Raw genomic sequence first — 230,686 nt, 5'->3', positions numbered from 1 at the left:
CGCACTGCAAACGGTCAACGAAAGCAGCAAACGAACGATTTCGGCTATAAGTGATTTCGAAGCCATCGGACAAGCCGCCCAAGAACTTGATCAACAAGCGCGCTCTTTTGTCAAAGCTTTTAATTAATCAAGACGATAAGCCGACATTATACAGAATGACAGATGAAGCCGTACTTTCCTGTATTTCAAAAAAAATCGCAACCTCTAAAGTCAAATGACAGTAGGGATTGCGATTTTTTATTCGTGAACGTTCATGGGGTAATGGGCATAAGCGCAACACAACACAGCGCTACTGTACGAGCTCAATAAATCGGCTGGCCGCCCGAGATAACGGCATGCTGCGCATGGTCATGAGACCGACATGCGTAGGCGGCAGCTCTACATTCAGCTTGATCTCGAAGAGGGAACCTTCTTCAAGCTCCTTCGTTATAAAATCTTTGGTCACATATGAGATTCCCATCCCTTTGCGTGCGAGCTCGATGAGAAGATCGACACTGCCGACCTCAATTTCGGGTTTGATCGAATAACCGTAGTTCTGGAACAGCTCGGTGATGGTCATACGAGCCCGGCTGTTTCTAGAGAACAGGATGATGGGATATTGCTGCAACTTCTCCAGAGTCAGCACATCGTCCTTCAGCTCTTCGTAACGCGCTCCAGCCACAAAGCAGTCTTGCAGCTTAATGCTCTCCTTGACCTCCAACTGAGAATCGAGAATTGGCATCCGCACGACGCCAAGATCGATCCTTCCTTCTTTCAGAAAAGTAATGACTTCTGGCGTCGTGCCATGGTGAAGGTGCAATCGTATGTTGTTGTATTTGTTATGGAATTCTTCTAGGAACGGAAGAAGATAGTGTTTGAACAATGAATCGCTGCCGCCTATACGAAGCTCGCCGCTGTCCAGATTTTTGAGTGCGGCCATCCGTTCTTCGGCCATGGCAATCAATACCTGCGATTGTTCGATATACGAATAAAGCATGGAGCCCTCTTGCGTCAACGTTACTCCCTTGGAGTTCCGGTAGAACAACGCCATGCCGAATCGATCCTCTAATTGCTTGATCGCGTGACTCACGCTTGGCTGGGTTAGATATAACGCGCTGGCTGCCTTCGTTAAGCTACCCGTTTTTGCCGCCCAATAAAAGACCTTATATAATTCATGGTTATTCGTTATAGACATGGTTAATAGCTCCTGTATGTTGTATTCATTTCATGAATGTTGTTTTCTTGCATTATAACGAATGGAGGTGACGATTGACAATCCTTGATTGTCTCGTTATAAAGTCTGTCTTTTTTGCGATGATGATCGATTTCCCAGCCCTCTCCACACCATGATCAGAAGGATGACAGCAAGCAAGGCAACAAGCCACTTGCCCGCAGCATTCCAGTTAAGAATTTGATACATAGATAAAGCCTCAAAGAGTAAAGCCGGAATTTTGCCTAATGTGCTCCCTAGCATGAATATGATCAGAGATGACTTTCCGATTGCAGCGATAAAGGTGACAGCTCCAGAAGGGAAAAACGGCATGAAGCGAAGAGCGAGAATAAGGAAAAAAGCTTCTTTGCCTTGCGCGGATAACAACCTTTGAATCTTAGGATGCGACAGCCATTTGCCTTCGGCCATCTTGCCGAAACCTCTTCGATAAAGGCCAAATGCAAGTACGGCACCGATGGCTTCGCCGGCAAATGAGATGAGGATGCCTTCCCAAAACCCGAATACGGTTAAATTGGCCGCAGTCAAGAACACACTCGGCACGACGCCAAGCAAGCTGATCATAACACTAATGACAATACTGATTAGGATGGCTGCCGAGGGATAGTCGTTAAACAGTTGTATGATGGAATCCTTCAATGTTAAAATCTTCTCCTTCGGTTAGCGAGAATCTGGAGTATAGACGCGGTCTATGACTACTCTGAAATATATCAATTACTTGTATGGCACCTAATCGTATTATAGTTGAACTACGAATTAAATACGAATATGAAGTTTGGTAACAAGAAAGGAAGTTCAAACACATGACGACAATTACGAATACGAAAACCATCGAGCAACGTGCCATTGATACGATCCGAACGTTGTCCATCGATGCGATTAACGCAGCAAACTCCGGACACCCGGGATTGCCAATGGGAGCAGCGCCAATGGCGTATGCGCTGTGGGCACAGCAGCTGAAACACAATCCTGGGCATTCCAAGTGGTTCAACCGTGACCGTTTCATTCTGTCTGCTGGTCATGGTTCTGCACTTCTGTACAGCCTCTTGCATCTGACTGGCTATGCCGTGACGATTGATGATGTGAAGGCGTTCCGGAAGCTGAACAGCCTAACGCCAGGACATCCTGAATTTGGTCACACGGATGGAGTAGATGCTACTACTGGTCCACTTGGCCAAGGTATTGCCAATGCGGTAGGTATGGCAATGGCTGAAGCGCATCTCGCTTCCAAGTTCAACAAGGAAGGTTTCCCGGTTGTTGATCATTACACATACGCGCTTGTTGGCGACGGTTGCTTGATGGAGGGAATCTCGTACGAAGCGATGTCCATGGCTGGGCACATGAAGCTCGACAAATTAATCGTCTTGTATGATTCCAACGATATCTCACTGGATGGTGAGTTGGCATTGTCCTTCGGCGAACAGATTCAGAAACGCGCGGAGTCGGCACACTGGAACTATATCCGTGTAGAAGACGGCAACGATGTGGAAGCTATCGCAAACGCCATTGAAGGGGCCAAATCAGGCAGCGGCAAGCCTACGCTGATTGAAGTTCGCACAGTGATCGGCTTCGGCAGCAAAGTTGCCGGTACGAACAAAGCGCATGGCAATCCGCTTGGCAAAGAAGAAGCGAAAGCGACCAAAGCCGTTTATGGCTGGGAGCACGAAGAAGAGTTTTATGTACCGGAAGACGTCAAAGCTCACTTTGAAGCCTTGAAAGCACAAGGCGCTGTTACGGAAGCGGCATGGAACGAACTTGTGGCAACGTATAATAAGCAGTATCCAGAGCTTGGTCAAGAGCTTGCGCAAGCCATCGAAGGCAAAGCGGTTATCCAAGCTTCTGACATTCTGACATTTGACTCGTCCAAGTCCATTTCGACGCGTGTTGCAAGCGGAGAAGCGATTAATTATTTCGTTAAGAAAGTGCCTTCGATCTTCGGCGGCAGCGCGGATCTGTCCCACTCGACGATGACGGACATCAAAGGCGAAGGCAAGTTCGCCGTCGACTCCTACGCTGGTCGCAATGTATACTTTGGTGTTCGTGAGCATGCCATGGGCGCTGCGGGTAATGGTATGGCGCTGCATGGCGGCGTGAAACCATTCGTCAGCACATTCTTCGTATTCAGCGATTACTTACGTCCGTCAATCCGTCTTGCAGCGCTGCAGAAGCTGCCAGTCACTTATGTCTTCACACATGACTCCATTGCGGTTGGAGAGGACGGACCGACTCATGAGCCAGTAGAACATTTGGCCGCGCTCCGCACGATCCCAGGTTTGACCGTCATTCGTCCGTCGGACGCTAACGAGACAGCAAGCGCTTGGGCATATGCACTGAACAAATCCGATGGTCCGGTCGCGCTAGTGCTGAGCCGTCAGAATCTGCCGATCTACGACGAAACAAAAGGTAACCTTGACAACGTGGCACAAGGCGGATACATCCTAACACAAACGAATGATCAACCGGATGCGATACTGATCGCGACAGGTTCGGAAGTTTCGTTGGCTGTAAGTGCCAAGGCAGCGCTCGAGCAAGAAAATGTATCCGTTCGTGTCGTTGCGATGCCTAGCCGAGAACTGTTTGACCGCGCATCAGCGGATTATAAGGAAAGTGTATTGCCTAGCGGCGTAACGAAATGTGTCGCGATCGAAGCCGGCATTTCGCTGGGCTGGGAGCGGTTCACTGGTCCAGCCGGCAAAGTCATCTCGATTGACACATTTGGCGCATCGGGTCCAGGCGGAGAAGTGATGGCGTACTTTGGATTCACTACGGATAACGTGATTCGCACTGTAAAAGAACTTCTATAGCATTCACATATGAGGCTTTCCTAAAACCAAATCATAGGGGGAAATAACGATGAAATTTTTTATCGATACGGCTAATGTGGAGCAAATCAAAAAGGCTTACAAGATCGGGGTATTGTCGGGCGTAACGACAAATCCATCCCTCGTAGCCAAAGAAGGCGTAAAGTTTGAAGATCGTATCGCCGAAATTCTTCGCGAAGTACCGGGCGTTGAGTCCGTATCCGCAGAAGTGACGCCAGATGCCGAGACAGTGGAAGAAATGATCGCGCAAGCCAATGAGCTGATCAAGATCAACGGCAACGATCCTAACATCACGATTAAACTTCCAATGACGCTTGCAGGACTGGAAGCTTGCCGCTATCTAGCGGACAAGGGCGTCAAAACGAATGTAACATTGATCTTCACGGTTAACCAAGCGCTGCTCGCAGCTCGTGCCGGCGCAACGTACGTGTCTCCATTCCTTGGGCGTCTTGACGATATCTCCGAGGATGGCGTTCAGCTGATTGTCAAAGTTGCCGAGCTGTTCCGTATCCACAACCTGCCTTCCCAAATTATTGCGGCATCCGTTCGTCACCCGGATCATGTGACACGCGTAGCAATGGCTGGAGCGCATATCGCGACGATTCCGTTCTCCGTTATCGAACAAATTTCCAAGCATCCTCTGACGGATCAAGGCATGGAGAAGTTTGCAGCAGACTGGAAAAAGACTGTAACGGTTTAGGAGGGAGCAATCACGATGGCTATTCGATTTGATTATTCAAGCGCATTATCCTTTATCGGTCAACACGAGGTGGATTATTTTGCTCCGTTCGTAGGCGCGGCGCATAACATGCTTCATGAGGGCGAAGGTCCAGGCTCCGACTACTTGGGCTGGGTCAATCTGCCAAGCGAATATGACCGTGAAGAATTTGCACGGATTAAAGCGGCGGCACAGCGGATACGCAGTCATTCCAAAGCGTTGGTTGTAATCGGAATCGGGGGCTCATATCTAGGAGCCCGCTCAGCTATCGAATCGTTGTCCCATACGTTCCACAACCAGATGGAGGGACGAACGGAGGTCTACTTCGCGGGGCAAAATATCAGCTCCACGTACATGACACATCTGCTTGACCTGCTAGAGGGCAAAGATATTTCCGTTAATGTCATCTCCAAATCGGGTACGACGACAGAGCCTGCGATTGCCTTCCGTATTCTGAGAGATTATATGGAGAAGAAATATGGCAAGGAGGAAGCTCGCAGCCGTATCTTCGCAACAACAGACTCCTCCAGAGGCGCTCTCAAGAAGCTGGCTGATGAAGAAGGCTACGAAACATTTGTTATTCCTGATGATGTAGGCGGACGTTATTCGGTATTAACGGCTGTCGGCTTGCTTCCTATTGCCGTTGCCGGACTCGATATCGACCGGATGATGGAAGGCGCTGCGGCTGCGGCAAAGAAATACAGCAATCCCGAGCTTGCTTCCAACGAAGCTTACCAATATGCAGCCGTACGTAATGCCTTGTATCGCAAAGGCAAGACGATCGAACTGCTGGCAAACTTCGAGCCTTCGCTTCATTTCGTAGCGGAGTGGTGGAAGCAGCTGTTCGGCGAAAGCGAAGGGAAAGACGGCAAGGGCTTGTACCCGGCCTCCGTCGACTTTACAACGGATCTGCATTCCATGGGACAATATGTGCAGGAAGGTCGTCGCGACTTGATCGAAACCGTATTGTCCGTGAAGCAACCGCGTGTACAATGGACGATTGAAGCGGATGCCGGCAACCTAGACGGACTTAACTTCCTGGCAGGCATGACGATGGACGATGTCAACCGCAAAGCTGCAGACGGTACGAGACTCGCGCATGTTGACGGCGGCGTTCCTAATCTTGTTGTGGAGCTGGACGAGCTGAACGAATATAACTATGGCGAGATGGTATACTTCTTCGAGAAGGCTTGCGGCATCAGCGGTTTGTTATTAGGTGTCAATCCGTTTGATCAACCGGGCGTGGAAGCATACAAAATCAATATGTTCGCTTTACTTGGCAAGCCTGGATTCGAAGCGCAGAAGGCTGAGCTGGAAGCTCGTCTCTCCAAAGAAGGAGATCGTGTACTCACATAATTGAATATCGATCTATATGAGCACAATCCCTCGCCTTTACACAAGGCGAGGGATTTTTTGCTGTAATCATCGTGAGTTCCAATACCTTCGGTTATGATCGTGCCATTTGCCCGAATACATATAGCGTAGATACCTTTCTAGGTGGATACGGAGGGATAGACATGAAGCTGGATATAGGCAGCCGTTCGCAGAAGCCGACCGGATTTCTCCGGCTGGATAACCGGGCAGTGGAAGGCGTCGATTTCGTTGGCGATATTAACGATACGCTGCCATTTCCCGATCATGCCGCAGAATTTATTATGGTAACGCGATCATTGGCATTCAGCGAAGATTTGTTCGACGTTCTCGGAGAGATCTATCGGATCAGCATGCACAAAGCGATTGTGTGTATCCTTGCCCCGTATGCCCATACGTACCATCACGCATCCAACCCTCATATTCGCCACAAGTTCGACGAACATTCGCCGCGGTATTGGACATCAACCTTTTATCAGCCTCCCCAAGGCCCCCTATGTCCAGAGGTTCCGCACTACGGCGGTGATGCTCCGGCATTTGATTTTCGACTGCTTCGGATGGAGCTGTTTTATTTGCCGCCTTACCGATCCCCAATCTTCGAGGAGGAGGAGCTAGAAGTGCTGCAACAGCTGCAGCTTAATGTGGTGGATGAGATTATGTATCACTTGCTAGTCGTGAAAGAGGAAATAGAAGAGGATGAGCTTGATCGTCTAAGTCGGCTTGTATTCACAGAACCGGTCGGCATACAGGAGAAACGAGAGGTTGCTGCGGATGTTGAATAACGTGCTGACAAAGAAGATTGTGAGGATATGTTCGAAGACAAGCGATTGGATTAATCCGTGCTGATCCGCACTGGGACAGGCATAATGCAAGTTACAACCCATATAGTTAATTTGGGCGTATTGAAAGGAGGTGGAATGACATACCGCTTATCGTTAGAGCTACCTTTAATGCGACGGGAGCCATCACTTTTACCGGCAATACGTTAGGGCTTAGCCGATCGGATGTATCCGGCGTTCCTGGCACGCAAGACAGTATCGGCGCGTTTGTGACAACCAACACGGCTATTCGATACGGCTCATACCCATTCGGCACGACGGATAATTATTTGTTTAATAACTCTTCCGCGCAGTTGGTGCTGCCAGCAGGAAGTACCGTATTATATGCGGAGCTGATCTGGGGCGCCAGCTATATTAACGGAACAGTCAATTTATCTTCGGTCATCAACAATCCAGTTACCTTCGTAACGCCTACGAGCACAAACACGATATCGCCGGACGCTGCTACCAGCAATGATCTCGATCTGGGGAGCGGAGTAAGAGCTTACGTTCGAACGGCTAACGTCACGTCCATCGTGCAAGCAGGCGGGGCTGGGACGTATACGACAGGCCGGGTACCTGGTACGATCACCATTAATAATGATCCGACGGGCAATCATGCGGGTTGGACGCTTGGTGTCATCTATCAGAACGCTTCATTGCCGTTTCGTAACATGTCGATACGGGCCGGAGCCGTCCTGATTCAGGCAGATTCTTCACCGGTGACAACCACATTGACCGGATTCTCCACGCCGGTGACCGGCGTTCTCGGAGGTCGCGCCTTGTTCAGCGGGCAGGAAGGGGATGCGAATCGGACTGGGGATCAGGCATTATTCGGACCAACAACCTCCAACTTAATCGCGCTTTCGGGGACGAACAACTTTGCCAACAACTTTCTCGCCTCACAGATCAACAATGACGCCGGAGCACTTAATACGACGGGGACATTTGGCACACGGAATCAGACGAATGGCGCACCGGGCAGTAATATAAGCGGAGGCAGGCAAGGCTGGGATATTACGAATGTAGATATTTCATCCAGACTCGCCAATAACCAGACGACTGCAGTGCTCCGGATGACGACATCGGGCGATGCATATGTGCTGAATGCGAATGCGCTCCAGATCAACATTAACGCTCCGCTTGTTTCCGTGAGCAAAAGTGCCAATCGGACTGGGGCGCTGGTAGGCGATACGATCCGATATACGGTAACCACAACAAATACGGGGACAGCGGATGCTATGGCGGCTATCTTGACGGATTCGCTTCCGGCAGGCTCCAGCTTTGTTGCGGGCAGTGTCGCAGTGAACGGCGTAGCTAGGCCGACTGCCGACATCATAGCGGGTGTATCGTTAGAAACGATCGCCCCTGGTGCTACCATTACCGTTGCTTACAGTGCGCTGGTAACCTCGATGCCATCAGGACAGCAACTGGTCAATGTCGCCAATTTATCGTTTTCGTTCCAAAGTATTTCGGGGGGGCCTATTACGAATGCCGTCATTCCATCCAATGGCGTCACCCTTCCCATATATTCACCGCTGCTATCTCTGACCAAGAGCACACCAACGTCTAACGCATTAGTTGGCACGACCGTTACGTACACGCTAACGGTAGGGAATAACGGGAATATTGCGTCTGCTGTCACCGTGACAGATCCAATCCCAGCGGGCTCCACCTTTGTGCCGAACAGCGTTACGGTTAATGGGACGACGATACCAGGGGCTAATATTGCCACCGGGGTATCCGCCGGAACGATTCCGATCGGAGGGACTGCGACAGTCACGTTCCAGGTGCTCGTGCAGAGTGTCCCTTCACCGCCGCAGCTGACGAACCAAGGAACTGCGGCAGGCACATTCACAATACCCGATGGCCGCACCTCCTCGCAAACGGTGGTCAGCAATCAGGTGCAAATCCCGGTTGCGCTACCCAACGTGACGTCAGTCAAAAGTGCAAATCTGACGGATGCAACCATTGGGGAGACGGTAACTTATACGGTTGTCGTAACCAATAGCAGTGCAGGGTCCGTGACGGATGTACTTGTACAGGATGCAATCCCCGAAGGTTCGCAGTATGTGTCAGGCAGCGTTACGATTAATGGCGTTGCTGCTCCATCTGCCAGTCCGATTAGCGGCGTCTCGATTGGCACGCTGACGGCGGGCTCGAGCGCGACCATTACCTTTAGTACGGTTGTAACGGCTGTGCCTTCGTCAGGGAGTCTAAGCAACCAAGCGAACGTCGCGTTTCGTTCAGGCGTATTCAATAGCATTGTTTTGTCGAATACGATTACGATACCTGTCTTTACGCCTGTTATGACGACGGCAAAGTCGGTTAACACAACTATTGCATCTGTTGGCGATACGCTGACCTACACCGTTCTCGTTACAAACTCCGGCAATCGGTCCGCAACTGCGACGCTTACGGATCCTCTGCCAAGCTCGGTAACCTTTGTTGCTGGCAGCGTATATGTGAACACGGTGAATGTGCCCGCTGCTTCGCCTATTACCGGAATCCCACTTGGGGTTGTGGAGCCGGGAAGCACCATTCCGATTACTTTCCAGGTCATTGTGAATGCTGTCCCGCCGTCCTCGAGACTGATCAATCAATCAACTACTGGTTATTCGTTCTCACTGCCAAGCGGCAGAACGTTTAGCGGGCTCGTTTCCTTGTCCAATACCGTCGATATTCCTGTTACGTCACCTCAAGCCTCGGTGACCAAAACAGTCAGCTCCACGGTAGCAACGCTAGGTGATGTGCTTACATATAGCTCAGTCGTGACAAATAATGGTGTACAGCCGATTACAAACGTCGTCTTCTCTGATGTTATCCCTACAGGTCTTGATTTTGTTGCCGGCAGCGTCACCGTCAACGGTTCAGCAGCACCGATCGCGAATCCCGCCACTGGAATTGCGCTCTCGAACATAGCTCCTGGCGGGTCGGCTACGATTAGTTTCCAAGTCGTCGTAGGAGCAGTTCCTTTGACGGTGCCGGCAGTCGTCTCCAACCGGGCGAACGTCAGCTTTACTTCCGGGGCTTTTAGCGGCACAGCTTCATCCCCTCTTGTTGATACATCGGTCTATCAGCCCGTCATTCAATTGGCCAAATCAGGAAGCTTGCAGTCTATTACGGTCGGCGGGACGTTCACCTATACCTTGGTGCTGAGCAATACAGGCAACTACCCAGCGGAAGTAACGCTAGTCGACAACATTCCAGACAGTATGGTTTTTGTCCCGAACAGCGTCGTTATTAATGGATTTCCCAATCCTGGCGTAGCGCCTGCGACAGGTATCCCGCTAGATACGGTATATGCCGGAGAAACTTACATCGTCAGCTTCTCTGTCAATGTTGTCACATTGCCTATGCCGCAGGTAACGACCAATACCGCCACTGCTTTATCCGAGTACGTGCTTCCGGATGGCAGGGAGCTGAACGCTCAGACCATCTCTAATGAATGGCCTGTGACGGTATTCTCTCCAGAAGTGATCGCCGTCAAAAGCGCAAGCGTTGACTCGGCGGTGTCGGGAGATAGCTTTGTATACACGATCGAAGTGACCAATGACGGGACAGAATCGATTAATCAGGTCGTTGTAGTTGACATGCAGCAAGCAGGAGTCTTGTTCGTCTCCGGCACGGTTACGGTCAATGGCGTTAATATGCCATCAGCCAGCCCTGCTGCCGGTATTCCAATCGGTACGATAGCTTCTGGAGCTGGCGTTACCGTAACATTCGAGGTGATGATCAACATGGCGGATCCGACTCCGATTATCAATCAGTCGACGGTCAGCTTCACGTCAGGCACGTTCGCGTCTTCATCGTGGTCCAATATTGTGACAACACCGGTAACACAGCCCGTCATTACGCTTGCGAAATCGGCTTCGACAACAGCAGCGTCGGTAGGCCAGTCCATCACGTATTCCGTCATCGTAACGAATACGGGCAATGTCGCCGCGGACTTGACGTTAAAGGATCCGATTCCTAGCGGCACCTCCTTTATTCCCAACAGCGTCGTGGTTGGCGGTACACCACTGCCGGGTACGAGTCCGGTTACGGGCATCCCCGTAGGCTCCGTTGCGCCGGATACGTCCGTAACCGTAACATTCGGAGTGCTGGTAGAGACGCTTCCGTCTCCTCAGCAGTTGAGTAACCAAGCTTTGGCAGCCTATACCTTTGTCCCGCCTGACGGCAGAACACTATCTGGCAGTGCGCTATCCAATGTGGTCGTCATCCCTGTCTCAGCGCCTAACATCTCAATCATCAAGAGCTCGACAACGACCAATACTACGATTGGCGATACGATACCTTTCACGATCGACATTACGAATACAGGCATTGCCGCGATAAGCAATGTGGTTTTACTTGATCCGACACCGGCAGGCGCTTCGTTTGTAACAGGATCTGTCGCAATAAACGGCGTACCTGCGCCTAGTGCCAACCCAGAGAATGGTATCGCCCTAGGCAGCCTCGCTCCTGGCGCTACGACGACAGTAACGTACAATATTTCGGTGGTCTCGGTACCTGCTTCTCAATCCATTAGCAACGTGGCTTCAGTCAGCTTCACCTCAGGCGCCTTCTCGGGATCAGCCCTGTCCAACACGATCGTTATTCCGGTTAGTCAGCCAGATGTAACTGGAGTCAAGTCTTCGTCAGTAAGTAACGCTACAGTGGGCGACACAATCAACTATACGGTTGTCGCTACGAATAACGGCAACTATGCGGGAACATCTATATTGACAGACGTCATACCGGCAGGCACCTCCTTTGTTATCAACAGCGTAGTGGTTGGCGGGGTTCCGCAGCCTGGCGTATCGCCAGTGACAGGCATACCACTAGGTCTCATCCAGCCAGGCGCTTCCGTTACGACGTCGTTCTCGGTACTCATTGACTCGTTGCCGACGCCGCCGCAATTGTCTAATCAAGCTAGCATAGCTACTGCATTCACGTTGCCTGATGGACGATCATTCTCCAATACGACGACTACCAACACGGTTGTTGTAGGGGTACGCGCGCCTAACGTGTCGGTGATCAAATCGACGACCACAACGGCCACGACGGTTGGAGACACGATTGAATACACCGTTAACGTGACGAATGATGGCATAGCGCCAATTACAGACACGAGCTTTAGCGATCCGATCCCGGCCGGTACAACTTTCGTGGCTGGCAGTGTTACGGTCGATGGTACGCCAATACCAAGTGCTAATCCAGCAGCAGGAATCCCGCTTGGCACAATCGCTCCGGGTATCACAGTCCCTGTCACATTCCAAGTGACGGTAGTCAGCCTGCCGACAGGTGCGTTAGTCAGCAACCAAGCGTTCGTCAGCTTCACGTCGGGTTCGCTGTCCGCTACCTCCTTCTCGGAAGTTATAACGACTCCGGTTTATTTGCCACAGCTGGGACTTGTGAAGTCGGCTAGTTCGGCAAGCGCCGTTGTTGGCGATACACTCGTCTATACGACTGTTATCACGAACACGGGCAATATCGGCGCTGCTACGACGTTTATCGATCCGATTCCAACTGGCGCGATATTAGTGCCTAATAGCGTAATCTTTAATGGGGCTTCGCTTGCCGGCGCCGATCCGGCTGCAGGCATACCTCTTGGCGTCCTTCCAGCGAATTCGAGTTCTACGCTTTCCTTCTCGGTTGTTATCACATCGCAGCCGCCAATGGGGCAGCTGACGAACCAAGCGACTGCTCCATATAGCTACACATTGCCGGATGGTCGTACGTTCAATGGCAGTGCTTCATCCAATGCGATTGTTACGCCAGTATCTTCACCCGATGTTTCACTGGTGAAGAGCTCGACATTCACGGATGCCACTGTTGGCGATGTTGTTCCGTATTCCGTCTCCATCACCAACAACGGCGTAACAGCAGTAACGAATGTCTCGTTCTCCGATCCGTTGCCAGCATATACCTCATTCGTCGCAGGCAGCGTAACGGTTGACGGTACTCCGCTGCCGAATGCCAACCCGTCCGTTGGCATTGGAATCGGAACAATTGCAGCAGGCGCTACCGCCATTGTGACCTTTGATGTAACAGTGACTTCCTTGCCGCCTAGCGGCACGATCGTCAACCAAAGCTCAGCAGCGTTCACACAAGGCGCTTTCACTTCGACTTCGTTCTCTAACGCGCTGACTATACCGGTGTATCAAGCCTTGTTGTCGGTCAATAAAGGTGCAAATGTAACGGTGGCTACAGTCGGCGACACGATCGTGTATTCGTTTAATGTAACGAATACAGGCAACATTGACGCTATGGCGGTCTTGACGGATAACATTCCTACCGGCGCCGAGTTTGTTCCGAACAGCGTCGTCGTCAACGGCGCGCCGCGACCAGGCACAGATCCGGAGACGGGCATACCGCTCGGCGTAGTTCCAGCAGGCGGTACATTAACCGTACAGGTTACGCTGCAAGTTACGGTAGAGGCTTTGCCTTCGCCGCAGCAGTTGGTTAACCAAGCGACAGTTGGTTATTCTTATCTATTGCCGGATGGTCGTACAATTACGGGAACGGTGTTATCGAATACGCTCATCATTCCAGTGTCGGCGCCTAACGTAAGCGTCGTGAAGAGCACAACGGCGATTGACGCTGTATCCGGAGACATTATTACGTACACGGTCGTTGTGACCAATAGCGGCATTACCACTGTCAACAATGTCGTACTGATCGATCCAATTCCGGCTGGCAGTACGTTTGTTGCTGGTAGTGTCACATTAGACGGAACACCTCTGCCGCTTGCTAACCCTGCCAGCGGTGTTACGATCGGCAGTATCGCACCTGGCAGCAGCGCTACGGTGACGTTCCAGGTATTAGTCCAATGAGTTCAGACAAAGACGAATGCAAACGCGATCTGCTTGTCAATCAATCTCATATCATGTACAGCTCGGGATCTAGCAGCTATACGACGTACTCCAATACGGTTGGTATCCCCATAGTCGGACCGATGGTGAAGGTAGTGAAGTCAACGGATGAATGCGAGGCGGTGCCAGGCAGGAGTATTCACTATAAAGTTGTGGTGAGCAACAAAGGAAATTATGCGGCTAAGGTTGATCTCTACGATGAGCTGCCGGAGGGAATGGCTTTTGTGCCCAACAGCATCGTAAAGGACGGCGTACCTCTGCCAGGAGCAAGTTTGGATGACGGTCTTAAGCTAGGTATTATGCAGCCCGGTGAGCGGATCAGAGTAGATTTTCGCCTGGTGCTCATCCCATGTCAGGATGATACGTATCGCAAGTATGTCCGCAATCGGATGAAGGCGAAGATATCATTCTTTAGCTCCAACGGCAGGCATGTGAAACAAGTGATCTTCTCCAACACGGTGAAGCTGCCGATCAAGAAAGCTGACAAACCTATACTGTACGCCAAGCTGTCTGTAGAGCCTCAGCGAGCAGCACCAGGCGACCGCCTCCGGTATGTCCTGTGCATCGGTAATCAAGGGCATGCCTCCGCCGAGGTTAAGTTAGTGTCCTTTGTACCTCAATGTACAACATTTATCCCCAATAGTTTCACGATAGAAGGCAAGTGGGTGAACGTAGGGATTCCGGCTAAAGCCGGAGTCCCTCTAGGTCTACTGGAGCCGGGGGCGCAATTGATCGTGACATGGGAAGTGGCTGTTGCTGGAGTCAATGTGGTGTCTCCTGGTCAAATAATCGAGAATATCGCTGTGCTTATCGGTGTTTATAACCGGAAGGATAATGGGGAACATCAACATCATGTTATCGATTTTCATTCGAACCGCACGGCCGTAGAACTATGTTTCCCTGTGATCCAGGCGAGTTTAAAGGTGAAGCCAGAGGTATCCTACCCTGAAGGCGTTGTGGACTTCCGTATGATTTTGTCCAATACAGGAAACCGAACCGCGATGTGTTCGGCCGAAAAGCTGTTAGGCGGTTCGATCCATCTAAAGCCGGGAAGCTTGCGAGTAGATGAGAATGTTGTGATGGGCAATGCCCCGATAGGGGGATACAAGTTTGGTGAAGTTGCTCCGGGAACGAGCCTAAAGGTTCAATTCCAAGGCGTGATAAGCCCGCTTGTCACAACCCGTACAGTTCGTGGTCAAATTGTAATTCTATATGGGTACCAGCTGAACGAGAGACAGCATGCAGGCGAAACGAATACGAATCCTTATGCGATTACAATTATGCACGATCATGAATAACTAGCGGGTATTCCCATTCGTCGGGATGCCTGCTTTTTTCTTTGGTGCTGATATGTTCGGGTCTAAGTGTTGCTCGGGGTTAAATTTGGTAGAGGATATGAAATCTGATCGTTCTCATTATTAAATAGTTAATTAATTAGTTAACTTATTCAATCAAAATGAGGTTTTTATTGACAAAAATAACGAATAAATTCTATAATATCGTTGAGTTTAATAATTTAATGACTTATTAATTAATTATTTAGTTAACTATTAAGAGGAGGATTCATATGACAGAAGTATATCGTTCGGAACATCCCAACCCTCAATTTATGAGGGAAAATTGGGTTAATCTTAATGGGGAGTGGGAGTTCGCGTTTGATGACATGAACATGGGGACTACTAACGGTTGGCATACCGGAGCGCAGGAGCTGCCTATGCGCATTCAGGTACCTTTTGCGTTCCAGAGTAAGTTAAGCGGAATTGCCGATCCAACCGTTCATGATACTGTTTGGTATCGCCGGACACTTGAAATTCCGGTAAGCTTTGATGGGAAACGCACGATTCTGCATTTCGGCGCGGTGGACTACGAAGCATCTGTATGGGTAAACGGAGTGCTGGTTGCGACGCATCAAGGCGGGCATACACCATTTCACGCCGATATTACGGAAGCGCTTCAAGAAGAGGGCAACATTATTGTAGTAAAGGCTGTCGACTATAGCCGTGACGTGACATTGCCTCGCGGCAAACAATATTGGCTGGATGAATCCGCCTCGATTTTCTATACGCGTACGACGGGAATTTGGCAGACGGTGTGGATGGAGGCTGTTTCTCCGGTACATATCCAACAAGTTCGTATGATTCCGGATATTGACCGAAACGGCATCGAAGTCCGCACGTTCCTGAATGGCGAATCGGCCGGTCGCGCTCTGTTGCTTCAAGTAGAAATAACATTTGAAGATGAACCGGTTGTCACGGAGGTCTACTCGATTGTAGAGAATCGGTGTACACGATTAATTGGTCTGCCGGATCAATATGATCGTGGATCGAGGAGATGGTGGAGCCCGGAGAACCCGCGCCTGTATAACATCGTGTTTAGTTTGATTGAGGGCGATTCCGTGATCGACAAAACAAGCGGATATTTCGGGATGCGCAAAGTGTCTATCGAAGATGGCAAGCTGTGTCTCAATAATCGACCGTATTTCAGCAAAATGGTGCTGGATCAGGGGTATTTCCCAGACGGTAATCTAACGCCTCCAAGCGATGAAGCAATCCGTAAGGATGTGGAGCTGACCAAAGCGATGGGCTTTAATGGTGTTCGCAAACATCAAAAGCTAGAGGATCCGCGGTTCCTGTATTGGTGCGATAAGCTGGGGCTGGTCGTATGGAGCGAGGCGGCTAATGCCTACCAATTCACGGAGGATTACGTTAGGAAGTTTACCAAAGAGTGGATGGAGTCCGTCGAACGCGACGCCAATCATCCGAGTATTATCGCTTGGGTCCCGCTTAACGAAAGCTGGGGTGTGCCGAACATTCAGGTCGACAAACAGCAGCAGGATCATGCCATGGCGATGTATTATTTGACCAAATCGCTGGATCCTTCGCGTCTCGTAGTGTCGAATGACGGCTGGGAGCTGGTGAAGACGGATTTGTTTAATATCCATGACTACGAATGGAGACGCGAGGTACTAGAGGAGCGGTATAGCACGGTGGAGAATGCCGTACAAGCGATGCCGGCAAATCGCAGACTAGCGGTCGATGGTTATCCCTATGCAGGACAGCCGATTCTAGTCACAGAATTTGGCGGCATCTCTTACAAGAAAAGCGACTGGGACGGATGGGGTTATTCTGGCGCCAATAGCGACGAGGATTTTGAGCAAAAGCTAAACGCAGTCATTGAACCGCTCTTGGGAGCAGATTGTGTTGTTCAAGGGTACTGTTACACGCAATTAACGGATGTTGAGCAGGAGATCAATGGTTTATTGACATACGACCGTGTGCCAAAACTTCCGCTGGAGCTTATCAAGGCGATCAATGATGGAAAACGGTAGATGTTATATGGACGAGCACAGAGTGACAGATTTGTTTAGCAACTAATTGTAACATTAATATCTTGCTCGTAATTGCCGAAGCGTTTGCCAAAGAGGCTGACGCCGCCGGGATGGACGGCATCCTCGGATGATTCGATGCGCAGCAGCAGCTCTTCGCCGGCGGTGATAGGCAACGCCTGGATCGTCACATCCGATAGCTTGATGCCGTCCATATACGTGCCAATATCTGTTACATGCAGTGTCTTCAGCAAGCCATGCTGCGTATTAAATGCCTCCCACCAATGCGGCGTCAGCTTCCCTTTGGTTGAACCAAAGTCGCCTGGCGATGTCCAGGTGCAAAGCTTGACGCCGCCAATCGAGAATGTGATGTCGGATAACCAGTCTTCATCATAGCCAGGCGCTTCGGAACAAATCTCCAGCGAGATCCGCAAGCTGCTGACCGGCTTACGCCCAGTCAAATAATTAGGAATTCGATATTCGACGAATCCGCTGGCGAACCACAGATGTTGGGCATTTACATGCTCCGGCTCAGCGAAATACCGCGGATCATCTCTCATGCCGATCAGCTTGGTTTCTGAAGTGAGCCCGCAGCTTGGTTTCACCTGGTATGCGGAATATTGTCCAATCGGGATGGAACTGGTGAAATGATTATAGGGTTGCTCTATAGCCTCAGATGCTCCAGGGATATTACGGAAGAGCAGTGTTGCTTGATCGATCCGAAGTCTACAAACCTTCTGATTGCCGCGTTTTCCGGCCTTTATTTCGGTCACGAGAATACCTGCTTCTTCTAGTTGACTGACATGTTTGGTTACGATAGCTGATGAGATGCCAAGCCGCTCGGCCATCTCTTTTACATTCAGCTGTTCGTGTTTAAGAAGTTCGATCATATGGATGCGTGTTTTGGAGGCCAGCGCTTCGAACAGAGGCAGATTACTTTGATTGACTTCCAGGTTCATGACGAGAAAGCTCCTTCTTTATAACGATTATGATATCTATTATTATGCCCTCTGATGGTTGGGATTTTCAATTCTCAATTCAACCTGAATTACGAAAGTAGCCTTGTCTAGAAAATAGAAAAAGCGCCCCAATCTTTGGTAGAATGGTGTTTGTCGGAACAACATCACCCAAAGAGAGGAGCACCCATAAGGTGAAGTCTAACACAAAAATCACGAACTTGAAAACGGAATTTTCTATGAGAAATGCAACAAATTTTGCAGGCAGCAAGGTGGTCCTGGCCTTTCTCGAAACAATTGGCTTGGGCGAGGCTTTTCAGACCCTGGGTCTTTCAAAAGCAGCCAATGCTTTATTCCCTACCCATCGCATCCTTCAGTATCTCATAATAGGCTGGTTGCTCGGATGCGAACGTCTCTTTCATTTTAAATTGCTGCAGCAGGATGCTCTTATTCGTCATGCACTTGGCGGCCGCTTGCCTCATCATACGTTATTGAACAAGGAGTTGCTTCGCTTTGGCAAGTCACAGGAATCCTTCTTACCTAACTTGCGCGCGCTCAACTTCGACATCATTGCTCCGGCGCTTCCCGAACGTTCCATTCTCGATTTGGATTCATCCGTAGAAACCGTTTATGGTCATCAACAAGGCGCCGCTGTTGGCGTCAACAGTCATAAGCGAGGACGTAAGAGCTATCATCCCCTTCTCGTCTTTGAAGGACAATCACGGCTTCTCGTTAATGCCATGCTCCGATCAGGTAACACAAGCAGCTCCACGGATGTCCTTCCGTTTGCTGAGCAAACGCTCCAACTGTTGAGTGAACGAAAAATTAGTCATGTCCGATTCGACAAGGGCTTTGGCGGCGAAGACTTTTATGCGTTCTGGGAATTCAAGTCCATCGGCTATGTCGGCAAGCTGAAATGGACGAACCGTCTCGCCGAGCAAGTACATGCATGCGAGCACTGGACTCGTTTCGTCGATGATGAGGATTGGATCATCGAAGGCGTCGTCCTGTATTACAAAGCTACAACTTGGGACAAGACAAGGCGTGTGGCTGTTATTCGTAAGATGCAGCGATATGCGGACGATCATCCTCAGCTTGAACTGGACCTTCTCTGGCAGTATGAAGCAATGGTAACCACTGAGGCGTGGGAGGCCATTGATGTATGGCGCTTCTACAACCAGCGTTGCTGCATGGAGAACTACATCAAGGAAGGCAAAAATGGCTTCGCGATTCATCGTATTCCGACACAGTCGTTTGCTGCCAACGAGATTGACCTTCTGCTTAAGCTTTTGGCTTACAATCTGTTTGAACGTTTCAAACTACAATGCTGCGATCCGATTCATCGATCGTTTACCATCCAACGCTTTCGCAGAGAGTTCATTCATTGTGCAGGCGTGCTCGTACGAAGCGGTCGCCAGTTGACCTTAAAGTTGGCGGAAGCGTTCCAAAACCGATGGGCGTGGCTGCAAATGGAACGAAAAAGTATTTTACTGGAATAATGAATAATCCCATAATTAGTCTTGGAAAATGCCGTTGCCTCTTCATGTGGGGAAGGGGAGTTTGCAGCCTTTTTTCGAGAACAAACCGAATTTCGATAAAATCAATACCCACACATGGAACTTATTCCCTGTTTGTCCCATGTCAAAATCTTAATTCTATAGGCTTTCGTAATTCAGGTTCAAGATAGGTAATGTTTGGATGAACCCCTTATAATGATCTGTCGAGCCGAATCGTATAACGAAGAGGTGATTCGACATGATATCCAAAAAACATTGTTTGTTCTGCACCGAACTGATCTCGGCGGAACGTGACGGCGAGTATATGCGTTATAGCGGGTGTATGTGTGCTCCGCAAAGCTATTACCGAATTAAACACGATGCTTATTCAGCAATTCAGGCTTCTCCATATGAATACAAGAGGCGGCTGCTGCCGATTATTTCGGCATATATTCGCGATTTGGACGATAAAGGCGTACGTGTAATGCTGACAACAGAACAAGTAGAGTTCATTATGATATCGCCGGAAGTGCCCATGACTGCTGAGCAGAAAGAACAACGCCTATTGAGTTATATCTTTGGGCGTTCGGATTCGATTGGTGATTCCGTTAACTTGTATCCGCTCAATCGACATTACAATATTGCATATGCATCCAACTTGCAGGAGCTGGTCTATCTCATCGAGAAAGCACGAGACGCGGGTTGGCTGCTTCGCGAAGGGACTTCATTAACCTTGACGAAAGCTGGTTGGGCTGAGGCGGCTGCAGTATCGGGAGGCGACCGTCTCAAAGATTGTTGTGTGTTGACCGGCAGCGACGAAGTATACTCCATGTGGCTTGCCGAAGTGCCTGCGAGCTTGGAGCAATGCGGGTTCCGCGCTCGTCTGCTTGGTCCAGAACAGCTAAGAAGAATGGAAGCGGGCATAACGGAGTCTCTTGCGACCTGCAAGCTGCTGATCGTAGATGTGACAGGCGCCGGTCCCGCAACTTATTATGCAGCCGGCCATGCCGCAAACGCAGGCGTACAGATTCTATGGACAATACAGAGTGCTGCCACCGAACAGAGCGATGAACTTGCTCAGTGGCTCCGTCTGATACCATGGGACACGACAGCTCAATGGATTGAGCGTGTGAGGGAACGTGTAGCTACATGAGCTCGGATGTCCGAGATGGCGTGTAGTTTGTAATGAGATCGAGGATTCATTAGGTGAGAAGAGTGTAACGAGATTGAGGTATCAGTAGGCGTATAACGAAATGATGTGGATTTTCTCATTTTTTGAATGTTTCAACACATCTCCTCTTTGGTTAAGGATGGATAGGCGCAAGGAACAAAGCCTTTCAATCTTTCACTAATTCACAATTCGAGAGGACGATGATGATGATGATGAACAGACAAACAAAAATGAAAGCTTATAAAACAAACAAAACAAAGCTAATGATTACTGCTACGATGTGCGCAGCACTGCTGTTTGGAGCTACCGCGTGCAATAATGGGAATGACGCCAACGGTAACAGCAACTTGAATGGTACGGAATCTCCGCCGGCTGTAACTGACGAGATGCTTGTACCGACTGAGACGGCAGCGACAGAATGAAACGCTGTTGATTAAGTTATAAACCAAGGATACAGATCCTTATACTCAACCTCCAGCTACTGCTTTCATAAGAGTGTGTTGGAGGTTTTTGTGTCTTCAGTTCAACTTCCACAAATAGGGCTCCAGAGTGCCAAACTGCCCCGTCCGCTGCCATTTTGCTCGTTTGCCCAAATATGAACATAAAAGTGGCGACACAAGGAGGATTCCTTTGCATCGCCACTTCTCGTGTTCTAGTTGTAGTTCGTGCAACAAACGAATGGTCTTTTTTGCCCGCTTAAGTAGTGTTAAAGTAATCAACTCGTTGATGTGGGTTTCTAGAACAGCGGGAACACATACCGGACTAAGAAATACAGGAAACCGAAGAATATGAGTACATATGCGAAGTATTTGATGAACGTCGCAATCACTTTACTCGAATCGGACTTACGCTCAACGTGCCGTTCTTCAATCTCTACATTCTGATGTGGTGAGTTCATTTGCAGTCGCCCCTTTCATGGGTAGATACCTATCAATACCCGGCGTGCAGGAGGCTGAAACACCAATTTAGGCTGTCTTTTGAGCACTTAGATGGTGCCCGATTCAGTAATCTTCACATAAATGATTTTCTCGCTCCCTTTTCGGCTCTTTGTGGTCTATAATACAAGTTAGGCAGAAATTAGAAAGCGGGGCGAGATGCTCATGTCGGACAAAGAAGAGTTGGTTCGGTTCGGAGTCTCTTTTCCGTCTCAGTTAATCGAGCAGTTCGACTCTTTGATTGAGGAACAGGGGTATCAGAATCGCTCCGAGGCTATTCGAGATTTAGCAAGGAAGGCATTGCTGGAACCAACCAAGCTTAAGGGAGACGAGTTTGTGGCAGGCACAATCGTCGTTGTATACGATCATCATGTTAGAGAGCTGCCTGTCGTTCTGATGGACATTCAGCATGATTACCATCATGATATCGTCTCCAATATGCATGTTCATCTAAATCATAATCAGTGTCTGGAGGTCATCGTTGTCCGAGGTCGCATGGCGAGCTTGAGTGAACTTCATACACGGATTCAGATCCAGAAAGGTGTTTCGTACGCTGAGCTGTCCGTTACTTTCGCCGATTCGCATGGGGAGCAGCACAGAGATCACGGACATCATCATAATCCTATTGAGGGACATCGGTAAGTCGGCGGATACTAATACAATTTCGCTAGTTCGCCAGAATGATTAAATCATTTACATAATTCACGATGATGAGAGGAGAGATTCTCTGTGGTGCAAAGTCATGCGAATAAAACATCAGGCAACTCTGCGCAAACGACTAAAGATCGATCAAATTCCAGCGCTAATTCGCCAGCTATCGCCTCTCCACAAAGCGGTCAGCAGACGGACAGGCTTCAGTGGATGCAGCAGAATGCAGGTAATCAGGCAGTTGTTCAGCTGATGGCGAGATCCAGATCCTCAGCCCCAATCCAAAGACAGGGTAGCGGCAGCACTGTCGTTCAGAGTCCTTTGCCACCGACGCCGACGACGGGAGCGACAAGCACGGCGACGACACAATTGCCGACGACGGGAGCGACAAGCACGGCGACGACGCAATTGCCGACGACGGGAGCGACAAGCACGGCGACGACGCAATCACCGACGCCGGCAGCTACGGGCACGGCGACGACGCAATCGCCGACGCCTACATCGACAAGCACGGCGACGACGCAATCGCCGACGACGGGAGCGACAAGCACGGCGACGACGCAATCGCCGACGACGGGAGCGACAAGCACGTCGCCGACGCAATCGCCGACGCCGGGAGCGACAAGCACGTCGCCGACGCAATCGCCGACGCCGGTCGTCCCACCGGCGGTTCCGCCGCGTCCGGTAGGACTCGGGTTGATGCGGCAAAAAGTAATCGAATCCAGGACAGCAGGAACTTTCGGACAAGCTGGAGCATTTGAGGCGGAAGGCACCAAGACGGATAATATTGGCGATACGTCGGAGATTACTACGACTGGCGTTGGCGGCCAATCCGATGTTTATTCCAAAGCGTCAGATGGTCTGAAGACCCAGATAAAAAAAGGAACAGAGGCTGGCCAAGACGTTTCGGCTCAAAAAGAAGAAAAAGCAAAGATCGACCGCGAAAACCAAAAGTTAGGCGTTGCGTCAGGATTATTGGAGCTTGGTTCTGGTATTGTCGGACTGGTCAACATGAAGAAGGCGATTTCGGAGTCCAATAGCAAATCTAAGACTGCGGGAGCCATTTACGGCGGAGTCGAGAGTGCTCAGAAATCGTTCACCGGTGTTGCCAAGGTTGTGAACAACGCCGCCAAGCTTGAAGGAAACGAGGACGGCATTGGTAAGTCGGAAGCCGTAGCGGGGTACGCTGGCAGCGTAGGCGATGCCTTGTCATCGATTAAGAGCGCGTTCTTTATGGTGAAAAATGTATATACCCTGTTCAAAGAATGTTATTCGGAAGAGGGAGTCACGAAAAAAGAAGTGCTCAAAGCGTCGCTTGAGGCACTCCAGAACGGATTGGAAGCGGCGCAATCGGCCGTCAAGACGGTCAAGTCGATCCTTGAAATTCTCGAAGCTGGTGTAGGGAAATTGACGGAAGCGATTCCGGGGATCAGCCTTGCAATCAGCGGTGTTAAGATTACAATAAAAGTGTTTAATATGATGCAATGGCAAGCCTCCAAGGGAAAAATGACCAAAATCAAAGCGGATTTCAAGGAGAAATACGCAAACAGCGCAAGCGGAATGGTGAAGAAAAATAATTATTCCATATTCGGAAAGACTATTCACGAATCAAAAGGCACGGACAAAACGAAGATTGATGATCGGAAACTCGTGCTTCAGAACGTACTTACGAATGCCCTTTCGACACCAGATCAGAAGAAAGCCGCGCAGGACGAGCTGAACGATATCGAGAGCTACGAGCTGGCAAAGGAAATGAAAAATATTAACCAGAAGCGGATGACTCGCGCCGGTATCGAAGCAGGTCTCGAAATGGCCAACATTGCCGGGGATATCGCAACGCTTAGCGGAGCAGGCGCAGCAGTCGGCATCAGCTTGAAAGCCGCGGCCAGCGGAGCGAAGACGGGGATGAGCTTATTCCGCCGGGTCAAGCAATACGGCCGCGACAAAGCAGCCGCTCCGAATGCCTCATCTGCATGGGGCAGTGTGTTTGATGCCGAGAAGTCTTCCGATAAGAAGCATAACAAACGTTCGAAAGATGCCGATCTGATTCTAGATATGGTCTCAAAGCTTCCTGAGCGTACCGATACGGATGATGAGAAGGGACAGTACCAGCGGGTGCTGAACTTCATTGAAGCGACAGGCTGCAGCACGAAGGCGTTATTCCGAGTCAATGGTGATATCGTCAAGCAACGCGAGCTGTTGATGGATTCTATGAAGCAAAGAGACTAATCGATGTTGGAACATGTATGATTTGAATTCGATTCGAGAGATAGATAAGGATGGAGGCTCACAATATGATTTCTGAATTGGAACACGCAAAGCAACTGGCTGAACTTGGTGGATTGCAAGCCGGATTTGCTAAGGAAGGACTGCAGACGGAGCTGATCGAGCGTACGCCAGAAATTCCACTGCATGTATTGCTGATGTCGTTAGGCAAGGATGGTCGCGATCGTGACCGTATCATCAATATGAACTTCTCGCCGCTGCCGGAGTCTGATATCGAGTGGATCAGGCTGTTGCAGCTTTACACAATCGTCCCTTGTGATATTGTGGCAGGTCGAAGAAGCGAGGTTGAAGCTCTGCTGCATGCAGCAAACACGATGCTGCCTCTTGGATACTTCGGCATTAAGGATGATGGAGAAGTGTACGCCCGGTATGTGTACACCGTTCCTTCTTCGCGTACAATATCTGCGGACGAGCTGCTTGAGGTTGTTTCGTTATACCATTACATGCTTGAGCTGTTCGCAGATCGTATCGAAGCCGTTGCGAGCGGGGAGCTTTCGAAGGACGACGCATTAAAGTGGGATGAATAGAAAATAAACCGCTCAACACAACAAAGCTCGTTTTAATATTCGATCGAAAGTTAGATCATAATTAGAAATACAAGAGGTTGTCTCCACAGGCCGTATGCGGACTGGCGAGACAACCTCTTTGTTTGTTTCGGAATGATTCAAGCGGGTTGAAACATCATTTCTAACGTTGTAAATTTAGGATGTCAAATCCATTTTTATGTGCTACACTATTATCGATTCGTAACACGAAAAGGGAGAGATAGAGATGCGCGACGGACAAGAGATGTGGGGAGCACGACATGGATTCATCAAACCAATCATGCTGGCGATCATTATGACTTGTTTATTAGCTGGCTGTACATCGTCTTCTGACAAAGAAGGGGGCGACCAACTGCAGTCGGACAGAAACAAGCTTATTGTCGCAATCGGATCAGAGCCCGAAGATGGATTCGACCCTACGACGGGCTGGGGAAGATATGGCTCACCTTTGTTCCAAAGCACATTGCTCAAGCGAGATGACGATCTGAACATCGTTAACGACTTGGCGGAAAGCTACAGCATAAGCGAGGACGGCTTAACATGGAAAGTCGCGCTGCGCAGCGATGTTACCTTTACAGATGGCGAGCCGCTTACAGCGGAGGATGTCAAATATACGTTCGAGAAGGCTGGCAGCAGCGGAGCAGCAATTGATTTGACGAATTTGAAGGGGATCGAGCTGTCTGGCAATGAGATTGCTTTCAAGCTGGACAAGCCTCAGTCGACGTTCGCAAATGAGCTTGCCAGCATTGGTATCGTGCCTGCCCATGCGCATGGCGCGGATTATGCGAGCCACCCAATCGGTTCAGGGCCGTTCAAGTTGGTGCAATGGGATAGAGGTCAACAATTAATCGTTGAGGCCAACCCTGATTATTATGGTGACAAACCGTCTTTCCAGAGCATTACCTTCTTGTTCTTGAGCGAAGATGCTGCACTTGCTTCAGCTAAAGCCGGTACGGTTGACATGGCGTATATCCCCTCTGCCTATAGCGATCAAAAGGTTGCGGGTATGCGCCTTGAATCGCTCCAGACGGTTGACAATCGGGGCATTGTTTTCCCGATGGTACAGCCAGGCAGCACAACAGAGGAAGGATACCCTATTGGCAATGAAGTGACTGCAGATCTTGCCATACGTCAAGCGATCAATTTGGCGATCGATCGAAACAAGTTGGTTGATGGTATTCTATATGGTTACGGAACGCCAGCCTATTCATCTGCGGACGGACTGCCATGGTGGAACAAAGAAACGGTTATTCAGGACGCCGATGTCGATGGGGCGAAGGCGCTGCTTGCGGCTTCAGGGTGGAATGATTCGAACGGTGACGGCATCGTAGAGAAGGACGGCGTCCAAGCCGCTTTCCCTCTCATTTATCCTTCTGGAGATTCGACGAGACAATCGCTGGCACTTGCTGCATCAGAGATGGTGAAGGAGATCGGAATTAGCATGACAGCAGAAGGGAAGAGCTGGGAAGACATCGAACGCGAGATGCATGCAAGCGCGGTGTTGTTCGGCTGGGGCAGCCATGATCCGTCTGAGCTGTACGCGCTGCATGCTTCCAAGTACGCCGGCGTCGACTATTACAATACCGGCTACTACAAAAACAAAACGGTAGACGACTATATGGAACGAGCGCTTGCCGCGCGAACGAATGAAGAGGCAATGGCAATGTGGCAGCAATCGCAGTGGGACGGCATGACAGGCTCGAGCGCCAAGGGTGATGCGCCATGGGCGTGGCTAGTCAACATTAATCACTTGTATTTGGTCAACGAAGCGCTGGATATTGGAACGCCCCGCATCCAACCGCATGGACATGGTTGGCCGGTTACCGATAATATTGCAAGTTGGAAGTGGAAGGAGCAATAAAAGTGTTTAAAGGCCGGAATTGGACGAAGCATGTTGCAGGTAAAACAATCAAGCTGCTCCTGTTGCTCAGTTTTGTCTGCTTCATGACATTCCTCCTTGTCCATCTATCGCCGATTGATCCAGTACAGGCCTATATCGGAGCTGATCTATTACGTATAGGTCCTGAGCAGAGAGCAGAGATCGCGGCGTATTGGGGACTTGATCAACCATTCATGGAACAATTTCTTCGTTGGGCAGGCAGCTTGCTGCAAGGCGACATGGGGACTTCGATGATTTATCGGGAGCCTGTGTCGTCCATCATTGGGGAGCGTTTTGTGAGCTCCGCCTCTTTGATGGCTTCAGCATGGCTGCTCTCGGGCATCTTAGGATTCGTAGTTGGCGCCATTGCCGCAATCCGCAGGGACACTTGGGTGGACAAAATCTTACAATCCATCTGTTATACAATCGCGTCTACGCCAGCGTTCTGGATCGCGCTGCTCGCGATGACCGTCTTCGCGGTATGGCTAGGCTGGTTCCCGGTGGGTCTCGGCGCTCCTGCCGGAAAGCTGGCGGAAGATGTGACCTTGCTTGACCGGATATATCATATGGCGCTTCCGGCACTTACGTTGTCCTTTGCTGGCATTGCGCCAATCGCACTGCATACACGCGCAAAATTGATCGAAGTTTATGACAGCGACTATGTAATGTTTGCAAGAGCGAGAGGAGAGCGGGGACTGCGTCTATTCCTGCGTCATGGTTTGCGCAACGCCGCACTTCCAGCATTAATGCTTCAGTTCGCTTCCTTTGGCGAGTTATTTGGCGGTGCGGTGCTGGCTGAGCAAGTATTTTCGTATCCTGGGCTTGGACAGGCGACAGTCGAAGCGGGCCTGCGCGGTGATGTTCCTCTGCTTATGGGTCTTGTCATTTGCAGCTCTTTGTTTGTTTTTGCAGGCAATCTGATTGCGGACTATATTCACCTGGGTATCGATCCCAAACGTAGGTTCGCACCGGAGGTGAAAGGATGAACGTTATTAAACGGACAACATCCGGAAGGGGAATCAGCCGAATGAATGGTAGACAGCGGCTGATTCTATCCGCCTTGATAACCGGCATTTTGCTTGCTTGTATTACAATATGCGCCTGGCTTTGGGGCGATAAGGGCTCCAGTGTCCATCTGGATCAACAAGATCTGGGGCCATCCTTCTCTCATCTATTCGGGACAGATTGGCTTGGCAGAGATATGTTCGCACGTACGATGCAGGGACTTGTGCTCAGTGTTGGCGTCGGACTGGCCGGCGCTGCCGGCAGCGCCTTGATCGCCATGATTATGGGTTTATCTGCTGCGTTTCTCGGCAAGTCCGTGGACCGAGTGATCACTTGGCTAATCGATGCTGCGCTCAGCGTGCCTCATCTGGTTATGCTTATTCTCATTGCTTTCGTCTGCGGTGGAGGCATTCAAGGGATTATGATTGGTATTATGTTAACGCATTGGCCGAGCCTGGCGAGGGTTATTCGTGCGGAGGCGCAAAGCGTGATGACGGCCGAATATGTAGCCGTAAGCGGTGGATTCGGTCAATCCCGGTTGTGGATCATGCGTCATCATCTCGTGCCGCATCTCATGCCGCAGCTGTTCATCGGTTTTCTGCTGCTATTCCCCCACGCGGTGCTGCATGAGGCGGCAATTACGTTTATTGGGCTTGGTTTCTCGCCGCATCAGCCGGCGATCGGCATTATTTTGTCCGAGTCGATGCGTTATTTGTCTTCGGGGATGTGGTGGCTGGCTGTGTTCCCAGGAATCGCATTGTTGGTGACGGTACGTGCGTTCGATCGCTTAGGTCACGCGCTGCAGCAATTGATCGATCCCAAACATTCGCGGACGTAGGAGGCTAGAACAGCTATGAACGTATTGGAGATAGAAGCATTGTCCGTCTCGTTTCTAGGGTACGGGTCTGGTACCGGGCGAGTGTCCACGAACGTCATTGAGCGACTGGATCTGACGATTGCGCAGGGGGAAATTGTAGCGGTCGTAGGCGCAAGCGGTTCGGGTAAAAGCCTGCTTGCGCATGCCATCATGGGGATTCTACCGCGTAATGCGACCTACTCAGGGATGATTCGTTTGAACGGTACACAACTTGATAAGAAAGAATGGTCGAGAGTAAGAGGACGGACGCTGTCCTTTCTGCCTCAATCGGTCGGATACTTAAACCCTTTGCTGTCCGTTGGACACCAGCTCAAAGGGCCATTCGATCGTACCGAATCAATGAGCGCTAGACGTGGAATATTGTCCAGACTCGGATTAACTACGGCAGTCGAGAAGTTATACCCGTTCCAGCTCTCAGGCGGAATGACGCGCAAGCTGCTGCTGGCTATGTCTTCGCAACGAGAGGCGAACCTCATCATCGCCGATGAGCCGACTCCTGGCATGGGAGCTGACGATGTAAGTGAAACACTCAAGCACTTCAGTGAGCTGTCTCAAGAAGGGGCGTCTGTCCTTATGATTACACATGATCTGGTATCGGCTGCTACGATCGCGCATCGAATTGTCGTTCTTAAGGACGGTGCAGTTGTCGAAATCGCGCCAGCCGGAAGTTTCTCTGGCGACGGGAGCTTGTTGAAGCATCCTTATAGCCGAGCATTGTGGCAGGCATTGCCGATGAACGGGTTCGGAATTGCCGTGCCGAAGGAGGCGGTCGCGAATGGAGCAAGATAACCTGAGCGGCGAGACTCTCGCTTGGCGTTATGACGGCGGCGAATGGTTGTTCCGCAACTATACGATAAGAATCAAAGCAGGAGAAGTTGTAGGTTTGATGGGTCCTAGCGGCAAGGGGAAATCGACGCTCGGGAAGCTGCTCGCCGGTTATATGCAACCACCTGAAGGGGACGTGACGGTCGCTGGCATGCCCATCCGATCGTTTGGTTACCGTCCTGTTCAGCTGATTCATCAGCATCCCGAGCTTGCTGTAAATCCGCGCTGGACGATCGGGAAGATGCTCGCCGAGGGCTGGATGCCGGATCGTGAGCTGTTAGAGGTTCTAGGTATCGAAGCGAGCTGGCTCAGCCGGTATCCGAACGAGTTGTCCGGTGGACAACTGCAGCGCTGCTGTATCGCTAGAGCGCTTGGACCACGGACACGATTTCTGGTCGCGGACGAAATGACAGTTATGCTGGACGCGATCACGCAGGCCGAGATATGGCGCACGGTGTTGCATATAGCAGAGAGTCGGGGGATCGGTGTGCTTACTATCAGTCACGACCAGCCTTTACTTAACTTGATTTGCGACCGGATCGTCACACTGGATTCTATCCCCCCAAATGCCTGACTAGCCGCATCGTACAAGCTCCGCATTTGTCATGACCTGCATATACATAAAAGACCAAGGTGATGAGAATGTGGAAGGGGCGCGAGAGGATTGAGCAGACGCACGATCAGAATCATTTCGTTAGTGTTGTATGTCCTGTTCGTCATCGTATTAACGATCAGCTCTGTTGGATATTGGAAGGGCTGATAGCAAGACCGACTTAAGAGGTGAGCAAAAAAAGGTTAACCCGCAGCCGATTGCAGCATAAAATCCGGCGGCGAGGTAACCTTTATTTGCGTTTGCGATATTCTTTCGGCACGATACCTTTGGTCTCTCTGAATACGCGTGAGAATGTATTATAAGATCCGTAGCCAACCTCCAAAGCGATCTCGGATACGCTCATCTCGGTGGATACGAGCAGACTGCACGCATGTCGGATGCGCAAATCATGCAGGAAGTGCAGGAAGTTTTGTCCGGTCGTTTCTTTGATGACCTCGCTAATGCGGGAGATACTCATGTTAAATTTGTTGGCGAGATCGCCAAGCGCAAGATCGTCCTGATAATGCTGATGGATATAGTGAATAATCGGCCAAACCGACGAATGCCTGCCAAAGGGATTTTTTTCTGGAAGTTGGTTGAACCCCTCCGTAGTTGTACGATTCATTCGTCGATGACGGTCGAATCGGATGAGCAGTTCCTTCAGGCGCAGCTGCACCATCGTTTGCCGCCAAGGCTCGTTGCTGTTGTATTCCTCATACATATTCTGCACGATGGCTTGGATGCGCGCCCGTTCGTCCCCATGCAGCTGGACAAAAGACGGCGCTCCGCTTGCGTCGATCAGTCCCGCAAGGTTTTCTTGTTGCGCGGTTTCTATGAGCAGATCCATGCTGAACATACAATTGTAGAGAATGAGCTTACTGCCTGGATCCGTAAAGATTTGATGTACCTGATACGGGAGCACGAATGTAAACGTACCCTGTTTCATCGGATGAAGAACTCCGTTAATCGATTCGGACCCCGATCCGTCCACGACGTATGAGAATTCAAGGAAGTCGTGACGATGCGCGCGAAAGCCGGCGTGGAGGGAATTTAGACTAATATGGAGAGGACTCGCCGTATTCATGTTGGGATATGATTTGAGATAGTCTGGAAAGTAGGTCATAACGGATTGAGCGCCTCCGAAAAAATGAGATATATATCGAAATATCGGGACGAAAATCCCTTTCTGCTATTTTATCATAAAAGATGAATAGTTCGGTAAGCGTTTCCTAAGATGACGTTTGCCTATGAGATATCTAGGAGGAAGATGAATAGTGTCGACTAACAAAATCAGAATCGGTATTATTGGAGCAGGAAATATCGGCGGCGTTCATGCCCAATCCTTTTCCTCACTTTCGGGACAATGTGAAGTGACAGTTATAACGGATGCATATTTGCCGCTCGCGGAGGAGAAAGCGAAGTTGTATGGCATTGGCGCAGTTGTAGAGACGCCGGAGGCGTTGATCGAGCGGGCTGATGTCGATGCGGTCGTTATTGGCGTACCGAATCAACATCATGCTCCGCTTGCCATTAGAGCGATCGAAGCAGGCAAACATGTGCTGCTAGAGAAGCCGATGGCGATTAATAGCGACGAAGCTCGTCGCATCTACGAAGCTAGCAAGAAATCTGGCGCGGTCGTTATGATCGCTCACCAAATGCGTTTCGAATCCGTGCCGATGCAGATCAAAGAGCAAGTGGAACGCGGGGAGCTCGGCCAAATCTATACGGCGAAGACAGGCTGGTACAGACGGAAAGGAATTCCGGGCTGGGGAACCTGGTTTACGCGTATGGATCAATCCGGCGGGGGTCCGTTGATCGATATTGGTGTTCATATGTTGGATCTGGCGCTGCATCTGATGGGCAATCCTAAGCCAGTATCGGTATACGGCGCAACTTATGCAGAGTTTGGACCAAAGCGTAAAGGGATCGGAACATGGGGCAAACCTAATTGGGACGGCGTTTATGATGTTGAGGATTTGGCGACTGCACTGATCAAAATGGAAGACGGCAGCACGCTTTCACTTGAAGTGAGCTGGGCTGTTCATATGGACACGGAAAATGCGCCATTCGTCCATCTGATGGGCTCCGAAGGAGGAGCGAGCTACAAAGCTGGCTCCGGCAAATTGCTGACAGAGAAGTTCGACCGTCCAATCGAGACGGCGTTATCCAAGCCGGAAGACGATGCAGGGGAACGTACTCGACTGAGCTGTCATTTCTTGGAATGTATTCGTGAAGGCAAGCAGCCTATTACTTCGGCATTGTCGGGTTACACCAACAATCTGATTCTGGACGCGATCTACGAATCCTCCAGAACAGGCAACGAAGTGAAGCTGAACTGGGACTAAGGTAAGCGAAAGCAGATCTAATTGTTCGCCGCCACAGAGCGGAATTCTAATTGTTCATCGGAGGAATTGCCATGTTGAGAGGGTTAACCGGCGCCGGACTAGGCGCCTTGGAGAATCAGCGTCAGCTAATCGAGCTGGCGGGCCGTAATGGTTTCCAAACGGTGGATATCGATGCACTTTCGTTAGTGAAGGAATATGGTGTAGATGGTGCCAAGGCGCTTCTCGCCGACAATGGCGTTATGATCGGCTCAATCGGTCTGCCTGTTGATTGGCGTGGATCGGAAGATTCCTTCTTACGGGATCTCGAAGGATTAGCTGCTACTGCCGCTGCAGCCAAAGCGCTTGGCTGTACACGCTGCTGCACATATATCCTTCCTTCAACAGACGAGAAGGCCGCGCCGTTCATGGCTGCTGCGACTCGCAAGCTGCGTCTGTGCGCCCAAGTATTAGGCGCTTATGGCATCTCGCTTGGTCTGGAGTTCGTCGGACCACATCATCTGCGCACGGCTTGGGCCAATCCATTCGTATGGACGATGCAAGAGACACTTGACTGGATCGATGCGATCGGTGAGCCGAATGTGGGATTGTTGTTCGATGCTTACCATTGGTATACGAACGGATTGACTGTTGCCGATATCGAGGCGCTTCGTCCAGAACAAATCGTGCATGTCCATATCAACGATGCGAAGGATGTTCCGCTTGAGGAAGTGCTGGATAATGACCGCGTCTACCCTGGCGAAGGTGTTATCGATCTGACTGGCTTCCTTAAGGGCCTGCAAGCGATCGGTTATGCTGGACCAGTCGCGCAAGAAATTTTGTCCAAACAGCCTCCCGCAGGAACGCCCGAAGAGCTCGCTGAACGATCCCAAGCTGCGTTTAATCGCGTTTTCGCAGCAGTTGGACTATAAGCTATAAAAATTGAGATTCCTTCCCGATTTGTTCTTGGGGAGGAATCTTTTTGTTATGGAAATTTTTCGCAGTCGTTATGGATGGGATAAGATGGAGCCTTCCTACAAATAATGAATGGGAAGGAAGGATAGGGATCGGTGTCTGGTTATATGCCAGCCAGGGAGCCGACCCTGAAGGAGGAAATCGAGTGGCGTCCAAAGGTTCAACTACACAATCAGGCTCCGGTTCGTCCAATCAAGCCGGCACTAGCCGCTATCAGAAAATGTCCATGTCTCCCAAAGAATATCAAGCGTATGCCAAAGGCAAAGAACCTCCCCGATCAATATTTGCCAATTGCGTCAAAGCTTTTTTGGTGGGCGGCTTTATCTGTTTTATCGGACAAGGCATCATGGAGCTGTTCATGCATCTGATGGACATGACGCCTGAGCAAGCGGGTAATCCGACCGTAGCGGTGTTAATCTTAATCTCTGTCATTCTGACCAGCCTTGGCGTGTACGACAAGATTGCACAATTCGCAGGCGCGGGATCGGCGGTGCCGGTCACTGGTTTTGCGAATTCGATGTGTTCGGCGGCGCTGGAGCATCGCAGTGAAGGACTTGTGCTTGGAGTAGGCGGCAACATGTTCAAATTGGCCGGAGCTGTTATTGTGTATGGTACTGTCGCGGCCTTTTTTGTAGGCATTGCGCACCTCATTCTGGGTACCGGAGGTCAGTAAGCATGTTAAAAGGCAAACAGACCTGGTGGTATGAGAACAAACCCGTCATCATTGGAGCGGCAACGGTCGTGGGACCGGATGAGGGGGACGGCCCGCTTGCGGCGGACTTTGACCTTGTTCATCCAGAGCTCGATATGCAACAGAAGAGCTGGGAGAAAGCGGAACGCCTTCTTCTCGAACAAGCTTCAGAATTCGCCATCCAGAAGGCCGGGCTGCAGCGAAGCGATGTCCAGTTTTATATCGGCGGCGATCTCATGAATCAGATTATTACCAACAGCTTCGCGGCAAGGACGATCGGCGCGCCTTACATCGGGGTATTCGGCGCTTGCTCCACCTCGATGGAGACGTTGGCGTTAGCTTCGCAGTTGGTGAACAGCGGTTCTGCGACTCATGTGCTGGCTGGAACCTGCAGTCATAACTGTACGGCGGAGAAGCAATTCCGATATCCGACGGAATATGGCTCTCAGAAGCCGCCGACTGCGCAATACACCGTGACCGGTGCAGGAGCCGCTCTCGTGGCTGCGACTGGCGAGGGTCCTGTCATCGAATGCGCCACGATCGGCAAGGTTATTGATCTGGGGATCACCGATCCATTTAATATGGGCGCAGCTATGGCGCCGGCGGCGGTCGATACCATTCAGGCTCATTTCGATGATACGGGCAGGTCGCCAGGTGACTATGATCTTATCGTGACGGGCGATCTGGCGGGTGTTGGTCATCCCATCGCCAAAGATTTGCTCATGCAGGATGGCGTGCCGATGGATCATACCGTCTTCGGTGATTGTGGCTTAATGGTTTACGATGTAAAAAAACAAAAGGTACAGGCAGGAGGCAGCGGCTGCGGCTGTTCGGCGGTCGTGACATATGGCCACCTGCTCAAACGAATCGCCAAAGGGGAATTGAAGCGAATCCTTGTCGTTGCGACCGGCGCGCTCCTGTCTCCGTTGTCGTTCCAACAAGGGGAGAGCATTCCGTGTATTGCTCACGCGGTAGCAATCGCCGCCCCCGGAAAGGAGGCGCAGGCATGATCTTTCTCTGGGCATTTCTTATAGGGGGAGCGATTTGCGTCGTTGGACAGCTTATGTTCGACGTACTCAAGCTGACCCCTGCTCATACCATGGCGACTTTGGTTGTGATCGGGGCCATCGTTGACGGACTGGATTTGTACGAGCCTCTGGTCAAGTTCGCAGGCGCAGGCGCAACCGTTCCGATTACCAGCTTCGGCAACGCGCTTGTGCATGGCGCATTGACCGAGCTTCATGATCAAGGATGGATTGGCGTCATCTCAGGCATTTTCAAGGTGACGAGCGCTGGCATATCGGCTGCGATCATCTTCTCGTTTCTGGCCGCGCTTGTTATTCGGCCCAAAGGTTAATGCGTTGGAGAATCCTGTAGGATTCTCCAATTTTTTTTGGATGCAAGGAATTTGTACGGGGGGAGTGCTGTGCTGTAAAATAGTTCTATTAGGGGATAAATCAATCGTCTTGCTATTCCTAATATGATGTGGTTCCTCTATGGTCTCTTTTCCCTACTACTCGTTCCGGGAGGTCTCTTATCGTGGATATTCGAACAGGCGATATGCAATTATGTTCATCGATTCTAGCAAATCTCAACTCATGTATCCTGGGCAAGAACGAAGAAATCGAAAGATTATTAATTGCCGTGTTGGCCGGCGGCCACGTGTTGCTGGAGGATGTGCCAGGCACGGGCAAAACCCAACTGGTGAAAGCGTTAGCAAAGTCTATTGGGGGCCAATTCCGCAGAATTCAGTGTAATCCGGACTTGCTTCCTACCGATATTACAGGCGTGTCTATCTACCATCCCAAACAAGAAACGTTTCTTTTCCGACCAGGTCCGGTAATGGCCAACATCCTGCTTGCAGACGAGATCAACCGTGCGACTACGAAGACGCAGTCTGCGCTGCTGGAGGCCATGGAAGAAGGACATGTTACGGTGGACGGTGAGACATATGAATTGCCTCAGCCGTTTATCTTGCTCGCGACACAGAATCCTATCGAATTCGAAGGCACGTATACGCTGCCCGAAGCGCAGCTGGACCGATTTATGATGAAATTGTCGCTTGGTTATCCAAGTGAAGCCGACGAGCAGGGCATGATCGCAGGCAATCGTGGCATTCAGCCGTCGGAATCGATCCAGCCAATACTAGATGCTAGTGATATGGCGATTATCCAGCAGCAAGTGCTTCAGGTGCATATTGATGATGCTGTCGGCCAATATTTGGTTAGTGTTATCCGCAGTACGCGTGAACATCCGCAAGTGCTGCTTGGTGCGAGCCCTCGCGCGACCATTGCCCTTGCCAGAGCGGCCAAAGCATGCGCATATCTGAACCAGCGCAAATACGTGACGCCAGATGATATCAAGTCACTGGCTCCTTATGTGCTATCACACCGGTTATTGCTTCGGACGGAAGCTCGGATGAATGGTTTGCGTGCTGATCATGTTGTCGAGCAGGTGCTGCAATCCGTCAAAGTGCCGGTTCGGCTTGAGAGATAACGTATGAACGAGAAGAGGAAGCAGCGATTTCGGAAGTGGCTGATCGCATCCGTTTATGTCGGCAGTTTGTTTTATTTTTTATTCCAGGGCGGCAAAACTTCTCTGATGTTATTCATTATTCTGAATTTGCTCCTGCTGTATCTCCTTCTAGGCCGCTACAGTGGCATTGGTAAGGTGAACGGCGTACGAACACATGCCTTGCATGGTGCGGGATCGCAGCTCGATACGTTGATGGCCGGCAGCTCACTCGATGTTACGGTTGATGTGCGCATCCCTGGCTATTATCCACTCCCGTATGTAATCGTGCGTGACAGCTTTGTGCGCCATGATGGACGGAGCTTCCGCTTCGAAACATCGTTTGTCCCTAGCTGGAAACGAACAGGATTAATTAAGTACCAAACGCCTCCATTGCCTAGAGGGGACTATAGGTTCTCGGAGACTGAATGTCTGGCGTATGATGTGTTCGGGTTGTTCGAGCATTCCGGCAGCTTCCCGACGGAATCGGCCTTCAGCGTGTTGCCGCAGACGATCCCGCTCAGACAATGGAGCGGGTTCCAGAGAGGGATTCGTGGTCCATACTCTCATGCTTCAGCTTCGCGTTCAGCCAAGGAAACAACGCAGATTAACGGCGTTCGCGAATATCATTACGGTGATCGTCTGTCCCGTGTCCACTGGAATGCGACAGCCAAAACAGGCGAATGGAAGTCGAAAGCGTTCGAACGCGAGTCGCTTCCACGCACATTGGTAATCTTGGATCGTCATTCGCCAACGTATGGCGAATCCTCCGACCGATTCGAACTCGCCGTGTCTGTTGCGGCTTCGTTCATGGAACACGGCTTGAAGGAAGACACGGCAATGGGGTTATTGTCGCCTGGCGACAAACTTACGATGCTGCCGCCTAGATCCGGCATGGAGCAGCGGAGCTTGGCTATGAAACATTTGACATTCGTTAGTCAGGACGCTCCTTATCGAATCTACGATTCATTGTCGCGTTCCGAATCCGTTATCGAGCCTGGTTCCTTCGCGCTGCTGATTACTGCCGATACAGGCAGCGGCATGGTGCGGAGCATGGAGTGGCTCTCGCGCAAAGGTGTCACGCCATGCCTGATCCACATCGGATCTATGGACGATAAGGACAGCGGCAACGCGACGTGGAAAAATCTGATTCTCGGCCGAGGCTGGAAGCTGTATGAGGTCAAGCAGCTTCAAGATCTCCCGACAGCCCTCGAAGGGAGCGTAATCGCATGAAACGTTTGTGGGCAAGTATTGGCGCTTATATGGGCAATGGCTGGTATGAACGTTTCGTATCTCTTTTTGTTGGCATCATTATTATGGCTTCCTTATCCGTGTTTGATAATTATTGGTGGGAAGAAAGTTACGCGATCGCTTATATGACGATCGGAACAGCTATTCTGATTGATCTGCTGCTGCCGCTTCGTTACAGAGCGCTGCGATGGTCTATTCAATTTGTCGCAGCCGTGTGGATTACTAGCCGTCTCGCCCGTAAGGAGTGGGATATCGCATTACCGACAGGCAATGGCGATATAAGCTGGTGGCTGGAGCAGCAGATGGCTCAGCTTCATCCCTTTATTTGGATCAGCATCGCCGTATTAGGACTTCATCTCCTGTTCACGGCATGGGCGACAACCCGCGGACGGTTGTTCGGTGTAATTGGAGCGTCCCTGCTTATCTTGACGGTTGCGGATTCCTTTACTCCGATCTGGTTATGGGACGATGTCGCGATTGTTGTTTTCACCGGGTTATTCTGGTTGGTTGTCAGTCATTTGCGCAAGCTGCAGATTACTCATCCGGATAGCTGGAGAGCCTTGTTTGAATACCCGATCGGATTAGTAACGCCGACAATCGTCGTGCTTGCCCTGCTTGTGCTGATCGGGATCAATGTGCCGTCTCTAGCGCCGCTCCTTCAGGACCCCTATACGATCTGGCGAAATTCGCAGGGACAAGAGGTTCGGGTCTTTCTTGGCGAGAAGGCCATTCCAAGCAATTTGACGCCGCAGAATACAGGCAATGCAAGCTCTGGCTACAGTCGGAACGATGACAAGCTCGGCGGAGGGTTCGACTACGATTTTTCGGCGATGATGACGGTGTCTACCTCTCAGCGCAGCTACTGGCGCGGCGAGTCCAAAGCGAGTTACACAGGCGAAGGCTGGGTAGACGCGGATCTTGAGATCAGTAATAACGTCATGCAATTTGCAGGGAAAGGCACTCCGCTTGAAGAGACGGTAGATCGCTCACAAGCAGAGACGGTTGAAGTAAATCAGATCGTGTCGATGATTCGCGAGGATGCCTATCCTGTCTTATTCGGGGCCGCGCCTATCTCTAAAGTGAATTGGGTTGGCAGCGAAGAGGAGGATATTCCTAGGCGGGCACTGCCTTGGTTCCCGATGGAATGGGAGTTGGCCTGGAACGATCCGGATACGTTTCCGACTGCATATTCGATCACATCCAGCGTAACCGTTCTTGATGAGGAAGGTCTTAAGTCGGTATCGGCGAGGTTCCCTGATTCATCCACGCAACGTCTGTACACCGAATTGCCGGCTACGGTTCCGGATCGTGTTCGGGCATTGGCGGAGCAAGTATCAGCGGGCGGAGCGAGCGATTACGAAAAGGCGCGTCTCATCGAAGCATATTTGCGGACGAATTTCGTCTACAATAACAAACCTGACTTGTCCAAGCTGACAGGAGAGAGCGTCGACTTCGTCGATCAGTTCCTGTTCGAGCTTAAGGAAGGTTACTGCGATTACTTCTCGTCAGCAATGGCCGTACTCGCTAGAAGCCTTGACATGCCGGCACGATGGGTCAAGGGTTTTGCTCCCGGCGTCTTGCCAGCCGAACAATATGGACCCGGCGAGATGCTGGACGGCGAAGAATTCAATCCATCCGGTGCAGGCATGTACACGGTTAGAAATTCCGATGCACACTCTTGGGTGGAAATTTATTTCCAAGGTTACGGCTGGATTTCCTTTGAAGCTACGGCAGGTTTCTCATTCCCTTATCAAATAGCGGAAGATGAAGTGGCTCCCGAGCCGACAATTGCGCCAATCGATACACAGACGGATGCAACAACGGAGCTTGAAACGAATTCAAGCACAAACATTTGGCCAATCGCAGCTTTGTCCGTCGTTCTGGTCGGAGCTGCGGTATGGTTCGTTGTCCGTCGGCGCGATATCCCTGTATTGTGGAATAAGCTTAGAGGACGTTCATACTCGGCCAATGAACAAATCGTTGTCGAAACGAACAGATTGCTTCGCACTTGCCAGAAGCGAGGGTTGCGCCGCGAGGAGCACGAGACGCTTCGGGAAGCGATTATAAGATGGTCGAAGAACAATACCCGGTTTGCAGATGACTTCCGTTATGTTCTTGACAACTTCGAGCATGCGAAGTATAGCCCGATTACGGTAAGTGCCGAAGAAGCAGAAAGATTTACAGGCAAAGTCCGATATTTGATCGGCGAACTAAAATAACATTGAATCCTGCCATTTTTCCTTCTATAATATATACCGCTTGCCGGTACGCCGGCGGCGGTATTTTTTTGCAACAAATTCGGATTGTATGGTATAGTTTCGTAAGATAGCAGGTAGAAAGACGGGGGATTACACAATGTTCGAAAGACTTCTTCCGAATATGAGGGTGGGTTCGGTATACGAGATCGATCTTGATATACTCGCGGCCCAAGGTATTCGGGGTATAATTACGGATCTGGACAATACGTTGGTTGGCGCCAAGGAGCCGCTCGCCACGCCCGAGCTGGTGCTCTGGCTGGACAAGGTAAGAGATGCGGGCTTTGGCGTCGCCATTGTATCCAACAATAATGAAACACGAGTGGGCAACTTCGCTGCTCCTCTTCAAATTCCGTTCGTGCATGCCGCTCGTAAGCCTGCCCAAGGCGCCTTCCGCAAGGCACTCGCGATACTCGGGCTGGACGCAAAGGATACCGTCATGATCGGCGATCAGATGATGACGGATGTCCTTGGAGGCAACCGCATGGGGCTTTATACGATATTGGTTGCGCCAATATCCCCGGCCGACGAAGGAATTATGACGCTGTTTAACCGCAGGCTTGAGCGGATTGCGCTCGCCAGATTGCGTAAACGCGGATTGTGGTATGAGGAGGAGACGAAGTGAAAGATATGCAACTTAGAGAACAAGTACCATCCTGCGCTGGCTGCGGAGTCGCGCTGCAGACGGAGAATCCGGATAAGCCGGGTTTCCTGCCCGAAACATCGCTTCAGCGGGAGCCGGTTATCTGCCAGCGTTGTTTCCGGATCAAACATTATAATGAAGCATCATCCGTTGCGCTGGATCAAGATGATTTCTTGCGGCTGCTAGGCAGCATTGGAACAACGGACAGTCTGGTCGTCCATATTGTCGACCTTTACGATTTTGAAGGCAGCTTGATCTCCGGGCTTCAACGTTTCGTCGGCAACAACCCGGTGTTGCTTGTCGTTAACAAAATCGATCTATTGCCTAAAGGAATGAACGTGAACCGGATCCGGAACTGGGTTCAACGTGCGGCCAAGTCGCAAGGCTTGCGTACAGTAGACGTTATTCTCTGCAGTGCAAAGCGGAACATGGGCTTCGAGCATGTGATTGAAGCGCTGGAACAGCATCGCGGCAATCGTGATGTCTACGTGGTCGGGGCGACGAATGTGGGCAAATCTACATTAATTAACCGACTCATCCGAGATTTCAGCGACTTGGAGCGCGAGCTTACAACTTCGCGGTATCCAGGCACGACGCTTGATGCCGTTCATATCCCGCTCGAAGACGGCAAGTCGATCATCGATACGCCAGGCATTGTCTATACGAGTCGGATGACAGAGGTTGTACCGCGCAGCTTCCTGGGTTCGCTGATGCCGGACAAACCGATCAAACCGCTTGTCTATCAGCTGAATGAGAAGCAGACATTGTTTATCGGCAGCTTGGTCCGATTCGATTTCCTAGAAGGCGAACGCCAATCGTTTACGCTATATATTTCGAACGCGCTGAATGTGCATCGAACCAAGCTCGAACGTGCGGATGATCTGTACAATGAGCACAAGGGCGAGTTGCTGGGCGCGCCTACGCGGGATGAGCTTGCTTCGATACCGGAGTGGACGAGACATTCGCTGCGAATCAAACAAGGGCTCAAACAGGATATTTTTGTATCCGGACTGGGATGGATCCAAGCGAATGGGATGCGCGGCGCATTGATCGATATATACGCGCCTAAGGGAGTTAAGGTCATGCTGCGGGATTCCATGATCTAACGAACGAAGGGCTAATCTGGATAGCCGGGATACAGCTCCTGTCATCCAGAAGCAACGTAGTCGAAGGCAGGGGGAGCGGCTGTGGCAGAGGAGAAAGCAATGGGGACAATCGATAGTCATACGGTGTTATATGGTGTCATCGGAGATCCAATCCGACATTCCAAATCGCCGATTATGATGAATCGAGCTTTTCGTGAAACAGGAATTAACGGTGTCTACACGGCATCCCACATTACATCGGAATCATTGCCTGCATTTATAGCTGGCGTGAGGGCGATGGGCATCAGAGGCGTCAACGTTACGATCCCTCATAAGCTTCAAGTGATGGAGCTCATAGACGAAATCGATCCTGACGCGCTTGCCATCGGGGCTGTGAATACGATTGTTAATGAGAATGGAAAGCTTGTGGGCTATAATACCGATGGGATTGGATACGTGCGTTCCCTAAAGGAAGAAGCCGAGCCGAATCTTGCCGGCAAACGAATTGTAGTGATTGGTGCTGGCGGGGCTTCACGGGGAATCGTATATGCGCTGCTTAAGGAAAATCCGGCGTCGATCGCGATTTCCAACCGGACCGTAGAACGTGCTGAGGAACTTGTGGAATCCCTTGGCGGTGAAGCTTCAGGTCTCACGGCTATTCATAACGATATGCTCAAGGATTATTGCCGTGAAGCGGATATCGTTATCAATACGACTTCGGTAGGCATGTTCCCGAATATAGAGCATTCGCCGATCGAAGCGGGATGGATGAAACGCGGCGCTGTGGCAAGCGATCTCATCTATAATCCGTTGCGGACGGAGTTTCTGCGCCAGGCGGAAGAGGCGGGCTGTCGGACGCACGGGGGACTAGGCATGTTTATTTATCAAGGCGCATATGCATTCGAATATTGGACCGGACAAGCCGCTCCCGTGGCGGCGATGAGAGAGACAGTCCTTGAGGCGCTCAGCGGATAGGGACCAGATTGCAGGAACTTGTGAGAACAAAAACATGAACTATAGACGAATGAAGTAGCAAGTAGAGATATTGTTGCGTATTCGTATACGAAAGAAGGAAGTTTAATTATGTTGACAGGTAAACAAAAGAGACATTTGCGCGCATTGGCGCATCATTTGCAGCCGATCTTCCAGGTTGGCAAGGGAGGCACGAACGATCATCTCGTTCGCCATATTACAGAAGCGATCGAAACGCGCGAGCTTATCAAGATTTCCGTACTGAACAATTGTCTTGACGATCCGCGTGAGATCGGTGCGGAAGTAGCCGCTAATGCCCGCGCAGAGCTTGTGCAGGTTATTGGCAAAACAATCGTATTGTACAAAGAATCGAAGGATCACAAAACGATCGAGCTTCCCAAAAAATAAGGCAGACGCCATTGGCCAAGAGGAGGAGACGGCGTGTTAAAAGCAGGAATTATGGGCGGCACGTTCGATCCCATTCATATTGGTCATCTGATTGCAGCAGAGGCAGCACTCGAAGCTTGTCGATTGGATGAGGTATGGTTCATTCCAACAGCCTCTCCTCCGCTCAAATCCAATTCGCCTGGTGCCAGCGGAGAGGACCGCCTGCAGATGGTTTCCGCCGCGATTGCGAACCATGATCGATTCCGAGTTCTCGATATCGAGCTCCGCCGAGGAGGAGTCAGCTACTCCATCGATACCATAACATCGCTAAGGGAGCAACATCCGAGTTATTCTTTCGCCTATATCATCGGCTCTGACCGAATGAACGATCTGCCCAAGTGGCATCGGATCGATGAATTAGCCGAACTCGTGACATTCATCGGACTAGCTCGCGCGGGAACAGTTGCTCGTCCTGAGCTTCTGCCAGAGCAGCTTCGGGCCAGAATGACCTTTGCGGACATGCCGGCGATTGGCGTATCGTCGACCGATCTTCGTGAGCGGATTGCTTCTGGGCGGTCCATCCGATATTTGGTGCCGGATGCGGTACATGCGTTAATAAGGAGGCATGGCTGGTATGAATCGTCAAGAGATGATTGAGCGCGTAAGGTCGGAGATGCCTGAGCGCAGGTGGATTCACACGGAAGGTGTCATGGCGACTGCCATTATCCTTGCGAACCGGTATGGCGAAGATCCTGAAAGGGCGGAGCTGGCTGCGATTCTACACGATGTGGCCAAATATTGGGCGGTTGATCGTCAAGGGGAGATCATTCGGGTGAATGGATTGCCTCAGGAAGTGCTCGGTTACGATAAGGAGCTGTGGCATGCGCCGGTAGGTGCGTGGGTGGCTGAACATGAATTCGGAGTTACGGATGATGGTGTTCTGGATGCCATCCGGTATCATACCTCGGGACGCCGTTCGATGACCATGCTGGACAAAGTCGTCTGGCTTGCCGATTATATCGAGCCAGGCAGAGATTTTCCCGGTGTGGACGATATTCGTGCGCTGGCCGAGCAAAGCCTCGATCGAGCGATATTAGCAGGGCTCGACGGCACGATCGGATTCCTGATTGCGAAGGGGAAACGAATCTACCCGCTGACGTTAGAAGCCCGCAATGGTTTAATCGAGGAATTATCCAGCACATAATAGAAGTAATGACGATTACGAAGATGCGTTTGCTGCGCAAACGCTAAGAGAATGCTTACGAAGATGCGTTTGCTGCGCAAACGCTAAGAGAATGCTTACGAAGATGCGTTTGCTGCGCAAACGCTTGAGGAGGTCAAATATGCCGGTACAATCCGATGCATTGGTTAAATTAGCGGTGGAAGCCGCCGAAGATAAAAAAGCGGTCGACGTTATCGCGCTTAATCTAAAGGAAGTATCGCTTGTTGCTGATTATTTCGTTATTTGCAGCGGGAATTCCGATACACAGGTGCAAGCGATCGCAACTGAGGTTCGCAAGCAAGCTGAGAAGAGCGGAGCAAGAATCCGCGGTCTGGAAGGGATGGATACAGCAAGATGGGTGCTGATCGATCTTGGAGACGTCATTGTGCATGTGTTCCATCGTGACGAACGCGATTACTATAGCCTGGAGCGTCTATGGTCGGATGCGAAGGTCGTGGAATTCGCATGACGCTAACAGCGGGTACACGATATAATCTGCGTGTTGAGCGCGAGGTATCACCTTATGGTTTTTTCCTTAGCGACGGAGAGTCGGAGGTGCTCCTTCACTATACGGAGTTGATTGGATCCAAACCGCATATCGGCGATTCCGTCGATGTCTTTGTTTATTACGATTCCGAGGATCGGATCACGGCTACGATGAAACAATCTTTGCTCCATCTAGGAGAGATTGCGCGACTTCGCGTAGTGGACGTGCATCCCAAGCTCGGCTGCTTCCTTGAGATGGGGCTTAGTCGTCATCTCTTGTTGCCGTTGTCCGAGCTACCGGAAAGCATTGCTTATCGTCCGTTACCGGGTGATGAGGTACATGTCATGATGCGCCACGACAAAATCGGCAGACTCGTTGCCAAGACGGCATTCGAAGAGGAATTGTCTCCACTCGTATTCCCTGCTCCCGAAACATGGAATAACACTTGGGTCGAAGGCTGGGTAACCAAAACGCTTCAGATCGGTTCGTTCGTTATGGTGGATGGTGGCGTTGTCGGCTTTGGGGTGTATGGTCTAATTCCAACCTCTGAGCGCACAAGGTCTCTCCGACTCGGTGAGCGTGTACGCGCTCGTGTGACATACATCCGCGAGGACGGTCGGGTTAATCTGGCTATGACCGAACGCAAGGAAGTGGGTCGCGTTGAGGATGCAGACCGTATTCTGGCATTCCTTAAGGATCGTCCAGGCGGCGCAATGCCGTATTCTGACGAAACTGAAGCTGAATTGATCAAGAAGCGGTTCGGAATCAGCAAGTCTGCGTTCAAGCGCGCACTCGGCAAACTAATGCGGGATGGGCTCGTTACGCAGAAGGGAAGCTGGACGCATCTCGTCTCTGCGCAAGCGAGCGGTAATGATGAAAGCTCAAAGGGCGAAGAAGGGGCTGAGAGCTAGTGAGTATTGGCCATTCTTACGGACAATTCGCGCTTGTCTATGATCAATTGATGGAGGACATGCCTTATGCCGATTGGCTTGGATATGCTCGCGAGTGCTGGTCCAAGTACGGGATGCCCTCTTCGGTTGTGGATCTCGGATGCGGCACGGGTAGTCTGTCGATTCCTCTAGCGAGATCTGGTTTCCATGTCTACGGAATCGATTTATCTTCGGATATGCTGTCGATCGCTCGCAACAAATGGGATGAAACGCCTGGGCAGGCGATAAGGCCTCGGGCAGGCTCTATCCGGTGGTTGCAGCAGGATATGAGGGATTGGGAGCTCGGAGAGCAGGTAGATACGGTTGTGTCGTTCTGCGACTGCTTTAACTATCTAACAGAAGAAGCGGATATCGAAGCTGCTTTTCTGGCGACATATCGCGGACTGAAAGATGGAGGCAGCTTTTTGTTCGACATGCATCCGCCATCGCAATTGATCCGTTATGCGGAGGAACAACCGTTTGTGCTTGATGAGCGGGATATCGCCTATATCTGGACTTGTGATTTCGAAGAAGCAAAGTGTCAGATCGAACATAATCTGACTATCTTCGCGCGCGAGCAGGATGCCCGGTTCTATCGATTCGAGGAGACACATCATCAGCGGGCTTACGATCCGGAGTGGATCGTGTCTGCGCTCAATAGGGCTGGTTTCCGCACGGTAGACCGTTACGGCGATTTCGAGCTGAAGGCGCCGAATGCGGCTACAGAACGACTTTTTTTTGCCGCGATCAAAGCATAAATTTGTGTTAGTCAGCCATCCTAGCAGGGTGGCTTATTTGCGTTGTGCGTGCGGGTTGCTATGCGAGTGAAAATGGGAGTTTGAGTGGGTGAGCAGCGCGCTGGATGGGAAGAATCCTCGAAAACAACCTAGAGGGTGTTGTACGCTCGAAGAAAAGGTAGTGAATTCTAGCGCGGCATACATGACGTCTGGACGGATCTGCGCTCGGCATACGTGAGGGGAATAGCCCGATTTCTCGGGCTGCAAGTTTGTCCGCCGCCGCGGTGGGCGCGCTAGCCCGACTCATTCGCAGGCTGTACAGATGTTTTGAAAGTCGCTCTTCAACTTTCGCAGCCTTATGTCGATTAATGTAGAGTGGAACAACCGAACAATCGACATTTGGCGCGAATGCGGTATCGTTAATGGTCAGCATACAGTGTGGGCAATCATTGCTGCAATTCATTTGTAGTACCTGGGTCAGACGCAACCGGCATCTAGATATAGTGGTCAGTGCCACAATCGGTTGTCGCTTTACTCCCTCAAGGCATCTTTTAATCTGCTGTTCATCGATGAGTCAGCCGAGAATTTGCGTACGGAGTTTGTGCGGTGCTTTTGCAGCTCATTCTCGATTTTGACGACCTTGGATTCTAGCTCAGTTATATAGGCGAGCACGCATGACAAGTCAGATCCTGTCTTGATTTGGATGTCCTGAAGGGCTGCTCGGACAGCTTCCGGCGATAGTTTTTCCACGATTTTTACCCCCAATATAGCAATAATATGTCACTATCCCATCATAGTCTTATCTGTTAAAATAGTCGAGCATGCCAAAAAAATAGATTAATAATCTCTCCATAATTTTCATTGACTAGACCTATATCTTGATGTAAAATCAAAAACATCAACTACATATTGATGTATGATGAGCTCAAGAAGATCTACCAGTGGTATATCGCAACGAAGCGCAGCTGCCCGATATTGGGGTGCAGGAGCGCTTTTTCATTGCTAGAAATCAGTAGGGGAGCGGTTGTGCGATGCTAGTCGTATACGATTCAAAAACAGGAAATGTAAAGAGGTTCATCAACAAGCTGAATATGCGTTCGATGTCGATCGACAATGAGACCGAGATCAACGAGCCGTTTGTTCTCGTCACGTATACGACGGGGTTCGGACAAGTGCCGGACAAGGTGAATAGTTTCCTGAAGACGAATCACGGCATGCTTCGCGGCGTTTCTGCGAGCGGCAACCGAAATTGGGGAAGCGGCTTTGCCAAAAGCGCAGACACCATATCTTCGATGTACGATGTGCCGGTTATACTGAAGTTTGAATTGTCGGGCACAAGTTTGGATACGGAATATTTTGTCGAAAGGGTGCGTGCTATTGAAGCTATTTGATGAACTAAGCACAGATTTGAAACCAAGCGGAGCGACAGCTGTGGTCGAAGCGGAAACGAATATTGCCCAAGGCAAAACCGGAGAAACAAAACAAAACGACGTTAAGCATATCGAATTGAACAATCAATTAATGCAGCGTGGTGTGGATGGTTTCTACCAGCTGGAGAAAGACCAAGAAGCAGTTAAAGCCTTCATGGCAGAAGTAGAACAGAAGAGCGTGAAATTCGCCTCGCTTCGCGAGAAATTAGATTATTTGATTACCAATGACTATTACGATGATGTATTCGTTAAATATACGTACGAGCAGGTAGAAGCCGTGTTTAACTTGACGACAAACAGCGACTTCCAATTTCAATCGTACATGGCAGCATCCAAATTCTACAAAGACTATGCGATGAAAACAAACAACAAGTCGCAATATCTGGAGCAATATCCGGATCGTGTTGCTATCGTTGCTTTGCATTTGGGCGAAGGAGACGCAGAACGCGCGCTTCGCATCGCGGAAGCGATGATCGAGCAACGCCTGCAGCCGGCAACGCCAACGTTCCTGAACGCGGGCAAGAGCCGTCGCGGTGAGATGGTATCCTGCTTCTTGCTGGAGATGGACGATTCGCTTAACTCCATCAACTATGTTCTTGGCACATGTATGCAGCTTTCGAAGATCGGCGGCGGCGTAGCGGTCAACCTGTCCAAGCTTCGCGGACGCGGCGAGCCGATCAAAGGCGTAGAAGGCGCGGCGAAGGGCATTATGCCTGTTCTTAAGCTGATGGAAGATGCGTTCTCCTACGCGGACCAAATGGGTCAACGCAAAGGTTCCGGCGCAGGATACTACAATATTTTCGGCTGGGATATTATCGAATTCCTGGATTGCAAAAAAATTAACGCGGACGAGAAGTCCCGTATCAAAACATTGTCGATCGGCCTGATCATCCCGAACAAATTCTACGAGCTGGCCGCTCAGAACAAATCGCTTGTGGTCTTCGGTCCACATTCGGTACAGAAGGCTTACGGTCAACATCTGGACGATATGGATATGGACGTGATGTACGAAGAGCTTCTCGCGAACGACAAAGTTACCAAAAAAACGGTGATGAATGCACGCGACATGCTGACGAAGATCGCATCCATTCAGTTGGAATCCGGTTACCCTTATATTATGAACAAGTCGAACGCCAACAGCGTTCACGCGCTTAAAGATATCGGTAATGTGAAAATGTCCAACTTGTGTACGGAAATCTTCCAGCTGCAAGAGACATCCGAAATCAACGATTACGGATACGACGACCAAATCCGCCGCGACATTAGCTGTAATCTGGCTTCGCTTAACATCGTAAACGTTATGGAACGCGGCAAGATCAAGGATTCCGTTCATGTTGGTATCGAAGCTCTTACGACGGTAAGCGACCTGTCGAAGATCGACAACGCTCCTGGCGTGCGCAAAGCGAATGAAGAGCTTCACTCCGTTGGTCTGGGAGCCATGAACCTGAACGGTTACCTGGCGAAGAACAAAATCGCATACGAGAGCGATGAAGCGAAGGAATTCGCGAACGCGTTCTTTATGATGATGAACTTCTATTCTCTTGAGAAAAGTATGGAGATCGCCAAGGAACGCGGCACTACTTTCAAAGACTTCAAACGTTCCGAATATGCGAAAGGCACTTATTTCGCTCGTTACATTGAGCAGGACTTCCGTCCGCAATCGGAGACCGTGAAGGAACTGTTCGGCAACATGGAGATCCCGTCTCCTCAAGATTGGGCGGAGCTCAAAGAGAAGGTCATGGAGAACGGCTTGTACCACGCCTACCGTCTGGCTATTGCTCCGACGCAAAGCATCTCCTATATCCAGAACGCAACATCCAGCGTAATGCCAATCGTTGAGCATATCGAGACGCGCACATACGCAAACTCGACGACATACTATCCAATGCCTTACCTGTCGCAGGATAATTATTTCTACTACAAATCGGCTTACAACATCAACCAATTCAAGCTTATCGATTTGATCGCGGAAATTGGTCAGCACATCGACCAAGGCATATCGACAGTTCTTCATGTCAACAGTAACGTGACTACTCGTGAGCTTGCCCGTTTCTACGTTTATGCTGCTCAGAAGGGTCTGAAGTCGCTTTATTACACGAGAACGAAACGTCTATCCGTCGAAGAATGCACGAGCTGCGCCGTTTAAGGCGCAGCTTTACCTTGCGGGTCCCACTATCCGCGATACCGATTATGTAGCGAAGAAGGAGCATGCCTACTTATGAAAGCCGTAAACTGGAACCGTCCGGATGATGATTTTACTCTAACATTCTGGCAGCAGAACGTGATGCAATTCTGGACAGACGAAGAAATTCCGTTATCCGACGATAAGATGGATTGGATGGAAATGACAGACGACGAGCGTACGCTCTACAAGAACGTACTCGGCGGCTTAACATTGCTTGATACGATTCAAGGCGGCGTTGGTATGCCGAAAATTCTAGAGCATGTGGATGGTCTGCAACGTAAGGCTGTATTGTCCTTTATGTCGATGATGGAGCAAATCCATGCGAAGTCTTACAGCAGTATCTTCACAACGCTTGCTTCGGGCGAAGAGATTGACGCGATTTTCCGCTGGGTGGAAGAAAATCCGCAGCTGCAGAAGAAAGCAACATTGATCTCCTCGTGGTACTCGAACATTTCCGGTCCTAAAGAGCTGTATAAAGCGATGGCGGCATCTGTATTCCTAGAGAGCTACTTATTCTATAGCGGATTCTTCTATCCGTTGTACTTGGCTGGCCAAGGCAAGATGACGAGCAGCGGTGAGATCATCGACTTGATTCTTCGTGACGAGAGTATTCATGGTTTGTATGTAGGCGTATTGGCGCAAGAGCTGTTTGCTACGTTTACACCGGATGAACAAGCTGCCCTCAACGCAGAAGTTCTCGCTCTTCTTCATGAGCTCTACGAGAACGAAGTTGTTTATACGGAGAGCCTGTACGGCCCGCTTGGACTCGAAGAAGAAGTAAAAACATATGTGCGTTATAATGCGAACAAAGCGCTGATGAACCTTGGGATGGAGACGTATTTCCCAGAAGAGACGGTCAATCCGATCGTATTCAACGGCATCAGCACACATACGAAGCAGCATGACTTCTTCTCTAAGAAGGGCAATGGTTATGTACGTACAATCCACGTGGAGCCATTAAACGACGAAGACTTTGTCTTTAATTTCTAAAAAACTTCGAAGAAAAAACTTCGTGATCAAAACCGGGTACCTCTTCTAAAAGAGGAAGCTTGACTCATATAATCATTCATGACATCGCTCTCGACTATGCCTTGTGGCAAAGCGGGGGCGATTGTTATAAGAAGGGAGCTTTCAGCAATGAAATCCATTACCGTTGGGCAATTGGCGAATCGGTTCCAGTTTGAGGTACTGGCGGGCGCCGAAAGGATGGATCGACGAATTGCCAAATCCCGCTCATACCGGCCGGGTCTCGAATTCACCGGGTATTTCGACTTTTTCCCCCAGGAGCATGTGCAGGTGCTGGGAAGAAAGGAAATCACGTACCTTCATGGTCTAACCGAAGATGAGCGGAATCATCACATCGGCAATATCGTCAAATATCATCCGCCATGTTTTATCGTTGCAGCAGGGCAAGAAGGTCTCAAATATTTGACCAAATATTGCAACGAGGAAGGTATCCCGTTGTTGCGGACAAAGGAGCCGACATCCGCGTTGCTCGGTATGCTGGAAGCCTATCTCGTTAAGGAGCTGGCGCAAGAAATCTCGGTGCACGGCGTTTGCCTTAACGTATCGGGCATCGGCATCTTGCTGCGAGGCAAGTCGGGCGTCGGGAAAAGCGAGACCGCCCATACCCTTATCAGGCGCGGGCATCGTCTAGTTGCAGACGATATCGTTGTCCTTAAGAAGCTTAGTCCTCGGACGCTGCTTGGCAGCCACAACGAAAAGACAAAGGAGTTTTTGGCGCTTCGCAGCGTTGGTCTAGTTAATGTCGTTAGGCTATATGGCCGTAAAGCGTTTCAAGATGAAACGAGAATCGCGCTCGATATTGAGCTGACCAAGTGGCGCGACAACGATCTAAACAATGACCTGGATCTAGAACCGCAATTTGTCGAGTATATGGGTGTACAAATCCCTCATCTCGAAATACAATTGCAGCCAGGACGTGACGTTGCAGGATTGATTGAAGCGGCAGCTAATAATTGGTATTTGAAGCAGCAAGGATATAGCGCGGTTGAAGATTTCATGCAGCGGCTGCAGAATGATTAATTGAAGCCGGACGAGGCATCATGAATCGCCTTACGCCAATAAACCGTTACGTGAGCTACACATCGATGGAGAGACATGTTACACTGTTGAAGACAGCCCTTGACCACAACGCGCAAGATCAACGGATGGGAGACGAACTGATTTGTTTTCCCGGTACCGAGTTGCTCGACCAAACGTTAAGGAGGAAGTAAGCGTGGAAAACTGCTCTATCGTCATGAAGCCTGCCCTGAACGTCGTTGGCATAAGTTACAGCGGTCCGTATTCGTCCTTCCCAGATGATGCGATAAGGCTGCAGACGGAAATTCTGGCCCGCAAGCATGAACTGAACGAGGCAGTCAAATCACCTGTACTCTATTGTCCTTATTACGGTAATGAAGCGTTTGCGACTTACTGGGCTTGTTACGAGGTTCAGCATCTGGAAGATGTCCCACCAGGCATGGTACAATGGACCATCCCGGCACGACGTTATGCCATGGTAGCCTGCTCCAACAAACGGATTGGCGAAGGGTATGAGCAATTGAAGTCGTGGCTCACAGTGCAGCGGCTTGAGAAGGAGAATAACGCGGTTTCGCTGGAGTTGTTCTACATCGATGTGCAGCATTGGGAAGAAGAGCCGGTTGAGCTGCTCATTCCGCTGCAGGATTAATATATTCGAAGAGCTTGCGGGAGCAGGTTCTTTTTTTTGGCAAGAGGAGAGGAGTGGTGCTTGATGAAACGACCAATCTATATCGCAGATGCCTTCACGAAAACTCGATATGGGGGCAATCCCGCAGCTGTTTGTCTGGTGGACGAGCCGATGACCGATCTGGAAATGCTGAAGATCGCGGCAGAAATGAACTTGTCCGAAACAGCTTATGTTGAGCAGTGCGGAAACGGATTTGGTCTTAGATGGTTTACGCCGAAAGCGGAGGTCGTATTGTGCGGACATGCCACACTGGCGGCTGCGCATGTGTTATGGGAGACGGGAAGGCTTGCTCCAGATCGGGAAGCGGTATTCGAGACTTTAAGCGGTACATTAATCGCACGAAGATCCAACTCAGACGGTTCGATCACCATGGACTTCCCGGCTGAGCCTCCTGAGCCAGCACAGGCGCCGCAGGAGCTCCTCGAAGGACTAGGACTCATTCCGCGTTACGTCGGCCGCAATCGGATGGACTTCATTGTAGAAGTCGATCACGAAGATACAGTTCGAACGCTGCGTCCTGACTTCAGTATGTTGAGCAGACTGGATGCGCGGGGAGTTGTTGTAACGAGCCGATCTACGATGGGTTATATGGTGGAAGGTGATCCTATCCATTTTGTATCGCGTGCCTTTTATCCAGCAATCGGTGTTAATGAGGACCCTGTAACGGGATCCGCGCATTGTGCGCTTGCACCCTATTGGGGTCAAAGAATGCGGCGAACAGAGTTGACCGCCTACCAGGCATCCGAGCGTGGAGGAGTTGTTGGGATGCAGCTTCAAGGGGAACGTGTACTGCTCTCCGGTCATGCCGTGACTGTACTGCAGGGGGAGCTCGAAGCGTAAGAGTAAACTCCTCTAATGCGGATTCAGGCCATAATAGCAGAAAACAATAAACCTCCAACCCGTCTACAAAGAGGGTTGGAGGTTTATTGTCCGTTGCAAATAGTGTGAAAGGGAATTAACCCAATGTCTTGACGGAGGCGGGAACGGATTTGAAGCTGGATACCCGATTCTTGCCGCTTGTCTTGGAATAATACATCGCCTCATCGGCCTGCTTGACCATCTCTTGTACGGAGTTGCTCTCCTTGGAGGTGCTGTAGCCGACACTGACGGTCACGATCGTTTCCATCTCGATACGTTTGCGAATGCTCTCCGCTACGACATTCGGTTTAACGCGTTCTGTGCTGATGCAGGCGAGCAGCTCCTCGCCACCGTAACGTCCTGCTGATCCAATGCCGCTAGCTTCTTCCTTAATAATTTCGGCGACCCGTTTCAGGACGATATCGGCTTTCAGATGACCTTGCGAGTCGTTGAGCTTCTTGAAGTTGTCAATGTCACAGAAAATGATGGCCATCGACTTGCTTCCCTTGAGCAGATTTTCTGCTTTGGCACTGAAGTGTCGGCGATTATACAATCCCGTCAGCCCATCTACGATGGAGGACTGATAGGTGGACATCAGCCTCTCGATGACCCATTCGAACAGTAACATAAACATCAAGCTGAAGTAGATGATCGGCAATAGCGAGGTGAGGAGCAGCAGCCATGATTGATTGCCGTGAAAAACGTATGCGTCAGCCATACGCGCCAGCTCGCTGACACAATAGACGATTAGCGCGGCATAATATTTGTGGCTCATATCCGCCTTTCGGGTGGCCATCAATATAATGAGTGTCACAACAATCATATAGATATCCAACAACGGAAATGAGCTTGATGCGATACCGCTATTGTCTGCTCCGAATGGAGAGATGCCGACTTGCGCCGCGGCCAGCACGAATGCGAAACCGGACATGAGCAGAAACGGCAGACTACGCAGCTCGGCGGTTCGATATGTGTATAACCTCATAAATACAAAATTGATGATAATAAAAGATATAATTTGCAGGACGCTGGATGCCAAGAAAATCCACGACGATAATGTCCGACCGGGAAATGCAAGTACGATTAAAGCGCCTTGTTTTGTCATCATGAGAATAATCGCGGTAATCAGGAAGCGGTAAATCTGTTTACTACGATAGCTGGCGTAGAGTTTGATTGACATAAACAACATCAAAACTAAAATAACGATCACGGATATCGAAGAAAATAACACGCCATTTGTTCCGGTTAGCCATTGCATCATTGTCATGTTGTCAACCACCAATAAAGTTAAAATAGGATTCATAAAATCACATTCAAACACACAAACGTATGTTCGAGAATACTTATAGTTTGACGTATAAATGTTCTTTTTACAAGGTTTTTTTGTTATTTCAGATCTTACACTATTTTATCGGCATAATGAGCGCCTAGTATTACGTTCGTCATGATGGAAGCATACACTGGAGATATCCAAGTTAATGATTTGTTGAACTTGTGATCTTACATTTTGATGGCGGAATGTATGAAACGGATGCGAAAAAGCTTCAACGATGATACAGTAGTAATGAGAACAAGTTGTGATCAGGACTAATCATTTATCGAAATTATAACTCGCCAACATCGAAGCGAAGTATTGCTTTAGACTTATTGAATCAGGAGTTGGGCGTATGAATATATTGCAAGCGTTGTTTTTCCCACCAGAGCAGCCGGGGGGCGTATCCTCCATGGTGCCCTATATACAGGAAAGATTCATCAAGATGGGATGGGGGATGGAGCTGTTCTCCTTACCCAAACGAGTCAGAGGCAAGGGACAGGAAGAGGTTGTGTTCGAGACGTTCGACCATCGAGAGTTCAGCGGTAACCCGCTAGTCGATAAATATATACAGACCTACAAGGACTACGTATGGTGGACCAAGCTGAGGCTGCAGAAATCGTATGACATCATCCACGCGCATCACCCTATTGCGGCACTGGTAATGAAGCAGCTCTATCCGGATACGCCGCTCATTATGACAATCCACTCCAGTTACGAACGAGAATTGATCCTTAACGGTAGAATACAAGAAGGCGGCGTAGAGCATAGATTCCTTACCTCGATCTACAAGGAGTTGGAATTGAAAGCCGATCTCCTGACGACCGTGTCGGAATCGTTCCGATCCTATATCGCGTCATACGTGGTTACACCGGAAACGATCAAGGTAATACCAAACGGCTTCGACGAAAAACGGTTTAAGCCAATCGCACACGAAAACGATGTCACGCAGTTGATAACCGTATGCAGGCTCGTACCGGCGAAAGGGCTTGATGTACTGCTCCGGGCATGCGCTGAGCTTAAGAGCCGCGGTTGTCCGTTTGTCCTTCATATTATCGGTGACGGGCCGATGCGCAAGGAGCTTGAGGCGCTAGCGCTTTCGCTGGATCTGTATGACGACATTATTTTTTATGGCTATATGCTGCATCCGGAAGAGTTTATGCCATTCTTTGATGTTTTTGTACTTCCTTCGCGCGCGGAGTCGTTCGGTTCTGTGTTTGCCGAGGCGGCACTCTGCTGGTTGGCGCTTGTCGGGACTAATGTAGGCGGAATCGCAGAACAAATCGAAGATGGCGTTAACGGACTGCTTGTTGAGCCGGAGGATCATGAGGCTCTTGCCGATGCGCTGGAGAAGGTAGTATCGGATCCGATCTACCGTCATAATCTCGCGAGAGCTGGCTGGAACAAAGCCAAGAAGGCGTATTCGCTGCAGCGTGTCATCTCTCAGCTCAAGAAAGTATACAGCGGCTTGAAGCCAGAAGAACAGCAATCCTGACGCGGAGGAAAAGTAGAATGAGCGTTCCGTTCCGATTTATTCATGCGGCGGACTTACATCTCGATAGTCCTTTTCGAGGGCTCGCGAAGGCGCCAGAAAATATCAAGCTAGCTTTGTCCGCTGCCACGTTCGCAGCACTTCGAAGGTTGACAGATGCAGCCATCGAACATGAGGTCGACTTTGTGGTGATTGCAGGCGATTTGTTCGACGAAGCCGATCGCTCGCTGCGCGCCCAATTTTCGTTGGTCAAAGAATGGGAGCGACTTGCGGCACACGGCATTGCCGTCTATGCGATCCATGGCAATCATGATCATCTAGGGGGGAGGCGAGCCAAGTTGACGCTCCCTCCCTCTGTACATATTTTCGGAGCGCACCGTCTGCATTCTGCACTTGCCTATACACGGAAAGGAGAGGTTGCGGCACGGATTTACGGCATTTCGTATGGAGAGAGATCCGTAACCGCCAACCTTGCGGAACGTTATGTCGTGGAGGACGATGCGCCTTATCACATTGCGCTCCTACACGGCAATGTGGGTGGCGATCCATCCCATGACAGCTACGCGCCATGCTCGCTTGAACAGTTAGGCAGGAGCGGCTTTCATTATTGGGCGCTGGGACATATACATAAACGTGAAGAATTACGGTATTACCCGCATGTCGTATATTCCGGCAACACGCAAGGCCGCAATCCCAAGGAGCTCGAGGCCAAGGGGTGTTATCTGGTCGAAGTGGATGCCGGCGGGGCAACGGAGCTTACCTTCTTGCCGCTGGATACGGTCAGATGGCTGGAGCTTACCCTTAGCATCGAACAGATTACGACGGAGCATGAGCTGCTTGGGAAGCTGTATGCCGCAGCATCAAGTGTGCTGGAGGCTGCAGATGGGCGCAATGTTATGCTGCGTCTGAGACTGGCGGGCAGCGGCGTTCTGCATGCAAAGCTGCAAGAAGGAAAGTTAGTTGCGGCGCTTCTCGAAGAGCTTCAAGAGGATGAGGGACTACGATCGTCTTCGCCTTGGGTGTATGTACATAGTATCGAGATTGCGACGTTCGCAGCCATCGATTGGCATGAGCTAAGCGAAGGGGATGGTTTCCTCGGCGAGCTTTACCGGCTAAGTCTACGATTAAGCGAAGATGAAGTGGAGTGGCGATCATACGCGCGCGAAGCTGTTGCCGAAATCGAAGGTCATGCCAAGCTGGGCAAGCTTGCGCGGCGACAGCTCGACGAGCTGCCGAGCCGTTGGCTGGATGAAGCGCGTGCCTTAGCCGCCGGATTCATTGTGGAGGAAGGTGGAAACGAATGAAGCTGATAGAAGCTCGTATTGACGGCTTTGGCGAATTGAATGACCGGAGCATCAATCTCGATGCTCCGGTTATTGTCGTCTACGGTCCCAACGAAGCTGGCAAGAGCACGGTATTTGGTTATTTGCGAACCATGCTGTACGGATTCTCGAGACGTGCTTCAACAGAGAGACATGAGCCGACTCGAGGCGGTAAGCATGGCGGTCGCTTACTATTCGCCGATGTAGATGGTCAGTCGATTCTCTTGGAGCGGTATGCCGGAAGCGCTGGCGGCAAACCAGCAGTTCGAGTCATGCCATCCGACCTAAGCGGATCTGCCGATCTGGAGACGGCACAGGTTAAGACCTTGGAGCAAGCCTCTTGGGAGCAACGTTATCTTGGCGGCGTGCAGGAGCGATTGTACCGTCAGTTGTACGCCGTTACGCTGACTGAGCTCATGGAAGTAGGCACATTGTCAGGCGCAGAGCTTAGCCGATATTTGTATCAGGCTGGCTGGGAGGAAGGCCGAGCTGTTGCGGCAGCAGAGAAGCGGATCCAAGCCGATATGGATGAGCTCTACAAACCAAGAGGATCGAATCAGCGGCTGAACGGACATGTCAAAACAATCGAGAAAATCGACGCTGAGCTTCGTGGTCTCAGTGATGATATCGAACGGTTTAACGAACTGACTCGGGATGCTGAAGATGCTGACCGTGAGATCGCAATGCTGGAGCAGTCCGTGCCGGCGGCGGAGGAGCGAGTCCGCTTGTTGCGCAAGGCGTCAGCGGCGCGTCCGCTATGGCTTTGCAGCAGAGTGTTGCTCGCCGAAGCAGAGCAGCTTCAGTATACGGCAGAATTGCCGCAAGAAGCTGCAGCCGAATGGCAAGCGCTGATGACAACAAGAGCTCAGTATGAAGCCGAGGAGACGCGTTTGCGCAAGGAGCTGGAGCATCGCGAGGCTAGATTGGCTTTGATTGAGTACGACGAGATACTGATTGCCAAAGGAGCAGAATGTGAAGCGCTGCTGCAAACGGCTGAACGAATGCGGAGTATTTCGTCGCAGCGTGGCGAATGGCAGGCGGAGCTGGATGTTCTCGATGAGACGATTGCCAAAATTGTTGCCGGTATATCGCCAGAGTGGACCGAGAAGCAGCTTCGAGAGCTGGTTGTTACCGTTGCTGACCGTGACTACGTGCGGGAAATGCGGGAGAGGCTGGAAGTGAATCGCCGCCAAGAAGAGAAGTTGCAGCACGAGCGTGATGGACTGCATTCTCAACAGCACGAAGCCATGACAATAAGAGACGAGGCCGAGACTGCACTTCGTCACGAAGTAAGAAGGAGAGACGGCGACGGCAATGGCGAAAACCAACTGCTGCCACGTTCGTCATCGGAATTAACCACTGTCTGGACTGCTGTTGATGAGGCTTTGCATGGCTGGGAGCTCGAGCAAGCGCGAATAATGGGGGATCGTGCGGGCAGACCAGCTCCATCAACCAACAAGCAACTCGACTTGCGGATATGGGGCATCGGTGGTATCGGCGCCGCTGCTGCGCTTGGAGTTGGCGCTGCTACCGGCTTGCTTGGGGAAATGACCAGTGTGGCATTGTTCGCTGCGTTTCTGTTGTTCGGAGCATCCACCGTTTTTCTTATTGCTGGCAGACGAGGGGGAGATCGTCCGACAGGCGAAACCAGTCGTCGGAGCACCAGAGGTCTCTCGAATAATGGGAGTGTGGCAAGCGAAGAACGACTTGCTGGCGAGCTGGCGAGACTCGTTCATCATCCTGCTGCGCTACTCGATGACTTGCTTGATATGGGTGCAGGCAGTCTGCGGCCAGGCATCCGGTCTGCGTTGCAATCCCGCGTAAACTTGCAGGTAGAGCAATTCACACGGCAGGAGCGGATTCAAGGGAAGATATCCGAAGTGAATCAACGATTGGCAAGACTGGCAGCGGCGCTCCAAGAGAAAGAACGCAGCCTAACTCGAATAGAGGATGAGAAACGTGACTTAGAGGCGGCTTGGAGAGAGTGGTTGTCAGCACGAGCGCTCCCTGTCAGCTTGTCTCCTGCCGCCGCTCTTGAGACGTTCGAGCTGGCCGCGAGCGCGATGGATCGACTCCGGCAATACGATCGACTTGCTGCCCGAATATCCGCTGCAGAAGCGGAGACAGCTAGGTATTCGGGACATGCCGCGCGATTATGTGAGGGCTTCGTGGAAGCGCAGCAACAGGTGCAGCATGATCCAACGCTGGCTCTGGCCTTGCTGCAGTCCGAATCCCGTAGACATGAAGGTGCGCGTGCCGGCGAAGAGGCACTGCGGGTTGAGGTTGGAGAAGTTACCGCTGCGTTAGCCGAGATCGAACAACTGCAGCTTAGCAATATCCAATCCATCCGTTCTGCGCTATCTGCCTCCCACGCTGCAAGTGAGGCAGAATACGCTGCAGCGCTGCAAGATCAGGCGAGGCTTGGTGAGCTTCGCCTTGAGCTAACCAAGCTGGAGCTGGAGATTGGTGCAGGACAGACTCCCGAACGATTGGCCGAGCTAGAGATGCTATGGCACTCGTGTGATGAACTTGTGCTTCAACAGGAACTGCAGGGTGCAGAGGATGAGGCTGGTCGGCTTGCGGAGATGCAGAACCAGTTGCTTGAGAAGCGAGGGCGGCTAAAGCAAGCTATGGAGCATCTCATGAATGAGGAGAAACGCTCCGAATTGTTAGCGGAGCGTGCGATGACTGCTGCTGCACTCGAAGAAGGAACGGATCGATATGCTATTCTAGCGATCAGCAGAGAACTTCTCCGAACGACACGCCAGAAGTTTGAGCTGGAGCGGCAGCCAACGGTATTACGTAATGCTGCCTTGTACATGAATCAACTGTCGCAAGGGAGATATGTACGCGTAATAGCAGGTGGTCAAGATGCCGGTATAGCGGTAGAACGAGTAGACGGCGCCATATTGGACAGCGGATTGCTAAGCCGAGGAACGGCGGAGCAGCTCTATTTGTCAATGCGGCTGGCCTTAGCAGAGGAAGCGGCTGGCACGGTCGAGCTCCCGATGCTTCTCGATGATTTGTTCGTCAACTTTGACAAAACTAGATTACATGCGGCGGCGGAACTAATGAACGCCATTAGCTCCCGGCGACAACTGATCCTATTTACATGTCATGAACACATCCGGGAGGCGTTGCTTGCTGCATGTCCAGAAGCGAAGCTCGTGAACATGATCCCGCAGCAAACACGATAGAGATGGGCTGGGGATCAGTTCAAATAATATGACCTGATCTCCAGCCCCGTAATGAGCTTTATAGTTATAGTTATAGTTAAAGTTATAGTTAAGTGAATGGTCAAATCGCCAATGCTTATAAATTGCGGAATGACACTCGCCTTCGAATCATCAGAACGAGCCAACCGAGGCTAATCAATCCGAACAGAGGGTATAGCGTTGAGAGCAGCGGTCCGAAACCGATCTGGCTGGCAAAGTAGCAGATCAACAAAACGGCGAACGTTAACATCTCACGCGACCAGTTTAATCGTTCCCGGAGCTGCAGCGTTAGACCGTAAATGTCCGCGATAAGCGTTGTAAATATTTCTGCAAAGATCAGGAAGATATAGATGAGCTGCACATAGTGCCCTAATTGTCTGGCAATACCACCCATCGGTATGGCGAATTGCTGAATGCCAGGCATATGTACAGACAGTGCGATATGTCCGGCGAGCAGCATAAATCCGATACCGATTCCGCCGACCCACGATCCGATGACGATCGTTTTTTTGTCCTGGATGTCGGCCCCAAGCGGGACAAGCACGGCTTGCGCCAGTGAAAGGTTAAAGGCGGTGTAAAGAAACGGTGAAGCCCAAGCAGCCCAAGGCGAATAATCGGATACAAGCGTAATAAATTTGGTGGAGCCAGGTGTGTTGAACGTATCGATCATGACGAATACCGTAAACAGCAGCATCGTCGGCACGACAATCGCATTGACGGCCAATATTGCTTTCATGCCTTTGCGCAGCAGCAAGTAGCTGCCAGCCATCGTGATCAACAAACCTGCTTGGTACGATATATTCCAATGCTCGTAGAAGATAGTGCCAGCACCGGCGAGCATGACGGCTGTTACGCCAAGCAAGATCACGAGCATAAAGTGGCTGATCCATTTGCCGTACTTCTCACCGAATAACGCTTTATTCAAGTCTTCATACGACTTGGCGCGAATTTCGCTCGAGATAATCATCATCTTGGTGCCCAGCCAAATAAATAGAGCGGTAGCAATCGCGATCGTAAAGGTGCCCCAATATCCAAATCTCGTGAAAAATTGCAAGATCTCCTGCCCCGTCGCAAATCCTGCCCCTACGATGGTCCCCATGTAGGTAGACGCAATCTGCAGTACCTTGCTTGTCCTATTCCGCATCGGCGGTCCCCCGATCCAACAGCATTCTCTTATCAGGGTATGTTTAAGATTGGACGGGCATGACTGTTAGATGCAATTTTGTAATCCATGACAGATTGTTCATCCCCAATTGGAACAAAAAAAGCTGATCGCTCAAGTTGAGGCGATCAGCTTCATCGAAACAATCTCATTCATACCTGGATCGATATCCAGTTTGAGCCAAGCACCTTGTGCTTGGTAGGTAAGCAAGTAGTCTGACTGTGATTGCGGCTTGCCAAGCATCTTGATGGCTTGATCCGGCTCGTCGCCGATCATCAGTCCGTTAAGTCCGGACAGCGCCTCCGCGCCGAAAACTTCTACATAGTGTACGTTGCCTTTGGTATTAAAACCAATGGAGAGACCGTCGTACTCCATGACTCGGATCTTGCTGTTTTCTTCCTCCAGCACATAGCTGTCCAGCTCAGACCCTAGCAATAAGGTGACATTAGCTTCTTTTTCGCCAATTGTTATACCACGCAAGGAAGGGTTTGAAGCATTCCAAGTTTGATCAGAAAGCTTGTCGTTATCCGATGTTTTCCCCTTGTTGGCTTGCTCAAGCGAGGAAGCTTCGGCGGACGTGTCGTTGTCGATTGTTGCGGTATTTCCGCCAGGGGTATTGCTGTTGTTTTCTTGCTGGGCAGATTGTTCAAGATAAGACTTCTGAGGACCGTTTGACGTAATTTGTTCTGTAATAGAAGCTACATGGTTATCGTTCCCGTTCCCGGCAGGAGCGACGTTCTGACATCCAGCTAGAAGCAACACAAGCATCGTTGCTCCCATCCATCGAGATAACCGCCAATGCTTGTCTAGCCGATGTGTATTCCTCATCCGTTATTCACCACCGATTCCGCTTGTTCTATATATAGTTTAACGTATAGCAGCTCCAGAAAGTTGCTAATTTTCCCAAATGATTTGTAAAATTCACCACATTTATGAAATCTCGATAGGTTGCAGGCTGATATAACGACATGTCAGGTTGCGCGAGTTGGCTTACGTATGGTACTTTATCGAAAAGGGATTAATGGCGGAGGTAATGTGGATGGAAAAACTTAAACAACGAATTTTGCAAGAATCGTCGGTATTGTCTAATGACGTACTGCGCATGGACGCCATTATTAATCATATGGTCGATCCGGAGCTGACAATGGAGATGGGGCGGGAGTTCGCCTCTAGATTCAGCAATCAGTCGATTACAAAGGTGATAACAGTAGAATCCTCCGGTATTCCCGCGGCTTTTACCACAGCTTATGTGTTAGGGGTGCCGATGGTATTTGCTAGAAGAAAGAAAACGCTTATTGCCGATCCAGATGCTTATTGCGAGCGTGTTCCGTCGTTCACAAAGGGCATGGTAACCGATATTATGGTGTCCAAGCAGTTTCTGACTAGCGAAGATCGGGTATTGTTTATCGATGATATTATTGCGAATGGCGATGCTGCCCGTGGTCTGATCAAGATCATCGAACGTTCCGGTGCTACTTTGGTTGGTATGGGTGTCGTTGTGGAAAAGTCGTTCCAAGCAGGCGGAAGAACGCTCCGCGAAAGCGGATTGCGTGTCGAATCGTTAGTTCGGATATCGTCCCTTGAGGGCGGAGCGATTACTTTCGAATAAGAAGTTCCAGAACCTTGGTACTTTCAAGTCGCAATAATATGACTTATAATGTACATAAGTAATCGAGGGGGAGGCACACAAACATGGGAAATTTATCAGCCGATTTTATGAATGTGAAACTGAATGACGCCAAGATTCATTTCGAGAGAGCGCTCGATTGCAAACATACCGAATTCGATGACTTATATCCTTACATGATCGAACATCCACAATTCTTCTGGTACAAACGATATGTAGCCTGGTCGGAGCTATTGACAATCGTCAAGTTGTGCGACGAGCTCTCTATCGAATGGAGCGATCAATTTACGGAGAAGCAGGTCGAATATATCGGTAAACGTGTTATGTCATCTCGTGTGCTCGACGAATGGTACGAAACCAATGATTCGAAGGAACATGTTGGTTAATTGACCCAATTCAGCGACCTTTCATAGAACAATGAAACGGACCTCAATGATTCGCGTATGCAGTCATTGGGGTTTTTGTTGGCATATAGGCAAGGATACATAGGAGGTGCTCGTGAGAAATGATCAGCGAAGAACAGCTGGATGCTTACCGACAGTCGGGAGAAACCGTTCGGATTGTGCGCGACGAGCTGGAAAGTAATGATGTGTCAGGGATCGTGGTGGCATGGGATGAGACCTCTGTCATGATACGTAAGCCAAGCCGCCGTGTCGTCAAGCTTAGCCGGAGTTACATCTATCAGCCTGCTGCGGAGACGAGAAGGTCGCCATTGTCAGAACCCCAATCCTAAACATGTTTGATTGAATTGCTTCAAAACCAATGAATCGTGAGGAGTGTTGGTATGAATTGTCCAGTATGCGATGATGTGCGTATGAAGGAAGTACAGAAGGAAGATGTGTTAATTGACGTCTGTCCAGCTTGCAAAGGCGTATGGCTTGATCGTGGAGAGCTTGAGAAGCTTCTCCAAGGCGTGCGCGAAGTTCGTGACGACTATGAGAGAATGGAACAGCAGCTGGATCAGCCGTCTTACGGCAGCCAGCCTCCCGTACAGCCAGGAACTGCTGCACCTTCCCAGCCTCCGCTTGGTGGATTTGGCAATGCCACTGGTCCAGCTGGCGCCGGTTCGTTTGGCGGCAGTCAACCGAGCGGAGGGCAGGGGGGATACGGTGGAAGCTACGGAAGCGCGCCTGGCTCTGCACAGCCGGGTTATGGCAGTGCACCGCCACCTCCAACTGGCGCCGGTTACGGCGGTGGAGTGGGACAAGGCGGATATCCGCCGCCTCCAGGCGGTCATAGCAGCTATCCCCAAGGTCAAGGTTACGGTCAACCAGGCCAGCCAGGTTACGGCCAAGCGCCTGGGCAAGGTCAAGGATATGGCCATGGGCATAACAAATACGGTTATGACAAGTATGGTCGGCCGTACAAAAAGAAAAAAACGGTGCTTGATGTATTCGGCGATTTGTTCGATTAATCGATTCGATGTAATCAATAAATCCTCCAGTTCCTAATGGGAATTGGAGGATTTAACTTTGGTTAGTGAACAACATGAACGGGATTGAACGGGGAAAAATGAGTAACCACTCTGTACAAGTTGTACTCGGAAGGGAGATTGCGTCTCAATGGAAATAGAAGAATACATTCCCGTCCGAACGCGAGAAGCACTAAGGGAATGGCTAAGGGAGAATGGGGGAACAAAAGCATTCTGCTGGGTTGCTGTCAGCATGAAGCCGGTGCCGGGCACGCTCCTATATTTGGATGCGGTAGAAGAATGTTTGTGCGTTGGGTGGATTGATGGAGTCAAGAAAAAAATATCCGATACCGAGACGATCCAGCGATTATCCCCTCGGCGAAAAAAAAGCAACTGGACCGAACTGAATAAAGAACGCGTTCGACGTCTCGAAAGGCTGGGTCTGATGCGCGAGGAAGGCAGGATGGTATTGCCTGACATGAATTTCGATTCCTTCGTAATTGATGAAGATATATTGAGGAGACTGCAAGAGGATCAGGAAACGTACCAATGTTTCACTGCTTTTCCTTCTTTGTACCGTAGAGTTCGCATCGACAACATCCAAAGCATCAAAAAACAACAGCCGGAATTGTTCGAGAGACGATTGGACAAACTGCTTGCCCATTCGAAAGAGAATAAGATGTATGGCGACTGGCATGATCATGGTCGGCTGCTGGACAATGAAACAATCGACAGCGAAGAAACTGGAGAATAAAGCCTTACGCTTATCTATAAAAATAAAAAAGACTTGCCATTAGGCAAGTCTGTTCGTTTAGGGTTGGTGCGGTCGAGAGGACTCGAACCTCCACGGCTGTTACACCACTAGAACCTGAATCTAGCGCGTCTGCCAATTCCGCCACGACCGCATGTCAACTTGTGTCAACAGAAAATAATATATCATAGGACTGAGAATGTGGTCAAGCATTTTTAAATTAAAGTAAACACATGCCTAAGTGATCATTTTCCTGATGAGTCATTATGATCTAATGGATGAAGGAAATTATGAGAGTTAGTCACAACTTGCAAATATCGAACAAGTGTTCTATAATGATGGGAATACTAGTGAGGTCGGAGAGGATATCGGAATGGAACAGAAATACGAATGGAAGAAACGGGACAAATCGATTTACATACCCAAACCAGAGCCTATGGTTATTGAGCTCGAGCCCTACCAATACTTTATGCTTCGAGGTAAAGGCAATCCCAACGACTCTGAATTTCAGGAAGCGATTAGCGCTTTGTATTCTTTATCGTACGCGATCAAGATGTCACCGAAGAAAGGCGTAGCGCCACAAGGTTATTATGACTATACAATCTTTCCGCTAGAAGGGATCTGGGATCTCGAAGTAGAGGCAAGGGGACAGTCTGTGCTGAATAAGGACAAATTGGTATATACACTTATGATGAGACAGCCTGATTTCGTGACGGCTGAGGTAGCGCGAGAAGTCATTGACGCAGTATACAACAAGAATCCTCATTCCAAAGTGGGAGAAGTCACATTTGAAGCGCTGCATGAGGGATTAAATATCCAGATGATGCATATCGGACCTTACGACGATGAACCTCAGAGCTTCGCTATAATGGAGCAATTTGGTGAAGCAAATCAACTGAAGCGAATTTCGTACACACATAAAGAAATATATATATCGGATTTCCGCAAGACAGCGCCAGAAAAGTTAAGAACGGTGCTGCGTTACCAAGTGTCTCGCAGCTAATGTATACCCGATTAAAAATAAGAAAAAACCCAAGCTCCCGAGCTTGGGTTTCTTACATTGGTGCGGTCGAGAGGACTCGAACCTCCACGGCTGTTACACCACTAGAACCTGAATCTAGCGCGTCTGCCAATTCCGCCACGACCGCATGTCTGAAGTGACGAGATTTATAATAGCACGGGCAGAGAGGGGAAGTCAATCTGTGCAATAAAGTTTGAATTTTCAGCATATTAATTCTTGGCCATACTCCTCCAAATTCGATTGTTGGTACATAAATCCACTTCATACGTGGAAAGGTAATGTTAGGAAACCGGATAGGTTGTGAACAAGGAGGATGTAATGAAATGAATTCCATTAAGTACAATAGCAAAGAGAATCGGCATCAACCATTTAACGAGCATCGCAAATGGATTCATACTGCGTTAAGAGTCACTACGATTATGGCTTTGTTATTGTGCTGCTCAGGATTGCGTGTGTCTGCCGAAGGAGAGGGCCAACCCACACAACCTGCCCATCGTACGGTGACAATTGTGATCGACGACTTCGGCAATGGCATGAACGGGACAGAAGAGATGCTGCAGCTTCCGGTGAAATTCGCCGTCGCCGTCATGCCGTTTATGCCGACGACCAAACAAGATGCTGAAGCAGCGTACAAGCTGGGACACGACGTGCTGATCCACATGCCGATGGAACCGAACCAAGGGAAACGAAGCTGGCTTGGTCCGGGAGCGATTACGGTAGATCTGAGCGATGCGGAAATCAGGCAAAAGGTAGAAGAAGCGATCGCGGAGGTGCCGCACGCGATCGGAATGAACAATCATATGGGCTCCAAGGTTACTGCCGATGAACGGATTATGCGGGTTGTGTTGACTGTGTGCAAGGAGCATGGATTGTTTTTCTTAGACAGCAGGACGACATTCAAATCAGTTGTTTCAAAGATCGCGAACGAGGTAGGCGTACCTGTATTGGAGAACCATGTATTTCTGGATGATGTCTATACAGTAGAACATATCTCGAAGCAGGTAGGCGTCATTCGCAAACATATGGCTACCCATGAACATACGATTACGATCGGGCATGTTGGTCCGCCTGGGCCCAAGACGGCATCAGTTCTGCGACAAAGCATACCCGCACTGCAATCGAAGGCAGCTATCGTTAAGCCGTCTGATTTGATCAGAGCGCTAATTGGCGACCCACTTGTATTGCCGAATCCCTGAAGCAATGGCTTGAGCGATTTCGAGTTGACGCCGGGGATCCGTTAACATCGTACGATCGTCTTCGTTGCTGATGAACCCCATCTCCACGATAACGGAGGGCTGCTCGACACCACGGAGCAAATAGAAGGGCCGTCCTTCGCGCGGCATCTCTTCGGACTGTTGCTGACGATTGAGCGCATCTTGGAGGCAGAAGGCCAGCAGAGCGCTTTCGCCTGTACTCTGATGCAAGACAAGAGGCCCACGCTTCACACGATTACGAGCCCAATTGACATGAAGACTTACGAGCAGCTCGCTTCCAATCTCTTCAGTCAATCCTTTGCGTTGCGATAAGTCGCGCCGATGTCTTGAGCTCGTGCGATGCCAGCGATTGTCGTCGCTTAATGCGTAATCTTCTGTTCGGTTCATGACGGCGGGTATGCCTTGGCTCCGTAAGAGGACATACAATTTGCGGGCTATCGCTAAGTTGATATCCTTCTCAAGCAAATCGCCATGATGCGCGCCTCCGTCGATGCCACCATGACCTACATCGATAATGACCGTCGTCGATGGCATCGTCCATCGATCGCTTGGTTCGCCTTGACCATTGAGATGATTGGTGTGAGAATCACTGCTTGAATCTCTGCTTTCGTTGATATTTATCTCGCTCGAGCCCTTGGCACTCACGGATGGTGTAGCACAATGAAACACAATCATCATCAAGCTAATTGACAATATCATACGAAACATGTCGGACACTAACCTCCTAGGTGCCTAATCTTTATCATTACTTCCGTTAGCGTGGCTATTCGGAGGGAAAGTCATTCATGACTACGATAAGTTTGATCGGGGAATGCTGTTAGTAACAACACTTATCATATGGAGGCGTTCAGGATGGCTGTTAAAGGCGGGAGCGAATTAGTTAAATATATGACGGAACAATTCGTCACTTATATGGAAACACCGGCAGAGACACGTAAGCAAAGCAAAACGTCAGCCAAGGCTGTAAGGGAGCCATGGCTGACGAAATGGTTCGGGTGGGGACCGCTTAGTCTAATGTTATGGTGGCGCGGCCGAGCTGGACGTCAACGATAGAACTGTCCGAGCGTGAGGAGCAACGAGGCCGGAATATATCTTCGGACCTCCGCATTCTCGTCGCTTGATAAGCTAATAAACAACTCTCCATCGGACCATGTCGTATAACCCAATACGGACCAGACATACAACATTCGACCTTGGAAGGCTTCGCTGACATATCGGAGCTCTGCGCCATTACCAATGTTTTCTTTCATGATTGCAGCGGGATTCGAAGAAAATGGATAAGGGCTTGAAGTCAGCCATGGCAGTCGACCGTAAGGATCGAAAGCGGACATGGCAGACGATGCAATGACGGAAGCGTGGGCGTTAGTCAGCCCATGCTTCTTTGCGTTACCTTGTAAACGGCTCCAGCCTTCGGAGTCTACAGGAAGTTCCTCGCCGGAATAAGCATCTGTATAATGAACATTGTTACTGGCGATATCCGTTGTTGCATTGTTCGTCGTAACCTGCCATGCAGCTTGCAAGGGGTGTACATAGAGCCTCCTTGCTTTCATTGACGATCCCGTCAAACCTAACTTCTCTAATGTTAATTGAAGCGACTGATTGCTGAATGGCGGATATTCGCCAATCCCGTATTCACCGAGTATAAAACCTCCTGCATCCTTCGCATAAACGACCATATACCCTACGATAAGCTGATTTTTCTTGAGCAATACGAGCCAGCTGTGCGTTCCGGGTCCAAGCGGCGCAGTGCTAATCCAAGAGCCACGCCAATCCTTAAATGTTTCATCCCCGGAGCTAGACAACTCGTCCATCCATACTTTTGCTTGCTCTTTGAGCGTTATTGCCTGTTCGCCAGGTTGGTGCGTCACGGTATAAGCGGGCGTAAATTCTTGGGCGGAAGCTCCGCTCGAGAGACTGAGCATAACAGCAAGCATCGTTGCCGCTGTCGCGATTTTCCAGCTATTGCGCATCATTATCACCTCTGTTGTTCATTGTAGCGGACAAGCTCGAAGAAGACTGTTGCAACCTGTCGTTCAATATCGGGAGAGGAACCGCTTCTTTTGCCGCAATGAAACGATTCCCGTCAGATCCGTATCAATCAATGCCCTCCAGATGGAAAATGCCGCAGTTAATGGCGGATGCCGTCACTCTAGGCTCATATTGCCACTTAATCTCCGCTTGCCGCTGCGAGAATTGTTCCTGAATGGCAGATAAATTCTCTGGCAACGCATTTGCGATCAACGGCTCATAGTAGGAGTTAATTCGACGCAGCTCTTCTTGCAATCTTGCCGAAGCATCTTCGGCCCATCTGTAATCATATGACTTCAATTTGCGCTCCAATGCTTGCTCGATTAATGACAGCGCTTTGTTATAAGAGATCCCATTCCTCGCGAGGTGTATGTTGGCAGGCAGCCGCGGTGTCAGCTTCAACAATTGCAGCTGATCGTGGAAACCTTCTACGATATGACCGGTAACCAGCGATACGCCGAAGCTATGAATTTCATCTCGCTTACGATCACATGTCAGCTCAACGCGCAAATTGACGCCTAACCATGCGGTGTACGGGGTGGAGCTATAAGGATTGCCTCCGCGTTTGTCCGGATCTTGAAATAGATAGACATAGCTGCCCTTGCTTAGCGTTGCCCCAAACAAAACATCCAGCTTGCGAGATCCGAAATATAGGTCCTCGCGTGGTACGCGTGCCGGTGCGGCGATGCTGGAATTAATGAAACCAAATGATCGGGCTAGTGCAGCGTCTGCGGAAGAAGCCATGGGATCACTAGCAGTGGAGGCAGCTGACGTTGGCTCGGGTTTGGCGATCATCGCCTCATACTTGGGTTTGTCCGTGACAAACAAGAAGGTCATCGTTTCGGGTTCTGAACCTATCCGGTCGACAAAGCTCCAATAATAGGGGCGGTTCGTCAGCTCGCGGTCTGCCGCAGGTGAGAGCTTAACCATATAATGCGCATTCGACTTCTCTAATACCGAACAGCCTGTTGCGTCCAGGAACCGACCTACAAATTTGTGTATCTGCTTTTCGTTCACTGTTTAACCTCCACGCTCTGACCTAACCGATCCAGCTTCACAAGCAGATCAGGGCTCTTGGTCGGCTCATGATCCGAACGAAGCTGGCTGATGGAGCTGCCAAGCTGATCAAGCTGCTGCTTCAGCTCTTGCTCGTCGGTTGCTTCTAACATCGCCTTCGCTAATCGCTTCTCAATAGTTTCGCCGCCGTCCATTTTCTCCAGGATATGATCCAGCTCGCCAATAACAAGCTCGAACAGGTTGATCTTCTCGTGGAGAAGTCCGACGATATGCTCTTCGATCGTACCTAGTGTACACAGATTATAGATTCGGACATCCTCTTTCTGACCAAGACGATGCACGCGGCCGATCCGCTGCTCGACGCGCATCGGATTCCAGGGAAGGTCAAAATTAATCATGTTGCGGCAGAACTGCAGATTGATGCCTTCACCGCCGGCTTCCGTTGCGATCATCACTTGCGCGCGCCCACGGAACAGGTCCATCATCCAGTCCTTCTTGCCACGATTCATGCCGCCTCTGTAGGGGACAGCGATCATCTCTTTGGATCGGAAGAACTGCAGCAAATACTCTTGCGTTGCCCGATATTCTGTGAAGATGATTACCTTCTCATTCATCTCTTGGACGAGCTCCATCGCTTTTTCCGCTTTCGTATTGGCTTTGATTCCTTTGATCTTCTCGACGAGCCCCCAAATTCTAGGTCGCACTGGAGAATCCTCTTCCGTTTTCTTGAATAGGTTAATTAACGTTAGGAACACAGCGTCACGGCTGCTGCATACTTCGCGCTGCAAGGTGACAAGCGATAGCATACTGGACAGATCACCGCCGCTTTCGTTGTATCGTTCCTTGACGAAGCCCGTAACGGCATCATAAAGAGCTTTCTCGTCTTCGGAGAGCGACAATGGGATATTTTTGACATGACGTTTGGTGAAATGGATGCCGCCGTCGCCGCGCCGGTTACGAATCATAACGCTAGAGAGCGCCTCTTGCAGCTGATCCTCGTTTTTGGGCAATCGTTTGTCGACGACAAAGTTGGCAGCAAACTCGCTTTGACCGCCTAGCTGACCGGGCTTGAGTAATGTAATCAGGTTATATAATTCATCCAGATCATTTTGGATAGGCGTCGCGGTTAGAAGCAGGCAATACTTCTTGCGGAGAAGATTGGCGAACTGATAGTTCGTCGTTTTTTTGTTTTTGAGCTTATGAGCCTCATCGATGATGATGAGATCGTAATCGGTGCCTAACACCTTCTCGCGATGGGGCTCGCGCTTGGCCGTATCGATGGAAGCAACCACAACATCGTATCCCCAAGTATGCTCTCTCTTCTGAGCGACTGCGGAAATTCCGAATTTTTGATTGAGCTCCCGCACCCATTGCAATACTAAGGAAGCGGGAACTAAGATGAGCGCCCGTTTCACGAGTCCGCGGACCATATATTCTTTGAGGACGAGTCCAGCCTCAATTGTTTTGCCGAGGCCAACCTCATCCGCGAGAATTGCCCGCCCGCCCATCTCATGGAGCACTTTGCCAGCCGTTCCGATCTGATGAGGCAGCGGCTCAAAGTCTGGCAGCGTACGCAGACATTGCAACTCTTCGAAGCTTTCGACGCGTTTCGCTTGTTCGGCTTCCATTGCGAGTTGGTACAACGTCCAGTCATCCCACTGTCCGCCTCGGGATACGCGGTGCTGGAGCTCTTCGAACCAGGAACGGTCAAATTGCAGATCGACCAACGGGTGCAGTTTCCGTGTTGCAGTGCCCTCGCCGCTGGCCGTCGCTCCTGCCGCTGAAGGTTTGAATGATGACGATATTTGATCGGTCATAGGAAGCTCCTCTTCTTCGAAATAGAAAGTTTGTCATTAGTATGACCTAGTTGGCCCATAATCATAAGAGAAGCTGGAAAATGTAGTGAATGACTATATATTGTGTGTTAAAATGAAAAACAAATACTATATATAGTGAACACGTTGTTGGGTACAAGCTAGGTAAGGATATCTCGTTCAAATCCGCGGCAAGGGAGAGGATATCAGATGGCCAAGAAACTTGATGGACTGAGTGAAAAAATCTTCTTAGATCGTTATGCGAGAAAATGTCCGGACGGCCAATCGTGTAAAGCAGGGGACACCGTACTTGTCCTTGTGAAGGATGATCCCAAATTTCCTTCTAAGGAAGTAGGCGAAGTGATTCAGCGCGACGGGCAAAATGTTGTGATCCGCTTACTAAGCGGCGATGTGATGACATCAACAGTCGAAAAGATCATTTTACCTCTGGAACGGACGCCTGCCGAGATGTGGGAGCGGCTAGCAGAGTCGATTGCATCTGCCGAATCCTTGCCCGCGAAACGTTCGGAGTGGGTGGGGCGCTTCCGAGTGATGCTGGACGACTGGAAACTTGTTCCGGGCGGCAGGATTATGGCAGGAGCCGGCGCAAGTGATGAGCTGACGTTATTTAATTGCTATGTCGTGCCATCGCCCAAGGACAGTCGCGGCGGCATTATCCACACACTTGCGGATATGACGGAAATTATGGCTCGTGGGGGCGGCGTCGGGATGAATTTGTCGACGCTTCGACCTCGGCGAGCCATAGTCGCCGGTGTGAATGGGTCTTCTAGCGGTGCCGTCTCTTGGGGAGGCTTGTTCAGTTATACGACAGGGCTGATTGAGCAAGGTGGATCGCGACGAGGCGCGCTTATGCTGATGTTGAATGATTGGCATCCCGACCTCATGGAGTTTATTAAGGTCAAAGAAAACATGGGTGAAGTGTCGAACGCCAATTTATCGATATGCGTCAGCGACGATTTTATGGATGCGGTGAAACGGGATCTGGACTGGGAGCTCGTGTTCCCGGATACGAAAGCGGAAGGTTACGACGAGTTATGGGATGGGGATTTGGCGAAGTGGCGGAGTCTGGGCAAGGAGGTCAAAACCTACCGACGACTTCCTGCCCGCGATATCTGGCACACGATTATCGAATCGGCGTGGAGATCGGCGGAGCCTGGCGTCGTATTTATGGAACGGTACAATAAACAATCCAACAGCTGGTACTTCAACCCGATCACGTCAACCAATCCATGTGGCGAGCAAGGGTTGCCTGACTGGGGCGTCTGTAACTTGTCCGCAATCAATTTGTCCAAATTTTACGATGACGCAAGTCATGATGTGAACTGGGAGGAGCTAGGAGAGGTGATACGCTCCGCTGTTCGATTCCTGGACAATGTCATTGATGCAACGCCGTACCACTTTGAGGAAAATGAACGAAACCAAAAGTTAGAGCGGCGTATTGGTCTTGGGACAATGGGGCTGGCGGAGCTAATGATAAAGCTCGGTATCCGGTATGGCAGCGAAGCGTCGATTGGATTCGTGGATCGGCTGTTCGGTTACATTGCGAAGGAAGCGTATTTGGCTTCCTCGCGACTGGCAGCCGAAAAAGGCTCCTTTCCGGCCTTTGATACGGAGCTTTATTTGCAAAGCGGCTTCATGAAGGAGCTTGTTTCAGCGTTTCCTGAGGTGGCGGATGCGATTCGCAAACAAGGGATGCGCAATGTTACGGTGCTGACTCAGGCCCCGACGGGAAGTACAGGAACGATGGTCGGAACTTCTACAGGGATCGAACCGTATTTCGCCTTCGAATATTATCGTCAAAGCAGGCTGGGGTACGACAAGCAGCTTGTGCCGATCGCGCAAGAGTGGCAGGATCACAACCCGGGCAGCGAACTTCCCGATTATTTCGTAACGGCGATGAGCCTGTCTGCAGAGGATCATATCCGAATACAAGCCGCTATTCAGCGTTGGGTGGACAGCTCCATCTCCAAGACGGCAAACTGTCCGGCAGACTTCACAATCGAAGAAACGAAACGGTTGTATGAGCTAGCCTACGAGCTGGGATGCAAAGGAGTCACTATCTACCGTGACGGTAGTCGAGACGTGCAGGTGTTGTCGGCAAGCAAGAAGGATTTAGGGGAGGAATCGGCGACGGGCACGGATGCAGCGACGGATAAAGCGATAAAAGCCGATCGTGTAGAATCAGACAAATCGTACAAACGTCGCCCAGCCGTGCTGCGCGGAGCCACCTATAAGATCAACACGCCGTTCGGCATGGCTTATATTACGATTAATGACTTAGGTGGATTACCGGCGGAAATTTTCCTGAATGTAGGTAAGGCTGGCTCTGATGTGTTCGCGATGGCAGAAGCGCTTGGCAGGGTGTGCTCGCTCTTCCTCCGTTACGGCGATCATGGGGACAAGGCCAAGCTTCTTATCAAGCATCTGCAGGGGATCGGCGGGACTGGCGCAATCGGATTCGGCTCCAATCGCGTAGAATCGATTGCCGATGCCGTTGCAAAAGCACTCGATACACATATCAACGGTGAAATCGAGCAGCTTGATGCACAGCCGGACGATTCACATGCCTCGCTGGATCTATGTCCATCCTGCGGCTCTGCTGCCCTTGTCAATCTCGAAGGCTGCAAACAATGTTCGATTTGCGGATTTAGTAAGTGTAATTGAGTGTGGGGAACGCGGTGAGTCAGAATATCAGACACATGTCCCTATACCAAATCAGACCAAAAGCTCTCTGCAACCTGGGATTGATTGTTAATCCAATATTTTTCATACAGGCTATAGTACTTTCTTGAGCAGATGTTTATTCGGTGGACATTGATTATGTCTATTTAGATGGAAGGGTTCAGCCCCCATATCATATTGGGGTTGGCTATACCTCAGAGCATAGAGAAACCCAGCGTTTTTTCAAAACGTCGGGTTTCTTTATTTCGTTAATCACAAAAAAACCTCTCCAAATGATAGAAATATGAGAAAGATAAAAACTCCCACTCTGGATTCTAGCGATTTGTACTGTGACATATAGTAGTAACAACGCTAGAGTGAACTGGGGGTTGTTACGATGATGTACAAGCTGCGCGAATGGCTCGTGTCCGGCACTTTTTTTTCTGTTATTTGTTTGTTTTCGACGATAGTCAGCGTGGGATGGGGGCTGGCCGCCAACACTCAACCGACTACATATGCGGCAGTCGAAGAGATCCCGTCGCCGTCTGACAACTGGTTTCTGCATGCTGCTGCTAAGACAGAGCTGGCGGCTCTCGGCGGTCTGCAAGCTCTTCCGTCATGGGACAAGCTCAATCATCTATACGGTTTATCTTCGACAAGCGTCATCAATTCGACAGATATCTTGTTGGCTGCTGCTGACGATCAGAACATCGCAACGGACAAGCCGCTTACAGACAAAGATACGCAATCAACGACTTCGACGGAGGCAACCGTCCCTGTCAAAGCAACAACTGAGCAGCCGGCACAAGCTGCGAATACGCAAAAAGTCGATAAACCTGTTCAGGTTGCAAGCGCAGCCCCAACTTTCCTCATCTATCATACACATAACCGCGAATCCTATTACCCCGAGCTCAAAGCAGGAGCCAAGGATGCCAGCTCCAAGACGGTTAATGTCACACAAGTCGGCAAGCGGCTCGCTGCTAGCTTGGAGAAGCTTGGTCTGCCTTCCATCCACCAAACGACGGATTACCCCACTACGGTTACGAAATTCAACTATGCCTATTCCTACAAATATTCGAAACAGACGGTCGTTGAGGCCTTAAAGGATCATAAAGAATTGACGTATCTCTTTGACATTCATCGTGACTCGCAGAAACGGAATAAGACAACAATCGAGATCAACGGCAAGGCTTATGCCAAAATATTATTTGTTATTGGTGAACGAAATCCAAATTGGAAAGAAAACAAAGCATTTGCGCTTAAGCTTCATGAGGCGTTAAACGCAAAGTATCCCGGCATATCTCGTGGCGTTTTGTCCAAGGGGCCTGGGACGGGCAATGCGGAGTATAACCAATCGCTTTCGCCTGGCAGCCTCGTGATCGAGATGGGTGGCGTCGACAATACGCTCGAAGAAAGTTATCGTACAGCCGACGCGCTTGCTGCGGTAATGAAAGAGCTGGTAGTTTAGATATCCACTGGTCCGCTAGGAGTCTCCGCGCAGCAATCCCGTATTCTGGATGACCGTATTGACTTCAACTTCGTACTCTAGCTTGGGCAAATAATCTTGACGCCATCGTTGAAGCTGGTCACGATCCAGGTCTCCGCGGAAGTATTGACCGGCGGCCATGATATCGGCACCTGCTGCCTTCATCTTTCTCATGACGCGGTCGTACCTTGCCCGGAGCAGCTTGTCCACTTCTTCCTTGATTAGCTGCGGACTTGGATTGCCTTTGGTCTCGAGCAGCGTTACTCTTAATCGAATCTTTGATTGGAGATACGGAATTCCGTCCCGTATGCGATGATGATGGAAGTTGATACTGCAAATAATTTCGACGGTTACGTTTTCCATCACTTCGATTTTGCCCATTGCACTGCTGCCGGAGAAGGCACTTACGAGCAGTGTTTCTCCTTTCGTGAGTTTGCCTACCATTCGGCCGTTGCGAATAATGGCGGAGCCGTTGCTCTTGATGACTGTTCCGGTTCCTGAGTGTACAATGGGCATCGCGATATCATGTGTAAACGATCGCATGCTTCTATAGATTTCCCAAATATGGGTACTGGCGACTTGGGGATTCCAGCCAGCTTCTTTCTCGAAGAAGCTGAGTAGAACGGTGCCGTTGTTTTGGGTATATGAGTCAATGTTATGGAAGAACGATTCGAGAGGTTCATCGCAGATCGCAACCATCACCTTACTGGAAATATCGTGTGAGCGCATAAACGATTCGACCGCATCGCCAAGTCCTTCTTGAGCGAATTTATCCTCGAATAGAATGAGTTTGAGATGCAGCAGATCGATCTGACTCTCCATATTGGTGCTGATCTGATCGACCACTGCGCTTATCGTAGAGCCTTGACCTTTGATGACACGCAGGCTGGCGTTTGTATTGCTAGGCTCGGGCACTTGCAGGATGACTTGATATTGGTCACCGTTCTTGGCTATCCCCATAACGATTGGCAATGAGCGATGATTGATGTCCTTATTGTCCCAGCAGCCTCCGATTGGCATGGTAAGCACGATCACAAGGAAAGCAATCAGTATACGTTTGTTATTCATTTGACGCATGCCGGATGCCCCCCTTCCGGTGATGAAGGATCCCTAGCACAAGCGTGCCGGCGGGAATGACCAGCATGATATAGAGTCTCAGCAGCGTATTCCACCACAATAACTGCTGCAGATGATCCCAATCCGTAATATACGAGCATGCGATATATACAAGGAGACAAAGGACGGCTGCTATGATCAGTGAGCTAACTTTCATCATTCGCTGCACCATATAGATAGCGTTCCATAAGATCACAGATAGATAGAGCAATATTAAAGCAATCATGCTAAGCGTAAAGAACAGAGAGGCTCGCTCGAACATTAGCCAATTCACCTCTACGATGTCCGTCACCATAATAAAAGGGAAGAGGAAGGTGGAGGCTGAGCTATGTCCGAACGTTAATAGTGGCACATATACGGCGATTAACATCAAAGGAAACAACAGTAAACTGGCGTATCGAATTTTGCGCTGGTCAAAGGTGATCGTTGGCTGAATGAAACCAAGAAATAGGAAGCAGCCGCCCGATACAATTAAACTCATAAGGAACTGGCGATTAAACAGGAATGACCAGCTAAATGCGGTATTGTCGTAGAGAGGCACTAGATAATGCCAATCAACATGCTGGAACGATGATACAAGGACAAACAGCAGTGGGGGCACGCATAAGAGAAGCAACAGTACGCCTGTTCGGAATATCGCACCAATACCTTGTATGGCAAGATAAGTCGAGACGACAAGGATTAGAATCATAATTGCCCAGAGCGGTGTGCTGGACAGAAACATTAACGAGATAATTTCGCTATAGGCCCGTGTAGAAATGATAGCAACAACAATCAAGTACAAGAAAACGGGCGTCATAATGAGTAGGGTTGCCCATTTGCTCCACCTCATAAAGATATCAATGACATTGCTTTTCTCGAAGCGCCCGAGTCCCCACATATAGCTCCATACGACAGCGATATGGAGGATAAAACAAGCGAAGACAGCAATCCAGTGTCCGCTTTCCATCGCCACAAGAAGGTTGCTCGGATACAAAAAGAAGATAACGCCAATATGAATCAGTACATATAAGACGGCGACTTGACCCGACTTAACCATTCTGCTCACTCCTCGGTTTCATCAAATGGACGTAAGGGATGCCAAATGAAGAGATACTCGCCATATAGGCGCATATAAGAAATAAACCTGCAAGCAAGCCGATAACGCCATAAATGGCAGACAGCACGACGAGCAAATATTTGAACATCCGAATCGTGATCGAGTTGTGGAATCCAACAACAACTGACGCCGCAATCGTCGTCGCGGCAAGGATGATAATCAACAAATTGCTGACCAGCTTCGCGCTGACTACAGCTTGTCCGAGGATTATGGCGCCTACCATGGTAAGTGTCGGACCGATACTTTTGGGCAGTCGTATACTGGCTTCGAGAATAAGCTCTAATATGACCAGCAGCAGCAACGTCTCTACGAGAGACGGGTATGGAACATCGAGTCGACTCTTGGCGATGGACAAAGCTAATTCTATGCGCAGCACATCGGGATTAACTGAGACAAGTGCAACATATAAGCCAGGAATGAGGATGTTGATTAAAACACCGATGATACGCAAGACACGAATCAGGTACATAAAGATTACTGGAAAACTACGGTCATTCTCTATGGCAAACATGTCCCAGATCAAGCTCGGCAGAATGATGGCAAACGGCATACGATCGAGAAATAATACGACTTTTCCTTTGCGCAGCGCTGTCTCCGCTTCTTGAGGCAGCTCGGATGTATTAAATTTCGTGATGAGAGACCATTTGGAGAAGCCAAGCGCTAGAGACAGCTCCTGCAAATTACGGATATCCATCGTTTTGTTCTGTTCGATCATCGCCATGACGTTGTCTAACAAACTCCGATCAACCACATCGCCGCAGCACATCAAGATGAGCCGCTTCTGTTGCGTGGTGCCCAGCAGGAAGGAGTTGACCTGGAGATGCTCAGAAGCAAGCTGTCTCCGCGTTAGTCCGATATTGGTATCCATATCCTCGGTGTAAGCGCTGGATGGACCGCGCAGCACGTTTTCGGTCAAAGGTGTTTCGATACTCCGTGACAATACTCGGTTGACCGGGGTTAGTATGACGATCGTTTCTGCTAGCACGAATTTTAAGATGAGATCTCCGCGCAGAATCGACGAAAACAGCTTTTCTTCGGTTGGTTCATGCTCGATGTTACCTAAGTTAGTCATGATGGTGTTCATATCGAGATCCATCCTGCGATCATGATGAACTTGATTCTGAATATGGGTAAGTGTGGCGGTAAAGTCGAGGAGGGACGAAAGTCCAAGGATCTCTATCTCCAGATCGGCAAAGGTCAAGTATTGATGCCGCATATCTACGTTCATGCCTATTTTTTGCTTTAAATTTCGCAGATTCATCAGTAGAGGCACCTCACGTTCGGTTTTCTTCCATTATTTCCATTGATGCAGGACGGTCATACTGTCATAACATAAAATAACGGTGATAACATGTTCCTAAGATTATCATGACCGAAAAGAAGAAAACCGACCGGTCCAGTGGTGCTTGGACGGTCGGTTTTTGTTCGATTATAAGAATGTATATGCAAATACCATCACACGCTAGAAGATCCGATTCTTCCAGCCGTTAAGCTTCGCAAAGGCCTCTGCAAAATAATAGTCGCCATAGATTAGCGATACGTTCACATTCACATTGGCAGGTTTATGACCGGTACCTTCGCGGAGAATTGCCTCACGCTCCGGTATATCCCAATTTGCATAGTTTTCGCTTAATGCATACAGGATGCGCTCCGCAGCCGCAGCATAGATGCGCTGTTCGACAGCGGGCACCAAATCCGCAAGCTCGAGTAATCCAGAAGCGGCAATTGCACCTGCTGACGTATCGCGAGGCTCTTGCTCGATATTGTCAACACGGAAGTCCCAGTGGGGTACATGATCATCCGGCAAAGAGGCAATAAAGTAATGAGCGACACGTTTCGCCGCCATCAAATATCGTTCCTCTCCTGTACAGCGGTAGGCGATCGAGAGCCCATATAATGCCCAAGCATTACCGCGGCTCCAAGACGATGTGCTGGACAAGCCTTGTCCGCCTAACGCCTCGATAAACTCGCCCGTTTCTGCATCGAACGATAAAATATGGCAGACAGAGCCGTCCTCTCGAATGGCGTGTTTCAGGAATGTATCCGCATGCCGAATCGCGATATGTTTGAAACGAGGATCGCCGGTTGTGCGGCTAGCCCAGAACAAGAGAGGGATATTCATCATGCAGTCTACAATCGCCCAGCCGACCGCCTGTTCTACATTCCATGCGCGAATGAATCCGCCTTCGACATTGAAGCGGCCTGCCAGATATTGCGCTGCGGCCAAACCAATCCGTAAGCCTTCTTGATCGCCTGTCCGCTCGTATTTAAATACTGCCGTAGGCAGGAATTGAAAGCCTACGTCATGATGAAGCCCAATCGGGAGTTCTTTGAAACAAAGTTCCAGCTGTGCATCCCAGTTCCAAGCGGCATCCTTAAAGCTCTCTTTGCCCGTTACGTCATGCATGAGCCATAATAACCCCGGCCAGAAGCCGGATGTCCACCAGCTGTGACGCATATCGTCATAGATCCCGTCTTCATTCGCGACATGAGGGGATTTGCTTCCTATTTGCCCGATCATCGCTTCGACTTTGTCTGTGATACGAAGCATTATTTTTTGTTTATCATTTGCGTCCATCATTTACGCCAAGCCTCCCTGTTCATCCTTGTCATATGTGGGTATCTGCTCTCATTATAGCTTCTGACAAGGACGGGAAGTTGTTGTACAATGAATGAAAATGTTGTTCAATTGACATAACAGCGTGTACATAACGGAGGGAAGAGATGAAGGATTCGTTCTACCTGGCATTGAATCCGCAAAACAAATCATATCTGTGGTCACATCGGACGTTAACAGAGCAGCCATTCGATGGTTATTATCATTGGCATTGGGGGTTCGAGATGCTTTATGTGCATCAGGGGAACGGGCAAGTGATCGTCAATCAGAAATCATATGAGCTGCAGGCTGGGATGCTGTTCTACTTCCTGCCTAACCAATTGCACAGGTTAAACTTTGATATTAGGCACGGCCAGCCATACGAACGAAGTGTATTTCATTTCGAGCCAGCTGTGATGGACAGTTTTTTGGGAGCCTTCCCTTTAATGAAGGATCGGCTTCTAAGGATGAGAAAAGGTCTGTTTGAGCAAAGATTAGATTTGCTTAAGTACCGGGATGAAGTGGAGGCGGCGGTGGATGGCTTCCAGGATAGTCGGAATGCAGGAAACGGAGGGAGCGATGAACATGCGGCATTATTCCTGCTTCAGCTGTTATCCGTCATCCAACGTGTGACACCTGTAGAAGATAAAGGGCAGCTGCAGCCGATCAGACATGCCGATCGGATTATGGCATGGGTAGAACAACATTACGACGAGCCCTTCGAATTAGACAAACTTGCGGCCGAAATGCATCTGAACGGCTCATATGTTTCAAGACTATTCAGACAAGAAACAGGGAGCAGTATTACTGGTTATTTGGCCGCGCGTCGGATCCAGCAGGCATGCTCCTTGCTCCGCTCTTCGCAAATGTCGGTCGAGCAAGTCGGAGAGCGAGTAGGACTGCCGAATGTATCGTATTTCATCCAACTGTTTAAGCGAATGATGGGGACATCGCCACACCAGTACAGACTTAAGTTATAGAGACTGCACAGGTTTAGCTTTTGCGCTTGAGCTTGAAGTGAACGACAGCGCTATAGTGCGGCTTCTCCGTCCGAGGATTGAAGATCACCTGGTGAGAAACGGCATGCACATCGAGCATAAGCGCTTTGTTAATATCGATTGCTTGCTCAATAAGCGTCTCCAGCGTGTTTAGATCCTTTGCTTCGTAGAATTCGATTTTGGTATCCAATAGATCCAGCTTGAAATCCAATGCAATGTCCTCCTTGTTTGTTGAAATGTGAACGGTTGTAGAACTCTATTCTAACCGATCGTCATTCGGTATCCAACACAATTCAAATTATGATACGATAGGGTGGATGAGAAGGGAGGGTTGGCTCTTGGGCAACGTGCCTGCTTCTGTATGGATCTTTTCTGTAATTATTATCGCGCTAGTCACATGGGTTACTTTATGGGTGACCAAAAAAGCCTATTCAAAAAAATGGGATGATGCAGATCAATAGAATCATCCATCGAGACCAAAGCCAGCCGAACCCGGTTGGCTTTTTTGATATCACTAGATAGCACAAAAAAACCTTCCACATTAAATGTACAAGGTTTTAAATAAATGTATGATTGAAATTGGTCGTAAGGTGCTCTACCAAGCTGTAATATGTCCCAGGGAAAAGATGGTGCCGTCGAGAGGACTTGAACCCCCAACCTACTGATTACAAGTCAGTTGCTCTACCAGTTGAGCTACAACGGCACATTTTCAATTATTGCTTCATGCTTGGCACAAGACATATTATTGCACAATATTGATTTTCAATGCAAGCGATTTTTTGAAGTTATAATATTCAGATAATATCTGGCGAAAAGCGTGGTTTCGTTAGGCAGGAAACCACGTTTCCGCAAGCTTGCGAACACCCTCCACGATCCGTTTCTCATCCATCGCACCGAACCCAAGCATAAGGTATTGTCTGGCTGCTTCGTCAGGTTCGTTCCAATGTTTGATTGCCGGAAAGAGAAGGCAGCCGTTCAGCTGTGCGAGGTGGATCAGCTCTTCCGAGCTTCGTCCAGGTACGCGTAATAAGATATGCATGCCTGAGCTGTCCCCCACGATATGTACCTGATCCCCCATCAACAACTGGATGGAATCGATAAGCGCCTTGTATCTGGCATGATAAACGCGCTTCATCCGCCTGATATGGCGGCCATAGTGCCCTTGCTTCATAAAGATCCATACGGCCTGCTGAATCAATGGTGAGACCGAGCAGCTATAGGAAGCCAGTTTATCCTGCATCAAGGGGATAAAGCTGCGTGGCATGATGACGTAGCTTAGACGCACGCTAGGAAGAAAAGCTTTGGATAATGTGCCTAGATAGATCACGCGATCGTCACCATCCAATGCTTTCAACGACGGGATAGGGCGGCTGCCGTAGCGGAATTCGCTGTCGTAATCATCCTCGATAACAAGCGCTGCATGAGCTGCCGCCCACTGGAGCAGACGAAGGCGCTTCTCAATGGACATAACCATCCCAAGCGGGAATTGATGCGATGGGGTGACATAGGCGATCGCCGCATCGGATTCTTCAAGCATGTTTATGTCGATGCCGTCGGCAGCAACCGGGATGTTCTTTATCAGGCAATCCATGTTTTGCAGAACCGCTCTTACGCCATGATAGCCAGGTTCCTCCATTGCAAAGGGCAATTGGCGCAAATCCATGACTTGCAGCAGTAAGGAAATCGCGTATTGGGTACCAGCGGTAATAAAGATTTGATCGGCGGAACACGTAATACCACGAGCTTGATAGACGTAATCGGCCAGCTCCTCCCGCAGTCCAAGATGTCCAAGCCGGTCGCCATAACCGAGGATATCGTATGGAGAATCAGGGGCTGTTTCATTGATTGCACCAGCTAGACAGGACTTCCATAGGTCGAGTGGGAAGCGGTCAAATGCGATATCCCCGTATCGGAACACGTAATCAGGTGAGGGGTAGTGGTGACTGTTTGGCGCAACTTGCTCATTGGATCCGACTATTGGTAAACATGCCGACTTGGTTATTTTCCCCGCCGTAGCGCCCCATAGCTGTTCAATCGGCTGAATAAGGTAACCGCCGCGCTCTCGGCTATCCACGTACCCTTCGGCGAGCAATTGGCTATAGGCGGCTTCAACGGTATTCTTGCTAAGGGCTAGATGCTGGGCAAGGGAGCGAATAGCGGGCAATTTGGCGCCGCTCGGGAGCTTGCCGCTCTCTATGCTTTCGCGGATATAACGATAGAGCTGAGTGTATAACGGCGTACCTGATCCCTTATCGAATTGCGGAGTAATGGATATAATCATCAACTGTCCCCCTGATAAAATATATTTCTGTCACTTTTCGCCATGACAACAAACGATTATAGTGACCTTAACATATTTAATATTCCATTGAAAAGGGGAGATCGCCATGTTTGCGGTACGATTACAGAAACGATTGTGTACAGATCAGAATAAGATTGAGCAGTTCATCAAACAGGGGGAGACCGGTTATTTGGGTCTATCTGATGGAGGGGCGCCATATGTGGTGCCGCTGAACTATGTATGGCTGGATGGCTGCTTATATTTTCACGGAGCGACCGAAGGGCGCAAGATGGCGATCATTAGCCGTCATGCAGAGGCTTGTGTGACGATTAGCGAGTCATTAGGGACAATACCGCATCCCGTTCCGGCCAAGACGGATACGGCGTATATGAGCGTGATGGCATTCGGCCGGATTGAGCTCGTATCAGGGCTGCAGGAGGCGACAGAAGCGATGCAGGCGATGCTCGATAAATATGCGCCAGGTTATTATCAGGAGCGGCTCTCGAGCACACATGTTGAACGATATGTGTCTTCCATGGGGAGCAAGACGGCTGTGTTCAAGCTAATCATTAGTCAGTTGACGGCCAAAGAAAATGAGCAGGCGATATCTATGGCATAAAGAAGGGCAGTTTCCGGTTTAATAACCGAAAACTGCCCTTTGTTTGTTAGGCCGACTCGCCTTCCAGCTCCGCTTGCTCGATTTGCATTTCGATTTTGCGGATCCGGTTTTTGCTTGTTTCGCGAATAATAAACTTCAGATTTTCGTGCATGTATTCTTTGCCCGGCTTAGGATCATGCAGCTTGCTGTACAACCAGCCGCCGATCGTATCAACGTCTTCTTCGTCAAAGTGTTTGCCTGCCAGCGCCTCAAGTTCGTCCAGCAGTACTTTGCCGTCAAGCAGGTAACAATTGTCCGCCAACTGCTCAATTTCTTTCCGTTCGTCGGCATCAAATTCATCGCGAATTTCACCGACAATTTCTTCAAGGATATCTTCGATCGTTATCAGACCTGAAGTTCCGCCGTATTCGTCCACCAGAATGGCGATATGAACACGTTCCTGCTGCATACGTTTGAGAAGCATCTTAACAGGTGTTACTTCAGATACACTAAGTACCGGATGAACGAGCTTCTTGAACTCGAATGCTTTGTTTTCTTCGTAGGAGAGGAACAATTGCTTCGTATTAATCATGCCCACAATGTTATCTTTGCTCTCTAGCGCAACAGGGAATCTGGTATATTGTTCCTTTCGGATAATCGCGAGATTGTCCGCCAGGCTATTGTTTGTGTATAAGCAGATCATATCCGTACGAGGCACCATAATTTCTTTGGCGAGCAGCTCGTCGAAAGCGAAGATACGGCTGACATATCCGTATTCTGTGTTGTTGATCATGCCGCTTTGATAACTTTCGTTCAAGATGATCTGGATTTCTTCTTCGGTGTGTGCTTCCTCATGCTCCTTCATCGGCTTAAGTCCGAACATACGTACAAGCGCATTAGCGGAGCCGTTGAGCAGCCAAATGAATGGGAACATTAATCTGTAGAAGAAGATAATCGGCTTGGCTGTCAGGAAGGTGAGGAACTCAGCCTTCTGGATGGCCCACGATTTCGGCGCAAGCTCGCCGACAACGACATGAATAAAAGTGATGACGATAAAGGCGATACCAATAGAAAGTGCATGGCTTACAGTTTCGCTTAAATCAGCGCCTTCAAATAAGGGTAATAAAATTTTCTCTACTGTCGGTTCGCCAAGGAAACCAAGGCCCAGGGCTGTAATCGTAATCCCCAACTGACAGGCGGATAAGTAGGCATCCAGATTGCTCGTTACTTTCTGAACGGCAAGCGCATTTTTCCTTCCTTCCAGCACCAGCTGATCAATTCGGCTTGAACGTACCTTTACGATGGCGAACTCGGTCGCCACGAAGAACGCGGTCAAGAAGATAAGTAAAGCAATCATGAATAAATTAAGTCCTATATCACTATCCATTCTCGTGTCTCACTACCCTTGTCTTTTATTTTTTTTGGGGCATCAATCTATTGTTCTATTTACTTATGAATTACTATAACGAATCATGACTCCCGCTGACAACTTGCGAAAGGGACGTATTTCGCCTTATGCGTTCATTTTGGCCGATTATCTATGCTGAAAATACCATTCTCGTTGATTTTCTAACCTTTACAAGGTCGTTTCACAGCCGTAAGATGAGTTCATATGAACTCCAATCGGGAATAGAAGGAGGGGAATGCATGCAACATTTCTCGCTTACGCGTGCCGAAGCCGGTCATTTGCTCCTGGCACTCGAGTACGAAGAGGCGGACAGGCTGTCCGATATCATGCAGCGTGCTTGGGCTGCGCGTTGTCAAACAAAGCGCTCAGGAGAGCATCTTGTATTGTCTGAGCCGCTTCCACCTATTGCGATGAAGCTAATGAAAAGTGCAGGGCGTAAGGGACTCTCCCTTCACGAAATAGCTGAACTCGGACAATTAATCGAATTCGCAAGTCCATCCGCGACTTCCATGCAGAATTGGGTCAAACGCGACTTCAAGTCCTTTTTTGTGTGCCCGCAAGCAGGCAAAAAATATTCGCCGGGACAAGCGGCCCTTTTATATATGATAGATGACCTGAAGTCCAGTTTAGACTTCGATTCGCTGCGCAGTTTATTCACCATTCTATTCGGCAAACCTGTCGAGAGCAACGGTCGTTCGTTTAAGACAACCGGCAAACCGATTATCAGTCCGATTGCACTGTATGCTTGTTACGCTGAGCTGTATGAAGAGATCAAGACATTAGGACGAATGGGAGCCAGAAGCGGGGGACCTTTGGAAGAGGTTGTTCGGATCAAGGCGGACAAGACGGCATCGCAGCTTGCGCTTGGAACGGAGCTTGAACGAGAAGCGCTGCGCAATGTCTTGCTTGTAGCCGCCATTTCTGTTCATACGGCATACTGCCAAGCGGTAGCGCGAAGATACAGCGAGGCTACCTTATTCCTGGAATTATAAGCTAACATGATTTGAGAGGATGAAGACATCGATGTTTAAACCATTTATGAAAGCCTCCAGATTCAGGGTGCTGCCTGTTATGCTTATTCCTGTGGCGTTAGGCGCGGCAGGGGCATATGTGTGGACGGAGCAGTTCGATATCGTCCTGTTTCTGTTAACATTAGTAGGCGCGGGTGCGGCGCATCTGTTTTCTAATATGATCAATGATTTGTGGGATTACTACAACGGTACGGATGCGGCGGCGAAGGAGACCGAAGGTGCCATCTCTACAAACTCCGGATTTCTAACGGGGGGAGCTTGGAGTATCGGCAAGTTTCGAACAGTGACCTGGGCGCTGTTCCTTGTTGCTGCGGCATGCGGTATCGCATTAAGCTTCATGAGCGGCTGGCCGGTCCTCGTGCTTGGACTAGCCGGAGCGTTCATCGCCTATTTCTACGTCGCACCACCGATTAAGTTCGGATATCGGGGCAAGGGCTACAGCGAGTTCGCGATTCTGCTCGCGTTCGGGGTACTGCCGGTAACAGGCGCATATTATGTGCAGACTTCCCATCTGGATTATCGCGCACTCCTGCTATCGCTGCCAATCGGCATTCTGACAACACTGATATTGTTTAACCATCACTTCCTGCACTGGGAAGCGGATCGACAAGCTGGCAAACGGACGCTGGTGGTGGTCTGGGGCGAGAAACGTGCGTTACAATTTTCACGATTCCTGCTCGTGCTTGCTTATGTTTCGCTGATTGTATGCGTAATAGCAGGTGCCTTGCCGCTGTACGCGCTCCTGGCATTATTAACTGCCATTCCCTTGTATCTCGTATATGGCAGACTTGGCGCACATAATAAGTCTGCAGCTTATTTGCCGCTGATGGGCGCATCCATGCAAGCGACGATGCGATGCGGCGGCGTTCTGATCCTGGCTTTGATCCTGCAAGGAGCATTGCAGTAACATCAATAACAACCCGATTCAAACATACAAATGTACGCAAAAAAATTTACGCGATGAAAGAAGGCATACGAATATGGGAACAACCAAAGTGCTTGGCGATTTTCACACGATATTGAATGATGGAGAAGTATGGCGGACGGGCGGATTCCCGCTTCAGGATGGCACATTCTGGCCATATCGGGAGCCGGAGGCAGTGGTGATTGTACGTGACGGCATTCTGTATGTGCGCGCTGCGATTAGCCGATCGAACGACAAGGTGCAAATTCTCGACAATGCCAAACATATGTATTATTCGGCAGAGCCGGTTCAAGTGCCGGAGAATGGCGAGATCAGCTTTGAACTGAAAATCCGTGCGCGCACGAAGGATACAACACCAGGCGATCTCTATGATGGTTTTGTTTCACTAAATCTGCTTGACTTCACGACTGGCGGGGCGCTGGATTTTTTTGTCGGCAACGATCAATATGCTAGTGTTTATGCGGTGCTTCCGTTCCCAGGCGTCAAGGTGCCGGATACGGAAGGAACCAAATATTTTTGTATTTTCAAAGAAAACAAGGATTTTGCGCCTCGGGAGTTTAATACGTACAAGATTACGTATAACCGAAACGCGGACGAAGTTGTTTTCTACGTCAACGGCACTGAAGTACGGCGGGAGAGTCATGTACCTGTCAAGTTCAACCAATTCCTTGTTGCGCTTGGTATCATGACCGAGAAGGACTTGACGCCGGAGGGCAGCGTATCTGCACACGGTCAGACAGTTATCGCCGAATGGTCGCCGATCACGATCGAAACGAGCGAATAGTTCTAGTCGAAGGAGCGTTACGATGCTATTTGTGTTAATTGCCTTATGGAGCATAGCGGCGATTGTATGGGTATCGGAGCCGAGCTCTGCGGTTAATCGCAGACTCGGCGCGCTTGCGTTCACCGGCGGATCAGGGGCACTTGCCGCGATGATTGATTTGGAGTGGCTTCCACAGGCAACGCAGAACGGGGCGGGAATCGCGACACAACGTATTCTGTATGAATTGCAAGCGTTATCATCTTTATCCTCGTATTACGGCATACCGTATTTCTTCTTATTGTTCGCAATCGCATATAACGGCATCCGAATGAATTCGTCGCTAACTCGAACGTTGCCCCTTGTGCTATTGCTCCCGATTGTGATGTGCGTGCTGCTCACGCCATATTACACAACAGCGTATCCCATTAGCTATAAGGTTGTGGTGTGGTGGGCGGTACCATACATTCTGGCAGGCGCAGTATTGGTGCTGGCGAAGCGTGTACCTCCATCGGCGTATGCGCGCACGCACTGGATCGTCATATGCGCGACGTTACCCCCGATGTTGTTCTGTATGTGTATGAATTACATATTGCCGAGCTTTGGCATGCTTCGAATGTGGGTATATAATACTTGGCTTGTGCTGCTAGGCGCGTCGGTTTTCGTAATCGGATTGTTTACATACGGGTTTATGGGCGTTCGTGTCATGATTCAGCGCAAACGCTATGATTCCACCTTGAGGGCAGTAACATCTGGTACTGCCATGCTTAATCACGCAATCAAAAATGATGCTGGCAAGCTAAGGCTCTTCGGCGAGAAGATGAAGCGCTATGCCGTCGCAACGGAGCAGAAAGAGCTTCTACAGGACGTAGAAGCGGTGTTGTCTGCTTCTCGTCATATGGAAGAGATGGTACGGCGCGTGCATCGGCGAACGGAAGATATGGAGATCCGTCCCGAGCGTATCGAGCTAGCTGCTCTGCTTCGCGAAGGGGTAGAACAATTGAAGCCGGCTGGAGGCGCAGTCAGATTGGAGACAAATCTGGCAGAGGGATGGATCTGCAACGTCGACAAGGCGCAGCTGCTCGAAGCATTCACTAATATCGCGATGAACGGGATCGAAGCTTTGTCCAAAAGCGATGTCGGAGTATTGCGCGTGGAGCTCACGGCTCACAAGAGCGATCTGGTTATTGAGATTGCAGATAACGGACCGGGGATAACACGGGAACAGAAAAGCCAAATGTTCGAGCCGTTCTATACAACGAAACCCGGCAGCGGGAATTTCGGACTTGGTCTGCCTTATGCCATGCATGTCATGCGCAAACATAAAGGGAGCTTAAGCGTGCGTAGCCGTGAGGGCGAAGGAGCTGCATTCTACCTGTCGCTCCCGAAACGAGCGATTCAGGCTGAGCGAATATCAGGAGGGACAAGGATATGATTCGGGTTGGATTGCTTGAGGATGATCCCGATTGGCTACGTGGGCTGGCGGATTATTTGGGGTCGCAGTGGGATTTGACTATGGCATGGACCGCAACGAACGGCAATGAGCTGAGATCGGCGATAGCGGAGGCAGGCCCCGAGCAAAGTGCCGATGTTGTCTTGATGGACATTATGATCGATGGCAGACCCGAAGGGATCAAGCTTGCCGAAGAGACTGCGCTTACGACGGGCGCACGAATCATTATGTTAACCTCCATGGAGGAGAAGGAGCTTATTCTACGGGCGTTCCAGGCAGGAGCGATCGACTATCAGCTAAAGTCGGGCTTTGAAGCATTGCCGGATGCCATCAGGGGGGCTTACGCGAAACAATCGCCGATTAGCGCGACAGCGGCGGCTCAGCTGAGAGAGGAGTTTCGACGTCTCAAATTAGTGGAGAAGGAGTTTGAAGCGAAGAAGGTTGCAGATCTGATCACCCCTTCTGAGCTGCAGCTGCTTGGCTTGATCGATCGGGGATATTCGCAGCCTCAGATCGCGGGGAAGCTGTTCATCACACTGCGCACGGTCAAAAATCATGTGGGTAATATCCTGCGCAAGCTCGGTGCAGATAGCTCAAAGGAAGCGGCAGGAAAGGCGAAGGAGCTGGGTTTACTGGACCCTCATAAAGACGGAGAGTAGTACCACAAATAGTTGGTACTATTTTTTTTGTGCCAAAAAGGTAAGATTTTCTTAACAAACAAATGAAATGAAAGGCGGTGCAATAGATGTTCGAGATGTTTTCCGCTTCGCACTTGGCTGCGCTTGCTGTGATGCTGGCGGCCATGACCGCTGTAGTAGTGAACAGGAGGAAGCTGAGGGAACGACAAGCAGGAAGACGATTCCGGACCATTCTAGCCGCTGTTCTGATCGCATGTGAAACAACGCTTCAGCTGTCCTATGTGCTCGATAATGATTGGGGTATATCTTCGCTGCCGTTCCAGCTTTGCAGTATGACGCTGCTCATAGCGGCAGTGATGTTGTTGCATGCCAGCAAGCCATTGTACCCGGTCATCGTATTTCTCGGCGTATTAGGAGCCATGCAGGCGATGATTACACCGAATCTGTCGGAGCCGTTCCCAGAATTTCGATATTTTCATTTCTTCATCGCCCATATCGGCATTATGATGGCTGCACTCTACTGTATCACGGTAGAACGTTATCGCCCAACGCTAAGAGACACAATCTTAGCATTAATATGGCTTCATGTGCTGGCCATACCGGCTGCGATCACGAATGTCTTGACGGGGTCAACCAACTTTATGTTTCTGGCGCGCAAACCGGCATCCGCTTCGCTGCTCGATGCTCTTGCACCGTGGCCGTGGTATCTTCTACAGCTTGAGCTGGTGGCAGTTGTATTGTGTTTCATGATGTATGGCATTATCCATTTGGTCCACTGGACATACAGGAGGCAATCGAAATGAAGGATATGATAAAAAATCACTGGACGTCGCTGCTTGGAGCATTGTTCGTTATTAGCGCGTTTATTACATTGTTCCAATACACCGTCGACAAGAGCTGGATCACAGAGGAAATGAAGGTCGGCATCGGTCTTGCTGCAGGTATTGCCTTTGCAATCGGCGGCGGACGGCTGACAACAATCAAGCCAAAGCTTGCGCTAACGGGTCAAATCTTGCTCGGTATCGGAGCATGTGTCTTATATGCGACATTTTCGTTCGCCGGCATCTTGTACAACATGTGGGAGCCAACATTAGTTTTGCTCGGTATGACGGCTGTTACAGCAGGTCTGCTGGCATATGCACACCGGTTCAGCTCGCGTATGCTGACCAACATTGCACTTGCGGGAGGGCTTCTGGCGCCGTTGCTGCTCCGCCCGGATTGGGATTCCGTGTTCACTTTGTTCCTGTATGCACTGGTAATCAACGTTGCATTCTTTTATCTAAGCATCGCCAAAGAATGGATCGAGCTGCGAATTGCCGCATTTGCCGGAACATGGCTGCTGTATACGGTGTATTACGTGCACTTCGCTCCACCTACTGAAGGACTTTGGAATATGCCGATCCGCTATGCGATTGCTGCCTATTTGTTCTATACATTTGCACTGCTTTTCGCCTCGTGGAAGAGCAAGATGAGTTTCGACGGTGTCGATTTATATTTGAATGTGCTTAATGGGCTGCTCTTTGGTGTATGGGCGCAATTCATCTGGCAAGGCGAAGTATCCTATGGCTACATCATTGCTGGCATGGGTTCGATCTACGCTGTCTCAGGATTCGTCGCTTATCGCTTGGGTCGGGGCATGTCCGTTCCGTCTGCAACCTTTATGCTGGCTGGAGCGCTCCTATTGCTTATGTCGCTTAACAGTCTTGGCGAAGGTGTCCTCTTTAATGTTCTGATGTGGATCGGTTATATCGCGCTGCTTACCGGCATTGGTCATTTCAAACGGTGGTACGCAGCTGTTCTGATCGCATCAATTGTCTGGTTATACCTTGGCGTATACTGGTACGCGGTAACTTGGACGACTACTCGCGGCGAATGGTTCGGCGTCTACATTCCGTTCCTGAACTGGGGTGCGATGGCTTGGATTGCACTTGCCGCTCTAGGCTTCTACTATTCGAGATCGCTAAGACTTCCGGGAGCCACGGACATGATGAGCAAGGTGCTTTCTCGAATCTTCGCACTGCTGTCCCATCTGATTGTCGGCGGATTGATGACGAGACAAATTCAAAATATTTTTACGGAATATGTACCGAATTCACCAGGAGTGTACAAGGACCTGACATTATCGCTCGTGTGGGGCTGTTATGCGCTATTGCTTATTCTGTGGGGAGCTTATTATCGGGAGCGCACGTTCCGCATATTCGGCTCGATCGTTTTATTGGCAGTAGCCGTTAAAGCGATATTCTTGGATCTCGATGGACATGACGCTCTATACAAAGCAGCGATGTTATTGGTACTTGGCGGAATTTCGTTCGCCATTACATGGATTAATGGGAAGTGGAAATCAGAGGGGGCAGAAATTACCGCCACGGAAGTCAGCGAAACATCCAATAATGGCGATCCTGTTGCACATCAAGTAAACGAGGCGGCGGAGTCGAACAATGCCATTAATCAAGAAGATGGACAGAGGTAGCAGATTAGGCTAAAAACATGTACAATGGAAACCGATAATACTCATGTACCAGTGTGAAGACTTATTAGGGGGCAATAACCGTGAGTATAGATCCCAGAACGTTAAAATCTTTGATACAGGCACAGCTTGCGCCAGCATTAAACTTCGGCTCTGTCGCCAAGAAATCCGCAAGTCAGAGCGAAGAGAGCTCTTCCTTATTCGATACGATTCTATCCGCCCAAATGGGCACAAGCGACACGACCGCATCGGGAGTGAGCGAGGGCACAGGTTCTCCAGTATGGTCAGATCAATTGTGGGCACAGGTTGCATCCTTCGGCATCATGAACGGCAATGGGACCGAGACAGAGCATGGCGCGTTGACTAGCGACTACAACTTCTCGGGCGCAGCCGCTCCTTTTGCCGGCATCATTGCCGAGGCATCTGCGAAGTATGGCGTAGACAGTGCTTTGATCGAAGCGGTTATCGCTACGGAGTCGGGCTTCCGACCGCTAGCCGAATCACATGCGGGAGCCAAAGGGCTCATGCAGCTGATGGACGGAACAGCTAGAGGTTTGGGCGTGACGGACTCCTTTGATCCGGTGCAGAACATCGAGGGAGGCACGCGATACTTATCGCTGCTGCTGCGTAAGTACAACGGCCACGAAGCGGTTGCTCTCGCAGCCTATAATGCAGGTCCAGGTCGTATCGACAGACTGGGCATCCGGACCAATGAGGAGCTGTTAGCCAGATTGTCGGAGCTGCCTGAGGAGACGCAGCGTTACGTAACAAAGGTGCAGGGAGCAAAGCTTTAGAAACGTATTCGGGGATCACGTTTCCTACCGGTCGAGATATCGGGAGGAACGCGGATCCCCTTTCTCATGAAGCAGGAGGCTGATGATTTATGAAGGAAGTCATTTATTTTGACCATTGCGCATCAACGCCCCCCTACGAAGAAGTGGCGCGTACGGCGATGGAAGTGATGCTTAAGGTATACGCTAATCCATCCTCCTTGCACGGCTTAGGAGCGGAGGCGGCGAAGCTGCTTGAACGAGCGCGAGCGCAGGTTTCCGCTCAGCTGGGGACAAACGGGGGAAGCTGGCTGTTCACATCAGGCGGGACGGAATCCAATAACCTGGCGATCAAAGGGATTGCGCATCAATATCGAGACCGCGGCAAACATATCGTGACAACCGGCATTGAACATTCATCCGTCCTTGAGGCAGTCAAACAGCTGGAGGGAGAAGGCTTTCGCGTTACATTTCTTCCTGTTACCCGCTCCGGTCATGTTCGTGTTCAAGACGTACAAGCTGCGTTGACGGATGACACGGTGCTCGTAAGCGTGATGCATGTCAATAATGAGGTTGGAACCATACAGCCAATTCGCGAGATTGGAGAGTTGCTGCGCGGGTACCCCAAAGTGTTCTTCCATGTCGATGCCGTGCAAAGCCTTGGCAAGATTGCCATCGATATCGAAGGTTCGGGAATCGACCTGTTGTCAGCATCTGCGCACAAATTCGGGGGGACACGCGGTGTAGGAATGTTATACGTTCGCGACGGGGTACAGCTATATTCGCTGGCATCCGGAGGGTCACATGAGAAAGGTATGCGTGCTGGAACCGAGAACGTAGCAGGTATTGTCGCATCTGCGAAAGCGATCAGACTCGCTGTGGGAAGTATTGCATCAAGAGCACAGAAGATGATAATGCTTCGCGACAAGCTCAGAGCATACGTGGAACTAGTACCCGAACTGTCGCTTAACGGCAGCGGGCCGCTTGCCCCGCATATCGTTCATTTCTCCTATGCCGGCATGAAACCTGAAGTGATTCTGCATATGTTGGAGCAGCACGGAATCATTGCGTCAACACAATCGGCATGCTCCTCGAAGGATAACAAACCGAGCCGAGTGCTGCTGGCCATGGGGGCAAGCGGGCCCGTAGCGTCTGGAGGTCTGCGAATCAGCTTTGGCGATGAACACCGGGAAGCGGATATTGATCTGCTCATTGGCGCATTAAATGATATAATCAAGCAATTGAAGCCGCTTGAGAGGAGCACATAACGTTGATATTCGATCAAATAGTATTACGGTACGGTGACTTGACGATGAAAGGCAGAAACCGGAACCAATTCGAGAAAAAGATGCTGCAGCAAGTGAAAAACGCTTTGTCGGGGTATGAGGAAGTCACATATTGGAAAACATTCGGTAGATTGTACGTCAAGCTGAATGGACTTCCGTGGGAACCGATCGCGGCTCGTCTTAAGGAGCTGTTCGGACTGGTTTCCCTCAGTCCAGTAAGGAGTTCAGTAACAGATCTCGAAGCTATCCGCGAGGCAGCGATGACCGTAATGAACGCGCTCCCGAAGCCGCCCAAAACGTTCAAAGTAAGTGTCAAGCGCGCGTGGAAAGGGTTTCCGCACAACTCGCATGAGATGAACCATTTAGTCGGGGGGCATATTCTGAGAGCATTTCCTGAGCTGAGCGTAGATGTACGCAATCCGGAGGTCGAATTGAAGGTAGACATCCAAGAGGAATCCACATACGTATTCTGCGAGGTTGTTCCTGCCGTAGGCGGTTTTCCATTCGGGTCTAATGGCAAGGCGATGCTGCTGTTATCCGGAGGAATTGACAGTCCGGTTGCGGGCTGGATGGCGATGCGCAAGGGGCTGGAGCTGGAGGCGGTTCATTTCCATAGCTACCCGTTTACCAGCGAACAGGCGAAGGATAAGGTCGTGGAGCTTGCTCGCAGACTGACTTATTTCAGCGGCGTACACATGAAGTTGCATCTGGTTCCATTCACCGAGATCCAGACGAAACTCGCACAGGCCGGTCAGGATCCGCTTATTATTACGTTAATGCGAAGAATCATGCTGCGTATTACTGAGCGGTTAGCAGAACAGAACGGTGGCGGCGGCATCGTGACAGGGGAGAGCCTTGGTCAAGTCGCCAGTCAGACATTAGCGAGCATGAATGTGATTGGTCGTGCGGCGAAACTGCCATTGATCAAGCCGTTGATCATGATGGACAAGCAGGAAATCATCGACATTGCGAAGCGGATCGGTACGTACGAAACCTCGATCTTGCCATTCGAGGATTGCTGCACCTTGTTCCTTCCGAAGTCGCCAAGCATTAATCCGAATTTGCGAGTGGTTGAACGTACAGAAGCTGGATTGAGCGGACTGGATGCAATGATCGATGTCGCGGTAAGGGATACGGAAGTGCTGAAGCTATATCCAGGCACTGCGGCTGTTCCGGACAAAACGAGTGAAGATGACTGGTTCTAACAAAAAAGCAGCGAACCCTAATGGGCTCCGCTGCTTTCTTGTTTCTTAGCTATCTTCGCTTGATTACGTTTGTTAGTTAAGTATCCACCGAGTACGGTTAGGATGACCACTACGAGGATAAACGACCAATAAATCGCTTTGTTGTCTTCCAAGAAGCCGTCAAACTTCTTCTCATGTGTAATCATCTTGGCTGCTGTATAAGCAAGGACTGCTGAACCGATGTAGACGATCCAACCGTATTTGTTGATCAGCTTGATGAACAACGTGCTGCCCCATACGACGACCGGAATGCTGATCAGCAGACCGAGTATAACGAGGACTAGCTCGTGATCGCCGTGTCCAGTGCCTTTCGCGGCGCCCGCGACAGCGATAACGTTGTCGATGCCCATTGCCGCGTCGGCAATGATGATCGTGCGGATCGACTGCCAGAGCGTGTTGCCCGCCTTGATGTTATCATGGCTTTCTTCCTGCACGAGCAGCTTGTACGCGATCCATACCAGCAATAATCCGCCGGCCAGGTTGAGCCAAGGAACGTCGAGCAGATAAACGACTAGTACCGTCGCGATGACGCGGATGCCCACCGCACCTACCGTTCCCCAGATAATGGCTTGCTTCTGCTGGTTCTTGGGAAGCTTGGCGGCCGCAAGTCCTATGACAATAGCGTTATCCCCGGCCAATATGAGGTCGATGAAAACGATGGTCATTAATGCGGTGAAAAACTCGACCGAGAAAAAATCCATTTTGAAAATTCCTCCTTTCCGATAAGCTTTGCATTATGAAGTCTACATCAAATACGCTCATTCGTGAAGATGGGTGACAATATTTTTTGGACATATTCCCCACAGCTTGGACATACCTCTGTTAAGAGGGGGAGTGTTCTCGTGGACAGCACACTTATTTTTCTACAGATCGTCTTAATTAATGTATTGTTAAGCGGAGATAATGCGATCGTCATTGCAATGGCCAGCCAGCATCTCCCAACCGCCCAAAGGAAACGCGCGATATGGTGGGGAGCGTTCGCTGCTGTTGCGCTGCGCTGCCTCCTGACGGTTGTAGCGCTTCAGCTGCTGCAAGTTCCGTTCCTCCAAGCCGCAGGAGCTTTCCTGCTTCTCTACATCGCTATCAAGCTGCTGCAGGGGACCGGCGGAGAGCACGGCGATCCAAGGGTGAAGCGGGCTACTACGCTTGGACATGCGATCTGGACCATTGTAACGGCGGATTTTATTATGAGTCTCGATAACGTGCTCGCCATAGCGGCAGTTGCGGACGGCGATCTCGTGCTGGTTCTGCTGGGGATCGCACTGAGTATTCCCATGATTGTCTGGGGTAGTCAGGTGCTTGGCACATTGCTTCAGAAGCTGCCGGCTCTAGGGTACATCGGTGCTGCTTTGCTCGCGTATGCGGCAGGTGAGATGCTGATGAAGGATCCAGGAATGAATACGGTGATCTTCCATCACTCCAAGATGTTGTCAGAGCTTATTCCGCTGTTATGCGTACCTCTTGTTATTGCATTGGCTGTCTTGAAGCGTAAGCCAACAACTTAATATTGGAATTTCTTGACCGCCAGATTTCTAAGTGAATCTGGCGGTTTTGCATGAAACACGCCTCGCAGCCAAAGGAAGGCGTAACCGTTTCTCCTTTTTTCAGTTGTATTTGACATGGTTTTTGATGCTCGACGACAATTTTTTTTCGTTGGCAACTCTTCATACTGGTTTTTTTGGCTCAGTTCCTATAAACTAATATAGATAAAATTCGCCGTCTTTCGTCTATCTATACGATTGATGTTGTAAGGAGCGGAAATGTTTATGCCATCTAACAAATATTCCGCTGGAATTATTTTGCTGTTAGCCGGGGTCATTATTTTATTGGGCAAGGTCGGAGTCTTCGGTTTTCTAGGAGCCATATTCTGGCCGTTGCTCGTATTGATCCCGGGCGTGCTGCTGCATGTGCTTTATTTCGGCAGAATCGTTCCAGCTGTCGCGCTGGTACCCGGCGGAATGCTCGTTGTATACGCATTGCTGTTTATCGTTTGCAACATCGCCGGTTGGGAAAGTCTGAAGTATCTGTGGCCGATGTTTCTATTCGGGGTCGCCGCCGGCTTGTACGAATACTACATGTTCGGAAGCAATGTACCGCGCACCGCATTTACGGCTGCGCTCGTAATCGGCATTGCATCCATCGTTGTCCTCGTCCTGATTCTGCTCTGGAGCTGGGGGATATTCCTGGTTGCTGCAGCGCTAATTGCGGCTGGTGCATGGATGATGTTTGGCTCACGCAAGCGTTGGTAAGTGCAAACGCGGGCAAGATAAAGCAAATAAAAAAAGTGGAGTGGATCAATTCTTATGCAAGCAAGAGAGAACTTACGCAACATCGCCATCATCGCGCACGTCGACCATGGCAAAACAACATTGGTTGACAAGCTGCTTCAACAGTCAGGCACATTCAGAGAACACGAAGCCGTTCAAGAGCGTGCGATGGACTCCAACGATCTGGAACGCGAACGCGGCATTACGATTCTTGCCAAGAACACAGCAATCAACTACATGAACTACTTGATCAATATCGTAGATACGCCAGGCCATGCCGACTTCGGCGGCGAAGTTGAGCGGATCATGAAGATGGTTGATGGAGTATTGCTTGTCGTTGACGCATTCGAAGGCTGTATGCCTCAGACGAAGTTCGTCCTTCGTAAAGCGCTCGAGCATCAACTGACGCCAATCGTAGTAGTTAACAAGATCGACCGTCCGAATGCTAGACCGAACGAAGTAATTGACGAAGTGCTTGATCTGTTCATCGAGCTGGGCGCTAATGACGATCAGCTGGAATTCCCGGTTGTGTTCGCATCCGCTCTGATGGGTACATCCAGCCTTGATCCGGAGAAGCAGGACGACAACATGCAAGCTTTGTACGAAACAATTGTCAGCCATATCCCGTCTCCGACTGAAAGCACGGTTGATCCGCTTCAATTCTTGGTAACGTTGCTTGACTATAACGAATACCTTGGCCGTATTGCTATCGGCCGTGTAAACCGCGGTACGATCAAACAAGGACAGCCAGTAGCTGTCATCGATCACGACGGCAAGACGAAACAAGCTCGCATTGAGAAGCTGTTCGGATTCCAAGGTCTGAAGCGTATCGAAATTCCGGAAGCAGGCGCAGGAGACATCGTTGCAATCGCTGGTATCCGCGAGATCAACATCGGTGAGACGATTGCTGATCCACAGAATCCTGAAGCGTTGCCTGTACTGAAAATCGACGAGCCTACGCTGCAGATGACATTCCTCGTCAACAACAGCCCGTTCGCAGGCCGCGAAGGCAAGTGGGTAACATCCCGTAAACTGCGCGAGCGTCTGTTCAAAGAGCTTGAGACGGATGTAGCTCTTCGCGTCGATGAGACAGAAAGCCCGGACGCATTTGTCGTATCAGGTCGTGGTGAGCTTCATCTTGGTATTCTGATCGAGAACATGCGCCGTGAAGGTTATGAGCTTCAAGTATCGAAACCTGAAGTAATCATTAAAGAAATCGACGGCATCAAACAAGAACCATACGAGCGCTTATTGATTGACGTTCCAGAAGAGAGCATGGGCTCTGTTATGGAGAGTCTAGGAACGCGTAAAGCTGAAATGGTCAATATGATCAATAACGGCAATGGTCAAGTACGTCTGGAGTTCATTATTCCAGCACGCGGTCTGATCGGATACCGGACGTCTTTCTTGACGCTCACACGCGGCTACGGCATCATGAACCATGCGTTCGACAGCTATGGTCCGCTTGCAGGCTCCGGAGTTGGCGGTCGCCATCAAGGCGTTCTAGTTGCAAGTGAAAACGGCGTTTCCACATTCTACGGCATGATGGGCGTTGAAGATCGCGGCTTGCTCTTCTTGGAGCCAGGCGCAGAAATCTATGAAGGCATGATCGTCGGCGAGCATAACCGCGACAACGACATCATCGTGAACATCTGTAAAGAGAAGCAGCTGTCCAACGTTCGTTCCGCAGGTAAAGATGATACCGTTAAGCTGAAGACACCTGTTATCTTCTCTTTGGAGCAGGCGCTTGAATATTTGAATGACGACGAATATTGCGAGATTACTCCAAAATCGATTCGTCTTCGCAAAAAGATACTGGTGAAGAGCGAGCGCGAACGCGCTGAGAAACACCGCAAAATGTCGCAAGCAGGCGTCTAATCCATTAACCTAACAACGGGGAGTCCGCCGCCAAGCGGACTCCCCTTGTGACATTAGGAGGTTGAATCCATGCAAGAATGGTTTAGTGAACATAAGCTGATTTCGTATTTGGTTATTTTGGCGTTCACCATCTACATTTTTAATTCCGTATTTCGTCCGCAAGCCGGCAGACTCCCTATTCTGAAAGAAGTGCTTGTTTATCTTCTGATGGCATTCGGATCTGGTATTCTGATGATCCTGCAGGTGGACAAACTGCCAATCATCCAGTGTATGGCGATTGCTGTCGTGATGATGCTCATGCTGCGCGGCAGACAGTTGTATGATAAGTGGAAAAAAGGCAGATCGCCGCAAGTGGAAACCAGCAAGTCGGAGTCGTGACAATGAGGCTGGAGGATGCCTTGTTCAACTGGCTCCAGATTAAGATCGTGTCCGAGGGGCGTCCCGAGGACGATGCGGCTGTACGAACGCTGGCGTTCTTTGAAGAGATCCTGCACGAAGATCTTGGACTAAGTCAGGTACATATTGCGTCGAAGGACAGCGGTCTGATCGTCATTTCTTACGAGAAGGACGGCCAAACTTTGACTCAGCAATATCCTCGTGAGCTTGGAGAAGCGCTTCTGCACGACATTATTTCGAATCCCAAATACAACTGACGAGAAGGTGGAACTGATGAGTCAAACATCCTTGCCTCCACGTTCGGAGTCGCGCAGTCAACCGAAGAAAACGCAGCCACCTAAGGGCGACAAAGCACCGAAGCCTCCGAAAGCCAAGAAGCGGAGTCGCGCACTCCCGATTTTTCTCGGCGTCTTTGCGGGGCTGCTCATTCTAGTTGCGGCTGCGCTAGGGTATATTGTGCTGAAAACCAATGATGCCATCGAAACGATAGGCATTAACGATAGTGAGACCGAGCCTGTGCCGGTTGAGCAATCGGTTAAGAAAAAGCCGGTGGCGATGGTGCTGATGGGTCTGGATTCGCGCGAGCATGGTGGTGGGCTTAATACCGATGTGATGATGGTTGCGGCATTTGATCCGGAGACCAAGAAAGCGACGGTTGTCACGATTCCGCGTGATACATACATAAAGGTTGATGGTTATCGGGCGCGGAAGGCGAACAGCTTCTACGCGAGCTTCTACTCGGAAGCCAAAAGTGAGGGAGCCGAGACGGAAGAGGCCAAAATCGCGGGTAAAAAGGCTGTACGTGACGTATTAGGCAAACTGTTCGGCGTTGATATTCAGTATGCGGGCATCATTGATTTCAAAGGCTTCAGCGACGTTGTGGAGGCTGTCGGCGGCGTTAAGGTAAATGTTGATATTCGTATGAAATATACAGACAACGCGGACGGGACCGACATTGATCTAGAGCCTGGCGTGAAGACACTGGATGGAGATGAGGCGCTGGACTTTGTCCGATATCGGAAGTCCAATGACGGAAGCAACATGTCCAGCGATTTCGACCGCAATCGCCGTCAAAGCGAAGTGATTAGCGCAATCGTCGACAAGCTGATGTCATTAGGCGGGGCAACCAAGATTGGTTCCGTCATCGGGGCAATCAGTGACAACATCAGGGTGGATATGCCGAGCAAAGAAATTACGCGTATGCTTGAGACATATCACTCTGTACGTAGCGATGACATTACCTTCATGGCGCTGGAAGGCGAGTGGAGAAGTCCTTACGTATACACGGATGAGACCAGTCTGGCGAACGCGCGTGCTGCCCTTCAAGAGAAAATGGGAGAATGAGCATAGACTAAGCTTAATATGATAGCTTATAATAGGAGCTAAGCAGCAGCTTATTCACCTACATTCCATGCCAGGGAGGTTGTGCGGATGGCCGAAGAGAGAAAAGTGGTAGACCCACGACTCAGTAATGCTCGGCGTATGCGCCGAATCGACGATTCCATCCCTGCGATCAACGTAATGGACAAGGCAGGACGTGCTGCGTCCGCCTTATGTAAGAAAGCCTAGTGAACATTCACTAGGCTTTTTGCGTCTTTTACGGGGCTTTACCATTTCTACATCCTTTTCTGTGAATAAGTTGCCCGCTGAATCCTGTTAACGATCTCCGTTCATTGTGTTCGGCCGACCTTTATGCTGTTGAGCATTCGGATCCGGGTTGGCGGGTGCGACATCCCTTGGTACTTGCGGGATGATTCGTCCCATCATATCGGCAAGCTCTTCCGCGAACCCGGCGATCGGTCTGCCTTGCCGAATGTCTTGACCGATTTCGGCAAGCCGGCTCGAGATGTCAAGGTCTGCAGTCACGAATGCATCAATGCCGTAAGAATCTTTGCGGAACGCTTCCGCGACGGAATATTTGATCACACCGACACGCGAGCGTTCCAGTGTTCCGTCGACGTCAATGCCGACAATGGCTGTATTGCCGATAATGACACAATGCGCATTGTTTACGCCATCGACGTTCATTGCGAGTTGTTCCAGATGGGCTTCAACCGCAGCAGAATCTGTTATCATTTTTTTGCCGGCATTATTTTGTTGGGTTCTTACGGATCCATTATCAATAGGAGAGGGTGATGGTTCATTACGCACGCCGGTGCCGCAGCCTGAGATTAGGATGATCGACACAACTACCGTTGCTGTTATCCATTTGTACATGTTAGCCACCTCATTCGTTTCGTGTGAGTACCCGCGCGTGCCACCCACGCGAGCTCGTTTGTTCAGTAGTTTGTCCGCTGCCAATTGAGGCTATGTATACAAATGTATATCCGACGCCGGGAGGGTTCTCATGAAAAAAATATTCGTGCTCGATACCAATGTGTTGCTACATGATCCGCAGTCACTCTTCGCGTTCCATGATAACGAGATCATCATCCCTGCGATCGTTCTGGAGGAACTGGACTCCAAGAAAAGGCTAGCCGATGAGCTGGGTCGTAATGCTCGTTCCGTCTCCCGATTACTTGACCAAATGCGTGAAGAAGGACATCTGCACGAGGGTATCGTATTGCCAGGCGGGGGGCTCCTGAAGGTGGAGCTTAACCATCGAAGCTTCTTGCGGGTACAAGAGATGTTCGGAGAAATGTCGAACGATAACCGAATCTTGGCCGTCGCGCTTAATTACCAAATGGAGCAGGATAAGGAGCCCGAAGAAACACGGCGCAATGTCGTGCTGGTCAGCAAGGATGTATTGGTCCGAATTAAGGCTGATGTTCTAGGATTGCAAGCGCAGGATTATCTATCCGACCGGAATATCGTAGATTCGGATCTATATATGGGTTACCTGACGTTATATGTTCATCCGTCAGTCATTGACGAGTTTTATACGTATCGCTTTCTCGGCGTAAACCATTTGCAGCTAAAGACGAAATTGAATCCCAATGAATTCGTTATCCTGCGTGACGAAATGGGGACCTCAAAGTCCGCGTTGCTCAAGGTTAGTTCCGACGGCGTAAAGCTGGAGCCTCTTTTTCTCAGCAATGATCCAATATGGGGCATTACGGCACGCAATGCACAGCAGCGGATGGCGCTTGAGTTGCTTCTCAACGACGACATTCCGCTCGTTACTTTATCGGGTAAGGCAGGTACCGGCAAGACGCTCCTGGCGCTTGCTGCGGGCTTGCTAAAGGTAGAGGATGAGCATAAATATAAAAAACTTTTGATCGCAAGACCTGTAGTCCCGATGGGTAAGGATATCGGCTACTTGCCTGGAGAAAAGGAGGAAAAGCTGCGTCCATGGATGCAGCCGATCTATGATAACCTCGAATATCTATTCGATACTAAGAAGGCTGGAGATATCGATAAAATATTAATGGGGATGGGCAGCATTCAGGTAGAGGCATTAACGTATATCCGCGGACGCTCGATCCCAGGGCAATTTATTATTATCGACGAGGCACAGAACTTGACCAAACATGAAGTGAAAACGATTGTTTCGCGGGTTGGAGAAGGCAGTAAGATCGTTCTGATGGGCGATCCTGGTCAAATCGATCATCCTTATCTGGATTCGCTTAGCAACGGATTGACTCATATTGTGGAGAAGTTCAAATATGAGGGGATTAGCGGTCATATCACGCTCGAGAAGGGAGAACGCTCCAAGCTTGCGCAGCACGCGGCCGATCTGCTCTAATCTCATTCTAGAGATAGATCAATAAGATGTAAAAGAGACTTTCACCAGTCGCCAAGAGCCCTTTGAAACGGCTTTGCTGCGAACGGTGAGAGTTTCTTTTTGTTCGGAGACCATTGCGGGGCAAAACAAATGTCGCATGTTTCTCTTGGACAAACAAGGGAATAGCTGTTATCCTATACGCATCAGGTATCGAAGCGGAAAGGACGAATACGGTGACTCTTCGCAGATTCGCGCCGTTGCTGATCAGTATTATGCTGCTCGCGGCGCTGCTCCTTCTTCAATATGCCCGCATGCTGGATTGGGGCTGGTCCAGGACGCATGAAAGAGATAGTGTGACTCCCGTGCTGTCTGTCGGCTTTCTGGATGACGACGCACACATTGTTGAGATTTATGTAAACGTTTCCCTCGATACATCACGATTCATAAGACTACAGGAACTTAATGATCAATTTATGGCGAAATATCCTAGAATTCAGGTTCATCTTACGAACGAAAGACTAGAAAATCCGGATTTCGACGATTGGCTCGCAAGAAATGAACGCGGAGAAGCGTCAGATGTGATGCTTCTAGATAATGCCATGGTGCTCCCTATGGCTGTCCAAGGCTATTTGAAGTCTGTGAATTCCTTATTGGTTGGCGATGCCATGTCGGATCAACTAGCGGGCTTGTTGGAGCCGCTGCGCTGGAACGGTTATTTGTGGGGCGTGCCGTCGCATATTGATCCTTATTTGCTGTTCTGGAATAAGGAGATGTTGCAATCGTTAGGGATCTCCTCATCGACAATGGACTTTCAAGCTATAGATCTTGCCGCGAAAGCACTCGTGAGCCAAACTGACGGAACGGTTGAAGAAGAAGCCCAAGGCTACTTTACGAATCTGAGTGCCGGTGATTTCCATCAGCTGCTTGTATGGGAAGCCAAATTTCGTACGGAAGGCACGTCGCTTATCGCTTTGAAAGGGCTTGATGAATCCGACCGCGCTCATCTGCAATGGCTGGCTGACAACTCGTCGTTGATTGCCCAAGTACCTCTTGCTCAGACATTCAAGCTTAGCGAGCTGATAAGTGAGGATCAATTACTAAGTACCGTTATGACCTGGAGCGCCTATAACAAGCTAAGCACCAAAGCAAAGGACAAGCTCATCCTGGACGATGAAGGTCCGTTATATCCATGGCTCAATGGAAGCAGCTATGTCATATCGGCTAACAGCCGCAATGGAGAAGAGGCTATCTTGTGGATTCAAGAAGTAACAAACGCAGCTAATCATTATTCGGCCTTTGATGAAACAGGCGAGCTACCGATTCGTGCCTCTTTGTACGGGGAGCAAGCGCAGCTTGTATTCAGAAGCGGACTCATGCCGCCGCTATGGTGGTACGAAGCGCTGAGCGCGAAAGCGCCGGAAGGCGAGCAGGTGCTGGCGGATCCTGAATGGCCGTTGCGGTGGGAGATGCGGGAGGCAGAATGGAGCAAACATTCTGGCGAAGGCAATCTCGAAATTGCCGAATTCGCGGCTTCGATTCCGTTATTAGAATAAAAGAGGCGGAGCTCGGAGGCTCCGCCTTATAGTGCTACGGCGAGCTTAATGACGAGCTCGCCATCCTTTATTTCTACCTCTTTCGCTTTGAGGAAGGACATCAGCAGACCTGGATAGAAACCAAGGTCAAACTCGTCTTCAAGCGAGCTTCTGGTTGTGTCGGGTAACGTGAAGCCATTAAACAGCAATTCGTCGACATGGAAGATGATGCCGTTAGTTGGTTTATCTTGTACGCTGTAGTGCCCTTTGACGCTGATTTCCATGCCATCTCGCTTGCCAATCGCGGTAATGGCGTCGTCTTCGAATGAAAAGGCGAAGTAGTTAAATCGTTCATCCTGCTCCCGCAGAAATTCATTCAGCTTCGCTTCGGGAACTCGGATCGTGTAATTGAACCCTTTGACTTCCAGCATATCCTTGTTGTCCTGTACCCACTTGGGTAATTGACCCATAGCCGCGGATAATGCCTTAAAATATTCGCGTACTTCCTTCAAACCGGCAGTCTCCCAGAAGCTGTTAAGCTCCTGTATGAGAAGTCTGATCCGTTCGCTGTCGGAGCGGCCGTTTAATTGTCCTTCGACGCTGCGTTCGAGCGCAAGGACGCGTTCGCGTTGTTCGATTAGCTTCCTTTCCATATCGGCGAGTTCGGCTTGTTTGCCTTCCAGTTGCTTATAGTCGTCCTGCATGCTGCGGAATTGATCGATATATCCGTTTAGCGTGTGTTTGTCCTGCGACACGATGATGTCCACGTAGTCAAGTACCTCGAAGAAACGGGTCCAGGATTTCATGGTTAACAGGGCGCTAAATAACGAATCACGTTCTCCCATATAATAGGCTCGCAGCACTTCGCCGGCTTGTTCGCGCTTGTCCTCGATTTGCAGCTCACGAAGGTGAAGTTCGGCTTCCGCATCAGACATGGTTGCCAGCAGCTCCACTTTTCTATCCCCTATACGTGCAATTTCTTTATCGATCTCGACGACGGACAGACTTTTCTCAAGCAAGTCGTGAATGTCGCTGGGCGGAGACTCCGTTTGCTGCTCTGCCCATACAGGGAACTGAAGGACAAACATGATGCTGACGAACATTGCCGCAAGCATGCAGGCGATCCGTTGTCGATAACTGATAGCGGCCAACGTCATCCTCCCTTCTTACCCCACTATTGTATGCGACAGCCGATTCTATTATATCCCAGATTACGAAAAGGATGAACTGCCGATGATGACGAAAAAAGGTCCGGCCAATGCGGTTATCGATAAACGAATTGCTGATTCGAGCATTCTTGGCATTGAGTTGAACACTGTAGATGAAGCTCCGTGTATTACATTTGCTGATTATATGGCAATCTGTCTCTACGATCCACTAGTTGGATACTACCGATCAGGAGTGACGCGGATTGGCAAAGGCGGCGATTTCTATACGAGCTCGGGCATTGGCGACCTGCTGGCCAGATCCATTGGGGCTTCGATCAGCGGATGGGAAGCCTTCACAGCGAATGACGATGACGAACTGTTAATTGCAGAGTGGGGAGCGGGAACTGGCAGGCTTTCGGCACAACTGGCCATTGTGCTAAATCAGGAGAACAAGGGGATGGAAGGGCGTCATTTATTCCGTCAGCTGTTAATTGAGGATCATAGCAGCCATTCGGAAGCGATCAAGGAAACCTACCAGACATTGGGCGTTCAATCGTTCCCAGAAGTCATGACATCAAATAAAGCATGGAGCAGGGCAGGAAATTGGTTGGCCGGGCCTGTCTTCGTGTTCGCGAACGAGCTGCTCGATGCTTTTCCCGTCCATCGAATTATTCGATTAAGCGGAACGTTATGGGAGTTAGGCGTGGCAGGCGATGAACGAATTGGATATCGGTATGTGCGAGTGCCATTAAGTGATGAGCGACTATTAAGCGCGATTAACGACGGATCTTTCCATATCAAAGAAGGGCAAATGACGGAGATCAATCTTGCAGCGAACGAATGGGTTCAGAAGCTTGGTCAAGCGATGTCCAGCGGACGATTAATGATTATAGATTATGGTGATACAGAAGAGGAATTGACCGGAGCACACCGAATGGCGGGTACGCTAATGACGTATCGCGCGCATCAAGCTTCTGATACACCATTCGATCAACCTGGCGGACGGGATTTGACGGCACATGTGAATTTCTCGGCTCTTCGCCGTGAAGCAGAGAGAAGCGGATTCCGCACCATCTATTATGGGACACAGAAACAATTTTTGGTGGATCACGGGATACTGGCTTTATTGCAGGAGCATGACGGAGTCGATCCTTTTTCTTCGGCGGCGAAACGCAATCGAGCGATCAGACAGTTGTTGCTTAGCGATGGGATGAGTGAATCGTTTAAAGTGCTTCTGCTGGAGAAGTAAAGGCACAATAAAGTGAAGATGATATTCAAAATGAAAAAGAGCTGTCGCGTTGCAGAATGAATTCTGCATCGTGACAGCTCTTTGCTTACAGGCGGGACTAGAACGGCATGTCCAGCTGGAAGACGGACCAGTATGTGAATCCAATAAATGAAATCACCATATATCCCCAGAACATCATTATGTATGTGCGTTCGGAGAAATTCAAGTACCCTAGAAATACGAACGCGACGGCTTGCGCGAAGAATAGAAGCGCAAACTCGGTCATATGACCTGCAAAAGCCATAAGTCCGATTACTAAGCACCAGAAGCCAAGTACCCGATACATGCGTGCCATGTTACATCCCCCTTCCATCTCGGCGCATTTTTTCTAACCTTCATTATAACGTCTGCTACTTGGAGTGTAAACCTGGAAGCGCGACGATTTCGTAAAGTTTTGTGACGATTCCGATACGATACACTTACAGTTTGCGCAAGCTTCGCTCAAATCATGTATGAGCTAATCAAAATTTGGATATACAAAATAGTATCCAATAGATTCTATGAACTCTACCAAGGGCATAGAGATAAAGTAAGCGCCTTTACGTTAGGAGGTTTCGATGGCATGACAGCAGTTAGACAAGATGCGTGGAGTCCGGACGATGATCTTATTCTCGCCGAGGTAACACTACGCCATATTCGCGAAGGCAGTACTCAGCTTGCCGCGTTCGAAGAAGTAGGAGAAAGAATTGGTCGGACATCGGCGGCATGCGGGTTTCGGTGGAATAGCTGTGTTCGCAAACGTTATGAGGATGCGATTCAAATTGCGAAACAGCAACGCCAGAAACGCAATTACTTGAAAAAACAAACGGTTACGGCAGCCGCGACGGCTACCTCGCAAGTTTCTTCCTTATCTGTTTATGAGACGGAAGATCGAGTGTTCAAAGGTGATATTGGATCCCTTGATGAAGGATTGTCGGTAGATGCCGTCATTCGTTTCCTGCGAAGCTGGAAGACGACCTACCAGGACTTGTCTCGCCAAATCAAATTGTTTGAGAAAGAAATGAAAGAACGCGAAGAGGAGTTGTACCGGCTTCGCAACGAGAATGAGAGATTGCTCCATGAGGTCAACAACGCTCAGAGTGATTATCGGACGGTAAATGATGATTACAAGACATTGATTCAAATCATGGATCGTGCACGGAGATTGACGGTTCTTACAAGCGAAGAAGAAGCCAAGCCGCGGTTCAAGATGGATGCAAACGGTAATTTGGAGCGAATTGAATAAAGGAATGAAACAGATTCAATTAACCCGCCGTTCTTGGAACGGCGGGTTGTCTGTTGTATAATGGCAAGAAACTGCGAACGGAGGCGTGCGTCTTGCGGATTGGAATCATAGGCGGAGGTTCGATCGGCTTGCTTTTTGCTGCCAAGCTGGCGTTGGCTGGAGAAGAGGTTACCGTCTGGACGCGAACGTTAGAGCAAAGTGAGCTGATCGGACAGGCGGGCATTCGTATACTTGACGAGCAGGGAGTAGAGCGACTCGCCTCCGTGTCGAGCAAGGTGTTATCAGTAGAGAGCTTGAATGCGGCAGAATCGGAAGGTCTGGCCTCGGCCGCGTATTATTTGCTGGCGCTCAAACAGACAGATCTGACGGGACCTACGATAGAGCTCATCGTGCGGCTAATAGGTCTGACACCAGGGAAACCTGCCCTTATTTGCTTGCAGAACGGGACGGGACATCTCCAGAAGTTCGTAGCAGCCTCGCAAGGGAAGTTTGCCGTTTATAATGCCGTGACGAGTGCAGGCGCAAAGCGTATTGACGGTCGATCGGTCCATCATACGGGCGAAGGTCCACTGTTTCTTGCCAATCGGGCAGAAGCACGGATTAAAGCAGGTGATCAGTTGCAGCATTCGTATGAAATGGAGGCCGAAACGGTCTCTGAAGACGCCATTCGCCAAAAAAAGTTGTTGTCAGTGCTGATTCGTGCAGGATTTGAAGCGTCGTTGTCGAATCACATCCATAATCGCGTTTTCCAAAAATTACTCATAAATGCTATCATTAATCCGCTAACGGCTTTATTTGATATCACGAACGGCGAACTGCCTGCTCATCCGAGCCGACTGGCGCTAATGAAGACGCTTCATGATGAAACGGCATCCATTCTGTATGCATCCGGGATGGAAGAATGGACGGATAGTTGGGTCAGCGTCCTAGGAGTGTGCGGGCGGACAAGCTCCAATGTATCATCGATGTTAGCTGATGTCCGGTCGGGCAGAAGAACGGAAATTGATTCCATAAATGGTGAGATTGTACGCATTGGCTTCAAACATGGCATAAAGGCGCCATTGAATGAGTCCATGCTACGACTCATCGAAGCTTTATACTCCGGTGACGCGGCGAGCGGAGATAGATAGAATGCGGGGAGGATACAAGCCACATGTTGAACGCAATCATGGACAGTCTTTGGAAGCTGTCAACGGCGCTGGCCGTATTTCCGATTGTGCCATTCGCTATCGTATTGTTCGGTTATGGCGCGTACATAAAGGATCGCAAGAAAGCACTTCGAATGGCTATGGATGTGTCGACTATCTTCTTTATTCTTTGTGTGGCAGGCTGCTTCAAGCTATTGTTTAATAGCACCTTCGGTTTCTATGGTATTCTGCTGGTCATGCTGCTCGCAGGTGGATTGCTCGGTAACGCGCAGTTCCGTAAGCGCGGCAGCGTCGATGTCAAGCGAATCTTCCGCGCGATCTGGAGGCTGAGCTTCTTCGCAATGAGTATCCTGTATGTCGTATGTATGGTCGTGCTGCTAGGCAAAGTGGTATTTTCAGTCGCGTAATCATGATTGAATATCGTCGATAGGAATCCTTAACGTTCCCGAACGTATCGGGGACGTTTTTTCTTTTGACTGCCAAGCGGATGTTCCTGTACAATTGGGATTGGTTTCACTATAATTTTCTCAGTGAGTAGATTTGGCCGGACGACATGGAGGTGCAAGACTGAGATGGTTGACGAACGTTATCGGCTACCTGCCATGCAGGCGCTGACAGAAGCATATATAGACAACAAAAACGATGTGGTGGATTCGCTTTACGGTTACCATGCCGGCAGACCGCAAGATTGGGAGCGGCGATTAGCCCATCTGCAGAGCAGTGCACATACCCGCGCGGCTTCAGCGGATATCGCATCTGTGCTGCGTGAATACAATGAAAGACAAGGGGCATCTCCAGAGACGATGCGCCATATCCGTGCCATCGCGGAAGGAGCTCCAGTTGTCGTCGGCGGGCAGCAGGCTGGATTATGGACAGGACCGCTGCTTGTCATGCATAAGGCTGTAACGGTCATAGGTGCTGCGAGATCCGCCAGCGAGCAGTTAGGCGTACCTGTTGTGCCCGTGTTCTGGATAGCGGGAGAAGACCATGACTGGGATGAAGCCAATCATGCTTATGTCGTTTCGGCGGATCAGGAGCTGCGCAAGCTGACGGCATCGAAGCCGGATGGAAGTCGCACATCGGTCAGCAGGACTGTAATCAGCGCTGATCAGTGGGAGAAGCTGGTGTCCGAACTTGAGGTCTCGCTTCCTTCTTCGGAGTTCAAAGCATCATTTATGGCTACACTTCGCGAATTAGTGCAGCAATGCTCGTCATTATCAGATATGTTTGCTTCCATTATGGCACGTTTGTTCGCTAACGAAGGGCTGGTGCTGCTAGATGCGGATGATGTCTCGTTAAGACGATTAGAGGCGCCGATGTTCAGCGTTATGCTGGAGCGCAACGACGAGCTGCGAGACGCTTATAACGCGTCTGGGGAACGTATTAAGAGTTTTGGTTACGAGTTGCAGGCGGAGGTAGCGGAGGACGGCGCGAACTTGTTCTTGTTCCAGGAAAACAAACAAGATGAACGAACCCTACTCTATAAACGCGATGATGTGTTCCGCGATAAGAGAGGTTTGGTCTCTTGGAGCAAGCAGGAACTGTTGGATGTATTGAAGGAGCGTCCTCAGAGCTTCAGCAATAACGTCATGACGCGTCCGTTGATGCAGGATTATGTGCTGCCCGTCCTTGGCGTCGTTCTTGGCCCTGGTGAAATCGCCTATTGGGCTATGACGGGAGATGCGTTCCGCGTGCTCGGGATGGAGATGCCGATTATCGTGCCGAGAATGTCATATACACTAGTGGATTCCTATGTAGTCAAACATATGGCTAAGTATGAGCTCGCATTCGCGGATGTGATGGAACGGTTCGATGAGAAACGGGCGGAATGGCTGAAGAAACAGGATCATCTGAATCTGGAGCAGCGTTTCAAAGAAACGAAAGAGGCTTTCAGGTCCATGTATGCGCCGCTGCTTGAGATGGTCGGCACGATCGAAGCGGGACTGGTCAATCTCGGCGAGACCAACACATCTAAGATTATCGAGCAAATTCAATACTTGGAAACCAAAACAATCAACGCATTTAACAATCAATTCGAAGCATCGACACGCCAGCTGGATCGCATCAAAATGACCATATTGCCGCTCGGCAAACCTCAAGAGCGAGTCATCAGTATGGCTGGGTATTGGAACAGGTATGGCGATGATTGGCTTAAGAAGCTGCTTGCCGCGCCGTATAACCGCAATGGCGGTCATGAAATCGTATATATATAATGGAGGTTGGAGAAATGAGTTCCAAAGAAAATAGTATCATTACCGATCTTTCGCTTGCTCCGGAAGGTCATCTGAAAATTGATTGGGCAAGCTCGCATATGCCGGTATTGAACCGCATTCGCGAACAATTTGAGCAAGAGAAGCCGTTTCAGGGATTGAAAGTAAGTATATCGCTTCATCTGGAGGCGAAAACGGCTTACCTCGCAAAGGTTATACAAGCAGGTGGAGCAGAAGTTACAATTACGGGCAGTAATCCACTCTCTACACAAGATGATGTTTGCGCAGCATTGGTTGAGGACGGGATAACCGTATTCGCGAAATATAATCCAACCGCAGCTGAATTCAAAGCGCTGAACATGAAGGCACTGGAAAATAATCCGGATCTGATTATCGACGATGGCGGTGACCTCGTGACGCTGCTGCATACAGAGAGCAAGGAACATGCAGTTCATTTGCGCGGCGGCGCGGAAGAAACAACAACGGGCATTATCAGACTGCGCGCACTTGAGAAGCAAGGTGAACTGCAATTCCCGATGATCGCTGTTAACGATGCGTTCTGCAAATATTTGTTCGATAACCGTTACGGCACCGGACAATCGGTATTCGATGGCATTAATCGGACAACGAACCTTGTTGTGGCTGGCAAGACGGTTGTCGTTGTTGGCTACGGCTGGTGCGGCAAAGGGGTTGCGATGCGTGCGAAAGGTCTTGGCGCGAATGTTATCGTCACCGAAATTGATGCGATCAAAGCGGTAGAAGCATACATGGACGGCTTTGCCGTTATGCCGATGATGGAAGCTGCTAAGCTTGGCGATATGTTCGTCACTGTGACAGGCAATCGCGATGTTATTCGCGGTGAGCATTTCGAAGTGATGAAGGACGGCGCGATCTTGTCTAACGCGGGTCACTTCGACGTCGAAGTGAATAAAGTAGAGCTGGAAGCGATGTCCGTAAGCAAACGTACCGTTCGCCGCAATATTGAAGAATACAAGCTGGAAGACGGACGTAAGTTCTATTTGCTAGCAGAAGGTCGTTTAGTGAATCTGGCGGCTGGCGACGGTCATCCGGCTGAAATTATGGATATGACATTTGCTCTGCAGGCGATGTCCCTTAAATATGTCAACGAGCAATACAAGTCGATTGGTAATAAAGTCGTCAACGTACCTTATGAGCTCGACGAGCAAGTTGCCCGCTACAAGCTGACATCGCTTGGATTCGGAATTGACGCGCTAACTGCCGAGCAAGTCGCTTATCTCGATAGTTGGGCTGAAGGCGAATAAGTAGTCGTAACCGGTATATGAACATTCCGCTAGTCATCGTTATGGATGATGGCGGGATGTTTTTTTGTTTTAGGTAGCCCTGGAGTCACGCTTTTATGAGCCGTATCTTTATACGAGTAGGCTTTTGAGCATGATGGAAACATAAACCAGAGAGGGCATGGCTCTGATATTCTCTAATTGGCTCGCGGAAGTTACAGAACAATTTAAATAAATAATGGATGAGAGTGTGTACCTAGTCACGAAAGCAATATTCTCCAGCCTGTACTTATAGGTGCACCATATGGACTAAAAGATCGACACAGCATGAGAAATGGATGCGAAGACACTGGGAACTAAGCTTATAGGCACCTTGACAGGGAAAGCAGGGGGCATGCCGCTAGTTATTTAAGCGTTTGTGATCTTGTTAGTAGTCGCATTGCACGTAAAAGATATACGGATTTGTGCGACAATCCCGAAAGTCGACGATGTCAAGCATACAAGGAAGCAAGTTCTATCATCCATGAAGGAGTCGAACGAAGGAAATTCATCTTTGGAATGTTAATATTTAACACCCTAAAATAATAAAAGAAAATCCTGCTACTCAAGCAGGATTTTTATTTTAGGTGGCGAACTACTGTATTTAGGTGGGGAAAAGTGGGGCAAAGTGGAGCGTTTGGGGGAAGGAGTGGTTCGGAATCATGTTTATGGGTGAATATCAACATAGCATCGACGAGAAGGGGCGGATTATTATCCCTTCCAAATTCCGTGAATCACTAGGCACGACCTTCATCGCTACCCGCGGCCTCGATAACTGTCTCTTCGTGTACCCGATGAATGAATGGGGGATCATGGAGCAGAAGCTAAAGTCACTGCCTCTCATGAAATCTGATGCTCGTGCGTTTACTCGGTTTTTTTTCTCCGGGGCAACAGAATGCGAGCTGGACAAACAGGGCAGGGTAAACATACCTGCGCATCTCCGAGAATATGCCAAGTTGGATAAAGATTGTATGGTGTTAGGCGTATCAAGCCGTGTGGAAATATGGAGCAAGCAAACATGGGAAGGGTATTACGAGCAATCGGAGCAAACCTTCAACGAAATCGCAGAGAAGCTGGTTGATTTGGATTTTAACTTCTAGAGATCATCTGACATCAAGAATGGGAGGGAAGACGGCGTGTTTCAGCATACGACAGTATTATTGGAGGAAGCAGTTGACGGATTGGCCATCAAGCCGGGCGGCGTCTACGTAGATTGTACGCTCGGAGGAGCAGGGCATAGCGAGTTGATCGCATCCAGGCTGAGTGAAGGCGGAAGGTTGATTGCGTTCGACCAGGACGATCTGGCGCTAAGCAACGCGCGCGAGCGACTTGCTCCCTATATGGATAAAGTAACGCTTGTAAGAAGCAACTTTCGTTATTTGGAGCAGGAGCTCCGAGGCTGCGGCGTTAAGATGGAGGGCGGTATCCCGCAGGTAGACGGCATTCTGTTCGATCTAGGGGTATCTAGTCCGCAGCTGGACGAAGCAGAACGAGGATTCAGCTACAACCATGACGCTCCGCTCGACATGCGTATGGACCGAGAGGAGTCACTGACCGCTCATGAGATCGTAAATGAGTGGGAAGAACGCGAAATCTCACGGATCCTCGACAGATACGGCGAAGAAAAGTTCGCTCGTAATATCGCCCGCAATATCGTGAAAGCAAGATCGGCTGCAGTCATCTCGACGACAGGGGAGCTAGCGGAACTGATTAAGTCTTCCATCCCTGCCGCTACAAGAAGGACAGGCCCGCATCCTGCCAAGAGATCATTCCAGGCGCTGCGCATCGCAGTTAATGACGAGCTTGGCGCAGAGGAAGAGGCGCTGGAGCAAGCCGTACGCTGCTTGGCTCCCGGAGGCAGAGCGTCGGTGATCACGTTTCACTCGCTCGAGGATCGGATCTGCAAGACGATTTTTGCTAAATATGTAGAGAAATGTACATGTCCACCTGACTTCCCATTATGCGTATGCGGGAACAAAGGGACGCTGAAGTTAATAAACCGCAAGCCGATTTTGCCGAGTGAGAGAGAGCTGGAGGATAACCCGCGTGCTCGTTCGGCGAAGCTAAGAGTATCAGAAAAATTGTAAGAGGGGGATATCATAGTGGCGTATGTCAATGGTAATTTGGCGCTTCAACCGAAGAGGAAACCTCAGCAAGAAACAGTCATCCGCGAAACCAAGAAAGTAGTGATCAAACGGAAGTCTTTGCCGGTGCAAGAAAAACTTCTTTATCTATTCACCGTTCTAATCTGCGTTGTCGTTGCTGGCGTCATTATTTTCCGTTATGCGCAAATCTATGACATGAATCTGCAGATCAATAAGTTGAATAATGAATACCAAACGATAAATGTAGAGCTGGAAGAAATGAAGAAGCAAGTGGAGCTGCTAAGCGACCCTGAACGGATCCGCAAGCTGGCGGAATCGCAAGGTATGGTGAGCAGCCTGGACAATGGAATTACAGTGAAGACGGGCGACGGGCAACTGAAGACCGTAATGCAAGAATAGGGTGATCGTAATGGAAAAACGAATTAAATTGCGTACGTTGTTTTTTGGAGGGGTCATGACCCTCCTTTTCTTTGTTCTGATTGGCAGAATCTATGTGGTGCAAGTCGCGGACGGTGCCATGTATTTCGATCAGGCTAAGAAGAGGTGGGCGGCGGCAGAAAACATTACGGCAAAAAGAGGGGAGATTCTAGACAGGGACGGCAATGTGCTTGCTATGGACACGATTGCCTATAATGTGTCGGTTGATCCACAGATCATTCATGATGCGGACATCGCAGAGGAGGTTATTGACGGACTACATGAGACGCTAGGCATTCCGAAGGACGAGCTGGAGGCGCAAGTGACGGCGCAAAAGAAAGACGGCACCTTCTATCGATCTCGCGAGCTGCGCAAAGGCGGCTGGCTGATCGACAAAGAAGTGGCAGACAAAGTGTCGGCATTCCGCTCCGATCTCATTGCCCAATTGAAGGAAGAGAAGAAGACGCTTGATACGGGGATTTATATGGTTGAGACTCTGAAACGTTTCTATCCGCGTAATGCTTTAGCTTCTCAGCTGGTGGGATATGTCAGTGTTGACGGTGAGAACAAGTCGGGTATCGAAGCTTACTTTGATGAGCAATTGCAAGGGGTGGACGGGTACCTGAAATATCAGAAGGACGGTAAACGGGTCCAGCTGTCCAAAGGCGAAGTGGACTATCAAGAGCCGAAGAACGGCAGCAATATTCAGTTGACGATTGATAGCGAAATTCAGCAATACGTGGTCGAAGCCTTGCGTGACATTGTTGCCAAATATTCGCCATTAAGCGCAACGGCAATAGCAGCCGATCCCAATACGATGGAAATATTGGCGATGGCAAATATGCCTGAGTTCGATCCCAACGAATATTCAAAATATGATTATGCGAGCTACTTTAACCATTCAGTAGGTTCGCTCTATGAGCCGGGCTCCACCTTTAAGATCGCTACGCTGGCCGCCGCGGTCGAGGAAGGCGTATTCGATCCCAATGAAGTATACCAGTCCGGAAGTATTGTCGTACCTGGTGACCCGCGACCGATTCGCGAACATAATCGAGTAGGCTGGGGCAAAATCAGCTTTCTTGACGGTCTGAAATATTCTAGTAATGTGGCATTCGTAAAGCTGGGCTTCGAGAAGCTCGGAGGCGACAAGCTTCGTGATTATTTCTCGAGATTCGGCTTCGGTCAGAAGACCGGCATTGAGCTGACGAATGAGCTGGCAGGGAAAATCGATCTAAGAGGCAACCGCGACGTCGCGTCTGCTTCCTTCGGACAGGGCCGAGTTCAGGTTACAGCGATTCAGCAAGTTGCGGCAGTTGCGGCAGTTGCGAACGGCGGGAAGTTAATGGAGCCGCACATTGTGAAGAGTATAACGGACCCCACTACGAAAACGACAACCGTGACCGAACCAAAGTTCGTAAGACAAGTCATCTCCGAGGAAACGTCGAAGCAGGTTGGCGAATATTTGGAGCAGGTCGTCTCCGATCCGAAAGGGACGGGGAAAAATGCATATATCGAAGGCTACCGCGTTGCAGGGAAGACGGGAACGGCGCAGAAGGTTATTAACGGCGATTACTCAGAGGACAAGTTTATGGTCTCATTTATCGGTTACGCGCCTGTCGAGAATCCGCGGATTGTGCTCTACATCATTGTAGACGAACCCAATAATCCGCTGGTTGGCGGCGGTTCGGCAGCAGCTCCGGCTTTCCGCGAGATTGTGCTTAAAACACTGAAAAAAATGGGCGTCGCACCGGATTATGATGTACAACAATTAGAAAATGAAGAAGGATCAGTGAAAGAAGCAAAAATTGCGGTGCCGGATGTCAAAGACGAGAAAGTGGCTAAGGCGCAAGCAGTCCTTCAGGGTAAGGGGTTAACGGTCGAGCTTGTTGGAGCCGGGGGCAGCGTGCTGGCTCAGATTCCTTCAGAGGGCTCGTACATCCACCCGACGCAGAAGGTGTATCTTATCACGGAGAAGAAGGAGCAGCTCAAGGTGCCTGATCTTACTGGCGTCTCTCTGCGCGACGCGTTGGAGCTGACTTCCCTGATCGGCGCTCGCCTTGTACCGGAAGGGACTGGCTACGTCATTAGTCAGCAAGTTGTCGAGGAAAATGGGGAGCGGCTCGTCAAGGTGAAGTTGGTTCCGCCGGAAGGCTCAGAAAGCTATGATGAGGCGATGGCCTCACTCTCCATTGATTCTGGCGGCGGCGAAGAATCCTCTGCCGATCCCGAGGAGGAAGCCGGCGAAGGCGAGGAATCGCTTGACGCTGACAGCTCAAGCGACGGCGACAACGCCGGAAACGGCGAATCGCAGAGCGCCGACCCATCCGCTGGCATCCAGGGCGGGGAAAACTGAGCTTTGATCCTTTATGTTGAAGTTTAATCCTTCTAGTATTGTGCGATAATTGTCGCATCGAACTTTATGTTTGTTCTGGCTTCAATGGAGTTTTAAAAGTTTGCTTTTCAGCACCGAGAAGGTTGGACGAAACCGGGAAGCGAGAAGCGGAGCGTAGCAGAGCTACGTGAGCATTGGAGTGACTGGTTGCGTTCAAGATTCGATGCCGACCACTCATCCTGAATGACATCGTGATCAAAAGCATACTTTTTAAACAACCTATTCAGGGCTTGTTCTATCCCCTTCTGAAGACTCATAGTCTGAAAATAAGCGGTCTACGCTTGTTCTCAGGTTAGAGCGGCAGAGGGGGTTTTCTACAATGAAAGTATCTAATGTAACGGTGAGACGACGCTTGTTCATCGTGCTTATGTTGGCAGGAGTGGCGTTTGTCGCATTATGTTTGCGGCTAGGATATGTGCAGCTCTACAAAGGGACCGAGCTCGCGGAGCGCGCGGAAGATTCTTGGCGGCGCAATATCCCTTACGTAGCGAAACGCGGAGAGATTTGGGACCGCAATGGCGTGCAGCTAGTATACAACATCAGCACCCCGACGGTATGGGCGATTCCGGTTCAAGTCAAGGATAAGGAAGGCACGGCCGCAACGCTTGCGCCGCTTTTGGACATGTCTGTTGAGAAGCTGCTCGCAAAAGTAAAGCTGAAAGAACGAATAATCCAGCTTGGCCCGGGCGGCCGCAAGATGACACCGGAGAAGGCAAATGAAATACGGGCGCTCAATTTGCCGGGAATCGTCGTAGCCGAGGATAGCAAACGGCATTATCCGTTCGGGAGTATGGCGGCGCATATGCTAGGTTTTACCGGGATCGACAACCAGGGACTGACCGGGATCGAATCCAAGTACAATGAAGTGCTGACGGGTATTGGGGGCAATGTCACGTATTTGTCCGACGCAGCAGGGCGGCAGATGCCTAATTCTTCTGACACCTATGTCGAACCGCAGGAAGGGCTGACGCTGCAATTAACCATCGACAAGGACATTCAGGCCGTGATGGAGCGCGAGCTGGACCAAGCGATGACCGGACTGCAGGCGGACAGCGTCATTGCGATCGCGATGAATCCCAAGAACGGCGAAATTCTGGGCATGGCGAGCAGACCTACCTATGAACCTAACAAATATCAGGAAGTTGCAAGCGAGGTTTACAACCGCAATCTACCGATTTGGATGACATACGAGCCGGGCTCCACCTTCAAAATCATTACGCTTGCGGCTGCTTTGGAGGAGAAAAAGGTTGATCTGAAAAATGAACATTTTTTTGATCCGGGGGCGATAGAGATCGGCGGGGCGAGATTGCGCTGCTGGAAGAAGGGGGGGCATGGCAGCCAGACCTTCCTCGAAGTCGTCGAAAATTCCTGTAATCCCGGTTTCGTAACGCTGGGCAACCGACTCGGCAAAGAAACGTTGTTCCAATACATCAAAGATTTTGGGTTTGGGACAAAAACGGGCATCGACATTAACGGTGAAGAAAACGGCATCCTGTTCAAGCTTAGCCAGGTCGGTCCAGTAGAGCTGGCAACCACAGCATTTGGTCAAGGTGTCTCGGTGACGCCGATTCAACAGATCGCAGCGGTGTCGGCGGCTATTAACGGCGGCACGTTATATAAACCTCATGTAACGAAAGCATTTATCGACCCAGACACGGGTGAAGCCGTGAAAGAAGTCGAGCCCGAGGTGGTGCGGCAAGTTATATCGGAAGAGACGTCAAAGCAAGTGCGAGAAGCGCTCGAGAGCGTCGTAGCCAAAGGGACAGGCCGCAACGCATTTATTGACGGATACAGGGTTGGCGGCAAGACGGGGACGGCTCAGAAGGTTATCAACGGCCGTTATTCGCCGAACGAGCATATCGTATCGTTTATCGGCTTCGCTCCGGCAGATGACCCTGAGATTGTAATCTATGTAGCGGTTGATAATCCGCAGGGTATTCAGTTCGGCGGATTGGTCGCAGCGCCGATCGTGCGTAATATGATGGAGGATGCGCTCACGATTCTTGAGGTTCCGCGTCGCGAGACTCAGATTGACCGCTTGTACAGATACGGCGAAACTCCGATCGTAACCGTGCCGAATTTAATTGGCAAGAGTGTATCCGATCTCTACGAGGATCTGAACATGAACTTTAACCTCACAAGCGCCGGCACAGGCAAAGTGGTGATCCGCCAAGCGCCTGCCGAAGGGTCGCGTGTGGATCGGGGTTCGACGATTCGTATATATTTGGGCGATGAAGAAGATATCGAGCATCAACACTAAGCAACCCGTTAACGCGTTTGCTCTGGGCGGCATATAGTATTCCGTCAGAGTATTCGAGGGAGGCTTGAACGGGATGCGTCTACGCGAACTTACGGAATTGCTCGTTACAGCGCGATTGGTTGGAGACGGAGATAGAGAGTTCTTGGGAGTGGAGAAGGATTCCAGAAAGGTGAAACAAGGAACCTTGTTCGTCTGCGTGCCAGGACATAAGGCGGACGGCCATGCTTATGCAGGCGAAGCCGTCGCGCGCGGTGCATCGGCAATCGTAGCCGAGCGACTGCTGCCGCTGGATATCCCGCAGCTCATCGTCAAGGACGCTAGGATGGCTAATGCAATCATCGCAAGCCATGTCTATGCGTATCCAAGCGAGAGCGTTCGGCTCATCGGAGTAACGGGCACTAACGGCAAGACGACGACGACGTATCTAGTAGAAACGATATTGAACGACTATGGTTATCCAGCGGGTGTTATCGGCACGATTGAGCGGCGGTTCGGCGGGGCAACCTTTCCTATGAACAACACCACGCCGGATGCGGAGGAGCTGCAGCGTTACCTTGCCGAAATGAGAGACGGCGGCACGGCTTATTGCGCGATGGAAGTGTCGTCGCATGCGCTGGAGCAAGGAAGAGTAAAGGGCTGCCGATTCCGTACAGCGATCTTCACCAATCTGACGCAAGACCATCTGGATTATCACGGAACGATGGAGAAGTACGGGGATGCGAAGGGGCTGTTCTTCTCTCGACTCGGTAATGCATATGCCAGCCGGCAAGAAGAGCGTACGTATGCAATCCTGAATGCGGATGACGAAGCCAGCGCTAAATTCAGTCGGCTTACGGCGGCGGAAGTTATTACGTACGGCGTAGAACAAGAGGCTGACGTCAGAGCGAGCCATATTCGCATCTCTGCGCGAGGAACGATGTTTCATGTATCAACCTTTAAGGGTGAAGCAGAGGTTCAGCTCAACTTGCCAGGCAAATTCAATGTGTACAACGCGCTAGCCGCGATCGCGGCAACCCTTCTGGAGGGAGTCCCGCTAGAGAAGATCGTCGCTTCGCTTGCGTCAATTCCAGGCGTTCCGGGCAGGGTGGAAAGCGTTGAAGCGGGCCAGTCATTCGCTGTAATCGTCGATTACGCGCATACGCCAGATGGTTTGGAGAATGTTCTTAAGGCAACTCGCGAATTTGCGGAAGGTCGGTTAATTACGGTATTTGGCTGCGGAGGCGACCGTGATCGGTCCAAACGACCATTGATGGGCCGAATTGCGGTACAATATGCGAACTATATGATCGTGACGTCAGATAATCCTCGCACTGAGGACCCTGAACGCATCATTGAAGATATCTTGCAAGGCGTTAAGATGGCTGGAGCGGAGCTTGATCGATACGCCGTTATCCCCGATCGGAAGAGCGCAATTGAAAAAGCGGTTGAAATGGCAAGCCAAGGCGATGTAGTATTGATTGCGGGGAAAGGTCATGAAACCTATCAGCTAATTGGCGGAGAGGTGTTCGACTTCGATGATCGATTAACGGCAAAAGACGCGATAAGGAGATTGTTACATTGATTAAACGTACTGTAGGACAAATCGCGGCTATGTGCGGCGCAACGCGCCGCGGTGGCCATGAAGATACGCTTATATGCGGAGTTACGACGGACTCGAGGACTCAGAGCGGCGGAGATTTGTTCGTTCCGCTTATTGGAGACCGATTCGACGGTCATGAGTTTGCAGCTGGAGCGGCGGCAAACGGCGCCAAAGCGATGTTATGGCAGAAGGGACGCGACATTCCGGCAGATATGCCTGATGTAGCGTTTTTGCTCGTCAGAGACACGCTGGCGGCTCTGCAGCGGCTTGCTTCTGCTTATCGGAACGAGCTGATGGTGCGTGTTGTCGGAATTACCGGCAGCAACGGCAAGACGACGACCAAAGATATGACGGCTGCTTTGTTGGCTACTCAATATACGGTGCTCAAGACTGAAGGCAACTTGAACAATCATATTGGATTACCGCTGACACTGCTTAAGCTTGAAGATGAGACAGAGGTTGCCGTACTTGAGATGGGCATGAGCGGATTTGGAGAGATCGAGCTCTTGACGAAGCTGGCATCTCCAGACTTGACTATCATTACGAACATTGGAGACGCGCATTTGCTTCAGCTTGGCTCGAGAGAGGGCATTGCGAAGGCGAAGCTCGAGATCGCGCAAGGCTTGGGCGAAGATGGTGTTCTCTTATACAACGGAGACGAACCGCTTCTTGAAGAAGGACTTGCCGCTGCGTTGCTGCCAGAAGGTGTGTCACGCCGGACGTTCGGTCTTGGAGCCGGCAACGAGTGGTCGGCTGAGGCAATCGAGTTATATCCGGATAGAAGTGTTTTCACCGCTCTTAATCGAGGGCAGGTCAGCGGAGTAGGGATCGTTCATATTCCGGTACCCGGTCGTCATAATATAAGCAATGCACTTGCTGCAATTGCGGCCGCCAGATACCTTGGCGTTCCTGCGGAGGGTATTCATCGCGGTTTCCAGCAATTGAAGCTGACAAGCATGCGAATTGAACCGACGACAGCTTTTAATGGTGCTGTGATCCTAAATGATGCGTATAACGCCAATCCAACAGCTGTGCGGGCTGCAATCGACCTTGTCGCCGGTCTCAGTGGTTTCCGTAGACGCTGGATTGTGCTTGGCGACATGCTGGAGCTCGGTCCAGAGGAAGCGGAGCTTCATCGAGGCGTCGGAGCGTATGTGCAAGCAGGATCTGCGGAGGCCGTGCTGACTTGCGGACCATTGTCGCAGCATACGTCCGAAGGGGCGAAGGCAAGCCTTCGCGAAGCGGCAGATGCTGATCTCGTTCGTCACTTTGACGACAAGGATACATTATCCAAGTGGCTGAGAGAACAGCTGCATCCAGAGGATCTAGTCCTAGTGAAGGGCTCCCGAGGAATGCGGATGGAACAAGTTGTCCAAGCTTTGGAGAAGAGGTGAAGAAATGGACATGATGGTCAACCTATTCGCGATCGGCACATCTTTCCTCATAGCGGTTCTACTAGGACCATTGTTCATTCCTTTGCTGCGACGGCTTAAATTCGGCCAGCAAATCCGAACGGAAGGACCCGAGAGCCATCTGAAGAAAAGCGGAACACCTACGATGGGCGGTATCATCATTATGATCGCGCTCATGATCGCGTTTATGCGCTTTTCGGACAAATCAAGTGAGTTTTGGGTGCTGCTCACGGCATCGCTCGGATTCGGTCTTGTAGGCTTCCTTGATGATTATATTAAAATTGTATTCAAACGTTCGCTTGGGCTGACGGCAAGACAGAAGTTGTTCGGGCAGCTGCTGTTCTCGGTCATCGTCTGCGCGATGCTGTATAATATGGGACACAGTACGGAGATTTCAATTCCTGGAACTAGCGTAGGGTTTGATCTTGGCTGGTTCTATTATCCGCTGGTTGTCATTATTATGTTTGCCGCGAGTAACTCGGTCAACTTTACGGACGGACTTGATGGGCTTCTTGCAGGCACAAGCGCGATTGCGTTCGGTGCGTTCATGATCGTAGCGCTTCAGACCTCCGAGCATGAGTCGGCAATCTTCTCCGCGGCAATGATTGGCGCGGTGTTAGGTTTCCTTGTCTACAATGCGCATCCTGCAAAGGTGTTCATGGGAGACATGGGATCTCTCGGAATCGGCGGCGGTATCGCGGCTGTTGCCATCTTGACCAAGACGGAGCTGTTGCTCATACTAATTGGCGGCGTATTCGTGCTGGAGATGTTGTCCGTTATTTTGCAAGTGGCATCATTTAAGCTGAGAGGCAAACGGATCTTCAAGATGAGTCCGATTCACCATCACTTCGAACTGATCGGCTGGTCCGAGTGGAAGGTTGTTACGGTGTTCTGGACGGTAGGCTTGCTGTTTGCTGCTGCCGGTATTTTATTCGTTATTTAAACGACCATATCACCAGACGCACAAAAGCGGTTCTCGCTTACGGGAGCCGCTTGCTGCGTACATAGAAAGGATTGTCGGTATATGAACCACCCTGCGGATTACCGCGGCCAGCGAGTTGTTGTGCTGGGTCTCGCGAGAAGCGGCGTCAGCGTCGCAAAGCTGTTCCATAAGCTAGGAGCGAATGTTGTCGTTAATGACAGGAAGGATAGAGAGAGCAGTCCCGAAGCGGAGGAGCTTGAGGCTCTGGGCATAACCGTTATTTGCGGCTACCATCCGGAAGACTTGATTGATGAACATACAGCTCTATTAGTCAAAAATCCGGGCATCCCTTATACGGCGTCGCCTGTGGTGCAAGCCATAGAGCGCGGCATCGACGTAGTGACAGAGGTAGAAGCGGCATGTCTGATTTCGCCTGCTCCGATTATCGGTATTACTGGTTCCAATGGCAAAACAACAACGACAACGCTAATTGGCAAGCTGCTCGAAGCAGCAGGCAAAAGTCCTATCGTCGCAGGCAATATTGGGGTTCCCTTATGCGAAGCCGCGCAGGAAGCGAGCGCGGACGACTGGATTGTTGCGGAGTTAAGCAGCTTTCAGCTGAAGGGAACGCAAACCTTCCGTCCACGAATCGCGCTGCTGCTCAACCTGGCGGAGACGCATCTTGACTATCACGGCGACATGGTGGACTATGTGGTATCGAAGCGGCTGATATTCGCCAATCAAACGGAGGAAGATACGGCAGTACTGAATTGGGACGACCCCATAAGCCGCGCAACGGCACAAGGCTTGAAGGCTAAGCTGCTGCCGTTCTCATTGTACGAAAGATTATCGCATGGTGTATGTATCGAACCTCCTTATCAGCGTAATGTTGAAGTTGAAGCTGATGTTTCCATATCGCGTTCCATTGTTGTTCGTTTAGAAGCAGGCGAGGGAGCCGAGGCGGCGACTGAGACGATTGTCATGCCCGTATCCGAGATTGCCATACGCGGTCGGCATAACACGGCCAATGCCATGGCGGCAATCGCTGCGTGCGTAGCCGCTGGAGCTGCACCAGAAACGTTAGCGGCACCGCTCCGGACATTCAACGGCGTCGAGCATCGACTGGAGTTCGTCTGCGACAAAAATGGCGTAAAGTTCTATAATAGTTCCAAGGATACGAATTCGACTGCGACAACGATGGCAGCAAGATCGTTGTCAGCACCGCTCATTATCGTAGCCGGAGGTCTTGATCGCGGTTCGGATTATATGGAGCTGCTGCCATTGTTCAAGGAATTGAAGGGGCTTGTTGTATTTGGCGAGACTAGAACGAAGCTTGCTCATGTCGCTAGTCTAGCAGGTTTAGAGCGCGTACAAACGGTGAACGCTGAGAAGGACGCCGAATCCACGCTGCATAAGGCGGTCGCCTTGGCGTATGCTATGGCGGCTCCTGGCGATACTGTGCTTCTATCGCCTGCGTGTGCGAGCTGGGACATGTTCGAATCCTATGAACAAAGAGGGAGCATGTTTAAACAATCGGCGCATACCTTGTAAGTAGGGGGCCTGTCCCTACTTTTCCATGCTAAGAGGTGTGTTCGCTATGGTTAAAGCGCGTTCTGCCCCTGATATTTGGCTATTTTCCGCCATTGGGCTTATTCTTGCAATTGGTCTCGTTATGGTCTACAGCGCAAGCGCGGTGCTTGCGCTCCATGAGTTCGGAGATCGGTTCTATTTTGTCAAACGGCAGGCTCTATTTGCCGGACTTGGCATAGGTGCGTTACTATTTACGATGAACACTCATTATTCCGTTTGGAAGAAATGGGCGCCCACTTTGCTGATTATTTGCTTCGGCTTGCTTGTCGTCGTGCTGATTCCGGGTATCGGAGTTGTACGGGGCGGAGCGAGAAGCTGGATCGGCATCAGCTCCTTCGGCATCCAGCCCTCGGAGTTTATGAAACTGGCTATGATTCTTTTTCTTTCCAAATGGCTGTCAGAGAAGCAGCAGAATATAACCTTGTTCACAAAAGGGTTGGTACCGCCGCTAGGTCTGGTCGGTCTTGCCTTTGCATTAATTATGCTTCAGCCTGATCTCGGGACGGGGTCCGTTATGTTCGGCGCCTCCCTGATCCTCATCTACACAGCCGGAGCCCGGATGGCACATTTGGGCGGACTGGCGATGGTCGGCGTTGCCGGCTTCGTCGGCTTGATTCTTGCCGCGCCATACCGTTTGAAACGAATTACGTCCTTCCTGGATCCATGGGCGGATCCGCTCGGCGGAGGATATCAAATCATTCAGTCGTTATTCGCCATCGGTCCGGGTGGACTCGTCGGACTGGGACTTGGCATGAGCAGGCAGAAGTTCAGCTACCTGCCCGAGCCGCAAACGGATTTTATTTTCTCCATCCTAGCCGAGGAACTCGGATTTATCGGTGGAGCCACCATTATTTTGTTATTCCTAATCGTCGTTTGGAGGGGCATCCGCACAGCCATTGCCGCACCGGATACCTTCGGCAGCTTTCTTGCTGTCGGCATAACCGGAATCATTGGCGTGCAGGTGTTGATCAACATCGGCGTTGTCATCGGTATGATGCCCGTAACCGGCATTACGCTGCCGCTCGTCAGCTATGGAGGTTCGTCGTTGACGTTGCTGCTTACTGCCCTCGGCATCCTGCTGAACATTTCGCGTTATTCTAGATAAGGACGACGATGATAGAATCCAAATTTGAACACGATGCTTCGAAGCCGTCTGTACAGGACGCCGATTGGCGTTTCTACTTAGAAGCTTGTATATGAAAGTGCGTGAGCTATGCCCATAGGCATCTGTCACACAACATGAGAGCAAGGCATAAGATACCCTATATTCGCGACCGTCACCTGCGGGAGCGGAGGATTACAAAGAAATTGCAGCGAATGGCACCATACGCAGCAATGAAGGAGGAAGTCGCAATGGAAGCCTATATAGCGGAACTAAGAGAGGCGGCAGTAGGTGAGCTGCTGCTGGACGAACCGCTTTCGAAGCACACAACATGGAAAATCGGCGGACCCGCCGATCTATTACTCCTTCCACGGAGCAAAGAACAATTAATTGCCGCTATCCGGATCCTGCATAAACATGGCGTGCCATGGACGCATATTGGACGCGGATCCAATATGCTTGTCAGCGACAAAGGCATTCGAGGCGTCGTGATCAAACCGTCTGGAGCTCTGGATTTCGTAACGTTCGAAGGGTCGACGGCTATTGCCGGCGCGGCCTATTCATTCATCAAACTGTCGGTCATGACAGGCAAGGCGGGTCTTACCGGGCTGGAATTCGCAGGGGGGATACCCGGCACGGTTGGCGGAGCCGTCTATATGAATGCAGGAGCGCACGGATCTGATGTGTCGCGTATTTTCAAGTATGCTGACATTGTTCTGGAAACGGGGGAAATGGTTCGATTCGGTCTTGAGGACATGAAATTCGCTTATAGACATTCAATCCTTCATGAACAGCGAGGAATTGTTGTCGAAGCAGCGTTTGAGCTTGCCCCTGGAGATCGGATGGAGATCGCTTCTGCAATGGCATCGTACAAAGAACGGAGACTTCGGACACAGCCCTTGCAGCTCGCAACCGCAGGGAGTGTTTTCCGCAATCCAACGGGTGATTTCGCCGCGAGACTGATTCAGGAAGCGGAGCTGAAAGGCTATACCGTCGGAGGAGCACAAGTATCCGAGCAACACTCCAATTTTATTGTAAACACCGGGCAGGCGACAGCAAGAGATGTACTCGCTCTAATGGACCACATAAGGGTAACCGTAGAAGAACGCTTTGGCGTACAACTGGTGCCGGAAGTGCTGGTGGTGGGCGAGGGGTAATTCGGAGGTGATACATTGGACAAATTGGTGATTGAAGGCGGGAAACCTCTCTCAGGAACCATAGTCATCCAAGGAGCAAAAAATGCTGCTTTGCCGATTCTGGCTGCCAGCTTGCTGGCCGAAGGCACGATCACACTTGATTCGGTCCCAAGATTGCTAGATATCGAAGTCATGCTGAACATTTTGCGCGAATTAGGATGCCGCGCCGAGCATATTGGTGAAACGGTCGTGCTAGACACAACTGCTATTCATACGTCCCATGTGCCGGAAACATTGATGAACAAGATGCGTTCCTCGATCTTCCTGATGGGACCGCTGCTCTCTCGATTCGGAGAGGCACAGGTCTATCAGCCCGGCGGATGTGCGATTGGAGAACGTAAGATCGATCTTCACTTGGAAGGTTTGCAGGCTTTAGGGGCAGAGATCGAGGAGATTGGGAACCGGATCGTGTGCCGGGCGGATGGGCTGCGAGGCGCAGATTTTCATCTCAGCTTTCCAAGCGTAGGAGCAACGGAAAACATTATGATGGCTGCTGTGCTCGCAGAAGGTCGCACAACGCTGACAAACGCAGCCAGAGAACCGGAAATTCAGGATTTGCAACGATTCTTGAACGCTATGGGCGCCAAGATAATGGGCGCCGGCACGGATACGATTACGATAGACGGTGTTGCCAAACTTACCCCATGCCGCTATAAGGTCATTCCTGACCGGATTGTAGCCGGTACGATCATGGTTGCCGCTGCCGCCACACGCGGGGCAGTCACGTTGCAGAATACACAGCCCGCCCACTTATCCTCCCTTATCCATGTTATGCGCCGTGCAGGTGTTCAAATCGCTGTGGACGGTGATATAATAAAGGTTAATAGTGCTGCAAGGCCGAAGTCGATCGAAAGAATTGTTACTTCGCCTTACCCGGCATTTCCGACCGATTTGCAATCCCAAATCATGGTGCTTCTAACGCTCGCCGATGGTGTAAGCATAATGAAAGAAACGATTTTCGAAGGCCGACTTAAGCATGTCGATGAACTGTCGCGCATGGGCGCTGATATTCGCGTTGACATGAACGCCGCGTTTATCCGTGGCGTTAAGCGTCTCTATGGGGCTACCGTAGAGGCGACTGATCTGCGAGCCGGTGCCGCGCTTGTTATTGCGGGACTCGCCGCGCAAGGACGTACGGTCGTTGAGCAAGTTCACCACATTGACCGGGGATACGATCGGATCGAGCATATGCTCACCAAGCTTGGTGCCCGGATAACTCGTAATTCTCCCGTGCCCAATAACGAATTGACGAGATAGCCACAATCTCATGCAGGTAGTACGAAGCGTACGGCTTCCTTGGACCAGAATCCGAGGGAGCCGGCGTTTTGCAGGAAAGAGGGACAAGTTATGAGTAGCGGTAACATGCCGGTGCTTAAAGAACCCGCCCGCAAACGCAAAGGCAACAAGAAGCTCCTGTCCATCCTGTTGTTATTGTTCGCCGCATTGCTGGCCGTATTGTTCTTTAACTCATCGATTAGCAAAATTTCCGAAATACAAGTAACAGGTATGGCGTATGCCTCCAAAGAAGAAATCCTAGCAGCGTCGGCTATCTCTATCGGAGACGCCTTCTTCAGAACTTCATCCGGTGAAATCTCCGATCGTGTGAAGCAGCTTTCACAGGTAGAGTCTGCTAAGGTCGTGAAGGTTTTCCCCGGCGTCATTAAGATCGAAGTGATCGAATATCCTGTTGTCGCATTCGAGCTGACATCGGACGGCAAGCTAATGGCGTTGATGTCTAGCGGGGCGAGCGTTAATGCGCAGCTCGAAGGCAATGCAATGGACAAGCCGATTCTAACGGGCTGGCCGCAAGATGATCCAGTAAAGCTGGAGCTAACGAAGAAGCTTGCGCAAATCCCGCAGAAGCAGCTGTCTGATTTGTCCGAGATCGCACCCATTCCTTCCAAGGCTTATCCGGATCGTATCCGGATGTACACAAGGACCAAGTTTGAGGTCATTACGGCTGTTTCGGTGTTGGAAGAAAAGATTGATGCGCTAAACGCGGTAATCGAAACGCAGGAGCCAGGCAAAATTACGATGCTCCTTGCCGATACTTACGTTCCCTTCCAAGAAGATGAGGCAGAAAACGAACAATAGTTCAAAATTTATGCTACTCAATACCATCAAAGAGTGATAGAATTTTATGTACTAGATTGAAGCAAGGATGCCGTAACGGCGCACTCTGCGGGCGACAGCTTGCCCCTTGTTAGTGCAAGGAAATCGCATATTCGACAGCGAAAATAATAATTATGAAAAATTTGTTGAAAAAAGAGGGAAACCATTAAGTCTGTTGAATATGTAGATAGACTTAAAGAGGATCCCAGGTGAAACGGCTGTAGCCGTCCTATGGCCGCAACGAGCGTTTCATTACCGGAATGCTGAGCTTCTTATAAGATTTAGACTTATAATTGCTTGGAACTCAAAATAGACGCATTCATATTATTAAAGGAAACGGAGGTGCCGCGAGTTGAGCAACAACGACATCATCGTCAGTTTGGACATCGGTACATCCAAGGTTCGAGCTATAATCGGCGAGATGAACAATGGAGCCATTAATATTATTGGAGTGGGATCTGCCGACTCCGAAGGTATTCGCAAGGGAGCTATCGTTGATATTGACCAGACTGTGCAGTCCATACGTGCTGCAGTTGAGCATGCGGAGCGCATGGTCGGCATCCAAATAGCCGATGTATATGTAGGGATTCAAGGCAATCATATCGGATTGCAGACCAATCATGGCGTCGTAGCCGTGTCCAATGAGGATCGCGAAATTGGAGAAGAAGATATCGAACGTGTGCTGCAAGCGGCTAAGGTCGTCGCTTTGCCGCCGGAGAGAGAAATTATTAACCTGGTTCCCAAACAATATTTGGTAGACGGATTAGAGGGAATATCGGATCCAAGAGGGATGATCGGTGTTCGACTTGAAGTGGAAGCAACGATTGTCACGGGAACAAAGACGGCCATACATAACTTAATGCGTTGCGTTGAGAAGGCAGGTCTTCGTATATCCGGCGTTATTCTGTTGTCACTTGCTTCTGGTATGATGTCTCTGACAAAGGACGAAAGAACGATCGGTACCGTATTGACCGATATTGGTGCGGGTTCCTGTACGATTGCGATCTATGATCAAGGCGGTCTATCTGCTATCTCTACGCTGCCAATCGGTGGAGAATTTGTAACCAATGACATTGCTTATGGTCTCCGTACCCAAAGTGATCAAGCCGAGAAGTTTAAGCTGAAGTACGGCTGCGCCAATGTCGCTGACGCCGCTGAAGACGTTCGGTTCAAAGTGACTCGTATGGGCAGCAACATGGAGAAGGAATTCTCACAGAAAGATCTGGCTAGCATTATCGAGCCAAGGATGCAAGAAATCTTCCATCTCATTCGTCAAGAGGTTCGACGTCTTGGCTACGGCGACAAAGTGAATGGTTATGTGCTGACTGGCGGAGCTGTTGCGTTGCCAGGTACGCTTGCGCTTGCACAAGCCGAGCTAGAGGCTTCTGTTCGCATAGCATTGCCTGACTACATCGGTGTCAAGGATTCTGCATTCAGCAGCGGAGTCGGCATGATACAATACGTGTCGAAATACATGGGAGTTCGCGGTTCCGGAGTGACTCGGAAAGCATCCACCCGCAAGGCAAGTCCCGCAGCTACTTCCAAACCCGGTATGTTTGAACGGATCAAGAATATGTTTAACGAATTTATTTGACTTTGACTGGGGGACATTTAGAAATGTTGGAATTCGACATGGAGCTTGAAACGCTCGCTCAAATAAAAGTAATTGGTGTAGGTGGAGGCGGCAGCAATGCCGTCAACCGAATGATCGAAAATGGCGTAAAAGGTGTGGAGTTCATTACGGTGAACACCGATGCTCAAGCGCTGCATCTTGCCAAGTCGGAGCACAAGCTTCAAATTGGCGATAAGTTAACGCGTGGTCTTGGCGCTGGCGCCAACCCAGACGTAGGCAACAAAGCAGCCGAAGAATCCCGCGAAGCCATATCGAATCAACTCAAAGGCTCCGATATGGTATTCGTCACAGCTGGTATGGGCGGCGGAACCGGAACAGGCGCAGCTCCTGTCATTGCCGAAATCGCTCGCGAATGCGGCGCTTTAACGGTAGGTGTCGTTACTCGTCCATTTACGTTCGAAGGACGCAAACGCTCCAGTCAAGCGGAGCTTGGAATCGAAGCGCTTAAGGAAAAGGTAGATACGCTTATCGTAATACCGAATGATCGATTGCTTGAGATCGTAGACAAAAAGACGCCAATGCTCGAAGCGTTCCGCGAAGCGGATAATGTGCTACGTCAAGCTGTACAAGGTATCTCCGATCTGATCGCTGTTCCTGGTCTAATCAACCTTGACTTTGCAGACGTCAAGACCATAATGACAGAACGCGGCTCGGCACTGATGGGTATCGGTATTGCTGCCGGCGAGAACCGTGCAGCTGAAGCTGCTCGCAAGGCTATTATGAGTCCACTTCTCGAAACATCGATCGATGGCGCACGCGGTGTTATCATGAATATTACGGGCGGCAGCAATCTATCGTTGTATGAAGTTAACGAAGCGGCAGAAATCGTGATCTCGGCTTCTGATCCAGATGTGAACATGATCTTCGGCGCCATCATTGACGAAGATTTAAAGGACGAGATCAAGGTTACGGTCATTGCTACTGGATTCGAAGCAAAATCTGCTCCAGCTGCCGTACGCAAACCAGGTGCGCAGCAAGTTGAACAGGTTGATGCTAGATCGACACAGCAAGCAAGTGGCGTTAAGCCATTCGGCTCCGCAACATCCAGCGACCAATTGGAAATTCCGGCGTTTCTGCGCAAGCAGCCACGCGACAGATAAATATTGTATATAGGAACCACGCCTCTCGGCATAGTCGAGGGGCGTTTTTTCTATTGGATCTCGACAAAAAAAGATACCCGTAACCGTCATGAATAGACAGACTTTGAAATAGGATTACCATATACTAATCTCAATCGTTGCAGCCGATCTTCTCACGCGGAAGCAGCCACTGCCGGTCATGATGAAAGGGGATGGGCATGGCGGTTTATATCGATATTTTGTTTCTGCGAGAGCTGCTGGTAGACGGTGCCGTGCTGCTGACTACAGCATGGGCATGCAACATCAGGCCGAAACCATGGCGAGTGTTGCTCGCCTCCGCATTCGGTGCCTGTTATGTCGTATTGATGCTAGTTCCGCAACTATCTTTTCTGTATACTTTGTTCGTCAAGATTGCCTTCTCGCTCATCATGATATGGATCACGTTTCGATTTCATTCCTTACAACGATTTATTCGAACGACGATGGCCTTCTATGCCGTTAACTTTGTGGCAGCAGGGGCTGTACTCGGACTCTATTATTTGTTTATGCAGGGTTCAGGTGAAGTGTGGCGGACGATTTCATTCTCCAGCGGCAGTGTGCATGCTGAGCTGAAGCTGGGTCTCTTTTATTTTGTCGCAGCTTTCGTCATTGGTCTGTATGTATATCGATCCGTCTTGTCGCACAAACGCGAGAAAGAGCTTATCGGCACCCATCTAGCGGAAGTAACGATTACGATCGGAGATAAGCAGTATAGCTGTACCGGTCTTATCGACACAGGTAATCAGCTGTATGATCCGCTGACACGTACTCCGGTAATGGTCATGGAAGCTTCACGCTGGGAGGAGGAAATACCGGAAGTATGGATGAAAGGCATTCGCGCAGCAGAAGTTGATCGATTGATTGCAAGTCACGACGCTGTACCATTCCCGTGGCAAGATCGAATGAGGCTTGTTCCATTTCGCGGAGTAAACCGCGGCTCGCAATTTATGCTGGCGGTCAAACCCGATTCGGTACACATTTCGAGGGAAGGGCAGGTATTCGAAACGACTAGAGTGTTAATTGGGTTGGACGGCGGCAAGCTGACAGCAGATGGGACCTATCAAGCGATAATCCATCCGTCTATGGTACAACCGTCACAAGGATCCGCATAATTCATCAGGGGAGGGATGGGCCAGATGCTCGTCAAATACAAACTCGTTATGCAGTTATATTATTATCGAATTTTATTTTTATTCGGATTAAAGAGCGAAGAGATATACTACATAGGGGGAAGCGAGGCGTTGCCGCCCCCGCTCACTCGTGAAGAAGAAGAGTATTTGCTTGAAAAGCTGCCCTCTGGCGACTCGGCGATTCGGGCGATGCTTATCGAACGTAATCTGCGCCTTGTCGTGTACATCGCACGCAAATTCGAGAATACAGGCATCCATATCGAGGATCTTGTCTCTATTGGTGCTATCGGCCTCATTAAGGCTGTAAATACATTTGATCCGGAGAAAAAAATTAAACTCGCCACTTACGCATCCCGTTGTATCGAAAACGAAATTTTGATGTATTTGCGTCGAAACAGCAAGACAAGAACAGAGGTATCGTTCGATGAGCCGCTTAATATCGACTGGGATGGCAACGAGCTGCTGCTCTCGGACGTGCTTGGCACGGAGAACGATACGATTTACCGTAATATCGAAGAGCAAGTGGATCGCAAGCTGCTGCACAAAGCACTCGATAAGCTTTCGGAACGGGAACGTATCATTATGGAGCTGCGATTCGGACTTGCAGATGGCGAAGAAAAAACGCAGAAGGATGTCGCCGATATGCTCGGAATTTCGCAATCCTATATCTCTCGTCTCGAGAAGCGAATTATTAAACGTCTCCGCAAAGAATTCAACAAGATGGTGTAGGAGCAAATATATAGCGGGAATCCGTTGTATAAAGATTATTTTGACCTGCTTCTGAATAGGGTGAATCCCAATTGCTTGTCGAAGGATGTCGGGATAAGGAATAAAATGAAGACCCAGGGAGATAATGAACATTAATGTTGCTCCTTGGGAGGTAATCACGTTGACCCGAAATAAAGTCGAGATCTGTGGAGTGGATACCGCAAAATTGCCTGTACTGACTAATGTCGAGATGCGCGAGCTTTTTACAGCGTTGCAGACTAAGAACGAGTGGGCAGCAAGAGAGAAGCTGGTGAACGGCAATTTGCGGCTGGTACTCAGCGTTATACAGCGGTTCAACAATAGGGGAGAGTTTGTAGATGACCTGTTCCAGGTCGGATGTATCGGACTTATGAAGGCGATAGATAATTTCGACCTTAGCCAGAATGTCAAGTTTTCTACGTATGCCGTGCCGATGATAATCGGGGAGATCCGGCGATACTTACGCGATAACAATCCGATCCGGGTGTCCCGGAGTCTCAGGGATATTGCGTACAAGGCCTTGCAAGTGCGCGACAGCCTGACGAACAAAAATTCTAGGGAACCTACGATCTTCGAAATATCCGAGGCGCTGAATGTGCCCAAAGAAGATGTCGTGTTTGCGCTTGACGCTATTCAGGATCCGGTTTCGCTGTTTGAACCGATCTACCATGATGGCGGAGACCCGATTTATGTGATGGATCAAATTAGCGATGATCGCAATAAAGATGTATCTTGGATCGAGGAAATCGCCTTGCGTGAGGCGATGCACAAATTAAATGACAGAGAAAAAATGATTCTTTCGATGCGATTCTTCGAAGGGAAGACGCAGATGGAAGTCGCTGATGAAATCGGCATTTCGCAGGCGCAAGTGTCGAGGCTGGAGAAGTCCGCAATCCAACAAATGCAGAAACACGTCAAGACCTGAATACGTGAGTCGACAATCCTTCGTTCCGCAGTATGCGCGGAACGAAGGATTGTTTTGTTTGGTCACTTTTCAAGTCGGGTCGTACATAATGGGCAATTGGCTCATATACTATAGGAGAGGCCTGGGCGAAAGCTCGAGTCGATAGACTAATCCCGCGGGAAGAGTGGTGAGCGTGGATGAAGATTTCGGATTTTCAAGCCAAAGATGTTATCAACATTGTCGATGGGAAAAAATTGGGCCATATAAGCGATCTTGAGCTAGACTTGCGCCAAGGTCGAATTGATTCGATCGTTGTACCGCAAGTGACTAAGGTGTTTGGTTTTTTTGGCAACGGCGGAACAGAAGTGGTTATACCATGGCGCAACATCGTGAAAATAGGTGCGGATGTCGTGCTCGTGCGAATGGATGAGGCAAAAGCGATTCGTGGAGACGAAGATGATTTGCATGCGCGTACGTGAGCGTATAAACTGGTAGAAACAGGCCGAAGACGCAAAGAGAATATGCGACAGGCCTAATGTCTGTTCGTTAGAGGTGATGAGGTTGGAACCGTTTAAACGGAAGGAAACCACAGCGAAGGAGCCTTCGCTTTTTTTGTTGTCCGATTGGATGATACAAGGAAATGGATTAACGGCCGGGTTCACGGGGCGTGGCGGAGGCGCGAGCTCTGCCCCGTGGGACAGTCTAAATATCGGGCTTCATGTTGCGGATGCAGCCGAGGACGTCATCGAGAATCGCCGCAGAGTGACAGAAGCGATCGGTTGGCCGTTCGAGGCATGGACCAGTGCCGAACAAATCCACGGAGCAGCCGTTCATCGAGTGAATGAGGATGAGCGTGGTCGAGGCCGCTTATCCATGAAGGATACAATCGGTGGCTGCGATGCAATCATGACGAATGTAAGGGGTATTTTGCTCACTTCCTTCTATGCGGACTGTGTGCCCCTCTACTTCTATGATCCCGAGAATGATGCTGTTGCGCTGGCGCATGCGGGTTGGAGAGGGACTGTAGCAGGGATTGCCGATGCGACAATACGAAGCATGTCAGAAGCATACGGGACACATCCAGAGCGGGTGCTTGCTGCGATCGGTCCGGCAATCGGCGGTTGTTGTTATGAGGTCGACGGAGTTGTAATCACGGAGATCGAGCGCATTATCGGTGAGTTAGGTCTCGATGAAGCAACCTCTGCAGCCTGTATGGTACGGGAGTCAGGGGATAAGGCGAAGATCGACTTGAAAGAAATAAACCGACAGATTATGATAAAAGCAGGAATTTTGACGAGTTGTATCGAAATAAGCAAATGGTGTACGGGATGTGAGGGTGATCTCTTTTTCTCACACCGGATGGAAGGCGGCAAGACTGGTCGAATGGCCAGTTGGATCGGCATGGCGGAAAGGTGATTGTCAGATATGTCCATACAGGATCGTATACAGCAGGTAGAACGGAGTATCGAGGCGGCGTGTCTTCGTTCTGGACGAGACAGGAATGAAGTTAATATCGTTGCCGTAACCAAATATGTATCCCTCGATCGCACCGCAGAAGCGTATGAGGGCGGCCTCCGTCATTTAGGCGAGAATCGCTGGCAGGATGCCGAAGCCAAGTGGCAAGCGCTCAGCAACAAGGGAGCTTCAGGCAGTCAGCCGGTATGGCATTTTATCGGTTCACTGCAAAGCCGCAAGGCAAAGGATGTCATCGGCAAATTCGATTACATCCATTCGCTGGACAGGCTCACGCTTGCAGAGGCGATTCACAAGCAAGCTGAACGTCAAGGCTTGCAAGTGCCTTGTTTCGTACAAGTGAATGTATCCGGAGAGGATAGCAAGCATGGGATCGAGCCTGATGAGCTGCATCCCTTCCTGGAATCGTTGCGCGAATACCCAACGATTAAACCAATTGGTCTCATGACAATGGCGCCTTACGAGTCGGAGGCCGAAGCGACCAGACCTGTATTTCGTAGATTGCGGGAATTGCGAGATGAAGCGCAGGCTTCAAAGGTCGTAGGCACAGACTTCGTTCATTTGTCCATGGGGATGTCCGGCGACTTCGAGGTAGCGATCGAGGAAGGTGCAACGTGGATCCGACTGGGTAGTATTCTAGTAGGAAAAGAGGAGGATGAATAATGAGCGTGATGAATCGATTCATGAATTTTCTCGGACTGCAAGAGGAAGAAGAAGTCGTGGAGAGAGAACGGGTTGTTCAGAATGAGGAACAAGAACCTGAAACCTCACCATTCGAGACACGTAGAAACAATAGGAACGGCTCTGCCGGCGTGGCAGCAGGTGGAGGAAGCAACGTTGTCAGCATTCATTCCCAGAAAAATGTACGAGTCGTACTGAGCGAACCGCGTTCATATGACGAGGCGCAAGAGATCGCGGATCATCTTCGTTCGCGAAGAGCGGTCATCGTCAATCTGCAGCGCGTCCGCAGCGATCTGGCGCTGCGAATTGTTGATTTCTTAAGCGGTACAGTATACGCTTTAAGTGGCAGCATCTCCAAGCTAGGACCGAATATTTTCTTGTGCACGCCGGATTCGGTAGAAATTCAAGGAGCCATCACAGAAATGCTTGCTGAAGAGAACGATTACACTAGAATGAGGTGACCTTGGGTTGGAATTTAAAATCATGATTATTCAGTTTATTAGCACTGCACTTGAGATTTATAGTTATCTCATAATCGGATACGTATTGCTGTCCTGGTTCCCGAATGCAAGGGAAAGCTCAATCGGACAGTTTCTCGGAAGAATCGTAGAGCCATACATCGGCATCTTCCGCAAATTCATACCTCCGATTGGCGGCGTACTTGATTTATCGCCGATTATTGCATTATTGGCACTAAATTTCGTGACGCGCGGCTTGATTGCCGTCGTGATGTTCCTGCTCGGAATGGATTAAGAGCATGGTCATGAAACCAACCATATATGAACATTTCCACCCCGACGAGAAGGCATTTGTAGATCGGGCTGCGGAATGGGTCGAGCGGTCCGCGCAGCTGCATGAGCTGAAGCGGACCGATTTTTTGGACCCGCGCCAAGCTCACATCTTGTTAAGTCTCGCCAACCGCAATCCCGATGTCACGATCCGTCTGGACGGAGGCTACGAGGAAGCGGAGCGCCGGCGAGCGATCATTGGACCCCATTACCGCAGCTTGGACCACGAGCCTGCGGATATTGCTGTGCTTGCCGTTAATGCTCCGGGAGGCGGTCAGTTGGAGCTTGACCATGGGGATTTTCTTGGCGCTTTGTTAGGGCTTGGTATCAAGCGGGACAGGATAGGGGATATTCATGTCCACGAATCTGACGCACATATCATCGTTACGGGAGAAATAGCCGATTATTTGAATATACATCTGCGGCAGGTGCATCGTTTATCCGTGTTAACCGATATTTTGCCACTAGACGAGCTCCGTGCCATCAAAGTCAAGCTTGAAGAGATTAGCTTAACGGTTGCTTCGATGCGATTGGACGGTATTGCCAGTGATGTTTACCGGGTCAGCCGATCGAAGATCGTGGATCCCATCAAGGCGGGACGATGCCGAGTCAACTGGAAGACAGAAGAGGATCCCTCTGAACAATTGAAAGAGGGCGACGTGATCTCGTTTAAAGGTTTGGGAAGATTCAAAGTCCTTGAAGCTGACGGCGTGACAAAAAAAGGCAGAATTCGCGTGAAAATCGGTAAATTTATTTAGAACGATGCAGGAAATCGTCGTGTTGCTGTCGAATCTTTCAGTCAATCAGCAACGGGTGTATGGTATCACTCATCATTCATAGGGAGGTGCTCCAATGCCGCTTACGCCATTGGACATACATAACAAGGAGTTTTCTCGCAGATTGCGGGGATACGACGAAGACGAAGTAAATGAATTCCTAGATCAAGTGATAAAGGACTATGAATCGCTTATCCGTGAGAATAAGGAAATTCAGAATCAAATGCTTAACTTGCAAGAAAAGCTGAATCACTTCTCCAATATCGAAGAAACGCTGAGCAAAACCATTATCGTCGCGCAAGAAGCAGCCGATGAGGTGCGTAACAACGCGAAGAAGGAAGCGCAGCTAATCATCAAGGAAGCGGAGAAAAACGCGGATCGAATCGTTAATGATTCGCTCAACAAATCTCGTAAGGTCGCGCTCGAAGTAGAAGAGCTCAAGAAACAAGCTTCGATCTACCGTGCACGTTTCCGTACGCTTGTGGAAGCACAGCTGGAGCTTTTGGGTCATGATGGCTGGGACTCGCTTGATTCGGCGGGACGTGATCCGGAGCGAGAGCTTCTTCGCGGGTAAGGGAGTGCTTCAATAAAGTAGGAAATCCAATTAAGCGGATTTCGTCTTTATGGGGCTGCAAGATCCATCTTCCGTTTGACATTCGAGCAAGAATTCGTTATAACTTAACTAAAGATTCAAACATAAGATGGTTATAACTTCAATGACGAGAACGAGTACGTAGCGGAATCAATCCACAGAGAGCCGGCGATTGCTGCAAGTCCGGTGTTTGAGCCGATACCGAATATCCTCTCCGAGAAGCGCCGCCTAACCCGCACATAGCGGTTGTAAGCGTCGACGGCAAGTCCTCCGTTACAAGGGCCGCGAATCGTCGTTTGGTTCGCAGACAAGGTGTCGCAGTCGCTGGTTGTCCAATGGACGACCGAGTATCTCCTTCAAGGAGAACGCAGCGTATGCGGAACAAGGGTGGTATCGCGAGTTAACCTCGTCCCTTCTACAGGGGCGGGGTTTATTTTATTTTCTAGAGGGAGTTGTTGAGAGATGCAACGCGTAGATGTCAAGGAACGCGCGCGCAGCCGGGAGCTGCGAGTTCTGGCGCAATGGAGAGATGAAGATACGTTCAAGAAATCGATTGAGAATAGAGAGGGCAGACCTAACTTCGTATTCTACGAAGGACCTCCTACCGCAAACGGTGCACCGCATATCGGGCATGTGCTGGGTCGCGTAATCAAGGATTTTATTTGCCGTTACAAAACGATGGCAGGATACCGCGTTGTTCGCAAAGCGGGGTGGGATACGCACGGGTTGCCGGTAGAGCTCGGTGTTGAGAAGCAGCTCGGCATCTCGGGTAAACAAGAAATCGAGAATTATGGCGTGGAAGCGTTCGTGAAGAAATGTAAGGACAGCGTATTTGAGTACGAACGGCAATGGCGCGAGCTGACGGAAGCGATCGCGTATTGGACCGATCTGGATAATCCGTATATTACGCTCAAAAACGAATACATTGAAAGTGTGTGGCATATCCTGTCCACCATTCATAAGAAAGGACTGCTTTACCGCGGTCACCGGGTCAGCCCGTATTGTCCTTGCTGCCAAACGACGCTAAGTTCGCACGAGGTTGCACAAGGGTACGAGGATGTTAAAGACTTAAGTGCAACAGCGAAGTTTAAGCTGCATGATTCCGGAGAATTCGTGCTTGCATGGACAACAACACCTTGGACGCTTCCAGCAAACGTAGCGTTAGCTGTAAATCCGGAGCTCGACTACGTTCGTGCATCCAAAGACGGCGAGGTATACATCGTAGCTGCCGCGCTTGCGGAATCCGTGTTCAAAGAAAATTATGAAGTGTTGTCGACGCTCAAAGGTTCGGAGCTGGTAGGACTGGCTTACGAGCCGCCATTCCGTTATGTGCCGATCGACAAAGGGCATGTCATTATCCCTGGCGAGTTCGTTAGCGACGCAAGTGGTACGGGTATTGTTCATATCGCGCCAGCTCACGGCGAAGACGATTACAAGGTAGCACGCGCGAATGGAATCAGCATGCTGAGCGTTGTCAACAATGCTGGTCGTTATGTGGACGAAGTAACAGACCTTGCTGGACGTTTCGTCAAAGATTGTGACGTTGATATCGTCAAGATGCTGAGCGAAAAAGGACTGCTCTACTCCAAGGAGCGTTACGAGCATAGCTATCCGTTCTGCTGGCGTTGCAAATCGCCGCTGCTCTATTATGCTACGGAGAGCTGGTTTATCGAAACGACGGCAGTCAAGGAACAGCTTATCGCGAACAACGCCGGTGTTGACTGGTATCCGGGTCATATCCGCGAAGGTCGTTTTGGCAAGTTTCTCGAAGATCTTGTGGATTGGAATATCAGCCGCAATCGTTATTGGGGAACGCCGCTTAACGTATGGGTATGCGAAGCGACCGGGCAACAATACGCGCCAGATAGTATTGCAGACCTGCGCGCTCGTGCTGTCGGCGAAGTGCCTGCCGATATCGAGCTGCACAAACCTTACGTGGACGAAATCCTGCTGAAGTCGCCATTCGCTGAAGGTGCTGTCATGCGCCGCACACCAGAAGTAATCGACGTTTGGTTCGACAGCGGCTCAATGCCGTTCGCACAGCAGCATCACCCGTTCGGCGATGAGCAAACATTTGAAGATCAATATCCTGCTGATATTATCTGTGAAGGCATCGACCAAACTCGTGGTTGGTTCTTCAGCTTATTAGCCGTATCGACGCTCTATAACGGCAAAGCACCGTATAAGGCAGTTATTTCCACTGGTCATATTCTGGACGAGAATGGTCAGAAGATGTCTAAGTCGAAGGGGAACGTCATCGATCCTTGGGAAATCATCAACGAATACGGCACGGATGCTTTCCGTTGGGCATTGCTTGCGGATAGCGCGCCTTGGAACAGCAAACGATTCTCCCGCGGTATCGTAGGCGAAGCCAAGTCGAAAGTGATCGACACCATCGTGAACACACACGCTTTCTACGCGCTTTATGCGTCAATCGACGGATTTGACCCGGCAGAACATCAAGGGGCAGAGGGACAATCGAATAACAAACTTGACCGCTGGATTACGTCGAGACTCAACAGCTTGATCGCCAATGTAACAAAGGGACTTGAGGTTAACGATTTCCTTAATCCGGCCAAAGCGATCGAAAACTTTGTTGACGAACTCAGCAACTGGTATATCCGTCGTTCTCGCGATCGCTTCTGGGGCAGCGGTCTCTCGGCAGACAAGGTAGCCGCGTACTCGACGCTGCGCGATGTCCTGTTGACTTTGTCCCGTCTGATCGCGCCGTACGCGCCGCTTCTTGCAGATGATGTCTATCGTAATTTGGGCGGCGAAGGCAGCGTTCATCTGGCCGAATTCCCGGTTGCTGACAACGCGCTTATCGATGCGACTCTTGAGCGGGATATGGACAGCGCCAAAGGTATCGTTGAGCTTGCACGCAATGTGCGTAACGAAACCTCGATCAAGACGCGCCAACCGCTATCAGAGCTGATCGTCTCGCTTGATCGCGATTTCACGATTGCCGATTACGAAGCAATTATCAAGGACGAAATTAACGTGAAGTCGATCATCGTTCAAACATCCGACAGCGGCTTCGTTGACTTTACTTTGAAGCTTAATCTCAAGGTAGCGGGCAAAAAGTACGGCAAAAATGTAGGGCCGATCCAAGCGGCTCTGAAGTCGATGTCGAGTGACGAAACACGAGCTATCGTGAATGGCGGCGGATATTCGTTCACGACAAGCGAAGGCGAGACGCTTAATATCGCGCTGGATGAATTGCTGGTCGAGAAACAAGCGAAAAGCGGCTTTGCTTCTGCATCTGACAGCGGCGTTACTGTTGCGCTGAATACCGATATCACGCCTGAGCTTGAGCAAGAAGGCTGGGTGCGCGAAGTGATTCGCGCCGTTCAAGATACACGCAAGAAACAGGATTTGCCGATTGAGAAACGGATTGAGCTTGTATTGGCTGTCGATGCGGAGCTTCGTTCTGCGCTTGAGACTTTCGAGAATGTGCTGAGCGACAACGTTCTGCTTCAGTCCATCGATTTCGGGGTAATGGAAGGCATGGAACGAGTAACACTTGGCGAAAAAGAAATTGGCATTTTCATCAAGGGTTAAGGTTATAGTAATGATGAGAAGCCCGCTTGCCGCCATGGTGGCGCAGCGGGCTTTGCTCGTTCTGTAACGGAGGTGGCATGTGACCATGAGAATGAAGAAGGACAATGGGAAGTGGACAGAAAAAAACAATGATCTACATACGAATGAAAATGACACATCCGTGGATCATGAAGATCGCGACCCGAAAGACATAACCCTGCTGCAACGATCTCTGGAGGTTGTTGATAAACGACTAGAGCATATTGCATCCGAAATGGAACGCACCCACATTGCGGATTATGTCGATTTGCTTAACAAACCCTTGAAGCTGATCTGGCGTAATTTGCTCGCTGGCACCGCAAGAGGCATCGGCATCGCGATTGGATTTACTTTTTTTGCTGCCACGATCTTGTATGTGCTCCGAATTCTCGGAGCACTCAATCTGCCTATCATTGGTGATTACATCGCGGATATCGTGAAGATCGTTCAAATCCAGCTTGAAGGTAAACAATATTGAGAATATTAAGTCGTCGATGAACGTTGATGTTGCTAATACAGCCGATTAATATTCTTCCTCATCAAACTGATCGTCATATTGAAGGCCATTGTCGCCTTCGGTACTGTGCATGTAGCGGTCATACTCGCTATTGCGCACAATGGAGACATGGCGTCCGGTAATGTCCGTGGCCAAGAAGCTTTCGAGGGACTCCACAAACCCGTCATGTTCATCGGCTTCGATTGCAAGATGACCGTAATCGGCTGCGTCACGATTCTCGGACATTGCTGGAGAATCCGAATTGCCCCAGCTCTCCACAATTTGCCAGGCATCTTCTCCGTCGAAGCCGTTATAGTCTTGCTCGTCTTTACTTGATCGACCAAAGGGATGAGCAAGAAATTGCTCTTCGACGGGACGATCGCTGGCAACAGATTGTCGGATGGCATGGTCAACGCAATACAAGCTGTCGGGCGCGGCATTGAGTCGTTCAAACGGAATGGCATGACCACATGCCGCGCACAATCCGTAGCTGCCCTTGTTCATTGCGTCAAACGCAGCTTCAATATTTCTTAACTGAAGCTCCTCCTGAGCCAAAAGGGCGAGATCCTTTTCACGTTCGTACATCTCGGTGGCAAAGTCGCCAGGATGATTATCAAGGGAAGAAAGTTCTCCTGATTCGTCGCGCATGGACTGATGTCTGCCGAAGTTGTCGTTTTGCTCTAATCGGGACGAGATGTTAGCATACTCATCCTGTAATCTTGATTTGAGCAGCTCAAGCTGCGAATGCGTTAAGGAAGAAATCATAAGGTCGCACCGTCCTTTGCTTCTGTGGTGAAGACTTAGGTTTGGTCTTATACATGCGTCATGACTGCTGATTGAAATTGTTCCTTCGTAGTTTTCGCCGCTGCGGCTGTTTTCAATATGGACATGCATGGAAGAGCGGATTCGTAAAGATGAAACGCGCCCCGGCGTCAAAGGAAGGCGTAGCCGTTTCACCTTGGCTCGAAGACATCTGCTGTGCTACACTATGTGAAGCGGCAACAGGCTTGTCTGTATACATACAAATTTTAAACCCTCAATAGGAGTGATCAAATGCGTGCTTTCTATTATTATTTGCTGGCAGTGATTGTGCTTGTAGTCGATTTTATTACCAAAAAAATGATCGCTACCAAGATGGAAATTGCCGAGGAAATCAGCGTGATTGGTAACTTCTTCGTCATTACCTCACATCGGAATCGCGGAGCTGCCTTTGGTATTCTGCAGGAACAACAAACATTTTTTATCATTATTACAAGTGTCATCCTGATTGGATTAATTGTGTATATCCAGCTCATGCGCAAAACCGGCAAAGCTATCCTGTTAACGGGACTAGCATTAGTACTTGGCGGAGCTGTCGGTAACTTCATCGACCGTGTACGTTTTGGCGAAGTGGTCGATTTCTTTAAATTCAACTTTGGCGACTATACGTTCCCGATCTTTAACGTTGCGGATTCTGGAATTGTGATCGGTGTAGGTCTAATTCTGCTCGATACGTTGCTCAGTGCCAGGGACGAAAAGAAAAAAATGATGCAAGAGAACAGCAAGGAGTCTGACCAACATGAACAGCAACCCGTATCTTGATCGAAGTGAAGACACGTTAGAATGGAGCATCCAGCAAGAACAAACCGGCGAGCGCATCGATAAATTTATCGTTGATCAGCTGGAACAATCTGGCGCTAGCGGAATATCCAGAACACAAGTCCAGGATTGGATCAAGGATGGTGCGGTGACCGTTAACGGTCGGGCAGTCAAAGCCAATTACAAAACCAGCGAAAGCGATCTGATCGAGCTTGCGATTCCGGAGGCGCAGGAAGCAGATATTCTGCCTGAGAATATCCCGCTTGAGATTGTTTATGAGGATCGTGATGTCATCGTCATCAATAAGCCTCGAGGGATGGTTGTGCATCCCGCGCCAGGTCATTCGTCTGGTACAGTCGTAAACGCGTTAATTTATCATTGCAAGGATTTAAGCGGGATTAATGGCTTGTTGAGACCGGGTATCGTCCACCGTATTGACAAAGATACCACTGGATTATTGATGGCTGCCAAAAATGATTTGGCTCATATTTCCTTGGCGGAACAACTGAAGGAACACAGCGTAACACGCAAATATATCGCACTCGTTCATGGAAATTTACCTCATGATCAAGGTACGATCGACGCGCCTATCGGACGGGATAGCGCGGATCGCAAGCTCTTTGCCGTTACGGATCGGAACAGCAAAAAAGCAATAACCCACTTTATCGTCATGGAGCGTATCGGCGGCGATTATTCGTTATTGGAGCTTCAGCTGGAGACCGGACGCACTCATCAAATTCGCGTCCACATGAAATACATCGGTTATCCGCTTGCTGGGGATCCTGTATATGGACGCAACAAAACGGTTGCCTTGAATGGGCAGGCGCTGCATGCTGCGGTACTAGGCTTTACTCATCCCCGGACAGGAGAAAGGCTTCAGTTCGGAGCGCCGCTTCCAGACGATTTGGAGCATGTGCTGGAGAGCCTGCGTCATCGCTAAACCGATAAGTGCAAACTTTTGCGCATATTCTGCATTATGCTTGTTGCAGAAGTGCGCTATTCTTATGTTAATTGCAACAAATTTGATACAAGGACAGGTGACCATAAGTGACTTCCATTAACCAAAACTACTTGGAGCTGCAAGGCAGCTATTTATTTTCTGAAATCGCGAAACGCCGTACGAAATTTATTCAAGAGAATCCAAATGCTGAAATTATCAGTTTGGGTATTGGCGACGTAACGCGCGGCTTGCCTGAATCCGTCATTAAAGCCATGCATAATGCTGTGGACGAGCTTGCACAGCCGGGATCGTTCCGCGGTTACGGCCCAGAGCAAGGCTACGACTTCTTGATCAACGCGATCATTGAGAACGACTACAAGGCGCTCGGCATTGACATTGCAGCGAACGAAGTGTTTGTATCCGACGGTTCCAAATGCGATGTAGGCAACATTCAAGAAATCTTCAGCGAGAACAGCATTATTGCCGTACAAGATCCTGTATACCCCGTATATGTGGACACCAATGTTATGGCTGGCCGTTCTGGCAAATACAATCAAGAAACGAAACGTTATGAGAACATCGTTTATCTGGAGTGCACGGCTGAAAATAACTTCAAACCTGCACTTCCTGATCGCAAAGTAGATTTGATCTACCTTTGCTACCCGAACAATCCAACAGGCATGACGTTAACGAAGGACGAGCTGAAGGTATGGGTAGATTACGCACGCGAGAACAACTGTCTCATCTTGTTCGATTCTGCGTACGAATCGTTTATACAAGAAAAAGACGTTCCACACAGCATCTATGAAGTGGAAGGCGCGAAGGAAGTTGCAATCGAATTCCGCAGCTTCTCCAAGACTGCAGGATTTACCGGCGTGCGTTGCGCTTATACAGTTGTTCCACGTGGTCTCAAAGGTTTGGATGCCGCAGGCAACTCTGTTATTATCAACGATCTGTGGAATCGTCGTCACACCACGAAATTCAATGGTGTATCATACGTGACTCAACGCGGTGCTGAAGCGATCTACTCGCCAGAAGGCAAAGCACAAATCGCAGATCTTGTTGATTACTACATGACGAATGCAAGTATTATCCGCGAAGGTTTGGCTTCCCTCGGTCTTGAAGTGTTCGGCGGCGTAAATGCGCCTTATATCTGGCTCAAGACACCTAAGGGTATGGATTCTTGGAGCTTCTTCGACAAGCTGTTGTCGGAAGCCAACATTGTAGGTACGCCTGGCGTCGGCTTCGGACAAAGCGGTCAAGGATACTTCCGTTTGACGGCATTCGGCAGCCGCGAGAACACGGAGAAAGCAGTAGAGCGTATTCGCAAGCTCAGCCTGTAATAATATATCGAATTACCATCGCTACCCTTGTATAGGCTGCGGAATTGAACCAACACTATAAGTAGAAACATACATCATTCGACAAAATGTCATGCACATATGACTTGACATTGCATGTTAAACGTGGGATAATTCCAATGATACAAAGCAGAACCTTTAACTCAGTCCCGAGAGGCTGGCAAGGTAGCGTGAATATGGGTCATTAATGAACAGAAATGGACAATCCCTTCAGCCTCGGCAGCTTACGCGAGGTGAAGGCGGCCACTGTCCTTTCTTTTCCCGACTGCTCACAGGCTCCTTGCGGACTTCTCCCGCAAGGAGCTTTTTTGTACGACGGCATCGGGACGCGCTAGAAGTTGCAGGGCAACAGATGGGGATGAGGCAGGTTAGAAAGGAGCGCGAACATGGCAGAAGACGAACATCTGGTTATTATGGACGATACGGCGATACGCCGAGCCTTGACACGAATCGCCCATGAAATTGTAGAGAAGAACAAAGGCATCGACGATTGTGTGATTGTAGGTATCCGCACGCGGGGCATCTACATTGCTAATCGAGTAGCGGAACGGATCAGTGAGATTGAAGGAAAACCGGTTCCGGTAAGAGAACTCGACATTACGCAATACAGGGATGATCGTCATGATGAAGCCATCACGGCGGCGAAGCTCGAAACAGCGGCAGCACTTGGCGAGATTGACGGAATACCATTCCGGACCAAAGACAAACGTATCATATTGTTCGACGATGTTCTCTTTACAGGGCGTACCATTCGAGCTGCCATGGACGCGCTGATGGATTGTGGAAGACCGCGAAGCATACAGCTGGCGGTGCTTGTAGACCGCGGTCATCGAGAGCTACCGATTCGACCTGATTTTGTCGGCAAAAACGTGCCAACCTCCAAACAAGAACAAATCCAAGTATCACTTCAGGAGATCGACTTGAAGGATCAAGTGACCATCATTCATCAGAGGGGGTAAGCAGCATGACAATTACGCAATTAAAAGGGCGAAGCTTACTTGGTTTAAAGGATCTTGATAAGGAAGAGATCGAAACCATTCTTGGCAGAGCAGCTTATTGGGAGAGTCATCCATCCAAAGTGCATACGACGATGCAAGGGAAATTCGCGGCGAATATGTTCTTCGAGAACAGCACGCGCACGAGATTTTCGTTCGAAGTAGCAGAAAAAAGACTAGGCGCGGAAGTTATCAATTTCTCTGCGGCAGCATCCAGCGTGCAGAAGGGCGAATCGATCTACGATACCGTACGAACGCTTGAATCCATGGGCATCGATGTCGGAATCATTCGTCTGAAACCAAACGGAGTTCTTGCAGAACTATCCGAGAAGATCAAAGTGCCGCTCATCAATGCGGGCGACGGCAATAACGAACATCCAACGCAGGCCTTGCTGGACCTTTACACGATTCGCAAGCACTTCGGCAACAGTCTAAAAGGATTAACCGTATCTATCGTTGGCGACATCATGCACAGCCGTGTTGCAAGATCGAACCTGTATGCGCTAAGCAAGCTGGGGGCGAAAGTCAGCTTCTGCGCGCCTGACAATATGAAAGCTAACGAACTGGATGCGTCTTATGTCTCGATCGAGGAAGCTATTCAGTCCGATGTGGTCATGATGCTGCGGGTGCAGCTCGAACGTCACGAAAGCGGCATGCTAAGCTCAGCAGAGTCGTATCGCGAACAATTCGGTATGACGGTAGAGCGGGCAACCAGAATCAAACCTCATGCGATCATTATGCACCCGGCTCCAGTGAACCGGAACGTGGAGATCGATGATGAGCTTGTAGAGCATCCACAATCGAGAATTTTCCCGCAGATGGAGAACGGCGTGCCGGTACGAATGGCCGTTGTGGAGCGGGCGCTTAGCTAGAGAAAACGGCTAGGTGTAAGACGGTGCAGTTGGCTGATCGAACGAACTATCCATCGGAGGGTGAAAACAATGGCATTATGGATTAAGAACGGCAATGTATGGAATGATGCTACAGAACAGCTCGAAATGAAACATATCCGCATGGAGGACGGCGTTATCGTCGAAATTCTTGATGGCGGAGCGGCACTCGAAACGGGCGCCGCAGAAGTAGTGGATGCAGAAGGTAAGCTGGTGTCAGCTGGTTTGATCGACATGCATGTCCATCTGCGCGACCCTGGCTTTGAACATAAGGAAGACATCATCACGGGTTCTCGCTCGGCAGCTAAAGGCGGTTTCACAACGATCGCATGTATGCCGAATACTCGCCCGGTTATCGATACACCGGAAACGGTGAAATATGTGGTAGATAAAGCGAAGAATGCAGGCATCGTTAAGGTGCTGCCGTATGCAGCTATCACCAAAAACGAGCTTGGCCGCGAGCTGACAGACTTTGCAGCTCTTAAGGAAGCAGGCGCTATCGGCTTTACGGACGATGGAGTCGGCGTACAGAACGCTCAAATGATGAAAAACGCGATGGCACTTGCGAAGTCGCTTGACATGCCGGTCATCGCACACTGCGAAGATGACTCTCTCGTGGAAGGTGCATGGGCTTCCGAAGGCGAGTTTTCCCGTAAGCACGGCATTAAAGGGATCCCGAACGAGTCCGAAGCCATTCATGTCGGACGCGACGCGCTGCTTGCCGAAGCTACTGGCGTTCATTATCATGTGTGCCACGTCAGCACGGAACAATCGGTTAGGCTCATCAGACTTGCCAAATCGGTTGGAACTCGAATCACGGCTGAGGTTTGCCCGCATCACTTGATCTTGTCGGATGAAGATATTCCGGGTCTGGATGATGCGAATTGGAAGATGAATCCTCCACTGCGCACGCCGCGTGATGTTCAAGCAGTAATCGAAGGACTTGAGGATGGCACCATCGACATGATCGTAACGGACCACGCGCCTCATAGTGCAGAAGAGAAAGGCCGCGGAGTTGATCTGGCGCCATTCGGTATCGTTGGCTTCGAAACAGCTTTCCCGCTGCTATACACCAAATTCGTTGCAACTGGACGTTGGTCGCTTGGTTTCTTGCTAAGCCGAATGACAAAAGAGCCTGCTCGTGTGTTTCGTCTGAATACCGGCAAGCTTGAAGCTGGAGCTCCTGCAGACATTACAATCATTGATCTGGAGAACGAACGTGAAGTTGATCCATCGAACACACTGTCGAAGAGCAGCAACACACCATTCGGTGGGTGGAAGCTTCGCGGATGGCCGGTCAAGACAATCGTGAACGGCAATATCGTATGGTCGGAATAACGTTAGGATAGATAACAACCTTTAACTAACAGCTGAGGAGTGAAACGGATGCAAGCTAGATTATTGTTGGAAGACGGAACGTTGTTTACGGGTCTGTCCTTCGGAGCGGAAGCGCAAATGATGGGCGAGGTCGTGTTTAATACCGGGATTACAGGATACCAAGAGGTACTCTCCGATCCTTCGTACTGTGGTCAAATCGTGACCATGACTTATCCGCTGATTGGCAACTACGGTATTACAAGAGACGACTTTGAGGCGCTTCGTCCGCATATCCATGGCTTCGTTGTACGTCGTCATGAGCCAGTGCCAAGTAACTGGCGCGCACAATATTCCCTTGGACAACTGCTCAAAGAATATGGCATTCCAGGTATCAGTGATATCGACACACGTATGTTGACGCGCAAGCTTCGCCACTTCGGCACGATGAGAGGTCTCATCACTACAGGTAACGAGCGTATCGAAGAGCTGACTGAACGTCTGGGTTCTTCGGTCCTGCTTACGGATCAAGTCGCACGTACGTCGACCAAAAATATCTTCTCGAGCCCAGGCAACGGCGAACGTATCGTATTGGTCGACTTCGGTGCAAAAAGCGGCATCCTGCGCGAGTTGACGCAACGCGGCTGCGACGTAGTTGTGGTGCCTCATGACACAACGGCAGAAGAAATTCGCCGTCTGGCTCCGGATGGCATTCAGCTATCTAACGGCCCTGGGGATCCGAAGGATGTTCCACATGCGGTTAAGATGATCTCTGAGCTGCTTGGCGAATTCCCGATCTTCGGCATTTGCTTGGGACATCAGTTGTTCGCACTGGCTTGCGGCGCAGACACAGGCAGACTGAAATTCGGTCATCGCGGCGGCAACCATCCGGTAAAAGAACTGTCTACGAACCGTTGCTACATCACGTCTCAGAACCATGGCTATACCGTTCTAGATCATACGGTCCACGGTACTCAACTGACAGTTACTCATATCAATAACAATGACAAAACGATTGAAGGGCTTAAGCATAACGTACACCCAGCATTCTCGGTTCAATATCATCCGGAAGCTGCGCCAGGTCCATTCGATTCCAGCTATCTGTTCGACGAATTCCTAGAGATGATCCGCGAGCACAAAATAAACAACCCGCAGAAACCGCGTCAAGCCGTCTTGTCGGAGACGTTGAAAGGAGAGCTTGAATATGCCCAGAAATAATCAACTGAAAAAAATTCTCGTGATCGGGTCCGGTCCGATCGTCATCGGTCAAGCGGCAGAGTTTGACTATGCCGGCACGCAGGCTTGCCAAGCACTTAAAGAAGAAGGCTATGAGGTTGTACTGATCAACAGCAACCCGGCTACGATTATGACGGATACAAACATGGCTGATAAAGTTTATATCGAGCCAATCACACTGGATTTCGTTTCTCAGATCATTCGTCAAGAACGTCCAGATGGTCTCCTGCCTACACTTGGCGGTCAAACAGGTCTGAACATGGCTGTTGAGCTCGCGCGTGCTGGCGTATTGGAACGCGAGAATGTTAAGCTTCTGGGCACACAGCTGATTGCGATCGAGAAGGCTGAAGACCGTGACCTGTTCCGAGATCTAATGCGCGAACTAGAGCAGCCAGTTCCGGAAAGTGAAATTGTAACAACTGTTGAAGCGGCTGTTGACTTCGCCAATACAATCGGCTATCCAATCATCGTACGTCCTGCTTACACGCTTGGCGGTACAGGCGGCGGTATCTGCGCGAACGAAGAAGAGCTTCGCGAAATCGTGGCTTCCGGTATCCGCTACAGCCCGATCAGCCAATGTCTGATCGAGAAGTCCATCGCCGGCATGAAGGAAGTCGAATATGAAGTCATGCGCGATGCGAACGACAACTGTATCGTCGTATGTAATATGGAGAACTTCGACCCGGTTGGCGTTCATACCGGCGACAGCATCGTAGTTGCACCATCGCAAACACTGTCCGACCGCGAGTACCAAATGCTTCGTTCGGCATCGCTCAAAATCATTCGTGCGCTTAACATCGAAGGCGGCTGTAACGTCCAGTTCGCTCTTGATCCGCACAGCTATCAATACTATGTCATCGAAGTAAATCCGCGCGTTAGCCGTTCCTCCGCTCTGGCTTCCAAAGCGACTGGTTATCCAATCGCGAAGATGGCTGCCAAGATTGCGGTAGGTTATACGCTAGATGAGCTGGTTAACCCTGTAACGGGCCAAACATACGCTTGCTTCGAGCCAACGCTTGACTACATCGTATCCAAAATTCCACGCTGGCCGTTCGACAAGTTCGTCAACGCCAACCGTAAGCTCGGTACGCAAATGAAAGCAACCGGCGAAGTTATGGCGATCGGCCGTACCTTCGAAGAGTCCATCCACAAAGCGGTTCGTTCGCTTGAGATTGGCGCACACCGTATACATCTTAAAGAAGCTAGCTCGCTTGAAGAGTCGGTATTGCGTAACCGCCTGGCGAAGCCGGATGACGAGCGGATGTTCCTTGTGGCAGAAGCGTTCCGTCGCGGCTTCACGCTGCAAGACATCCAGGACATTACGAAAATCGACTGGTGGTTCCTTGACAAAATCGCATCTATCGTCGCTTTCGAGGACAGACTGCGCAAGGAAGCTACGCTTTCCGCTGGTACTCTGTACGAAGCGAAACGCAAAGGTTTCTCTGATCGTTCCATCGCGGAAATCCGCAAGGAAGGATTCCCGAACGGCAGCCATACGACAGAAGCGGATGTTCGTGCATTCCGTCTGCAGAACGGTCTCAAGCCAGTCTATAAGATGGTTGATACTTGCGCCGCCGAGTTTGAAGCGACAACGCCTTACTACTACTCCACATACGAGGTAGAGAACGAAGTAACGGAGACGACGAAGCAGAAGGTTCTTGTACTTGGTTCTGGTCCGATTCGTATCGGTCAAGGTATCGAGTTCGACTACTCGACGGTTCACGCGGTATGGGCCATTCAGAAAGCGGGTTATGAAGCGGTTATTATCAACAATAACCCAGAGACGGTATCCACGGACTTCAGTACGTCAGACCGACTCTACTTCGAACCGCTGTTCTTCGAGGATGTCATGAACGTAATCGAGCAAGAGAACCCGATCGGGGTTATCGTTCAATTCGGCGGACAAACAGCAATCAATCTGGCAGCACCGCTAGTTAAAGCAGGCGTACGCATCTTGGGCTCCAGCCTGGAGAGCATCGATGCTGCAGAGGATCGCAAGAAGTTCGAAGCGCTGCTTCGTAAGCTGAACATCGCGCAGCCGGAAGGCAGCACGGTCACTTCGGTTGAAGAAGCTGTGGTTACAGCACAGAAGCTTGGTTATCCGGTGCTTGTACGTCCTTCGTACGTTCTGGGCGGACGGGCTATGGAGATTGTATACTCCGATTCCGAGCTGCTTAGCTACATGGAAGTCGCAGTGAAGATCAACCCGGAACATCCGGTTCTGATTGACCGCTACATGATGGGCAAAGAAGCAGAGGTGGATGCGATCTGTGACGGCGAGACCGTTCTGATCCCGGGCATCATGGAGCATGTAGAGCGTGCAGGGGTTCACTCTGGCGACTCCATCGCGGTATATCCGCCACAATCGCTCTCTGATGACATCAAGAACCAAATCGTCGACATCACGATCAAGATTGCGAAGGAACTGGAAGTTATCGGTCTCGTTAATATCCAATACGTCATTCACAACGAGAAAGTGTATGTCATCGAGGTTAACCCGCGTTCGTCTCGTACCGTACCGTTCTTGAGCAAAGTGACGAACCTGCCGATGGCGAATCTTGCTACTAAAGCTATCCTGGGCACAACGCTTGCATCACAAGGATATGTAGACGGATTGTGGCCTGAGGATGAGTATGTCTCTGTAAAAGTGCCAGTATTCTCCTTCGCGAAGCTCCGCCGCGTTGACCCGACTTTGACGCCAGAGATGAAGTCCACTGGCGAAGTTATGGGCCGCGACGTTCAGTATGCGAAGGCTCTGTACAAAGGTCTTATCGGTGCAGGTATGAAAATTCCGACATCCGGTACGATCATCGCGACTGTTGCGGACAAAGATAAGGAAGAAGCGACAGAGTTGCTGCGAGGCTTCTACAATATCGGCTACAAGATTATGGCAACAGGCGGCACAGCAGACGCTCTGGAGGCAGCAGGATTATACGTACAGCGTGTCAACAAGCTAAGCGAAGGCTCGCCTAATATTCTTGACATGGTTCGTGAAGGCAAGGCGCAATTTGTTGTCAACACATTGACCAAAGGCAAGACGCCTGAGCGTGACGGCTTCCGTATTCGCCGCGAAGCTGTTGAGAACGGCGTAGTCTGCATGACCTCGCTCGATACGGTTCGCGCATTGCTTCGTATGATGGAGACAATCAACTTCTCGTCCCATGCGATGCCGGTTCTAAGCAAGTCGAGCAAATAACAAATGAATAGGGGGAATCGCAAGTGAAGCTATCACGAGATGAAGCCGCGAAGCGAGTTATGGTTGCTCTGGATTATCCAGAGGCAGCCGCGGCCGAGAGATTGATCGAGGAGCTGAAGGGCATTCCCTGTTATATGAAGGTGGGTTTGCAGCTGTTCTATGCTGCAGGCCCATCCTTTGTGGAGAGCCTCAAGAAGCGGGGATATTATGTCTTCCTGGATGTGAAGATGCACGATATTCCAAACACAGTTAAAGGTGGCGCGAATAGCGTCACAAAGCTTGGCGTCGATATGTTCAACGTTCATGCGGGCGGCGGTAAAGCGATGATGGAAGCGGCAATGGAAGGTGTGCAAAGCGCATTAACTGCTGGTTCGACACCTCCTGCGGTTATCGCAGTGACGCAGCTGACAAGCACAAGTGCCGTTGTAATGAATGAAGAGATCGGCATCCATGGCACAGTAGAAGATGCCGTGATCCGATATGCAAATCTGGCTAAAGCTGCCGGATTACAAGGCGTCGTGGCATCTCCTTCCGAGGTTGTTGCCATCAAATCGGTCTGTGGTCCAAGCTTTGTTACAGTAACTCCGGGAATTCGTCCGGCAGGTTCCGATATCGGGGACCAGTCGCGGATTATGACGCCGGGACAAGCACTGAGCCAGGGAACGGATTATATGGTGATTGGCAGACCGATCACAGCTGCGCCGGAGCCGCGCGCAGCGATTGAATCTATCATTGAGGAGCTGATTGCAGTTGACTAACCTGACATTATCGAACTTGCCGGAGACGATTGCGAAGAGCCTGCTCGACATCCAAGCAGTCGCGCTTCGTCCTAACGATCCCTTCACTTGGACATCTGGCCTCAAGTCGCCAATCTATTGCGATAATAGATTAACGATGGGATATCCAGAAATTCGCGACTTGATCGCGGAAGGCTTCGCTACAATTATTCGTGAACGATATCCAGATGCCGAAATTATTGCAGGCACATCGACTGCAGGAATTCCGCATGCCGCATGGGTATCGCAGAAGCTCAACTTACCCATGGCATACATTCGCGACAAAGCGAAGGGTCATGGCAAACAGAACCAAATCGAAGGCCGGATCGCAAGCGGACAAAAGGTCATCGTCATTGAGGACCTGATCTCTACAGGAGGCAGCTCGCTCAAAGCAGCACAGGCTGTTCGCGAAGCCGGTGGCGAAGTGTTGGCCGTACTTGCCATCTTTACGTACCAATTCAATACGGCAACCCAATCGTTCGCGGATGAAGGTTTCCAGCTGGAGACGTTGTCGAACTACTCTGCATTAATCGAAGTAGCTGCTCGGCAAGGTGTTGTAGCGGAAGCGGATATCTCCACACTGCAAGCTTGGCGCGAAGATCCACAATCGTTCGGCAAATAAGATCGTAACGCTATCCTTTGACGAGAAGAATATAATCAAGGAGTGTTGTTCAAGATCAACGAAAGTTGGCTGAACCACACTCCTTTTTTCTTTGAACTGCATCCCGTGGGATTCTACAAACAAACCGATATTATTTGAGTTTCATGTTTCAAATATTTGATCACAATTCCGATATATAGATATGGACAACTAAGATATGGGGAGCGAAAAGGGATGCGTATTTCTTTTGGGGTTAAAATGATTATTTTGGCAGCTGTACCTTTATTATTTTATACGATTTCTGGTCTGTATCTGCTTGGAGAGCAACGTAAAATATTTGATGAATTGAAGTCGTCCATTCATGAAACCTCCAATCAGGTCAGTCAATTGCTGCTAAACGCTGATCGAGACTTGTATCAAGCGAATACCGCTTATATTCTATTGGAGTCCGGATCAATAGATGCCGCTAGAACCAAAGCGTTGAATGAAGAAATGATAGCAAACAAAGATCAAGCTATCGAGAGAGTAACCTCGGCGAAGGGGATATTGGAAAAAGCAGGCCTGCTGGAACTAGATAAAGGAGAATCAGCTTTGAAAGTAGGCGAGATTCTTCATTCGTTCGAGGAGAATTATAACTTATGGTTCAATGAAGCTGCTGCCGCTGCAAACGACGGTAAACCGCTGGCTGTTAATCCTGCTGTTGACGAATTGTTCTTGACTGCTCGCACCGGTGTAGATGAAATTGGGCAGAATATCGAATTGTATGCCAGCGAAAAGATAGAAGGTATCGAATCCGATCTTGACTCGGCACAGCTTATAACGTTTGTAAGTATCATCGTTGTAACGGTTTTACTTATTGTCATGTTAATCCTGATGACTCGTTCCATGACTTCGACGATCCGGTCGGTACTCAACAAAACAAATAAAGTGAGTCAAGGAGACTTAACAGCATCACGAGCGGTTAAGTATGGCAAAGATGAATTGGGCAGCATCTTATATTCGGTTGACGATATGATTGATCGAATGAATAGCCTTATCACTGGCGTTGTGAAGAACGCAGCAGATGTCAAAGCTTCCTCATCCCGGCTATCCATTGCAGCATCGGAATCCGCCGCTGCATCAGAGCATGTAGCTGCACAAATCGCGGAGGTCACTACTAACTCCGAAGTGCAAGCGCGCAGCGCAGAAGAAACATCGCGTGCAATTGAGGAGATGACGACTGGTATTAGCCGAATCGCGGAGAATACAGCGACAATGGCAGATCACTCCTCGGCGATGATGACGGAAGCAGGTGAAGGACAAGAAGCGCTGCAGCGTTTGGAGGATAGAATGCGAGGGCTAGTAGATGTTATTCATCGATTATCTGGCATTATTGAAACTTTGGAGAAACGATCTGGCCAGATTGGTTCCATTGCCGAAAATATAACGACGTTCTCGAACCAAACGAACATTCTGTCCTTGAACGCTTCAATTGAGGCGGCCCGGGCTGGCGAACATGGCAAAGGCTTTGCGGTTGTTGCGGGAGAAATCCGCAAACTCGCTGCAAGCTCGCTTGCGTCGGCAGAAGGAATTAATGAGCTTGTCAGCGAGACAAGAGGAGAAATTGCCAATGCATCGGATGCGATGCGTCAGACAATTGTTGAGATGGAGGATGGAAGCAGACGTGTAGCTGAGCTGAATCACCGCTTGCATACTATCAGCGCATCAATCGATAAGATGACAGAACAGTTGCAAGAGAGCTCGGCGATTACGGAGCAAATGTCCGCTAGTTCCGAAGAGGTCAGCGCGTCCACAGAGCAGTCAGCGGCGTCGGCGGGTGTGAACTTGGAGAAGACTGAGAATGTAGCGGCTGCCACGGAAGAACAACTTGCATTGACGGAAAATATTGCAGACGCTTCCCGCACGCTTGGCACTATTGTAGATCAGCTTGGAGCAGCGGTCGGTCAATTCAAAGTGAAGTCATAATACGGGTTATTGGCTGTTCCGTCATCCGCTGCGGAGCAGCTTTTTTTTTGAATAAATAAGCTTGAAAGTCTGCCCATCTTAGCAATTCGAAAAAAATGAGGGAGATATGACCAAAGTACGTAACTTTTTCTTGGCATATACCGTCTAAGGTGTAAGATTAGAAATATGAAGAAAGAGAATAGGTAGGGGGATGCCGGTACGGAATCACAAACAATGGACCAAAATAAGATCGGGCATACTACTGATCAAATCTCCGAGTCTAGCGACACGACGCAGGTAAAAGCGGATTCGTCGAATGCCCTGTTGATCGTCAACCAAGTGGAACGTATGTTTCAAGTGGGAGGCAACACGCTTCACGTTCTGAAAGGCATACAAATGTCTGTATATCCTAATCAGCTTGTGATGCTGAAGGGGCGTTCCGGCTCAGGCAAAACAACGCTTCTAAATTGTCTGGGAGGTCTCGATACGCCTAGCAAAGGGAAGATTGTGTTCCACGGACTGCCATTCAGCGAAATGAGCGACGACGAGAGAACGCATGTGAGACGCAAGGAGATGGGATTTATTTTTCAGGCGTTTGCATTGATGCCGCTCTTGTCTGCTTGGGAAAATGTAGAGCTCTCGCTCCGCATGGCTCAAACGCCGCGTTCGGAATGGAAAGGTAGAGTAGAGCAGTGCCTGGAGCTCGTAGGTCTGGAGAAACGTATGCATCACCGTCCATTTGAGCTGTCAGGGGGAGAGCAGCAACGTGTTGCCATTGCTAAAGCCATTGCACACAAGCCTCTTCTACTGCTTGCCGACGAACCGACAGCCGAGCTTGATACGGGTATGTCCGCTCAAATTATGTCAGTATTCCAAAATATCATTGCTACAGAAAACGTCTCAATATGTATGACTACACATGATCCTACGATTTTGGAGGTTGCCGACCATGTCTATGAAATGGTGGACGGGAAGTTTATCTAGAGCGTCCATAGTTGCAGCGATGAGCGTATCGCTGGTTTTTGCAAGCGGTTGTTCGCTATTGCCTGACGAGAAAGCGGAGGAGGTGTTGCCTGATATCGTGCCGCCGCAAATATCCAAGAAGCCGGAATACGAGGTTACGACTAAGACGCTGGAAACAAAAGTGCAAGTCATCGGTAAGGTTATATCCACACAGGAAGAAACGTTATACTTTACACTCGACAATAAACATCTTAAAGAACTGTATGTGAAGACCGGTGATAAGGTTGAGGCTGGAGATCTGATCGGTGAACTGGACGTCGAAGATTTGGTGAAGACGCTTCGGATGGAGCGCCTTGCGTTCAAACGTGAAGAAAATGCAATGAAAGAAACGCTTCGGATGCGTGACGAGATGGAGCCGCTGGAATTCGAAGAAAAACAAATCGCTTTCGAGGAGAAACGCCAGAAGCTTGTTGATATGGAAGAGGAGATCGCCAAAGCTACGATCGTTGCTCCTTATGCAGGAACAATCGTATCGGTAAGCGCCCAGAAGGGCGATGTCATTAAAGCTTATGCGCCGATTGCGATTGTAGCGGATACAGGACTTATGACGCCTGCTGCCAAGCTGACCAAAACGGAGCTTGAGAAGATAGCCCCCGGTATGGAGGCGGTTGTCAGTATTAGCAGTGTCGGCAACTTTAAAGGTTCTGTGAAACAGATGCCTATCAAGTCGACCGAAGGCGATGGTAACGGAAATCCGCAAGGCGAGACGAAACCGGAGAGACCAGAGGACTTCATGATCGTCGATTTGCCAGAGCTGCCCGCTGACATTCAGCGCGGTACGCCGATTTCGATCAATATCATAACCAAGCGGACAGAAAATGCCATTGTTATCCCACCTTCTACGCTTCGTAATATCGGTTCGCGCACTTATGTACAAGTGATAGACGAAGAAGGCAAACGCGAGGTGGATGTCGAGGTTGGTCAGCAGACCGCTACGGATATCGAGATTCTACAGGGATTGAAGCCGGGGCAGAAAGTCGTAGGTCGATAGAGTATGGGTATTCCACTATTCCGATTCCTATTCCGCAAGATGTGGAATACAAGATGGCTCACGCTCAGCACAATGGCCGGTCTCATCATGGCTGTTGCATTCGCCACGAGTATTCCGATGTATGCGGATGGGGCCCTGAAGCGGGTTGTCACGCAATCGCTGCAAGAAAAGAGTGTAGGAATGCCTGCGGGATCGCTCCTCATGAGATTCCAAGCGACGCCTGGTGAAGCAACCAATCTCACTGCACTTGGCGAGCTGGAACGCTACATAAAGGAGAATGTCCCCGCAGATATCGGTTTTACATATGACACATACCAACAATCGTATTCCATTCGGAGCTCCGACGTCGTGCCCGAGGATCCTACGAAAGTAGATGCGGGCCGAAACCGGCAATTGTCGCTGATGTCGATGTCCGAGCTCTCCAAGCATGGGGAGATCGCACAAGGCAAATGGTTCGACGAAGCTGCGGGCAACGGAGATATAATCGAAGCCGTCATGCTGGAGGAGGCGATGTACCGCAACGACATCCATATCGGCGATGTATTCGAATATCCGGTTTACGGTGGACTTAATTTAACGCTTAAAGTGAAGATTGTTGGTGCATTTAACCCTATCGATTCAGCGGATTCATATTGGTATCAAGGCTTGGAAGGGCTGTTAGGTACGCTGCAAGTCAGCGAGGCGACATTCCATAAAGTCTTGCTTGAGAAATACAAAATACCGCTTCATAACGGCGGCTGGTATTACGCATTTGATCTGTCCGAGGTCAAGACGAGTCAATTGTCGCCTCTAGGCAGAACGCTGGAACGTCTTAATATTGAGCTGTACCAGAGAATGAAAGATACAAGGGTTGAGATTTCGTTCGCATCTACGCTAACTGAATTCCGCAAGCAAAGTTTGCAGCTGCAAACGCTGCTCTTTACGCTTGCTGCGCCTATGATTGCGATGGTATTCTACTTCATTGCAATGAACGCGCGGCAATCGCTGGATAAACAACGCAGTGATATCGCCGTGCTGCGCAGTCGCGGAGCGGGAACTCGGCAAATTATTTGGATTTATTTGTTAGAAGGCTTGTTGCTTGGAGCCGTCGCATTGGCAACAGGGCCGTTCATTGGCTGGTTTATGGCCAAGAGCATTGGGTCGGCCAATGGTTTCTTATCATTCGTCAATCGGAAGTCTATCCCGGTAGGTTTCTCGACAGAAGCCATTATTGCAGGCGGTGCAGCGGTTCTGCTGGCCATTCTGGCAACTGTCATTCCCGCTGTCATTTACGCTCGTTCGTCCATTGTGAGCTACAAACAAGAGCTCGCGAGATCGGATCGCAAGCCAGCTTGGCAACGTTGGTATCTCGATGTTCTGCTGATAGGAGCAGCGGGATATGGCTGGTACATGTTTAACGAACGGCAGATGCTGACATTCCAGACAGGGATGACGACGGATCAACTAAACGTTCAACCGTTCCTGTTCTTTGTGCCAGCGCTCGCGATTTTCGCTTTGGGATTGTTTTTCCTACGATTGTTCCCATGGCTGCTCAAGCTGTTTAACTGGCTGGGACGGAAGTTTCTGCCTGTTCCGCTATATTTGACGCTGACACAATTGTCGCGTTCGTCCAAAGGTTATTATCCGCTGATGATTTTGCTCGTACTCACGCTTGGTTTAGGCGTATACAATGCCTCGGCAGCGAGAACGATCGATCTTAATTCCACGGAACGCACCTTATATAAATACGGATCGGACGTCATTATTCAGACCGTATGGGATGGCACCGCGATTGTAACGCCGCCAAGCGGCGGAGGTAATGGTGGAGGTAATGGCAATGGCGGCGGTGGCAACGGCGGTGGCGCTAATGGCGGCGGAGGTAATGGCGGTGGCGGCAACGGAGGTGGAGGCGGCGGTGGCAATGGCGGAAGCGTGCCGACTGGCATTTTGTACAACGAACCGCCCTTCGAAATTTTCCGTTCTCTTGACGGAGTAGAAGCTGCTGCTCGCGTACTGAAAACCAAAGGCAATGTCGTCATATCCGGCAAGTCGATTGGTCAAGGAAATGTGCTGGGAATCGACAACAAGGACTTCTCGGAAGTGGCTTGGTTCCGTGACGATCTATATCCCGTGCATCCATTCCAGTATCTGGCGAATCTCGGATTGGCTGAACATGCGGCGATTATTCCAACAGGTGTCGCAGAGAAGTATCAGTTAAAGCTAGGCGATACGATTTCTGTTGGTTTCCCTGAAGGAATGATCGAATTCTCCGTATTCGGCATATTACCATATTGGCCGAGTCAGTATCCGGACAAATCGCCTTTTATCATTACAAATTTGGATTATATCTACGATCAGCTGCCAATTATGCCTTACGAAGTATGGCTGAAGATGGAGCCGGATGCGTTGGTTGCGCCAATCGTCGAGAAGCTGCAGAAGGAAGGCATTGAGCTCGCTTCAGTTGACGATGTGCGGACCGAATTGATTACACAATCGAAACATCCTACACGCGGCGGCGTGTTCGGGATTCTAAGTCTGGGGTTCCTCGTATCCGTCGTCATCACACTTGCAGGTTACATCCTTTATTGGTTCTTTAACTTGTCTGGTCGTGTCGTACAATTCGGCGTGCTCCGAGCGATGGGACTTTCTCGCAAGCAGCTAACAGGGATGCTGCTGCTAGAGCAGCTCTTTACAGCAGGGCTTGCGATTGGCTTAGGCATTGCGATCGGTAAGATCGTCAGCAAAATCTTTTTGCCATTCTTGCAGACTGCCGACAATGTGGAGGAGACAGTACCTCCGTTCCGAGTCGTGTTCGAAGCTAGTGATACGAACCAGCTATTCTATGTCGTCGGTTTCATGATGAGCGTAGGCGCGCTGTTACTCTTCCTGCATATTCGCAGACTGAGAGTTCATCAAGCAGTCAAGATGGGAGAGGAGCGGTAACGGCGCATGATTCATTGCGAAGGATTAGTGAAAATTTACAAAACGGATGAGCTTGAGGTCGTGGCGCTCCAAGGGCTTAACCTCACTGTCGAGGACGGCGAGCTCATGGCGATTATCGGCAATAGCGGAAGCGGGAAGTCGACGCTTCTGAATACGCTGGGCGGTTTAGACCGCCCTTCTGCCGGTCAAGTCAAGGTGGGACCTTGGGATCTGCTCAAGATCACCGACGAAGAGCTGGTTCAGTACAAACGAGAGACGGTCGGATTTATCTGGCAGAATAATGCTAGAAATTTGCTTCCGTACTTGACTGCGCTTGAGAACGTTGAGATGCCGATGATGTTGTCCGGCAAGGTCGATCGCGTATATGCGAAGCAGCTTCTGGAGTGGGTTGGACTCAAGGAACGTATGCACAATAAGCTCCATCAGCTTTCTGGCGGTGAGCAGCAGCGTGTTGCTATTGCGATCTCCCTCTCTAACCGTCCCAAGCTGCTGCTTGCGGACGAACCAACAGGATCTGTTGATACTGCGACATCAGACTTAATCATGGGGATATTCCGCCGGCTTAATCGCGAACTAGGTGTAACAATCGTTATTGTCACACATGACATGACGCTTGCGAGCAAGGTGGATCGGGTCGTTGCCATCCGCGACGGACTAACAAGCACGGAATTTATTAAGCGCAATCCTAACATTGGTCTTGAAGGTAACGAAATATCGCAGCCGGCCGGCAAAGGGCTGACGGGCGTTCACGAGGCGTATGTCGTCGTTGACCGCGTAGGAAGACTGCAGGTTCCAAAGGAGTATTTGACGGCTCTAGGCATTAAAGACAAAGCGACGATGGAGTTCGATGGTGAACGGATTATAATTTCTTCGCCAAAATTATTGGGGGGTAATGGCAATGATGAGAATGCTTAGTGGATCAAAAGTTACGAAATTGACCATGTTGGGGATGTCGCTTACGCTTACTGCAGGCATGTTGTCGGCTTGTACAGGTGGCAATGATCCATCCGAAGCGGAGAATAGCGTGCTTCGAATTGGGGTGTTGTACGGTGGATCAGATAACGAACCATATTTCCGCCAGCAATATACGGATATGTTCGAATTCAATAACCCTAACGTCGAGTTCGAGATCGTAGGCGCGGTCAATTATGACGATCAACGATTCACGCAAAGCTCGGAACCAGGTAAGCCGGCAGATCAGCCTGACCCTTATGAAGAAATGAAGAAATTGATGGAAGGGCAGAATCCAGTTGATGTTGTCGTCATTGATTACAGTCTGCTCAGAAGGTTCACGCAAGACAACCTGCTTAACCCTTTGGACCCTCTTATTGCGCAAGATAAGTTTGATTTGACGGATTATGTGCCGACTGTCATAGAAGGCATTAAAGCCGCAGGGGACAACAGCATCTATGCGCTGACACCAACCTTTACGTCCTCTGCACTGTATTACAACAAAAAGATATTCGCTGATATGAATATCGAACCTCCAACTGACAAGATGAGCTGGTCAGATGTATTCGCCAAAGCGCGTCAACTTGCAAATGGCGAAGGTGTCGACCGTACTTTTGGATTCTCTTTCAATCGCTGGAACTCTGATGGCTTTAATGATGTCCAGAACTACAGCACGGCGTTGCAGCTAAGAACCTGGGATGACACTGGCGAGAAGATGCTTGTGAACAGCGATCAGTGGGCAGAGGTATTTGACACAATCTCGGGTCTGTATAAGGAAAAAATCGTACCGGATCAAGAGTTTATTACCAAAATGTACGAGAAAATCAATGAAAACGGCGGCATAGATCCGTTCTATGGCGATTTGTTCGCACAAGGCAAAGTGGCCATGATGATCGGCGAATCGTATTATGTCAACGAGTTGAAGAAGTTTAGCGATAATGCGGCTAGCATTAAAGATTATGAGATGATCGACTGGGACGTTGTAACGGTACCTACTCATCCAACAAATGTGGATGCTGGCGGCAACATTAGTCTAAGCCAGTTGATGGCCATTAACAACAAGGCGCAAAACGCAGAAGACGCTTGGGAATTCATTAAGTTTTCCAACAGCAAAGAATGGGCGAAGCTGAAATCCAGAAGCAATTACGAGCTAGTCGCACGCAAGGAGTACCTGAAGCCGGTTGGCGGAATGAGCTATAACATCGATGCCTTCACATTACTTAAACCATTGCCGCCATCTTCGGTGAACGAAGAAAAAATCTATCGTGAAAAACCAGGTGTCTGGGAAGCGCGTCAAATCGGCTATGAGATGTTCCAGAAGGTACTCGACGGCACGATGGAAACAAAAGCAGCGTTAGCTGAATGGGAAACACGTGGCAATGCGATACTGGCAGGTCAATCCGAGATGGGCGGAGACGGCGGTGGGATTGCCATCCCTAGACCGATGGGTGAGGTTTCGGTTGAAGAAGTAGTTACGGATACCGCTGAAGCCATTATTAATTAATTTCAAGTAGATCTCCTATTTCCTTTTATTCAAAAAACCGTCCCACACGCGCTGTTTTCTACTTGGCGCGCGTGAGACGGTTTTTGTTTATTCTTGGCCAAGCTGAAACGACTGATATGCGGTCCATCCGCCTTGCTCGGTTTGATATAGCAGATGGATACGGTCGATAAAGGTACTGAGCTTGATCTCTTTCATTCTTAAATTCCCATATAGGTCGTGCAGCTCATCGGGCGCCATATTTCTGCCTATCGTAATATGCGGCGTGTAGACGTAATTGTGCAGCGGCTGCTGCAAGATGCCCGTACAGACCGTCTCGTGAAGTGTAATGACAGGTGTGGGGTCCTCGAGGGCCAAATAGAGCGTTGGCGTAACCGGGAAAAAAGTGGATACCCGGTTAAATGTCGCCTTAAAGGGAGTAAGAGAAGCAGCAGCTTCGGCAAGTTGATCGACAGCAAGCTTCAGCTTGTCATCATCCCACTCTTCGGCTTCCCGAATGGTCATATGGGCAGGAATATGGCAATAATGAGGATCATGGCGTATGCGCCAGCTGTTGGCTTCGTCCTGTATAGCTTTATCTGGGAAGACACAAATCCCGTACAACAAGATCATCAGCTCCTTCTCGGATTAAGTTCGTTACTATAAGTATACCCAAATAGCCATTCTGCTAAGAACCAAAGTTATGTATGCTTGTTCGCAATGGTTTATTGGCAATTGGGGTAATCTAAGGTCATAATAGGGTCAATAAGCGGGAGGACATTTTCGATGAAAATCAAATGGGTGTATTGGCTGCGTTTATATGAGACGAAATTTCAAGCTGGCTGTCTGGTGCGTCGAATGGAAAATGACTGGTGGATCTATGGCTACGAATGCCCTAAGGAGGTCGAAGTCTTTCGATCACGGAAAGGGCGCTATGGCGTACGTTTTTTGCCTTAATCATTTTCAATTCATTTTTTAGTAAATAATGCTTGACTGGTAAGGTTCACCTGTAGTATATTAATTGATGTCGCCATTAAAGATGTTGAAGTTTCAATTGGTTAAACGTCGCGGGGTGGAGCAGCTCGGTAGCTCGTCGGGCTCATAACCCGAAGGCCGCAGGTTCAAATCCTGCCCCCGCAACCAACTCGACTATTACGTTATAATAACGTCTTTCGAGGGCCCTTAGCTCAGTTGGTTAGAGCGGTCGGCTCATAACCGATTGGTCGGGGGTTCGAGTCCCTCAGGGCCCACCATTATAAACCTCTCACATCCATTACCATGCCGGGGTGGCGGAACTGGCAGACGCACAGGACTTAAAATCCTGCGGTGGGTGACCACCGTACGGGTTCGATTCCCGTCCTCGGCACTTCTTTAAAACTTTAAAGCAATTACATAGTATGGAACAAAACCTCCTTTGTAGATCTGATCTAATCAGATTGTTGAAGGGGGTTTTTGTTTGTGATGATTTCCACTATTTAGACGTGGCTGAGCTACAACAATTTGTCTTGATGCTTCGTCTAATTGAATAAGAGTAACAGTAACGAATAGAATTGCTCATATGGAAAATGTTTCAAATGGAATTAAAGTGGGGAATTCATTTATAAGGGCGCCTTGCATGTAAATCGGTATGGGGGTGAATCGAATTGTTGGATGAAAGGGCAATCAAGATACTAAGTATTTTTTACACGTTATACCGGTATGATCCAGCACGCGTTGATCTAGATCGGTTGGCGCGTTTATTCGGTGGATCAAAGTCCATTATCGTACAGGCTCTTCGTACATTAGCCGAAGCACAATATATTGCATGGGATGAGAGAACGAACATCATTAGAGTAGTATGAGCCTACAACTCTAATCGCATAATAAAAATCCTTCTACGTTCGTATTGTACATCTGTACACACGATCGAGAAGGATTTTATTTTGATCAATCAATTTGCTTTGTATCTCAATCGGGCATTATGTGCAAGGTGTTGATTATTTGCTACTGCTAACACTGCCATCTGATGAACCAGATGATCCTGAGCCTGCAGAACCTGGCAAAGAAGAGCCTATTGCCTCAGCAAGCACTGGTTTCAGCTTCGCATCCACATAGGTGGACACTTTAGCTTCTTTAATGACTTGAGGATACATTTTGTCAGGGTCTGGCAGCAGAACTTCCAGGTTTAGAATAGCTTGATCACCTTCGAATGTAATAGAAGTAATCTTGAGACCATAACCAGGGTTAGGCAGTTGGGCGGTTACGGTCACTTTGTTGATATCTGCATTTACAGTTTCTACATTAAGCTTAAGATCATATGCTGGAAGCTCTGGTTCCGGCTCGATGGGCGCCACTTCCTTTACGTATTGGATACCGTCATGCAGCCATGCTGCCGCAACGCCGCGAGTGATCGCTTGTTTAGGGTAGAACATTTGATCCTTGTCAACGGACGCCACTTCAATGATGAGAAGCTTCTGAATGCTGTTCATATACATCGTATCCACATCAGACTCATCTTCAACAATTTTGTAGATTTCGATGAAGGCATACTCGCCTTTCGTCATCATGGCTTTGAATAGATGATGCGCAAATTGTTCTTTTGTTATTAGATCTGTTGCTTTCACATCTTTAGGGATATCTAATCCATAATGTGCGGCAATGACGAACGCTTTCGAGTACCACGCATCGTCCTCAAGGTTAGGGTGGTTGTCGCTAGCTAACGGCATTCGGATGAAAGTGATATCATCGATATTTAGATTCAAACCTTTTACAATCATGGATACAGCGGAAGCGTAATTCAACGATTCGCCTGGCTTATAGGAGCCGTCACCGAAGCCGCTAAGTATACCTTGTTCCTTCAGGGCATTAATTTTGTTGGCGTTGGGATCTTTGGATACATCGGAGAAAGCAAAGACGGTTTGTCCTAGCGAAAACACGAGAATCGCAATGATCGCAATCATAAACAGGGGTTTCTTCTTCATCAGGTCACCTCGATTTGAATTCATATTGCAGCTGCAACCTTACTGACGGTAAGTTTAACCAAAATGTTGCAAGGGGAGCTTCGAAAATAACTATTGACTAGCATTGCCACATTTGATATATTATATCTTGTCACTTCAATTCGATCTGTTAGCTCAGCTGGGAGAGCACTATCTTGACAGGGTAGGGGTCAGTGGTTCGAGCCCACTACAGATCATACCGAAAAGTCCTGAGAAATCAGGGCTTTTTTCTTTTTCTATAACCGGAATGGTCTGATAGCAATCGCAAATGAAATACTTGTAATACGAATTTGATACGAATGTCTATCAATTAATAGTGAGTGTCCCTTTCGCAACGGTAGCAGGCAATTAGGTCACGAATATGCTAGCTAACAGTCACCTTCAAATGAAGGTGGCTTTTTTTGGCTTGAAGCATGTCGCAGCATTTTGTGGGGTGGACTCTCATGATTATCTGAGGCAGCCATGCATAATCGCCCAAGACGAGTTTAGTATCGTATTGACCTATAAAAGAAAAGACAGCCATAGTGCGGAATGGGGGCTGGCTCTTTACAATACAAATAATGGGGGTGTTCAAGTGAAAGAACAGGGATTGTTGGCGTCGGCCAAGCAGTTAGCCGACCAGCTGATCGAATGGAGAAGGGACTTTCATCGGAATCCTGAATTAGGTTATGAGGAGATGCGAACCTCCGGCATCGTTGCGGAGCATCTTCGCGACTTAGGACTCGACGTTCGCACGGGAGTTGGCGGCACTGGAGTCGTCGGGCTTATACGCGGCGAGCTTCCGGGACCTACGTTCCTTCTTCGGGCGGATATGGATGCGCTGCCGATTCCGGATGCGAAGCAAGTGGAATACCGTTCCAGGGTGGAGGGCAAATCGCATCTATGCGGACATGACGCCCACACGTCCATGCTGATGGGAGCGGCTAAGCTGCTGGTGGATAGAGGGTTGAAGAGGGGCAACATCAAGTTTATGTTTCAACCGGCCGAGGAAGGCGGAGCCGGCGCGAACGCCATGATACGGGACGGCTTGCTCGAAGAGCCCAAAGTCGACGCCGCTGCGGCGCTTCACGTCTCACCGATGTTCAAGGTCGGCCGCGTCGCGGCGGCAAAGGGACCAGCCTGGGCGGCTACCCAATCGCTCCGAATCAAGATCATTGGCCGTGGAGGACATGCGGCAAGTCCGCACCAGACGGTCGATGCCATCGCGATCGCCGCGCAAGTGATAACGGCGCTGCAGCATGTTGCAAGCCGTCAAGTCGATCCGCTGGATTCGGTTGTCGTTACGATCGGGAAGATGAACGGAGGGCATGCGGTTAATGCGATCGCTTCGGAAGCGGAGCTGCTGGGAACGGTAAGGACATTGAATCCCGAGCTGCGCGAACAGATGAGGGGAAGGATCGAGACGATCGTCAAAGGCGTCACTGAAGCATTCGGCGCCGGATATGAGCTGGAGCTGAGGGATGGCTATCCCATCGTCGTGAACGATGGCGAGATGTACGAGTTGTTCGCGAGAACGAGCGAAGACACGCTTGGTACAGGCCACTATGAGACGATCAAGCCGACGATGGGCGGGGAAGATTTTTCGTTCGTCGCGCGTCAGGTGCCGGCCGTCATGTTTCGACTCGGAACCCGCAGCGGAGATGAAACCGCTTACCCATTGCATCACCCTTCGTTCGATCTGGATGAAAGCGCGATGCCGCTCGGAGCGGCCATGCTGGCCTCGATCGCGATCCGCTACCTGGAAGAGGGGGACGATTCCGCTTGCTGAACATGTATAACACAAGGAAGCAGTTCCTGGAGAAGGAATGCGAGCTAGCCGTTCTACCTGTCGGCGCGATCGAGCAACACGGCAGCCACTTACCGGTGGGAACGGACGCGATTATCGCCCAAGAAATCGCTGCCCGATTGGCTAGGCGGCTACATGGCTACTTGCTTCCTTGTCTAAGCATTTCGTCCTCCATCGAACATCGGGAGAGCAAGGGAACCGTCTATTTGCGGTCGGATACGCTTGCGCTGGTCATTTGGGATATCGCGGAGTCCCTTCGGTACTCGGGCTTCCGCCGTTTGATTGTTTTTACCGGGCATGGAGGCAATTGGATCCTGAAGCCGACTATTCGCCAGATGAACCGGGATTACGAAGAACGCGGCTTGGAGATGGACGTGATTCTCATTCCTTCTAATATCGCGGGTGCGCGCCAAGGCGACATCCTGAACCATGTGCAGCACGACCTTCATGCCGGCGAGAAAGAAACGTCCATCATGCTTCATCTTTGTCCGGAACATGTTGCGGACATCGTACCCGAGACGGCTCATACATCGGTTCCTCAGGATTATATGGATTATTTCGACGTCATCGACATTACCAAAGACGGCTATTGGGGCTTTCCGCAGGAAGCGACTGCCGACAAGGGGAAGCGGCTGCTAGACCTTATGGAGGACAGTTCGATTGCCTATTTGGAAGCGCTCGAGCAGGAGCGCTGCAGAATCGACGCTTCGAAAACGCGGTCCGACGAGACGAACTAAGGTCTTGCGCCACACATTCCGGTTTCGGGTTTTTGGATAGAATCGTCGGGCTTAAGACAATTTTGTCTAATGGTTCGTAAGCTTATTATGTGTCACGCTATGTATGACGGCAGATCCGCGGGAGGGCATGATATTCGTGAAATTTTACGTCAGCGTCGATATGGAAGGAATTGCGGGAATCGCGTACAAGGAGCAGATCATGCGGGGAGAAGCCTTATATCAGGAAGCCAGGCAGCTGCTAACGGATGAGGTGAACGCCGTCGTGGAGGGACTGGTCCAAGCGGGGGCCAAGGAGATTATTGTCAAGGATGCCCACGCGCTAGGATACAACTTTTTGTTCGACCGCCTGCATCCGGCCGCCTCGTACGTTGTCGGTCCGCTGGCGATGTCGTCGCGTTTTCTTGGGCTAGATTCCACGTTCGACGGCGCGCTGCTGATCGGTTATCACGGCATGGCCGGCACGGAAGGAGCGATCCTGGATCATTCTTGGAGCATTGCCGATATATTCGGGCTGGAGCTTAACGGAACGCCGATCGGCGAGATCGGGTTCGAAGCGCTGCTATTCGGCGTTCACGACGTGCCGATTATTTTCGTATCGGGCGACGACAAAACCTGCGCTGAAGCGAACAAGCAATTGGGAACGGTGTTTACCTACGAAACCAAAAAAGCAGCCGGACGCCATTCTGGATTGCTAAAGGCGCCGAAGCGGGTTCAACAGGAAATCGGAGAGTCCGTGATGGAAGCCGTAAGGCGAAGAAAGGAATGCAAACCGTACAGCTTGCCGGCTCCCTATGAAATGAAGATTACGTATGTAAATACAAGCTTGGCAGATACCCGCTACTACGACGACAAGGATGCGGTTCGGCTGGACGGACGAACAAAGCTGATTAAGGATACGGATCTGCTGCGGCTATTCTCGAGAACGTTTGGATAAGGCTCCTCGGTTGTCGGACTTTTGAACTGCGGAGTTGTCATATGAAGCGAATGCAGGAAGGGGATCAATCCGATGGTGTTAAATCGATTAGGCGTATTGACGGACGAAGTATCCGACCGTTACGAGGAAGCGCTCGATTGGGCGGCGGAGCAGGGCCTCAGCCACGTTGAAGTGCGGATGGTGGGCGGGCGCAATGTCGCGGAGCTTACCGACGAGGAAGCAACCGAGATCCGCCGCCAAGCTGAAGCAAGGGGGCTGTACATATCGGCCGTCGCGTCGCCGCTGTTCAAATGCGCACTGGATCCCGGGAGGCTCGTAGCTACGGGAGATACGTTCGGCCAAAAGGAAGAAAGCGTGGAGGCTCATCACGATAAGCTGCATAGAGTGATCGAGATCGCCAAAAGGCTCGGCACTCACCGAATAAGAATTTTTTCGTTCTGGCGGGAGGAGGACCCGAGACTCCATACCGAAGAAATCGCCGTTCATCTAAGGAAGGCAGCCCGCATCGCCGCTTCGGAGGGGGTGGAGCTTCTGCTCGAGAACGAACCTTCTTGCAACGGAGGCGTCGCCGAAGAAGTGGCCGCGATCGTCCGCGCGGTCGATTCGCCTGCCTTGCGCGCGCTATGGGATCCGGGCAATGAGGCCCATACGGGCAGGGAAGCCTATCCGGCGGGCTATGATGCGCTGAAAAAGCTTGTCGGCCATGTCCATCTCAAGGATGCCTATGTAGGCCAAAACGGCAAAGGACGATGCGTGCCGCTTGGATCGGGCACCGTGCCGGTTATCGCGCAGCTTCGCGCATTGACTGCGGATGGTTACGAAGGGCTCTTTACCATCGAAACGCATTTCACGCCGGCGGGCGGAAGCAGGATGACGGGAACGCGCATCACGCTTGAAGCGTTGAAGGCACTGCTGAAGGAGGTGTAAGCGATTGACTCATAGGCGGTTCGGATTGATAGGCTGCGGAAGCATCTCGGATATGCATGCGGAGGCGATACGTCGAATCGATCATGCGAGCTTGCGGATCGTATCCAGCAGAGACGAAGCAAAAGCGAAAGCGGTTGCGGACCGGGAGCGCTGCGACTGGACCACGGATTACAAGGAATTGCTGGGCCGACCCGACGTCGATATCGTCTGCGTCACGACTTCGAGCGGCAGCCACGCGTCCATCGGGCTTGACGTGCTGAATGCAGGCAAACATTTGGTGGTGGAGAAGCCGATCGCCATGAACGCGAGGGATGCGCAAACGCTGGTCGACAAAGCCAAGGAAAAGGGACTCACTCTTTCGGTTATCTCCCAGCGTCGGCTCGAGCCTCAAAATCGAGCGATCAAGCGGGTGATGGACGGAGGCGGCCTCGGCAAGCTGCTGCTGGCCGAGGTATCGATTCCCTACTACCGCAGCCAGGCCTATTACGACAGCGCCGAATGGAGAGGAACCATCTCAGAAGATGGAGGCGTCCTGATGAATCAGGGGATCCATTGTCTGGACCTTATGCTGTGGTTTGCGGGTAACGTTCGATCGGTGTTCGGCAAGACGGCCACGCAGACCCATCACATCGAAGCAGAGGATTTGGGGCTAGCGATCTTGCGGTTTGAAGGCGGAGCTTACGGAACCGTCATGGCTTCGACTTCCGTCACTCCCGGCTACGCGGCATCGATCACGCTTTACGGCGAGAGAGGCACCATGAAGCTGGAAGGCGCGGAAATCGTGCGCTGGTCCGTTCCTGGCTGGGACGAACCGGCCAGGACGCACAAGAATAAGCTCGGCGGCGTGTCGGATCCGAGAAACATCGATTCCGATTACCATCAAAGCCAGTTGATCGACGTCATGTCCGCAATCGAGACCGGCGCGAAGCCGATAAGCACGGGCGAGGACGGGGCAAGAGCCGTTAAGTTAATAGAAGCAATCTACAAAAGCGCGGCAGAGGGCAAAGAAATCTTACTTGACATCTAGCGAAGGGAGCGATGCAAGGTGGCAGAACAATGGCGGCCCGTCAAAGGGCCGATTTCGACTGAATGTCCGTCCACAAGCTTAAGGACGCATGCCGATTGTCTGCTGTTCGTGGATGAGGCATCGTTTCCAGGGGGATGACGATGAAACTGAAGGCGCTCCATTATGAAACGGAACAACCGATTACGATCGAAATCGAGCAGGGTAGAATTGCTCGAATTACGGAGTCCGAAGCCGAACAAGAGGAAAGAGATTCATTGCCTTATGCCGCGCCGGGGCTCGTCGATTTGCAAATCAACGGTTTCTTGGGAAACGACTTCAACAAGTTTCCATTGGAGCCAGACATGGTCGGCGACACGGTTAGGCTGCTTTGGAAGGAAGGGGTCACCGGCTTTTGTCCGACGATCGTCACCAATAGCCCGGGGTCGATCCTTGATGCGATGAACGCGATTCGGCAAGCCTGCGAAAGCGATCCCGACGCCGCTTCCTGCATTCCCGGCATCCACCTGGAAGGTCCGTTCATTTCGGCCCAGGACGGAGCTCGGGGTGCGCATCGCAAAGATTTCGTAAGACAACCGGATTGGGAATTGTTCAGCGAGTGGCAGGAAGCTTCCGGAGGCCGCATCGCCATCGTGACGATGTCTCCGGAGTGGGAGGGCAGCGGCGAGTTTATTCGCCGATGCGCGGACAGCGGCGTTACGGTGTCGATCGGACACACCGCCGCTACGTCGGAGCAAATCCGGGAAGCCGTGGCCTGCGGAGCCAGAATGTCGACCCATTTCGGCAATGGCGCCCAGCTGATGCTGCCCCGCCATCCGAATTACTTATGGGAGCAGCTTGCCCAGGACGATCTTTGGAGCTGTCTCATCGCGGACGGCTTTCATTTGCCCGATCAAGTGTTGAAGGTGGTCATGAAAGTGAAGGGTCCTCGCGCGCTGCTGGTCAGCGATGCCGTGTATTTGAGCGGATTGCCCGCCGGCGAATACACGACGCATATCGGGGGGCGGGTAAAGCTCGGTCAGGATGGCAGGCTTTGCCTTGCGGAGAACGAGCAGCTTCTGGCAGGCTCGGCCCAGATGCTGCTCTGGGGAATTGAACAGCTGGCGAGCCGAGGGCTCGCGGAACTCGGGACGGCTTGGAACATGGCGTCGACCGGACCTGCGGGATTTATGGGACTTCCCGCGGCCGCCGGCTTGTCGGACGGAGCGCCGGCTGATCTTGTCTTGTTTAGGCGGGACGGCGGCAAGCTATCGGTTGAAAGCACGTTTAAATCGGGAACACTCGTTTTTTCATCGAATCGAAAGAATGAAATGGAGGCGGAAGCCGAATGAAGCTTGCGGCATTTAGCGGCGTATTGATCGAGCACAGCATACAGGAAGCCATGCAACTGACGAAGAAGCTAGGATTGGACGGCATCGAGATCGCGGCAAGGGAGCCGCATATCTCGCCGAAGACGAGTCTTGCCAGAGTCAAAGAAGCAAAGGCGGTTGCGAGCTCGCTGGAATTGGAGATACCTGCGTTGGCGGGCTATGTCGGAGGTTTCTCCGATGCCAGCGACAGCGAGGCGCAGAGCGGCTTCGAAGAGTTCAAACGGCTGCTGGAGATCGCGGGGCACTTGGACTGCGGGATGATCCGCATCTATCCGGGCGGTCCCAACGCGTTCTTGGCGAGCGACTATCATTATGCCAAAGCGGCTCATTGGGTGAACCTCATGGCGGAGGAAGCGAAGAAGCAACAAGTGAAGGTCTTGATGGAAATCCATAACGATTCGCTTGTCGAAACCGTGGAGGGAAGCTTGCGCCTGCTGAATATGATCGATTACGACAACGTCGGCATGATTCATGACGCGGGCAATATGTATATCACCGACACGGATTACGGACGCGATTCCGTATTGGAGCTGGGCAGCCGCCTGTTCCACGTGCATGTCAAGGATGAACTCCGGGTCGACGAGGTCGGAGCGCCGGGCACGTTTACCGCAACGACCAAGCACGGCAAGCAACAGTTTCTTCAGAGCAGGCTCGGGGAAGGCGGCGCGGATCACTTGCCGTTGTTCAAAGCGCTCCGCGAAGTCGGTTATTCCGGCTGGCTGACGTTAGAATGCCATGCACCGTTCCCGGCCTATGAGAGACTGGAGCATGATTTGAACGTCGTACGCGAATTATTGGCTGCTTCGAGGTAGCGGTCACGGACACAATCACGAACGCGGTCACAAACACGAACGCAAACACGGACACGAACACGAATGCGAACATGAACACGAACAAAGGTTTCAAGCCGGCACGGCACTGAAATGTAGGACGGCGCGCAATTCCAATACGGAACAAGGAAGAGGGATATGACAATGACTACTAATCCGCTTAAGGTTGGCATTATCGGGCAGGGACGCAGCGGGCGCGACATTCACGCCAATCTGCTGGTACAGCTTCCCGGGCATTACCGCATCGCCGCGATCGCGGACGCGTTGCCGGAGCGCCGGGAGCGCGCGCGGCAGGAATTCGGCTGCGAAACATACGAGACTTGGGAGGAGATGGTTGGCAGCGAGGAGCTCGACCTGGTCGTCAACGCTTCTCCGAGCCATCTTCATTTTCCGATTTCGCTGGAGCTGCTGAACCGCGGCTTCAACGTCCTATGCGAGAAGCCCCTCGCCAAATCGCCGGAGGAGGTCGATGAATTGATCGCGGCGTCCGAACGTTCGGGCAAGATTCTAGCCGTCTTCCAGCAATCCCGCTATCATCCCTCCTTCCAGCAGATCAGAAGCGTTATCGATTCCGGCGTGCTGGGACGCATCGTTCAAGTCGATATCAGCCTGAACGGGTTCGCGCGCCGCTGGGACTGGCAGACGCTGCAAAGCAACAACGGCGGCAACCTTATGAATACCGGACCTCATCCGGTTGACCAAGCGCTGCAATTGTTCGGCACGGACGTCCTGCCGCAGATCACCTGCATCATGGACCGGGCCAATACGTTCGGCGATGCGGAGGATTACGTGAAGCTGATCATGAGAGGGCAGGGCGGCCCGACCGTCGACATCGAAATTTCCTCTTGCTGCGTATATCCACAGGACTCCTTTAACATTCAGGGCACGAACGGAGGGCTGCGCGGCGGCGGGGATAAGCTGGAATGGAAATACTTTAAGCCGGAGGAAGCCCCTGCCCAGCAGCTCGTCAAGGAGCCGCTTATTAACGCGAACGGTCTGCCCGCTTATTGCAACGAAACGTTGACTTGGCATCAAGACAACTGGAAGATGTCGCTTCCCGAGGGACAAAGCCTGTTTGGGCATATGACGGAGCGGCTGTATCTCATGCTTCATGACACGCTGACGACGGGTGCCCCTCTTGAAATAACGCCGGAGCAGGTGCGTCAGCAGATGTGGGTGATGGAGGAATGCCGGCGCCAGAATCCGCACATTTATAACGCGCAGGCCGCCGCCGTGTCGAGCTAAGCAAGGCAAAGATAGAAGCCCTTCCCACATGCCACCTGAGAAGGGCTTCTTCGTTTGCCGCATAAGAATTTATGACCTATAGTTTCACCCAAGCGGACAGGCCGTCCGGACGATCGGGATCCATGCCCAGCCGTTCCGCTCGGCAAAGAGCGGCGATCTGAGGGATGAATATAAGCGGGATGCCTTGCGCGGCGGGATCGAGCGGAACACCCGACGCGGCGACAAAATCGACGGTCGAATCCGGCAGGGCATCTTCGTTATCCGTATAGACGATGACGGTCGCTCCCCGTTGCTTCAAGTCGCGGAGCAGGTTATGGCTGTGCTCGTCTCCGCTCCCCGATATGGCCGCTATGACAAGGGTATCGGGACCGACGACGACCATCGGACCGTGCCGAACGTCCAGCAGGTGGAACGAATGGGCTTGAACGCCCGCGATTTCGGTGAGCGCGATCGCGCCTTCCGCCGCCATGCCTTGCAGCTCGCCGTCCGCCAGCACGACCGCGTTCGTCCATTCGAAGCTAGCCGCTTGGCGGATGCCCGCTTCAACCTTCTCCATGTAAGCTTCGCCGTCGCGGATTGCGGCGTCGACCGAGGCGATCAGCGCTTCGTCCCGCCCGAGGAAGGCGGCGATCAACAGATTGGTGGCATAGAGGTTGACGACCGTGCGGGTCTGGCACACGCTCGCGTCGAATGCCCATGGAAGCTCAAGCGACAAATCCGCCATCTCGGAAAGCGGGGAGCCGGTCACGCAGGAGATGGAAATCACCGGCGTTCCGCCGTCTTCGTGCAGTCGGCGAACCGCTTCCACGACCTCCGTGGTGCTGCCGGAGCGGGAAGGCGCGACGAGCAAGGTGCGAGCTAAGAGAGGGGCGTATCGCTCCGCGTTCAGCAGAAGATCGCCGCCCGCGAGAGCTTGGGCTGGAATCCCCGCGCGAAGGCGCGCGGAGAAAGCGGCGGATTCGCATAGGCAGTAGCTGGAGCCGCAGCCGACAAAGGTCATGGAAGCAGACGCGTGCTCCTCGGCGAACCGAACGATACGTTCCCGCTCGACGAGCATGTAGTCGAACGTTTGCCGCAAGGCGGCATACTGCAGCTTCGTTTCTTGGTAAGTCAAGCTCATCATTTTTCCTCCTAGATACTGGTTTATGGTTGTAGTATAAAGGAATATATTGATTTAATCAATCAATATTTAGTAAAATAAAATCAATATAATGATTGCATAAATCATATACTGACTATTGGAAGGAGAATCACCATGCCGTTAATTTCCACAACCTCCATGCTGCAGCACGCAAGAAAACACGGGTACGCCGTTGCGGCCTTCAACGTCCATACGCTCGAAATGCTGCAAGCCGTCGTAGAAGCCGCCGCCGAAACCGAGTCGCCGCTGATCATCCAGTCGACCGTCGGCACCGTCAAACATTTGGGACCCGACTATTTGGCCGCAGCAGCTACCGTCGCCGCCAATCGGACCCGAATTCCGATCGGACTTCATCTGGATCATTGCACGGACTACTCTCTAATCGTAAAATGTATCCGGGCCGGGTACACCTCCGTCATGATCGATGCTTCCATGCATCCGTACGCGGAAAACGCGGAACGCACCTTGGCCGTCATGGCCGTGGCATCCGCGGCCGGCGTCAACGTGGAGGCCGAGCTTGGAAAGGTGGGAGGCGTCGAGGACGATATCGTCGTCGATGAACGCGACGCCATGCTGGCCGATCCGGAGGAATGCGCGAGCTTCGTGGCGCTGACGGCCGTAGATACGCTGGCGCCGGCGATCGGCACGGCGCACGGCATCTACAAGGGCACGCCGAATATCGATTTTGCCCGCATCGCGCGAATTGCCGAGCGGGTCGAGGTTCCTCTGGTGCTTCATGGAGGCTCCGGCATCCCTTCCGAGCAAGTCAAGCAGGCGGTATCGCTCGGCATGGCCAAGATGAATATCGCCACCGAGCTGCGCATCGCGTTCTCGGATGCGATCAAGCAGGTTTTCTCCGAGAATCCCGAAGAAAACGACCCTCGCAAGTATATGGTTCCGGCCAAGGAAGCCGTCAAACGGCTCGCGATGGAGAAGATGATGCTTTGCGGATGCGTCGGCCGCGCAGGCGAAGCAAGATGAACCGGCATATGGAGAAGGAGCTCGCCCGCAAGCCTGCATTTTCGATCATCGGCTGCCAGCATGGACATATCGGAACGTTTCTTCATGCCATGCTGGATCTAGGCTACGATTGCGCCGGCATCTACGAGGAACCAGGGGAAAGCCGAAAGCTAGCGGAGAGTTTGGCGGCCAAACACGGCGTTCCTTTGCTGGGACGAATGGAGGACGCGCTTGCCGACGAGGTCGAGATCGTTGGCTGTTCAGCCGTCAATAGCCGCAAAATCGATGTCGTGGAGGCCTGCGAGAGCACGGGCAAAGCGATCATGCTGGATAAGCCTGCGGTCACGAACCGAGACGGACTCCAGAGGCTGCGCAAGGTGGTCGAACGCGGAGTCATCGAGACTGGCATGCTGCTCACGCAGCGTTATAGTCCGGCGGTGTTTACGCTAAGGCATTACATCCGTGAAGGAGCGCTGGGAAGGCTGGTTTCGATCGCCATGCGCAAGCCGCACAGACTTGGCGCGGCCAATCGGCCGGATTGGTTTTTTGACCGGGAACGTTCCGGCGGAATCATTCAGGATCTGCTCATTCACGATCTGGATTTGCTTCGCTGGCTGACGGGCAACGAAATCTCGGGTTCGCAAGGGTATATGAGCAAGAGCATGTTGCCGGAGCATCCAACTTTCTACGACGCAGCCCAACTGCTGGTCTCGATGGACGATGGTTTGGCGGCCCAGCTGTACGCCGACTGGCATACGCCTGACAGAAGCTGGACGTGGGGTGACTGCCGAATCTTCGTAACGGGGACGGAAGGCACCGCCGAGCTTCGGCTGCAGGGCGATCCCTTGATAACGCGTAAAGCCATCTTTCTGCTGACGACGCGCTCGCTGGAGCTTCACCCGGTTCCGCTTCTGCAGCCGCCGGTCGATATCGTAGAGGATTTTGTCAACAGAACGAAAGGCAAGCGCTCGGCTTTGACCGGATGGGACGTGCTGAGCGCCTCGAGCGCAGCCGTGCAAGCGGACGAACGAGCCGAACTATTGAACGGGTTTCCGGAAAGGACGGAATTGAGATGAAAGTGCGCAACGCGTTATTAATCGGCACTGGCGGCTTCGGCCGCAACCATCTGAACGAGCTCGTCCGGCTTCAGGGCGAAGGCGTCCTGAGGCTTGCGGCCGTAAGCGATCTGCGCCTCACCGAGCATGCGGAGGCCATCGTCGCGGAGCGGGGGCTTCGGCATTACGCCGATTACCGGGAGATGCTCGCTAACGAGAGGGCCGCGGATTTCGTCATTATTTCCACGCCGATCGCGCTGCACGCTCCGATGTGCATAGACGCTCTGGAGGCTGGGTACCATGTCCTGCTGGAGAAGCCTCCCGGCGCGGCTATTCAGGATGTCGACCGCATGCTGGAAGCCGTTCGCCGAACCGGCAAGCTATGCGCCGTTAATTTCTTTACCCCGTCTTCGGAAGCGTTGGCGTTTATAGAAAGAACCATCGGAACAGGTGAGATCGGGCAGGTTCGAGGGATCAAGGGAATTGCGCTTTTGACAAGGACAAGCGCCTATTATCGCCGTACTCCCTGGGCGGGCAAGCTAATGTCCGGAGGGAATCTCGTGATGGACGGCGCATTTCACAATCCGACGGCGCATCTGCTTTACAGCATGCTGAAGCTGTCTGAGCTGCTAGCCGGAGCCGCGGCTCCGTCCGTTGTGCCGTCCCTGGTCACCTCCGAGCTCTATCATGCCAATCCGATCGACAGCGACGACACGTCCGCGATGAGGATCGAGATGAGCGACGGTACGATACTTCAATTCTACGTGACGCTGTGCGCGAAACAAACGGAAACGCAGCGCATTCGGATCGAGGGAACGAAGGGCATGCTGGAATGGACCTACGACAATCAAGTGACAGTGTGGCGCCAAGGAGACATTGTCAGCCAGCGGGAGTGCCGGGAGGAAGGGAAAGGAATCTTGGAGCGCCGATACCGGAATTTGATTCGAGCCATTGAAGGGACCGAAGGGCTCGACGTATCCCTGGAATCGGCCCGCAAGTTCACGCTTGCGGCGAACGGCGCATTCGAGTCTGCCATCCGCATCAAGCCGATCGCCTCCTCCCGTGTTCAAACATCCGAGTCCCCGGGCGAACCTGGCGCATATATCGAAGGAATCGAGACCACGATCAAAGAAGCGTTTGCCTCCGGAAAGCTGTTTTCGGAGATGGGCGTCCCATGGGCGGAGCCTTCGGAGCCTTTTGCGTTAAAGGAATACCGATCCTTTCCAAGACGGTTCGAGCTTGGCGGGTAGCCGCCGTTAGACCATTTTCACGCGCAGACAGGTCCGCCGCCACGAGGCGGCGGCCTTTCTATTTGGCGAACAATCCTTCGACTAAACGCGTTCGCTCATCGCGGAGAGGCCGAGGATAATGGATTCCTTATCGAAAAAAATCGAATAACAAGATAAATCTAACTCGGTATAAGTCATACTTGCCTCATAACTCGTTAACGGATCATCCCCCTATACTATAGTTGCAGCTTTAGAACTACATACGCCCTTGCGCACGCCACTTTGGGTAAAGGAGGTGGAATTGCTCGTTCTTTCAGAATATGAGGCAATTGCTTCGCCATTTACGTTGAAGGTGGTGTAAGAAATGAGAAGGGTTATGAAAACGATTTCATTGTTAACCTGCACGACGCTGCTCGCCAGTCTGGCGTACCTCGCTCCATCCCCCGCATCGGTTTCCGCGGCATCCGTAGAAGTGAACGTAGCAAGAGGCATTACGGACATTAGCACGAACGGGATCGCCGCGCGGAACGGCAAGCGGCTGTCCGTCTTGACGGACGGCGACCGAACATCGTCGGAGTACGCGCTCATCGGGACGGACTCCGTTGCCAAGTACATCCAATTGAATCTCGGAGAACCCCACAGCGTGACGAAAGTGAACATTCTTAACGATTATAATCCGGAGGCGCCGCGTACCGGCAAGGATTTGATCGTGCAGCTGTCCAATGATCCAACGTTTGCGACCGGCGTCACGACCATTTACAACAACGACGCCGACAACAGCGCCGGTCTCGGCGCCGGTACCGACGCGGAATACGTAGAGCCTTCGACCGGAGCGGGATTAACCGTGACGCTCGGCAGTCCGACTACCGCGCAATACGTTCGTTATTGGGCCAACGGCCATACCCGGTCGGGAACAAGCGCCTACAACGCGACGAATACGCCGGTGGAAGTCGAAGTCTATGCTCAGATGCCAGGGCTGAACACGGCTCTTCCCGCGATTTCCTCGCTCTCCGCCCTCGACATCGGAGTGAATTCGGTCAAACTGTCCTGGGTCAGCCCGGGTCCGAGCGGCATCACGGGGTACGACATCCGGTACGCCGCCGTGCCGATTACGGAAGGCAACTGGAATAACGGCTCCGTCGTAACGCGGGTCGTCGGCGAACCATCCGTAGGGGCGGCCAGCGCGACTCAGCAGTTGGTTCTGCAAAACCTTCCGATCAATAAGAAGCTCTACTTCGCGATCAAGACGGTCAATGGTCGTATCGACGCTTCCGCGTTGTCGGGCCAGGCAGAAGCCACGCTTCTGACCTCGGTCAACGCCGCGTTGAACAAAACGGTGACGTCGAACGGCACCGCCAGCGGCGGAGCGTTGTCCTACGTAACGAACGGGAACCTGACGCGAGGCGATTATGCCTTAGTCTCGACAACCGACGGTCCCAAATACGTCCAAGTCGATTTGGCGGACAGCTACGACATCGTCGGCGTGAACATCCGGAGCGACTGGGGAGGCGACGCGACCTCGTATCGTTACGGGCATGATTACGTCGTTCAGCTCGCCGCGAACGCCGCGTTCACGACCGGCGTGACGACGATCTTCAATAACGATGCCGACAATACGCTCGGTCTCGGCGCGGGCAGCGACCCGCTGTACATCGAGCCGATCGACGGGGCCGGCTTGCACATTCCGCTGGCGACACCGACAACCGCGCGGTACGTCCGCTATTGGGCCAACGGACATACACGGGTCAACGGGACAACGAACGCGGTCAATACGCCGGTGGAGCTTCAAGTTTTCGCGAAGTCGAAGGACGTCACGGCGCCTTCGGCGGTGACGAACCTGACGGCGCCAAGCGTCGGCTGGAAGAGCGTCCAGCTGCAATGGACGGCGCCGGGCAACGACGGAACGACGGGCACCGCGTTCGAATACGACTTCCGTTTTTCCGCTTCGCCCATAACTTCCGGCAACTTTGACGCAGCAACGTCGATGGCCGGCGCGCCGGCGCCAGCTTTGGCGGGGACGACCCAGACTTTTGGCTTCGGCGGGCTGCAGCCGAATGCCACGTATTACTTCGCGATGAAGGCCAAGGACGAGGCGAACGTTTCAGCAATATCGAACGTCGTGACGGTCACGACGCCGGCTTCGGACAGCGTCGCGCCGGCGACGATCACGAACCTAACTGCCTCCCGCGCGAACAGCAAGAGCATTCAGCTGTCCTGGACGGCGCCAGGGGATGATCTCGCTGTAGGCAGAGCCGCCTCGTACGAGGTGCGCTACTCCACGTCTCCGATTACGGCGGCGAATTGGAGCTCGGCGTCGGAAGGGGTGGAGGAGCTGCTGCAGCTTGATCCCGGGACGACGATGAAGTACCCCGCGATCGAGCTGAACGCGAACACGACGTATTACTTCGCCGTAAAAACGAAGGATGCGGCGGGTAACGTATCCGCCATCTCCAACGTCGCAAGCGCCACGACGACGGCACCTTCGCCGGACGCGGTTACGGTGGGCTCCCTTTCCGCGCTCCAGAGCGCGATCAATGCGGCGCCGCAGTCGGGACGCGTCATCACGTTGGCTGCCGGCGTCTATAACGTGACGACTCAAATATCCATCAACGGAAAGGACAATGTGACGATCCAAGGAGCAACGTCCGATCCGGAGGATACGGTACTCAAAGGACCGGGCATGACGAGCTCGCTCGGGCAAATTTTCGACGTCAACGATTCCCATTACCTCACGATCAAAAACCTGCGGGTACAGGACACGAAATACCACGGTTTCAAGATCAACTTAGGCTCCAACTACTTCATGGCGGACAACATCGTGGCGTGGGATCACGGCGAAGGCGGCTTCAAGGTCACGGCTCAGCCTTGGACGGAAGGAGCTCCTTATTCGGACTACGGAGTCGTCAAGAACTCGAGGCTCGGCTACACGACGGCCGGCAATAACAACGCCGTCGAAGCGATCGACATCATTGCCGGGTTCCACTGGAAGGTTCAGAACAACACGTTCGAGAATACGTACAAGAGCGTCGGCAACGGGGTGGCGTACGCCGTGTTCGCAAAAGGCGGATCGCGCGGCACCGTGGTCGAGAACAATGAATTCCGCAACAATTTCACGGCGATCTCATTCGGCGGCGGCGGTACAGGAGCAAGCTTTTTCCGCCATGGCGACGGCACTTACGAGCATTACGACGGCATCATCCGGAACAACGTCATTATCAATACGACGGATGCCGCGATCTACATGAACAAGGCGACGAATTTCAAAGCGTACAACAATACCATATTCAACGTGGGCTCGGGAGTCGGCGCCATCGAATCCAGATACGCGCAGAGCCACGGCTTTATCTACAACAACCTCATGAACGGCATTATTAAAAACAGGGATTCCGGCACGAATACGGCCGCCAATAACATCACGAACGCGACGATCGACTTCATGGTCGATGCGGCAAGCGGCGACTATCGCCTGAACCCGATTAAGGCGACCGCGGCGTTAAACGCCGGCATGTCGCTGCCTGCCGAAGTGCCGACGGATTTCTACGGCAATGCCCGGCCGTACGGCTCCGGCTTCGACATCGGCGCGGTGGAGTTCCATCCGGACGAGACGACTCCTCCGGCGGATATCGCGAACTTAAGCGCGGTCGACGTCACGATGCGGACGGCAAAGCTGACTTGGACCGCTCCGGGCGACGACGGAACGACTGGAACGGCCTTCTCGTACGATCTCCGCTACAGCACGTCACCCATTACGGAAGCGAACTGGAACGCGGCCAAGCCGCTGCCGCACGAGCCGGTTCCCGCGGTGGCTGGCACGACGCAGACCTACACCTATTACGGCATTCCGGCGGGCGGAACGTATTACTTCGCGATCAAGACGACCGACGACATGAGCCAGGAGTCGGGCCTCTCGAACGTGCTTGCCGTGACGACGAACGGCACGAGCACAAAGGAATTTAACGCGACCGACGACACGTATATTTATGGAGGAAGCGTGTACGGCAATGCCGCGCAACTGCTCGTGAAGCAATATACGGGAGTAAATGAAAATCTGTACGCGTACTTGAAGTTCAATCTCGCGAACTTTACGCAGGCATCGTCCTGGAACGCGAAGCTGTATCTCAACATCAGGAGCACGCAGCTGCCTACGATTCCGGTTACCGTCTTCGGCGTGCTCGACGACAATTGGTCCGAAGCCACGGCAAAGAACACGGTGCAGCCTGACATCTCGAACGAGATCAATTTGGGCACGTTTATTGCAAACGCCGCTGGCGTCATCGCGGTGGACGTGACGGACTTCGTCAACAGCCAACTGGCCGGCGACAAAGTCGTCACGCTTCGTCTGGCCGATATCGCGAATACGAAATATACGGTAACGTTCGAAAGCTCGGAGAGCACCGTCAATCAGCCGTTCCTGTTGGTGGAGGACGGAACGGACGCGATGCCGCCTGCCGCGGTCTCGAACCTTGCCGCATCCAACCCGACGAACAAGTCGGTCGATCTGTCGTGGACGGCGACCGGCGACGACGGCATGGTCCGTCCGGCATCCGACTACGACATCCGTTATAGCACGTCGCCGATCACGGCCGCGAATTGGAGCGGCGCGACCCAAGTGTCCGGCGAGCCTCTCCCCGCGGCGCCGGGGACGAGTCAAAGCTTCACGTTGTACGGTTTAAGCGTGAATACGACGTACCACTTCGCGATGAAGGTCGCGGACGACGCGGGCAACGTGTCCGCTTTGTCGAACGCGGCCACGCTGAAGACAGCTGCCGGCGTGAACGTGGCGCTTAACAAGACGGTCACGGCCAGCTCGTCCGACTTGTTCGGAGGTTCCCTCGGCGTCGTAACGGACGGCCAATCGGCCAGCTCTTCCGGCTACGCCGGCATACGCACGACGAGCGGACCTCAATACTACCAGGTTGATCTAGGCGCGGCGTATACGCTTAATCGACTGCGCATTGTAAACGATTGGGGCAGCTCCGCCTCCGTCTATCGCACGAACAAGGACGTCATCGTGCTGCTCTCGAACAATCCGACGTTCTCGTCGGGCGTGACGGTCGTCTACAACAACGACGCCAATAATTCCGTAGGGCTCGGAGCGGGAACGGATCCCGAGTTCCAAGAGCCGCCGGGAGGCGTCGGGACGTGGTTCGACCTTGGAACGCCGGTTAACACTAGATACGCGAGAGTTTGGGGGAACGGGCACGTTCGCGTGGATAGCTCGTCGCATGCCGTCAATACCCCGATCGAGTTCGAAGCCTACGCGGATCCCGGCGATAACACTCCGCCGGCGAACGTCGCGAATTTGACCAACGTGTCCATGACGTTCGACAGCATCGAGCTGTCCTGGACGGCGCCGGGAGACAACGGCACATCCGGGCAAGCGAAGAAGTATGAGCTGAGGTATTCGAATTCCCCGATTACGGAAGCCGCGTGGAATTCGGCCGTGCCTGTAGCCGGTCTCCCATTACCCAAAGCGGCAGGAGGGCTGGAGTCGATGGTCGTCGGCGGTTTGACGACGAACGCGACGTATTATTTTGCCTTAAAAACCGTGGATACGGCAAACAATATTTCCGGTTTGTCCAATGTCGTAACGGCGACGATCACAAATACGGATCTCGTACCTCCAGCGGCGATCGCCGATCTCGCGGTGCTGCGTACGGGACCCAAAAGCATCCGTCTAGGGTGGACGGCGCCGGGCGATGACGGAACGGCGGGTACGGCGAAGTCGTATGAAGTGCGTTACGCCACCTCTCCCATCACGGAATCGACTTGGAGCACGGCGACGGAAGCGATCGACGAGCTGCGGCAGCTGACCGCCGGAACCGCCATGTCTTATCAGGCCAACGAGCTGGCGCCGAATACGACGTATTACTTGGCTGTCCGCACAACAGACGATGTCGGCAACGTTTCTCTGGTCTCGAACGTCGCGGTCGCGACGACCGCATACGCGACTCCGGACAGCGTAACGGTCGACTCGCTCGCCGATCTTCAGGAGGCGATCGACACGGCTCCGGCGTCCGGACGCATTATTACGCTGGCGGCCGGGAACTATTCGCAATCGGCCTCCATCGCGGTTACGGGGAAAGACCACATCACGATCCAAGGGTCCACCGCGAATTACGGCGATACCGTCTTGACCGGACCCGGCATCACGAGCGGGCTGGATATTTCCATTCGGGTCAACGATTCCAACTACTTCACGATTCGCGATCTGACGATCAAAGATTTTAACTACCACGCCGTACAGGTGAATTCCGGTTCCTACTACTTCCATGCCGACAACTTCCGCGGTTGGGACCTCGGCGAAGGCGCGTTCAAAGTAACCGCCAACGTGCATACGAGCGGGGCGATGTATACCGACTACGGCCTCATCGAGAATTCCTTCCTGGGCTACACAGACGGCGGCAAGCGGGGAGCCGTCGAAGCGGTCGACATTATCGCCGCAAGAGGCTGGGTCGTGAGAGGCAACACGGTTCATAACGCGTATTATCCGACCTCCGGTTCGGTTGCCTACGCGTTGTTCGCGAAGGGCGGCTCGATCGACACGGTCTTCGAGAACAACGTCATCAAGGGCAGCGACATCGCGATCTCGTTCGGAGGCGGTCTCACCGCGGCTCAGTACTTTAGGGGCGGCGTTCAGGACTTCGAGCATTACGGCGGCATCATTCGCAACAACGTGATCCACAACACCGACGACGCCGGCATTTATTTGTCCAAATCGACGGACTTCAAGGTGCTGAACAATACGCTGATCAACATCGCTCCGGGCGTTAGCGTCGGAGGCATTGAATCCCGCTTTGCCGGAAGCAACGGGGAGATTCGAAACAATATAGCGGACAAAGCGCTCAAAAAACGGGACAGCGGCAACTACGTCGAGTCCAACAACATCGTCACGGCGACTTCGTCATGGTATGTCAATCCGAATGCGGGCGACTACGCGCTGAACACGGTCACCGCGGCCAGTGCCATCGATACCGGCCTATCCTTGCCGGCGCTCGTGCCGATAGACCGGCGCGGCATTGCGCGTCCGATCGGCGCGGGCTACGATCTTGGGGCCACGGAGTCCGGTTCTCCTCCTGCCGACGCGACGGCGCCGCAAGCGCCGACCGGCCTGACCTCGGCCGGTAAGACGGCGACGACGGTCTCCTTGTATTGGACGCCTTCGACGGATAACGTCGGAGTCGTCGGCTATGACATCTATGCCGGCGGGACGAAGCTGAACGCGCGGCCGGTTGCTGGCGCAAGCTATGCCGCCTACAACCTAGTTCCCGCCACGTCTTATTCGTTCACGGTCAAGGCAAGAGATCTTGCGGGCAACGAATCCGCGGCAAGCAGCGCCTTATCCGTCACGACGGACGCGGTGCCGGATCTCATTCCGCCAAGCGCTCCGACGCTTTCGGGCACGGGCTTCACGGCTTCCACCGTATCGCTGAGCTGGACGGCGGCGACCGACAACGTTGCCGTTGCCGGTTACGACGTATACGTCGGATCGTCGAAGGTTAACGTTAGCCTGATCGAAGGCACGTCGTATACGGTAATGGACCTTGCGGCTTCGACGCTTTACGCCTTCACGGTGAAAGCCGTCGATGCGTCGTCGAACGAATCGGATGCCAGCAACGCCGTCTCGGTGACGACGGCGAGCGCTGTCCCGGCAGACACGACGGCGCCTAGCGTGCCAGCCGGCTTCCAAGCCGCATCGCGCACCGATACGGCGATCACGCTAAGCTGGACCGCCTCGACGGACAACGTTGCCGTCGCGGGTTACGACATCTATATCGGCGGGACGAAGGTCAATGGCTCACTCGTGGCCGGGACGACGTATGTCGCGAGCAGCCTTACCCCGAATACGGCGTATTCGATTACGATCAAAGCGGTAGACACGTCCAGCAACGAATCCGCTTCAAGCGCCGCGATCAGCGTAAGAACGCTCGAGACGCCTCCTGCCGGCGCGCTGGCGCGGACCGGCTGGACGGGATCGGGTTCGAACAATGCATATACGCTGAACCCGCTGGACGGGAACGGTGGCACACGTTGGTATGCTACAAGCCATTCGCCTTCTTCCTACTATCAGGTGGATATGAAGGCGGCGTATACGGTCGAAGGACTCTACTTCCATAAGGGAACGTTCCCGGATAATTTCGGCGTCGACTATACCATCGAAACGTCGACCGACAGCACGACATGGAGCGTAGCCGGCACGGCCGATGGTACGGGAATCGGCTCCGTCACGGCTAGCTTCACGCCGGTATCCGCCAGGTACGTGCGAATTACGCCGACCGGCTCGCAATCCGGCTGGTGGAGCATCGCTGAATTTTACGTCATAGGGCAATAAAGAGAGGAGAAGCCGCCGCTGCGATTGCAACGGCGGCTTTTTTTTCAACTAATATTTATGTAACGATAGGGAAAACGAGGGGATGAATTTGCGTAACTGCAAACAATCGAAGTCGAGCTGAAACAGTCGCCTGGCCCATAACGGATGAAGATAATAGTTTCCTAGTAAAAGTCAGCATTGCCCCGTATATCGGGGAAGCCGTTCGCTATACCATGGTAGATAGCAGCGAATGACGAAATAGGCACGGGAGGCGGTAAGAAGAAGATGACGTTGTTACAAACGCGGTATATCAAGCTCGACCAACAATGGAAGCTGCACGGCTTCGAAGCCAAGGAGCAAATCCCGGACGACATTCACTTGCCCGGCTTCAGCGAAGGTGAATGGCTGGATATCAAGGTGCCGGGAGACGTTCATTCCACGCTTCTTGCGCACGGAGTCATCGAGGATCCGTATTACTCGACGAACGACCAGGCATGCAGATGGATCGAGCGGAAAATATGGGTATACCGGATGGAATTCGATCTGCAAGAAGAGGTGGGAGACGCCGCAGTCGTGCTGAAATTCGACGGTCTCGATACGCTGGCGGAGGTATTCGTGAACGGAGAATCCGTCGCGGTCTCCGACAATATGTTCGTGCCCGTCCAAGCCGATATGACTGGGAAGCTGAAGAAGCGAGGCAATGTCGCGGTCGTCCGCTTCGATTCCGCCGTGGCGTACGCCGCGGAGCAAGACGTCTCCCGCTTCTGGTCGAAAGTCAATTACGAACGCATCTGGCTTCGCAAATGCGCGTGCCATTTCTCATGGGATTGGGGTCCGCGGGTCGTGACGGCCGGCATATGGCGAGACGCCTGGCTGCAGATCGTCGGAAAGGCACGTATCGATCACCTGTTCATGAAAACGCTGTCGCTGGGGCCGGACGGCGCAGAGGTAGAGGTGGAGATCGAGATCTCCGAATTCGGGGAGGAACGTCCGCTTTCGGCCGAAATCAGCTTGAAAGGCAAGTCCCGGACGGTGCGGCATGAAACGCGGATTGAAGAAGGACGCGCGGCCATCCGCTTCACGGTTCGAGATCCCGAGCTCTGGTGGACCTTCGACCATGGCGATCCGTTCCTGTACGAGCTGACGGTCAGGCTGAAAGCGGATGACGAGCTGCTCGATACGAAGGTCGAGGAGGTCGGCATTCGGACTATCGAGGTCATCCGGCAGACGGAGAGCGGAAGTCCGAGGTTTACCTTCCGGTTGAATGGCAGGGACATCTACGCGAAAGGCGCGAACTGGATACCCGCCCATCATTCCGTAGGGGCCATTACCGACGAGCGATATGCCGATCTGATTAGTCTCTCTAGGGAAGCGAACATGAATATGCTTCGTATCTGGGGCGGCGGCATTTACGAGAATGCAGCGTTTTACAACGAGTGCTCCCGGCAGGGGCTGCTCGTTTGGCAGGATTTTATGTTTTCGTGCAGCGAGCTTCCGGATTACGATCCCGTGTTTATGGCCAACGTGCGGAAGGAAATTATCGTGAATACGAAGGCGCTCCGCAATTACCCATGCATCGCGATATGGGCGGGCAACAACGAGAGCCAGGCGATTCATAGCGAGAAAATGTATGGCCGAAGCGATTACCGCTTTTACGGCGAAAAGATATTCCATGAGTTGATTCCCGAACTGCTTCGTGAATTGGACCCGACCCGCTTGTACTGGCCGAGCTCCCCTTGGGGCGGCAACGATCCCAACAGCTTCACCGAGGGAGATACGCACAACTGGGCGGTATGGGCCGGCGACGTGTATCCCCGCAGGTACGGGGAGCAGCCCAAGATGGACGTATCGCCTTACGGCATTTCGTACCGCAGGTACGCGGATGATACGTCGAAATTCAGCAGCGAATTCGGCATTCACGGAAGCACGGTGAAGGAAACGCTGCTCCGCAATATCCCTAAGTCCGAGCTCTATTACGGCAGCTTCGAGCTGGATTACCGGAACAAGGATTACGAACCGGAAAAAGCCGACATCACGATGGCGGGATACTCCGGGCTGCCCCGCGATCTGGACCAATACATCGATTTCTCGATGCTGTGCCAGGCGGAGGGTCTGAAATTCGGCGTGGAGCATTTCCGCAGAAGAAAGCCGGAGAACAGCGGGGCGCTGATCTGGCAGCTGAACGACATTTGGCCCGGCATCAGTTGGAGCTTGATCGATTATTATTTGTTCCCGAAAGCGTCGTACTACTACGCCCGCCGGTTCTATCATCCCATTCTGTTATCCTTCAAAGAAGAGGGCGGAGCGATCTCGGTATGGGTCACGAACGACAGCATGGAGCGTTACGAGGATACCCTGACCGTCAGCGTGCGGAATTGTTTCGGCAACGGAACCTTCGAACGCGCGTATTCCGTCGTCGTGGAGCCGAACTCTTCTATGCGGGTCACCGAATTCAGTCCGGCCGAGGTGGAGTGGCGGCTTGGCGTAATCGATAGGAGAAGCCATTTCATGGCGGTGCGGAGCGAACGCGCGGATGTGCACGACAATCATTTCTTCTTTGCGGAGCACAAGGATCTGCGGTTCAGTCCTTGCCGTCTGAAGACCGAACACGAAGTCCGTGCCGACTCCATCGAAATCACGTTGACTACCGATTGCTTCGCCCGGTTCGTGAAGCTGGAATGTCCCGTCGATCATACGATGTTCTCCGACAACTACTTCAATATCCTGCCGGGGGAGAGCAAAAAGATCGTCGTGAACAACCGGAAGGGCACGAAAGTAACCATGGACGACATCGTCATCCGCGCATTGAACGGAAGCAAGAACGATTAGATTCGGGCGGCGCATGCCGCCGAACAGGCAAAGGAGGGAAGGCCGGTGGGCACCATTCGCACCGACACGCACGAACGGCTGGCGGAGAAGCTTCTGCGGCCCGACGTCATCTCCGGTTCCGAAATGCTGATGCGCAGCCTTCTCCTGGAGAACGTAGAATGCGTATTCGGCTATCCCGGCGGGGCCGTCCTGTATATCTATGACGCGATCCGGGATTACGACGACCGGTTTAGGCATATGCTCGCACGGCACGAGCAAGGGGCGATTCACGCCGCGGACGGCTATGCCAGGGCATCCGGCAAAACGGGGGTCTGCATCGCCACTTCCGGGCCGGGAGCAACTAATTTGATTACCGGGATCGCCGTCGCGCATAGGGATCATATCCCTCTGGTCGTCATTACGGGAAACGTTCCGTTCAGCCTTAAAGGAACGGATGCGTTCCAGGAGGCGGACATCATCGGCATGACGCTTTCCATTACCAAGCACAGCTATTACGTCTCCAACGCCGCGGATATTCCGGACACCGTTCGGAAAGCGTTCCGGATCGCGGCGAGCGGAGTGCCGGGTCCGGTGCTTGTCGATATTCCGAAAGACATTTCCGCGCAAAAAAAAGCTTTTCGTTATCGGAAGACCCATGACGATACGCCTCGATACGGCGCCGAGCTCACGGAGTCCGAGTCCGTTCAAGCGGAGCCCCCGGAAAGCGAACCGGAAAGCGACCCGGAAACAATCGCCGAAGGAGGCGAACGCGGCATCGGCGAGCAGGTCGAGTCCGTCTTGAGGCTCATCCGCGACACCTTGCCCGAAGACGGCATCGTGACGGTCGACGAAATAAGGTTTCACGCGATGCTCGCCAAGGACGTATGGCCGGCTCGCACTCTGATTTGTCCCATCGGGATGGAGGCGCCGGGTTATAGCCTGCCGGCAGCCATCGGAGCGGGGCTCGCCTATCCGGAACGAACGGTCGTCTCGATCAACGGAGAATTCGGACTGCAGAAAAACGCGCAGGAAATGGCGGTATGCGCGATTAACGGCATTCCGCTCCGAATCGTCGTTTTCTCGGAAGCGAAGTCTTCCGGAGGAGCCAGTCCCGATTTCGTCAAGCTGGCGGAAGCGTTCGGGATCAAAGGTCTTCGGGCGGAACGGGCGGAAGAAGCGGAAGAGGCATGGGCGAAGGCCATGAAAGAAAAAGGACCCGTTCTCGTGGAATTCGCGCTTGAACGATCTGACACATTAGAGCGATAAGGAGACAGGACATGAAAAACAGTTACTTATTACCGGATATGATCCGTATTTGTCCACAGACCGGCGACGTGCTGGAGCAGCATGCCCGCATCAGGTCCCTAGCCGACTTGTCGGAGGCTTCGGCAAGCCTGGTTTCGCCGCGCAATGCTTATGTATCCTTCCAAATTGCCTTGCGGCTGGACGGCGCGCCGGACTCCTCGTTCAGCGTCCGGGCGGATGCCTTGAGCGGCGAGCGCGGCGCGATCCCCGGCGAGGAATTTACCTTCTACGCGGAGTGGTATCATCGCGTGCAGGGCAAATATTATCCCGATGCGTTGGTGCCGCTCGCGATCGAAGAGCCGGAGGCGCGCACGCTCGCATCCATTACGCAGCGGAACGCGGTGCCTGACCAAGCATTCGCGGTGCTGTGGGTCGATCTGTTCATCCCTTCGGACGTTCACGCAGGGGAATATACCGGCGCGATCCATGTAACGGCCGGCGACGCTACCGATACGCACGTTCTTCGGGTGAAAGCTCTCGAAACCTTGGTGCCCGACGAATCGCTCATCATCGCGGATTTGAACAGCTATGCCGACAATATTTCGCGAAGAATGGCCAGTCTGCGCGCCAACGAGAACCGGTACGAGGACGGCACCTACAATCGGGTGGAAAGCCAGTTTTACCGCATGGCGCACGAACATCGGGCATTGCTTCATTATTTGCCTTACGAACATTCCGGCAAGATTCCTCCCGCATATATTCCCGAGCTGGAAGGCAAAGGAAAGGAGATGCGCGTGAAGGACTGGTCGAGGTTCGACGAGCACTTCGGTCCTTATCTCGACGGCTCCGCGTTCAAAGAGACGAAGCGGGGCGCGATCCCGCTGCCCTACATGTATTTGCCGTTTAATTTCCATTGGCCCGCCGACTATGCCAAGTTCGGGATGAAAGGCTACCGTACGGAGTTCTCGTCCATCATGGAGGAATTCTACCGCCACTTTACGGAAAAAGGCTGGCTGAGCACCAAATTCGAGCTTTTCCTGAACCATAAAAAACGTTACAAGCTGTTCCCTTACGACGGCGACGAAACCCGCTTCTTGTGGGACGAGAAAGTCAACGACATCTTCTACGAGTTGTCCAAGGAAGTGTTCGAGAAGGAAGAGGGAGCGCAATTCGTGTTCCGAACCGACTCCAGCTGGAGCTACGGCCTGCACTTCGAGAAATATGCGGAAATCATCAAGCTGTGGGTCGTCAACGAGCAGATTTTCTCTTGGTTTCCCGAGGGCCTCGGTCCGATTCGCGACGCGGGCAGTGAGGTGTGGACTTACGGCACCGCGCAGCCGATCGGCCAGACGCTGCTCGGCACGGCAATCGCCCCTCTCTCCGCGGTCGCGAGGGGAGTGGACGGTTTTGTCTATTGGGAGAATACGAAGTGGGGCGACAACTGGCACGAAACGCCGGATTCGGAAGGCAGCACGACGGTATTTTACCCCGGCGACCAGCTATTCGGCATGGAAGGACCGATTCCTTCGATCAGGCTGAAGACCCTTCGCGGCGCCATGCAAGTGGTAGACTGCATGGAACAGTGGATTCGGGAGCAGCCGGAGAACGGTCGGGAGACAATGAGGATGCATATAAGCGAATCGCTCGGCGTCGACAACGACGCTTGGTGGCCGGGCAGGCCAGCCTTCGCAACGGACCTGCCTCCTTACAAATGGGAGAACGCCATGTTCAGCGAAGCCCCGAAGGCGACTCTGCACAAAGGGCAAGATCCCGAGGTATTCAGCGCGTTAAAACTAAAGCTATGGAACTTACTGGGATAGGGGGCTGAAGCAGAGATGGAACGAATGTCTTATTCGCTGATGGAAATCGCGAGAATCGGAGCGTTGTTCATCCCCGGCGACATGCTGGAGTACGTCATGCCGGAAGAAAGACGGGAATATCCGCTTATCGTTGGAGAAACATATAGCGAATTCGCCGTTGGGGACGAAGTCGACTTCGTGGAAGAAAACTTCAATGGGCTCAAACGAATGCTGTTGTTGACGGAGAGGATCGATCCCGCGCGGAAAACGTACGCATCCTTATGGATCCGCCGTCCCGAGAACCCGTCGCGGGGAGAAGTGATGGTGGCCGGAGGGGCGCTGCCGGCGGAAGGTTACGTGATTCAGCCGCTGTGGCCGGAAATCCTGCGCGCCTTCGAGGGTCATCCGACGCATTGGGAACGCAACGCAGGAGAAACGGTTTATTATCCCATCCGCAATTCGGACGAGGAAATCGTCGGCGTTCTGGAATTGACCGCCAATATTACCCCTACTTTTATCTGAGGTTGTCCTTGTACGCCAAGGCGCCGCAACCAGTGTTCGGCCGGGAACGTCCCGGACCGAATTCCGGTGCGGCGCTTTTGCGTTTTCGGCAGGTGCAGCTCTTCTTCGTGGCGAATGTTAATAAAAAGTTAATTTTGCCATTCATTTTTTATTTTTACCCCATAGACGGGACGGGTCTACAATGCGCGATAATAAATATAAGGTATGGGGTCCGACTGCCTTGTAACCGTGCGAATACGCGAATGGAGGATGGTCGAATGGTGAGGGTACTGGTCGTGGACGACGAAAAGGAAATTCGCAAAGGACTTGTCACCCAACTTCCTTGGAAGGAATGGGGAGTCGACGAAGTGGTGGATGCCGATGACGGAGATACCGCGCTCGAGCTCGCGAAGCGCTATCCTCCCGATCTCATCTTGACCGATATCCGGATGCCGCGCATGAGCGGTCTTCAGTTTATCGAAGAATTGATGCGCATTCAGTATACGGGCGGCTTAATCGTGATCAGCGGGTACGATGAATTCCACTATGCCCGGGAAGCGATGAAGATGGGTGTATCGGATTACTTGTTGAAGCCGATCAGCAAGACCGAGTTGGCGGACGCCGTGGCCGTCTCGCTCTTGCGCTTGCGGGAGCAAAACGAGGATGAGCGGAGTCGGAGCCTCTTGGAGGAAAGCTACTTGCAGGCGATTCCCCGGCTTAGGGAAGAGCTCCTGCGGGAATTGACGGAGCAGCCGTTCCGCGAAAGCCATTCGCACCGTATCGAACAGAAGCTGCGACAGTTGAATCTGGAGTGGATGTCGGATGTTCCGCTTAGCCTCGTCATATTCAGAGTCGATAGCTTGAAAGCGTTATCCAAGGATTCGCCGCACGAAACAGAAGAGCTGCTCCTTGGCATGGGGAGATTGCTAGAGGAGTTGTTCGCGGTACGCCTGACCTATGGGCACGTGCTGTTCCGTTCCAGAAACGATGACTGGATCTTGGTGCTCGGAGACGGCGACGACGACGAAAGCGCCGATAGCCTATCGGAATTGTCGGATGCGGCGTGCGAAGAGATAAAGGAGCGGCTGCGCATCCGGATCAACCGGGGATATGACATGCGCCAAGCGTCGGTGCCGCAGCTCTTCGAGCTGCACCGCAAAGCGACTGGCTATCTGGAGTATTACAAGGTGCACGGCTCGCTCAATGGCGACGAGGACTTGTCCGGCATCAACGATCGCGCCGAAAATCAGCTCGCGAACGCCAAGGATCTGGTGGAGCTGCTGAAATACGGAAGCCATCAAGACATTCGCGACGCCATGTCTTTTTTTCCGAGACTGGTCAAGACGTGGAACGTTCATCATCCCAAGGATCTTCAGCAGCGCATATTCGAATGGCTGCTCGAGATGTTCCGGACCGCGCAGAAGACGACGGGGTGGAAAGAACCGTCGTGGGAAAAAAATCCCATCGTTCTGTGGGAGCATCTTGAACATTTCGACACGCTGGAATCTTTATGGAAGGAAACGACTGATCAATTGCTGGCGGCCGCGGATAACATGAGAGTGCAATCCGGCTTCAGAAGCCAAATCGTTCACGAAGCGCAGCGCTTCATCCAGCGGCAATACCAAGACAATTTGACGCTCCAGACGGTCGCCGATCATGTGCATGTGACGCCCGTCTGGTTAAGCAAGCTCTTCAAGAAGGAAACCGAGATGAATTTCCTGGAGTATCTGACAGACGTCCGGATGACCAAAGCCGCGGAGCTGCTGGTCGACCTCAATCTCAAGATCTATCAGATCAGCTCTATGACCGGATACCAAGATCCCGTCCACTTCTCCAAATTGTTCAAGAAGAAATTCGGCTGCACGCCTCAAGAATATCGGAACAGCAGGGGCAGCCAGCATGAATAAGCTTCGACTGCGAATGGGCCGATTCTCGATTCGGCACCAGGTTATCATCCTGTTTTTTCTGGTCATCATGCTTCCGTTCATCTTTATCGGTTATTTCTCGTATTCCAGGTCCGTAGAGGCGATTCAGGACGTCAGCTCCGTCATTTCCAGCCAGATGATGGAGAGAAACGCCAAGAATCTGGATAATTATCTGGAGCTGGTCAGCGATTCGCAGAACGAAATCATGTATTCGTCCGACATGCAGAATTTGCTCGGCATTACGCCCGCAAGCACGCTTGAAGAGCTCGACATCGCAACAAGGCTCAATCAATATAATAGCCTGCTCAGCAGCAATTCGCATGATTTTTCCATTCGGATCTTCCCGATCGATCCAGGGCGTTATCCCACGTTCACCCACTCTATCTACCATAATATCGACGTGGAGATGGAAGAATGGTTCAGCAACGCGAAGGTCATGAAATCGCCGTTCTGGCAATTATTCCTGCCGGTCGACAACCAGACGCTGTACAAGGAGCCAATCCTGTCCCAGATCAAACAATTATACGGCTTGGGCGAAAGCCGGCCACTCGGCTACGTGTCGGCCGATATTAAGGTAAGCACGTTAAGCGATTATTTAGCGCCGTTAAGAAAGCTTGAACAGCAGCAGGTCATGCTGGTCGATAACAAGGACATCATCATGTATCACCAGGATCAAAGCCTGATCGGCACGAAAGTGGAATCCCAGAATCTCCGCGACTATCTGCGCAAAATGCCGAGCGAATCCAATCCCATCGACATTGATGGAGCCGAATACATGGTTTCGTATGCGCCGGTGGCCAATAACGACTGGAAGGTGGTCAGCCTGCTCCCGGTTTCCGTCCTGACCAAGCCCGTGGCGGGGATCGAACGCGTCAGCCTGTTGTTCCTGTTGTTCTACTCCGGGCTATCCCTCGTAACCGTGGGTTATTTGACCACCCGGTTCACCAACCCGATCCATCGGCTGGTACAGGCCATGCGAAGCGTCGAACGCGGCGAGTTTCTGGCCAGCGTGCCGCATGTCAGCCGCAGCGACGAGATCGGCTGGTTGTACTTGGGTTACAATAATTTGGTGAGAAGAATCGACGAGCTGGTCCAAAGCGCCGAGAAGGAAGCGAAAGACAAGAAAGAGCTGGAGTTCCAGGTTTTGACGCACCAGATCAACCCCCATTTCCTGTACAACACGCTCGAGGCCATCCGCTGGAAAGCGGAGAGCCGCCATGCCGACGACATTAGCGAAATGGTCCGTTCGCTCGGGAATCTGCTGCGGCTGAGTCTGAACGACGGCCGCGAGCTGTCGACGGTCGAACGGGAAATCGAGCACGTAAAGGCTTATGTCAATATTTTGTCGGCGCGACAGGATACATCGATTCGCGTCGTCTATATGATCGATGACGACATCATGCAGCTTCAGTGTCTGCGGCTGCTGTTCCAGCCTTTGGTGGAAAACGCGATCAAACACGGCACCCGGTTCACGGGAGCCGGGGATGAGGTGAAAATTGTAATCAAGGGCTCCAAGATTGATGATAGCTTGCATTTCGACATCATCGACAACGGCCCGGGCATTCCGGAGGAGGTTCGGCCTTCGCTGCTAGCCCCGGACCATGGGGATCCAAGCGAGAGAAAAGGCGTCGGCCTGCGCAACGTTCACGAACGGCTAAGCATCTATTTCGGAGAGCGATATGGGCTGCGAATACTGAACCGGGAAGGGGAGGGGACCGCGATCGAGCTGACGCATCCCATTCTCGGCCATGAACCGGCGCAGGCGGGTTAATAGGATAAAGCGGACCTTATGGGCACCTGAATTTGATTCAGGTGCTTTTTTCTGTGTTCTTGTTTAAGATTCACCTAGTAAAGAACAACTTTGAGAGATACTGCGGGAGCGGCGACTAGCGTTATAATGACAACAAAGAGAACGGAGGAGATTCGACCGTGAAGATTAATCCCACTACAATGAAAGCGTTTAAGCCGGGCGATGGGCCCGGGGCGGTTCGCAAATCCAGACTCTGGAATCGCATCAAAAGGCAGCACATTCTGCTCTGGATGTCCGTTCCCATCATGCTGCATTTGATGGTGTTCCAGTTCGTCCCACTCTGGGGCTGGCTTATGGCGTTCAAGGACTACAAAATCGGTCGAAGCGTGTGGAGCGCCGAGTGGGTAGGGTTCGCTCATTTCAAAGAATTGCTCTCGCATGACGGATTCTTCCTGGCGCTCCGCAACAACTTTGCCATGAACTCCATGCAACTGGTAGCCGGTACGTTCTTCGCGATCGCATTAGCCGTCGTCCTGAGCGAGCTCAGAAGCAAGGGTTTCGTGAGAGTCGTGCAAACGATGACCTATTTGCCCCATTTCGTTTCCATGGTCGTCGTCGCCAACATATTCGTTATGCTTCTATCGCCCGACGGCGGCCTCGTTAACGTGTTGCTGGTCAAGCTGGGATGGATCGACGAAGGCATCTTTTTCTTCGGCAAAGCGACGTGGTTCTGGGTGCTGCATACGATCATCCTTACTTGGAAGGGCTTCGGCTGGGGCGCGATTATATATTTGGCGGCGATCAGCGGAATCGATCCTAATCTTTACGATGCCGCCCAGGTAGACGGGGCAAGCCGCTGGCAACGAATCAAATATATCATTATCCCTTGCATCATCCCGACGTTCGTCCTACTTACGATTCTATCGATTGGCAGCTTGATGACCGGCGGCTTCGAGTCGCAATTCCTGCTCGGCAATAACATTACCCAGGAATATTCGGAAGTCATTTCGATACTGGCGCTGAGGCTCGGGCTCAATCAAGGGGATTTCTCCTTCGGCACGGCGGTCGGCATCTTTAATTCCCTCGTCAGCATTACGCTTGTCCTCATCGTCAATGCGATTGCGCGACGTTATCAAACCAACCTCTTTTAACGATTGGAGCGATCTTCTATGCCTCATTACCGCAGTACGGGAGAACGGCTGGTCGACATCGGGATGTACGCCTTGCTGTCGGTGGCGGCGCTGTCCACCGTATATCCGTTCATTTATCTGCTGGTCATTTCGCTTAACGAAACGACCGATGCGCTTAAAGGCGGCTTATACCTGCTGCCTCGCAAATTCACGCTGGAAAACTACGCTTACGTGTTTCAAAACGAGAAGCTGGCGAGGGCCTCTTTTAATTCAGTGCTGAGAACGGTCATCCAAACGGTCGTTTCGGTGTTCTGCAACGGGATGCTTGCTTACGTGCTCAGCCGAAAGTTCTTCATGTTCCGGAAGCTCTTTAGCTTTATTCTCGTCATCACGATTTACGTAAGCGGAGGTCTGATCCCGACTTACCTTCTGATCAAGGAACTTGGCCTGATGAACAGCTTTGCCGTCTATATCGTTCCGGGAATCGTCAGCGCCTTCTATATTTTCATTATGAGAACGTTCTTCGAGCAACTGCCCGACGGCCTCGTCGAATCCGCTTATATCGACGGAGCGAACGACTTCGGCATATACACCCGAATCATCATGCCAATCAGTCTTCCCGTAATCGCAACGGTCGCGCTTTACGTAGCCGTGGGCGAATGGAATTCCTGGTTCGACAACTACTTGTACAACAGTCGCAACGAGAAGCTAGCCGTCTTGCAATACGAGCTTCAGAAGATGATCCAGACCGTTGAGAGCAGCGTTTCGGATACGGGAGAAAGCGACGCGGTACGCGTCATATCGCCTTTGACCATCAAATCCACTTTGACGATTCTGGTGACGGTACCGATTCTGCTGGTCTATCCGTTCCTTCAAAAATATTTTGTAAAAGGTTTGACCCTTGGTGCCATGAAGGATTGATTTCGCAGCGGTTTCCGTTTATAAGGAGAAGGACGGATGCCGCTTAGAAATATAAAAAATGACGTGGAGGTCGCAAAAAATGGGGAAAAGAATCAAGTTCCAAGCGGTAATGGCCTTGCTGATGGTGAGCATACTGCTAATCTCGGCTTGCTCGAACGGCAACTCGGGCAGCGGCAATACCAAGACTGAGGAAACAACCAAGCCAGCGCCTACAACCGAGAGCACCGCACCTGCTGAAGAAGCTGCCAGAACGCCGTTTACGTTCACGATGAATACGGATAATCCGAACATCAACTGGACGAGCGAAGTCGCGCTTGAAGTTCAGAAGCGCACCGGCGCCACGATCAAGTGGGATATCATTACGGGCGATTTCCGCGAGAAAATGAATATTTGGCTAGCGGCCGGCGATTTCCCGGAAGTCATCAATATTCACGACAACACCCTGCAATCTTACATCGATGCAAATGCAGTTCTGGATCTTACCGATCTGATCAAGGAACACGGACCTAACATTTTGAAGGCTTACGACAACGATCTTTCGATGCTAGAGCATACGGACGGCAAAGTGTACGGCTTGCTCCAGCCGCCTACGAAAGAGGTGCGCAACCTGAACCAAGCGGGATGGATCTCCATCCAAGCCGCGGTTCTGAAGGAAGCCGGCTATCCCGAAATCAAGACGCTCGAAGACGTCAAGAAAGTAGCTGCCGACTATATCGCGAAATATCCGGAAATCGACGGAGGCAAGACGATCGGGTTCTCCAATTACGGAGCGGCCAACCAGCTTTACAATATTTTCGATACCTCCGCTCGTGCGTACGCGGGCTTCCCGTTGACGGCGCAGTATTTCGTGGATGATCAACAAAATGCAAGACTTCGTTTCTTCGAGCCCGGCTATACCGACGTATTCAAATTCTTTAATCAGATTAACAGCGAAGGATTGTTCGATCCGGAGTCGCTCGTTCAAACGCCGGAACAATTCACGACAAAATGTAACCAAGGCCGCGTACTCGTCATCTTCGGCGGCGGCGGCAGCTGCAGCAGTACGCTCGCGCAAAATGGCATGGAGGATCGTTCTTACATCTCCTTCGAAATCGTGGCGCCAGGCAAGACGAAATTAATGAACAAACCGACTACGACGGCGAATAGGGGCGGCGACATGTGGCTGTCGTTCACGAAAAACGCCAAGGACCCGGTTCGTCTCATTCAATTCTATGACGACATGTTCAAGCTGGAAAATCAAATTCTTGTCGGCTGGGGTATCGAAGGCAAATATTATACGGTCGAGAACGGCAAGCGTACTGCAACGGATTGGCTGGTTAACGAATACAAGACGAAACCGAGCACGTTCTGGGAGGATTTGGGCATGGGTTACGCCCGCATGCTCTCCACGAATTACGCTTCCGGCTTTACGTTGTCGGATGGGGATTACGCTAGGTGGGACAACTCGGAGAGCTGGATCGCCAAAAACATGAATCCCACCCAGGTCGAAGCTTATGGCAAGTATGGGGCTACAACGGCCGCAGACCTGTTGATTCAAGGAGAAGAAAAGGATTACAAATTCTCCCCGTCGGTCGTCAAGTGGACGGACGATATCAAGAAATTTAATACGGAAGCTATTGCAGAGTGGGGCAAAGCAGTCCCGAAATTCATTTTGGAGAAGGATCCGGCGAAGCTGGACGCGATCTGGAGCGACCTCGAGAAAACGTTGAAGGAAAAAGGATTGGACAAACAAAACCAAGACGTTACCGCCCTGTATCAAGAAAGCCTTGCTGCTCAATAAAGAAGATTACGAAAAAGCCGTACCGTTCAGCAGACGTTGCTGATTCGGTACGGCTTATTTCTCTTCTATCATTTATCCGCGATTAACCAATGATCGTGCGTCTCCATCGCGCAGTTCACGAACTCGTTGTCCTTCAATCGGATCTCGCAAGTACGCTCCTCCATGCAAATGCCGATCGTTCGATCCAGAGGGGCCGACGAGAAACGTATGCGGTTGCCGACCAAATCGACGTCATGCGTTCCGCCTCGGATCCGGATGCCGACATAACCCGCCTGCTCCGATCCGTTGTCTTCGATCTGGTTGTTCTCGACGCGATTGTAGTTGGCCGCCATCGGCTCCGCTTCGTTCCGGAAGAAGATGCCGTACATGTAATTCTCGGACAGCCGGTTGGAGCGGATCAGGTTCCGAATGTCCTTGTGGCCGATAGAAAGGCCGCTCATCCGGTTGCGAACGGCGATGCAGTTCTCGACGATGCTGTCCTGCACACGCCAGCAGAGAAAAATCCCGTCCATTCCGTTTTCGTTAAAGCTGCTGTCCAAAATCTCCGTGTTTTTGGTCCCGCTGCCGGGATGGATGCCTTTGCCGCCGTTGCGAACGCTTTCGCAGCGGAGGATGCGAATGAAGGAGGAATGTTGATAGCTGATGCCGTCTCCGTTGTAGTCCCGGACGCTGCAGTCTTCGATAAGCACACCATGGGCATTAAACAGGAAGATTCCTGCGCAGCGGCAACCGTTTGCCAGCGTCGGATTGTTTCGGTTACCCTCTACGATCAAGCCGCGAATTTCCACGCCGTTGCAATGATAACCGCTGAGCACCGGGGTATGAGTCGTTACCATTCCTTCCTCGGACAGCAGGGTAGTGGAGTGGAGCTCTCGGTCGAGATATAGAACGTTTCCGACTTTTCCCGTGACGACGGCAACGGTATCCCCGAACCCTCTGCTTTCGGCTTTTCTGCGTACGGCGACGGTTTGACCGACAGGGAAGAGCTCGGGTTGCTCGACGCTGACCTGTCGTTCGTGGAGATCGGCGTCGGCCTTTATAGCTGAAATTCGTTCTTCGTGCTGCCGCAGCACCGTGCGGCCCGGAATTCCTTCTAGCACGACGCCCGATCTAAGATGAACCGTGCTTCCTATCTGGTAGACACCTTCCGCGAGCCTGACCGTTCCGCCGCCAAGGAAAGACACGTAATCGACGGCTGCCTGAATGACCTGATGGGTTCCTCCTATGAAATCGCCAGAGGATTCGCCTACGGTAACCATGATTTTTTCCATACAATCTCCTCTCTTCTTACAGCCTCGAATCCAGTGTATCACCCGGGGTTTTCTTGCCGCGACGGGGTATTCCCGAATGGATAATAGCCGCTTAGTATAAGACAATATTGGCCCGTATGCCTGGAAGGACGATCGAACTACCATTAAGATATGCAAGCTTGTGTCTTAAAAAAGGAGGGCGGATATCATGACGGCCGAATCGTCGTCGCATGACGCGATCGTTGGGGTAGACATCGGAGGTACCAATACGGTCATCGGCATTTTCGACTCCAAAGGCGTTTTGCGCCTGAAGCGGAGCATCGCGACCATTCGCGGCAATCCCAGGCGGCCTACTTCAAATGCGACAGAGTTTCTCAAGCAGCTGTCCTCGGAGATTGTCGCGATGGCGTCGGAAGCCGGCTTCCAAGGGATAGGGGCTGCCGGATTCGGCATACCCGGCTGGGTGGAGCCGGATTCGGGGCTAGCGCTGGATTCGTCCAATCTCGGCTGGCGGAACGTTGCATTCGCGGAAGATATGAGCAGGCGGCTAGGCGCGCCCGTATATATCGACAATGATTTGAAAATGTATACGCTGGGAGAAGCTGCAGCCGGTGCCGGTGTCGGCTATCGCCATTTGATCTGTCTTACGCTCGGGACGGGTTTGGCGGCGGGGATTATAAACGACGGCGTGCTTGTCCGAGGCAACCGTCAGCTAGCCGGCGAATTCGGTCACGATGTCGTGGACGGAACCGATTATCCATGCACCTGCGGGAAGCTCGGGTGCCTGGAGACGATCGCGTCGGCTACCGGAATCGCGCGGCTGGCGGAAGAAGCGATTCAGAAGGGGGAGCGGACGGCGCTTGGCCGGTTGAATCGGCCGATAACCGCGCTTGACGTCTACGAGGCATGCGAGGCAGGCGACGAAACGGCGTTGAGTATTTTTGAATACGTTGGGCGCACGCTCGGTCGAAAACTGTCCACAATGGCGCTAATTCTGGCTCCGGAAGTTTTTATCGTCGGAGGAGGCGTTGCGGCTGCCGGCCATTATTTGCTGAAGCCCATCCGCGAGGAGCTGGATAAGCATCTCCATGAGCTGGACATCCGGCCGGTGTTAATGGCCGGGAAGCTGGGCGATTCGGCAGGCATGATCGGAGCCGCGCATGTTGCATTGGAACGTTGGAGAAGGGAGGGTGGACGATATTCAAGCTAACGCTCGGAATCAAAGATTGTTGCTGATGAATGGACGTATCTACGCGGGCGAGCGCGTGATCGACAACGGATGCCTGCTGGTCGGGACCGATGGACGGATCGAAGCCGTGGGCGAGCCTGAAGAAATATCGGAGGCGATCCTGAAGGCGGTCCTGGTTCTGGATTTGAAAGGGAAGCTGGTCCTTCCAGGCCTAATTGACGTTCATGTCCATGGCGGGAACGGCTTTCAGGTGATGGACGGCACCTTCGAAGGGCTTGACGGGATGAGCAGGTTTCATGCCGCGCACGGCACGACGTCGTTCCTCGCCACGACGGACTCGGCTTCGGAGCAGGAGATACTGAAAGCGCTTCGTTGCGCGGACGAAGCGGCGTGCAGGGGACTGGACGGAGCCGAGTTGCTCGGCGTCCACCTGGAAGGCCCGTTTCTTCACCCCGGTCGCGGCGGAGCCCAGGACAAGCGGCATCTCCGTTCCGCGACGAAGGAAGAACTGCGGCGCCATATCGAAGCGTCCGGCAACCGCATGAAGCTGGCCACGCTCGCCCCGGAAATCGAAGGCGGCCTGGAGGCGGTCGATCTGCTAGCCGGGCTCGGCATAACGGTATCGATCGGCCATTCGGACGCCACGCACGAGCAAGTGCTGGAAGCCATCCGCAGGGGGGCAACGCACACGACACATCATTTTAACGGCATGAGCCCCTTCCATCATCGCGAGCCGGGCGTCGCGGGCTCGGGTCTGATCTGCGGGGAGCTGACGACCGAACTCATTCCGGATGGCATTCATGTCCATCCTGCGGTGGTAAAGCTGCTCCTCGACGTCAAAGGAGCCTATAACGTATGCATGATCACGGATGCCGTGCAGCAGGCCGGTCTACCCGACGGAGACTACGGCGAGATTATCCTTAAGGATCGGCAAGTGTGGCTCAAGGACGGATCCAGCCTGGCCGGCAGCTCGCTGACGATGATTCAAGGCTTAAAGAACGTACTTTCGTTTACGGGTTACGCGCTGGAAGAGATCCTGCCATCCTTTACGGAGGTTCCGGCTCGGCAAAGCGGTTCATCCGACCGCAAAGGAAGGATAGAAACCGGAAAAGACGCGGATTTTCTCATCGTGGACGAAGACTTGACCATTCGATCCACCTATGTGAGAGGGAGAGAAGTATACGTCGTATAGCTTCTCCCGATCGTAGCCGTTCGGCGTCTAATTATCGGATCGTAACTCGTGTACCGACAGGGACAAGCGATTGAAGCTGGAGCACATCCTGATTGTACATGCGGATGCAGCCAAGAGAGACAAGTTGGCCGATGGATGACGGATTATTGGTGCCGTGTATGCCGTAATGGGGCTTTGACAATCCCATCCAGAACGAACCGAAAGGTCCTCCGGGATTAAGTTGTTTATTGATAATCGTAAATTCACCGGTTGGCGTACTCGTCAGAATACGACCGATACCGACAGGGTATCCTCGTACAACGATGTTGTCCTCAAGCAAATACAAGTGTCGATCCGATAGATCGACGATGATTCTTAGATAAGGCATGGGCAATCTCCTCCTTGCCTTATTCTACGGCGAGTCGGGACGATTCGTATGGGTTCAGCCCTATATGCATAATAAACGGAGGATACGATGTTTCGTATCCTCCGTCGTCTTGCCGCACCTAACGGTGTTCGACCAAATCTATGGCTCCTAACACGATATGAGCAAGTCCAAATCCCAGAATGCCGGTCCCGATCAGTTTATGGTTCCTTTTCAACAACGTGGCTCCGGAAGCCGTTACGACAGTTCCTAGCAGAGACGGAATCAATCCTTCTCGCATTTCCTCCACTCCTCTGGTTTTTTTGGCAAAGGAATTAGTGATGGATCATTTTTACATATTCAAGTATAATGATTCCCGAGGTAGTATTGGATATTTTTACCTTGGTATTGGCTTTCTGATGGATGCTTTGCTTGCATACCTATTGAAAGGGTGAAGAATTGAATCATTTAATCGACGTCAGACCGCTTACCGGGAATCCAACCGTATTGTTTGTTTTTGTTCTCATCAATCAATGCGTATTACTCATTAATACGAAATTAGATGGTGCAGCTCTTTATTTGACACTTTTTGCCATATTCGTTGCAGGAGCGGCCTGTATGGCAAGTGTGATCGGGATCGTTATCATGCATAAGAAGCCTGGAAAGTTACATATATATGATTCAGAACTGGAGTTATATGGACAATTGATCGAAGCGGAGAAGATTGAAGCGATCTGGATTCGAGGTTATTTCAGACCGGTGATCGGCATCAAACGATTCAATACCTCCAAAACCTTGCTTCCTTGGTGGTGCTTCAGGTTTAAGGATAACAAAGAAGAAGATGTTAGGATGGCTGCGCTCCAGCAATGGGCCGATCAACAGAGCATTCCGGTAAGACGCAAGTCATTTGGTGTATGGTTCTAAGTTCTAAGCTTCTATTATATAACAAGGAGAGTTTGCCGATGAATGATCAATATTATAGGAACGATACCAACAACCCTTATCCCAATCAAATGCAGCCGAATGGAGGGTATTACGAAGGAGGGATGCAGCAAGAGCCCCACTACAAAGAGCCAGCAGGCTTCTGGATCCGATTCGGTGCCATTCTGTTGGATGGAATAATCGTTGGTATACCGTTAGCGCTGCTTTCATTGATACTGACAGGCGGCGACTCCGGAGAGTCATGGTTTTCGAATTTGATTTCCTTCTTATACTCGTTGTTATTGCCTGTATTATGGAATGGTCAGACGATTGGCAAAAAGATCTGCGGCATTCGTATTATTAGGGTCATTAACAATGGGCCGCCACACGTTGGGAATATGCTGATGCGTAACGTTGTATGGGCCATTATTATTGCAATTACAATCGGAATTGCCTTTATCGTTGATTTATTTATGGTGGGGATACGAGAAGACAAACGCGGTATCCATGACTTTATTGCAGGCACGCAAGTCGTTCGAGCATAGAAATTGTTCAGAAGGCAGGCTGGCAGTTGGAGGCCACTGAAGTACTTACAGTTTCTCAATGCTCAACAGATAAAGCGGCAATCTCCATCATAGGTGGAGTAAGTGCCGCTTCTTTACTGCTGCAAATTGCTGTTGCATGAACACAATGCAAATACGCAAAAAAAGATTATTCCTGCCAAGGGACCAATACAGGGGAAGCGTCTAGGATAGATTCATATTGTTTTTTTACGCCGTATAACGATTGGGGATCCAGTTCCTTATATCGATCATATTTGGCTCGGCGGTCTTCCTCTCTGGACCAGCCGAAGTGCTTTAATCGAAGCTCGGACTTGGCATGTGACAGCTCGGTGGTATTGGCAGGGAATCGTCCGCAATGCTGAGGTGTTTCCTTCCACTTCACGACCATATCTTCTTTGTAGCGGATGAGGAAGGTGCGATAGGAATGATGAGCTCGCCAATACGTATCGTCACGATAGTGATCAGGACTCCAGAAGTCATAAAGTCTGAAGGCGTAAGCATCCACATCGGTATAGTTAATCATGTTTTTAATTCGAGCTGCAAAACCTTTTTCGAATACTTCATCTGCATCCAGATTGAGTATCCAATCCGGCTTCGTTTTGATCGTTTCCTCCCATTGCTGCTTGCGCAAATTTACTTCATTGTTAAATTTGGAGCTATCATTGCGCACCAGATGGACGGGTATGCCTTTAAGCGTATCAAGACAGATTTGAGCGGAATGATCGGTGCTGCCATCATCAATAATGACCGCTTCATCAATGTAATTCCGATGCTCTTCCAGTACCTCTTTCAGGAAGCGCTGCGATTCATTTTTAATTATCATCGACAGAGTGAGCTTTTTCTTTCGATAATGAATAGGCCCATCAATTTCTGGGATGCCCCAATAATCCTGTTTGAATCCAGGCAGCCGATCCATATCCGAATTGCGATACAAATGCCCAGCAGGATAGTGGGTATCCACATACAAATCAAATCCGAGTGCCAAAGCTCGAACGCAGAAGTGACGATCCTCACCGACAAAGGATAAGTTCTTAATTTCCTTAAAGCTTACTCCACCATGTAGTGCTTTTCGACTGATCAGTGTGCAAGCGCCGAGACCGCCAACAGGGTAGAGCCCTGGGACTAACATCTGAAGGATAAACTGCTTAAATCTTTGTAGTTTCATTTCTTCAGTTAATTGTTCACTTCTCGTGTAATCAAATTGTGTGTAATCATCTTTTATCCATACTTGAGGAAGCGGCATTTTGTCCGGCTTCCATCTTGTCCAGAATATTTCGGATACAATATCCTTATCAAGGCGGACAAGATGCTCAATAGTATGGGGATGAATTAATAGATCAGAATCAATTAGGAACAGAAAATCATAGTGATGTTCTGTCGCATAAGCAATGATGGAGTCCTTAAAGAAAGTAACTTTATCAACCAGGCTCCCGTTCCAATGATGTGTATTGTCATCACGGACATAACGATCCTGGAAGCTGGACTTCTGTACATAAACATTATCCGTATATTGTTTAAACTGCTGGAGCATATTGCTGGATTCTTGATTAGTATTATCATCCACGAAGTAGTAATCAAGGATAACCTCATCATTTTTCAAGCGGAGTAATGAATTTAAAAATTCACAAAGAATAAATGGTTTTTGATGAACGGGGCTTCCAATTAACACTCTTTTCCGAGCTGGCTTCATTTAGGCACCTCCGCTCGTTCCATGAGTTTCTGTTTCATCGTGCCGAGAAATAATCGATTGTGGATTATTTTGGGTTCATCTGGCCTGGCTTCTGCCGCTTTTTCATTGTAATAAATCGCCTTCTGAATATCACCAAGTCGATAGTGGCAGGAGCATAGCTCCATATAGGGGATATAGTCCCAGTAGAAATGGTTAACAGCGCCCCAGGAGCTTTCCGGTTTGGGCAGCGAAGGCGCGAGTATAAACCAGCTGATTGCCTTGCTGTATTGCTTCTTCTCTTTGTAAATATATCCTAGTTTGCAATATATCTCAGGACGTGGTCCATCAAATTCCATATATCGGAGCAAGGAGCGAATCTGATTTTTTTCATCCCCTTTTGCTTCGTAACAAGTAGCGAGATCCATACAAGCATCCAAATAATTGGAGGTCAATCCCTCTGTCGTATCTAAGAATTTTTTGTAATAGTAAATAGCTTGATCATACCTCTTCACATTACAAAGCTCTCTGGCAAAATAAAACCAATTTCGTTCTGTCAGCTCATTCCCGTTGGCAACGTACTTCTCGAATATTTCGAGATTCCTCATGGTTGGTTTACTCATTTTCTTGTGAGTAATTCCGATATCAGAAACCAAAAAATGTTCCTTGAAGAGTACATATTCGTGAACGGGATCGTACCATCTGTAGTTTTTGCCTTGTTTGATAAGCCGTTCTCTAAGAAAGGAGGAATAGATACTGCCATCATCCTGCATGCCCATATTATATTTCATAAGTACAATATCAATGGAAGGATCTAATTCCTCTTTGAGCGCTTTGAGTTTGTCCCGATCAGCCGGTAGCAGGATATCATCTGCATCCAGCCACATACAGTATTCCATGGTCCCTTTGGAAAATGCGTAATTTCGAGCTGCCGAGAAGTCATCTATCCACACAAAATCGTAAATGTGAGTGGTATATTCCGCAGCGATTTCTTTGGTACGATCGCTTGAGCCCGTATCTACTATGATAATTTCGTCCATGACATCTCTAACACTGTCAAGACATCTCCTCAGTACTGCTTCTTCATTCTTCACAATCATACACAAACTAATGGTAGTCATAATAGCCTCCATCCTCATGTAACCATAGTGCGGCATACCTCTACTGTATGAATGAAGTCATATGTCGGTGCATATATCCTTGAGAAAGGGGGGAGACACCATGCAAGAGTGGACAATTATGTTGTATGCGAACGGCCATAATGAGCTGGAGCCTGAGAATTGGGCAACCGTTGAGCAATTCACAAGAATGTCCTCTCATCCAGAGGTAACGATCACGATGCAAGTTGCTCGTGAAACCAGAGGTCTGGTCACCCTGATCCGTTCTTCGATTGACCATGCAAAATACGCGCCAGAATGGTCTGGAGTTAGGCGCTTCGTGCTAGAAAATAATAGGATGGAGCATCAATTAATTTCTCCAGATTTGAATATGGCAGATCCTGTTCAGTTATATCAATATATTGTATGGTCAATCCGCAGCTATCCTGCAAAGAGATATTTGTTAATTCTGGGTGGACATATTTATCAATTCGTTGGCATGTTGCCGGATTTCTCTCAGGATCAACCTTATTTCATGGGATTTCCCGAATTATCCACAGCCATCAATCGAGCATGTAAGGAATCAGGGGCAACACTAGAAGCACTGATACTGGATACTTGCTATGCCAGTACTATTGAAAATCTTTATGAATTTGGGAGAGAACCGGATCCCTCTGTTCGTTATTTGCTCACCTATTTTGGCAGCGGTCCGTTAGCTGGTTTTCCTTATGAAGCATGTATGGAGTCGATGATGCTTGAGCCGCACATGCCAACAGTAGAGATTTTTGAATCTTTTATCAACAAATGTATGCTCAAATACCACAACCATCAGGTTGTATTGTATCGCATAGATCACTTGCAGCTGTCAATGGCCAAACATTTATTCAGTATGCTTGCTTATCAATATCTCTCGGAGCAACACACGATTGAAAGGCAGTTAAGTCCGCTTGATTTGTTGCAGGCTACAGATCCCCATTCAACTGGACATCCTCTGCGAGCGATGATCTCCAGCTGTTGCGAATCCTTAATTCTGATTCGTCACTTCACTGCGGAGCAGTCTCTAATGCCTCTTCATGTCCTGCATACCCGAATCCCGGATGAGCGTAGACGAGACTTGTACAAGAGACTTTCCTTTTCAAAAAAAAATTACTGGACCCATCTCATTTGTCAGATGGCATTAGAGGAGGTTTACGACGCAGAAGAGCTTCGTCTCGCCCCCCTTCCAATGACTCGACCCATTCTGGACACTTTTATTAGCTCTTCATTAACGAATCTGTCCGAGCAACAGCAGCAAACCATCATTGCAGATCTGGTTTCTTACAAACGCTGGTTTGCTACATAGGAAACAGATGACTCGTATACTTGTATCTCTACATGTAACCAGTCACCTGTCCATAGGAATTTAGATGAATAAGGCTCCTCTTACAACGGGGAGGCTAACCTCCAGATAATAATCCTCAACCTCGCCGTCTGATGCGGCGCCAGTAGAACGAGTATCCTCCTCTGTTGGACTGCCATTGGTATTGGTGAGCTCATCTGTTGTTAGACGTACACGTACAAAAGTATGATCCGGTTCAGGGGTCACGCCGGCTGGAACCGTGAAGTTGAGTACAACATCCTGTGTTCCAGCAACCGTAGAGGGCACGACAATAGGCGTTCCTGTTGCAGCTTCATTAGCTTGGAAGACCCCATCCTGATTGAAGTCCACCCACGCATACAACAAAGCGTCTTCTCCAGTATTATTTGTTACTGTTTCTGTGATTGAATAGGTCGTAGCAGTTGTTTCCAGCACCGGCAGTGGGAGTGAAACTCCATCATCAGGAATACCTTCAGGGATGTCATCACCTGTAGCGTCAGCGTTCTGCAGCGCATCATCTTCTCCTGTAACCTGTGTGCCCAAATACAGGGCTTCTCCTGTGATCAAGTGACGCGGGCCATCATTAGCTAGTGTTGTAGTGTAGTCATCCGGCCCATTCCCAGCGCTTGTATCTGGAGCATCGCCATAATCGACCTGAATGATAAACAACGGGCAATTGGTGCCGTCATTATTGTTAGATGCAGTGCCCTGTGCGAAAGGTTCAGCAGATATGGTCATACCATCCGTACTAATGCGATAGATGACACCTGTACTATTCCGGATAGCATAAGCGGTCCCGCTGCCATCAATAAACTGAGCGCCATATGTTCCGGAAGGAAGTCCCGCTACAGCTACTGCTGAACCCACGCCTGTTGTTGGATCAAGAATAGATACAAATCCTGCTCGCATCGAATACAACAAGCCGTCCACAGGATTAAATACCCAATCCCCGCCAACAGTCGTTATCCCTGAAACAGCCGTGCCATACGGTGCGGTATCAGGAGCATAACCATTGGTTGGATCCACCAACTGGTTATAGGTTGGAGATCCTGGAGCCAAATCAATAACGTAATATCGATTGAAGTTGCTTGAATCTGTTATATATAGACGACCGTCCAAATCCATGGTACCAACGTTATAATTCGCAGTAGGGGATGGCAAATTGGGCGGGGCGCCCAGGTTTACGGCAGTCCCGTCTGAATCTAACTGGACAGTTTGATTTGTGCCTGTTTGAATTCCATATATATAGTTATCTAACGTATTATAGCCCACTCCGTTGAGCAGCAGTCCAATATCCGGAGAGAGAACGGTTGTTTCGCCAGTAACCAAATCAATTTGAGTGAGATTTGAATTCGGAGTTCCGGCAACTTGATACCCGAACTGGTTACATGTAAATGGCAAATGAGGTCACACCTTTCTAAAAATAATATTCTGAATAGTGAAACTCTTTCGATTATCGAACGAAGGAATACTTATCCCTCTAATTGTTTATCAACAGCTTAGAGGGATAAGTCAAGCTAGACGTTTCTTTCGTTATTTTTATAAAGTATTGGAATAGATTGCGTTGACGAAGGATTGCAGGATAAGAATATCATTCTTAATCTCCTGTAGACCGAACATTGGGCTATTGAGCAAAATTTGCATCTGGATGGCCATGCTCTCCATGCTGGACAAACCACTTTGCAAAGCTGCAATACCATACGTAGGATCAAATAACTTGCTTTCAATATTTCGGATCTCGCTCTTGATCTCTTCGAGACCGAAGCTCGGGTTATAGATGGCCGATTCGATTGAACGAATTTCGCTTTTGATCTCTTCAAGACCAAAGCTTGGGCTGAACACCGCAGATTCAATGGCACGAATTTCGCTCTTGATCTCTTCTAAGCCGAAGCTCGGGCTAAAGATCGCAGATTCGATCGCGATAATTTCGCTCTTGATCTCTTCAAGACCAAAGCTAGGGCTGAATACCGCAGATTCGATATTACGAATTTCGCTCTTAATTTCTTCGAGACCGAAGCTCGGGCTGAATACCGCAGATTCGATGGCACGAATTTCGCTTTTGATCTCTTCGAGACCAAAGCTTGGGCTAAAGATCGCAGATTCGATCGCGATAATTTCGCTCTTGATCTCTTCAAGACCAAAGCTTGGGCTGAACACCGCAGATTCAATGGCACGAATTTCGCTCTTGATCTCTTCTAAGCCGAAGCTCGGGCTGAATACCGCAGATTCGATGGAGCGAATTTCGCTCTTGATCTCTTCGAGACCGAAGCTCGGGCTGAATACCGCAGATTCGATTGAACGAATTTCGCTTTTGATCTCTTCGAGACCGAAGCTCGGGCTGAATACCGCAGATTCGATGGAGCGAATTTCGCTTTTGATCTCTTCGAGACCGAAGCTCGGGCTGAACACCGCAGATTCGATAGAGCGAATTTCGCTCTTGATCTCTTCGAGACCGAAGCTCGGGCTGAATACCGCAGATTCGATGGAGCGAATTTCGCTTTTGATCTCTTCGAGACCGTAGCTCGGGCTGAATACGGCCGATTCGATGGAGCGAATTTCGCTTTTGATCTCTTCTAAGCCGAAGCTCGGGCTGAATACCGCAGATTCGATGGAGCGAATTTCGCTTTTGATCTCTTCAAGACCAAAGCTTGGGCTGAACACCGCAGATTCAATGGAGCGAATTTCGCTCTTGATCTCTTCGAGACCGAAGCTCGGGCTGAATACCGCAGATTCGATGGCACGAATTTCGCTTTTGATCTCTTCTAAGCCGAAGCTCGGGCTGAACACCGCAGATTCGATGGAGCGAATTTCGCTTTTGATCTCTTCGAGACCGAAGCTCGGGCTGAATACCGCAGATTCGATGGAGCGAATTTCGCTTTTGATCTCTTCTAAGCCGAAGCTCGGGCTGAACACCGCAGATTCGATGGCACGAATTTCGCTCTTGATCTCTTCGAGACCGAAGCTCGGGCTGAACACCGCAGATTCGATAGAGCGAATTTCGCTCTTGATCTCTTCGAGACCAAAGCTTGGGCTGAACACCGCAGATTCAATGGAACGAATTTCGCTTTTGATCTCTTCGAGACCAAAGCTTGGGCTGAATACCGCAGATTCGATGGAGCGAATTTCGCTCTTGATCTCTTCCAAGCCGAAGCTCGGGCTGAACACCGCAGATTCGATGGCACGAATTTCGCTCTTGATCTCTTCGAGACCGAAGCTCGGGCTGAATACCGCAGATTCGATGGCACGAATTTCGCTTTTGATCTCTTCTAAGCCGAAGCTCGGGCTGAATACCGCAGATTCAATGGAGCGAATTTCGCTTTTGATCTCTTCGAGACCGAAGCTCGGGCTGAATACCGCAGATTCGATGGAGCGAATTTCGCTTTTGATCTCTTCTAAGCCGAAGCTCGGGCTGAACACCGCAGATTCGATGGCACGAATTTCGCTTTTGATCTCTTCAAGACCGAAGCTCGGGCTGAACACCGCAGATTCGATGGAGCGAATTTCGCTCTTGATCTCTTCCAAGCCGAAGCTCGGGCTGAACACCGCAGATTCGATAGAGCGAATTTCGCTCTTGATCTCTTCGAGACCAAAGCTTGGGCTGAACACCGCAGATTCAATGGAACGAATTTCGCTCTTGATCTCTTCGAGACCAAAGCTTGGGCTGAACACCGCAGATTCAATGGAACGAATTTCGCTTTTGATCTCTTCTAAGCCGAAGCTCGGGCTGAATACCGCAGATTCGATGGAGCGAATTTCGCTTTTGATCTCTTCGAGACCGAAGCTCGGGCTGAACACCGCAGATTCGATGGAGCGAATTTCGCTCTTGATCTCTTCGAGACCAAAGCTCGGGCTAAACACCGCAGATTCGATGGCACGAATTTCGCTCTTGATCTCTTCGAGACCAAAGCTTGGGCTGAAGACCGCAGATTCGATGGCACGAATTTCGCTTTTGATCTCTACTAAGCCGAAGCTCGGGCTGAACAGCAAGGATTCAATGGCGCGAATTTCGCTTTTGATCTCTACTAAGCCGAAGCTCGGGCTGAACAGCAAGGATTCAATGGCACGAATTTCGCTTTTGATCTCCTCAAGGCCAAAGCTCGGGCTGAAAACCAGGGATTCGATGGCGCGAATTTCGCTCTTGATTTCTTCTAATCCATGGCATGGATCCGTGAGCTCACATTCAATTTCATGAAGAATCTTAATGATCTTACGACAGCAATCATCTCCTGATGGCCCAGGAGGTCCTGGAGGCCCTGGAGGCCCTGGAGGCCCTGGAGGCCCTGGAGGGCAAGGGTGTTTTCCCATTCGTTCATCTCCTCGTTCCGAATAATCCCACAACACTTCATTTACCGTCATGCAGTGGTTGCGTAGAAATGACTACTTTGCAGTATATATAGGACAAGTTTTGGGCGTTACAAATAAGAACATAAAGCTAGCAAAATATACGTTTGCTGATTTTTCTCAGAACCAAGCTCATATCTATACGAATCTAACAACCTTCACATAGCATGAAGAGGAGGCATGGCCTATTCAATAAATAGGATGTGATGTATTGGCTAGAAATCGATTAGGGATTGTAGTTTCGAGAAAATCAAATCTAAAACGTGTATTGAAAAAGTATCAAGGGAATAAAAACATCCCCTTAGAAATTTTCGCATTCACACCGCGCGGTATCAATTGGCGTACAAAAACAGTAAGGGGAATTCAGCTTAAAGGAAAAAAATTTCATGTGCAGCATATTCCTTTTCCAAATTGTATTTACAACCGCAGCTATAAAATGAAAAAGGAAGTCACGAAACGAATCGAAAAAGCAGTAGGAAAAGGCAAGCTGTTTAACATCATAAACTTTTTCGACAAGTGGGAAATCTTTACTTGCTTTAATAACTCTGAAATCCGAAAACATGTACCAGAAACGAAGTTGTATTCGAAAGGAAAGATATTAGAGCTTTTGCTTAAGCATAACTTATTGGTGGTAAAGCCTACTTATGGATCTCGAGGCATTGATGTATTTCGAATAGAGCAAATGAGCGACAATAGTATTCATATATCGACCAATACCTTGGCTCCCATCCATATTTGTTGGGAAGCGGAACAATTTGAGCATGAAATGGAGAAAATATTACAAGGTAAGACCTGCATTGTTCAACAGGGTATCTCGTCGAAATTAATAAATGGACAATATTTTGATATTCGGGTATTTATGCAGAAGAATGGTTTGGGGATATGGACCCCTTCTCATGTGGGGTCAAGAATATCTTTTGAACAATACTTCAATACAAGCTGCTGTGAGGGTATTGTAGCAGCTCAAGAAATATTGGGATCGTTATATTCCGGAGAACAATTGAAACTTATCATGAGGCAGTTGCAGGTGTTAAGCATGAAAGCAGCAGCCGCTGTAGAAGCGGGTATAGGGACACTAGGAGAAATAAGCATAGATTTTATGCTAGACGGACACGATCAATTATGGATTATTGAGGTTAACGGGATGCCGGACAAAACCATTTATTGCGATGCTGATCTGAATCAAATCAATATTAAAACATTGGAATATGCGCGATTTCTCTCTACATTGTAGATTGTTAACGCTCACGGCGCTTGGAGGTTCGATAATCTGCCAATTACGTGAGCGTTAGTGTTTAAAGCGTGGATCCATTCAAAACATTCAAGTGTAATGAATTTCAATGAAATGCTGGATATTCATCCGGAGCATCAAGCCTAGTTAAAGGGATTATTTGGAATACTAATTGAAAGGGTGAAATTGATATTTTCTATTAAAGTCAGACCGATCACTGGACATCTCGCCATATGACAAGCTTAATTGTAATGATTGTCATGCATAAGCGGTCAGGAAGATTACATATATATGATTCATCGCTGAAGTTATATGGTCGCATGATCGAAGGGGAGAAGATTGAGGCCATTTGGATTAGAGGTTATTTCAGACCGAAGTTTGGCATCAAAGTATTCAGCTCCACCAAGACGCTGCTACCCTAGTTCTCATTCAGGTTGAGGGATAGCCAAGAAGAAGATGCATTATGGCTGAACTTGAGCAAAGGACTCATCGATACGGCATTCCAGTGAAGTGAAGAAAAGTTTATTCGGAGTATAGTTCTAAGCTTCTATTACATAACAAGGTGAGATTAACAAATGAATGATCAATATTATAGAAGTGATGTCAACAATCCTTATCCCAATCATTCGCAGCCGAACGGAGGGCATCACGAGGGAGGATAACATGAACCTTCTTTATGTTAACGAGCCTGGCGGCTTCTGGATCCGATTTGGAGCAATCCTGCTGGACGGATTAATCATTGGAGTGCCTTTAACACAGGCACGCAAGTCGTTCGCGCATAGAAATTGTTCAGAAGGCAGGCTGGCAGTAGCAGCCTGTTTTTTTCTGTGAAAGAGTTTTACGCACGACATACCGCTCATGCGACGAATTTGCCTTGAAATGATGCATCTTCATGAACAGATGCTTAAAAATGGAAACAGGATGCCCGGGACATCATTATTTATGCCCGAGGGTATGAAATGTTCAAGGTTTGGTTACACTGTTAAGCTACAGATTGATTCGTTTGCGGCCCGCCCTCAATATAAGGGGTTTTCGTCTTCAAGATCGTATAGATGATCGTGAGCAGCTTGCGGGCCAGTGCAATAATCGCCTTTTTATGTCCACGTCGAGCAGCCATTTTCCAAAATCCGATTGCGAGCGGGCTTTTTCTAGACTTTGCCGCCGCCCAAGCGGCTTCGCATAACGCCGTTTTTATATGAGGATTTCCCTTTCGCGTTCGCGTACTTTTTTTTTACCTGCACTCTCATGGTTGCCCGGTGCGACGCCTGCCCAAGAGGTCACTTGCTCGGCCGTCGGGAATTGGTCCATGTCCACCCCAATTTCTGCAATGACGGCAGCAGCCGTAATCGCGCTGACACCCGGCACGGTTTGGATCAGCACTTGCGCTTCTTGGTAAGGCACCAAATGAGCCGCTATTTCCTGATCCAGATTCGCAATGGACTGCTCTAGAAACGTGATGTGCTCCCAGCAATTGCGAATCATCATGATTTGATGGGTGTTCAAGGTGCCATATAGCGATTCGGCCACGCGGGACACGTTGTTTTTAACGTTTCCTCGAACCCGCTGCTCGATGTCATTCGCATCGACATAGCCTTGCTCCACGAGGCGCTCCAATAGGTTTCGGCCGGATACACCGAATACATCCGAAATGACGGTTCCTAGCTTGATGTTAGAGGTCTCCAGCACCTTTTGGATGCGGTTCTTCTCAGCGGAGAGGTTAGCGACCCGTTTTTTGCGCAAGCGTGTCAAGTCCCGCAGCTCTCGAATATCCTCGGAGGGAACGAAGCTTTTTTCGATCAGCCCGACACGCAGGAGCTTGGCGATCCATTCTGCATCGTTCACGTCGGTCTTGCGTCCAGGGACATTTTTGATACGCTGAGCATTGGCAAGTGTAATGTCGAAGTAGCCCTCCATGATGTTGTAGACCGGCTTCCAATAGATGCCGGTGCTCTCCATCGCAATGTGCGTTACACCTTCCTCCTCCAACCACTTCATCAAGTCAAACAAGTTGCGAGTCATGGTCGGAAACGTACGTGTTTGTACCTGCGGCGCTTCGTCTGCCTCGCCTGTCAAGATGCAAGCGACAATCGTTTCACGGTGGACATCGAGTCCAGCACAACGGGGAACTAGGGTTTCCATTCTAATCTCCTCCAATAGAATGTTTGGACGATTGGTGTATGCGTTCGAAAACTCCATTTTTCTGTCCGCGATGTTTCAGCTGAAAAAGCTGAAGTCGGCATGGGGTTGTGCGCAGAACGCAGACTCACCGTTTTCTGTACGGGGTTGCACCACCAAAAAATACTCCGTGTTTGTTTCCAATCGTCGTATCATCCAGTATAGGAAGAAATGCACCGAGCTAGCCCCCCTTTCATGACGGGGTTGCGGTGGGGGTAACCATGTTTGTTTTCTGTGAAAGTCTATTTAGCACATATTAACATGAGTGCGACGAAGCTTTTGACGAACTTAGCTCTTTTATGAAAAAAGATAATAGGATGCCCGGGCTTTGAATTTTTCAAAGTCTGGAATAAAAATATTTCAGTTGGAAATACTGTTAGGCCCCTTTTGAACGTGGTTGTTTGCCACCTTCTATATAACCTTGTTTTTCTTGAATGATGTGATAGACAATGGTGAGTATTTTACGAGCTGTAGCGATGAGCGCTCTTTTCTTGCCGCGTCGTGATGCTAATCTCCAAAATGTTGCGGAGAGAATGGAATTTCGTGATCTGACGGCAGCCCATGTTGCTTCACAAAGCGTTGCTTTGACATGCGGATTACCTTTCATGACGCTTATACTTTTTTTACCATCGCTTACGTTATTTCCCGGAGCAACACCAGCCCAGGAAGCCAAATGGTCGGCAGTGGGGAATTGGTTCATATCTACGCCGATTTCAGCAATAAGACTTGCAGCTGTGTTGGCACTTACACCTGGTATGGTTTGAATAAGGGTGAATTCTTCTTGGTACGGTTCGAGATGGCTCGTAATCGCCACATCAAGCTCTGAAATCGAAGCCTCCAAGTCGATAATTCGTTGCCAACAGTTCCGAATCAGCATGATCTGATGCTCGGTCAATGTTCCGAACAAGGATTCAGCCAAACGTGTTGTACACGGGACGCCAGTAAATTCCGGTGCTCTCCATCGCAATGTGGGTCACTTCTTTCGATTCAAGCCATGTCATGAGCTCGTATAAATTTCGAGTCATCGTTGGAGACGTTCGAGTCACGACTTCAGGCGCCTCAGCAGTGTCACCGGTCATCACGCAGACGACAATGGATTCTTGGTGAACGTCCATTCCAGCACATCGAGCAATTAATGTTTCCATGCAAATACCTCCCAATTAGAAATGGTGCGATTGGTGGATTCGTCTGGAAATCTCCATTTTTCTGTACGCAGTCATCCAGCAGACATCGCCGGCGCTAGCAACGGGTTGTGCACAGAACGGATCCTCACATTTTTATTTACAGGGTCGAACCACCAAAAAAACTTCGTATTTCTGTCCAATCGCAGTATTATCCAGTATGGGAGCGCTCCTTAAACACTAAACCCCACTTTCATGTACGGGTTGCGGGCGAAAGACCATGGAAGTTTTGTTGGTAGCCCATACCAAATTGGCCTATCTGAATAGACTGCTATCATACCTTTGTGATGGGCGGGATGGTGTACGATGGCTAGTTCAAAGAAAAGAAGGGGGCAAAGAGAATCCGATAGCGCAGATTCCGCTAAAACCTCCTCCTCGCTATCATCGGACGACGTCGCGATCATAGCTGGCATCGTGGTGGTGATCGGCGATCTGCTTGCGTTATGGTCACTATTGCTCGCAAAGCGCGAGGATAACGGAGATGCAGACGAAGAAGGACTGCTCGCTCTAATCTCGAGCAGAAAAACGAAAAAAAAGCGTTAAAGCCGCTTGGTCCAAGAAGTCTTGAGATGGCGTCTACTATTCCATTCGATCCTCGCATATGGTAATAAAAAGGCGCGAGGAGGGATAGTTGTGGCATCAGGTTATGCGATATTATCCATTTGGCTGATCGGTATGTTCAGTATTATCGGCACGTTGATCGCTCTGCTGGCGGCATTTGTGAAACAGGATTCATGGTCATTTGACGAACCTTTTGTGTGGCAAAGGAAGATGAAGGAATAACTGGCGATTGACCGAGGCATGCTAGTTCCGTAACCGAACTTAATCTTCGGAAGGAGCGAGCAACCATGGATTCTAGTCAGCAAGAAAGAGAAACAATCGTAGCGGTGCAAAAAAACGGCGACGGCGATTTGACCGCATTCCAGACATCCTCTGGCAGACAGCTGGATTATCAAGCGGCTCTGCAAGAAGTACAAGCTGGTCTGATTGCGGGAGTGAATGCGTTTAAAGGCAAGGATGGAGAAATCTATCTCAGAGGCGATGCCGACGGCGACCCGACTAATAATCTGGATCAACTGCCGTTGTTCTAGGTACGGATAAACATAGAAGACAGCCCCGAGCGGGGACAGATTCATTGCGACAGGTTGTACGAACCTTTCGAATGAATTTCATCGCATCGGGGCTGTTTGATGTTAAAGCTCGTGTTTCTTCCCTTGCTCCACAATTCGCATGGCGCCTGTTTTGCCTCTGTAATCATCAATGGCATCACCGTAATGCATAAGGTTTATTCGCTCTTGCAGCTCGATCGGCAAGCTAAGCAGCTCGTCCAGGCTAGCATGAACCGCACCTGGCGCTTCCAGCTGGCAATCATGGTATATGGTCTGGATGCCTCGTGCTACTAACGATTCTAGAAGTTTCCTATCAAATTTCATATCCGCCGAATAGAAGAAGGAATCGTTAATGATAAACGAATAGCTGTTTTTACCCGGTATATGATCGGTTCTAATAAGCTCGACTGTAATTCCCGGAAGAAGTTCATATTGGCGATCAGGCGTTAGTGGCTTCACTTCAAAGAAATGATCCATCTCGCTGAGTTCTCCTTGAACGAGACCGCCTTTAAGCGTATGCTCCCATAATGGAGTGACTAATGTTTCGGCGATGTAGAGGATAGGCTTACGACCGCCGTACTTGAACATCATCTGAAACGCAAGCTCTTCTAGTCCGCCAACATGATCGCCATGAATATGACTAATCAGTATCGCGTCCAGCTCCGAGAACGAGTATCCGTGGTCATGTAAGGCTTTGGGCAATGTGATGCCACAGTCGACGAGCAGGCGACTCTCGCCGGATTCGATCAGGGCGTTATTATTATTGAATCGTTTGGCGAATGCATTGCCGGTTCCAAGCATCGTTATGTACATGACTTTCACGCTCCTAATGCAATTAAGCGACTGCTTGCCGCTGTCCTTTCACTTTAACAAAATTTTCGAGAGCTTGCCATTTCTGGGCGCAATATTCTACTCCACGACATACGATGTGGAAGCTGGATCATTGCGAGAGGGTGAGGCAGGATGAGTAAAGGCGGCAAAGGTAAAAGTGCTAAGAAAAAACAAGTGGTCAGCGATCGCAAGCAGGTTCAGTATAAGCTGGTTTTATCCGAAACATGCAGGGTGTGCAAGACGCCTTGCGCGAGGGGCATGAATTACTTGGCTCGCATGCAGGAGCCTGGAGCGGTAGGCAAAGGGGTACCCTGCATACTGACCAAAACCCTTGGGTAATATGTATTCAACTATTTCCCAGGCAAGCGCATCTTTCAACAGCATTTGACAATTGAAATTATTTATGATTTGTATAGAAAAATGATAAAAAGCAGCGCAACTTTAAAGAAACACAGGAGTATAAACTTACATCCAGAATAGGCGGATGGGGGTTTATGCAGCGATGAGGTTCAGGAAAATTGCGATTATGGTAATGCTGCTGTCAGTATGGGGCGGTACGATGATATTCGCGGACGCCGTGTCCCAGAAGGTGCGCGTCATTATTAACGGTACGGATCAGGATGATGGCGGTGTTCTGATTGACGGCAAAACGTATTTGCCGCTTCGTCAGGTTGCGGAAGCAATTGGAGCTGTTGTTCGGTGGGACGATTACAATAAACGTGCCGTCATCTACAAACCTAATGTTCATATGTTCCTCTACAATGACAAGAATTCGACATTTGGCGGCGTGGACAAAGGGTACCAAGGCAAGATTAAAGTGTTCTCGCAGATCGATAATGTGAAAGCAGAATTATCTGCAGTCAAAGTTACAATCGAGGATCCTTATGGCAAGGAACGATTTATTCAAAGCGAGTCTATTAAAAAATATAACGACTCCTTCTGGTTTGTTACCGATCCTTTCGATTATAAGTTCGATGCCACAGGCAAATATAAGGTGCGCTTCTATATCCAGCTATCAGGGACAGATGATTGGGTAGCTGTTTCGGAGAAGCTGATTACTTCATCATCTTAATGATTGGATCTCATAGGGCCCCTGACAAAGGGGCTTCTTTCGTTTGACCGACAACAGCATGTCATGTTAATATGTGCAGGAATGATTAATTTACGGAAGTGGGGTTACTAACATGAGCGAACATCAACACGGACCGGATTGCGGCTGCGGAGAAGATCACGAGCATGAAGAGCATGTATTTATCGTGACCAACGACGAAGGCGAAGAACGCGAGATGGTAATGGTATATACGTTCGAATCCGAGAATAACGCATATGCGGTATTGTTGGACCGCCAAGATCCTGAGCTGGACGGCGTTATCTTCCGTATCGAAGAAGAGAACGACGAAGCTTACCTGGTCGGTATCGAAGACGATGCGGAGTGGGAGCGCGTAACGGCGATCTACGAAGAGATCGCACGTACGGAGAATGACGAGCAATAATTCAAGCGATAACAACAACGGGCTGCTTTGCCAGGTTCTTAAAACCCGGCAATGCAGCCCGTTGTATTTATTTGCGTGGATTGTAATATACCGTACGTCCGTTGAACATCGTTAATTCTGCTTTGAGCTGCTTGGCCATGTACTTACATAATTCGTTGCCTTTGGACTTGTCGCCATGTGTAGATTCGTCAGGCAGGACAACCTGAATGCAGCGAACTTGATCTCCAGAGACGCTTGTAACTGCGGCTGGTCCCAAAATGATGTGTTTGTAGGGGGTGCCAGTACCCTTGAGATAAAACCAACGATCGTCTCCGGCCGTTTCGATGGTGTAGGGGAATGCAGAACCTGCATAATCCCATCCCAGCTGCTCTCCGGTCAAGGCGGTCTGACTTCTGTATCGGTGCAATACTTCTTGAATCTCTTGAAGCGTAATGTCCTGAGCTGTAGAGCCTTCCACAAGCTTTATGTAAGCACTCTGACTCATCTACAATCACCTCTTTAAGGTCATCATAGCATGGGCTGGAAACCTTTACAACAAGCTTGCGTTCATTAGGAGATGGCCGTTTCTTCTACAATAACTTTGACGAATTGAATGCTGCGATCTTCAGGACCTTTGACAGGTAACCCTACCTCGACATGATCGACGATGTAGTCGATGTTGGGCTGTGAAATGACTTCTCCGGGAAGCAGAATCGGAATGCCCGGCGGATATACATAAATGAATTCGGCAATAATTCGTCCTGCGGATTCTTTGAACGGAATCACTTCAGTCTCTGCATAGAAAGCATCGCGCGGTGTAAGGGATAACTGAGGAATATCCGGGATTTTGACTACGAGCTCCCGTGCCTCGGCACCTTCATGGAAGGCATCCGACAATC

199 protein-coding genes, 7 tRNA genes, 3 pseudogenes and 1 other annotated feature (2 of these 210 running past the window's edge) are annotated in these 230,686 nt (G+C 50.6%); of the genes and pseudogenes, 165 read left to right on the top strand and 44 right to left on the bottom strand.

Translation table 11 applies throughout. The features are described from left to right. A protein-coding gene (locus tag ACX1C1_RS23410; protein WP_458954524.1) for a methyl-accepting chemotaxis protein crosses the window boundary here: on the top strand, window positions 1–127 show its final stretch. Its footprint begins 803 nt before the window's first position; 127 of the gene's 930 nt are visible here — the last part of the coding sequence; its start codon lies beyond the left edge, outside the window; it ends in the stop codon at window positions 125–127. Between the two features lie 162 nt (window positions 128–289). Here the strand turns inward: ACX1C1_RS23410 and ACX1C1_RS23405 are convergent, their stop codons facing one another. Continuing rightward, entirely contained in the window at window positions 290–1,168 is an 879-nt protein-coding gene (locus ACX1C1_RS23405; protein WP_458957782.1) for a LysR family transcriptional regulator, read from the bottom strand. Between the two features lie 102 nt (window positions 1,169–1,270). Further along, on the bottom strand, window positions 1,271–1,846 hold the full coding sequence (locus ACX1C1_RS23400; RefSeq protein WP_458954523.1) for a TVP38/TMEM64 family protein: 576 nt from the start codon (window positions 1,844–1,846) through the stop codon (window positions 1,271–1,273). Window positions 1,847–2,010: 164 nt separating this feature from the next. Here ACX1C1_RS23400 and tkt point away from each other — a divergent pair, with 164 nt between their 5' ends. The 7 genes from tkt to ACX1C1_RS23365 all read left to right on the top strand — a co-directional run bounded on the left by tkt (window position 2,011) and on the right by ACX1C1_RS23365 (window position 17,121). After that, window positions 2,011–4,011 carry a transketolase gene (tkt, locus tag ACX1C1_RS23395; protein WP_458954522.1) on the top strand — a complete coding sequence of 667 codons (2,001 nt, stop codon included), beginning with the start codon at window positions 2,011–2,013 and terminating at the stop codon, window positions 4,009–4,011. A 49-nt stretch (window positions 4,012–4,060) separates the two neighbouring features. Then, complete coding sequence (gene fsa / locus ACX1C1_RS23390) at window positions 4,061–4,729, top strand: fructose-6-phosphate aldolase (RefSeq protein WP_458954521.1); 669 nt, start codon at window positions 4,061–4,063, stop codon at window positions 4,727–4,729. 15 nt (window positions 4,730–4,744) lie between these two features. Beyond that, window positions 4,745–6,103, top strand: a complete 1,359-nt coding sequence (locus ACX1C1_RS23385; RefSeq protein ID WP_458954519.1) for a glucose-6-phosphate isomerase — start codon at window positions 4,745–4,747, stop codon at window positions 6,101–6,103. A gap of 161 nt (window positions 6,104–6,264) precedes the next feature. Continuing rightward, window positions 6,265–6,900, top strand: coding sequence for a hypothetical protein (locus ACX1C1_RS23380; RefSeq protein ID WP_458954518.1), 636 nt, complete (start codon window positions 6,265–6,267; stop codon window positions 6,898–6,900). A 266-nt stretch (window positions 6,901–7,166) separates the two neighbouring features. Further along, entirely contained in the window at window positions 7,167–13,754 is a 6,588-nt protein-coding gene (locus ACX1C1_RS23375) for a DUF7507 domain-containing protein (RefSeq protein WP_458954517.1), read from the top strand. Further along, window positions 13,751–15,091, top strand: a complete 1,341-nt coding sequence (locus ACX1C1_RS23370) for a hypothetical protein (RefSeq protein ID WP_458954516.1) — start codon at window positions 13,751–13,753, stop codon at window positions 15,089–15,091. The genes ACX1C1_RS23375 and ACX1C1_RS23370 overlap by 4 nt, the downstream gene beginning before the upstream one ends. Window positions 15,092–15,360: 269 nt before the next feature. After that, the gene (locus ACX1C1_RS23365; protein WP_458954515.1) at window positions 15,361–17,121 is read left to right on the top strand and encodes a glycoside hydrolase family 2 protein; all 1,761 of its coding nucleotides are present in this window, start codon (window positions 15,361–15,363) and stop codon (window positions 17,119–17,121) included. 35 nt (window positions 17,122–17,156) lie between these two features. Here the strand turns inward: ACX1C1_RS23365 and ACX1C1_RS23360 are convergent, their stop codons facing one another. Continuing rightward, window positions 17,157–18,077: an ArsR/SmtB family transcription factor gene (locus ACX1C1_RS23360; RefSeq protein ID WP_458954514.1), complete on the bottom strand. Its 921-nt coding sequence runs from the start codon at window positions 18,075–18,077 to the stop codon at window positions 17,157–17,159. Window positions 18,078–18,268: 191 nt separating this feature from the next. Here ACX1C1_RS23360 and ACX1C1_RS23355 point away from each other — a divergent pair, with 191 nt between their 5' ends. The 3 genes from ACX1C1_RS23355 (at window position 18,269) to ACX1C1_RS23345 (ending at window position 21,163) form a co-directional block, all read left to right on the top strand. Continuing rightward, window positions 18,269–19,573, top strand: coding sequence for an IS1380 family transposase (locus ACX1C1_RS23355; RefSeq protein ID WP_458953874.1), 1,305 nt, complete (start codon window positions 18,269–18,271; stop codon window positions 19,571–19,573). Between the two features lie 256 nt (window positions 19,574–19,829). Then, on the top strand, window positions 19,830–20,723 hold the full coding sequence (locus tag ACX1C1_RS23350) for a hypothetical protein (protein WP_458954513.1): 894 nt from the start codon (window positions 19,830–19,832) through the stop codon (window positions 20,721–20,723). 224 nt (window positions 20,724–20,947) lie between these two features. Then, window positions 20,948–21,163 carry a hypothetical protein gene (locus tag ACX1C1_RS23345; RefSeq protein WP_458954512.1) on the top strand — a complete coding sequence of 72 codons (216 nt, stop codon included), beginning with the start codon at window positions 20,948–20,950 and terminating at the stop codon, window positions 21,161–21,163. 314 nt (window positions 21,164–21,477) lie between these two features. Here ACX1C1_RS23345 and ACX1C1_RS23340 read toward each other — a convergent pair whose 3' ends face one another. Next, on the bottom strand, window positions 21,478–21,639 hold the full coding sequence (locus ACX1C1_RS23340; RefSeq protein WP_458954511.1) for a hypothetical protein: 162 nt from the start codon (window positions 21,637–21,639) through the stop codon (window positions 21,478–21,480). Between the two features lie 202 nt (window positions 21,640–21,841). Here ACX1C1_RS23340 and nikR point away from each other — a divergent pair, with 202 nt between their 5' ends. The 8 genes from nikR to ACX1C1_RS23300 all read left to right on the top strand — a co-directional run bounded on the left by nikR (window position 21,842) and on the right by ACX1C1_RS23300 (window position 30,315). After that, window positions 21,842–22,318 carry a nickel-responsive transcriptional regulator NikR gene (gene nikR / locus ACX1C1_RS23335; protein WP_458954510.1) on the top strand — a complete coding sequence of 159 codons (477 nt, stop codon included), beginning with the start codon at window positions 21,842–21,844 and terminating at the stop codon, window positions 22,316–22,318. 87 nt (window positions 22,319–22,405) lie between these two features. Next, window positions 22,406–24,553, top strand: a complete 2,148-nt coding sequence (locus ACX1C1_RS23330; protein WP_458954509.1) for a hypothetical protein — start codon at window positions 22,406–22,408, stop codon at window positions 24,551–24,553. Between the two features lie 65 nt (window positions 24,554–24,618). After that, a complete protein-coding gene (locus ACX1C1_RS23325) occupies window positions 24,619–25,137 on the top strand; it encodes a type III secretion system chaperone family protein (RefSeq protein ID WP_458954508.1) in 519 nt (172 codons plus the stop codon). A gap of 298 nt (window positions 25,138–25,435) precedes the next feature. Further along, window positions 25,436–27,016, top strand: a complete 1,581-nt coding sequence (locus ACX1C1_RS23320) for an ABC transporter substrate-binding protein (RefSeq protein WP_458957781.1) — start codon at window positions 25,436–25,438, stop codon at window positions 27,014–27,016. 2 nt (window positions 27,017–27,018) lie between these two features. Further along, window positions 27,019–28,020 (top strand): ABC transporter permease, encoded by a 1,002-nt coding sequence (locus ACX1C1_RS23315; protein ID WP_458954507.1) that lies wholly within the window; start codon window positions 27,019–27,021, stop codon window positions 28,018–28,020. Beyond that, window positions 28,017–28,877, top strand: a complete 861-nt coding sequence (locus tag ACX1C1_RS23310) for an ABC transporter permease (RefSeq protein WP_458954506.1) — start codon at window positions 28,017–28,019, stop codon at window positions 28,875–28,877. The genes ACX1C1_RS23315 and ACX1C1_RS23310 overlap by 4 nt, the downstream gene beginning before the upstream one ends. Before the next feature lie 15 nt (window positions 28,878–28,892). Further along, on the top strand, window positions 28,893–29,705 hold the full coding sequence (locus tag ACX1C1_RS23305; RefSeq protein WP_458954505.1) for an ATP-binding cassette domain-containing protein: 813 nt from the start codon (window positions 28,893–28,895) through the stop codon (window positions 29,703–29,705). Then, window positions 29,692–30,315, top strand: coding sequence for an ABC transporter ATP-binding protein (locus ACX1C1_RS23300; RefSeq protein WP_458954504.1), 624 nt, complete (start codon window positions 29,692–29,694; stop codon window positions 30,313–30,315). Before ACX1C1_RS23305 ends, ACX1C1_RS23300 begins: the two co-directional genes overlap by 14 nt. Before the next feature lie 268 nt (window positions 30,316–30,583). On the opposite strand, the gene ACX1C1_RS23295 is transcribed toward ACX1C1_RS23300, so the two are convergent. Beyond that, the gene (locus tag ACX1C1_RS23295) at window positions 30,584–31,417 is read right to left on the bottom strand and encodes a helix-turn-helix domain-containing protein (protein WP_458957780.1); all 834 of its coding nucleotides are present in this window, start codon (window positions 31,415–31,417) and stop codon (window positions 30,584–30,586) included. Window positions 31,418–31,604: 187 nt separating this feature from the next. Here ACX1C1_RS23295 and ACX1C1_RS23290 point away from each other — a divergent pair, with 187 nt between their 5' ends. The 17 genes from ACX1C1_RS23290 to ACX1C1_RS23210 all read left to right on the top strand — a co-directional run bounded on the left by ACX1C1_RS23290 (window position 31,605) and on the right by ACX1C1_RS23210 (window position 46,820). Beyond that, complete coding sequence (locus tag ACX1C1_RS23290) at window positions 31,605–32,678, top strand: Gfo/Idh/MocA family protein (RefSeq protein ID WP_458957779.1); 1,074 nt, start codon at window positions 31,605–31,607, stop codon at window positions 32,676–32,678. Window positions 32,679–32,749: 71 nt separating this feature from the next. Next, window positions 32,750–33,586, top strand: coding sequence for a sugar phosphate isomerase/epimerase family protein (locus tag ACX1C1_RS23285; protein ID WP_458954503.1), 837 nt, complete (start codon window positions 32,750–32,752; stop codon window positions 33,584–33,586). A gap of 263 nt (window positions 33,587–33,849) precedes the next feature. After that, entirely contained in the window at window positions 33,850–34,302 is a 453-nt protein-coding gene (gene spoVAC, locus ACX1C1_RS23280) for a stage V sporulation protein AC (protein ID WP_458957778.1), read from the top strand. Between the two features lie 2 nt (window positions 34,303–34,304). Then, a complete protein-coding gene (gene spoVAD, locus ACX1C1_RS23275) occupies window positions 34,305–35,330 on the top strand; it encodes a stage V sporulation protein AD (protein ID WP_458954502.1) in 1,026 nt (341 codons plus the stop codon). Further along, a complete protein-coding gene (spoVAE, locus tag ACX1C1_RS23270; protein ID WP_458954501.1) occupies window positions 35,327–35,677 on the top strand; it encodes a stage V sporulation protein AE in 351 nt (116 codons plus the stop codon). Before spoVAD ends, spoVAE begins: the two co-directional genes overlap by 4 nt. Window positions 35,678–35,880: 203 nt before the next feature. Next, window positions 35,881–36,816: an AAA family ATPase gene (locus tag ACX1C1_RS23265; RefSeq protein ID WP_458957777.1), complete on the top strand. Its 936-nt coding sequence runs from the start codon at window positions 35,881–35,883 to the stop codon at window positions 36,814–36,816. A gap of 3 nt (window positions 36,817–36,819) precedes the next feature. Then, the gene (locus ACX1C1_RS23260) at window positions 36,820–38,064 is read left to right on the top strand and encodes a DUF58 domain-containing protein (protein ID WP_458954500.1); all 1,245 of its coding nucleotides are present in this window, start codon (window positions 36,820–36,822) and stop codon (window positions 38,062–38,064) included. Then, the gene (locus ACX1C1_RS23255) at window positions 38,061–40,301 is read left to right on the top strand and encodes a DUF4129 domain-containing transglutaminase family protein (protein ID WP_458954499.1); all 2,241 of its coding nucleotides are present in this window, start codon (window positions 38,061–38,063) and stop codon (window positions 40,299–40,301) included. The genes ACX1C1_RS23260 and ACX1C1_RS23255 overlap by 4 nt, the downstream gene beginning before the upstream one ends. Before the next feature lie 136 nt (window positions 40,302–40,437). Then, window positions 40,438–40,962, top strand: coding sequence for a YqeG family HAD IIIA-type phosphatase (locus tag ACX1C1_RS23250; protein ID WP_458954498.1), 525 nt, complete (start codon window positions 40,438–40,440; stop codon window positions 40,960–40,962). 5 nt (window positions 40,963–40,967) lie between these two features. Further along, entirely contained in the window at window positions 40,968–42,086 is a 1,119-nt protein-coding gene (yqeH, locus tag ACX1C1_RS23245) for a ribosome biogenesis GTPase YqeH (RefSeq protein ID WP_458957776.1), read from the top strand. A 99-nt stretch (window positions 42,087–42,185) separates the two neighbouring features. Continuing rightward, window positions 42,186–43,040: a shikimate dehydrogenase gene (aroE, locus tag ACX1C1_RS23240; RefSeq protein WP_458957775.1), complete on the top strand. Its 855-nt coding sequence runs from the start codon at window positions 42,186–42,188 to the stop codon at window positions 43,038–43,040. A gap of 108 nt (window positions 43,041–43,148) precedes the next feature. Beyond that, window positions 43,149–43,445: a ribosome assembly RNA-binding protein YhbY gene (yhbY, locus tag ACX1C1_RS23235; RefSeq protein WP_458954497.1), complete on the top strand. Its 297-nt coding sequence runs from the start codon at window positions 43,149–43,151 to the stop codon at window positions 43,443–43,445. A 51-nt stretch (window positions 43,446–43,496) separates the two neighbouring features. After that, the gene (gene nadD, locus ACX1C1_RS23230; protein ID WP_458957774.1) at window positions 43,497–44,081 is read left to right on the top strand and encodes a nicotinate-nucleotide adenylyltransferase; all 585 of its coding nucleotides are present in this window, start codon (window positions 43,497–43,499) and stop codon (window positions 44,079–44,081) included. Further along, window positions 44,059–44,628: a bis(5'-nucleosyl)-tetraphosphatase (symmetrical) YqeK gene (gene yqeK, locus ACX1C1_RS23225; RefSeq protein WP_458954496.1), complete on the top strand. Its 570-nt coding sequence runs from the start codon at window positions 44,059–44,061 to the stop codon at window positions 44,626–44,628. Before nadD ends, yqeK begins: the two co-directional genes overlap by 23 nt. Before the next feature lie 139 nt (window positions 44,629–44,767). After that, window positions 44,768–45,115: a ribosome silencing factor gene (gene rsfS / locus ACX1C1_RS23220; RefSeq protein WP_458954495.1), complete on the top strand. Its 348-nt coding sequence runs from the start codon at window positions 44,768–44,770 to the stop codon at window positions 45,113–45,115. Next, entirely contained in the window at window positions 45,112–46,044 is a 933-nt protein-coding gene (locus ACX1C1_RS23215) for a CvfB family protein (RefSeq protein WP_458954494.1), read from the top strand. The genes rsfS and ACX1C1_RS23215 overlap by 4 nt, the downstream gene beginning before the upstream one ends. Window positions 46,045–46,094: 50 nt before the next feature. Then, window positions 46,095–46,820 carry a class I SAM-dependent DNA methyltransferase gene (locus tag ACX1C1_RS23210; RefSeq protein ID WP_458957773.1) on the top strand — a complete coding sequence of 242 codons (726 nt, stop codon included), beginning with the start codon at window positions 46,095–46,097 and terminating at the stop codon, window positions 46,818–46,820. 510 nt (window positions 46,821–47,330) lie between these two features. Here ACX1C1_RS23210 and ACX1C1_RS23205 read toward each other — a convergent pair. Further along, window positions 47,331–47,549 (bottom strand): hypothetical protein, encoded by a 219-nt coding sequence (locus ACX1C1_RS23205; RefSeq protein WP_458954493.1) that lies wholly within the window; start codon window positions 47,547–47,549, stop codon window positions 47,331–47,333. Window positions 47,550–47,830: 281 nt separating this feature from the next. Between ACX1C1_RS23205 and nrdI the strand changes: the two genes are divergently transcribed. From nrdI to ACX1C1_RS23175, 6 genes are all read left to right on the top strand, one after another. Continuing rightward, window positions 47,831–48,190, top strand: coding sequence for a class Ib ribonucleoside-diphosphate reductase assembly flavoprotein NrdI (gene nrdI / locus ACX1C1_RS23200; RefSeq protein ID WP_458954492.1), 360 nt, complete (start codon window positions 47,831–47,833; stop codon window positions 48,188–48,190). A 109-nt stretch (window positions 48,191–48,299) separates the two neighbouring features. Then, entirely contained in the window at window positions 48,300–50,375 is a 2,076-nt protein-coding gene (nrdE, locus tag ACX1C1_RS23195) for a class 1b ribonucleoside-diphosphate reductase subunit alpha (protein WP_458957772.1), read from the top strand. Window positions 50,376–50,447: 72 nt separating this feature from the next. Continuing rightward, entirely contained in the window at window positions 50,448–51,404 is a 957-nt protein-coding gene (nrdF, locus tag ACX1C1_RS23190; RefSeq protein WP_458954491.1) for a class 1b ribonucleoside-diphosphate reductase subunit beta, read from the top strand. Between the two features lie 147 nt (window positions 51,405–51,551). Beyond that, on the top strand, window positions 51,552–52,460 hold the full coding sequence (gene hprK, locus ACX1C1_RS23185; protein WP_458954490.1) for an HPr(Ser) kinase/phosphatase: 909 nt from the start codon (window positions 51,552–51,554) through the stop codon (window positions 52,458–52,460). A 193-nt stretch (window positions 52,461–52,653) separates the two neighbouring features. Beyond that, the gene (locus ACX1C1_RS23180) at window positions 52,654–53,106 is read left to right on the top strand and encodes a GyrI-like domain-containing protein (RefSeq protein ID WP_458954489.1); all 453 of its coding nucleotides are present in this window, start codon (window positions 52,654–52,656) and stop codon (window positions 53,104–53,106) included. A gap of 63 nt (window positions 53,107–53,169) precedes the next feature. Next, window positions 53,170–53,985, top strand: a complete 816-nt coding sequence (locus ACX1C1_RS23175) for a PhzF family phenazine biosynthesis protein (RefSeq protein WP_458954488.1) — start codon at window positions 53,170–53,172, stop codon at window positions 53,983–53,985. Window positions 53,986–54,100: 115 nt separating this feature from the next. Here the strand turns inward: ACX1C1_RS23175 and ACX1C1_RS23170 are convergent, their stop codons facing one another. Further along, window positions 54,101–55,270: a GGDEF domain-containing protein gene (locus ACX1C1_RS23170; protein WP_458954487.1), complete on the bottom strand. Its 1,170-nt coding sequence runs from the start codon at window positions 55,268–55,270 to the stop codon at window positions 54,101–54,103. A 400-nt stretch (window positions 55,271–55,670) separates the two neighbouring features. Between ACX1C1_RS23170 and ACX1C1_RS23165 the strand changes: the two genes are divergently transcribed. From ACX1C1_RS23165 to ACX1C1_RS23155, 3 genes are read left to right on the top strand one after another with little or no spacing between them, the layout of a single operon-like run. Further along, window positions 55,671–56,810 (top strand): glycosyltransferase family 4 protein, encoded by a 1,140-nt coding sequence (locus tag ACX1C1_RS23165; RefSeq protein WP_458954486.1) that lies wholly within the window; start codon window positions 55,671–55,673, stop codon window positions 56,808–56,810. A gap of 17 nt (window positions 56,811–56,827) precedes the next feature. Then, window positions 56,828–58,111: a metallophosphoesterase family protein gene (locus ACX1C1_RS23160; protein ID WP_458954485.1), complete on the top strand. Its 1,284-nt coding sequence runs from the start codon at window positions 56,828–56,830 to the stop codon at window positions 58,109–58,111. Continuing rightward, window positions 58,108–61,326 carry an AAA family ATPase gene (locus tag ACX1C1_RS23155; RefSeq protein ID WP_458954484.1) on the top strand — a complete coding sequence of 1,073 codons (3,219 nt, stop codon included), beginning with the start codon at window positions 58,108–58,110 and terminating at the stop codon, window positions 61,324–61,326. The genes ACX1C1_RS23160 and ACX1C1_RS23155 overlap by 4 nt, the downstream gene beginning before the upstream one ends. 115 nt (window positions 61,327–61,441) lie before the next feature. Here ACX1C1_RS23155 and ACX1C1_RS23150 read toward each other — a convergent pair whose 3' ends face one another. Further along, on the bottom strand, window positions 61,442–62,488 hold the full coding sequence (locus tag ACX1C1_RS23150) for a YkvI family membrane protein (RefSeq protein WP_458954483.1): 1,047 nt from the start codon (window positions 62,486–62,488) through the stop codon (window positions 61,442–61,444). A 132-nt stretch (window positions 62,489–62,620) separates the two neighbouring features. After that, entirely contained in the window at window positions 62,621–63,334 is a 714-nt protein-coding gene (locus tag ACX1C1_RS23145) for a hypothetical protein (RefSeq protein ID WP_458954482.1), read from the bottom strand. Window positions 63,335–63,545: 211 nt separating this feature from the next. Here ACX1C1_RS23145 and ACX1C1_RS23140 point away from each other — a divergent pair, with 211 nt between their 5' ends. The 5 genes and pseudogenes from ACX1C1_RS23140 (at window position 63,546) to ACX1C1_RS23120 (ending at window position 66,298) form a co-directional block, all read left to right on the top strand. Further along, complete coding sequence (locus ACX1C1_RS23140; protein WP_458954481.1) at window positions 63,546–64,115, top strand: xanthine phosphoribosyltransferase; 570 nt, start codon at window positions 63,546–63,548, stop codon at window positions 64,113–64,115. Between the two features lie 83 nt (window positions 64,116–64,198). Next, window positions 64,199–64,519 carry a hypothetical protein gene (locus tag ACX1C1_RS23135; RefSeq protein WP_458954480.1) on the top strand — a complete coding sequence of 107 codons (321 nt, stop codon included), beginning with the start codon at window positions 64,199–64,201 and terminating at the stop codon, window positions 64,517–64,519. Window positions 64,520–64,638: 119 nt separating this feature from the next. Then, window positions 64,639–64,866 (top strand): hypothetical protein, encoded by a 228-nt coding sequence (locus ACX1C1_RS23130; RefSeq protein ID WP_458954479.1) that lies wholly within the window; start codon window positions 64,639–64,641, stop codon window positions 64,864–64,866. A 51-nt stretch (window positions 64,867–64,917) separates the two neighbouring features. Further along, window positions 64,918–65,076: pseudogene (locus ACX1C1_RS23125) on the top strand (TFIIB-type zinc ribbon-containing protein); the annotation flags it as partial. 619 nt (window positions 65,077–65,695) lie between these two features. After that, window positions 65,696–66,298 (top strand): YdeI/OmpD-associated family protein, encoded by a 603-nt coding sequence (locus ACX1C1_RS23120; RefSeq protein WP_458954478.1) that lies wholly within the window; start codon window positions 65,696–65,698, stop codon window positions 66,296–66,298. A 64-nt stretch (window positions 66,299–66,362) separates the two neighbouring features. Here the strand turns inward: ACX1C1_RS23120 and ACX1C1_RS23115 are convergent. Further along, window positions 66,363–66,449, bottom strand: a tRNA-Leu gene (locus ACX1C1_RS23115). 219 nt (window positions 66,450–66,668) lie between these two features. Between ACX1C1_RS23115 and ACX1C1_RS23110 the strand changes: the two genes are divergently transcribed. After that, window positions 66,669–67,298, top strand: a complete 630-nt coding sequence (locus ACX1C1_RS23110; RefSeq protein WP_458954477.1) for a GyrI-like domain-containing protein — start codon at window positions 66,669–66,671, stop codon at window positions 67,296–67,298. A 58-nt stretch (window positions 67,299–67,356) separates the two neighbouring features. Here ACX1C1_RS23110 and ACX1C1_RS23105 read toward each other — a convergent pair. Then, window positions 67,357–67,443: transfer RNA gene (locus ACX1C1_RS23105), tRNA-Leu, on the bottom strand. 196 nt (window positions 67,444–67,639) lie between these two features. On the opposite strand from ACX1C1_RS23105, the gene ACX1C1_RS23100 reads away from it, so the two are divergent. Continuing rightward, a complete protein-coding gene (locus ACX1C1_RS23100; RefSeq protein ID WP_458954476.1) occupies window positions 67,640–68,512 on the top strand; it encodes a divergent polysaccharide deacetylase family protein in 873 nt (290 codons plus the stop codon). Here the strand turns inward: ACX1C1_RS23100 and ACX1C1_RS23095 are convergent. Next, window positions 68,477–69,238, bottom strand: a complete 762-nt coding sequence (locus ACX1C1_RS23095; RefSeq protein WP_458954475.1) for an N-acetylmuramoyl-L-alanine amidase — start codon at window positions 69,236–69,238, stop codon at window positions 68,477–68,479. The two genes, ACX1C1_RS23100 and ACX1C1_RS23095, sit on opposite strands and share 36 nt — an antisense overlap. Before the next feature lie 144 nt (window positions 69,239–69,382). Here ACX1C1_RS23095 and ACX1C1_RS23090 point away from each other — a divergent pair, with 144 nt between their 5' ends. Next, window positions 69,383–69,583, top strand: a complete 201-nt coding sequence (locus ACX1C1_RS23090) for a YqzE family protein (protein ID WP_458954474.1) — start codon at window positions 69,383–69,385, stop codon at window positions 69,581–69,583. Here ACX1C1_RS23090 and ACX1C1_RS23085 read toward each other — a convergent pair. The 3 genes from ACX1C1_RS23085 to ACX1C1_RS23075 all read right to left on the bottom strand — a co-directional run bounded on the left by ACX1C1_RS23085 (window position 69,574) and on the right by ACX1C1_RS23075 (window position 73,392). Beyond that, a complete protein-coding gene (locus tag ACX1C1_RS23085) occupies window positions 69,574–70,503 on the bottom strand; it encodes a hypothetical protein (RefSeq protein WP_458954473.1) in 930 nt (309 codons plus the stop codon). The genes ACX1C1_RS23090 and ACX1C1_RS23085 overlap by 10 nt on opposite strands. A 121-nt stretch (window positions 70,504–70,624) precedes the next feature. Continuing rightward, window positions 70,625–71,575: a YqhG family protein gene (locus ACX1C1_RS23080; protein ID WP_458954472.1), complete on the bottom strand. Its 951-nt coding sequence runs from the start codon at window positions 71,573–71,575 to the stop codon at window positions 70,625–70,627. Continuing rightward, window positions 71,572–73,392, bottom strand: coding sequence for a DEAD/DEAH box helicase (locus ACX1C1_RS23075; protein ID WP_458954471.1), 1,821 nt, complete (start codon window positions 73,390–73,392; stop codon window positions 71,572–71,574). Before ACX1C1_RS23075 ends, ACX1C1_RS23080 begins: the two co-directional genes overlap by 4 nt. Before the next feature lie 207 nt (window positions 73,393–73,599). Here ACX1C1_RS23075 and ACX1C1_RS23070 point away from each other — a divergent pair, with 207 nt between their 5' ends. Then, on the top strand, window positions 73,600–76,074 hold the full coding sequence (locus ACX1C1_RS23070; protein WP_458954470.1) for an adenosylcobalamin-dependent ribonucleoside-diphosphate reductase: 2,475 nt from the start codon (window positions 73,600–73,602) through the stop codon (window positions 76,072–76,074). 394 nt (window positions 76,075–76,468) lie between these two features. Beyond that, on the top strand, window positions 76,469–77,539 hold the full coding sequence (gene spoIIP, locus ACX1C1_RS23065; RefSeq protein ID WP_458954469.1) for a stage II sporulation protein P: 1,071 nt from the start codon (window positions 76,469–76,471) through the stop codon (window positions 77,537–77,539). Between the two features lie 15 nt (window positions 77,540–77,554). Here spoIIP and ACX1C1_RS23060 read toward each other — a convergent pair whose 3' ends face one another. The 4 genes from ACX1C1_RS23060 to ACX1C1_RS23045 form a co-directional block, all read right to left on the bottom strand. Then, entirely contained in the window at window positions 77,555–78,634 is a 1,080-nt protein-coding gene (locus ACX1C1_RS23060) for a Ger(x)C family spore germination protein (RefSeq protein WP_458954468.1), read from the bottom strand. Beyond that, on the bottom strand, window positions 78,618–79,712 hold the full coding sequence (locus ACX1C1_RS23055; RefSeq protein ID WP_458954467.1) for a GerAB/ArcD/ProY family transporter: 1,095 nt from the start codon (window positions 79,710–79,712) through the stop codon (window positions 78,618–78,620). Before ACX1C1_RS23055 ends, ACX1C1_RS23060 begins: the two co-directional genes overlap by 17 nt. Then, window positions 79,705–81,033 carry a spore germination protein gene (locus ACX1C1_RS23050; protein ID WP_458954466.1) on the bottom strand — a complete coding sequence of 443 codons (1,329 nt, stop codon included), beginning with the start codon at window positions 81,031–81,033 and terminating at the stop codon, window positions 79,705–79,707. Before ACX1C1_RS23050 ends, ACX1C1_RS23055 begins: the two co-directional genes overlap by 8 nt. Before the next feature lie 201 nt (window positions 81,034–81,234). Further along, window positions 81,235–82,350, bottom strand: coding sequence for a glycoside hydrolase family 88 protein (locus tag ACX1C1_RS23045; RefSeq protein ID WP_458957771.1), 1,116 nt, complete (start codon window positions 82,348–82,350; stop codon window positions 81,235–81,237). Window positions 82,351–82,496: 146 nt separating this feature from the next. On the opposite strand from ACX1C1_RS23045, the gene ACX1C1_RS23040 reads away from it, so the two are divergent. Beyond that, window positions 82,497–83,348 carry a helix-turn-helix domain-containing protein gene (locus tag ACX1C1_RS23040; RefSeq protein WP_458954465.1) on the top strand — a complete coding sequence of 284 codons (852 nt, stop codon included), beginning with the start codon at window positions 82,497–82,499 and terminating at the stop codon, window positions 83,346–83,348. Between the two features lie 13 nt (window positions 83,349–83,361). On the opposite strand, the gene ACX1C1_RS23035 is transcribed toward ACX1C1_RS23040, so the two are convergent. From ACX1C1_RS23035 to pdxR, 3 genes are all read right to left on the bottom strand, one after another. After that, on the bottom strand, window positions 83,362–83,577 hold the full coding sequence (locus ACX1C1_RS23035) for a DUF2536 family protein (RefSeq protein WP_458954464.1): 216 nt from the start codon (window positions 83,575–83,577) through the stop codon (window positions 83,362–83,364). Between the two features lie 416 nt (window positions 83,578–83,993). Beyond that, a tRNA-Thr gene (locus ACX1C1_RS23030) sits at window positions 83,994–84,069 on the bottom strand. Window positions 84,070–84,192: 123 nt separating this feature from the next. Then, a complete protein-coding gene (gene pdxR / locus ACX1C1_RS23025) occupies window positions 84,193–85,647 on the bottom strand; it encodes a MocR-like pyridoxine biosynthesis transcription factor PdxR (protein ID WP_458954463.1) in 1,455 nt (484 codons plus the stop codon). Between the two features lie 106 nt (window positions 85,648–85,753). On the opposite strand from pdxR, the gene ACX1C1_RS23020 reads away from it, so the two are divergent. Next, entirely contained in the window at window positions 85,754–86,266 is a 513-nt protein-coding gene (locus tag ACX1C1_RS23020) for a pyridoxamine 5'-phosphate oxidase family protein (protein WP_458954462.1), read from the top strand. A gap of 46 nt (window positions 86,267–86,312) precedes the next feature. Here the strand turns inward: ACX1C1_RS23020 and ACX1C1_RS23015 are convergent, their stop codons facing one another. Then, complete coding sequence (locus tag ACX1C1_RS23015) at window positions 86,313–87,632, bottom strand: hemolysin family protein (protein ID WP_458954461.1); 1,320 nt, start codon at window positions 87,630–87,632, stop codon at window positions 86,313–86,315. 260 nt (window positions 87,633–87,892) lie between these two features. Between ACX1C1_RS23015 and ACX1C1_RS23010 the strand changes: the two genes are divergently transcribed. The 10 genes from ACX1C1_RS23010 to thiI all read left to right on the top strand — a co-directional run bounded on the left by ACX1C1_RS23010 (window position 87,893) and on the right by thiI (window position 98,188). Next, a complete protein-coding gene (locus ACX1C1_RS23010) occupies window positions 87,893–88,645 on the top strand; it encodes a DUF1836 domain-containing protein (RefSeq protein WP_458954460.1) in 753 nt (250 codons plus the stop codon). 31 nt (window positions 88,646–88,676) lie between these two features. Then, a complete protein-coding gene (locus ACX1C1_RS23005; RefSeq protein ID WP_458954459.1) occupies window positions 88,677–89,591 on the top strand; it encodes a UbiA family prenyltransferase in 915 nt (304 codons plus the stop codon). A gap of 73 nt (window positions 89,592–89,664) precedes the next feature. Then, window positions 89,665–90,393 carry a DUF6081 family protein gene (locus ACX1C1_RS23000; protein ID WP_458954458.1) on the top strand — a complete coding sequence of 243 codons (729 nt, stop codon included), beginning with the start codon at window positions 89,665–89,667 and terminating at the stop codon, window positions 90,391–90,393. Between the two features lie 22 nt (window positions 90,394–90,415). Beyond that, complete coding sequence (locus ACX1C1_RS22995; protein WP_458954457.1) at window positions 90,416–91,804, top strand: sensor histidine kinase; 1,389 nt, start codon at window positions 90,416–90,418, stop codon at window positions 91,802–91,804. Next, a complete protein-coding gene (locus ACX1C1_RS22990) occupies window positions 91,801–92,481 on the top strand; it encodes a LuxR C-terminal-related transcriptional regulator (RefSeq protein ID WP_458954456.1) in 681 nt (226 codons plus the stop codon). Before ACX1C1_RS22995 ends, ACX1C1_RS22990 begins: the two co-directional genes overlap by 4 nt. Window positions 92,482–92,567: 86 nt before the next feature. Then, window positions 92,568–93,263, top strand: coding sequence for a YwaF family protein (locus ACX1C1_RS22985; protein ID WP_458954455.1), 696 nt, complete (start codon window positions 92,568–92,570; stop codon window positions 93,261–93,263). Beyond that, complete coding sequence (locus ACX1C1_RS22980) at window positions 93,260–94,930, top strand: DUF2339 domain-containing protein (RefSeq protein ID WP_458954454.1); 1,671 nt, start codon at window positions 93,260–93,262, stop codon at window positions 94,928–94,930. The genes ACX1C1_RS22985 and ACX1C1_RS22980 overlap by 4 nt, the downstream gene beginning before the upstream one ends. 80 nt (window positions 94,931–95,010) lie before the next feature. After that, window positions 95,011–95,721, top strand: coding sequence for a lytic transglycosylase domain-containing protein (locus ACX1C1_RS22975; RefSeq protein ID WP_458954453.1), 711 nt, complete (start codon window positions 95,011–95,013; stop codon window positions 95,719–95,721). An 89-nt stretch (window positions 95,722–95,810) separates the two neighbouring features. Continuing rightward, window positions 95,811–96,965: a cysteine desulfurase family protein gene (locus ACX1C1_RS22970; protein WP_458954452.1), complete on the top strand. Its 1,155-nt coding sequence runs from the start codon at window positions 95,811–95,813 to the stop codon at window positions 96,963–96,965. Window positions 96,966–96,967: 2 nt separating this feature from the next. After that, entirely contained in the window at window positions 96,968–98,188 is a 1,221-nt protein-coding gene (gene thiI / locus ACX1C1_RS22965) for a tRNA uracil 4-sulfurtransferase ThiI (protein ID WP_458954451.1), read from the top strand. Between the two features lie 17 nt (window positions 98,189–98,205). Here the strand turns inward: thiI and ACX1C1_RS22960 are convergent, their stop codons facing one another. After that, a complete protein-coding gene (locus ACX1C1_RS22960) occupies window positions 98,206–98,928 on the bottom strand; it encodes a TerC family protein (RefSeq protein ID WP_458954450.1) in 723 nt (240 codons plus the stop codon). Window positions 98,929–99,069: 141 nt separating this feature from the next. On the opposite strand from ACX1C1_RS22960, the gene ACX1C1_RS22955 reads away from it, so the two are divergent. The 7 genes from ACX1C1_RS22955 to ACX1C1_RS22925 all read left to right on the top strand — a co-directional run bounded on the left by ACX1C1_RS22955 (window position 99,070) and on the right by ACX1C1_RS22925 (window position 104,337). Next, window positions 99,070–99,732, top strand: a complete 663-nt coding sequence (locus ACX1C1_RS22955; protein ID WP_458954449.1) for a TerC family protein — start codon at window positions 99,070–99,072, stop codon at window positions 99,730–99,732. A 261-nt stretch (window positions 99,733–99,993) separates the two neighbouring features. Next, window positions 99,994–100,476 carry a hypothetical protein gene (locus ACX1C1_RS22950; protein WP_458954448.1) on the top strand — a complete coding sequence of 161 codons (483 nt, stop codon included), beginning with the start codon at window positions 99,994–99,996 and terminating at the stop codon, window positions 100,474–100,476. A gap of 54 nt (window positions 100,477–100,530) precedes the next feature. Beyond that, window positions 100,531–102,372 carry a translational GTPase TypA gene (gene typA, locus ACX1C1_RS22945; RefSeq protein ID WP_458954447.1) on the top strand — a complete coding sequence of 614 codons (1,842 nt, stop codon included), beginning with the start codon at window positions 100,531–100,533 and terminating at the stop codon, window positions 102,370–102,372. A 69-nt stretch (window positions 102,373–102,441) separates the two neighbouring features. Continuing rightward, a complete protein-coding gene (locus ACX1C1_RS22940) occupies window positions 102,442–102,750 on the top strand; it encodes a YlaH-like family protein (RefSeq protein ID WP_458954446.1) in 309 nt (102 codons plus the stop codon). A gap of 2 nt (window positions 102,751–102,752) precedes the next feature. Further along, the gene (locus ACX1C1_RS22935; protein WP_458954445.1) at window positions 102,753–103,025 is read left to right on the top strand and encodes a hypothetical protein; all 273 of its coding nucleotides are present in this window, start codon (window positions 102,753–102,755) and stop codon (window positions 103,023–103,025) included. Between the two features lie 16 nt (window positions 103,026–103,041). Further along, entirely contained in the window at window positions 103,042–104,112 is a 1,071-nt protein-coding gene (locus tag ACX1C1_RS22930) for an LCP family protein (protein WP_458954444.1), read from the top strand. 87 nt (window positions 104,113–104,199) lie between these two features. After that, window positions 104,200–104,337, top strand: coding sequence for a hypothetical protein (locus ACX1C1_RS22925; protein WP_458954443.1), 138 nt, complete (start codon window positions 104,200–104,202; stop codon window positions 104,335–104,337). An 87-nt stretch (window positions 104,338–104,424) separates the two neighbouring features. Here ACX1C1_RS22925 and ACX1C1_RS22920 read toward each other — a convergent pair whose 3' ends face one another. After that, complete coding sequence (locus tag ACX1C1_RS22920; RefSeq protein WP_458954442.1) at window positions 104,425–104,985, bottom strand: YhcN/YlaJ family sporulation lipoprotein; 561 nt, start codon at window positions 104,983–104,985, stop codon at window positions 104,425–104,427. Between the two features lie 130 nt (window positions 104,986–105,115). Here ACX1C1_RS22920 and ACX1C1_RS22915 point away from each other — a divergent pair, with 130 nt between their 5' ends. Both ACX1C1_RS22915 and ACX1C1_RS22910 read left to right on the top strand, forming a co-directional pair. Next, window positions 105,116–106,453, top strand: a complete 1,338-nt coding sequence (locus ACX1C1_RS22915; protein ID WP_458954441.1) for a PhoH family protein — start codon at window positions 105,116–105,118, stop codon at window positions 106,451–106,453. 212 nt (window positions 106,454–106,665) lie between these two features. Then, complete coding sequence (locus ACX1C1_RS22910) at window positions 106,666–107,985, top strand: extracellular solute-binding protein (protein ID WP_458954440.1); 1,320 nt, start codon at window positions 106,666–106,668, stop codon at window positions 107,983–107,985. A 26-nt stretch (window positions 107,986–108,011) separates the two neighbouring features. On the opposite strand, the gene ACX1C1_RS22905 is transcribed toward ACX1C1_RS22910, so the two are convergent. Then, the gene (locus tag ACX1C1_RS22905; RefSeq protein WP_458954439.1) at window positions 108,012–109,115 is read right to left on the bottom strand and encodes a coiled-coil domain-containing protein; all 1,104 of its coding nucleotides are present in this window, start codon (window positions 109,113–109,115) and stop codon (window positions 108,012–108,014) included. Between the two features lie 82 nt (window positions 109,116–109,197). Here ACX1C1_RS22905 and ACX1C1_RS22900 point away from each other — a divergent pair, with 82 nt between their 5' ends. Then, window positions 109,198–110,361 carry a class I SAM-dependent methyltransferase gene (locus tag ACX1C1_RS22900; RefSeq protein WP_458954438.1) on the top strand — a complete coding sequence of 388 codons (1,164 nt, stop codon included), beginning with the start codon at window positions 109,198–109,200 and terminating at the stop codon, window positions 110,359–110,361. 97 nt (window positions 110,362–110,458) lie between these two features. Here ACX1C1_RS22900 and ACX1C1_RS22895 read toward each other — a convergent pair whose 3' ends face one another. After that, window positions 110,459–110,695 (bottom strand): DUF2626 domain-containing protein, encoded by a 237-nt coding sequence (locus ACX1C1_RS22895; RefSeq protein WP_458954437.1) that lies wholly within the window; start codon window positions 110,693–110,695, stop codon window positions 110,459–110,461. A gap of 267 nt (window positions 110,696–110,962) precedes the next feature. Here ACX1C1_RS22895 and ACX1C1_RS22890 point away from each other — a divergent pair, with 267 nt between their 5' ends. From ACX1C1_RS22890 to ACX1C1_RS22735, 32 genes are all read left to right on the top strand, one after another. Beyond that, entirely contained in the window at window positions 110,963–111,625 is a 663-nt protein-coding gene (locus ACX1C1_RS22890) for an RsfA family transcriptional regulator (RefSeq protein ID WP_458954436.1), read from the top strand. Window positions 111,626–111,717: 92 nt separating this feature from the next. Then, a complete protein-coding gene (locus ACX1C1_RS22885) occupies window positions 111,718–112,755 on the top strand; it encodes a ketopantoate reductase family protein (protein WP_458954435.1) in 1,038 nt (345 codons plus the stop codon). 23 nt (window positions 112,756–112,778) lie between these two features. Beyond that, window positions 112,779–113,180, top strand: coding sequence for a DUF3397 domain-containing protein (locus ACX1C1_RS22880; protein ID WP_458954434.1), 402 nt, complete (start codon window positions 112,779–112,781; stop codon window positions 113,178–113,180). Window positions 113,181–113,345: 165 nt separating this feature from the next. Further along, the gene (bshC, locus tag ACX1C1_RS22875; RefSeq protein WP_458954433.1) at window positions 113,346–114,986 is read left to right on the top strand and encodes a bacillithiol biosynthesis cysteine-adding enzyme BshC; all 1,641 of its coding nucleotides are present in this window, start codon (window positions 113,346–113,348) and stop codon (window positions 114,984–114,986) included. A 14-nt stretch (window positions 114,987–115,000) separates the two neighbouring features. Further along, entirely contained in the window at window positions 115,001–116,266 is a 1,266-nt protein-coding gene (locus ACX1C1_RS22870) for an adenosylhomocysteinase (protein ID WP_458954432.1), read from the top strand. A gap of 677 nt (window positions 116,267–116,943) precedes the next feature. Next, window positions 116,944–117,381, top strand: coding sequence for a division/cell wall cluster transcriptional repressor MraZ (gene mraZ, locus ACX1C1_RS22865; RefSeq protein WP_458954431.1), 438 nt, complete (start codon window positions 116,944–116,946; stop codon window positions 117,379–117,381). Between the two features lie 36 nt (window positions 117,382–117,417). Further along, a complete protein-coding gene (rsmH, locus tag ACX1C1_RS22860) occupies window positions 117,418–118,368 on the top strand; it encodes a 16S rRNA (cytosine(1402)-N(4))-methyltransferase RsmH (protein ID WP_458954430.1) in 951 nt (316 codons plus the stop codon). Between the two features lie 15 nt (window positions 118,369–118,383). Next, window positions 118,384–118,785 carry a cell division protein FtsL gene (gene ftsL, locus ACX1C1_RS22855; protein WP_458954429.1) on the top strand — a complete coding sequence of 134 codons (402 nt, stop codon included), beginning with the start codon at window positions 118,384–118,386 and terminating at the stop codon, window positions 118,783–118,785. Between the two features lie 10 nt (window positions 118,786–118,795). Further along, window positions 118,796–121,156 (top strand): penicillin-binding transpeptidase domain-containing protein, encoded by a 2,361-nt coding sequence (locus ACX1C1_RS22850; protein ID WP_458954428.1) that lies wholly within the window; start codon window positions 118,796–118,798, stop codon window positions 121,154–121,156. 358 nt (window positions 121,157–121,514) lie between these two features. Next, a complete protein-coding gene (locus ACX1C1_RS22845; protein WP_458954427.1) occupies window positions 121,515–123,455 on the top strand; it encodes a stage V sporulation protein D in 1,941 nt (646 codons plus the stop codon). A gap of 73 nt (window positions 123,456–123,528) precedes the next feature. After that, on the top strand, window positions 123,529–125,016 hold the full coding sequence (locus ACX1C1_RS22840; protein ID WP_458954426.1) for a UDP-N-acetylmuramoyl-L-alanyl-D-glutamate--2,6-diaminopimelate ligase: 1,488 nt from the start codon (window positions 123,529–123,531) through the stop codon (window positions 125,014–125,016). Further along, window positions 125,013–126,428 carry a UDP-N-acetylmuramoyl-tripeptide--D-alanyl-D-alanine ligase gene (locus tag ACX1C1_RS22835; protein ID WP_458954425.1) on the top strand — a complete coding sequence of 472 codons (1,416 nt, stop codon included), beginning with the start codon at window positions 125,013–125,015 and terminating at the stop codon, window positions 126,426–126,428. The genes ACX1C1_RS22840 and ACX1C1_RS22835 overlap by 4 nt, the downstream gene beginning before the upstream one ends. 4 nt (window positions 126,429–126,432) lie before the next feature. Continuing rightward, window positions 126,433–127,389 (top strand): phospho-N-acetylmuramoyl-pentapeptide-transferase, encoded by a 957-nt coding sequence (mraY, locus tag ACX1C1_RS22830; RefSeq protein WP_458954424.1) that lies wholly within the window; start codon window positions 126,433–126,435, stop codon window positions 127,387–127,389. Window positions 127,390–127,470: 81 nt separating this feature from the next. After that, entirely contained in the window at window positions 127,471–128,919 is a 1,449-nt protein-coding gene (gene murD, locus ACX1C1_RS22825; protein ID WP_458954423.1) for a UDP-N-acetylmuramoyl-L-alanine--D-glutamate ligase, read from the top strand. A 46-nt stretch (window positions 128,920–128,965) separates the two neighbouring features. Further along, on the top strand, window positions 128,966–130,063 hold the full coding sequence (spoVE, locus tag ACX1C1_RS22820) for a stage V sporulation protein E (protein WP_458954422.1): 1,098 nt from the start codon (window positions 128,966–128,968) through the stop codon (window positions 130,061–130,063). A 248-nt stretch (window positions 130,064–130,311) separates the two neighbouring features. Continuing rightward, entirely contained in the window at window positions 130,312–131,217 is a 906-nt protein-coding gene (gene murB / locus ACX1C1_RS22815; protein WP_458954421.1) for a UDP-N-acetylmuramate dehydrogenase, read from the top strand. A gap of 15 nt (window positions 131,218–131,232) precedes the next feature. Further along, a complete protein-coding gene (murA, locus tag ACX1C1_RS22810) occupies window positions 131,233–132,513 on the top strand; it encodes a UDP-N-acetylglucosamine 1-carboxyvinyltransferase (protein ID WP_458954420.1) in 1,281 nt (426 codons plus the stop codon). 90 nt (window positions 132,514–132,603) lie between these two features. Continuing rightward, window positions 132,604–133,350, top strand: a complete 747-nt coding sequence (locus tag ACX1C1_RS22805; RefSeq protein WP_458954419.1) for a cell division protein FtsQ/DivIB — start codon at window positions 132,604–132,606, stop codon at window positions 133,348–133,350. Between the two features lie 370 nt (window positions 133,351–133,720). Next, window positions 133,721–134,962 (top strand): cell division protein FtsA, encoded by a 1,242-nt coding sequence (ftsA, locus tag ACX1C1_RS22800; RefSeq protein WP_458954418.1) that lies wholly within the window; start codon window positions 133,721–133,723, stop codon window positions 134,960–134,962. 23 nt (window positions 134,963–134,985) lie between these two features. Continuing rightward, window positions 134,986–136,101: a cell division protein FtsZ gene (gene ftsZ / locus ACX1C1_RS22795; protein WP_458954417.1), complete on the top strand. Its 1,116-nt coding sequence runs from the start codon at window positions 134,986–134,988 to the stop codon at window positions 136,099–136,101. 197 nt (window positions 136,102–136,298) lie between these two features. Beyond that, window positions 136,299–137,231 (top strand): sigma-E processing peptidase SpoIIGA, encoded by a 933-nt coding sequence (gene spoIIGA / locus ACX1C1_RS22790; RefSeq protein ID WP_458954416.1) that lies wholly within the window; start codon window positions 136,299–136,301, stop codon window positions 137,229–137,231. Window positions 137,232–137,255: 24 nt separating this feature from the next. Further along, window positions 137,256–137,978: an RNA polymerase sporulation sigma factor SigE gene (gene sigE / locus ACX1C1_RS22785; RefSeq protein WP_458954415.1), complete on the top strand. Its 723-nt coding sequence runs from the start codon at window positions 137,256–137,258 to the stop codon at window positions 137,976–137,978. Window positions 137,979–138,138: 160 nt separating this feature from the next. Continuing rightward, on the top strand, window positions 138,139–138,921 hold the full coding sequence (gene sigG, locus ACX1C1_RS22780; RefSeq protein ID WP_458954414.1) for an RNA polymerase sporulation sigma factor SigG: 783 nt from the start codon (window positions 138,139–138,141) through the stop codon (window positions 138,919–138,921). A 176-nt stretch (window positions 138,922–139,097) separates the two neighbouring features. Then, complete coding sequence (locus ACX1C1_RS22775) at window positions 139,098–139,379, top strand: YlmC/YmxH family sporulation protein (RefSeq protein ID WP_458954413.1); 282 nt, start codon at window positions 139,098–139,100, stop codon at window positions 139,377–139,379. A gap of 76 nt (window positions 139,380–139,455) precedes the next feature. Then, window positions 139,456–140,316 carry a peptidoglycan editing factor PgeF gene (gene pgeF / locus ACX1C1_RS22770; RefSeq protein WP_458954412.1) on the top strand — a complete coding sequence of 287 codons (861 nt, stop codon included), beginning with the start codon at window positions 139,456–139,458 and terminating at the stop codon, window positions 140,314–140,316. 9 nt (window positions 140,317–140,325) lie between these two features. Continuing rightward, window positions 140,326–141,036: a YggS family pyridoxal phosphate-dependent enzyme gene (locus ACX1C1_RS22765; protein WP_458954411.1), complete on the top strand. Its 711-nt coding sequence runs from the start codon at window positions 140,326–140,328 to the stop codon at window positions 141,034–141,036. Next, window positions 141,036–141,515 (top strand): cell division protein SepF, encoded by a 480-nt coding sequence (locus ACX1C1_RS22760; protein ID WP_458954410.1) that lies wholly within the window; start codon window positions 141,036–141,038, stop codon window positions 141,513–141,515. Before ACX1C1_RS22765 ends, ACX1C1_RS22760 begins: the two co-directional genes overlap by 1 nt. 22 nt (window positions 141,516–141,537) lie before the next feature. Next, on the top strand, window positions 141,538–141,807 hold the full coding sequence (locus ACX1C1_RS22755; protein WP_458957770.1) for a YggT family protein: 270 nt from the start codon (window positions 141,538–141,540) through the stop codon (window positions 141,805–141,807). Window positions 141,808–141,817: 10 nt separating this feature from the next. After that, the gene (locus ACX1C1_RS22750) at window positions 141,818–142,600 is read left to right on the top strand and encodes a YlmH family RNA-binding protein (protein WP_458954409.1); all 783 of its coding nucleotides are present in this window, start codon (window positions 141,818–141,820) and stop codon (window positions 142,598–142,600) included. A 94-nt stretch (window positions 142,601–142,694) separates the two neighbouring features. Continuing rightward, window positions 142,695–143,192, top strand: a complete 498-nt coding sequence (locus tag ACX1C1_RS22745) for a DivIVA domain-containing protein (protein WP_458954408.1) — start codon at window positions 142,695–142,697, stop codon at window positions 143,190–143,192. 133 nt (window positions 143,193–143,325) lie between these two features. Then, window positions 143,326–143,627, top strand: a binding site (T-box leader). A gap of 45 nt (window positions 143,628–143,672) precedes the next feature. After that, on the top strand, window positions 143,673–146,771 hold the full coding sequence (ileS, locus tag ACX1C1_RS22740) for an isoleucine--tRNA ligase (RefSeq protein WP_458954407.1): 3,099 nt from the start codon (window positions 143,673–143,675) through the stop codon (window positions 146,769–146,771). A gap of 85 nt (window positions 146,772–146,856) precedes the next feature. Then, a complete protein-coding gene (locus tag ACX1C1_RS22735; protein ID WP_458954406.1) occupies window positions 146,857–147,267 on the top strand; it encodes a DUF5665 domain-containing protein in 411 nt (136 codons plus the stop codon). 45 nt (window positions 147,268–147,312) lie between these two features. Here the strand turns inward: ACX1C1_RS22735 and ACX1C1_RS22730 are convergent, their stop codons facing one another. After that, window positions 147,313–148,050: a TraR/DksA C4-type zinc finger protein gene (locus ACX1C1_RS22730; RefSeq protein WP_458954405.1), complete on the bottom strand. Its 738-nt coding sequence runs from the start codon at window positions 148,048–148,050 to the stop codon at window positions 147,313–147,315. A 288-nt stretch (window positions 148,051–148,338) separates the two neighbouring features. Between ACX1C1_RS22730 and lspA the strand changes: the two genes are divergently transcribed. The 16 genes from lspA (at window position 148,339) to ACX1C1_RS22650 (ending at window position 169,507) form a co-directional block, all read left to right on the top strand. After that, window positions 148,339–148,866, top strand: coding sequence for a signal peptidase II (gene lspA, locus ACX1C1_RS22725; protein ID WP_458954404.1), 528 nt, complete (start codon window positions 148,339–148,341; stop codon window positions 148,864–148,866). Next, the gene (locus ACX1C1_RS22720) at window positions 148,844–149,803 is read left to right on the top strand and encodes an RluA family pseudouridine synthase (protein WP_458954403.1); all 960 of its coding nucleotides are present in this window, start codon (window positions 148,844–148,846) and stop codon (window positions 149,801–149,803) included. Before lspA ends, ACX1C1_RS22720 begins: the two co-directional genes overlap by 23 nt. Before the next feature lie 107 nt (window positions 149,804–149,910). After that, the gene (locus tag ACX1C1_RS22715; RefSeq protein WP_458954402.1) at window positions 149,911–151,146 is read left to right on the top strand and encodes an LL-diaminopimelate aminotransferase; all 1,236 of its coding nucleotides are present in this window, start codon (window positions 149,911–149,913) and stop codon (window positions 151,144–151,146) included. A 404-nt stretch (window positions 151,147–151,550) separates the two neighbouring features. Further along, the gene (gene pyrR, locus ACX1C1_RS22710) at window positions 151,551–152,123 is read left to right on the top strand and encodes a bifunctional pyr operon transcriptional regulator/uracil phosphoribosyltransferase PyrR (RefSeq protein ID WP_458954401.1); all 573 of its coding nucleotides are present in this window, start codon (window positions 151,551–151,553) and stop codon (window positions 152,121–152,123) included. Between the two features lie 5 nt (window positions 152,124–152,128). After that, window positions 152,129–153,031 carry an aspartate carbamoyltransferase catalytic subunit gene (locus tag ACX1C1_RS22705; RefSeq protein ID WP_458954400.1) on the top strand — a complete coding sequence of 301 codons (903 nt, stop codon included), beginning with the start codon at window positions 152,129–152,131 and terminating at the stop codon, window positions 153,029–153,031. Between the two features lie 69 nt (window positions 153,032–153,100). Further along, window positions 153,101–154,387 carry a dihydroorotase gene (locus ACX1C1_RS22700; RefSeq protein WP_458954399.1) on the top strand — a complete coding sequence of 429 codons (1,287 nt, stop codon included), beginning with the start codon at window positions 153,101–153,103 and terminating at the stop codon, window positions 154,385–154,387. Between the two features lie 48 nt (window positions 154,388–154,435). Beyond that, on the top strand, window positions 154,436–155,581 hold the full coding sequence (locus tag ACX1C1_RS22695; protein ID WP_458954398.1) for a carbamoyl phosphate synthase small subunit: 1,146 nt from the start codon (window positions 154,436–154,438) through the stop codon (window positions 155,579–155,581). Continuing rightward, a complete protein-coding gene (gene carB / locus ACX1C1_RS22690) occupies window positions 155,568–158,795 on the top strand; it encodes a carbamoyl-phosphate synthase large subunit (protein ID WP_458954397.1) in 3,228 nt (1,075 codons plus the stop codon). Before ACX1C1_RS22695 ends, carB begins: the two co-directional genes overlap by 14 nt. A 23-nt stretch (window positions 158,796–158,818) precedes the next feature. After that, window positions 158,819–159,553 (top strand): orotidine-5'-phosphate decarboxylase, encoded by a 735-nt coding sequence (pyrF, locus tag ACX1C1_RS22685; protein ID WP_458954396.1) that lies wholly within the window; start codon window positions 158,819–158,821, stop codon window positions 159,551–159,553. Next, window positions 159,546–160,193: an orotate phosphoribosyltransferase gene (gene pyrE, locus ACX1C1_RS22680; protein WP_458954395.1), complete on the top strand. Its 648-nt coding sequence runs from the start codon at window positions 159,546–159,548 to the stop codon at window positions 160,191–160,193. The genes pyrF and pyrE overlap by 8 nt, the downstream gene beginning before the upstream one ends. A gap of 213 nt (window positions 160,194–160,406) precedes the next feature. Then, complete coding sequence (locus ACX1C1_RS22675; RefSeq protein ID WP_458954394.1) at window positions 160,407–162,137, top strand: methyl-accepting chemotaxis protein; 1,731 nt, start codon at window positions 160,407–160,409, stop codon at window positions 162,135–162,137. A 213-nt stretch (window positions 162,138–162,350) separates the two neighbouring features. Beyond that, complete coding sequence (locus ACX1C1_RS22670) at window positions 162,351–163,100, top strand: ABC transporter ATP-binding protein (RefSeq protein WP_458954393.1); 750 nt, start codon at window positions 162,351–162,353, stop codon at window positions 163,098–163,100. Continuing rightward, on the top strand, window positions 163,066–164,130 hold the full coding sequence (locus tag ACX1C1_RS22665) for an efflux RND transporter periplasmic adaptor subunit (protein ID WP_458954392.1): 1,065 nt from the start codon (window positions 163,066–163,068) through the stop codon (window positions 164,128–164,130). Before ACX1C1_RS22670 ends, ACX1C1_RS22665 begins: the two co-directional genes overlap by 35 nt. Before the next feature lie 3 nt (window positions 164,131–164,133). After that, window positions 164,134–167,052: an ABC transporter permease gene (locus tag ACX1C1_RS22660; RefSeq protein WP_458954391.1), complete on the top strand. Its 2,919-nt coding sequence runs from the start codon at window positions 164,134–164,136 to the stop codon at window positions 167,050–167,052. 6 nt (window positions 167,053–167,058) lie between these two features. After that, window positions 167,059–167,967, top strand: a complete 909-nt coding sequence (locus ACX1C1_RS22655; protein WP_458954390.1) for an ABC transporter ATP-binding protein — start codon at window positions 167,059–167,061, stop codon at window positions 167,965–167,967. Further along, a complete protein-coding gene (locus tag ACX1C1_RS22650; RefSeq protein ID WP_458954389.1) occupies window positions 167,951–169,507 on the top strand; it encodes an ABC transporter substrate-binding protein in 1,557 nt (518 codons plus the stop codon). The genes ACX1C1_RS22655 and ACX1C1_RS22650 overlap by 17 nt, the downstream gene beginning before the upstream one ends. Before the next feature lie 87 nt (window positions 169,508–169,594). Here ACX1C1_RS22650 and ACX1C1_RS22645 read toward each other — a convergent pair whose 3' ends face one another. Then, window positions 169,595–170,110 carry a 2'-5' RNA ligase family protein gene (locus tag ACX1C1_RS22645; protein WP_458954388.1) on the bottom strand — a complete coding sequence of 172 codons (516 nt, stop codon included), beginning with the start codon at window positions 170,108–170,110 and terminating at the stop codon, window positions 169,595–169,597. A gap of 159 nt (window positions 170,111–170,269) precedes the next feature. Here ACX1C1_RS22645 and ACX1C1_RS22640 point away from each other — a divergent pair, with 159 nt between their 5' ends. The 4 genes from ACX1C1_RS22640 (at window position 170,270) to ACX1C1_RS22625 (ending at window position 170,849) form a co-directional block, all read left to right on the top strand. Then, window positions 170,270–170,440 (top strand): hypothetical protein, encoded by a 171-nt coding sequence (locus ACX1C1_RS22640; RefSeq protein WP_458957813.1) that lies wholly within the window; start codon window positions 170,270–170,272, stop codon window positions 170,438–170,440. Between the two features lie 109 nt (window positions 170,441–170,549). Continuing rightward, window positions 170,550–170,626 (top strand) — tRNA-Met (locus tag ACX1C1_RS22635). 33 nt (window positions 170,627–170,659) lie between these two features. After that, window positions 170,660–170,736 (top strand) — tRNA-Ile (locus ACX1C1_RS22630). A 27-nt stretch (window positions 170,737–170,763) separates the two neighbouring features. Then, window positions 170,764–170,849: transfer RNA gene (locus ACX1C1_RS22625), tRNA-Leu, on the top strand. Window positions 170,850–171,459: 610 nt separating this feature from the next. Here ACX1C1_RS22625 and ACX1C1_RS22620 read toward each other — a convergent pair. Further along, window positions 171,460–172,443: an S-layer homology domain-containing protein gene (locus ACX1C1_RS22620; protein WP_458954387.1), complete on the bottom strand. Its 984-nt coding sequence runs from the start codon at window positions 172,441–172,443 to the stop codon at window positions 171,460–171,462. Between the two features lie 142 nt (window positions 172,444–172,585). Here ACX1C1_RS22620 and ACX1C1_RS22615 point away from each other — a divergent pair. From ACX1C1_RS22615 to ACX1C1_RS22575, 9 genes are all read left to right on the top strand, one after another. Continuing rightward, window positions 172,586–172,658, top strand: a tRNA-Val gene (locus ACX1C1_RS22615). A gap of 377 nt (window positions 172,659–173,035) precedes the next feature. Beyond that, window positions 173,036–174,229, top strand: a complete 1,194-nt coding sequence (locus ACX1C1_RS22610) for a M20 metallopeptidase family protein (RefSeq protein WP_458954386.1) — start codon at window positions 173,036–173,038, stop codon at window positions 174,227–174,229. Between the two features lie 2 nt (window positions 174,230–174,231). Further along, entirely contained in the window at window positions 174,232–174,984 is a 753-nt protein-coding gene (locus tag ACX1C1_RS22605) for a creatininase family protein (RefSeq protein WP_458957769.1), read from the top strand. Between the two features lie 136 nt (window positions 174,985–175,120). Further along, window positions 175,121–175,918 (top strand): M55 family metallopeptidase, encoded by a 798-nt coding sequence (locus ACX1C1_RS22600; protein WP_458954385.1) that lies wholly within the window; start codon window positions 175,121–175,123, stop codon window positions 175,916–175,918. A 72-nt stretch (window positions 175,919–175,990) separates the two neighbouring features. Beyond that, a complete protein-coding gene (locus tag ACX1C1_RS22595; RefSeq protein ID WP_458954384.1) occupies window positions 175,991–176,845 on the top strand; it encodes a sugar phosphate isomerase/epimerase family protein in 855 nt (284 codons plus the stop codon). A gap of 4 nt (window positions 176,846–176,849) precedes the next feature. Further along, window positions 176,850–177,872: a Gfo/Idh/MocA family protein gene (locus tag ACX1C1_RS22590; protein ID WP_458954383.1), complete on the top strand. Its 1,023-nt coding sequence runs from the start codon at window positions 176,850–176,852 to the stop codon at window positions 177,870–177,872. 140 nt (window positions 177,873–178,012) lie between these two features. Continuing rightward, entirely contained in the window at window positions 178,013–179,200 is a 1,188-nt protein-coding gene (locus ACX1C1_RS22585) for an N-acetylglucosamine-6-phosphate deacetylase (protein WP_458954382.1), read from the top strand. After that, entirely contained in the window at window positions 179,197–180,051 is an 855-nt protein-coding gene (locus ACX1C1_RS22580; RefSeq protein WP_458954381.1) for a sugar phosphate isomerase/epimerase family protein, read from the top strand. The genes ACX1C1_RS22585 and ACX1C1_RS22580 overlap by 4 nt, the downstream gene beginning before the upstream one ends. Window positions 180,052–180,207: 156 nt before the next feature. Further along, on the top strand, window positions 180,208–181,314 hold the full coding sequence (locus ACX1C1_RS22575; protein ID WP_458954380.1) for a Gfo/Idh/MocA family protein: 1,107 nt from the start codon (window positions 180,208–180,210) through the stop codon (window positions 181,312–181,314). Between the two features lie 76 nt (window positions 181,315–181,390). Here ACX1C1_RS22575 and ACX1C1_RS22570 read toward each other — a convergent pair whose 3' ends face one another. Continuing rightward, window positions 181,391–182,437, bottom strand: a complete 1,047-nt coding sequence (locus tag ACX1C1_RS22570; protein WP_458954379.1) for an SIS domain-containing protein — start codon at window positions 182,435–182,437, stop codon at window positions 181,391–181,393. Window positions 182,438–182,569: 132 nt separating this feature from the next. On the opposite strand from ACX1C1_RS22570, the gene ACX1C1_RS22565 reads away from it, so the two are divergent. From ACX1C1_RS22565 to ACX1C1_RS22500, 14 genes and pseudogenes are all read left to right on the top strand, one after another. After that, window positions 182,570–183,436, top strand: a complete 867-nt coding sequence (locus ACX1C1_RS22565) for a class II fructose-bisphosphate aldolase (RefSeq protein WP_458954378.1) — start codon at window positions 182,570–182,572, stop codon at window positions 183,434–183,436. Then, window positions 183,433–184,491 (top strand): Gfo/Idh/MocA family protein, encoded by a 1,059-nt coding sequence (locus ACX1C1_RS22560; RefSeq protein ID WP_458954377.1) that lies wholly within the window; start codon window positions 183,433–183,435, stop codon window positions 184,489–184,491. The genes ACX1C1_RS22565 and ACX1C1_RS22560 overlap by 4 nt, the downstream gene beginning before the upstream one ends. Beyond that, window positions 184,488–185,720, top strand: a complete 1,233-nt coding sequence (locus ACX1C1_RS22555; protein ID WP_458954376.1) for a Gfo/Idh/MocA family protein — start codon at window positions 184,488–184,490, stop codon at window positions 185,718–185,720. Before ACX1C1_RS22560 ends, ACX1C1_RS22555 begins: the two co-directional genes overlap by 4 nt. 343 nt (window positions 185,721–186,063) lie before the next feature. Then, window positions 186,064–194,031 (top strand): fibronectin type III domain-containing protein, encoded by a 7,968-nt coding sequence (locus tag ACX1C1_RS22550; protein WP_458954375.1) that lies wholly within the window; start codon window positions 186,064–186,066, stop codon window positions 194,029–194,031. A gap of 264 nt (window positions 194,032–194,295) precedes the next feature. After that, the gene (locus ACX1C1_RS22545) at window positions 194,296–196,839 is read left to right on the top strand and encodes a beta-mannosidase (RefSeq protein ID WP_458954374.1); all 2,544 of its coding nucleotides are present in this window, start codon (window positions 194,296–194,298) and stop codon (window positions 196,837–196,839) included. A 123-nt stretch (window positions 196,840–196,962) separates the two neighbouring features. Further along, window positions 196,963–197,460, top strand: a pseudogene (locus ACX1C1_RS22540) (thiamine pyrophosphate-binding protein); the annotation flags it as partial. A gap of 225 nt (window positions 197,461–197,685) precedes the next feature. Next, window positions 197,686–198,084 (top strand): thiamine pyrophosphate-dependent enzyme, encoded by a 399-nt coding sequence (locus ACX1C1_RS22535; RefSeq protein WP_458957768.1) that lies wholly within the window; start codon window positions 197,686–197,688, stop codon window positions 198,082–198,084. 11 nt (window positions 198,085–198,095) lie between these two features. Further along, a complete protein-coding gene (locus ACX1C1_RS22530; protein WP_458954373.1) occupies window positions 198,096–199,883 on the top strand; it encodes a hypothetical protein in 1,788 nt (595 codons plus the stop codon). A gap of 15 nt (window positions 199,884–199,898) precedes the next feature. Further along, window positions 199,899–200,384: a hypothetical protein gene (locus ACX1C1_RS22525; protein WP_458954372.1), complete on the top strand. Its 486-nt coding sequence runs from the start codon at window positions 199,899–199,901 to the stop codon at window positions 200,382–200,384. 257 nt (window positions 200,385–200,641) lie between these two features. After that, window positions 200,642–202,270, top strand: a complete 1,629-nt coding sequence (locus tag ACX1C1_RS22520; RefSeq protein ID WP_458954371.1) for a response regulator — start codon at window positions 200,642–200,644, stop codon at window positions 202,268–202,270. Then, window positions 202,263–204,059: a cache domain-containing sensor histidine kinase gene (locus tag ACX1C1_RS22515; RefSeq protein ID WP_458954370.1), complete on the top strand. Its 1,797-nt coding sequence runs from the start codon at window positions 202,263–202,265 to the stop codon at window positions 204,057–204,059. Before ACX1C1_RS22520 ends, ACX1C1_RS22515 begins: the two co-directional genes overlap by 8 nt. Before the next feature lie 158 nt (window positions 204,060–204,217). Continuing rightward, window positions 204,218–205,189: an ABC transporter permease gene (locus ACX1C1_RS22510; protein WP_458954369.1), complete on the top strand. Its 972-nt coding sequence runs from the start codon at window positions 204,218–204,220 to the stop codon at window positions 205,187–205,189. An 18-nt stretch (window positions 205,190–205,207) separates the two neighbouring features. Next, window positions 205,208–206,089 carry a carbohydrate ABC transporter permease gene (locus tag ACX1C1_RS22505; RefSeq protein WP_458954368.1) on the top strand — a complete coding sequence of 294 codons (882 nt, stop codon included), beginning with the start codon at window positions 205,208–205,210 and terminating at the stop codon, window positions 206,087–206,089. A gap of 79 nt (window positions 206,090–206,168) precedes the next feature. Beyond that, window positions 206,169–207,869 carry a type 2 periplasmic-binding domain-containing protein gene (locus ACX1C1_RS22500; protein WP_458954367.1) on the top strand — a complete coding sequence of 567 codons (1,701 nt, stop codon included), beginning with the start codon at window positions 206,169–206,171 and terminating at the stop codon, window positions 207,867–207,869. A gap of 68 nt (window positions 207,870–207,937) precedes the next feature. Here ACX1C1_RS22500 and ACX1C1_RS22495 read toward each other — a convergent pair whose 3' ends face one another. Further along, window positions 207,938–209,140 (bottom strand): right-handed parallel beta-helix repeat-containing protein, encoded by a 1,203-nt coding sequence (locus ACX1C1_RS22495; RefSeq protein ID WP_458954366.1) that lies wholly within the window; start codon window positions 209,138–209,140, stop codon window positions 207,938–207,940. Between the two features lie 187 nt (window positions 209,141–209,327). On the opposite strand from ACX1C1_RS22495, the gene ACX1C1_RS22490 reads away from it, so the two are divergent. Together ACX1C1_RS22490 and nagA are read left to right on the top strand one after the other, a co-directional pair. Then, a complete protein-coding gene (locus tag ACX1C1_RS22490) occupies window positions 209,328–210,329 on the top strand; it encodes an ROK family protein (protein ID WP_458954365.1) in 1,002 nt (333 codons plus the stop codon). Further along, window positions 210,310–211,500, top strand: coding sequence for an N-acetylglucosamine-6-phosphate deacetylase (nagA, locus tag ACX1C1_RS22485; RefSeq protein WP_458954364.1), 1,191 nt, complete (start codon window positions 210,310–210,312; stop codon window positions 211,498–211,500). Before ACX1C1_RS22490 ends, nagA begins: the two co-directional genes overlap by 20 nt. Window positions 211,501–211,531: 31 nt before the next feature. On the opposite strand, the gene ACX1C1_RS22480 is transcribed toward nagA, so the two are convergent. Together ACX1C1_RS22480 and ACX1C1_RS22475 are read right to left on the bottom strand one after the other, a co-directional pair. Then, window positions 211,532–211,867: a L,D-transpeptidase gene (locus tag ACX1C1_RS22480; RefSeq protein WP_458954363.1), complete on the bottom strand. Its 336-nt coding sequence runs from the start codon at window positions 211,865–211,867 to the stop codon at window positions 211,532–211,534. A 118-nt stretch (window positions 211,868–211,985) separates the two neighbouring features. Beyond that, window positions 211,986–212,144: an asparagine synthase gene (locus ACX1C1_RS22475; RefSeq protein ID WP_458954362.1), complete on the bottom strand. Its 159-nt coding sequence runs from the start codon at window positions 212,142–212,144 to the stop codon at window positions 211,986–211,988. Between the two features lie 158 nt (window positions 212,145–212,302). Between ACX1C1_RS22475 and ACX1C1_RS22470 the strand changes: the two genes are divergently transcribed. Together ACX1C1_RS22470 and ACX1C1_RS22465 are read left to right on the top strand one after the other, a co-directional pair. Further along, entirely contained in the window at window positions 212,303–212,767 is a 465-nt protein-coding gene (locus ACX1C1_RS22470; protein WP_458954361.1) for a hypothetical protein, read from the top strand. Between the two features lie 122 nt (window positions 212,768–212,889). Beyond that, on the top strand, window positions 212,890–213,309 hold the full coding sequence (locus ACX1C1_RS22465; protein WP_458957767.1) for an RDD family protein: 420 nt from the start codon (window positions 212,890–212,892) through the stop codon (window positions 213,307–213,309). Window positions 213,310–213,475: 166 nt separating this feature from the next. Here ACX1C1_RS22465 and ACX1C1_RS22460 read toward each other — a convergent pair whose 3' ends face one another. Together ACX1C1_RS22460 and ACX1C1_RS22455 are read right to left on the bottom strand one after the other, a co-directional pair. Then, window positions 213,476–215,017, bottom strand: a complete 1,542-nt coding sequence (locus ACX1C1_RS22460) for a glycosyltransferase (protein WP_458954360.1) — start codon at window positions 215,015–215,017, stop codon at window positions 213,476–213,478. Next, window positions 215,014–216,114, bottom strand: a complete 1,101-nt coding sequence (locus ACX1C1_RS22455; RefSeq protein ID WP_458954359.1) for a glycosyltransferase family 2 protein — start codon at window positions 216,112–216,114, stop codon at window positions 215,014–215,016. The genes ACX1C1_RS22460 and ACX1C1_RS22455 overlap by 4 nt, the downstream gene beginning before the upstream one ends. 100 nt (window positions 216,115–216,214) lie before the next feature. On the opposite strand from ACX1C1_RS22455, the gene ACX1C1_RS22450 reads away from it, so the two are divergent. Then, window positions 216,215–217,432 carry a clostripain-related cysteine peptidase gene (locus ACX1C1_RS22450; protein WP_458954358.1) on the top strand — a complete coding sequence of 406 codons (1,218 nt, stop codon included), beginning with the start codon at window positions 216,215–216,217 and terminating at the stop codon, window positions 217,430–217,432. A gap of 60 nt (window positions 217,433–217,492) precedes the next feature. Here the strand turns inward: ACX1C1_RS22450 and ACX1C1_RS22445 are convergent, their stop codons facing one another. Beyond that, window positions 217,493–218,848: a DUF6923 family protein gene (locus ACX1C1_RS22445; RefSeq protein ID WP_458954357.1), complete on the bottom strand. Its 1,356-nt coding sequence runs from the start codon at window positions 218,846–218,848 to the stop codon at window positions 217,493–217,495. A gap of 138 nt (window positions 218,849–218,986) precedes the next feature. Further along, complete coding sequence (locus ACX1C1_RS22440; protein ID WP_458954356.1) at window positions 218,987–221,752, bottom strand: hypothetical protein; 2,766 nt, start codon at window positions 221,750–221,752, stop codon at window positions 218,987–218,989. A 247-nt stretch (window positions 221,753–221,999) separates the two neighbouring features. Here ACX1C1_RS22440 and ACX1C1_RS22435 point away from each other — a divergent pair, with 247 nt between their 5' ends. Next, the gene (locus ACX1C1_RS22435; protein WP_458954355.1) at window positions 222,000–223,022 is read left to right on the top strand and encodes a YheC/YheD family protein; all 1,023 of its coding nucleotides are present in this window, start codon (window positions 222,000–222,002) and stop codon (window positions 223,020–223,022) included. A 660-nt stretch (window positions 223,023–223,682) separates the two neighbouring features. Next, complete coding sequence (locus tag ACX1C1_RS22430) at window positions 223,683–223,850, top strand: hypothetical protein (RefSeq protein WP_458954354.1); 168 nt, start codon at window positions 223,683–223,685, stop codon at window positions 223,848–223,850. 151 nt (window positions 223,851–224,001) lie between these two features. Here the strand turns inward: ACX1C1_RS22430 and ACX1C1_RS22425 are convergent. The 3 genes and pseudogenes from ACX1C1_RS22425 to ACX1C1_RS22415 form a co-directional block, all read right to left on the bottom strand. Further along, window positions 224,002–225,158 (bottom strand): annotated as a pseudogene (locus ACX1C1_RS22425) (IS110 family RNA-guided transposase). Window positions 225,159–225,570: 412 nt separating this feature from the next. Beyond that, window positions 225,571–226,071 (bottom strand): transposase, encoded by a 501-nt coding sequence (locus tag ACX1C1_RS22420; protein WP_458954353.1) that lies wholly within the window; start codon window positions 226,069–226,071, stop codon window positions 225,571–225,573. Window positions 226,072–226,105: 34 nt separating this feature from the next. Continuing rightward, the gene (locus ACX1C1_RS22415; protein ID WP_458954352.1) at window positions 226,106–226,339 is read right to left on the bottom strand and encodes an IS110 family transposase; all 234 of its coding nucleotides are present in this window, start codon (window positions 226,337–226,339) and stop codon (window positions 226,106–226,108) included. Window positions 226,340–226,681: 342 nt separating this feature from the next. Here ACX1C1_RS22415 and ACX1C1_RS22410 point away from each other — a divergent pair, with 342 nt between their 5' ends. From ACX1C1_RS22410 to ACX1C1_RS22400, 3 genes are all read left to right on the top strand, one after another. Further along, entirely contained in the window at window positions 226,682–226,918 is a 237-nt protein-coding gene (locus ACX1C1_RS22410; protein WP_458954351.1) for a hypothetical protein, read from the top strand. Between the two features lie 90 nt (window positions 226,919–227,008). Then, window positions 227,009–227,158 (top strand): hypothetical protein, encoded by a 150-nt coding sequence (locus ACX1C1_RS22405; RefSeq protein WP_458954350.1) that lies wholly within the window; start codon window positions 227,009–227,011, stop codon window positions 227,156–227,158. Window positions 227,159–227,223: 65 nt separating this feature from the next. Continuing rightward, window positions 227,224–227,466, top strand: coding sequence for a DUF3892 domain-containing protein (locus tag ACX1C1_RS22400; RefSeq protein ID WP_458954349.1), 243 nt, complete (start codon window positions 227,224–227,226; stop codon window positions 227,464–227,466). 102 nt (window positions 227,467–227,568) lie between these two features. On the opposite strand, the gene ACX1C1_RS22395 is transcribed toward ACX1C1_RS22400, so the two are convergent. Further along, the gene (locus ACX1C1_RS22395) at window positions 227,569–228,297 is read right to left on the bottom strand and encodes an MBL fold metallo-hydrolase (RefSeq protein WP_458954348.1); all 729 of its coding nucleotides are present in this window, start codon (window positions 228,295–228,297) and stop codon (window positions 227,569–227,571) included. 150 nt (window positions 228,298–228,447) lie between these two features. Between ACX1C1_RS22395 and ACX1C1_RS22390 the strand changes: the two genes are divergently transcribed. The 3 genes from ACX1C1_RS22390 (at window position 228,448) to ACX1C1_RS22380 (ending at window position 229,808) form a co-directional block, all read left to right on the top strand. After that, on the top strand, window positions 228,448–228,654 hold the full coding sequence (locus ACX1C1_RS22390; protein WP_458954347.1) for a hypothetical protein: 207 nt from the start codon (window positions 228,448–228,450) through the stop codon (window positions 228,652–228,654). 163 nt (window positions 228,655–228,817) lie between these two features. Next, window positions 228,818–229,387 (top strand): stalk domain-containing protein, encoded by a 570-nt coding sequence (locus tag ACX1C1_RS22385; protein WP_458954346.1) that lies wholly within the window; start codon window positions 228,818–228,820, stop codon window positions 229,385–229,387. A 112-nt stretch (window positions 229,388–229,499) separates the two neighbouring features. Next, on the top strand, window positions 229,500–229,808 hold the full coding sequence (locus ACX1C1_RS22380; protein WP_458954345.1) for a DUF1292 domain-containing protein: 309 nt from the start codon (window positions 229,500–229,502) through the stop codon (window positions 229,806–229,808). A 67-nt stretch (window positions 229,809–229,875) separates the two neighbouring features. Here ACX1C1_RS22380 and ACX1C1_RS22375 read toward each other — a convergent pair whose 3' ends face one another. Both ACX1C1_RS22375 and ACX1C1_RS22370 read right to left on the bottom strand, forming a co-directional pair. Then, the gene (locus tag ACX1C1_RS22375) at window positions 229,876–230,292 is read right to left on the bottom strand and encodes a DUF1885 family protein (protein WP_458954344.1); all 417 of its coding nucleotides are present in this window, start codon (window positions 230,290–230,292) and stop codon (window positions 229,876–229,878) included. Window positions 230,293–230,357: 65 nt separating this feature from the next. After that, window positions 230,358–230,686, bottom strand: the 3' portion of a protein-coding gene (locus ACX1C1_RS22370; RefSeq protein WP_458954343.1) for an aminotransferase class I/II-fold pyridoxal phosphate-dependent enzyme. It continues 1,141 nt past the right edge of the window; only the last 329 of its 1,470 coding nucleotides appear in the window; the start codon falls outside the window, past its right edge; its stop codon occupies window positions 230,358–230,360.

This window comes from Paenibacillus sp. strain BS8-2, assembly GCF_054483835.1.
The sequence above is the reverse complement of the archived record's forward strand: the minus strand, read 5'-3'. Positions and strand labels throughout refer to the sequence as shown.

What these genes read in the sequence shown, in the direction of transcription:
- tkt (WP_458954522.1), top strand. Translation starts at nt 2,011, where the DNA reads ATGACGACAATTACGAATACGAAAACCATCGAGCAACGTGCCATTGAT.
- fsa (WP_458954521.1), top strand. Translation starts at nt 4,061, where the DNA reads ATGAAATTTTTTATCGATACGGCTAATGTGGAGCAAATCAAAAAGGCT.
- ACX1C1_RS23385 (WP_458954519.1), top strand. Translation starts at nt 4,745, where the DNA reads ATGGCTATTCGATTTGATTATTCAAGCGCATTATCCTTTATCGGTCAA.
- ACX1C1_RS23380 (WP_458954518.1), top strand. Translation starts at nt 6,265, where the DNA reads ATGAAGCTGGATATAGGCAGCCGTTCGCAGAAGCCGACCGGATTTCTC.
- ACX1C1_RS23370 (WP_458954516.1), top strand. Translation starts at nt 13,751, where the DNA reads ATGAGTTCAGACAAAGACGAATGCAAACGCGATCTGCTTGTCAATCAA.
- ACX1C1_RS23365 (WP_458954515.1), top strand. Translation starts at nt 15,361, where the DNA reads ATGACAGAAGTATATCGTTCGGAACATCCCAACCCTCAATTTATGAGG.
- ACX1C1_RS23360 (WP_458954514.1), bottom strand. Translation starts at nt 18,077, where the DNA reads ATGAACCTGGAAGTCAATCAAAGTAATCTGCCTCTGTTCGAAGCGCTG.
- ACX1C1_RS23350 (WP_458954513.1), top strand. Translation starts at nt 19,830, where the DNA reads ATGATATCCAAAAAACATTGTTTGTTCTGCACCGAACTGATCTCGGCG.
- ACX1C1_RS23345 (WP_458954512.1), top strand. Translation starts at nt 20,948, where the DNA reads ATGATGATGAACAGACAAACAAAAATGAAAGCTTATAAAACAAACAAA.
- ACX1C1_RS23340 (WP_458954511.1), bottom strand. Translation starts at nt 21,639, where the DNA reads ATGAACTCACCACATCAGAATGTAGAGATTGAAGAACGGCACGTTGAG.
- nikR (WP_458954510.1), top strand. Translation starts at nt 21,842, where the DNA reads ATGTCGGACAAAGAAGAGTTGGTTCGGTTCGGAGTCTCTTTTCCGTCT.
- ACX1C1_RS23325 (WP_458954508.1), top strand. Translation starts at nt 24,619, where the DNA reads ATGATTTCTGAATTGGAACACGCAAAGCAACTGGCTGAACTTGGTGGA.
- ACX1C1_RS23320 (WP_458957781.1), top strand. Translation starts at nt 25,436, where the DNA reads ATGCTGGCGATCATTATGACTTGTTTATTAGCTGGCTGTACATCGTCT.
- ACX1C1_RS23310 (WP_458954506.1), top strand. Translation starts at nt 28,017, where the DNA reads ATGAACGTTATTAAACGGACAACATCCGGAAGGGGAATCAGCCGAATG.
- ACX1C1_RS23305 (WP_458954505.1), top strand. Translation starts at nt 28,893, where the DNA reads ATGAACGTATTGGAGATAGAAGCATTGTCCGTCTCGTTTCTAGGGTAC.
- ACX1C1_RS23300 (WP_458954504.1), top strand. Translation starts at nt 29,692, where the DNA reads ATGGAGCAAGATAACCTGAGCGGCGAGACTCTCGCTTGGCGTTATGAC.
- ACX1C1_RS23295 (WP_458957780.1), bottom strand. Translation starts at nt 31,417, where the DNA reads ATGAATACGGCGAGTCCTCTCCATATTAGTCTAAATTCCCTCCACGCC.
- ACX1C1_RS23285 (WP_458954503.1), top strand. Translation starts at nt 32,750, where the DNA reads ATGTTGAGAGGGTTAACCGGCGCCGGACTAGGCGCCTTGGAGAATCAG.
- spoVAC (WP_458957778.1), top strand. Translation starts at nt 33,850, where the DNA reads ATGTCCATGTCTCCCAAAGAATATCAAGCGTATGCCAAAGGCAAAGAA.
- spoVAD (WP_458954502.1), top strand. Translation starts at nt 34,305, where the DNA reads ATGTTAAAAGGCAAACAGACCTGGTGGTATGAGAACAAACCCGTCATC.
- spoVAE (WP_458954501.1), top strand. Translation starts at nt 35,327, where the DNA reads ATGATCTTTCTCTGGGCATTTCTTATAGGGGGAGCGATTTGCGTCGTT.
- ACX1C1_RS23265 (WP_458957777.1), top strand. Translation starts at nt 35,881, where the DNA reads ATGCAATTATGTTCATCGATTCTAGCAAATCTCAACTCATGTATCCTG.
- ACX1C1_RS23260 (WP_458954500.1), top strand. Translation starts at nt 36,820, where the DNA reads ATGAACGAGAAGAGGAAGCAGCGATTTCGGAAGTGGCTGATCGCATCC.
- ACX1C1_RS23255 (WP_458954499.1), top strand. Translation starts at nt 38,061, where the DNA reads ATGAAACGTTTGTGGGCAAGTATTGGCGCTTATATGGGCAATGGCTGG.
- ACX1C1_RS23250 (WP_458954498.1), top strand. Translation starts at nt 40,438, where the DNA reads ATGTTCGAAAGACTTCTTCCGAATATGAGGGTGGGTTCGGTATACGAG.
- yqeH (WP_458957776.1), top strand. Translation starts at nt 40,968, where the DNA reads ATGCAACTTAGAGAACAAGTACCATCCTGCGCTGGCTGCGGAGTCGCG.
- aroE (WP_458957775.1), top strand. Translation starts at nt 42,186, where the DNA reads ATGGGGACAATCGATAGTCATACGGTGTTATATGGTGTCATCGGAGAT.
- yhbY (WP_458954497.1), top strand. Translation starts at nt 43,149, where the DNA reads ATGTTGACAGGTAAACAAAAGAGACATTTGCGCGCATTGGCGCATCAT.
- nadD (WP_458957774.1), top strand. Translation starts at nt 43,497, where the DNA reads ATGGGCGGCACGTTCGATCCCATTCATATTGGTCATCTGATTGCAGCA.
- yqeK (WP_458954496.1), top strand. Translation starts at nt 44,059, where the DNA reads ATGAATCGTCAAGAGATGATTGAGCGCGTAAGGTCGGAGATGCCTGAG.
- rsfS (WP_458954495.1), top strand. Translation starts at nt 44,768, where the DNA reads ATGCCGGTACAATCCGATGCATTGGTTAAATTAGCGGTGGAAGCCGCC.
- ACX1C1_RS23215 (WP_458954494.1), top strand. Translation starts at nt 45,112, where the DNA reads ATGACGCTAACAGCGGGTACACGATATAATCTGCGTGTTGAGCGCGAG.
- ACX1C1_RS23210 (WP_458957773.1), top strand. Translation starts at nt 46,095, where the DNA reads ATGGAGGACATGCCTTATGCCGATTGGCTTGGATATGCTCGCGAGTGC.
- nrdI (WP_458954492.1), top strand. Translation starts at nt 47,831, where the DNA reads ATGCTAGTCGTATACGATTCAAAAACAGGAAATGTAAAGAGGTTCATC.
- nrdF (WP_458954491.1), top strand. Translation starts at nt 50,448, where the DNA reads ATGAAAGCCGTAAACTGGAACCGTCCGGATGATGATTTTACTCTAACA.
- hprK (WP_458954490.1), top strand. Translation starts at nt 51,552, where the DNA reads ATGAAATCCATTACCGTTGGGCAATTGGCGAATCGGTTCCAGTTTGAG.
- ACX1C1_RS23175 (WP_458954488.1), top strand. Translation starts at nt 53,170, where the DNA reads ATGAAACGACCAATCTATATCGCAGATGCCTTCACGAAAACTCGATAT.
- ACX1C1_RS23170 (WP_458954487.1), bottom strand. Translation starts at nt 55,270, where the DNA reads ATGACAATGATGCAATGGCTAACCGGAACAAATGGCGTGTTATTTTCT.
- ACX1C1_RS23165 (WP_458954486.1), top strand. Translation starts at nt 55,671, where the DNA reads ATGAATATATTGCAAGCGTTGTTTTTCCCACCAGAGCAGCCGGGGGGC.
- ACX1C1_RS23160 (WP_458954485.1), top strand. Translation starts at nt 56,828, where the DNA reads ATGAGCGTTCCGTTCCGATTTATTCATGCGGCGGACTTACATCTCGAT.
- ACX1C1_RS23155 (WP_458954484.1), top strand. Translation starts at nt 58,108, where the DNA reads ATGAAGCTGATAGAAGCTCGTATTGACGGCTTTGGCGAATTGAATGAC.
- ACX1C1_RS23150 (WP_458954483.1), bottom strand. Translation starts at nt 62,488, where the DNA reads ATGCGGAATAGGACAAGCAAGGTACTGCAGATTGCGTCTACCTACATG.
- ACX1C1_RS23145 (WP_458954482.1), bottom strand. Translation starts at nt 63,334, where the DNA reads ATGAGGAATACACATCGGCTAGACAAGCATTGGCGGTTATCTCGATGG.
- ACX1C1_RS23140 (WP_458954481.1), top strand. Translation starts at nt 63,546, where the DNA reads ATGGAAAAACTTAAACAACGAATTTTGCAAGAATCGTCGGTATTGTCT.
- ACX1C1_RS23135 (WP_458954480.1), top strand. Translation starts at nt 64,199, where the DNA reads ATGGGAAATTTATCAGCCGATTTTATGAATGTGAAACTGAATGACGCC.
- ACX1C1_RS23130 (WP_458954479.1), top strand. Translation starts at nt 64,639, where the DNA reads ATGATCAGCGAAGAACAGCTGGATGCTTACCGACAGTCGGGAGAAACC.
- ACX1C1_RS23120 (WP_458954478.1), top strand. Translation starts at nt 65,696, where the DNA reads ATGGAAATAGAAGAATACATTCCCGTCCGAACGCGAGAAGCACTAAGG.
- ACX1C1_RS23110 (WP_458954477.1), top strand. Translation starts at nt 66,669, where the DNA reads ATGGAACAGAAATACGAATGGAAGAAACGGGACAAATCGATTTACATA.
- ACX1C1_RS23100 (WP_458954476.1), top strand. Translation starts at nt 67,640, where the DNA reads ATGAATTCCATTAAGTACAATAGCAAAGAGAATCGGCATCAACCATTT.
- ACX1C1_RS23095 (WP_458954475.1), bottom strand. Translation starts at nt 69,238, where the DNA reads ATGTTTCGTATGATATTGTCAATTAGCTTGATGATGATTGTGTTTCAT.
- ACX1C1_RS23090 (WP_458954474.1), top strand. Translation starts at nt 69,383, where the DNA reads ATGGCTGTTAAAGGCGGGAGCGAATTAGTTAAATATATGACGGAACAA.
- ACX1C1_RS23085 (WP_458954473.1), bottom strand. Translation starts at nt 70,503, where the DNA reads ATGATGCGCAATAGCTGGAAAATCGCGACAGCGGCAACGATGCTTGCT.
- ACX1C1_RS23075 (WP_458954471.1), bottom strand. Translation starts at nt 73,392, where the DNA reads ATGACCGATCAAATATCGTCATCATTCAAACCTTCAGCGGCAGGAGCG.
- ACX1C1_RS23070 (WP_458954470.1), top strand. Translation starts at nt 73,600, where the DNA reads ATGGCCAAGAAACTTGATGGACTGAGTGAAAAAATCTTCTTAGATCGT.
- spoIIP (WP_458954469.1), top strand. Translation starts at nt 76,469, where the DNA reads ATGATGTACAAGCTGCGCGAATGGCTCGTGTCCGGCACTTTTTTTTCT.
- ACX1C1_RS23060 (WP_458954468.1), bottom strand. Translation starts at nt 78,634, where the DNA reads ATGCGTCAAATGAATAACAAACGTATACTGATTGCTTTCCTTGTGATC.
- ACX1C1_RS23055 (WP_458954467.1), bottom strand. Translation starts at nt 79,712, where the DNA reads ATGGTTAAGTCGGGTCAAGTCGCCGTCTTATATGTACTGATTCATATT.
- ACX1C1_RS23050 (WP_458954466.1), bottom strand. Translation starts at nt 81,033, where the DNA reads ATGAATCTGCGAAATTTAAAGCAAAAAATAGGCATGAACGTAGATATG.
- ACX1C1_RS23045 (WP_458957771.1), bottom strand. Translation starts at nt 82,350, where the DNA reads ATGGACGCAAATGATAAACAAAAAATAATGCTTCGTATCACAGACAAA.
- ACX1C1_RS23040 (WP_458954465.1), top strand. Translation starts at nt 82,497, where the DNA reads ATGAAGGATTCGTTCTACCTGGCATTGAATCCGCAAAACAAATCATAT.
- pdxR (WP_458954463.1), bottom strand. Translation starts at nt 85,647, where the DNA reads ATGATTATATCCATTACTCCGCAATTCGATAAGGGATCAGGTACGCCG.
- ACX1C1_RS23020 (WP_458954462.1), top strand. Translation starts at nt 85,754, where the DNA reads ATGTTTGCGGTACGATTACAGAAACGATTGTGTACAGATCAGAATAAG.
- ACX1C1_RS23015 (WP_458954461.1), bottom strand. Translation starts at nt 87,632, where the DNA reads ATGGATAGTGATATAGGACTTAATTTATTCATGATTGCTTTACTTATC.
- ACX1C1_RS23010 (WP_458954460.1), top strand. Translation starts at nt 87,893, where the DNA reads ATGCAACATTTCTCGCTTACGCGTGCCGAAGCCGGTCATTTGCTCCTG.
- ACX1C1_RS23005 (WP_458954459.1), top strand. Translation starts at nt 88,677, where the DNA reads ATGTTTAAACCATTTATGAAAGCCTCCAGATTCAGGGTGCTGCCTGTT.
- ACX1C1_RS23000 (WP_458954458.1), top strand. Translation starts at nt 89,665, where the DNA reads ATGGGAACAACCAAAGTGCTTGGCGATTTTCACACGATATTGAATGAT.
- ACX1C1_RS22995 (WP_458954457.1), top strand. Translation starts at nt 90,416, where the DNA reads ATGCTATTTGTGTTAATTGCCTTATGGAGCATAGCGGCGATTGTATGG.
- ACX1C1_RS22990 (WP_458954456.1), top strand. Translation starts at nt 91,801, where the DNA reads ATGATTCGGGTTGGATTGCTTGAGGATGATCCCGATTGGCTACGTGGG.
- ACX1C1_RS22985 (WP_458954455.1), top strand. Translation starts at nt 92,568, where the DNA reads ATGTTCGAGATGTTTTCCGCTTCGCACTTGGCTGCGCTTGCTGTGATG.
- ACX1C1_RS22980 (WP_458954454.1), top strand. Translation starts at nt 93,260, where the DNA reads ATGAAGGATATGATAAAAAATCACTGGACGTCGCTGCTTGGAGCATTG.
- ACX1C1_RS22970 (WP_458954452.1), top strand. Translation starts at nt 95,811, where the DNA reads ATGAAGGAAGTCATTTATTTTGACCATTGCGCATCAACGCCCCCCTAC.
- ACX1C1_RS22960 (WP_458954450.1), bottom strand. Translation starts at nt 98,928, where the DNA reads ATGGATTTTTTCTCGGTCGAGTTTTTCACCGCATTAATGACCATCGTT.
- ACX1C1_RS22950 (WP_458954448.1), top strand. Translation starts at nt 99,994, where the DNA reads ATGCCATCTAACAAATATTCCGCTGGAATTATTTTGCTGTTAGCCGGG.
- typA (WP_458954447.1), top strand. Translation starts at nt 100,531, where the DNA reads ATGCAAGCAAGAGAGAACTTACGCAACATCGCCATCATCGCGCACGTC.
- ACX1C1_RS22940 (WP_458954446.1), top strand. Translation starts at nt 102,442, where the DNA reads ATGCAAGAATGGTTTAGTGAACATAAGCTGATTTCGTATTTGGTTATT.
- ACX1C1_RS22935 (WP_458954445.1), top strand. Translation starts at nt 102,753, where the DNA reads ATGAGGCTGGAGGATGCCTTGTTCAACTGGCTCCAGATTAAGATCGTG.
- ACX1C1_RS22930 (WP_458954444.1), top strand. Translation starts at nt 103,042, where the DNA reads ATGAGTCAAACATCCTTGCCTCCACGTTCGGAGTCGCGCAGTCAACCG.
- ACX1C1_RS22925 (WP_458954443.1), top strand. Translation starts at nt 104,200, where the DNA reads ATGGCCGAAGAGAGAAAAGTGGTAGACCCACGACTCAGTAATGCTCGG.
- ACX1C1_RS22920 (WP_458954442.1), bottom strand. Translation starts at nt 104,985, where the DNA reads ATGTACAAATGGATAACAGCAACGGTAGTTGTGTCGATCATCCTAATC.
- ACX1C1_RS22915 (WP_458954441.1), top strand. Translation starts at nt 105,116, where the DNA reads ATGAAAAAAATATTCGTGCTCGATACCAATGTGTTGCTACATGATCCG.
- ACX1C1_RS22900 (WP_458954438.1), top strand. Translation starts at nt 109,198, where the DNA reads ATGATGACGAAAAAAGGTCCGGCCAATGCGGTTATCGATAAACGAATT.
- ACX1C1_RS22895 (WP_458954437.1), bottom strand. Translation starts at nt 110,695, where the DNA reads ATGGCACGCATGTATCGGGTACTTGGCTTCTGGTGCTTAGTAATCGGA.
- ACX1C1_RS22890 (WP_458954436.1), top strand. Translation starts at nt 110,963, where the DNA reads ATGACAGCAGTTAGACAAGATGCGTGGAGTCCGGACGATGATCTTATT.
- ACX1C1_RS22880 (WP_458954434.1), top strand. Translation starts at nt 112,779, where the DNA reads ATGTTGAACGCAATCATGGACAGTCTTTGGAAGCTGTCAACGGCGCTG.
- bshC (WP_458954433.1), top strand. Translation starts at nt 113,346, where the DNA reads ATGGTTGACGAACGTTATCGGCTACCTGCCATGCAGGCGCTGACAGAA.
- ACX1C1_RS22870 (WP_458954432.1), top strand. Translation starts at nt 115,001, where the DNA reads ATGAGTTCCAAAGAAAATAGTATCATTACCGATCTTTCGCTTGCTCCG.
- mraZ (WP_458954431.1), top strand. Translation starts at nt 116,944, where the DNA reads ATGTTTATGGGTGAATATCAACATAGCATCGACGAGAAGGGGCGGATT.
- ACX1C1_RS22850 (WP_458954428.1), top strand. Translation starts at nt 118,796, where the DNA reads ATGGAAAAACGAATTAAATTGCGTACGTTGTTTTTTGGAGGGGTCATG.
- ACX1C1_RS22845 (WP_458954427.1), top strand. Translation starts at nt 121,515, where the DNA reads ATGAAAGTATCTAATGTAACGGTGAGACGACGCTTGTTCATCGTGCTT.
- ACX1C1_RS22840 (WP_458954426.1), top strand. Translation starts at nt 123,529, where the DNA reads ATGCGTCTACGCGAACTTACGGAATTGCTCGTTACAGCGCGATTGGTT.
- mraY (WP_458954424.1), top strand. Translation starts at nt 126,433, where the DNA reads ATGGACATGATGGTCAACCTATTCGCGATCGGCACATCTTTCCTCATA.
- murD (WP_458954423.1), top strand. Translation starts at nt 127,471, where the DNA reads ATGAACCACCCTGCGGATTACCGCGGCCAGCGAGTTGTTGTGCTGGGT.
- spoVE (WP_458954422.1), top strand. Translation starts at nt 128,966, where the DNA reads ATGGTTAAAGCGCGTTCTGCCCCTGATATTTGGCTATTTTCCGCCATT.
- murB (WP_458954421.1), top strand. Translation starts at nt 130,312, where the DNA reads ATGGAAGCCTATATAGCGGAACTAAGAGAGGCGGCAGTAGGTGAGCTG.
- ACX1C1_RS22805 (WP_458954419.1), top strand. Translation starts at nt 132,604, where the DNA reads ATGAGTAGCGGTAACATGCCGGTGCTTAAAGAACCCGCCCGCAAACGC.
- ftsZ (WP_458954417.1), top strand. Translation starts at nt 134,986, where the DNA reads ATGTTGGAATTCGACATGGAGCTTGAAACGCTCGCTCAAATAAAAGTA.
- spoIIGA (WP_458954416.1), top strand. Translation starts at nt 136,299, where the DNA reads ATGGCGGTTTATATCGATATTTTGTTTCTGCGAGAGCTGCTGGTAGAC.
- sigE (WP_458954415.1), top strand. Translation starts at nt 137,256, where the DNA reads ATGCTCGTCAAATACAAACTCGTTATGCAGTTATATTATTATCGAATT.
- ACX1C1_RS22775 (WP_458954413.1), top strand. Translation starts at nt 139,098, where the DNA reads ATGAAGATTTCGGATTTTCAAGCCAAAGATGTTATCAACATTGTCGAT.
- pgeF (WP_458954412.1), top strand. Translation starts at nt 139,456, where the DNA reads ATGAGGTTGGAACCGTTTAAACGGAAGGAAACCACAGCGAAGGAGCCT.
- ACX1C1_RS22765 (WP_458954411.1), top strand. Translation starts at nt 140,326, where the DNA reads ATGTCCATACAGGATCGTATACAGCAGGTAGAACGGAGTATCGAGGCG.
- ACX1C1_RS22760 (WP_458954410.1), top strand. Translation starts at nt 141,036, where the DNA reads ATGAGCGTGATGAATCGATTCATGAATTTTCTCGGACTGCAAGAGGAA.
- ACX1C1_RS22755 (WP_458957770.1), top strand. Translation starts at nt 141,538, where the DNA reads ATGATTATTCAGTTTATTAGCACTGCACTTGAGATTTATAGTTATCTC.
- ACX1C1_RS22750 (WP_458954409.1), top strand. Translation starts at nt 141,818, where the DNA reads ATGAAACCAACCATATATGAACATTTCCACCCCGACGAGAAGGCATTT.
- ACX1C1_RS22745 (WP_458954408.1), top strand. Translation starts at nt 142,695, where the DNA reads ATGCCGCTTACGCCATTGGACATACATAACAAGGAGTTTTCTCGCAGA.
- ileS (WP_458954407.1), top strand. Translation starts at nt 143,673, where the DNA reads ATGCAACGCGTAGATGTCAAGGAACGCGCGCGCAGCCGGGAGCTGCGA.
- ACX1C1_RS22735 (WP_458954406.1), top strand. Translation starts at nt 146,857, where the DNA reads ATGAGAATGAAGAAGGACAATGGGAAGTGGACAGAAAAAAACAATGAT.
- ACX1C1_RS22730 (WP_458954405.1), bottom strand. Translation starts at nt 148,050, where the DNA reads ATGATTTCTTCCTTAACGCATTCGCAGCTTGAGCTGCTCAAATCAAGA.
- lspA (WP_458954404.1), top strand. Translation starts at nt 148,339, where the DNA reads ATGCGTGCTTTCTATTATTATTTGCTGGCAGTGATTGTGCTTGTAGTC.
- ACX1C1_RS22720 (WP_458954403.1), top strand. Translation starts at nt 148,844, where the DNA reads ATGAACAGCAACCCGTATCTTGATCGAAGTGAAGACACGTTAGAATGG.
- pyrR (WP_458954401.1), top strand. Translation starts at nt 151,551, where the DNA reads ATGGCAGAAGACGAACATCTGGTTATTATGGACGATACGGCGATACGC.
- ACX1C1_RS22705 (WP_458954400.1), top strand. Translation starts at nt 152,129, where the DNA reads ATGACAATTACGCAATTAAAAGGGCGAAGCTTACTTGGTTTAAAGGAT.
- ACX1C1_RS22700 (WP_458954399.1), top strand. Translation starts at nt 153,101, where the DNA reads ATGGCATTATGGATTAAGAACGGCAATGTATGGAATGATGCTACAGAA.
- ACX1C1_RS22695 (WP_458954398.1), top strand. Translation starts at nt 154,436, where the DNA reads ATGCAAGCTAGATTATTGTTGGAAGACGGAACGTTGTTTACGGGTCTG.
- carB (WP_458954397.1), top strand. Translation starts at nt 155,568, where the DNA reads ATGCCCAGAAATAATCAACTGAAAAAAATTCTCGTGATCGGGTCCGGT.
- ACX1C1_RS22675 (WP_458954394.1), top strand. Translation starts at nt 160,407, where the DNA reads ATGCGTATTTCTTTTGGGGTTAAAATGATTATTTTGGCAGCTGTACCT.
- ACX1C1_RS22670 (WP_458954393.1), top strand. Translation starts at nt 162,351, where the DNA reads ATGGACCAAAATAAGATCGGGCATACTACTGATCAAATCTCCGAGTCT.
- ACX1C1_RS22665 (WP_458954392.1), top strand. Translation starts at nt 163,066, where the DNA reads ATGTCTATGAAATGGTGGACGGGAAGTTTATCTAGAGCGTCCATAGTT.
- ACX1C1_RS22660 (WP_458954391.1), top strand. Translation starts at nt 164,134, where the DNA reads ATGGGTATTCCACTATTCCGATTCCTATTCCGCAAGATGTGGAATACA.
- ACX1C1_RS22655 (WP_458954390.1), top strand. Translation starts at nt 167,059, where the DNA reads ATGATTCATTGCGAAGGATTAGTGAAAATTTACAAAACGGATGAGCTT.
- ACX1C1_RS22650 (WP_458954389.1), top strand. Translation starts at nt 167,951, where the DNA reads ATGATGAGAATGCTTAGTGGATCAAAAGTTACGAAATTGACCATGTTG.
- ACX1C1_RS22640 (WP_458957813.1), top strand. Translation starts at nt 170,270, where the DNA reads ATGAAAATCAAATGGGTGTATTGGCTGCGTTTATATGAGACGAAATTT.
- ACX1C1_RS22620 (WP_458954387.1), bottom strand. Translation starts at nt 172,443, where the DNA reads ATGAAGAAGAAACCCCTGTTTATGATTGCGATCATTGCGATTCTCGTG.
- ACX1C1_RS22605 (WP_458957769.1), top strand. Translation starts at nt 174,232, where the DNA reads ATGTATAACACAAGGAAGCAGTTCCTGGAGAAGGAATGCGAGCTAGCC.
- ACX1C1_RS22595 (WP_458954384.1), top strand. Translation starts at nt 175,991, where the DNA reads ATGGTGTTAAATCGATTAGGCGTATTGACGGACGAAGTATCCGACCGT.
- ACX1C1_RS22585 (WP_458954382.1), top strand. Translation starts at nt 178,013, where the DNA reads ATGAAACTGAAGGCGCTCCATTATGAAACGGAACAACCGATTACGATC.
- ACX1C1_RS22580 (WP_458954381.1), top strand. Translation starts at nt 179,197, where the DNA reads ATGAAGCTTGCGGCATTTAGCGGCGTATTGATCGAGCACAGCATACAG.
- ACX1C1_RS22575 (WP_458954380.1), top strand. Translation starts at nt 180,208, where the DNA reads ATGACAATGACTACTAATCCGCTTAAGGTTGGCATTATCGGGCAGGGA.
- ACX1C1_RS22570 (WP_458954379.1), bottom strand. Translation starts at nt 182,437, where the DNA reads ATGATGAGCTTGACTTACCAAGAAACGAAGCTGCAGTATGCCGCCTTG.
- ACX1C1_RS22565 (WP_458954378.1), top strand. Translation starts at nt 182,570, where the DNA reads ATGCCGTTAATTTCCACAACCTCCATGCTGCAGCACGCAAGAAAACAC.
- ACX1C1_RS22560 (WP_458954377.1), top strand. Translation starts at nt 183,433, where the DNA reads ATGAACCGGCATATGGAGAAGGAGCTCGCCCGCAAGCCTGCATTTTCG.
- ACX1C1_RS22555 (WP_458954376.1), top strand. Translation starts at nt 184,488, where the DNA reads ATGAAAGTGCGCAACGCGTTATTAATCGGCACTGGCGGCTTCGGCCGC.
- ACX1C1_RS22550 (WP_458954375.1), top strand. Translation starts at nt 186,064, where the DNA reads ATGAGAAGGGTTATGAAAACGATTTCATTGTTAACCTGCACGACGCTG.
- ACX1C1_RS22545 (WP_458954374.1), top strand. Translation starts at nt 194,296, where the DNA reads ATGACGTTGTTACAAACGCGGTATATCAAGCTCGACCAACAATGGAAG.
- ACX1C1_RS22535 (WP_458957768.1), top strand. Translation starts at nt 197,686, where the DNA reads ATGCTCGCCAAGGACGTATGGCCGGCTCGCACTCTGATTTGTCCCATC.
- ACX1C1_RS22530 (WP_458954373.1), top strand. Translation starts at nt 198,096, where the DNA reads ATGAAAAACAGTTACTTATTACCGGATATGATCCGTATTTGTCCACAG.
- ACX1C1_RS22525 (WP_458954372.1), top strand. Translation starts at nt 199,899, where the DNA reads ATGGAACGAATGTCTTATTCGCTGATGGAAATCGCGAGAATCGGAGCG.
- ACX1C1_RS22520 (WP_458954371.1), top strand. Translation starts at nt 200,642, where the DNA reads ATGGTGAGGGTACTGGTCGTGGACGACGAAAAGGAAATTCGCAAAGGA.
- ACX1C1_RS22515 (WP_458954370.1), top strand. Translation starts at nt 202,263, where the DNA reads ATGAATAAGCTTCGACTGCGAATGGGCCGATTCTCGATTCGGCACCAG.
- ACX1C1_RS22505 (WP_458954368.1), top strand. Translation starts at nt 205,208, where the DNA reads ATGCCTCATTACCGCAGTACGGGAGAACGGCTGGTCGACATCGGGATG.
- ACX1C1_RS22500 (WP_458954367.1), top strand. Translation starts at nt 206,169, where the DNA reads ATGGGGAAAAGAATCAAGTTCCAAGCGGTAATGGCCTTGCTGATGGTG.
- ACX1C1_RS22495 (WP_458954366.1), bottom strand. Translation starts at nt 209,140, where the DNA reads ATGGAAAAAATCATGGTTACCGTAGGCGAATCCTCTGGCGATTTCATA.
- ACX1C1_RS22490 (WP_458954365.1), top strand. Translation starts at nt 209,328, where the DNA reads ATGACGGCCGAATCGTCGTCGCATGACGCGATCGTTGGGGTAGACATC.
- ACX1C1_RS22480 (WP_458954363.1), bottom strand. Translation starts at nt 211,867, where the DNA reads ATGCCTTATCTAAGAATCATCGTCGATCTATCGGATCGACACTTGTAT.
- ACX1C1_RS22475 (WP_458954362.1), bottom strand. Translation starts at nt 212,144, where the DNA reads ATGCGAGAAGGATTGATTCCGTCTCTGCTAGGAACTGTCGTAACGGCT.
- ACX1C1_RS22465 (WP_458957767.1), top strand. Translation starts at nt 212,890, where the DNA reads ATGCAGCAAGAGCCCCACTACAAAGAGCCAGCAGGCTTCTGGATCCGA.
- ACX1C1_RS22460 (WP_458954360.1), bottom strand. Translation starts at nt 215,017, where the DNA reads ATGAAGCCAGCTCGGAAAAGAGTGTTAATTGGAAGCCCCGTTCATCAA.
- ACX1C1_RS22455 (WP_458954359.1), bottom strand. Translation starts at nt 216,114, where the DNA reads ATGACTACCATTAGTTTGTGTATGATTGTGAAGAATGAAGAAGCAGTA.
- ACX1C1_RS22450 (WP_458954358.1), top strand. Translation starts at nt 216,215, where the DNA reads ATGCAAGAGTGGACAATTATGTTGTATGCGAACGGCCATAATGAGCTG.
- ACX1C1_RS22440 (WP_458954356.1), bottom strand. Translation starts at nt 221,752, where the DNA reads ATGGGAAAACACCCTTGCCCTCCAGGGCCTCCAGGGCCTCCAGGGCCT.
- ACX1C1_RS22430 (WP_458954354.1), top strand. Translation starts at nt 223,683, where the DNA reads ATGAACCTTCTTTATGTTAACGAGCCTGGCGGCTTCTGGATCCGATTT.
- ACX1C1_RS22420 (WP_458954353.1), bottom strand. Translation starts at nt 226,071, where the DNA reads ATGCTGATTCGGAACTGTTGGCAACGAATTATCGACTTGGAGGCTTCG.
- ACX1C1_RS22415 (WP_458954352.1), bottom strand. Translation starts at nt 226,339, where the DNA reads ATGGAAACATTAATTGCTCGATGTGCTGGAATGGACGTTCACCAAGAA.
- ACX1C1_RS22410 (WP_458954351.1), top strand. Translation starts at nt 226,682, where the DNA reads ATGGCTAGTTCAAAGAAAAGAAGGGGGCAAAGAGAATCCGATAGCGCA.
- ACX1C1_RS22400 (WP_458954349.1), top strand. Translation starts at nt 227,224, where the DNA reads ATGGATTCTAGTCAGCAAGAAAGAGAAACAATCGTAGCGGTGCAAAAA.
- ACX1C1_RS22395 (WP_458954348.1), bottom strand. Translation starts at nt 228,297, where the DNA reads ATGTACATAACGATGCTTGGAACCGGCAATGCATTCGCCAAACGATTC.
- ACX1C1_RS22390 (WP_458954347.1), top strand. Translation starts at nt 228,448, where the DNA reads ATGAGTAAAGGCGGCAAAGGTAAAAGTGCTAAGAAAAAACAAGTGGTC.
- ACX1C1_RS22385 (WP_458954346.1), top strand. Translation starts at nt 228,818, where the DNA reads ATGAGGTTCAGGAAAATTGCGATTATGGTAATGCTGCTGTCAGTATGG.
- ACX1C1_RS22380 (WP_458954345.1), top strand. Translation starts at nt 229,500, where the DNA reads ATGAGCGAACATCAACACGGACCGGATTGCGGCTGCGGAGAAGATCAC.
- ACX1C1_RS22375 (WP_458954344.1), bottom strand. Translation starts at nt 230,292, where the DNA reads ATGAGTCAGAGTGCTTACATAAAGCTTGTGGAAGGCTCTACAGCTCAG.